A 226677-nucleotide genomic window follows, 5' to 3' on the forward strand; every position below is an offset into this window, starting at 1 on the left:
CGCGCCGCGTGCATCTGTTCGCCCTGTACGTGAAACCGGCTGTCATCCGCGCGTGAGGTCACGTCATGCGGCCCCACATCCGCGCGGAACCCTTCGGCGGCCAGATCGGTGATCGTCACCTCATGCCCCGCCGCCCGCAAGGCATGCGCCGCCGCATGGGCAAGCGCATGGTTGAAAGAGGCCGGATCAGGATGGGCCAGAACGATCAGGACATTTCGACGGTCAGTCATGGCAGATCCTTCAGAACAGCGCGCGCGGGATGAACAGCGTCAGTTGCGGGATCAGGGCGATCAGGGCCAGCACGATCAGACAGATGCCGATCAGAGGCAGGGCCTCGCGGATCACGCGCGTCACCGGTTCCCCCGAGATGGCTGAGGCAATGAACAGCAGGATCCCCACCGGCGGCGTGGCCATGCCGACCACCACGTTCAGAACGACGACCGTGCCGAATTGCACCGGGTCCATGCCGATCAGCGCCTGAAACTTCAACAGGATCGGCATGGTCAGGATCAGGATCGATATCGGTTCCAGAAACATGCCAAGGATCAGCAGGAAGATGTTCAGCAGCAGCAGGATCAACCACGGGTTTTCGGTGATCGACAACATCAGATCGGCGATCAACTGCGGCACCTGTTCCAGCGTAAAGACAAACGACACGATGGACGCCATCGACGTGATAAACAGGATCGACGACGACACCAGCGCTGTGGCGATCAGGGCCTCCCACACTCGGGTCATCGTCAGGTCGCGGTAGATAAAGCCGATGATCAACGCATAGCCTACGGCGACGGCGGCGGCTTCGGTCGGGGTGAAGATGCCGCCCTTGATGCCGACCAGAATGATCAGCGGCAGGATCAGCGCGGGCAGGGTGCGTTTGGTGGCGGCCAGACGGTCGCGTGCGCCCATCTTGGGGGTCACCGGGAACCCGTCGCGCTTGGCCCGCCAGCTGGCATAGAGCAACAGGCCGGTCGCAATGCCGATCCCCGGCACGACGCCCGCAAGGAACAGCTGCCCAATCGACGCGCCGGACAGCACCCCGTAGATAATCATCGTGATCGACGGCGGGATGATCGGCCCCATAACGGAACTGACCGCAATCAGAGCTGAGGCATAGGCCGGCGGCATTCCCTGTTTCGACATCGACGGGATCAGGATTGCGCCCAAGGCCGACGCCTCGGCCGTGGCAGAGCCAGAGATACCAGCAAAGAACCCCGACGACAGGATCGATACGGATGACATGCCGCCGCGGCGGTGGCCTACCATGGCGCGGGCAAAGGTCACGATCCGTTCGGTCACACCGCCGACGTTCATCAGCGCGCCTGCCAGCAGGAATAACGGGATCGTCAGCAGGACGAACTGGTCAATGCCTGCGATCATCCGCTGCGGCAGCATCAGCATCATCATGCCATTGCCCGACAGCAGCAGATAGGCCGTGCCGCCGATCCCAAGCGCCAGCGCAATCGGAATGCCAGAGGCCAGAAAGCCCGCAAATAGAATAAAGAAACTGCTCATCGCGCGGGGGCCTCGGGCATGGGTTTGGGGTCGTCGATATTGTCGATCAACTGGCGGCGGTAGGTGACGATCAGATCGGCCACCACATGGAAGGACATCAGCACCAGCCCCACCGTGACCGAGACATAGACCCACCGGATGGACAGGCCCAAGGCCTCTCCGGTCAGGGACGTCCAGATGAAGTCCAGCGCCGGGATGGTCTGCCGATCAAAGCGCGACGCAAAATCATAGCCGTACCACGCCATCACCAGCAGGAACGCAAGGATCGGCACCGCCATGACGGCCCGAAGGATCCAGCGCCCGCGCGGCGGCAGGGCAGAGGGTACGAAATCCAGCGTCACGAATTCGCCGCGCGAATAGGCAAGGCCAAGGACAAGGAAAGTCTGCCAGATCAGAAGGTAGCGGCAAAGCTCTTCCGCCCAGATCAGGCTGCCGCCCAGAACGTAGCGGAAAAACACCTGCGTGATCATGATGGCCACGATCAGCGCCATACAGGTGCCTGCCAATAGTCGGATCACTTTGACATAGCCTGCCACAATTCGGGCGAGGGCCCCGGGGCTGTCGGTCATATGTCTGGCCCTCCTGTTGTGCGAACCGGGCGGCGATCGCGCGCCGCCCGGTCATTAGAGTATGATATCTTAGGACGCGGAATTGGCTGCGGCGACCAGACCTGCGATCAGCGGGTCTTTGGCGGCCCATTCTTCGGTCATGGGGGCCACTTTGGCCTTCATGTCGTCCAGATCGGTCAGATCAACGATCTCAACGCCTTTGGACTTCAGCTCTTCCCGGCCTTCAAGGTCTTGGGTCTTCGCATAGTCCAGCGTTTTCGAGATCGAGCGCAGGCCCGCTTCGGTGACGACGGCCTTTTCTTCGTCGTTCAACCCGTCCCAGAACCGCTGCGACATCAGTGTGGACATGTGCCACGGATAATGGCCGGTCAGGGTAAAGTTCTTGCCGACCTCCCACAGGTTTTCACCCAGCATCGAGGACACGTTGATTTCAACCGCGTCGATGACACCGGTTTCCAGCGCGCCGTAGACCTCACCATAGGGCAGGCCGACCGGTGCGGTGCCGACGGTTTCCCAGATTTGCTTGTGCAGCGGCACAGGCACGATACGGGTTTTCAGACCTGCGAAATCGGGCACCGACGACACGGCGTTTTTGGCCGACAGGAAGTTCCGCTGCCCGGTGTCTGCGGTGGCCAGTGCGATCAGGCCAGCCTCGGCCAGATCGGCCTGAATGGCCTGACCCGCAGCACCAAGCGCCAGTTCGCCAAAGTGATCGTAATCCCGGACAAGGAACGGCAACTGCCATGCGTTCATGCCCTGACGGCCGGTCACCAGCGGGATCAGAACGCCCGACACGGCGGTCACGTCCATCGTACCCGCAACGGTGCCTTCCAGCAGCTGCTTGTCATCGCCTAACTGACGGTTGGGGAAAATCTGCACGTTGAAGCCGCCGGGCATCAGCTCTTCCAGACCTTCGGCAAAGCTGGTCGCCAGCACATGACCCGGGTGCACTTCGTTCGCCGCGTGGGCGATGCGCATGGTTTTGCCGGCGGCGCGGGCCACGTGGGGCATTGCAAGGGTCGCGCCGAAGGCGGCGGTGGTCTGCAGTAGGGTACGTCTGTTAATCATCTAAGTTTCCTCCCTTAGGATTTGGTGGGCCTGACAGGGTCATTGGTCAGGCACGATAAACAATGTGGTGAAGGGGCCGGATCACTCTGGCATGGGGTAGTCGTAGGCGTTCAGAACCCAGCCGGGTTTCATCGAAAAATCTTCGCGCGGCGGGCTAAAGATATCGACCAGCAGGTTTGATCCTTCGCCGGTGGCTCGGGTTGTGTGGATCACCGGCGGCGGGATCACCAGCATCGAAGGCGATCCCATCTGCAACGCCTGATCGTCTTTCCAATCCGCCATGTCGCTGGTCCAGGTCCAGCGCAGGTAGTGGGTGAACTCACCACTCAGCGCCAGCGATCCCTGTTCAAAATCGTCATGGTGATGCGGCGACATCTTGGACGGATCGCGCGGGCCATCGAAGGGTTCTAGCACGTTCACCATCAGGGTCGTGCAGCGGAAGATGCGACCAAAGCGGCCTTCTTCTTTGGGAACGTCCAGCGAATAGTGGCGCACTTTCCACCCGCCAGTGGGTTCGGGCCACGGCTGGAACGGCGGGATATGGCTGCGCGGCGTGTCATAACCACGGGCGTTGCCGCAGGCCTCGGCCAGATCCTTGGTCTGGGTCGAAAACAGACGGACGATTTCGCCACCTTCTGGGATCGTCACCTGACTGTCGCCAGCCGGGACAAAGGCGATGGAAAAGCCGGGGATCTTGGTCGTCGTGCCATCCCAGGTGATCGTGCCGCCCGCCTTGGGGAACAGCACGCAATATTCATCGCCCTGACCTTGGCGTTCAAACACGGCGCCGGGGGTCGCGTCCGAATAGGCGACAAGGAAGTTGTGCCCACGGTGCAGCCACGTCTTGCCCGTCGCATCGTCGATCTGCGGCGCGGTCTCATAAAACCGGGCGTCCTGCGCTTCGGCGACAAGGCCGGTCTGATTCAGCATGCTGCCAGAGGTGGCAGGGGCAAGGGACGCGCGCGGGTCAGACTTGTCGTACATCATCATCCTTTCCGGGCCGCAGGGGCGACCAGCTGTGTCGTGCCGCATCAGCGGCTGGGGAAGGCTGGGGCAGGGGCGTGGTCCGGCGAGCGTGCTGGGGGCGTTGCGCCCTTACGCTCTGGCCTATCCTCCGTGCCCGGGTCTCCTCCCTGGCGAAAATATGTTACGCTGTGCGATACAGCGTTCTTGATAACGGAACATATTTGCGCGATGTTCGCAATGTCAAGCAATTCTGTGGTCCCGTTTCACAGCAAGGCCTGATAGGAGAGGGCAGCGATGGAGGAAGCCGACAGTGAGCGTTGAAAGTCCTGAGAAAACAGACACGATCCAAAGTGTCGCCATGGCGTTGCAGGTCTTGGAAACCTTGGCCAATGCAAACGGGGACATGGGCGTAACCGCTTTGGCGTCGGCGTTGAACACCACGAAAAGCCGTATCCACCGCCACCTGCGCACGCTTGTGTCGCTTGGCTATATCTCGCAATCCGAACAGACCGAACGCTATCGGATCGGGTCGCGCCTCATCGCTTTGGGACGTGCGGCTTCGGGTTCGGCTGATTTCACATCCGTTGCCATGCCGCACATGCGGGACCTGCGCGACGAAACCGGACAGGCCGTCAGTCTGGGGCAGGTCGAAGAGGGGGGGATCCGCATCCTCAACACGCTTCACGGCACGATGCAGATCGAAGTCGGGGTTAGGCCCGGATCATTGCTGGGATTCCACAATTCGGCGCAGGGCAAGGTGGTTCTGGCCTCTGTTCCCGCAGCCCGTCGCGAGGAACTGATCCCCGCCACGATCGCCAAGGCCACGGATTTCACGATCACCGACCATGCCGCCCTGATCCGCCATATCGAAGATGTGGCGGCCCAAGGCTATGCCACGGCGCCGAATGAAACGATGCTGGGGCTGAACGCTTTGGCCTGTCCGATCTTCAATGCCGAGGGCGAGCCGGTGATCACCATCGCGATCGTCAGCCTGACGCAATACATCGGCACGCCGCCAGACCCGGCCCAGATCGCCGCGGTGAAAACCGCCGCCGCCCGCATCTCGGCCGAGCTGGGCTATACCCGCTGATCTTTTCGCAAATCATTTCCGACATCTTCGTCCCCTAAGGGCAGGGCGCCCTATGGGGTGGGCTGTGCGTTGTCGGGGCTGACAGCCTCTGGCGAGGCACCCGCTTGACATGCACGAAGGGGAATTCTATCCGTTACATCGTTCTGCTCAGCGAAACGTTGGTTCGCTAAGCGTGACGACGCGAGTAACACAACTGCCCGAGGGAGGATCGGCCATGACGGATGTTGAAACGATTGCAAAAGAGGACTCGGCGCGGATTGGCGAGATTCTGAAGGGGGCGGTCGATCCGCACGTTCATTCCGGCCCATCCATGGCGCCGCGGGCGATTGACCATCTGGATCTGGCGCGGGTCTATTCCGACGCAGGCTTTGCCGCGATGGTGTCCAAGGACCACGATTACTCTGGCGTGATGTGCGCCAAGCTGATCGAAGATCATCACCCCGAACTGACGACCAAGGTCTTTTCCGGCATCGTCCTGAACAACGTGGTCGGCGGCATCAACCCCTACGCGGTCGAACATACCGGTGCCTGCGGCGGCAAGATCGTCTGGCTGCCGACCTTGGCCGCCGAAAACCATCTGGAATGGGAAAAATCATCGGGCTGGCAGCATCCGGCGACGACGCAGAAAATGCGCCACGCCACGGCGGTGCCCCTGTTCGACGGTGATAAGCTTCGCCCCGAGGTTCTGGACCTGCTGGATGTCATGGCGGCCACGGGCATGGCGCTGGCCAGCGGCCATATCCACGTATCCGAAACCAAGGTAGTCTTTGCCGAGGCGAAAAAGCGCGGCGTTGAACGGCTGATCTTTACCCACCCAGAAGACATCGTGGGCGCGTCGATGGACGACACCAAGGAAATCGCCGACATGGGGGCTTATGTCGAACATTCGCTGGCGTTCTTCCTAGAAGGGTCCAAGTTCCGCACCCGGAGCAACGAAGACCTGAAAGCCTTTATCGATCTGGTGGGCGCTGAAAAGACGATCCTGTGTTCCGATCTGGGGCAGGTCGGCACCCTCAGCCCGTTGGAGGGCTTTCAACTGGGCGTCGCGACCTGTCTGTCCCTTGGGTATTCCGATGATCAGATCAGGGCTATGACCGCGACGAATGCTGCGGATGTCATCGGGCTGGAGGGGTGATCGCACCATGACCCGTTCGCTGAAATCCCGCATCCGCAACAAAGAGCTTTTGATCGGCACTTTCATCAAGACGCCAGCCCCGCATACCGTTGAAATCCTTGGGCATGCAGGTCTGGACTTTGCCGTGATCGATCAGGAGCACGCGCCGATCTCGATCTCTCAGATGGATATGATGGCCTTGGCCGGGCGGGCGGTGGGATTGCCGCTGCTGTCGCGTCGGTGGGGCAAGGGGCGCGATTGGATCGCCCCGTTGCTGGACCTTGGGCTGGACGGCGTCATGGTGCCCCACGTGATGGACGCCGCCGACGCCGAGGCGGTCTGTGACGCCATCAAATATTCCCGTGGGAAACGCGGGCTGTCGCCATCGCCGCGCGCGGGCAACTATGGTGGCATGTCGATTCCCGTCTATCAGAACACCTCTGACGCACGTTCGATCGCCATGGTGCAGATCGAAGACGCCAGCGCGCTGGATCACCTTGATGCCATCGCCGCGATCGAAGACGTGGATATGATGTTCATCGGGCCTGCCGACCTGTCACAATCCATGGGCTGCGCCTTCCCCTCGGACGACCTGACCGCCGCCATCGACCGCATTATCGACGCGGGTAAACGTGCCGGGATGGCCATCGGCCTGTTCGTCGGCGACGCCAGCCATATTCCGGCATGGCACGAAAAGGGCGTCACGCTGTTTGTGTGCGGGTCTGATCAGGCGATGCTACGAAAATCCGCGACGCAACTAACGGCTGTCAAAGAGAGCTGAGGCGCCACGCGCCCAATTAGTGGCCCGCGTTTAAGCAATATTGAACGGCCCGAAGGCAACGCGTCATCGGGTCGTGGGTAAAGTGGTTTGCCTTGCTGCGCAATCTCTGGGCGATACCCTGTTTAGGGTTTCAATTTCTGAGGTTAGGCACAGACCACGCTAATCGGCGAGGCGCGTCATTGATCGGCCCTGAGTGGTAAAAGTACTTTACCCGAATATACTTATCGAAAAGATGCATGATATTTTGACTCTCATGCACTGACCGACGCATAAACATCTAGATTCTTTTGTTCTGGCCGCCGCACCCGAATTCCTTATGGGCGCAAAAGCCGAAATTGCGCGCGGCCTTACAGGCTGGGCGGATAGTTATTTGACGGTACAACCCGCGGGTCAGCATTTCTAAGCTTCCGCAGGCCGGTGTTTCCCCAATTTCGGACCTAGGTCCGCAAAATATTTACGCGCTCCGCGCCTACCAAGGAATTTCCATGTTTGATTTCGCCGCATCGCATCATCAGGTCGGTATCCGTCAACGGTCGCTCAAGCGTCACTGCCGGGTGGGTCGGGCGACGGAACTGGTGTTCATGCTCGCGACAGGGGTGGCGATCGTCATCGGCGGACAGGCAAATTCACAGTCGGTACCCTTAGACACGGCGGGCGCTTACAGCACACTGAGCTATTGGGATCCGCTCGGCTTTGTCGATGCCAACGCCTCGACCTTCACGTTACATTCTCCGTCCTCCGTGTCAGGAGCTTGGGAATTGGTCTCTTCGGTTTCAGCTATTGGCAACTGGACTAACATGCAAGAACCGGGCCAGCGTCAATGGATCGAACCGGGCGGTGAATCTGTCGCCATTTTTGATGCAGGTGGCGGGTTCATGAACGTCACCACTGTGGATTTGCACGGCTCTGACGACCGGTTGGACATGCAGGGTATCGTCTTTCGGGGGAATCTGACGACGATCACGCCGCATGCGTCCATCCCGGCGACACTCGGCATTTCCAGCGCGATCTCGGCCAACAGCGGCGCAACTGGCATCATCGACACGGCGATCACATCGACCTCCGGGGTGCTGACCATTGCTCCGACTTACAGTGTATACGGCGCACACAGTTTGGCGGACGGTGGCGGCACTGTGATCCTTGGCGGCGGGGTGACCGGCAGTGTGGTCATGCAAGCACCCGGTACTCTGCAACTGGCCGGAGGGACGATCACCGGGTCTGTCGAAAGCAGCGCAGGCACCGTCAAACTGAACAGCGGGACCCTCAATGGCTCCATCGCCACAAGTACTGGCGCGCGAATAGAACTCAATGGAACGACGCTCAGCTCCAGGACATTGTTCTTGTTCGGCGGAACCACGGCCGTAGGGTCCACTCTGGTCGATCCGATTATCGCATCTTGGGCCGGCGACGCCACGCTCGAAGTCTCCAGCGGTGGCAACCTGACCTTTACCAGTGACTTGACGATCGATGGGACGCGCGCGCTCGACATCAAAAGTGGGGGGACGCTGAACGCCCCCAACATCGACCTGTCGAGCACGAATGCGACCCCGTTTTCCAGTGCGGGGACGATAAATGCCAACCTGCAGACCAGCGGGACCAATGGCGTCATTACTGGGGGTGCGTTGAACGGCAACTTGCAGATGACCGCGGGTTCGTTTTCCGTCGGCGGCGGTGCGTCACTGACCGGTGACGTGTCGATTGCCAACGGCGCAACGCTGAACATGACCGGAGACGTCAGCGTCACCGGCAACGTGACACAGCTTGGCGCGACCAGCGCTATCGTCAACACGACCGCGGGCAATGTCACCTTGACGGTGAACACGGGCGATCTGACCCATGCGGGTATCCTGAACGGTGGCGGTCCGGGTGGCGGTGGCGATCCGAAGTCGCTGACCATCGTGGGGAGCTATACGGCCTCGGGCGGGTCGATCCTTGGCAACGTGGTCCTGCCCGCGTCGCTTCTGACCATCACCGGCCCCGGCGCGACCACCGTGAACGCCAATATCGCCGGCGACGTTTACGTGGACGGTACCGGCGTCATGCAGGTTACCGCGAATTCGACAGTCGGGTCTCCCGTCAACTCTGTGTTCGACGTCGAGAACGATAACATCGTCAATGTGGAAAGTGGCGTCGTCCTGACCGCGTCGTCCTTCAAAAACAGCGCCACGCTGAACCTGCTGGGCACCGGGGCTGTGTCACTGACTGAAAACGGTACAGTGACCGGCTTTGGTGACCGCAATGCCTTTGTGAACGCGGGAACCGTCGCCTTTGGAGCGGGCGCTGCCCTGACCGCGCGGGATCGGGTCGAGAATGAAACCGGATCGTCCATGACCTTTGCCGGAGACGCGACCATCACGGTGGACAGCGACAACGACGGCACGGCCAACGCCGAGACGTTTATCAACGACGGTACGATCAACCTGTCGGGTGGGGCCGGTGGAACGGTCACGGTCACGAGTCCGACCGACGTCACGATGACGAACACCGCGAATGGCGCGCTGACTGTCGCCACCGGGTGGGAACTGGACGTGTCCGGCATGAACTCTGGCGGGACGCAGGACCTGACGAACACCGGTTCCCTGACCATGAGCGGCGGGACACTTACCGGAAACGTACTGAACTCTGCCGCGCTGAACATGGACAGCGGCACGATCGACGGCACTCTGTACAACAATTCAGCCACCGGCTTGACGCTGGCAGGTGGGCGTATCACGGGCGGGCTGGGTCTCCAGGCTGGCACCACCACGGTCAATGTCACAGGCAATGCGCGCGTGGATGGCCAACTGACGGTTGGAACGGGCAGGCTGAACATCCAAGCCGGCAACACGCTTCGGTCGTCGACAATTCTGGGTCAGTCAGGCAGCACCATCGATCTTTACGGGACCGTTGACGGTCGCGTCTTGTTGCAGAACGGCACGCTGAATCTGGCCGGTGATATCCTGCTGGCCGCGGAAGGTTCGGGCAACCTTGAGAACCTCACGGGCTTTGCCACGAGCCAGATCAACGTGATTGCGAACAGCCAGGTCGAAGGTCTGGTGGACATCTTTGGCGGCGAACTGGATATCGCATCAGGCGTGAACCTGGCCATTGATAACACGATGGACATCGGCACCGCTGGTGCGCTGGACGTCAACAACGGCACGATCATCGGGTCAGTGAATTCGGCGGGTGCCACGGACATCGCGGGCAGCGTGACCGGCACCTACAGGCAACAGGGCGGCACGACGAACATTTCCGGGGCCAGCACAATCGGCACGGTGCTTCTTGAAGCGGGCACCATGACGGTGGCCGCGGGCCAGACGCTGAACGCGACGAACGGGATCACGGTGGGCGACGGGGTGACCTCCTCGACCGCGACGCTGACGATCAACGGGTCGACCACCGGCAATATCACGATGAACCAAGACGGCGTGCTGAACGCCAACGGCGGCTCCGCGATCGGGGACACCGCGTCGGTCACGGTCAACAACGGTCAGTTCAATGTGAACGCCAACGAGACCATCGGCTCGCTGTCCAAGGGCGGCGCGGCAGGCTCGGTCGCGCTGGGTGCGAACCGTCTGACCATCGCAGGCACCGCGACCAGCAACATCGGCGGCGCGGTCACAGGCAACGGCGGCCTGACATTCACTGGCGGTACGAACAATGTGACGGCGGCGCTGGCCTATGCCGGCACTACCCAACTGACCGGTGGGTCGCTGAACCTGACCGGCAGCGGTGCGTTGACTTCGCGTATCACCAACGTGACAAACGCGGCTGCGCTGACCACGGATGGTGGCGCGTTCAACACATCGTCGCTGGTGGACCTGAGCGACACCAGTTCGACGACCCTGACTGGGGACGAAACCATCGGGGTGCTGAACTTGGACAGTGGAGCCACCCTAGCGCTGAACAACAACGCGCGTCTGACCTGGGGATACATCGGGTCATTCGTTTCTATAACGAGCGGTGTCATCAGCGGCACGGGCGGAATCACGCTCAACCCGACAGGCGGGTCGCGGTTGCGTCTTGTTGGCACGAACACTTACTCCGGCGAGACGCAGATTGGGAACGGCACGCTGAACGTGACTGGCACCTCGATCCTTGATACCGGGACGGTCAACGTGGTCGGTGGCACCTTCGAGTTGGAGGCCGACGAAACGATCGGCGCGCTGGTCGGTGCGGGGACTGCGGGTACGGTGAATGTGCAGGGCAATACGCTGACGATTGCCGGAACGGGCGTCGCCGCAGGCACCACCTTTGACGGGGATATCACCGGCACCGGCGGGCTGAGCATCGCAGGCGCCACGGCGAACCTGACGCTGAGCGGCAACCAAAGCTACACCGGGGCGACGACCGTATCGGCTGGATCACTGACCGCGCAGGGAACGCTGGCCACCTCTGGCGTCACCGTGTCGGGCGGGTCTTTCACGCTGGACGCGACGGACGACAGCACTGTGGACCTCGCGCTTCTGACCGTGACGGGGACGGGCGCTGCCACGATGTCGGGCGGTGATGTGACGACGATCGTGAACACGGGCACCACCGATGGCACAACGAACGTGACCGTGACAGGCGGCGACGTCGCCACGCTAACACAGACCTCGGGCGATCTGGCGCTGAACGGCGGACGGATCACCACTTTCAACCAGACGGGGGGCGCAACTCGGGTCGCCGGCTTCGTTAACCTGATTGACCCCGCGGTTGTCAGCGGCGGCAGCTTTACCGCGGGCACAGGCGTGTCGGTCACCCTTGGCAACAGCCTGACCTTCTCGGGCACGGGGGCGCTGACGGCGCAGGGCAATATCTTGGGCTCGGTCACGCTGGGCGGCACCGACACAGTGACACACAGCTTTGGCGGCAGAAACTCGTTGTCGCAGGTCACCGACGTGTCCGTGACCAACGCCAATGCGACGGTGGACGTGAATCGCAACGGACGGATCATCACGCTGACGAACCAAGGCGGCACGATCAATGCGGCCACGAACGGGATCAGCACGTCCGGATATTCCCAGTTCGGTACGCTGACCAACACTTCTGGCACGGTGAACATCGACACACGCGCGTCGCTGGATACGGATATGACGAACGCCGGAACGCTGAACGTGTCGGCCGAGTTCGGAGATATCACTGGCGGCACCCCGGTTAATGTCAACAATACCGGAACGGTGAACCTGAAGACCGGAGCGGATTTGAAGGCCGGGATCAGCCAGACCGCGGGCACCACGGATGTGCAGGGCAACGCAACGGTGGATCGCGCCATCGCCGTGTCTGGCGGCACACTGAAGGTATCAGATGGTGCAACGCTGACGGCAACCGGCAGCGTCGACATGTCGGGCACTGGCGTGCTGGATCTGGATGGGATGGTCACCGGCGATGTGGACATCGTCGGGACGGCGACCACCAACACGATCGGCGGCGGTACGGGCACGGATGGTGTCTCGGGCACGCTGACGCAGAACAATGCCGGGTCGACCACGACGCTGACGGCGACCGATGGGGCCTTTGGGACCTCGGTCGGGACACTGACCAACACGGCTGGTACCGTCGAATACACGGGTGACGGCAGCCATGTGCTGGTGAACGCGTCCAGCAATGCGGGGACGCTGAACATCGCCACCGGCACGACGATCACGGCGTCGAATGGCCTGACCAATACCGGCATTATGGATTTGAACGGCACGCTCGACGGCACGCTGACCAACTCTGGTAGTGTCAACGCGACGGGGGGCACCGTTGGCTCGGTCCTGATGCAGAATGGCGGAGGGTTCAGGGTCGATTTCGGGGGCAGCGCGACGATCACCGACAGCTTTACCCTGCCTGGTGGTGCCCTGTCTTTGGGGTCCGGCGCCAGCGTAACGATCACCAACGGTTTTACCTTGAACGGTGGCGCCCTTTCGCTGAGCTCGAACGCAACGCTGACCGCCGCGTCCTTTGATCTGACCAGTTATAGCGCGCTAGGCCTTGGCAACGGGGCCCGGTTTGTAGGCACTGGCAATACTTTCAATCTGGGGGTCACCATATTCGCGCCTGCAGATTTTGGCATTGAAGACGTCGGGGCCATCAACATCAACAACGGCGGCAATCTCAGCTTTTCGAACGGCGGCCACCTAAGATCAGACACCGACGATAGCGGTGGCGAAAGCGTCAACATCAAATCGGGTGGCCGGATCAGCGTATCCAGCGGCACCCTAGAGGTGAGTAGCGGCGGAACCAACCCGGGTGGCGCGTTGAACATCGCCAACGGCGGGACGTTGAGCGTGACCAACGCCACGCTGGACGTGAACCAGAATTATGCGACCACGCCCACGGCTGGCACCATCGTCAGCGCGGGTACGGTGAACCTGTCCGGGGCCACAATTGACGGCAACCTGACGCAGAACACCGGCGGCATCCTGAATGTCACCAACAGTTCTACGATCACCGGCACCACGACGATCAACGACGGTTCCCTGAACATCACGGCCGGGCAAGAGCTGACCGCGGACCTTGTCTTTGGCGGCACGACGGGCAACGTGGGCGGCGCGATCATCGGTAATCTGACTGTGGCGAACGGCCAGACTCTGACCGCGACCGGCGATCTGACCTATAATTCGCTGACCGTGAACGCGGGAGGCACATTCACCACCACCGGCGCGGGCGGTGTGAACATTCTGGGCCAGACCAACACCACCACGATCAACGGCGCGGCGGTCTACAACGGTGGCGACACGCTGAACGATAATGGGTCGATCATCGTGGGTTATGGCGCGTCGGGCGCCGGGGTGACCTTCAACACCGGCGGCGGCACGATCGTGTTCAACGCCGATGCGGACAACGACACCACGGGCACGATCCAGAACGGCGGACGGATGCTCGTCGGGGGGGGGCTTGGTACCGTCACCATGGGCACTGGCACGGGTGACGATAATTTCCTGAACGCAAGCGCCGCGACGACCGGGTTTGATGATGGCCAGTTGATTCTGGGCGACCGAACAACCGTGAACGGCATCCAAACCTTAACAAACGAAAGCGCATCGGCGACGGCGATTCTCGTCAGCGGAGGTGCCCTGCTGGATGTGGTGACACTGAATTCCACCGCCGGGACCATCACCACGTCGGGCGAGATCGACGGCAACGTGGCGCTTTCCGGGTCCAACAGTGCGCACCTTTATATCACGGGCGGTGCCACCGTGGATGGCAATGTGTCCACCGCGGGGAACGCGACGTTGGAAATCGGCAGCAATGTTGGCGGCACGATCGAGATTACGGGAACTTACACGCAAAATTCGACCGGGACATCGACTGTCGCTGGTGACATCGCGGGATTGGTCACGGTCAACGATGGCGTGCTGACGGTGAACGGCGGGTCGGCATTCCAGGCTGGGTTGGATGTGAACGGCGGCGTGGTCAACGTGGATGCGGCGCTATCGGTTACGGGGAACACGACCGTGGACGGCGCCACCCTGAACATCGCCAACGGTGGCAACCTCACCGGCATTGTGGCGGCAGGGACCGCAGGGGGCGCTGGCAGCGTCGTGGTCGGAGATGGCACGACGGGCGGTATCTTGACCGGAGACCTGGCAACAGCAGGAAGCGCGACCTTCGATATCAACGACGACGGTTCGGTTACCGGAACGGTATTTGCCGGCGCGGCGGGGGTCACGTCAGAGCTGGGCGGGAATATTGCCAACCTGAACATCACCGACACCAACACCGTGACTGTCACAGATACGATGACGAACTCGGGTCTAACTTTTGTTGATGGTGGCGGCACATTGGCCGTGCAGGCGGGCGTGTCCTACCAGACCGGCGGGGGGGCTGTGACCGTTGGCTTCGACGCAGGCAATGCCGGCGGCGCAGGCACCCTGACCATCGCCGACACGGGCCGCGTATCGCCGAACGTGCGGGTTTTTAATGGTGGTGTGGTCGACATTAACGGCAGTCTTGGCGGGGCCGTCGAAGTAGGCGGCTCGCTGACGCTGACCGGCAATGTGACCTCAACGACCTCGGAACTGGCCGGGGACGTGGGCGGATCACTCGTGGTTCAAGCCGGCGCGCTGACCATCACGGGCCTTAGCGCCGTGGGCAACCTGCTGGATGTTGACGGCGGCACGGTGAACGTGAACGCCAACACCACCATCACCAACGCGACAAACATCGACGGCGCGGGCACGCAGGTCGTTGTGGCCGATGGCGTGCGCTTGACCTCGGCTGGCGTGACCTTGGGCGCCACGACGGCGGGTGCGACGCTGGATGTGAACGGCTTGATTGATGGCGGCGGTATCACAGTGACCGACGGCACGCTGCTGCTGGGCGACGGGTCGGGCTCGACCACCGTCGGAGGCACCGTACAGTTCGACGCAGGCACGCTGACCATGACGGGGCCGGTCGATATCGACGGGACGCTGGACATCAACGGCGGCACGGCCTCGGTCGTGTCGGGCGAGGTGACGGCGGCCGATATCGACATCGCGGCAGCGGCGGGCACCATGTCTATCAATGGCACATTGCGGGCCGATACGACCACCCTGTCAAACGCGGCAACGCTGAATGTCTCGGCAGGCGGACGGCTAAGGGCGACGACCGCGCTGTCCAACAGCGGGACGATCACGCTTGGCACTAATGGCTCGATCCGCGCGAACACAACGTTGACCAATAGCGGCACGATCACCTTCGCCGATGCGGGCGGGCTGACCGCACCGACCATCAGCAACAGCGGCGACATCATCGTCACGGCTGGACAGGTCAGCGCGAACGGGTCGGCCCTGAACAACATTGCGGGCGGATCGCTGGCGGTGAATGGCGGATCTTTCCAAGGCTTCGGCGCGATCAACAACACCTCGGCCGAGGCGGATGCGATCACCGTCGGCGACACCGCGTGGCTGAACTTTGACACGCTGACCTCAAGCGCGGGCATGATCACTGTGGGCGGGGGCACGACGCTGATGTCGGGAACCTCGGTCGCGCTGACGGGCAACGCCGATCTGGACCTGAACGGGGGTACGATCAGGGCGGCGCTGGACAACCAGTCCAGCACTCAGATTTCGCTGAGCGGCAAAGTCGAAGGCGCCTTCACCCAGCAGGGCGCAGGGAGCGAGACGCTGATCGACGGCACGGGCGCGACCTTTACCACGACGGCCAACATCACGTCGGGCACGCTGAACGCCGACGCCAACGTGGATGTCGCCAGTGCGCTGTCCATGGGCGCAGGCACGACGCTGGACGCGGCGGATGGCGTCACGATCAACGCGGGCACGATGACGCTGAACGGCACGACGACAGCGGTGCTTGGCAATAGCGTGACGCTATCGACTGACACCGGCCTGTTGGATACGGCTGCGACAATGACGTTCGGAACCAATGGATCGCTAACGTCGGCGGCGGCGCTCAGCAATTCCGGCGCGGTCACTTTGGGCACCAATGGCACGATGACCTCGGTCGCAGCGTTCGATAACGTTTCTGGCCTTGGCTCGATCACCTTCAACGACGGCGGCACGCTGTCGTCCGGGACCGGGACGCTAACCAATGGCGGTACGATCACGGTCAACGATGGGCAGGTCACGACCAACAACACCTCGATCGTGGCGGACGGTATGGGCACCGGTACGACCCTGTCGGGGGGTGACCTCAACCTTGGGACCGGGACCTTCACCGACAATGGTACGGGCAACCTGACCGCGCTGACCGTGGCGGGCGATGCCAGCGGAACTGCAACACTGACCGCCTCGGCGCTGACCTTCACCGAAGCGCAGTTCGATCTGGACAGCACGGTCAACTTGGCAACGCTGGACCTTGGCGGCACCGGAACCGTGACGCTGAATGGCGTGGGGCAGAACTCGCAACTGTTCGGGACGATCAATGGCCTTGTCGATCTGAACACGGGCACACTGACGGTGGATGGTGCATCCAGCATCACAGGGGCGATCACCGTGGACGGCGCGGGCACCAGCCTGATCGTCAACGACGGCGTGACCTTGACCAACGCAGGTGGCGTGACGGTGGATACCGCGGCGCTGCTGGACGTGAACGGCAATCTGACAGCGAACGTGACGAACACCAATGGCACGGTGCGACTGGGTGACGGAACGGGCACGACAACCGTCACGGGCAGCCTGACACAAGCCGACGGCACGACCACGGTTCAGGGCGATACCGACGTCACCGCAGCGATGCTGATCAACGGCGGCGATCTGACGGTGAATGCGCTGACCACGCTGGACCTGACGACTGTGTCGGCAGGCAACACCCTGACGGTGGACACAGCGGCGACCTTCACCAACAACGGCACGGTGGTCGGCGCTGTCCTGTTCACTGGCGGTGGCGCGGCGAACGTCAGCGGCACCTTCGCCAACCTCTACACCCAGAACGACGCGGGCGCGGTGACTACCATTGCGGGCGCATCGTCTTTCCAGGGTGGGTTCGTCAACACGGCGGGCCGGGTCAACGTGAACGCGCCGCTGACACTGGGCGCGGGCGCGTCCAACGCGGGCACGCTGGACATCAACGCCAACGTGCTGGGTGGTCAGACAATCACCAACAGCGGAACGGCGACGCTCTCTTCGGGCAGCTTCACCGGCAACTACACGCAAAGCGGCGGTACGACGACCATCGACGGCAACACGGCGCTGGTCGGGGCCGGGACAGGGGTGTTCACCCTGAACGGCGGGTCGCTGGACGTCTCCGCTGGTACGCGTCTGCAGGCCGTGACGATGGACTTCAACGCAGGGTCTACCGTGAACATCTATGATGGCGCGACGCTGGTCGGGACGGGCAACACCCACCTGAACGGCGGGATCGAGAACGTGCTGGGTGCCACCGCGTCCTTTGAGGAGTCGACCGGCAACATCATCCTAGAACAGACCGGCAGCATCCTGATGCGCAGCGATCAGCAGCAGACGCTGACCATGACGCTCAGCACGGCGGGCAGAAGCTTTGCCGCCGATGCAGGCAGCACCATCAGCATGATCGACGCCACCACCGCAGACACCACTGACCGCATTCAGATCAATGGCGATGCGGTGCTGAACGGCACGGTCCAGATGGATGTGAACATCAGCGGTGCAACGGTCGGCACCGTCGCGGCAGACACCGCAGACCGGATCACCGCCACCGGCAACATCACCGGCGCCACGACCTTGCAACTGCAGAACGTGAACGGAACCTATTCCAGTATCGCGGCACCGGTCACATTGGTGGAATCCACCGGCGGGTCGACGGCAGGGCTGGGGACGACGCTGGCGGGCTTGCCGTTCGGCGGGTCGTATATCTACAGCCTGAACAACACCGGCACGCAGGTGCAGTTGATGGCGACACCAAACCTTGCCTACGGTGGTCTGGCTTCAGGCATCGCGGCCACGCAAAGCCTGATGTCCAGCGTGGCCAACCGGCAGGCCCCCGACGCAACCCCGATCGCTGGGGCGTTTGGCGACGGAACCTGTTCGCCCGACACATGGGCCCGCGTCACGGGCGGCAAGAACCGGGCACGCCTGAACAGCACCTCTGTCACCACCGGCATGTCGGCAGACAACGACGTCAGCCTTAGCTACGGCGGTGTGCAGATGGGCGTCGGCAACACCTGCGTCGGCGGGGCGTTCGGCGGCTGGGATCTGGCCTATGGCGTCACGCTTGGCACCAACTCTGGCAAGACGCTTCTGCCGGTCACGCTTGGCGCGGTCGCGACGACCATGACCGCGAAGTTCGACCAGCTGTATGGCGGTGCCTATCTGAACGCGTCCAAGGGCAATTGGTCCGGCAGCCTCAATTTCCGCACCGACAAGACCACCTATACCTTAAGCGAATCCAACGCCTTCGGTCTGGGCGGTCTGGGGCTTACGAACCAGACGTTCGAAAGCCGCGGCAACACCGTGTCGGGCGAGTTGAGCTATTCGCACACGCTGGACGACGCGCGGAACATCAAGCTGATGCCGACCCTTGGCTTCAGGGTGTCCAAGGTGCGCACGGGCGCGATCACGATCGAAAACGATCCCACCACCACGGCCGACAACGCCGTGCTGCAGATCGGCGATATTACGCAGAAGATCGGGTATCTGGGCGCGACCATTTCGCGGACAGACGTTCGCCGGGGCGGGCGCGAGGCGGTCACCTATTTCGCCTCTGGCACCTACTTCAAGGACTTCAGCAAGGACGTGACCAGCACCTTCACGGCAACCGCGACCGGGGCGCAGCAGCAGCTGACCTCGAAAACCCTTGGCGACTACGGAGAGATCGGCCTTGGCATGAACTACTCCAAAGTCCTGTCTGGCAGCGGGTCCAATGCGCGCCGCCTGAACGCAGGGATCCGCGCTGACGTGCGGGTGTCGAACAAGGTGGATAGCTGGGGTGTGACTGCGCAGGTGCGGATCGAATTCTGATCGGTCCTATCCTCCAGTGCGTCCGGCACGCCAACTCCGGACGCACAGGGCCCGCGCCTTGCCAGAGCCAGCCATTCCGGTGCCCCGTCGACCTGCGATGATATCGTCGCTTTAGGGCAGCTCTGCCCGCTGGAACGTATCCGCCCAGAAACGGAACAGCAGCTTTTGGCGGCTGGCGTCGCGCGCGACCAGCAGGGCGGGCGACAGCGCGATGTTACGCCGGGCACTGGCGGCAAGACCTGTCTCGCTTGGGTCCATAGCGCTGACCAGACCGGCCGCGCGCAGCAGGTCCTGCGCCTCGGACGTCAGCATGAAATCCAACAGCTGTTCCGCGGCCCGGGCGTTCGCAGCCCCCTTGGGGATCATGTACCCGCGCGACAGAAGCAGCGTGTAATCTTCGGGAAAGATCAGCCCGACGTTAGGCAGATCAGCGTTCAACGCGTATGAGCCCAGAACATTGTAGGCGATCAGGTAACGGCCTTCGTTCACGCCCTCGATAATCTCGGCAGAACAGCAGGTGGCCACCGCATCCACCCGCGCGAAACCTTCCAGCAGCGCACCAAAGGTCGTCGCCTCAAGACTGTCGGCATAGGCGAACAGGAACCCCAGACCGGATTCCGCGATGTCGTAGGTAGCGATGCGGTTGCGATAGCGTTCCGGCTCTGCCCGCAGGGCGTCCAGCAGGGCAAAGCGGTTGCGCGGCACGTCATCGCCCGGCAGCAGCGATTTGTTATAGGCGATCACGGCCGGTTCGGTGGTTATCCCCCAAAGCTCGTTCCGCCAGCGGCGCGTCTGGGGCAGGGCCTGCGTGATCGCGGATCGGTAGGGGCGGGCGCAGGCGGCGTTCACCAGCCAGACCATCTGCTGCACCGCCGACGACAGAATGGCATCCGCCACGGGCGCGTCGTCCCGGCATTGATCCTTGCTGATCTCGAACAGCGCATTTGATCCCCATTGTTCATAGGTGATCGTCAACTCTGGATGCAGGGCAGTGAAACGGTCGATCACGGGCCGGATGATCGCGATGTCGGTGGTGGACCGGACCAGCATAGGTGTGCTGCCGGTGCCAAAGCTCGCCGTGGCCTCTTGGGCCGATGTGGCAGGGGCCAGAAGGGTTAGGCACAGGGCCAGAAGGCGCATCATTCCACGTCCTCCGCCTGCGGCAGGATCAGTGCGGCGCGAAACCCGTTGTCCCCCTTGGACATGTCGACCCGGCCCCCGAAGGCAGCAGCGACCGAACCGACAATGGACAGCCCGATCCCGGTGCTGTGTTCGCCGCTATTGGCATCGCGGTTGAACCTATCGCCCAGCTTGCCGATCACCGCCTCTGCCGGGCCGGGACCTGCGTCACGCACCCAGAGTACGGCGTGCTGATCTTCGACACTTGCCCCCACGACGACGGGCTGCTGACCGTGCGCCAGCGCGTTGTTCAGCAGGTTGCGCCCCGCTTCGCGCAGGGAAAAGGCGTCAGCCAGAACGGTGACCGGATCTTCGGGGATGTCCAGCCGCAGCTCTGCCCCCGGCATCAGCGTCGCCAGATCGTCCTGTTCCGCGATCTCCAGCGCGATTTCGCGCAGGTCTACGGGCGTTCTGGGCGTGCTGTCGGTGCGGTGAATGACCAAGGCGCGCGACAGCAACTGGTCCAGCAACGTGCCCAACGATCGCGTCCGGTTCAGCAGCCGGTCCAAGGCGCGCGACCGGCCTTGTGCATCAGGTTCGGCCATCGCGGTTTCCGTATGCACCCGGATCGCCGCGACCGGGGTGCGCAGCTGATGGGCGGTATCGGAGATCAGGTTGCGCATCGCATGCACCTGACCGTCCAGCCGCTGCATGAACCGGTTCATCGCCCCCAGCATCACCTGCAATTCCTGCGGCACACGGTCGGTAGGCATGGGCGTCAGGTCATAGGGGTCGCGCGCTGTCAGGTCGTCCACCAGCGCCTCTAACGGACTGAGCGCCGAGCGGATGACAACGAAGGACAACGCAATCAGCGCAAGCCCCGCCAGCGCCATGGGCAACAGCGCGTCCAGCACCAGATCGCGGGTCATCGTGGCACGTGCCTGCGTCGTCTGCCCCACAACCACATCCACCGGGCCCGAGAAGTTGCGTTCCACGAACAATCGCGTCAGCCGGACAAACCGCGCCGGGTCACCGTCCAGCGTATCATCAAAGAACTGCACGCGAACGCCGCCGCGGACGGGCGGGGCAATCGGGTTTTCCAGATCGACGCCGGTGATCAGCTGACCGTCTGGCCCCGCCACGGCATAGTAGATGCGGTCGTCCGGGGCCTGTGCCAGCAGTTGGAAGGCGGACACCGGCAGATCGACGATCGGCGCGCCATCCTGCACCCGGATCGATTCCGCGATGTCGATGGCAGCCCCGATCAGGATACGATCATAGGCCTGCCGCGCCGCCTGCCGCCCGTTGAACCAGGTCGAGCCCGCCACCAACACGCCGCCCAGCACAAGGATCAGCAGCACGAGCCCAAGAACCCGCGAAACAAGGCTTTGCGGCCGCCGGACGCTAATCATCCAGTCCGATCCGATAGCCCACGCCCCGTTGCGTCGTGATCTGCACGCCGCTGCCCGCGAATTTCTTGCGCAGCCGCGCGATATACAGCTCGATCGCGTTCACGCCCACATCCGCATCGTCAAACCCGTATAGGGAATCGTAAAGCCGCGTCTTGGACAACACCTGACCCTGATGGCGGATCAGCATGTCCAGCAGCGCGGCCTCGCGCCGGGTCAGGTCCATCTGGCGACCAGCGATCTGGGCGCTGCGATCCTTGGGGGCGTAGACCAGCGGGCCAAGGGTAATCTGTTCCTCTTTCCGGTCGGCTTCACGCCGGACAAGTGCGCGAAGACGGGCCTCTAACTCTCTTTGATCAAAGGGTTTTGATAGGTAGTCGTCCGCGCCCTGATCTAGTGCTGTCACGCGGTCGTCGATGTCCGACAGGGCGGTCAGCATCAGAACAGGCGTCCGATCCGCCGCCGCGCGCAATTCGCGCAGCAACCCAAGGCCAGAGCCGTCGGGCAGGTTGATATCCAAAAGCATCGCGTCATAGCGCTGCACGGCGCGGAAATCGCGCGCTTCGTCAATCGTGGTCGCCAGATCGCAGACGATACCCGACCGGGCAAGGTGGGTGATCACCCCCTCGGCAAGGTCTTTGGCGTCTTCGACCATCAGGATCCGCATGAACCTTTTCCCTTCCGTCGCGAAAACCTGTCGGCATGACAGCTTCGTGACAGGAACATTGGTTACATATCCTCAACCCGTGGGAAAGGGATCACCGTATCGCTTGCCATCGGGGCATCTTCCGGCGCTTAGGAGTGCGCCGCGCAGGACCTGAGGAGGACCCAATGAAACTTTCCGCAACCCGTGGCGCCATCGCCGCTTTTGCCCTGTCGCTGTCGGCCATCGCTGCCACCGCGCAGGAAAACCCCGAATGCATCGCCCCCGCCAACCCCGGCGGCGGCTGGGACTTCACCTGCCGTCAGGTGGGCAAATCCCTGCAGGACGAAGGTCTGATCGATCAGACCATGCAGGTCGTGAACCTCGCCGGTGGCGGCGGTGGCGTGGCCTTTGCCGAAGTCGTCAACAAGCGTAACGACGCCGACAACCTGATCGTCGCAGCCTCGTCCGCAACCGCAACCCGTCTGGCGCAGGGTGCATATCCCGGCAACACGATGGATCAGGTACGCTGGCTGGCCTCCATCGGTGCTGACTACGGCGTGATCGCCGTGGCCGCCGACAGCGAAATCAACACACTGCCCGAGCTGCTGGACCAGATCAAAGCGGACCCGACCTCGGTTTCCATCGCAGGCGGTTCGGCCGTTGGCGGCTGGGACCACCTAAAGGTTCTGATCGCAGCCAACGCTTACGGCATCGAAGATGTCCGCTCCGTGAAATACATCGCCTTTGATGGCGGCGGCGAAGCTGTCACCCAGCTGCTGGCTGGGTCCGTTCAGGGCTTCACCGGTGACATTTCCGAAGCCAAAGGTTTCGTCGACAGCGGCGACATCAAGGTCATCGCAGTTCTGGCGCCTGAGCGTCTGGACGGTGAATTCGCCGACATGCCCACCGCGAAAGAGCAGGGCGTAGACGCGATCGGTGCCAACTGGCGTGGCTTCTATGCCCCCGGCGGCATGAGCGATGAAGCCTACGACATGTGGGTTTCCAAGATCTCCGACCTCTACGCCACCGACGCGTGGAAAGAGGTGATGGCAGCCAACGGTCTGGCCCCGCTGGACCTGCAGGGCGAGGCATTCCAGTCCTTCGTCTCTGACTCGGTTGCGCAGATTCAGTCGATCTCCAAAGAAATCGGCATTATCAAGTAATCCGGTTTCCGGATCACCTGACCGGGGGCCGCCCTATGGCCCCCGGGTTTTCCCTTTCCGACACCTAACCAGAGGAGATTGCCATGAGCGATCGTATCTTCGGTGTCGTCGGTATTCTTCTCTCCATCGGCTATGTCATTGCAGCCCTTGCGATTGAAGAGAGCTTTCTCTCGGATGCCGTCGGACCCAAAGCCTTCCCGCTGATCATTGCCGCGATCCTTGGCCTGTCGAGCCTTGTGATCGTCCTGCGCCCCGATGCCGAACCCGAATGGCCCAGCCTTGGCCGCTTGGTTGAAATCGCCGCGGCCGTGGTGGTCATGATCCTTTACGCCGAACTGTTGCCCGTCGCGGGTTTCGTCGTCGCCACCGCCTTTGCCGCCGCCTATCTGGCATGGCGTCTAGGGTCGTCGATGATCGAGGCCGTGCTGACAGGGATCGGCACCTCTGTCGGTATCTACGTCATCTTCCATCTGGTGCTGGGCCTGTCGCTCGCCCGTGGTCCTTGGGGGTTCTAAGCCATGGAAACGCTTGCAAATCTGGGCGACGGCTTTGCCATCGCCATCACGTGGCAGAACCTGCTGCTGGCCCTTCTGGGCTGTTTTCTGGGCACCATCATGGGCGCGCTGCCGGGTCTTGGCCCGTCAAACGGCGTGGCCATCCTGATCCCGTTGGCCTTCACCCTTGGCCTTGGTGCGACGCCGTCTCTGATCCTACTGACCTCCGTCTACTACGGGGCGATGTACGGGGGGCGAATTTCGTCGATCCTGCTGAACATTCCGGGCGATGAGCCCGCGATGATGACCTGTCTGGACGGCCACCCCATGGCCAAAAAGGGCATGGCGGGCGAGGCGCTGTCGCTGTCCGGTATCGCATCCTTTGTCGGCGCGTTCTTCGCCACTTGGGGCCTGATCCTGCTGGCGCCGCAGCTGGTGAAAATCGCGCTGCTGTTTGGCCCTGCGGAATACTTCGCGCTTTTCGCACTGGCGTTCATGACGCTTGGCGGCGTGTCCTCGACGAACCAAGCCAAATCGGCCTTTGCCGCAGCGCTTGGCCTTGGGCTGGCGACCATCGGCGTGGACACCCAGACCGGCGTGCCGCGCTTTACCTTTGGCGAAGTGCACCTTTACGACGGGCTGGATTTCCTTGTGGCTATCGTGGGTCTGTTTGCCCTGTCCGAGGTGTTCATCTTCCTTGAAAACCGTCACGGCGGGACTGATGGCGATGCCAAGAAGATCAAGATCGGCAAACTTTATCCGCCGATGTCGATGATCAAGCAAACCACGCCGACGATGCTGCGGACCTCGTTCCTTGGCTTCCTCGCGGGTGTTCTGCCGGGGGCAGGGGCGTCTTTGGGCTCGTTCATCTCCTACTCGATGGAAAAGCGTCTGGTCGATAAGGACGGCACCTTTGGCACCGGCGACCCGCGCGGTGTCGCGGCACCCGAGGCCGGGAACAACGCCGCCGCCGGGGGCGCACTGGTGCCGATGCTGGCGCTTGGTGTGCCGGGGTCGGGGACCACGGCGGTGCTGCTGGCAGTTCTGCTGGCGCTGAACATCACGCCGGGGCCGCTGCTCTTTACTCAGAACCCCGATGTGGTCTGGGGCCTGATCGCGGCGCTGTTCATCGCGAACTTCATGCTGCTGGCGATGAACATCCCGATGGTGGGCCTGTTCACCCGCGTGCTGATGATCCCGTCGCGGATCCTGATGCCCATCGTGGCGATGGTGTCTTTCGTCGGGATCTATGGCATCTCTGGCTCGACCTTCGATCTGCTGGTGATGATCGGGTTCGGTGTCATGGGGTGGGGGCTGCGCAAGCTTGACGTGCCGCTGGTACCGATCATCCTTGGTACGCTGCTGGGCAACGCGATGGAGAATAACCTGCGCCGCGCCGTGACCATCGACAACGGCAACTGGTGGACGCTGGTCGACAGCCCGCTGAGCATCGCACTGTGGTCGATCGCCATCATCGGGTTCATCCTGCCGCTGATCATCGGCGCACGGGTCAAATCCAAGATGCACGCCCGTCGTGATGAAGAAGGGTCCATCAGCGACTGATGTCCTGAGGATCGTTAAAACAGAAACCGCCGCCCTGATGGGGCGGCGGTTTTCGTTTGGGATGTCGGGCCCGTGCCATGTGACACGCCGCCCGCCGGACCTACATTCAGCCCACGCTGAACCCCAAGGCCCGACGATGCACCGCAAACCTCACCTTCCGACCAAGACCTGCCCGGTGTGCCAACGCCCCTTCACATGGCGCAAAAAGTGGGAACGGGATTGGGACAACGTGATCTATTGTTCCAAGAAATGCAGCGGCTTGGCACGCAAGAAAACCCGTGCTGAGGGCAGCACGGGCGACTAATTTCATCCAATGAGGGATCAGTCGGGAATGACCGCTGTCGCCTCGATCTCGATCTTGGCGGCGTCTTCCATCAGGGCCACGACCTGCACCACGGCCATGGCGGGGAAATGGCGGCCAATCACGTCGCGGTAGATCGCGCCGATGGACTTGAGGTTCGAATTATATTCAGCCTTATCTGTGATATACCACGTCAGGCGCACGATATGTTCCGGGCGCGCGCCCCCCTCAGCCAGAACGGCGACGATGTTTTCCAACGTCTGGCGGAACTGGCCCAGCATATCCAGATGCTCCCACTCCTGCTGTCCGTTCCAGCCGACCAGACCGCCGGTCATGATCAGCTTGCCCTGCGCCATGACGCCGTTGGCATAGCCCTTGGCGGGCACCCAGCCCTCGGGTTGCAGGAATGTGTGGGGGCTTTTGCTGGTCATGCGGTCGTCTTCTTGGTTGTTTCGTCGTTGGTCGTCACATAGGCCCCCATGCGGTCACGCACAGGCGCCGGCCAAGGGGCAGAGGACCCGCCCCCCGTTTCGGCATGGATAATCGTCGCGGTACAGTCGAACCGGGTCTGATCGGCACAGCTACAGCGGATCGCAAAGGTGGCAGACGCGCTGCCCAGCCGCGACAGGCTTAGGTCGAAATCCAGATCGTCACCCAGATAGCTGGGGTTGGCAAAGCGCACCTCGATCCGACCCATGGGGGTGCCCATGCCGCCGCTGAATACGCCCATGTCGGTCCAGCTGTAATCCACCGCATCGGCCAGAAACCGTTCGATCGTGGCCGAGATCATTTCGAAATAGCGCGGATAGAACACCATCCCCGCGGGATCGCAGTGGTTGAATTCGACCGTGCGGGTCAGACGGAAGATTTGGCTCATGTCTCCCCTCCGGACACCGAAATCGCCTGACCCGTTACCATGTCCGATCCCGGCGAACAAAGCCAAAGCACCGCCGCCGCCACGTCCTGAGGCGGGACTAGCTTGTGCATTGGGTTGGTGGCTTCCAGCGACGCGCGCGCCTCTGCCGCCGTGCGGCCCGTCTTTTCGACGATGTTGGCGATGGATTGGTCGGTCATTTCGGTATCAAGAAAGCCGGGGCAGATCGCGTTCACCGTGATGCCCTTGCGCGCGTATTCAAGTGCCACAGATTTGACCATGCCGACCACGCCATGCTTGGCCGCGGCATAGGGCGCGACATAGGCGTAGCCCTTCAACCCGGCGGTCGAGGCGATGGCGATCATGCGTCCCCACGGCTTGTCCTTCATCGCACGCACAGATTCCCTTAATGTCAGAAAAGTGCCAGTCAAATTTATACTGACCATTCTTTCAAAGTCATTTAGGTTCGTTTTTGTAAAGGGCGCACTGGACGACACCCCGGCATTCGCAATCACGATATCCGGGTCAGCCGCCGCGATCGCTGCCGAGATCGCGTCCTCATCCGTGATGTCGCAGACGACGGGCGTGATGCGCGACGCGCGACCTGCCACGTCATTCAAAGGCGCGGACCTGCGCCCGCAGATCGTCACCCGCGCGCCCTGATCCGCCAAGGCCAGCGCAATCGCCGCCCCGACGCCAGAGCCGCCGCCGGTCACAAAGGCCGACTTGCCCGTCAGATCGGCGACAAGGCTCATTCCGCCATGGCCTTGGCGCGTTCCGCCAGCGTGTTCGCCTGACGACGACCGCCTTCATAGGGCAGGGGCCAGGCCTGCTGTTCGTCGCCCAACTCGACCGCGGCATGTAGCGTCCAGTAGGGGTCTGCCAGATGCGGACGGGCCAGCAATACGAGGTCTGCGCGACCGGCCATCAGTATCGAATTGACGTGGTCGGGTTCATAGATATTGCCCGCGACAAGCGTCGGCAGGTCGATCTCGTTCCGGACACGGTCGGCGAAGGGCACTTGGAACATGCGGCCATAGATCGGCTGTTCCGCCTTGTCGGTCTGACCCGACGACACGTTGATCGCATCCGCGCCGACAGATTTGAACATTGCGCCGATCTGAACGGCCTCATCCGGAGTCACTGCGTCGTCGCCCATCCAGTCGTGGGCCGAGATGCGGACCGTCATCGGTTTATCCTCGGGCCATTCCGCGCGCATGGCGGTGAAGACTTCCAGAGGATAGCGCATGCGGTTTTCCAAGCTGCCGCCGTAGTCGTCCGACCGTTTGTTGGTGACCGGAGAGATGAAGGACGCCAGCAGATAGCCATGGGCCGCGTGCATTTCGATCATGTCGAAATTCGCGTCCTTCGCGGCGCGGACGGCGGCTACGAACTGGTCTTTGACCATATCCATATCCGCGCGGTCCATTTCCTTGGGCACCACGTTGCCCTCCATCAGCGGGATGGCAGAGGCGGACAGCAGGTCCCAATTCTCGCCTTCGGGCAGGGGTTTATCCATGCCGTCCCACGCCAGCCGGGTTGACCCCTTGCGGCCCGCATGCCCGATCTGGGCACAGATTTTCGCAGGCGTTTCGCTGTGCACGAAGTCTGTCAGCCGGCTGTAGGCCTCAACCTGATCGGGGCCGATGCAGGGACAACCGGGTGTAATCCGACCTTCTTTGCTGACGCAGAGCATTTCGGTAAACACCAGCCCTGCACCGCCCTTTGCACGTTCGGCATAATGCACGAAATGCCAGTCGGTGGGCATCCCGTCCTTGGCCTTGTATTGCGCCATGGGGGACACGACGACGCGGTTCACCAGCTCCATGTCCCGCAGTTTGAAGGGCGCGAACATCGGCGCGCGGTCGGAATTGCTGCCGGCGCGTCTCTGGAACCAAGCCTCGGCGCTGGCCAGCCATTCGGGATCGCGCAGGCGCAGGTTTTCATGGCTGATCCGCTGTGACCGGGTCAGCAGCGCATAGTTGAATTGCATCATGTCGAGGTCGAGGTAGCGTTCGATCTCTTCGAACCACTGGGTCGAGTTTCGCGCGGCCGAGGTGACGCGCAGCACCTGCAGCTTCCGCTCTTCCTGATAATCCTGCAGCGCTTTGGGCAGGGGCTTGTCCGACGACAGCTCATCCGCCAGCGCGATGGCCGATTCCATCCCCAGCTTGGTGCCGGACCCGATGGAAAAATGCGCCGTGGCCGAGGCATCGCCCAACAGCACGACGTTGTCGAAATACCAGTTTTCGCAGGTCACGCGCGGGAACTGGATCCAAGCCGAGCCGCGGATGTGGCTGGCGTTGGTCATCAGGGGATGGCCGCCCAGATGCTTGGCAAAGATCTTCTCGCACAGCGCGATGCTGTCCTGCTGGGACAGATCGGCAAAGCCAAAGGCCTTATACGTTTCGGGCCCGCATTCCACGATGAACGTCGCGGTGTCATCGTCGAACTGGTAGGCATGCGCCCAGATCCAGCCGTGTTCGGTCTTTTCAAAGATGAACGTAAAGGCGTCGTCGAATTTCTGATGCGTGCCCAGCCAGACAAAGTGGTTGGCCCGCATGTCGATTTCAGGCTGAAAATGGTCTTCGAACTGGCTGCGAGTTTTAGAGTTCAACCCGTCCGAGGCGACCAGCAAATCATTGTCGCGGCGCAGGTCCTCGATCCGCTCGGGGGTGATGTCGGTCTCGAACTCGATCTTCACGCCCAGATCCTTGGCGCGCTGTTGCAACAGCAGCAGCATCTGTTTGCGCCCGATACCGCAGAACCCGTGCCCGGACGATGTCATCGCCTCGTCGCCGCGCACGACCTTGACGTCGTCCCAATAGGCAAAGTGATCGCGGATCATCTGTTCGCTGACCGGATCGTTCTGATCAAAGTTCGACATGGTTTCGTCCGACAGCACCACGCCCCAGCCGAAAGTATCGTCCGGGCGGTTGCGTTCGTACACGGTGATATCGTGCGAACTGTCGCGCAGTTTCATCGAGATAGCGAAATAGAGCCCCGATGGGCCCCCGCCCAGAACAGCGATTTTCATGACCGAGTCTCCCTGATTGTTGTCTCAAAGCTATCGCCTGAGATATTTATTTCAAGTATAAAATATTTAGACCTAAGGTTTGACGTCCCGGGCCATGCAGCGCGCAGCCGCTATCCGTCCTGCCTGTGTCCGGGCAGGGGGTGTTTGCGTAGAATTCTGGCCGTGAAGCCCGGTTTAGGACGCCCGGCTTAGAACGCCTTAAACGTCAGCGTGGTATAGCTGCGCACGATCCCGTCGATCCCGCTAAGGTGCTGGTTCACGAACCGGCCGATGTCTTCGCCATCGGGCACGTAGACCTTGATCAAAAGGTCATAATTGCCGCTGGTCGAATAGATCTCGGAATGGAATTCCCGGTCCACGATCGCCTCGGCCACGTCGTAGGTTTCGCCGATCTCACATTGCAACTGGATGAAAACGCACTGCATGTCGGTGTCCTTTGTCAAAGTTCATGGCCCGCCCCCTTTTTGCCGGGGCCGGAGGGCCTCGTAAATGATCAAATCGCGGGATGCGCGGGAAAAGGGTCACGGGGGGCGTCGAACTTAGTCCCGTGACCCCTGACTTACCCGGCGTGATACTGCGGGGTGGTTTGCAGAAATTCCCCATAGGCCGTGGCATTCGGCGGCGTGAAGGTTTCGACCACGGGGTTCGACCTCTTCCAGCGCTTCGCGCCCATGTCCTGCAGCAACTCGTCAAAGTGGCGGAAATGGAAGGGGGCAGAGCATAGACCACCATAGACCTGCGCTGCGGGCCGTTCCTTGCGGCGCCAGTGCAGCATGTCTTCGATATTGCGCTCCATCTCTTCCCGGCTGGGCTGTTTGGCCAATTGCCCGTCCATATAGCGCACCAGCCAATTGGCGATCATTTCCGCCGACAGCACGGTACAGAAGGACGAATTGAACCCGACAAAGCCCATGTCCGGCAGGTCCGGGTTCACGGCAAGGCGATAGGTCCGGTACTGGCCGTCGTCTTCGATCAGCTTGTCACGGTATTCCTGCGCCAGATAGGGGATGCCCAGTTTCCAGCCCACCGCAAGGATCGACAGATCGCAGGGGATCACATCGCCCGTGGTCAGTTTGACCTTGCCCGGTTCATAGCTGTCGATGCTGCCGATGACCGGTTTGATGCGGCCCGCGTTCAGTTCTTCGAACAGGCCCGGCGTGACGATGGGCAGGGAACACGAGGCTTCTTTCTCGATCGGGTCTTTGGGCACCATGTTGTGCTTCTTCAGGCCCAGTTGCAGCTTTAGCAGCGTCTCCAGCCCGCGGAAGTTGGCCCAGACCAGCGGCTTGGTGATCGCCGCCATCATCTTGGCGCCTGCACCACGGGTCCAGCCGTTAAACTGCATCTCTTGCGCCCGCATGTAGAGCAGCTTTTTGAAGTTAATGCCGCCAACAAAGTAAGGCACCCGCCAGACGTTTTCGCGATAGACCAGATGCACCGATTTCGCGCCATTCCGCGCCGCGTTCACCGCGATGTCGGTACCGGATTTCGACGCCCCCAGAACCACGATATTCTTGCCCTCGCACATCGATGGATCGGTGTAATCGGACGAATGCAGAACCGTGCCGCCCGCGTCGGCAAAGGCGTCCTGACCGGGATGAGAGATGATGTTCTTTTCCGAAAACTGACCCGTGCAAATGGCCACGAAATCAAAGTCTTCGGTCCATTCGTTCGCCCCGGACCGCAGCGTCAGTGTCCAGCCCGCCGCGCCATCCGCGCGTCGATCCATCGACAGCACTTCGGTGTTCAGTTTGAACAGCCGCCCCAGCCGATGTTTTGCGGCATAGGAATGCAGATAGGCATGCACCTGCGGACCCTTGGGCCATTCGGGATAATCCGACGGCATCGGCAGATCGGTGTAGCGGTACAAATCCTTGGGCGATTGCGTCTGCACGTCCGGATAAGACCGCGACAATTCCCAGACGCCCCCGAAATCATGGCTGCGTTCAAAGCCACAGACCCGGTGCCCTTTTTCATCAAAGGCCTTGGCAGCGGCAAGGCCAGAGACCCCGCCGCCGATCACGGCCACCTTTTTGCGATTGACCATGTGCCGCCCCCCTTATTCCGCCGGCGGAGGCAGGAAATCGACCTCGTGCTCGGCCGAGATACGCACCAGTTCTTCGGGGTCGGTGACGCCGTCGAGGTTGGTGAACAGATCAAAGATCTTGCGCGACGGGGCGACGCCAAAGACGCAGGTCGCCTCGGCCCCTGATGCGTTGGTGATGCCATGCGCGATGCCCATCGGCATCTTGATCGTGTCGCCGGGGCCGGCTTTGACCACCTTATCGCCGAACGCGACCTCTAGGTTGCCGGTTAGCATGACGATCCATTCGTCCTGCGTCGGGTGAATATGCGGCGGCACGCCGGTGCCATCGGGGATCACCGCATGCCAGATCATCGCGTTTTCGCTGTGAAGCTTGGGGGTGTAGGTGTGGCCAACGACATTCCATTGCTTGCCGTCGACAGAGCCGTCAGTTGGGGTGACGCCTGGTTCCATTGTCTTGTCTCCTGTTGATGCGGGGCACGTACGGCCCCGTCACCTTCAGCCTGCACGACTTTCAGACAGCCCATTATCCATTTTGCGAATCCGATTGGCGCAGAGGTTCTTCAAGCTTGAAATAAATGTGACACTCGCCCAGACTTTGATCATGAAAGAGGCCGCGCCCCATGTTTCGCAGGACCTGCTGTCGGGATTTACGATCCTGCAGACCCAAGACCTGTCCGAAGCGCGCGCGGTCGTGGGGCAGGCGTTTTGCGATCACCGGCTGGATATCCGGCATGGCACGCGTCTGAACGTCAGCCATGACCACGTCAGCGGGGCCGAGGTGTCGTTGAACGCCTTAGGCTATGGCGCGGAGGTCGAGATTGATCCCGGCCAGCTTCAGCATTTCTACCTGCTACAGTTCCCCTTGGCTGGCCACGCCCGCATCCGCCATCGCGGTGAAACGATTGATGCGGGGGCAGGGATGGCCACGATCCTCAACCCTGATCGTGAGACGCGCATGACCTGGGGCGAGGGGTGTCGGAAACTGCTGTTGCAGGTTAATCGCGGCCATCTGGAGCGCGTCGCCCAAGATTTGATCGGGGCAGAACTGCCCGGCGCCGTGCGGTTCGATCCCCGCGTTGATCTGACGTCAGAGGGCGGCCAGCGGCTGTTCCAACGCGTCACCGCCGCCGCGCGCGCCGCCACGGATGGGGAATTGTGGCACGATGGACCGGGCCTGAACGAGGCATGGGCGGAACGCGAACTCGCGACCGTTTTGTTGGAAAACCAGCCCAGCAACGTCAGCCATATGCTGTGGCGCAGCCGCCGCATGCCGACATCGCGCGAAATGCGGCGGGCGTTGGACTACCTGCACGCAAACCTGAGTGAGCCACTGCGGGTCGAAGATATCGCCCGCGAGGCCGGGCTGAATGTCCGGTCGCTGCAACTGGGGTTCAAGAAGGTGTTCGGCCTGTCCCCGATGCGCTACCTGCGCGACGTTCGGCTGGATGCGGCACGGTATCGGCTATCGCGCCGCCAGAACCGCGAAAGCGTGACGGATGTCGCCTATTCCGTGGGGTTCACGCACCTTGGGCGGTTCAGCCAGGACTACCGCGCGCGGTTTGGGGTCAGCCCGAGCGTGGGGTAGAGTTCCGGTATTCTGAAATCCGTGGGGATGAACCTATGAGGTCTGTCCCGCCCGGCGGCACGCCGGGCTGCGCCCTGTTGCCCGACAGGGGATTGCATAGCAATCGCCCGAGAGGGACCCGCCCCCTCGGGCCGTCGCAGCCCTCCGATCGAATGAACGAAGGGAGACCGATGGTTACTTCTTCAACCGGAACCGCTGAATTTTCCCCGACTCTGTCTTCGGCAGCGCCTCCGTAAAGACCACAGACCGGGGGTACTTATACGGCGCAATCGTCGCTTTCACGTGTTCCTGCAAGGCTTTGACCAGCTTGTCGCCCGGCGCGTGACCCTCGGCGACGACGACATGTGCCTCTACGATCGTGCCACGATCTTCATCCGGTTGGCCTACCACCGCGCATTCGACCACTGCCGGATGCGACAGCAGGGCCGCTTCGACCTCGGGGCCCGCGATGTTGTAGCCCGACGACACGATCATGTCGTCGTTCCGCGCGGCAAAATGCAGGTAGCCGTCTTCGTCCATGAAGAACGCGTCGCCAGTGATGTTCCAGCCGTCCAGCACGTATTTCTTTTGCCGATCGTCCGCCATGTAGCGGCAGCCAATCGGCCCGCGCACGGCCAGACGGCCCACGGTGCCGCGCGGCACCTCGACGCCGTCGTCGTCGATCACCTTGGCCTCGTACCCGTTGACGGGTTTGCCGGTGCAGGCGGGTTTGTGGTCGTCGAAACGGTTGGTGATGAAGATGTGTAGCATCTCGGTCGCGCCGATCCCGTCCAGCATCGGTTTGCCGGTCTTCTCGATCCATTCCTCATAGACCGGGGCGGGCAGGGTTTCCCCGGCAGACACCGCAGCGCGCAGGGTGGACAGATCCGCGCCTTCATCCATCGCGCGCAGCATGGCGCGATAAGCGGTGGGGGCGGTGAAGCTGACCGTTGCTTTGTATTTCTGAATGATTTCAATCATGTTGGGCGGGCTGGCGTTCTCCAACAGGGTCGCCGCCGCGCCAAAGCGCAGGGGGAAGACGGCCAGACCGCCAAGCCCAAAGGTAAAGGCCAGTGGGGGAGAGCCGACAAAGACATCCTCGGGCGTGACACCCAGAACTTCCTTAGCGTAGCCGTCCGCGATGATCAGGATGTCGCGGTGGAAATGCATCGTCGCTTTGGGCGATCCGGTCGTGCCGGAGGTAAAACCCAAAAGCGCCACGTCGTCCCGGCCTGTTTTCACCGCATCGAACATCACCGATTTTTCCAGCGCCAGCCGATCCAGTTCCGCATCATGGTTCGACGTGCCGTCAAACCCCACAACCTTTTCAAGATATTCCGAGGTCTTCGCGCAGGTCGCCATTTCGTCCATCAAACGCGTGTCGCAAAATGCGAACTGGATATGCGCCTTGTCGACGATGGCCGTCAGCTCTCCGGCGCGGAGCAGGGGCATGGTGTTCACCACCACCGCGCCCGCCTTGGTCGCGGCCAGCCAGACGGCGACCATCGCGGGGTTGTTGGCGGATCGGATCAGCACGCGGTTGCCGGGCTGAACGCCCAAGTCTTCGACCATCGCGTGGGCCAGACGGTTGGTCCAATCGGCCAGTTCTTTATACGTCCGGCGACGGCCATTGCCGATCAGCGCGGTGTGATCGCCAAAGCCTTTTTCCACCATCGCATCAGTCAGTTCGACGCCGACGTTCAGGTAATCGGGATAGTCGAAGCCATCCAGCAGCAGGTCCGGCCATTGATCCGCAGGGGGCAGATTATCCCGCGTGTATGTGTCGACATGGGCCGAGGGGCCGAGGTTGAGGGTCTGTGCTGCACTCATGGTTTTCGATCTCCCGGTTGCCGGCCCATGTCTTTTGTTCTTTTGGCCGGTCGTTTTCTAAGGTTGCACTATCCCGCCAAGGCCGCGTCGAGCGTCTGGCGGGCGATGATGACTTTCTGGACGTCGGACGCGCCCTCGTAGATGCGAAGCGCCCGAATTTCGCGGTAAAGTCTTTCGACTGTGTTACCGGACCGTACGCCGTCCCCTCCGTGCAGCTGCACGGCTGCGTCGATGACCTTCTGCGCCTCGTCGGTGGAGAAAAGCTTGGCCATGGCGGCTTCGCGGCTGACGCGGGGGGCGCCGCTGTCCTTGGTCCATGCGGCGCGGTAGATCAGCAGGGCAGAGGCATCGACCCGCAGCGCCATTTCGGCGATGTGCGCCTGCACCATCTGCAGATCGGCCAGCGGTTTGCCCTGAACCTGACGCGCCATGACGCGGGACGTGGCTTCATCCAGCGCGCGACGGGCAAACCCTAGGGCGGCGGCGGCAACGGTGGTGCGGAAGACGTCCAGCACCGACATGGCGATCTTGAAGCCTTGGCCCGGTTGACCGATCAGCGCCGATTTCGGCAGTCGCGCGCCGGTAAAGCGCAGCGTGGCCAGCGGGTGCGGCGCAATGGTGTCCAGCCGTTCGGCAATCTCGAACCCCGGCGTATCGGCGGGCACGATGAAGGCCGACAGCCCCTTGGCCCCCGGACCTTCGCCAGTGCGGGCGAAAAGCGTGTAGACGTCCGCGATCCCACCATTCGAAATCCACGTCTTTTCGCCGTCCAGAACCCAAGCGTCCCCATCGTCCCGCGCGGTCATAGTCGAATTCGCCACGTCGGACCCAGACTGCGGTTCCGTCAGCGCAAAAGCTGAAATCGCCTTGCCAGAGCGGGTGAGTGGCAGCCATTCGTCCTGCTGCGCCTGAGAGCCGAAAAGCGAAATCGCCCCGGTCCCAAGTCCCTGCATCGCAAAGGCAAAATCGGCCAGCCCGTCGTGCCGCGCCAGCGTTTCGCGGGTCAGACACAGGGTGCGCACGTCCAAGGGCTGTGGATTGGCGGGATCAACCGCCGAAGGTTCGAGCCAGCCATCCGCGCCCAGTTTCGCCACCAGATCGCGGCAGGCGTTGTCGGTGTCATGGTGGTCGATCTCTCCCAGCCCGGCGCACCATTTATCCAGCCCAAGGGCGTGGTCTTTGTGCGCGGGCGTCAGGAACGGCCAGTCGAGGTAGGTCTGATCGGCCATCAGTTGCCCTCGAACACGGGTTTTTCCTTCGCGACGAAGGCGTTGAAGGCGCGCGTGAAGTCTTCGGTCTGCATGCAGATCGCCTGAGCCTGCGCTTCGGCCTCGATCGCCTGATCAAGGCTCATGTTCCATTCCTGCTGCAGCATGGTCTTGGTCATCATGTGCCCAAAATTCGGGCCTTCGGCGATCTTCTTGGCCCATGCGACGGCCTCGGATTCCAGATCGTCAGCGGAGACAAGGCGGTTCCAGAACCCCCACCGTTCGCCTTCGTCCGCGTTCATGGCGCGGCCGGTATAGAGCAGTTCGTTCGCACGGCCTTGACCGATGATGCGGGGCAGCATGGCGCAGGCGCCCATGTCACAGCCAGCAAGGCCAACGCGGGTGAAGAGGAACGCGCATTTCGCCTCGGGCGTGGCCATCCGCAGGTCCGACGCCATGGCGATGATCGCGCCGGCGCCGACACAGACGCCATCGGCGGCGGTGATGATCGGCTTGCCGCAGTTGATCATGGATTTCACCAGATCGCCCGTCATCCGGGTGAACTGCAGCAGTTCCTTCATCGACATCTTGGTCAGCGGGCCGATGATGTCGTGCACATCGCCACCCGACGAAAAGTTGCCACCGTTGGAGGCAAAGACCACCGCTTTGACCTCATCATCATAATGCAGGTCGCGGAACCAGTCGCGCAGCTCAGCATAGCTGTCGAAGGTCAGGGGGTTCTTGCGGTCGGGGCGGTCCAGCCGGATCGTGGCGATCCCGTCCTCGATGCTGCACAGAAAGTGTTTCGTATCGGCCCTCATTGGGCATCCTCCTCATCGTCGTCGTGACGGCTGATGCCGTCGAAATGGTCCGAGAACATGCGCGCCTCCTCTGGTGTGAAACCAGCGAGCAGTTCATTGATCCACGCCTCATGCGCGGCGGCCTGATTGGCGAAAACCTCTTGCCCCTTATTCGTCAGCCGGACGAGCGATGCGCGGCGGTCGCCGGGGACCTGTACGCGGACGACAAGACCTTCTTCGGCCAGACGATCCACGATGCCGGTGACATTGCCGTTGGACACGCGCAGCACGCCGCTCAGCGCGCTCATCTTCAGGCCGTCCTTGTAGCGGGCCAGCGCCGCCATGACGTCGAACCGGGGCAGGGTAGAGCTGAACTCGGTCCGCAGACGTTCACGTAGCTGCGCTTCGACGTTGCGAGTGGTCTTCAGCATCCGCAGCCACATGCGCAGCCGTTCTTTCGAAGCTGTCCCGGTCGCCGTGTCAGGGGCCGTTTCGGTCCCCATAGGGCCGCCGTCAGTCGTCGTGATATGATGTTCAGGCACCTGTCGTTCCGCCATGCATTTCGGGGTCAATGTCAAAAGGCTAGGCAGCGTCAAAAAATATTTCAAGCAAAAAAGGTTTTAGCTTGAAATATATTTCGAGCCGCGTAACGATCAGCTTAACGAAGGGCGTTTTCAGCCGCATGATTGGCGGGAGTGACCCATAAAACAAGGTCGAATAGGGAAGTATGCGATGGTTGCCTTCGCCGTGACAGACTGGGACGATGCCTACGAAAATGGCAAGAATATCCCCGGCGGTTCGAATTATCCGACGGCTTGGGAAGAGCCTTCTGCCTCTTTTCGCGCCGCTGCGAATGGCCGTCTGGATGTCGCCTACGGACAGGGCGATCGGCACCGCTATGATCTGTTCCTGCCCGAGGGTGAGCCGATTGGTTTGTTCGTCTTCGTGCATGGCGGATACTGGATGGCGTTGGACAAATCTTACTGGTCCCATCTGGCCGCCGGACCCATCGCACGCGGCTGGGCTGTGATGATGCCGTCCTATGATCTGTGCCCCGACGTGACGATCGCCGAGATCACTGCGCAGGTGGGGGCGGCCATCACGCATGCAGCCCAAGATATCGCAGGCCCCATCGTTCTAAGCGGCCATTCCGCGGGCGGCCATCTGGTTACGGCTATGATGTGCCATGACAGCCCACTGTCCGATACGATGCGGAGCCGTCTGGATCATGTCCTGTCGATCTCGGGCGTGCACGATCTGCGGCCCATGACCCAGATGTGGCGCAAAGAGGCGCTGCAACTGGATATGGACACGGCCACAGCACAAAGCCCGGTGCTGAAGCTGCCGCTGGACGGTGTGCAGCTGACCACATGGGTCGGCGGCGGAGAGCGTGAGGAATTCCTGCGCCAATCGGCGCTGCTGTCGAACATCTGGCATGGGCTGGGATGCCTGACGCAGAATGTCGTCGCCCCGGACCGCCACCACTTTAACGTCATCGACGCCCTTGCCGATCCGGACGGGCCAATGCTGCGCACCGTACTGGGCGCGGCCGAAGAGAAGGTGATCAGAAAATAACTTGCATGTGCAGGGCGATACGCCGCTGAATGACGGGTGTCGCGCTGACCGCATAGGCCAAGCGCCCAAACAGACGGCAAAAGCCGCACCAAACCAACCAGGGAGTTCATGATGAACCATAAATCCAAACTGCTTGCTTCCACCCTGCTGGCCATGGGGATGACCACCCCGGCTTTCGCGCAGGATGTCCCCGCATCTGCCAATGACGACGTGCTGAAAATCGGCCTCGTCTACACTCTGTCCGGCCCGCCCGCCGCCCTTGGCGAACAGGCGCGCGACGGCTTTATGCTGGCGGCTGAAAAGCTGGGTGAAATCGGTGGCATGGAAACCGAAATCATCGTCATCGACGACGAAGGCAAACCCGATCTGGCGGCTGAAAAGGCGCGCGAACTGGTGCAGCGTGAGAACGTCGATTTCGTTGTTGGCCCGATCTTCTCCAACATCCTGATGGCGATGGTTCAGCCCGTCACCTCGACCGGGACGATCCTGATTTCGACCAACGCGGGCACCTCCACGCTTGCGGGCGAGTCGTGCAACCCGAACTTCTTCACCACGTCCTACCAGAACGACCAGAACCACGAGGTCATGGGCGCCTATGCGGAACAGCAGGGCTATAAGAACGTGTTCCTGATGACGCCCAACTATCAGGCGGGCAAGGACAGCCAGGCGGGGTTCAAGAACTCCTACACCGGCGGCACCGCAGGTGAAGTCTACACCGAACTGGGGCAGCTGGATTTCTCGTCCGAGCTGGCGCAGATCGCAGCGTTCCAGCCTGACGCGGTCTTTACCTTCATGCCCGGCGGGATGGGTGTGAACCTTGTGAAGCAGTACAGCCAAGCGGGTCTGACCTCGATCCCGTTCCTGTCGGCCTTCACCGTGGACGAAACCACGCTGCCCGCGACGCAGGATGCGGCTGTTGGTATGCTGGGCGGCGCGAACTGGGCACCCGATTTGGACAACGAAGCCAACAAGGAATTCGTTGACGCCTATATCGCGAAATACAACGCCGTTCCCGGCACCTACGCGATGCAGGCCTACGACGCGGCCCAGTTGATCGACAGCGCCGTCAAGAAACTTGGCGGAGACCTGACCGACCGTGACGCCCTGCGCGCGGCGATCCACGAAGCTGACTTTGACAGCCCGCGCGGCGATTTCTCCTTCGGGTCCAACAACTTCCCCATCCAGGACTTCTACCTGGTCGAGGCGGTGAAGCGCGAAGACGGCATGTACGGCACGTCGATCAAAGAGAAGATCTTTGACGATTACGTCGATAACTACGCTGCACAGTGCGAAATGTGATCTGACTTAAAATCCAATAAAAACAATAAAGCCGGGAGATCGCGACCATGATGAACCTGTTTGTTCTGCAACTTCTCAATGGGGTCCAGCTGGGTGTCCTGCTGTTCCTCATTGCGGCGGGGCTGACGCTGGTGTTCGGGATCATGGACGTGATCAACCTGGCGCATGGTGTCCTCTACATGGTGGGCGCCTACCTGATCGCCACGTTCGCGGCAGCGACCGGCAGTTTTTGGTGGGGTCTCCTGCTGATGCTGCCGGCCGCGGTTCTGGTCGGGCTGGTGGTCGAATTCGTCGTGATGCGACGATTATATGCACGCTCTCACCTTGATCAGGTGCTGGCGACCTTCGGGTTGGTGATGATCGCGAACGAAGCGGTCAAGATGGTCTGGGGAACATCGCCCCTGTCCGTGCCCATGCCCGAGATCTTTTCCGGCTCTGTCCCGCTGATGGGGCCGCTGAAATACCCCGTCTATCGGATCGCCATCATCGCGTCCGGTCTGGCCGTGGCCGCGGGGCTGTTCATCATGGTCAACTACACCCGCGTCGGCATGTTGCTGCGGGCAGGGGCCACCAACCGCGATACCGTGTCCGCCCTTGGCGTCGACATCAATCGCCTGTTCGCCATCGTCTTTACCCTTGGTGCTGTGCTGGCCTGCCTGTCGGGGGCCTTGGTCGCGCCGATCCTGTCGGTTGATACCGGCATGGGGGAAAGCGTGCTGATCCTGACCTTCGTGGTCGTGGTGATCGGCGGCATCGGGTCGATCAAAGGGGCCTTCCTTGGCGCGCTTCTGGTGGCCGTGGTGGATACCGTCGGCGGTGTCTTCGGGCCGATCTGGCTGCGCAGCTTCTTTGATCCGTCGGTGGCGGGGCAGGTGGGCCGCGTTCTAGCACCGATGCTGGTCTACATCCTGATGGCGGTGATCCTGTTCGCCAAACCCGCCGGCCTGTTCGGGAGACGCGCATGACCGACCTGACTGCAAGCTCTGCCCCCGCCACACGGCGTCCGGCCCTCACGGGTCGGGTCAAGGCAGCCCTGATCCTTTTCGTTCTGTTCGCGCTGATGCCGCCGCTGGCCTCGGCCCTAGACGATCCTTTCTACATCCTGATCGGCACCCGTATTCTGGCCTATGCCATCGCCGCCATGGCACTGGACCTGATCCTTGGCTACGGCGCGATGGTCAGCTTTGGGCACGCCGCCTATCTGGGGTTCGGGGCCTATGCCGTGGCCATCATGCAAAGATGGGGCGTCAACGATCTGATCGTCCAGATCCTGTTCGCCATCGGCATGTCCAGTGTCTTTGCCCTGATCACGGGCGCGATTTCCCTGCGCACCAAGGGCGTCTATTTCATCATGATCACGCTGGCCTTCTGCCAGATGGCGTTCTTCTTCTTCATCTCGCTGTCGGCCTATGGCGGTGACGATGGCGTGGCGCTGGCCGAACGGTCGACGGTGCTGGGGATGGACCTTCTGGGGACGGATTTCGGCCTCTACTACGTGACGCTCGTCATGCTGATCGCGCTGTTCTTTGTCTGCCACCGCATCGTCGGGTCGCGCTTTGGCCGTGTGCTGACGGGCATCCGCGAAAACCCGACTCGGATCGAAGCCATCGGCTTTTCGCCCTTCCGCTATCAACTGACGGCCTTCGTCATCTCGGCCTGCATCACGGCCATCGCGGGGGTCGTGCTGGCCAATCAGGCACAGTTCGTGTCGCCCGCCTTCATGTCCTGGCACAAGTCGGGCGAACTGATCGTGATGGTGGTGCTGGGCGGCGTAGGCACGCTGGCAGGCCCCATCGCGGGCGCGGTCGCCGCGCTGTTGCTAGAGGAATGGCTGGGCCACTTCTCGGACAACTGGCGGCTGTATTTCGGGATCTTTCTTGTGTTGATGGTGCTGTTCTCACCGCATGGCATCACCGGCGTTCTTAAGAAAATGGGTATCGTGAGGGGGCAGGAATGACATCGCTGACCGTCACCAATCTGAACAAAAGCTTCGGCGCGCTGAAGGTCACGGACGATGTGTCCCTGTCCGTCGAGCCGGGGGAAATCCACGCCATTATCGGGCCGAACGGCGCGGGCAAGACGACGCTGATTTCTCAGTTGTCGGGCCAGTTGAACAGCGACACCGGCACGGTTGCCATTGGCGATACCGACATCACGCGGCTGTCCATGCCCGATCGGGTCAGGCTGGGTCTGGCACGGTCTTTTCAGATCACATCTGTTCTGCCCGGGTTTACCGCGCTGGAAAACGTGGCTTTGGCCGTGCAGGCGCGCGAAGGGTCGTCCTTTCGGTTCTTCGGCGACGTGGCGGGCGAAGAGGCGTTGAACGAAGCGGCGCTCTTGTCCCTGCGCGAGGCGGGGCTGGACGACCGGGCGCATGTGCTGGCCAAATCGCTTAGCCATGGGGAACACCGCCGTTTGGAGCTGGCGATCGCCTTGGCCACCAACCCCAAGGTACTGCTGCTGGACGAACCTCTGGCAGGCGTGGGTGGTGAGGATGCCGATACCTTTGTCGAGAACCTGCAAAAGATGAAAGGCCGCTTTACCATGGTTCTGATCGAACACGACATGGACGCGGTCTTTGCCTTGGCCGACCGGGTTTCGGTGCTGGTCTACGGCCGCATCATCGCCACCGGCGCCCCTGACGCGATCCGCAATGACCCGCAGGTGCGCGCCGCCTATCTGGGCGAAGAAGAAGGGGAGGCCGCCTGATGCTGGACGTCAACGGGCTGGAAGCGGGCTATGGCGACAGCCAGATCCTCTTTGGGATCGACCTGCACGTCGGCAAGGGCGAGGTCGTCACCCTTCTGGGCCGCAACGGGATGGGCAAGACCACGACGATCAAGTCGATCTTTGGGCTGGTCAAACCGCGTGCCGGATCGATCAAGGTGGGTGGTAAGAACCTAACCGGGGCAGACCCGCACCGCATCGCGCTGGCCGGGCTTGGATATGTGCCCGAAGGTCGCCAAATCTTTCCGACGCTGTCGGTCGAAGAGAATCTGCGCGCCACCGCCCGTCCGGGAAAGTGGACAATCCAAGGGATTTACGAGCTATTTCCCCGACTTCGTGAACGACGCCGGAACATGGGCAACCAATTATCAGGCGGTGAACAACAAATGTTGGCCATCGGTCGTGCCCTGATGACCAACCCCCATCTGGTCGTTCTGGACGAGGCTACAGAGGGCCTAGCGCCCCTGATCCGCGCCGACATCTGGGCCTGCCTTCAGCGCTTGAAGGACGAAGGCGAGGCCATTCTAGTCATTGACAAAAATGTCGATGCATTAACCAAATTCGCAGATCGGCATGTGGTGATCGAGAAAGGCCGTGTCGTTTGGGAGGGGACCACGGCCAAGATTCTCGCGACACCCGAGGTCAAAGACCGCTTTTTGCACGTCTGAATAAAAGGAGCCCTTTAGATGAAACCTGGCGTTACCCGTTCCAATTCCGGCATCGAAGATATCAGTTGGAATATCCTCGGCCAGACTTATGTGCCGAAACAGAAATCCAAGAACTCGATGGCGTGGCACGCGACCCTGCCCAAGGGCACCTTCGTGCCGCCGCACATCCATCCGACGCAGGACGAATTCATCTATGTGCTGGATGGCCGTTTCGACGTGATCCTGAACGGTGTCGAAACTTACGCTGAACCGGGTGACCTGATCCGGCTGCCGATGAACATCCCGCACGGCATCTACAACAAGACCGATCAGACCATCAAATGCCTGTTCTGGGTGTCTCCGACCCGGCGGCTGTTCGATCTGTTCTGGGCGCTGCATAACCTTGGCCCCGACGCCAACCCGGCGGATGTGGTGGCGGTCTCGGCCCAGCACGAGGTCGACTTCCTCCCGCCCGAGGAGGATTGATCCATGAAGGTCATTATCGCAGGGGCGGGCATCGGTGGGCTGACAACAGCCCTGATGCTGCACGCCCGTGGCATCGACGTGAAACTGTACGAAGCGGCCCGCGAAGTGCGCGAGGTCGGCGTCGGCATCAACGTTCTGCCCCACGCCATTCGTGAACTTGAACAACTGGGCCTGCTGCCTGATCTGGACGAGGTCGGCGTGCGCACCCGCAAGCTCACCTACCTGACCCGTCAGGGCCAAGAGGTTTGGTCGGAACTGCGTGGCATGTACGCAGGCCACGATGTGCCCCAGTTCTCGATCCACCGGGGTCGGTTGCAAAAGGTCATCTATGACGCCGTGATTGAACGGCTGGGCAAGAAGGCCATCAAGACGGGCCGCCGCCTTGCAGGCTTTGTTCAGGACGAAGCAGGCGTGACCGCGCATTTCACCGACGCGCTGAAGGGCGACGGTGGCAAGACGGTTCGTGGCGACGTGCTGATCTGCGCCGATGGCATCCATTCCGCCGGTCGCAAGGTGTTCTACCCCGGAGAGCAATCGCCGTCGTGGCAGGGCGTCGTCATGTGGCGCGGTGCGACCGAATTCCCGGTGTGGGAAGACGGGGAAAGCATGGCCATCGGTGGCGGTCTGGGCGGTAAATTCGTGCTCTACCCCATCGCGCCCGCCAAGAAGGGCAAGCAGCTGATGAACTGGGTGGTGAACGTGCGGATCAAGGATCCGCTGGTGTCGCCGCCGCCGCCCGACAACTGGTCGCGTCGCGCATCGCTGGCGCAGGTTCTGCCCCATGCGTTGCGGTTCCACGTCCCGGACATGGATATCGGCAAGCTGGTCAAAAAGACCCCCGAGATCTTTGAATACCCGATGGCCGACCGCGATCCGCTGCCGCGCTGGACCTTTGGCCGCGTGACGCTGCTGGGCGATGCGGCGCACCCGATGTATCCCGTGGGATCGAACGGCGCGTCTCAGGCGATACTTGATGCGCGCTGTCTGGCGGACAATCTGCACAAGGCCGAACATCCGCGCGCCGCGCTCTACGCTTATGAGAAAGAGCGTCTGCCCAAGACGGCAGAGGTGGTGCACACCAATCGCCGCGGCGGGCCAGAGCGGGTGATCGACGAGGTCGAAAAGCTTGCCCCCGCCGGGTTCAACACGGTGGACGATGTTCTGTCGTACGAAGACCGCCGGGCGATCGTCGGCGGCTATGCCAACATGGCGGGCTTTTCACGCGTCACGGTGGCGCGCCGGGTGTCGTAATCCGGCGGCCTTGCCGCGCTAATATATTTTGGGGGGAGGGCGTGGCATGAGCAGCTACGATCCGGGTCAGGACGGCGCGAAAATGTCGTTCGCGCAGGACATGAGCTATATCGACTATCTGGGCCTCGACCCCATTCTCGGGGCCCAGTCGCCCCGGTCGGACGCCCATGATGAGATGCTGTTCATCATTCAGCACCAGACGTCCGAGCTGTGGATGCGTCTGGCTTTGCACGAGTTGTCGTCGGCCCGCACGGCCCTGACGGGCGGAGAATTTCGGCAGGCATTCAAGATGCTGACCCGCGTGGCGCGCATCTTTGATCAGTTGAACGGCGCGTGGGACGTGCTGCGCACCATGACCCCAAGCGAATACACCAAGTTCCGGACCGAACTTGGCGCGTCCTCGGGGTTTCAGTCGCACCAGTACCGGCTGATCGAATATATCCTTGGCAACCGCAACAGGTCGATGATGAAGGTGCACGAACACCGGCCCGAACTGTACCAGATGCTGGAGCAGGAGCTGCGTACCCCGTCGCTGTACCATGCGGCGCTACACGCGCTAGAGGCGGAGTTGGGCGTTACCTTCGACCCCGACATCTACCGCATGGATGAGCCGCACAAGACCAGTGAGGCGGTGACCGACGCGTGGATCAAGGTCTACCAATCGCCGGACGAGTATTGGACGCTTTATGAACTGGCCGAAAAGCTGGTCGATCTTGAGGATTACTTCCGACGCTGGCGGTTCAACCACGTCACCACCGTCGAACGCATCATCGGCTTCAAACGCGGCACCGGCGGCACGTCGGGCGTGCAATACCTGCGACGCATGCTCGAGGTCGAGCTTTTCCCCGAACTCTGGACGCTACGAGGTGCCCTATGACCCTGCCCGTGAAGGACCGGTTTCACCTGCCCGAAGGGATGATCTATCTGGATGGTAACTCTCTCGGGCCGCTGCCTAAAGGGGTGGAGGCCGCGGTGTCCAAGATGATCACCGACCAGTGGGGCGCGCATCTGATCAAGGGCTGGAATGTCGACGACTGGATGGCGATGCCGCTGCGGATCGGCAACCGTCTGGCCGCCATGATGGGCGCGGCGGATGAAACGATCACCATGGGCGACACCCTGTCGATCAAGGTCTATCAGGCGCTGGCCGCCGGGTTGGAAATGCGCCCCGACCGTCGCGTGATCCTAAGCGACAGCGGCAACTTTCCGTCCGATCTTTACATGGCCGAAGGGTTGATCAAGCTGCTGGGCGGCACCTACCAGTTGCGCATCGTCGCCCCGGAGGAGGTCGAGGCCGCGATGACCGACGACGTCGCCGTCGCCATGATCACGCAGGTCGATTACCGCACGGGCCGGATGCACGACATGGCCGGGATCACCAAGGCCGCCCATGCGGCAGGCGCGGTGATGCTGTGGGACTTAGCGCATAGCGCGGGGGCTGTGCCCGTGGACCTTGGCGGTTGTGGCTGCGAATTCGCCGTGGGCTGCACCTACAAATACCTCAACGGCGGGCCGGGCGCGCCCGCGTTCATTTATGTCCGTCCCGACCTGATCGGCGACACCCAGCCCGCGCTTAGCGGCTGGCTGGGCCATGACGCGCCTTTCGCCTTCGAACAATCCTACCGCCCCGCGCCGGGCATCGAACGGATGCTCGTCGGCACGCCGCCGGTCATCGCCCTGACGGCTTTGGAATGCGCGCTGGACGCGTGGAACGGGGTCGAGATGGCAGAGCTGCGCGCCGCCAGCCTGCACTTGTCCGAAGTATTCATCGAAGAGGTCGAGGCCCGCTGCCCCGACCTGACATTGGCCAGCCCGCGCGACGGCAACCAGCGCGGCAGTCAGGTGTCCTTTGCTTTCGAGAATGGCTACGCCGCGATGCAGGCCCTGATCGCCCGTGACGTGATCGGCGATTTCCGCGCGCCCAATATTATGCGGTTCGGGTTTACGCCGCTTTATCTGGACGAAGGCGATGTCAGACGCGCGGTCGATATTCTGGCTGATATCCTCGACAATCGTCTGTGGGACACGCCCGAATACAAGCAGACTAATCGCGTGACCTAAGCCTCGTCGGTGCAGGGATGTGGGGGCTGATACATTCCCAAACCCACGCAGACCCCGCGAAAAGGTCATGCATTGAATGCAGCCCCGCTTGTGCGCAATGATCGCACGGCGGGCGATTGCCTTTGCCCCGACATTTGATGTGGGATCGGCACGCGACGCCACCCACAGGAGGAGCCATCATGAAATGTTTCTACGCCAAATCGACCGAGGCGCATGATCCGCAATTCCGCCTGTCATTGGGACGGATCGCCCGCAACGCCGAACAGGCCGAACGTGCGCGGCTGCTATTGGCCGGGTTGGATCGCCTTGGCTGGGACGCGACCGAACCGGAGCCCGTGCCGCGCGAGGTGCTGGAAAAGGTTCATACCCAAGAGCTGCTGAACTTTCTTGAGACCGGCTGGGCAGAGTGGCAGGCGCTGCCCGAGGCGGGGCCAGAGGTCGTGCCCAACGTCCATGCCCTGAACCGCGTGCGCAGCTATCCCAAACATATCATCGGGCGGGCAGGCTGGCACATGGGCGACACCTCCGCCCCCTTGGCGCAGCATTCGTGGCAGGCGACGTTAGGGGCTGCCAGTGCCGCGCATGACGCAGCCCGCGCCGTGGCGCAGGGTTACAGTGTGGCCTACGCCCTGTGCCGCCCGCCCGGGCATCACAGTTCGGCCGATGTCATCGCCGGGCATTGCATGATGAACTGCGCGGCCATCGCGGTTGAAACGCTAAAACCCACCCATGACCGGATCGCCGTGCTGGATATCGACGTGCACCACGGCAATGGCACGCAGGATATCTTTTACGACCGTGACGATGTTCTGTTCGCTTCTGTCCACGCTACGCCCGAAACCTATTACCCGTTCTTCGTAGGTCACGCCCATGAAACCGGCAGCGGCGCGGGCGACGGTTATAATCTGAACATTCCGCTGGCCCAAAGCACCGGCGACGACGGCTGGACCGATGCCATCGCGACAGCCCTTGACCGCGTGCAAAGTTTCAAGCCTGATGCGCTTGTGGTCAGCCTTGGGCTTGATGCACACGAGAATGATCCACTCAAGGGATTGCAGGTCACCTTCGACGGTTTCCGACGCGCGGGTCAGATGATCGCCGCCGCCGGTCTGCCCACCGTTCTGGTGCAGGAGGGCGGATATCTGTCGCCGGACCTGACGACATCGCTTGTGGCATACATGGCCGGTCACGCCGGTCTGGATATCGATATTTGAAATCGCGCCAACGCGCCCCCGAACTCATGGGAGAGACATGATGAACACGCGGTCCAATTCGCTGCACGAAACTGACATTGCCTATCAGGTGCACCCCTATACCAATGCCCGTGCGCATGAAGAACAGGGGCCCATGATCATTACCAAGGGCGAAGGCTGCTATGTCTACGACAGCGAAGGTAAAAAGTACCTCGAAGGTCTGGCGGGCCTGTGGTCGGTCGCGGTCGGTTTCTCTCAGCCCCGTCTGGTCGAGGCGGCAGCGAAACAGATGGCCGAACTGCCCTACATCCAGAACTTTGCCCATAAGGCCCACGCGCCGGGCATCCTGATGGCCGAAAAGCTGGTCGAGATGACGCCAGAGCATCTGACCAAATGTTTCTTCACCAACTCCGGGTCCGAGGCGAACGACACGGTCGTCAAATTCGTCTGGTTCATGAACAACATGCTGGGCCGGCCCGAGAAGAAGAAGTTCCTTGCGCGTAATAAGGGCTATCACGGGATCACCGTGGCCTCTGGGTCGCTGACCGGGCTGCCGGGCAACCAGAAAGGGTTCGACCTGCCTGCGATCCCCGTCATCCACCTGACCTGTCCGCACCATTACCGGTGGGCGCACGACGGCGAAAGCGAAGCCGAGTTCACAGCCCGCCTGCTGAAAGAAGCCGAAGACACGATCATCGCTGAAGGCCCCGAAACCATCGCCGCCTTTATTGGTGAGCCTGTCATGGGCGCCGGTGGCGTGATGACCCCGCCCGAAGGCTACTGGCCGGGGATGGAGGCGATCTGCCGGAAATACGACATCCTCATGATCTCGGACGAGGTGATCAACGGCTTTGGCCGCACGGGCCATCCCTTTGGCTGCCAGACTTATGGGTTCAAGCCCGACATCATGACCGTGTCGAAACAGCTGACCTCGTCCTACATGCCGCTGGCCGCGATCCTTATGTCGGACGAAGTTTATCAGGTCATCGCTGACTATACCGCTGAACTGGGCACTCTAGGTCACGGCTTTACCGCGGGCGGCAACCCCGTGGCCTGTGCTGTGGGTCTGGAAAACCTTGCGATCATCGAAGAAGAAGACCTGATGGGCAACGCGGCCCGTCTGGCGGATCGTCTGCAATCTGGCCTGCGTAAATTCTCGGACCACCCGCTGGTGGGCGAGGTGCGCGGCATCGGCCTGATCGCGGGCGTGGAACTGGTGGCGGACAAGGCCACCAAGAAAAGCTTTGAACCCGGTGGCAAGATCGCAGCCGTCGCCGCCAAGATGGCGGCAGAAGAAGGCCTGATCATCCGCAATATCTATGAAACCATCGGCATCTGCCCGCCCATGATCATCACCGCCGAACAGGTGGATGAACTGCTGGAAAAACTGCGCCGCGCTCTGGACCGCACGCTGGAATGGGCCAAGGCCGAAGGTCTGAAGTAACTTCGGACGTTAGGATCGGGCGCCAGAGTGAAACGGCGCCCGATTGTCCCCTGCCGCGACGACACGCCCGTGCTACGTTAGTCGCATGACGTTGTCCCCGACCTTGACCGACCCGCAGCCCCCGGCGCGGCGCAACCTTGCGCTATTTGCCGATCTGCGCGATCAGGCCTTCGTGTCGGGTGCCATCGACCAATTGTGCACCAAGGGCGCGGCGGTCGTTATCTCGGACAACGATGATCTGATCGCCAACCTGCCGCCCGCCCGCGTGCTGCGCTATGCCGAGGTCGGCGCGCATGAAACCCCCATCCGCTTTGACCGCCTGCAGGCCCGCATCAGTGATACGGTTCGCGGTGCCAGTCTGGTTGTCGTGGATATGGCGTGGTGGCTGGCCAGCGTTCATTCCGCCGCCAGTCCCGAAGGCTGGGCGCGGGTCTGCGATGACCTGACCAAGAGCGATGATATGACTGTGCTGTCGGTCTATGACGCCAACCTGCTGATCGCGGATCAGTTTCTGGCGGCCATGCGGGGGCATGAACATCTGCTGGCCCCGTCGGGCATCTATCCCAACCCGCTGTGGATCCCGCCACGGTTAAGCCAGTCGGGGACCTTGACAGAACAGATGACCCATCTGCTGGGTCAGATCGTGCCGGACTATGCAACCAGCGGCTTGCCCTTGGTTCAGGATCGCGATGCGGCCTCGGGCAGTGATCCGAAATGGGCGGGCAGCGCGAAATGGGCGCAACCCCGTCTGACCGGGCCGGATGGGTGGAAAATCTGCTGCCTCGGGCGGCTGCGGGTGTTCATGTCGAACGGTGATCAACTGCGATGGGACATCCCCGGCGGCGCGCCCAAGAAATCCAAAGCGCTTTTTGCGTTCCTGCTGCAGCGGGGTGAACGGGGGGCGCGGGCGACGCAGTTGGCCGAACTGCTTTGGCCGGAAGAGCCGGACGAAGACATCAAACGCAAGCGCCTGCATCACGCTATCGCCATGCTGCGCCGCACCCTTGGCAGCAAGGATCACATCCGCCGCATGGGCGATTACTACGCGTTGGTCCCGCCCGCGAACTCTTGGGTCGATATCACCAGTTTCGAACAATTGTGTAACCGCGCGCACCTGATGACCCATGACCATCAGGACGACCGCGCCATAGCGCTGCTAGAGGCCGCGGACCGCCTGTACGAAGGGGATTTGTTCGAAGATATCGGCGATGAATTCGTTGAAACCGAAGTGGACGACTGGGTGCTGCCGCGCCGGGTCTGGTTGCGCGAAATGGCGATCAAGGTACAGCTGTTCAAGGCGAACATTCGGCACCGCACGGGCCATCTGCGCGAGGCGTTGGACAGTTGCCAGACCGCCCTGAGCATGGACCCCCTGTCCGAGGCCGCGCATGCCCAGATGATGCAAATTTTTCACGATCAAGGCCGCCCTCAGGCCGTGGCGCGGCAGTATCGCCAATACCAGACCAGCCTTGCCCAGATCGACGCCAGTGACGAGGCGTCCGAGCTGTCGGCGCTGTATCATCGCTTGATGGCCAGTGCCTGAGAAACAGCGCCTGAGGGCGAGCCAAAGAAAAACCAAATCGCGCGATCTAGACACCATCTTAACAGTCCCGCCATGGAAGGCCGGGCCGCAAAACATACGGAACAAATCATCTGATGACCCACCACCTGTCCCGATACGATCCCGTCTGGTCCGCGGCCGAACCTTACATGCGCGCACGCAAGAACGACGTGCATATTCCGGTCTGTTTCCACTGGACGCTGAAGCTGCTGGACCACTTTCCGGAGGCCGACCGCGACATCTGCCTTCTGGCTATCCTGCTGCACGATATCGGCTGGTACGCCATTGATATGGAGGAGATTATCGAACAGGGCTTCCGGTCCGACGATATCCTGCATTCCGACGTCCGCTACCGGCACGAGGCCGAGGGCGTGCGCATGGGCCGCGAGGTTCTGGAACAGACCGGCTGGGACGAGGCGGTGATCACGCAGGTCTGCGAAATTATCGACGGCCACGACACCCGCGACACGGCCCGCCACCTGAACGACCGGATCGTGCGTGACGCGGATAAGCTGTGGCGCTTTTCGGTGACCGGGATCGCGATTGCCGCCGATTGGTTCGGCACCACGCCCCGCGGCTATGCCGACCGGCTGGAAACGGAATGGAACAAGCTGGAAACCACCCCCGGTCGCGACATGGCGCGGGACGAACTGGCGCGATCCAGACAGACGCTGATGCTGCACGTGATCTAAGGGACGGTTGCGCGGCGACATCGTGTCGAGCGTGACTGGCGCAGGTGTCCCGCAGCAAATCTGACACTGACCGCGCTTGTCGTTGCACAATAGCGCGAACATGACATCCTGCGGGCGCGTCGAAGTGGCGTCAAATGAAGGGAACTGCGCCAGATGAACGCGTCTCAGGTCAAAAGCATTGCGGCGCTGTCGCGGGGGTTGGATGTTCTGCAATTGCTGCAGGGCCGCGGCCCGCACACGCTGCATGAACTGCATCAGGCGACCAATATCCCCAAGGCGACGTTGCTGCGTATCCTGAAAACGCTCCGCGAAAGCGGCATGATCTGGCAGCGTATGGCGGACGGCGCCTACCTTCCGTCCTTCGCGCTGGCTGCGCTGGCCAGTCGGATCGACCATGAAAACGAACTGGTCGAAATGACATCCCCGGTGCTTAGACAGCTGACGGATGCGGTCAAATGGCCTTCGGTTCTTGCGGTGCCGCGGCTGACCCATATGGAGGTGATCGAGACCAACCAGCGGGAAAGCTATTTCGACAATATACCGCTTGGGCCAGTGGGGTTCCGGATCCCCATGCTCCGCTCGGCCTCGGGGCGGGCGTTTCTGGCCTTTTGCGAGGTGCCGGTGCGCGACGCGATCCTTGATCGGTTGCGCAAATCGGATCAAAAGGGCGACCGGCTGGCCCAGAACGCAGACTATGTCGAACGGTTGATCGCCGAGACGCGGGATCGTGGCTACGCCCTGCGCGACGCGGATTTCGGCGGCCATTTCGACGAAGACCGCCGGGCCGTGGATGACGAACGGGAATCCATCGGGGTGCCGATCCGGCTGGGCGATCATGTCCCCGGCGCGATCAACATCACATGGGCCCGCCGCGCGCTGAGCCGCGCGCAGGGTGTCGAGCGCTTTGCCGGGCCGCTGCAAGAGGCGGCGGACCAGATCAGTCAGCAGCTAACCCGGCGCTGAGGTTTCACCAGGTGGAATCTGACGGGGTGCCGAATTGGCCCTTAACCCGCCAGCGCCTACCGTCCCGGTCAAGAGGAGCGACCACCGGGAGGAGCCGATGAGCGGCCTGACGCGATCTGACATCGACGATATTCTGCGCCTGATCGACAGTTCGGATTTTGACGAACTGCGATTGGAAACCGGGGATCTGAAACTGGAACTGCGCCGCCGTGGGGCAGGGGCCTCGGCCCCCGCGACGCCCCAGCCCGCGCCCGCAGCCGCCCCTGCAGCAGCGCCCGCATCCAAACCCGCGCAGGACGTGGCCGCGCCGGTCGTCGCCTCTGGCGGCGGGTCCGAGGTACCGTCGCCCATGCTGGGCACCTTCTACCGCGCGTCGAAACCCGGCGCGGACCCGTTCATTCAGGTCGGCGACATGGTCAGCGAAGACACGGTCATCGGCATCATCGAGGTGATGAAACTGATGAACCAAGTGACGGCTGGCGTGGCCGGGATCGTCACCGATATCGTGGCGCAGGACGGCAAGCTGGTCGAACATGGGCAGGCCCTGATCCGCGTCCAACCTGCCTGATCTGCCATGACCCCGATCAAACGCATATTCATCGCCAATAGGGGCGAGATCGCGGTGCGCATTATCCGCACCTGCCGCCAGCTGGGGATCGAAACCGTGCTGGGCGTGTCCGAGGCCGACCGCGACAGCCTTGGCGCCCAACTGGCCACCCGCGCGGTCTGCCTTGGCCCTGCGCCGTCGAACCAAAGCTATCTGAAGGTCGGCACGGTGATTGAGGCCGCAAAGGGCACGGGCTGCGACGCCATCCATCCCGGCTATGGGTTTTTGTCGGAAAACAAAGACCTCGCCACGGCCTGCGCTGAAAACGACCTGATTTTTATCGGCCCCAGCCCGGACAATCTAACCGCCGTGGGCGACAAGCTGACCGCGCGCAACCATGCGGGCGACGCGAAGGTGCCGCTGGTCCCCGGTGGCACGATTGAAAGCCCCGAACAGGCGGCAGAGCTGGCGGAACAGGTGGGCTTTCCCATGCTGATCAAGGCCGTATCGGGCGGCGGCGGCAAAGGCATGAAGCGCGTCGACCGTGCCGAAGACTTGGACGCTCAGATCGACATGGCCGGGACCGAGGCGCAGGCCGCCTTTGGGGACGCGCGCGTCTATCTGGAACGCTTCGTCACCGTCGGGCGGCATGTTGAGGTGCAGATCATTTCCGACGGGGAGACCGTGATCCACGCGGGCGAACGCGATTGTTCGGTCCAGCGCCGCTATCAAAAGGTGGTCGAAGAAGCGCCCGCGCCCCAATTGCCACCCAAGCTGCGTCAGGGCCTGCTGGACGCGGCGGTGAAATTTGCGCGTCACATCGGGTATCGGTCGCTTGGCACCGTCGAATTCCTTGTCGATGTAGAGCGCGAGGAATTCTATTTCCTTGAAATGAACGCCCGTATTCAGGTCGAACACCCGGTGACCGAGGCGATCACCGGCCTTGATCTGGTCGCGATCCAGATCGCCATTGCCGAAGGCCGTCCGCTGAAGCTGACCCAAGACGACATAAAGCTGACGGGCCACGCCATCGAATGCCGCCTGAACGCCGAAGACCCAGACCGCGATTTCATGCCGTCCCCGGGCCGCGTGACACAGGCGTGGTTCCCCGCAATGCCGGGGCTGCGCGTGGATACGCATATGCAGGCCGGTGCGATGATCCCGCCGTTCTATGACAGCATGATCGCCAAGCTGATCGCCTATGGCGATACCCGCGACGACGCGGTGGCCACCATGCGCGCAGCGCTGAAGGTCTGCGCACTAGAGGGTATCGCGACCAACGCGGTGCTTCACGACGCGATCATGGGCGACGCGGAATTCCAGAAGGGTGGGGTGGATACGAATTACCTGCCCGGGCTGCTTAAGCGGCGACAGGAGGCATCATGACCAACGTAACGCTGATCGACACCACAGTCCGCGACGGCAACCAGTCGAACTGGGGCGCCACGGGTCTGGACACCGGGATGATGCTGCAGATCGCCCCGGTGATGGAACGGGTGGGGTTTGAATCGATCGATTTCACCACCTCGACCCATATGGCCGTGGCCGTGCGGTTCAAGAAAGAAGACCCATGGGAACGCCTGCGCCTGTTTCGTGAGGCCACGCCCAACACGCCGCTGTCGTTTCTGACCACGGGCATGCGCTTTATCTCTTGGGAAGTCGCCAGCGAAGAGCTGATGGAATTCGCCTTCCGTCTGGTGGTCAACAACGGCATCCGGCGCTTTGCGGTGATGGACCCGATGAACAATGTGCCGTCGATGCTGCGCATGGCCGATCTGACGCGTAAGGCGGGCGGGGAACAGATCGTCGCCGCGTTGACCTTTACCCTCTCGCCCCTGCATGACGACGCGTATTTCGCAGACGCGGCGGGCAAGCTGGCCGGGTCGGGCAAGTTCGAAAAACTCTACCTCAAGGATCCCGGCGGTCTGGTCACCCCGGACCGCGCCCGCACGCTGATCCCCGCACTGACCAAAGTGCTGGGCAATGTGCCGCTGGAATTCCATTCGCATTGCACCATCGGGCTTGCCCCGTTTTCGTATCTTGAGGCCGCGGATCAGGGCTGTCCCTGCCTGCACACCTCCGCCGGATGGGCCGCAGGTGGGACAGGTCAGCCGGGCATGAAAATGACGATCTCGAACCTGCGCGACCTTGGCCATACGGTTGATGTGGATGATGATGCGGTGGCCGAAATGGACGCCTACTTCACCTCTCTGCCCAAGGCCGAGGGCCTGACCCAAGGCCAGCCCGGAGAGTTCGACCGCGCCTATTTCCGCCACCAGATGCCGGGCGGCATGATGGGAACGATGAAACGCCAACTGGCCGAGACCAAGCGCGAACACCTGCTGCCGCAAGTGCTGGAAGAGGTCGAACGTGTGCGCGCCGAGCTGGGCTATCCCATCATGGTGACACCGTTTTCGCAGGTCGTGGGCACGCAGGCCATGCTGAATGTCATCGGCAAGGAAAGGTATGAGACGGTCCCGGATGAGGTCACGCGCTTTGTCCTTGGCCGCTTTGGCACCCCCGCCATGCCCATGGACAAAGAGGTCGAGGCCCGCATCCGCGACAGCAAACGCGCGCGCGAGTTGGAGGACGAACCTGCCATGGCGTCCTTGGATGAGTTGCGCGCGAAACTGGGCAAAGGCCTGAGCGACGAGGAATTCTTGCTGCGCGCCACCATGCCCGGCGAACAGGTCGATGCGATGAAGGCCGCAGGCCCCGCACGCCGCACCTATGACCCCAAGACGCGCCCCACGATGGACCTGATCCGCGAATTGACGGGCCGCAAAGGCCTGACCTCGGTCAAGATTGAGAAAGACGATTTCAAACTGGAACTGAAAGGCGGCGCGTGATGCACAGCCACCCCATTCTGGCCGCCTGTTTCGACATCGACGGCACGCTGGCGATGATGGACAAGGACGCCGGCACCTACGAAGCGCTGCCGGGAGCCGCCGACGCGCTGGCCGCCTGCCGCGCCACGGACCGCCCGGTCGTCGCCTATACCAACGGCACCTTCTTTCCGCCCGCGCATTACTATCCGCTGCTGGCCGACGCAGGCCTGGAATTCGATGACGGGCACATCATCACCCCCGCCGCCGTGGCCGCCAAATACTTTGTCGATCAGGGATACAAACGCATCGTCGTTCTGGGCGGCGACGGCACCCGGGTGCCTTTGCAGGACGCCGGGATCGAGGTGCTGCCAAGCTCTGAGATGCACGACGACGTGGACGCGATCTTTATCGGCTACACCCGCGATTTCGGCGCGGTCGATCTGGAAACACTGGTCAAATCCGTCTGGGCGGGGGCGAAACCCTATACCGCGTCTAACGCGCCAAGCGTGGCGTCCTCTAAGGGCCTGATATTGGGCGTGTCCGGTGCGCTGTCTGCCGCCGTGACCTATGCCACCGATGTGCCTGTGACCGTGCTGGGCAAACCCTCGACCGTGGGCATGGACATGGTGTCGGCCCTGACAGGCGTTCGGGCAGAAGAAACCGTTATCATCGGCGATGACCCAAAGTTGGAAATCATCATGGCCCGCCGCGCAGGTGCGCTGGCCGTGGGTGTGTTGACCGGCCTCGCCGATACCGCCAAATTCAATAGCTTCCCGGCCGAAGAACGGGCCAATATGATCCTGCCTGGGTTGGAAGACCTGACCTCTCAACCCTGGTTCGCATGAGGGCGCTATGACCGACACCGGAGACATCATCTGGCAGGCCTCTGACGCGCGGCTTGAAGCGTCGAATATCACTGCCTACCTCGCGTGGCTGGCCGACCGGGGGCACAGCTTTGAGGGCTATTGGGACCTTTGGCAATGGTCGGTGGATCAGCCTGCGGCCTTCTGGCAATCGCTGTGGGATTACTTCGACATTCTCCACGATGGAGAGATCGAAGAGGTCATGACCGACGCGCCCATGCCCCGGACCCGCTGGTTCACGGGCACGCGTCTGAACTATGCCGAACACGTTCTGCGCCGCGAAAACGACGGTGATCCGACCCGTGTAATGCTGCACCATTCCGCCGAATGCCGCGAGGCTGGCACATCCAGCTGGGCCGAGGTCGGCGGCGCGGTGCGGCGGCTGGCCACCCGGCTGCGTGACATGGGGCTGGGGCCGGGGGACCGCGTGGTCGCCTATATGCCCAACATCCCCGAAACGGTGATCGCCTGCCTTGCGGTGACAGCCATCGGTGCAACATGGTCGTCCGCCGCGCCCGAATTTGGCGCCCAGACCGTCATCGACCGTTTCAGCCAGATCGAACCGACTTTGGTCTTTGCGGTGAACGGCTATCGCTATGGCGGCAAGGATTACGACCGAACCGGCGACCTGACCAAGATCCTGAACGCTTTGCCCACGGCAAAACACCTGGTGATGCTGGATTATCTGCCCGGTGCGTCCGCCGCGCCGCAGTTCACTGGCGACACGCTGACATGGGATGACATGCTGTCTGGCCCCGACATCGCAGCGGCTGATTTCCAATACGAACGTGTGCCGTCTGACCATCCGCTCTGGGTGCTCTTCTCCTCTGGCACCACGGGGCTGCCAAAGCCCATCGTGCATGGCCACCACGGCATCGTGCTAGAGCATTACAAATCCGCCGCCTTCCACTTTGAAATCGCCAAGGGCGGTGCGCTGTTCTTCTATTCGACAACCGGCTGGATGGTTTGGAACACGCTGATGTGGGGGCCGCTGATGGATGGCCGCGCGGTGCTGTATGACGGCCACCCTGCCTATCCCGACGCCCGTCTGTTGTGGCGCATCGCCGCCGATGCCAAGGCCAGTGTGCTGGGCGTCAGCCCCACCTACATCCAGATGGTCCGCCAGCAGGGGATCGAACCGGGGCAGGAGTTTGATCTGTCCGCGCTGCAATCGGTGATGCTGGTCGGATCGCCGTCGACCCCGGAAACCTTCGACTGGGCCTATGCCGCCATTGGCCGCGACATCTGGGCCAGTTCGCAATCGGGCGGGACCGAATTCTGCTCTGGCATTTTGGCCGGCTCGCCTTTGTTGCCCACGCGCGCAGGCGAAATTCAGGCGCCCGCCCTAGGCACCGCCGCCTTCGCCTATTCCGAGGATGGCCAGAAGGTCCGCAATGAGGTGGGCGAATTGGTCATCACCTCCCCCATGCCGTCGATGCCGCTGTTCTTCTGGGGCGACGAGGGGTTCGACCGCTATACCGACAGCTATTTCGACACCTATCCCGGCGTCTGGCGGCACGGCGATCGGGTGATGTTCAACGATCACGGCGGCAGCTTTGTGCTGGGGCGGTCCGACGCGACACTAAACCGGTTTGGCGTGCGCATCGGATCGGCCGAGATCTATCGCACCATCGAAACCTTCCCCCAGATCACCGACAGCCTTGTGGTCTGCATCGAAGAAGAGGGTGGGGGGTATTTCATGCCGCTTTTCGTGCAGATGGCCGACGGTTCAGATCTGGACGATGCGCTGACCAAAGAGATCGTGCAAAGGCTGCGCAGCGAACGCTCGCCCCGCCATGTGCCCGATGTGATCCTTGCCGCACCGGAAATCCCGATGACTCTGACCGGCAAGAAGATGGAGGTGCCAGTACGCAAGCTGCTGCTGGGGGTCGCCCCCGACAAGGTCGCCAGCCGCGATGCCACCCGCAACCCTGACGCGCTGGACTGGTTCGCCAGTTTCGCGGCAAAGCGTCGGGGATGAGCGTTTCGCCCTTTGACGTCACCGGCCGCGTCGCGCTGGTGACCGGGGCCGCGGCGGGGCTTGGGTTTGCCATGGCCAAGACGCTGTCGGATCACGGGGCCAAGGTCGCCTGTCTGGACACGGACGCTGACGCCTTGGCCCGGTGCGAGGCGTTGGACAACACTCTGACCATCCCGGCAGACGTAACGGATGCGCAAGCGATGTCGGCGGCGGTGGATCAGATCGTCGATAGATGGGGCGCGCTGGACATCTGCGTCGCCAATGCGGGCGTGTCGGATCGCCCCGGCGATCTGCTGCACGACACGGCTCCAGCGGAATGGGCGCGCGTGACCCGTGTGAATCTTGACGGTGTCTACAACACGCTGCACCCCGCCTTGGCGCAGATGATCGCCCAAGGCCACGGCAAGGTTATCACCGTGGCGTCGATGTGGGGCCATGTCGGACCTGCGGGCCTGTTCCCGCGCCCCGCGTATGCCGCCAGTAAGGGCGCGGTGGTCAATCTGACGCGAGAGCTGGGCGTGCAATACGCGCCGCACAACATCCAAGTGAACGCCCTGTGCCCCGGCTTTTTTCGCACCGAAGGCCGCCCCCGCACCGAAGAAGCCGCGGCAGCCATGGCCGCCTACACCCCGGCAGGCCGCATCGCCCAAGCGGACGAAATCGCGGGCGCTTTGCTGATGCTGGCATCGCGGGCGTCGGACTTTATGTCCGGCAGTTCTGTGGTCATCGACGGCGGCGTCCTGGCGCGCTGATCTGGCGGTGCCCCGACGCCTGTGGCAGGGTGCGCCGAGCCTAAGTAACAGGAGCCGCCCCATGACCCGTATGACCACCGGAGAGATCCTTGCCGCCAGCCTGAAGGCCAACGGCGTCGATACGGTCTTTGGCATCCCCGGCGCGCATATGTACGACTTTAACGATGCCCTGGCGCGGCAGGACGGCATCCGGTTCATCCATACCCGCCACGAACAGGGCGCGGGCTATATGGCCTATGGCTACGCGGCGTCGACCGGGCGGGTGGGGGCCTACACGGTGGTGCCGGGGCCGGGTCTGCTGAATTCCGGCGCGGCACTGTGCACGGCCTATGGCGCCAATGCGCCGGTGATCTGCGTGACGGGCAACATCATGTCCCACCTGATCGGGCAAGGGCGGGGGCAGCTACACGAATTGCCCGACCATCTGGGCACGCTGAAAGGTCTGACCAAATGGGCCGAACGCATCAATCACCCGACCGAAGCGGCCAGCGTGATGGATCAGGCGTTTGACCAGATGCTCTCGGGCCGCTCGCGCCCGGTGGGGATCGAAGCGCCATGGGATGTCTTTGGCATGGCGGCCGAGGTGGCAGAACCTGCAGCCACGACCCCGACGCCAGCCCCCAAACCCGATCCTGATCTGATCGCCCAAGCCGCCCAGATGATCGCAGCCGCGAAAAACCCGTTGATTATGGTCGGCGGCGGCGCGCGGGACGCGTCGGCGCAGGTGACGGAGCTGGCCCGCCTGATCCAAGCCCCCGTGACCGCCCACAGGCAGGGCAAGGGCGTGCTGGCCGAGGATGATCCCCTGTCCCTGCTGCCGCCCGCCGCATGGCAGTACTGGCAGGATTGCGACCTGCTGATCGGCATCGGATCGCGGCTAGAGCTGCAGCATTTCCGCTGGCGTTGGATGCCCGAGGGGCTGAAGACTCTGCGCATCGACATCGACCCAACGGAATTCGTGCGGCTCAAGCCGGACCTAGGGGTTGTGGCCGATGCCGCCGACGGCGTCGCGGCACTGATCGCGGCGCTGCAGGCCCAGGGCATCACCGCCGACGACCGCAGTGCCCAATGCGCCGACCTTCGCGACGCGGCGACCGAGGCGTTCCGCGCCGTCCAGCCGCAAGAAAGCTATCTGCGGGTCATCCGCGACGCGCTGCCCCGCGACGGGTTCTTCGTGGAAGAGGTCAGTCAGGTCGGATTTTCCGCCCGCATGTGTTTTCCCGTCTACGCACCGCGCCAATACGTGACCTGCGGCTATCAGGACAACTTGGGCTTTGGCTTCAACACCGCGCTTGGGGTCAAGGTCGCCAACCCCGACAAGGCTGTCGTGTCCGTGTCGGGCGATGGCGGGTTCATGTTCGGCGTGCAGGAACTGGCAACGGCCAAGCAATTCGGCATCGGCGTCGTGGCGATCGTGTTCAACAATTCCGCCTATGGCAACGTGCGGCGCGATCAGCAGACCGTCTATGGCAACCGATTGATCGGCTCGGACCTAGAGAACCCGGATTTCGTCAACCTTGCCAAAAGCTTCGGGGTAGAGGCCCACAAGGTGACCAGCCCCGAGGACTTGGCCGAGGTGCTGCCCGCAGCCATCGCCGCCAATCAGCCCGTGGTGATCGAAGTAGAGGTGCCAAAAGGCGGCGATGCCTCCCCCTGGCCGTTCATCCATCCGGCGCCGTTGACATAAAGCGACGGCCCTAGGCCAATCCGGGCTACCGCCAGTTACCGCCCCGTTGCCACCTTGAACACCGCGCCTTCCAGTGCGGGCGTTGCGGTGATCTGACAGGTCAGGCGGCTGTTGTCCTGCGGTTCATTCGCCATGAATTCGATGGTGTCGGCCTCGTCCGACAGCGGGTCTTTCAGGCTGCCGTCGGGCGCGTCGATCACGTAGCAATGGCAGGTCGCGCACATGGCCGACCCACCACATTCCGCGATGATGCCTTCGACGCCTGCATCCCGGGCCGCGTACATCAGCGGCTCGCCTTCCTTGGCGTCGATCTGGCGTTCGGTGCCGCTGGCTTCGATGAAGGTGACTTTGACCATTGCGTGTCCTCGTAGTTCAGATGAATTGCTTGCCGCCGTCGATGATCAGTGTCTGACCAGTCGTGAAGGCAGAAAGGGGAGAGGCGAGGTAAAGCGCGCCGCCGGTGATATCGTCGACCTCGGCATTGCGTTTCAGCGACGCGCGATCAACGCCGTAATTTTTCGCGTCGGCCATCTGGCCATAGCTTGCCTCGGTCAGGGTAAAGCCCGGCGCGATCACGTTGACGCGGATGTTGTCGCCGCCCATTTCCTTGGCCATCACGCGGGTCATCGCGATCACCGCGCCCTTGGATGCCACATAATGCATCCACTGAGGAGACCCCGAAAATACCGTGGCCGAGGCGACGTTGATCACCGACCCGCCACCCGCATCGCGCAGCAGGGGGGCCATGGCGCGGGTGACCTGCCAGACGCCTTTAACGTTCACTTGCATGACGCGGTCCCAGACGTCTTCGTCAATCTCTTCGAACGGGCGGCGTTCCAGCCCGGCATAGATCGCGGCGTTGTTCACCACCACGTCCAGCCCGCCCATCTGGTCCTGCACTGTTTGCGCCAGCGCGCGGCAGCTGTCCGATTGGGCGACGTTCACCTCGGCTGACAGACCACCGATGATGTCAGCCGTTTCCGCAGCCCCGTCGGCGTTCAGATCTGCGGCCATCACCCGCGCGCCCGCGTCCGCAAAGGCCTGTGCAAAGCCACGGCCCAAACCTCCGGCGGCGCCCGTTACCAGAACGCGGGCGTCTTTCAGACCCAGATCACGCATCATTAAGTCTCCAAGTAAGTATCTAGCGCCAGTTCCGCCCGGACCGAGGCGGTGAAGGCCTCGGCTATGGCGCGTCCGGCGGGGGTCAGCATGTTGGGGTTCGACCGCACCTCAAGCATGTCGAGGAATTGCGCGCGGTCCCAGCCGTACCAGCCTCGGATCGTCTTCATGCCGTGGGGCGTGGCGCGCCAGCCCTTGTCGGCGTCTTTCATCACGGCGTCATTGATCGACCGTGCTTCTTTCGTTGTGTCGTGTCCGTCGATGATGGCCAGCACCGCATCGATATCGACCCCATCGGGGCGGTGGCGTTCCAAAATCTCACGCGCGATGTCGACCCCGTGCAATTCGTGGTCACGCACCAGATGGTCGTACCCCGGTTTCTTGTCGATCGCGTCCAGCAGATGGGCCGGATCGATCCGCTTCCAGCCGACGTCGTGCAGAACGACCGCAGGCAGAACCACGCTTTCGTCGGCCTCTGGCGTCAATGCCAGCAAGGCCTTGGCAACCGCATAGGCCACCAGCGTGTGTTCGTCGTTGTTGCGCACATCAAGAAAAGACCGCGCGTCCTGCCAAAGGGCCAGATCGCGCGGCGAGAGGATTGCCGTTGTGGTCATGAAGCCATTCCTTGATGTGATCCGATGCTGAGAGGGTGCACCAGATCGCCTACCTCTCTAGTTGGTCCCTTGGGGCGACGCGGCCGCCCCAAGGCAGGAGTTTTCGTGCCAGATCAGTCGAGGATCGTGACCTTGCCGGTGTTGCCATCAACGCGGATCTTCTGACCGGTCTTGATCCGGGACGAGGCGTTGCCCGTCCCCGTCACAGCCGGCAGACCGTATTCGCGGCAGACGATGGCGGCGTGGCTCATCATGCCGCCGATGTCGGTCACGGCGGCGCTGATCTTGCCAAAGACCGGGGCCCAGGACGGGGCGGTCACAGGTGTGACAAGGATGTCGCCCTTTTGCAGTTCCGACAGCTGGTCGGGGCTGCGCAGAACACGTGCGACGCCTTCGACCGTGCCGGGGGCCGCGGCCATGCCCGACAGGCTGCCATCGTCATCGCCCGTGCTGGTCCATTTCGCAATAGAGTCGGACGTGATGCCGAACAGCATGATCGTGAAGGGTTCGGTGATGACCTCTGGCGGGTTGTTCAGCGCGGGCAGGGGCGCCTGAGACGCCAGCGCGTCCATGATGCCCCGGCGACGTTCGATTTCCGCAGGCCAATAATCCGGGCCCTGATCGTTGGTGCCAATGGCCCAGGACCGTGCCAGATCCCACAGCGCGTCGCGGACTTCGTTGCGGTTCAGATAGAACATGTCGTCCACGGTCTTCCAATAGCCCGCATCGACGAACAGCTGGCTAAGCTCGCGCATCTTGCGCCAGAACACCGACAGCGACCAATGTTCGATGTAGAAGTTGTGGTCTTCCACGTAGGGGAACACGACGCGGGACAGGCCCAGCTTGCCCTCGAACACTTCGCGCGCCTCGTCATCCATCATCTCGGCGTATTCGCTGGTGATGCGGTCGCGTTCGGCCACCAGTTTTTCGGTCGGGCGATCAATCGTTTCGCCCGCTTCCAGACGTTCGATGTAATCGCGCAGATAGCCCATCGGGATATCCAGATGTTCGATCCAGTACTTGTCGGACGAATAGAAGCCGTTGCCTGCGGTAAAGTTGAACCACGGGTCCTGCGCCTCTTTCCACTGTGCCAGCCACTTGTCGCCGCCATCCGCGTTTTCCAGCGCTTTCAAGGCATCATCCACGCTGCCGGATTTGACCACATCGGCCAGACCCAGTTCGATCGCCAGCTTGGCCAGCTTCTTCAGCTCGTCATCCGGGCGGAACAATTCGCTGTCCACGCCCTGCACCATTTTGGCGATGGCCTGATCGGGGATCGAGGGGAATTGTTCTTTCATGAACCCGAAGAAATCCAGATAGGCGGCATAGCCCAAGTTCAGGAATTCAAAGTGGTACTGCCACGTGCGATAGCATTTCTGGATTGCATCGTCATAGGCGGCCAGCAACTCGGTCGTGTTGTCCAGACCGCGGCCTTCCTTGACCCATTCGACCGGCACGATGTCAGGCAGGGGGGCGAAGGAAATGGCGTTCATCTCGTCGATGTTGGCTTTGACCTTCTGCTTCCACTGATCCAGAAGCTCGTTCCAGTTCTGGTAATAATGGCCCGCACGGTCGAGGAAATCGGGCACGCGGGCTTCGATTTCGGACGGGTCGACCGCGATTGGGTTGAAGTAGACGTAGCCGTTCAGGATCCGGTAATCGATGCCGTTCGCGGGCGGCACCTTCAGGTGGCGGGTGTTGTACTGCCCCAGCCCCTTGATCGCGAAATCGACCATGATCGTGTCGAACGGGCGGAAGGGCGTCGGCCAGTGCTGCGAGTTGCAGAACCAGAACTTGCTATCCTCGACGTCGCGCTTGTTCGGATTGAACAGCAGGTAGTAGGGGTAAATGCTTTTCCAGTCCTCGGCGCCCTTCGGGGCCTCCACGTCGTAGGCACTGGGAAACAGCGGTGTTTGTGCGTCCATTCGTATCTCCTCCCTGAATGGTCTTATAACGAGCCGTTTCCGGCCTTCTTGGCCCCGAGCGGGTTGTTCAGCACATTCACGATGCCCAACATGCCCGTGGCATAGGTTGTTTTTGGTTTGTCGGCTTTTTTCTGCGACCAGATGGTTTCCGGACGGCTTTGCAGCGCCAGAAGGTTTTCCCCGTCGGGCAGATCGGCGTCGATGGCCCATTCCACGTCCTGCGGGCATTTGTTCTGCCGTTCCAGACGTTTGGCCAGACGGGCCACAGCCAGAACATCGGCGTCGGACAGGCTGGGCGTTTTGCGGCGGGCTTCTTCTACCTCGCGCTCGATCGCCTCTCCGGCCTCGGCATCGCCGACCATCTCAACGTGCTTGTCCGAAATGGTGCGGTCGACGATCTCCTCCAAAACCTTTTCGACCACGAAGTTGTCGGGCGTCACCACGCCGGACACCACCATTTCGCCCAGACCCCAAGAGCTGTCGATGACGATCCGCGTGCGGTCGCCCGTGCCCGGGTCCAGCGTCATCGCCACGCCAGCGGCGCGGGCGTTGACCATTTTCTGCACGCCAACCGACATCAGCACATCGACCTGCGGGATGTCGTTCTTTTCCCGGTAGGCCACCGCGCGGGTGGTATAAAGCGACGCCCAGCAATCGCGGACATGGTGCACGACCTCGTCCGCGCCGCGCACCCACAGGTAGGTGTCCTGCTGGCCCGCAAATGACGCGTCGGGAAGGTCTTCGGCGGTGGCCGAGGACCGGACCGCGACAGGCATGTTATCCCCCATGGCGGCATAGGCGTCGCGGATGGCCTGTTCGACCTCGGCCGGCATGTGGTGCGACCGGATGCGAATGCGGATGGCCTGCGCGGCGCGGTCGACGTCGTCGATGTTGTCCGGATCGACCTTTTCCAGCGCCCGCTCAATCTCAGCGCGCAGACCGTGGTGATCCAGCATCGCCTGATAGGCGTCCGTGGTCACGGCAAAGCCCGGCGGCACGGCCACGCCTGCTTGGGTCATTTCCCCAAGCGACGCGCATTTGCCGCCCACGCGGTTAAAGTCCGCGTGAGAGATGTTCGAAAAATCAAGGGTATAGAGGTCGTTCATGCCATGCCGTCCCATTCGACCATGACCGATTTCGGCACACGGAAAGTGATGTTGCGATTGTATTCCGGCGTAAACCCGGGGGCGAGCCGCATGGTCGGGAAGCGCGCGACCAGCTGTTCGACCAGCGCCTTGCCTTCCATCTTGGCCAGTTGGAAACCTAGGCAGTAGTGGATGCCATAGCCAAAGGCCAAATGCGTCCGCGCGTTCGTCCGGGTGATGTCCAGCCTTTCGCCCTCGGGGAACTGCGACTCGTCGCGGTTGGCGGACCCGGTGATCATCAGGATCTCGGCCCCTTCGGGCAGGTCGACGCCGCCCACGGTCGCCGCATGGCGTGCCTTGCGCCGCCAGCCCACGACCGATGGGGTAAAGCGCAGCATTTCTTCGACTGCGTTGGGGATCAGTGACGCATCCGCCTTAACCGCGTCCCAAGCACCGCGGTCGCGCAGCGCTTCGATCACGTAATTGCCCATGAAGGTCGAGGTCGTTTCATGCCCCGCAAACAGCGTCGAATATAGAACGCCCGCGATTTCGTCGTTGGTGATGTCCGCCCCTTCGGCCTGAAGGCGCAGCAGGTCCGACGGAAAATCATCGCCCGGGTTTTCGCGGCGCATGTCCAGCAGGTCGTGGATGTATTTCCAATAGGCGACCATGTCATGCGCCACGGGGATCTGTTCTTCGTCCGTCAGGTCCGACCACGTCATCCGCGCGCGGCTTTCGCCGAATTGTTTGACCTTCGGCACGTCCTCATCCGGGATGCCCATCAGGGTGAACAGCACATAGGCCGGGACGGGGTAGGCGACGACCTGCCAGAAATCGACCGGGCCGCCGTTTTTGCCCGCCTCTTCCAGCGCGTCCAGATGGCGTTCCACGATCTCGGCGATCTGCGGTTCGATCGATTTGAACCGGCGCGGGCCGAAACAGCCTTGGGCCACCTTGCGGATACGGGTGTGGTCCGGGGGCACGCGGGCGGTCAGGCCGGAATAGGCGGTGAAGCCACCGTCGGTCAGAACCTTGCGCGCGGCGTCGCACATCGGGCGCATGGGTTTCTGCGCGTTCTCGGACGAAAAGGTTTGCCAGTCATCAAAGATGGCCTTGATGTCGTCGTAACGCGACACCACCCAATAGCCCGACGGTTCGTGATAAAAGATTGGTTCTTCTTCCCGGAACGACTTCCACTGAGCATGCGGTGCGTTCAGATCAAACGGGTCAAAGGCGTCCGTGGACCGGACGCGATCATGAGCGTTCATAAATTCCTCCCAATGGGCCGTTTGGACCCTGCGACTCACCTTAGATACGTCGCTTTGGCTTTTGTTTGGGAAATGGCCTGCCTCGGCGACAGCCGACCGCTCCTCCGGTCTTGTGGATGTCCTTGGGACGGGCGTTTCCTCCTTCTTTCTAAGAAGACGGCAGGGGGGTGTCCCTTGCAATCAAGCCTTTGGGCACTTTCCACCAGGTGAAACGCCCGCAGGTTCTAATCGGTGAAAATGCGGGGCGCTTGGGTCAGCGGCGGGTCAGCGGCGGGTCAGCTTGCCGCCCTGCAGGTGATAGCCCTGAGGCGCGATGCGATCCCGGAATAAGGGATCGTGGCTGACCAGCAGGATCGACTGCGGCAGCGTGTCGAGGATTGCAACCAGCCGAGCCTCGTTTTCTGGGTCCAGAGCGTTCGTCGGCTCATCCAGCATCAGCACCTCAGGCTCCATCGCCAGCACGCAGGCAAGGGTGACCAGACGCTTTTCCCCGCCCGAGAGGCGATGGGTGATGCGGTCGCGCAGGTGGGTCAGGTTCAGACGTGACAGGATGTCGTCGACGATTGCGATGGCTTCGTCCCGGGATTTGCCAAGGTTCAGCGGACCAAAGGCGATATCTTCGGCCACCGTGGGGCTGAACAACTGATCGTCGGGGTCTTGGAACACATAGCCGATGCGGCGGCGGACTTCGGTGAAGTCATCCTCGGTCTGACGCGGGTCGCCGAAGGCCACGACCTCTCCGCCTGAGGGACGCAATAGACCGACGGCGATCTTGAACAACGTGGATTTCCCGACGCCGTTTGGGCCGGTCACGGACAGGCGTTCACCCGGCTCCAACACCAGCGATGCGCCGTCCAGCACCAGCCCATGCCCGGGATAGGCAAAGCTGATGTCGCGCAACTCAAGCAATGGCATGGCGGAACTGAACCATGATCAAAATGACCAGCGCGGCAATGATGAAGGCGGCGAACATCCAGTCCCGTTCACCCATACGGAACCGTTCTAGCAGCACGAACCGGCCTGTAAAGCCACGACACTTCATCGCGCCAAGGATACGTTCTGACCGTTCCAGAGACCGCACCAGCAGGATGCCCACCAGATAGCCAAAGCTGCGATAGGTGTGCCAATTGGTCCCCGGCCGGAACCCACGCACCCGCATCGCGGCGCGCAGACGCAGGTATTCTTCGCGCAGCACCTCGATATAGCGGATGGTAAACATCAACAGCTGCACCAGACGATCCGGCACCTTCAGCGCGTGCAAGGCATGGCCCATCGTCACCGGCTCCATCGACCCGACAAGGCACATTAGCGCAAGGATCACGGCGTTGGCGGTCAGGGTGATTTCCACGGCCTGCCACAGACCTTCCCATGACGCGGCAAAGCCAAAGACGGTGAACATCGGCGTGCCGGGCACGGAAAACGGCATCAGAAGCAGCATGAAGATGATGAACCCATCCATGCCAGCCATCCGCTTTAGCGTCTGTTTCGCGGGCAGGCCCGACAGCGGCAGCAGCGCCACCGCGACCAGCACCGCCAGCGTCAGCGCCATCAGGTCCGATAGCGCGACGACCACCAATGCAAAGGTCGCCGCCAGAACGATGCGCATCCGGGGGTCCAGATCAATGATCCGCCAGCGGGTAAACCGCACATCGGCCGTGTCGTCGGATGTCATACGGTAGGTCATGGATCAGCCTGCCAATCTGCGCCGTGCGGCGATGTAAAAGCCCAGTCCGAACAGCCCGGCGATATAGCCCAGCCCGCCAAGGATCGTCTGCAGATCGTTCTTTTCCTTGTAGGCGGCGATTTCGCGCCGCAGGGGGCGCATCTCGTCCCGGACGATAGTCGCGATCTCGGCCCGGTCAGCGTCGGAAAGCGACGCGACGATGACCGAAGGCGCTGTTGCTGCGGCGGTCGCGGCAGGGGCGGGCGGGTCGATCTTGGCCACGCCAAGGATGGCGGCAACCTCGTCTGCGGGCATCACCGCCTCGGCCACATGGCCCGCGCCCAGATCGGCGCGGAACTGATGCGCCACGGGGGATTGCGGCGTGTATAGAAAGAAACCGTCACCGTCGGTCGTTGCGTCCCCCAGTTTGGTGCCGGAAGTGTCATAGACCTCGATCACGGCTCCAACAGCCATGTCGCCGTTGGAAAACCCCAGCTCTCCTTCAATCGCGTCGCCCGAGGGGAAGACGCCAAAGATGACCTTATGCGCCAGCGCGGGCAGCGGGGCCATGGACAGCATCAGGGCCAAGACACCGGGCCGCATCATAGCGTTACCCCCTTGGCCGCAGTAAAGAGGTCCGGGCGCACCTTGCGGATCAACAGCACAGCCGCGCCGGTCAAAAGCGCCTCGATCACCATGATGGGGATATGGGCAAAAAACACCAGCCGGGCCGCGGGCAGGAATTCTTCCCCCGTCAGGACCAGTGAAAACGCCACGCCAAGGGTCGTCGCGGCGATGGCAAAGGCCCCGCCGATGCCCGCCCAGACAGCGCCCGACATGGGCGATCCACGTTCGACCATGCGACCAAAGATCAGCCAGGCCAGAACCGCTGGCCCCGCGATGTTCAGCGTGTTGATCCCCAGCACGGTCAGACCGCCGAAGCCGAAGAACACCGCCTGCAACAGCAGCCCGACGAACAGCGCGGGAAAGGCCGCCCATCCCAGCACCAGCCCGGCCAGACCGTTCAGCACCAGATGAACCGAAGACGGCCCGATTGGCACATGGATCAGCGATGCGACGAAAAAGCTGGCCGACAGGATGCCCGTCGCCGGGATCCGTTCCAGCGTCATCTGGCGTAGGCCCATCGCAATGCCGCCCACGGCCAAAACCGCGCCGCCAAGGACGACCGGGTTCGACAGCGCTCCGTCCACGATATGCATGGGCTATTCCATCCCGTAGGCGCGGATCCAGAACACGGCGTCCTGGCTAAGCTCTTTGCCGTCATGTTCCGTCACGGGACCCGAGCCCAAAGCGGCAAAGCCCCACCAGCCCGCGCGCGGAACGCCAAAGCTGAAATAGCCATTGGCATCCGTGACGACGACGACTGCGCCCCCCGGCATCGGGCCGACGGTAGGGGGTTTGGCCGCAAAGCTGTCCAGATCGGGGACGGCGGCGACATATTCGACTTCGATCTCGATCCCGGCAGCGGGCGCGCCATTGCGCAGTACCTGACCCGAAAAGGTCGACCCGGCGAGGACGTTGTAGGGTTTCACCAGCGGCAGGATTTCCGTCGGCAGGCCAACGGGGTCGGCCCAGTCAGTGGGCAACCCGTTGCGGTTGAACACGACCTTGGTGAACTGCTGGATGTATTTATCTTCGCTGGGTTCCAGATAGGGCACGGGTTCCGTCACCAGCACATAATCGCCCGATCGTTTGACAGGCAGCGTAGCACGAAACCCGGCGCCAGTGTTCTGGGCGCCTTGGAACGGCGTGGCCTCTAGCCGGTCGGCCAGATCGATCCGGTCGCCATTGTGGATCATGTAGAAGCCGTGCGGCACCTCCATATCCATCACATGGCCGTTTTCAAACGGGTGCCAGAAGACCAGCGCAAGGGGCAGATCCCCCGGGCGGTCGATCTGAACGTTGTCTGCATAGGGCAGCACGAAATGCGCCTGCGCAGAAAGGGGGACAAGTGCGGCAAAGGCTGCCAGCAGTGGTCCGTTTAGTGTCATGTCATGCCTCTCAAGCAAGTGGGCGGGCCCACGGATGAAAGGACAGACGGGATGCTGGACTCAGGGGGTCATTTTGGACCTGCCGAGCCAGACGCTCACCCCGGCGTCCGGTTGGGTAAGATCGGTTTCCCGATCCTGTGACGGCAGGTCTCCTGGCTCGCGGGTCTTCGCGCTGACCGGCCTTCCCGATAGCCCCGAAGGGGTCTCAGTGGCATCGTCGGTCGCACTCTCCGCTTACAGTTGCGGGGGCAGCTACGGTTTTGGTCCCTGATGGGTACGCCTCACCGTATTCCCTTTTGCTCCTGCCGCGTGATGTTGCACGCGACAGAACCGTTCACATCCCCGTAATGGGCAATCGGGCAGGCCGTGTCAATCGGCGCGATTGGGACAGGTGGATTTGATACGGCAGCTTAGCAGATACGCGGCAGCTGTTCGCCCACCAGCATATCGACGATGCGTTGACCGCCAAAGGCCGACCGCAGCACAACCGGAACGCGGCCCTTGTCCACCGCTTTGCCGATGATCCTTGCCTCGCGCCCCGAGGGCAGGGCGCGCATGGCGGCCAGTGCGGCCTCGGCTTCGCTTTCGGCCACGAACAGGACCAGAGTGCCCTCGTTCGCCAAATACAGGGGATCGAGGCCAAGGATTTCGCACATCCCCTTCACCTCATCCCGCAGCGGCAACAGGGTTTCGTCCAGCTCTACCGTCACGCCCGCAGCTTCGGCCATTTCGTTCAGCGAAGACGCGAGGCCCCCGCGTGTGGCGTCCCGTGCGGCACGTGTCGACGGCGCGGCTTTGATCACCGCGTCCATCAGGTGGTTCAGCGGCTGGCAATCGGACTCCAAAGGCGCGGACAGGGCCAGATCACCCCGCGCGGCCAAGATCGTTGCGCCGTGATCGCCCAGCACGCCGTTCACGATGGCCACGTCACCGGGGCGGATGTTTTCGGCCTTTAAATCGGTGCCGGGCGCAATGACACCGACGCCCGCCGTGGTGATGAACACCTGATCGCAGGATCCTTTGCCCACGACTTTGGTGTCGCCGGTCACAATCCTCACGCCCGCCGCCTCGGCTTCGCGCTGCATCGAGGCCACGATGCGGCGCAGCAGCGCAATCTCGGTGCCTTCTTCGATGATGAAACTGGCCGAGAGCCACAGCGGCTTGGCCCCGCCGACGGCCAGATCGTTGACCGTGCCGCAGATGGCCAGCGTGCCGATGTCACCGCCCGGAAACTCGACCGGGGTCACGACGAAGCTGTCCGTCGTAAACGCCAGCTGCGCGCCGGGTTCTTGCAGCGCATCCGTCATCAGACGCGCCTGATCTTCGTGACCCGGCGGGGCGAAGACATCCGTGAACACCTCTTCGATCAGGTCACGCATCGCGCGCCCACCGCCGCCATGGGCAAGGGTCACGCGAGTGTCACGCAGGCGGGACGGTTTTGGGCTGGGGGCGTTCATGGTGTCACCGTTTCTTTTGGCGTTTAGGGACGCGCCCGACCCTGGGTGGGCGCATCGCTTCGCATGTGGTCATCGCTTTATCTCAAAAGCATTATGGGTCGGCTGAGCGGTTAACGGCATCGCCTGTGCGCCCTCCCGGGGGGAGGCCCCCTCTCGGGCGATTGCTGCGCAATCCCCTTCCGGGGCGACGGGGCGCGTCCCGGGGTTGGTCGCCCCGAGACAGGGCCAGAGACATGATATCCCCCGCAGCCAGCCAAATTACTCTGCCGCCTCGACCCGGCGCGCGCCGCCGTAGGTCCAGTAGGCCGCGCAGGCGCCTTCGGAACTGACCATCAGCGCGCCCAAGGGCGTGTCTGGCGTACAGCCCAGCCCGAACTGGGGGCATTGCGTCGGCTTCATCCGGCCTGTCATGACTGACCCGCAGGCGCAGCCCTCAGGCTCTGGCACAGGCGCACGGCCCCCGTCGGCGGCATAACCGATGCCGAACTTTGTCTCGGCATCCCACGCCAGATAGGCGTCGCGGATGCGCAACCCGCTGGCATCAATCTCACCCAGACCGCGCCATTCGAAACTGGGGCGCGGCTCATAAACATCCGCAATCGCAGCCAGAGACACCGGGTTGCCGTGCTCCGGCACCACGCGACCATACTGGTTTTCGATCACGGCCCGACCATCGCGGATCTGTTCCAGCACCATCAGCACCGATTGCAGCAGGTCCAAAGGTTCGAACCCGGCGACGACCAAGGGCTTGCCGTAATCTTCGGCAATGAAATCATAAGGATGCGTGCCGATCACCATGGACACATGGCCGGGGCCGACAAATCCGTCCAGCAGCATATGCGGATCATCCAGCAGCGCCTTCAGCGGCGGTGGCACGGTGATGTGGTTGCAAAAGACGCTGAAGTTCGTGACCCCATCGCGCGCTGCCTGTTGGATTGTCAGCGCGGTCGACGGCGTCGTGGTTTCGAACCCAAGGCCAAAGAACACGACCTCGCGCTCCGGGTTCCGGCGGGCGAGTTCCAACGCGTCCAAGGGCGAATAGACCGTGCGTACATCCGCGCCGCGCGACTTGGCCTGCAACAGCGACCCCTTGGTCCCGGGAACGCGCATCGCATCGCCAAAGGTAGTAAAGATCACGCCCTCGCGTTCGGCAATCTCAACGCATTCATCGACGCGGGCCATGGGCAGCACGCAGACCGGGCAGCCGGGGCCGTGGATAAACTCGATCCCCTCGTGCACCAGCTTGTCGAGCCCATAGCGAAAGATCGCATGGGTGTGTCCGCCACAAATCTCCATCACGCGCACGGGGCTATCGGCCGTTGCGCCAATCTCATCCGCCACGCGGGCAATCGCCGCCAGCACGCCCTTGGCGGCCTTGGGGTCGCGGAATTCCTCAACGTATCTCATTGCGCCCCCTCCAAGGCTTTCGCGCCCTCTGCCATGGCTTCCAGCGCTTCCTGGGCTTCCCCCAGATCGCGCAGCGCCTCTAGCGTGTCGGCGGCTTCCTGTTCGTCGATCACCGCCATGGCGAAACCGACATGGATCAACACCCATTCGCCCACCAACTGCGCCAAGGGGCGGTCGGCGACGGGGGCCAGCGAGACCTCGCGCTTCACGCCGGATACCTCGGCCATGCCCATCTGGCGGGCCTCATCCGTGATGGCCGTGATCTGGCCGGGAATGCCTAGGCACATGGGTTAATCCTCCTCTGCGATGGATGCGGCGGGTTCGATGCCATAGCGGTCCAGCTTGGCCCGCAGCCCTACGCGGGACAGGCCAAGTTCGGCCGCCGCGCGGGATTTGTTCCACTTCAACCGGGTGAGCGTTTCGCCCAGTATCCGCATCTCCATGATCTCGACACGCTCTTTAAGGGTGCCTTCCAACTGGCTGAAATCAGGCACATATCCGTTGCTTTCGCCCTGCGGGTCGCGGGCTTGCAGGATGTGGCGGGAAATCACGTCGGCCCCCAGTGTCACGTCCTGCGCCAAGATCAGCATACGGGTGATTTCGTTGCGCAATTCGGGCAGGTTGCCGGGCCAGTCATAGGATTCCAGAAAGGCGATGGCGTCGGGCGCGATGCCGCGGGCGACCTTGGCGTGTTCCTTGGCGGCTTCGGACAGATAGGTCTCGGCTAGCAAGGCAATGTCGGTGCCGCGATTGCGCAGGGGCGGCATGGTCAGTTCGGTCACCTGCAGCGCGTAATAGAGGTCGGTGCGGAACCGTCCGTCCGCCACGCGGCCCCGCAGATCACGATGCGCGCCCGCGATGATCCGGGTGTTGGTGGTCATGACCTCATGCGCGCCAAAGGGCTGGAACGCGCCTTCGGTCACGACCCGCAGCACGGCCATCTGCATCGTGGGCGACAGGCTGTCGATCCCGTTCAGAAAGATCGTGCCCCGGTCGGCCTTTTGCAGCAGGCCGGTGCGCGATTGCGCCAGGCCCGGTAGGGCGCCGCGCTTGGCACCGAACAGCTCGGCCGCCAGCGCCTCGTCCCCGAGGCCCGCGCAGTTGATTTCGTAAAACGCCCGATCCGCCCGAAGTGATCCATAGTGGATCGCCCGCGCCAGATCGGTTTTGCCGGTCCCCGGTTCGCCCGTGATAAGAACAGGCACGTCAAAGCTGGCGAAATGGCGGGCCTGTGCAATCGTCGCATTCAGCGACGAATTGGCCCCGCGCAGCACCTTGTCAAAGCCCAGCCCCGCCTGCAGAACGCGGCGGCGTTCTTCGGTCCGGGCCGAGGCTGCAGTGCCAAGGTAGCGCATTTCCAGCGACATGCGTTCATGGTCACGGGCCAGATCAAAAAGGCGCGCGGCATTCTTGACGGCCATCAGCAGTTGATCGGGGTGCCATGGTTTGGTGATGAACTGATAGATCCCGGCCTCGTTGATGGCCTGAATCATATCGCCGCTTTCGGTGTAGCCCGTCACGATGATCCGCACCGTATCGGGCCAGCGGTCGCGCACTTCGGTCAGCAGTTCGATGCCTGTCTTGCCCGGCATCCGCTGGTCCGAGATGACGACCTGCACCCAGTGCTCTTCCATCATCCGCCACGCCTGCGCCGCGTCATTGGCTTCGAGAACGTGGAAATCGTCCTCTAGCGCCATGCGCATCGCGGCGACGGAATGCGGCTCGTCATCGACGACGAGGATGGTGGGAAGTGACTGGGCCATTATTCCGCGGCCTTCGTCATGCGCTTGGCCTGCGCCTGCGTCTGCAGCCAGCCGATCCACTGGTCGAGACCTTCGCCCTTGCGGGCCGAAACGCGGATGACCTCGATGCCGGGGTTAACGCGTTTTAGGTTCGCCTCATACAGATCAAGGTCGACGTCGCAATAGGGGGCCAGATCGACCTTGTTCAGGATCGCAAGGCGCGAGGCGGTGAACATATCGGGGTATTTCAGAGGTTTATCTTCGCCCTCGGTCACCGACAGGATCGCGACCTTGCAGTCTTCGCCCAGATCAAAGGCGGCGGGGCAGACAAGGTTGCCGACGTTTTCGATAAACACGGTTGTTTCGTCGCCAAGGTTCAGATGGTCCAGCGCGTGACCGACCATGTGGCCATCCAGATGGCAGCCCTTGCCGGTGTTGACCTGAATGGCCGGCGCCCCGGTTTCGCGGATACGGTCCGCATCATTTGTGGTCTGCTGGTCGCCCTCGATCACGGCCACCGGGCCTTGCATCGCGCGGATGGTGGCACACAGCAGGGTCGTCTTGCCCGAGCCCGGAGAGGACACGAGGTTTACAGCGTAAGCCCCCATGCCCGCCAGCCGATCCCGGTTGATCTGAGCGTAGCGGTCGTTCTGAGACAGAATGCCGGTTTCAATCTCGATCAGGCGTTCCTGGCTCATCCCCGGCACTTCGGTGCCAGCGGGGCCTTGGCCGAAATGGATGTCCTGCCCGTGATGGGGGGCGTGGGAATGATCTGGGTGGTCGTGGCTATGGTCGTGGCCACAGGCGTGCCCGTGCCCGTGATCGTGATCGTGGTCATGATGATGGTGGTCATGGGAGTGCCCATGGTCATGGCTGTGACCCCCGCCCTCAATTACCACCTGTCCATCTCCGCATCCGCAAACGGTACACATCAGACCACCTCCATATCCTTGATCTGCATTTCGTCGCCGCCCTGAGGCAGCAGCTTGCCACCGCCGCACTTGGGGCAGGGGGACAGGCGTTCTTCGATCTCGACCTCTTCGACGCAGTCGTAGCACAGCGCGCGCCCCGGCAGGTCGATCATCTCCAGCTCGGCCCCTTCGGCCTTGGACCCGCGCATGACGATGTCCCAGGCGAAACTCAGGGCCTTTTTCTCGACGCCCGCGAATTTGCCGATCTCGACCCGGACGCGGGTCACGCGGCTGATGTCATCGGCGGCCGAGGCCTGATCCACCACGCGGCGGATGCCTTCGCACAGGGACATCTCATGCATTGTAGGCCTCCAGCCGCACGGGCGAACAGGGGTCGAGAATATCCATCATCAAAGGCGCCAGCCCGGCCTTGGTCGCAGGCAGGGACGCAATGCTGCGGTCCAGAATGCCATCGCGTGCCAAAAGGCTGTCGGTCGGGGTGACGCGGGTCAGGTGGGTCACGGTATCGCCATCGGTTTCGAGGCGCACAGCATAAACGCCGCGCGTCGCGGGCACCATCGCCTGACCGGGTGTGCCAAGATCGCATTCGGGTAGGGTGCCGTGGATGACCATGTCCACATCGTACAGCCGCGCCACCGCGCGCCACAGTGGCCCGCGCCCGTGCCGCGCTTCGATCATCCGCATGACCGGGTGGTCGATGTGACGGGATGCGGTTGAGTTCTCCGACGGGGTATCCGCCCAGATCGTCGCCATGGTGACGGCGGGCAGCGCATTCGCGCAAGCCTCATGCGGGGCGAAACACTGGGCGATGCGCGACAGAACCGGCGCGGCCCCGATGTCTGAATTCATGAATGCGGTGAAATCTGCGGGCGTGGCGGGGGCGGTTCGTCTAGGGCCGAACAATGCCTCTGCCACGCCCTGACCCGACGCCCGTCCGACAGGGAGTTGAGGTTGGGCGGCGGTGTTCCAGTCCTGTGCCGCAATCGGCAAAGGACGTGCGCCAAGGCCCAGCAGGTTGGGCCATGTGACGCAAAGCTTCAAAAGGTGGTCGCGCAGGATTTCCTGCCCGATCCCATCGCTATCAACCGTGCGACCCAAGGCGCCATCCACGGCCGCCTTCTGCGCCGCGCGGCACAGCGAAAACAGCCGGGGCAACAGCGCCGCCACCTCGTCCACGGGCTTGCCCACGACCAGACGGGCCACCGGCAGGGCCGGGGCTTTGGTCGCGCGCAGGGCGGCGGATGGGGTGGCGGTCAGTGTCATTCGGCGGCGTCCAACGGGGTTTCGGTCACAGGGGCATCGGCCATGCCCGCGGTCAGGAAGGCGCGGCGCGTGGGTTTGGCGTCCAGCACCGGCACGTCGTCTTCGTCTGCCTTGGCGGCGTCGGCCTCTGCGGCCTCTTGCGCGGCCAGCTCTGCCTCACGGGCCTGACGGATGTCGGCGGCGCGGTCGGTTTCGGCCTTGTTCGCTTCGTCAAACAGCGCGCCCATCACGGCACGCGCCACATCGGTCGCGTCCTTCTGACGGGTAAAGTCATGCATCGGCGAGAAAAGCGAACAGGCCTTGTAGCCGCCGATCGTGTCGCGCGTGTTGTGGATGAACTCATACTCGCCCGACGGGAACGCGATGTGTTCCTTGGCACCGGTGACCAGATCCCATTCTTCGCCATCGGGCAACAGGATCAGGTTCATGAACCAAGGCGAGACAAGCACGCCGAGGATCTGGCCATTCCACGCCTGAAACCCGATCGCTTCGATGCGCAGCGCCTTGTTCACCAAGGGCACGTCACGCATTTTCGAATGCCAGATCTCGTTGAACTCGTCCACCAGCTTGGCAGTGACGGCCTCGACCCGCTTGGCTTCCTGCATGGCCTCGGCACCGGGGTCTTCCAGCACCATGAACTGTTCCGCCGGGGCCGAACAGGTCGGGCAGGTCCAGTCGTCGGGCAGGGCAGTAAAGGGCGTACCGGGGTCGATCTGGCGAATGTCGTCGCCTTCGGCCGGGTCGTAGGGTGTCCAGCAGACCTTGCACTCCATGATCGCCAGCGGGCTGATCTTGTCCTGCGCACCAAGGTAGGACCCTTCGAAGGTTGCGACGCTCATCGGATGGCCTCGATCACTTCGCGGATGCGGTCGCCGCTGTCGGTCAGGTCTTCGTGCGCCGCGATGGCGACCTCGGGCATCTTGGTGACCTCGTAGGTGTCGAGGATGAGCTGATCGGTCGAGTTGAAGAACTGCACGTGCCACGTGCGCGGCAGGCAGGTCGCGGTGACGCGGCAGTTGCCATAGCCACGCGACAGAATATCGACAGAGCCTTCGCCCAGACGGTTCGCCAGCCACGCCAGATCCTCTTCGGTATGCGGCAGCAGCGTCAGGTTGATGACGTGCAGATCGGCGCCCTCTTGCGCGGATTTGTCGGCCAGCTCGTTCAGCAGGGCCGGCGCGTTCACCACGCCCGGTCCGGGCTTGTCGCTGGTGGCGGGTTTGTATGGCTCGAACGCGCGGGCGATGGCATCGGCGGGCACCTGACCCACTTCGACGGCCTCGACCCCGGCACCGGACAGCGTCCAGACACCTGCGAAGACGGATTCCTGCACGCGCACGGCGGGAATGCCGCGGATCTTCATAGCCACTTCGCCTTCGCCAAGGCTTTCGGCGACAACGGCGCGCGCCTCATCCGGCAGGGGTTTCAGATCAAACCGTTCAACAGGGCCACCGGCGGCGACGCGGTCACAGGCATCAGCAAGCTGGGTCAGAAAGTCCAGTGCCTCGGCCGGTACATTTTCCGCCATGGGGATATGCGTCGTGTAGGTGCGCATATCCTCGGGCATCTGCATGTATTCCAGCTCTTGCCCATCTTCGCTGGTCTGGGATCCGGGGCCGTAACCGGTGGGGGGCATGTGAAAGTTCTGCATCGTATCCTCCGTTATTCAGCAGCCGCGGGTTGCGCCAGAAAGCGCGGAATGCGGGCCATGTAATCATCCCAGTCACGCACCTTGGCGATCCCGCCAAGGCATTCGCCATCGCGGAAAAAGACCAGCGATGGGGTCTTCAGAACGCTCGACGCTTCGCGCACGGCCGATTCAATGGCATCGCCCACGACGCAGCAGTCAAACGCGCGCTGAAATGCCATTTGCAATTCCGGCAGCACAACGGCCACGTCGGGCGTCTCAAGGTTGCGCTTGGCGTCTCCGGGCACAAAGGCCACATGCACGCCGGGGCGGTTGATCCAGTCGTCAAAGCTGACGGCATCGTCGATGCGGGGCCAGCCGAATTCCGTGGTAAGACGATCGACAAGAGGGTGGGTCATGTCGGCTCCTTAAGCGGTGGTTTTGCCAGCGGCTTGGGCCGCGGCGAGGTGAGGGGGAAGCTGAGGCCCGCGGGCCTCGATGTCAGCGAAAGCATCGCCGCCGTCGCCGCCAGCCATGATGTCGCGCAGGCTGTTCAGCGCTTCGGTGATCAGGTGGGCGTCGGTTTCCGTGATGACTTCGCGGGCGGCGCCCAGAAAGGTCAGGATCCACGTGCCCGGCGCAACGTCACCGACCAGCGACAGGTCGATCAGCTCTTCACGGGTGCCGTCTGTGGCCAGTGCCGCGATGCCATCGGTCGACAGAACCTTCATGGGCACACCGACGCACATCAGGCGACCTCGGTCGGGAAGAAGCGGTCGTCGCCGGTGCGACAGGCGTCTTCTTCGCTGGGGCGGTTGCCTTCGTAATTTTCGCGCATCAGGGACACGTCGGCCAAATCGTTGGTCGGGGTCTGGCCTTCGGTTGCGTGAATGCCACGGGCGGCCAGCCAGTCGCGGGCGACCTGAATGACGGGCGCGATCTGCGCCGCCGTCTTGTCGCGCAGGCCCCCGCCGTAATCTTCCAACTCGACCGGCTGCACGCCGACCAGCATAATCTCTTCGGGGCAGTGGCCCATCAACTGGGCGGTCGCGATGACGTCCTGAAACCCGGTCTGGTGCAGCGACATTTTCTTCGCGCCCATGAAGGCGGGCACATCATCGCCTTCGACGATTTTCATCGTGCCGGGCTCCAGCCCGTAATCGACGGCGTCGAAGACGACCATCATGTTGGCCTCTTCCAAGAAGGGCAGCAGATATAGCCCCTGCGTCCCGCCATCTAGGATTTGCACCTCTGGCCCATAGGCCAGCGTCCGCGCCATTTCTTCGACACAGCGCACGCCAAAGCCTTCGTCGGCCCAGAGCACGTTACCAATACCAAGGATAAGAGCTTTCCCGCCCATCTGGTCCTCCTGTTGCCTGGCCGGGCTCCTCTTCCCGGCGGGGTGGTTGCCAGATTAGCGGGTTCCGGGGTGGGGTGGATGGCGGGATACCATCGTATGCGAATTTTCGATAAGGCAATGATATTGCTATATAAATCGATTAATTGTGAGTTTGGTTTGTGACTTTAGGTGGTCGCCTTGATGCCACCCTTAATTAAATATGGAAAGTAAGTTTTCACATGCCACACACCGGATCAACCACCCAAGGTGCAAACGAGTCACTCCTCTAACCACTTGGCCCTTTGCTAACGCCAAGAAAAAGGGCGACCCGAAGGCCGCCCTTAGCAAAGTGATAGGTGCTTAAATCACTCCAGATCGTCGTCCTTGAAGGTCCGGTGGCCCGAGATCATGGTCGAGACCATCGACTGGCGCGACATGATGTCTTCGCGGATCGCGGCATAGATGTGGATCATCATGAAGATCAGGATGAAATACATGCCCATGTGGTGCAGCGTGTGGATGATCTGGCTGTTGCCAATCCAGTCACGCAGCGGCCCAAAGATCACGTCAAAGAACGACCCGGCCCCGGTACCTTCGGCATATAGCGTCAGGCCTGTAACGATCATAAAGACCATGCCGATCGTCATGAAAAAGAACATGGCGACCTGAGCCAGCGGGTTGTGACCCACGTACTTCTTGGGCGTCTTCTCAAGGAAGGCGTACCACTTGATTTCGTGGATGACTTCTTTCCACCACGACTTCTTGTGAACCGGCACGTAGAACATCTGCCGGGCGTGGGAATTGCCCACGAAAGCCCAGTAGATGCGGCCGAAGAAGCCCACGGTCATGATCATGCCCGCCGCGAAGTGTGCAAAGCGGATGTAACCAAAGACGAACTGAAACGTGGCCTCGTCGATCTGCATCGACGGGGGAGGCGATCCGATGAACCAGCCCGTGACGATCAGGGTGATGATCGCCAAGGCGTTGATCCAGTGCCACAGGCGCACGGGCGCCTCGTAGACATAGACGCTGGTGCGCCGGGTGACGGTGCGACGGTCGGCATCCGTCGCGTCGCCCGTCAGGTGGGTGAAGGACTGATCGCTCATCCCCGCACGCCCCGCCATGCGACGGCTGCGGCGATCAGGATGACCGCCAGCCCGACGATCGGACCCAGATGCGCAACCGTGTGGTCAGGCACCGGGGCGTGGATCCCGTGCGCCAATGCGGCGCCCGGGGTGATCGACAGGGATGCGATTGCAATGCGTTTCATGGGTCTCTCCTCCCTCAGCGGACCTTGACTTCGGTCAGTTCCTCGCCGTCCGGCGACATGACGTGGGTCGAACAGGCCAGACACGGATCGAAGCTGTGCAGCGTGCGCAGGATTTCGACCGGCTCGTCCGGACGTTCCATCGGCGTGTTCATCAGCGACGCCTCAAAGGCCCCGATGTTGCCCGCCGTGTCACGGGGCGACCCGTTCCATGTGGTGGGAACCACGCACTGGTAGTTCTCGATCCGGCCGTCTTTGATCTTGATCCAGTGACCCAAGGCACCGCGCGGCGCTTCGGTCATGCCAACGCCCTTGGCTTCTTTCGGCCAGGTCGAGGGATCCCACTTTTCGACGTTCGCCGTGGTTTCGTCACCGTTCTTGATGTTGGTGACCAGCTTGTCGAAGAAGTGCTTCTGCAGACGTCCGCAGTATTCGGATTCAAGCGCCCGGGCAGCCGTCCGGCCAAGGGTCGAGAACAGCGCCGTCACCGGCAGGTTCATGTCCCGCAGCAGGCCATCGACCTGGTTCTTGATGTCTTCGTGACCCTGCGCGTAGCCCACGATGTAGCGCGCCAGAGGACCAACCTCCATCGCGTTACCCCGCCAGCGCGGCGCTTTGATCCAGGAATACTTGGCTGCTTCGTCCAGTTCCTTGATGTTCGTCTTGGTGCCCTTGGCGTTCGGGCCCAGTTCGAACTTGGGATCGGTGACGCCGTCCCAGGGGTGCAGACCTTTGCCCGGCTCGCCGTAGTCGTACCACGAATGATCGACGAACTCCTGAACCTGTTCCGGATCGCGCACATCGACTTCGTGCACCTCGTTGAGGTTGCCGTCGATGATTGCGCCGCGGGGCAGGTGTAGCTGTTCAGGCGAGAAGTCGTTGGGGTTTTCCGGAATATCGCCATAGGCCAAGCAGGCCTTGGACGACAGACCGCCACCATAAAGCCAGTTCTTGTAGAACCCGCCGATCGCCTTCACGTCCGGGATATAGACGTTCTTGTTGAACTCGTCACACTTGTCGATGATCGAGGACACAAGGTTCAGACGCTCCATGTTGATCGCGCCGACAGCCCCGGTCGAATGGACGTTGATCGGGCAGGGGACCCCACCGACCAGCCAGTTCGGGTGCGGGTTCTTACCACCAAAGATGGTGTGAACCTTGACGATCTCTTTCTGCAGGTCGAGCGCTTCCAGATAGTGGGTCGTCGCCATCAGGTCCGCTTCGGGCGGCAGAAGATAGGCGGGGTTGTCCCAATAGCCGTTCTTGAACAGACCCAGCTGACCGGATTCCACGAACTTTTTCAGACGGTTCTGAACGTCACGGAAATAGCCGGGCGACGACAGCGGGTGCGACGGGCTGACCGACTGCTGCAACTCGGACGTTGCCTTGGGGTCGGCCTTCAGCGCGTTGATCGGGTTGACCCAGTCCAGCGCGTGCAGGTGATAGAAATGCACGACGTGGTCGTGGATTTCGAGGTTCAGCTGCATGATGTTCCGGATGGAGTTCGCGTTGTCCGGGATGGTGATCCCCAACGCATCTTCCACTGCCCGGACCGAGGTCAGGGCGTGCGTGCCGGTGCAGACGCCACAGATCCGTTCGGTGAACGCCCATGCATCACGCGGGTCACGGCCCTTCAGGATGACTTCAAGACCGCGCCACATCGTGCCGGTGGACACGGCGTTACGGATGACACCTTCGTCGTCCACGTTCACTTCGCAGCGCATGTGGCCTTCGATACGGGTGACGGGGTCGACGACGATCCGGCGGCCGGAATTGTCCAGATCGAACCCGTTAGGAGTTTGTACGACCATGAATTAGGCCTCCTCTTTGGACGGCGTGTCCTGCGTTTTGCGTTGTGCGGATTTCAGCGCGCTGACAGCGGCATGGGCGGCGATCCCCGTGCCCACGACACCGGCTGCGGCCAGACCGACGGTGTCGGCATTCGCCTCGACCCCGAACTGGGTCAGGTTGGTGACGCGGTTGTAGAACGACCCCTGATCCCAGAAGCCATCCTCGGAACAGCCGATACAGCCGTGGCCCGATTGGATGGGGAAGGACACACCGTCGTTCCAGCGTACGGTGGAACAGGCGTTGTAGGTCGTCGGGCCCTTACAGCCCATCTTGTACAGGCAGTAGCCCTTGCGCGCGTTTTCGTCGTCCCATTCTTCGACGAACTGACCGGCGTCGAAATGGGGACGGCGGTAGCATTTGTCGTGGATACGCTGGCCATAGAACATCGCCGGGCGACCCTGACGGTCAAGCTCGGGCATACGGTCGAAGGTCAGCATATAGGTGATGACCCCAGTCATGACCTCGGCGATGGGTGGGCAGCCCGGCACCTTGATGATCGGCTTGTCGGTTATGACCTTGTGCACGGGCGTCGCCTGCGTCGGGTTCGGCTTGGCCGCTTGCACACAGCCGTAGGACGCGCAGGCCCCCCAGCTGATGATCGCCTTCGCGTCCTTGGCGGCATGTTTCAGCTTTTCGACAAAGGGTTTGCCGCCGGTGATGCAGAACATCCCGTCCTCATTCAGCGGCGGGTTGCCTTCCACCGCAAGGATGTAGTTGCCCTTGTATTTCTGGATGGTGTCTTCGAAAGCCTCTTCGGCGGCGTGCCCTGCGGCGGCCATCAGCGTGTCGTCGTAGTCGAGCGAAATCATCGACAGGACCACGTCTTTGGCCAGCGGGTGGGCCGAGCGGATGAACGATTCCGAACAGCAGGTACATTCAAGACCATGCACCCAGATCACGGGCGTGCGCGGCTTGGTTTCCATCGCATGGGCGATTTTCGGCACGAAGGCCGGGCCAAGGCCAAGCGCGGATGCGGTCAGCGAACAATACTTCATGAAGCTACGGCGGGTGATCCCCTGCCGACGCATCACGTCGTAGAAGGTCTCGATCTGGGACAAGATGGTCTCCTCCAATCCAGTTGGGTGCTGCCCCGGAAAAGGGGAGCTGCCAGAGATTGCAGGATCGCGCGCATACAGACGTATGCAGAGCGAATTGTCACATTTTGCCCATAGTTTAAGTTATTCTAGGCAAGTCAGTCAGTTAACCCAATTCACACCCCTGTTTTCCGCATCTGCAAACGGAAAGGGCGTAAGCGTCCAACCAGTTCGCCGGTCAGTCGCTTTCCAGTGCCGCCAGCGCGATCGCCGCTTGGCCAAGGGCCAGCCCACCATCATTCGCGGGCGTTGTGCGATGTGTCAGAACCGGCACACCGCAGCCCGCCAGCAGGCGCTGAAACTCGGCCAGCAGGTGGGCGTTTTGGAAACAGCCCCCGGTCAGGGCAATCGCCTGCGCCTTACCTGTTTTGACCAGCGACATCACGGTGCGGGTGGCAAAGGCAAAGGCCAGCCCAGTGTGGAACCGGCTGGACACATGGTCGGGCGGCGATCCCTTGGCGATCTCTCCGCGCATGTACTCAAAGATGATCTGCGGATCGATTTCCTGCTCTGCACCTTGCGAGGGATAAAACCCAAGGCGCGGGTCGTAGCGCGCCAGCGCTTCCAACCGCATCGCCGCCTCACCCTCAAAGCTTTGGCGGTCCGGGCAAATCCCCACGCAAGCCGCCACCGCATCGAACAGCCGCCCGACGGATGACGACATCGGCGCGTTCATCCCGCTATCCGCCGCCTTGCGCAGCATGTCGCGGGGTTTGTGGGGGAACAACGCGTCCGCCCAATCCGACAGGCCCGCCTGATCCAGCCGCACCAGCGCGTTCCGCCACGGTTCCCGCGCGGCCATATCACCGCCAACCAGCGGCGCAGGTTTCAGCCAGAACCGCCGCTCGAACCCGCGGTAATCCCCCAGCAGCACCTCTCCGCCCCACAGCGTGCGATCCGTGCCAAGCCCCGTGCCGTCCAACACGATCCCCGCGACCTTGCCACCGTCCAATGGCCAACCATTCTCGGCCATACACGCGGCCATATGCGCGTGGTGATGCTGCACCCCGACCAGCCGCAGCCCTTCGGCCCCGGCGCGCGCCTGACCATGCTGGGTGGCGCGGTAGCCGTCGTGCAGATCAACCGCGACCGCCTCGGGCGCGTGATCGAACAACTCCGCATAATCCCGATCGGCGGCCAGAAACGCGTCCCACGTCAGCGCCTCGTCCAACTCTCCCAGATGATGGCCCAACAGAGCCTGACCGTTCTTCACCAGACAGATCGCCGCCTTCATCTGCCCGCCATAGGCCACCACCTGCCGATCCGGAAAACCATCCGGCAAGGGCAGGGTAGAGGGCACGCGCCCCCGCGCCCGGCGCAACACCATCGGCGGATCAGCGCGTTCCACACTGTCGTCCAGCCGCCGGGCGATATCGCGGTCATGCATCAGGAAGGCGTCGACAAAAGCGCCCAGCTTTTCATGCGCCTCGTCATTCCCGATCACCTGCGGCTCGCCCGACTGATTGCCCGAGGTCATGACCAAAGGTCGCCCCACGGCGCGACAGATCAGATGGTGCAAAGGCGTGTAGGGCAGCATCCAGCCAAGCGAGGCCTGACCCGGCGCGACCACCTCTGGCAAGGCCTCGCCCCCCTTGGCGATCACCACCACAGGGGCTGCCGAATGGCGCAACAACGCTTCCTCAGACTCATTCAGATCGGCATGCCTCCGGACCACATCCAACGGGGCCATCAAGGCAAAAGGTTTCGCAGGCCTCCGCTTCCGCTCCCGCAATACCTTTACCGCCGCCGCATCCGTTGCATCGCAGGCCAGATGGAACCCGCCCAAGCCCTTGATCGCCAAAACACCTCCCGAGGTCAGCACCCCGACCGCCGCTGCAATCGGATCATCGCCCTCGACACCTTCGATCCAGACACGCGGACCACAGGTCGGGCAGGCGACCGGCTGCGCGTGAAATCGACGATCCGCAGGGTCCTGATACTCTGCCCGACAGGCCTCACACAGATCGAACGCCGCCATCGTCGTTTGCGCCCGGTCATAGGGCAGGCCGGTCACAATGGTGAAACGCGGCCCGCAGTTGGTGCAATTGGTAAAGGCATATCCCGCGCGCCGCCCATCACCCTCGACCTCGGCCACGCAGTCGGCACAGACCGCCGCATCCGGCGTCACCTGCGTCTCGGCCCCCGCATCGCCCGAGGCACGGATGATGAACCCCTCGACCGCGTCAACCTCACAGGCCTCGACCTCGACCGCGTCCACCTGCGCCAAAGGTGGCGCCTCGGTCCGCAGGGCGACAACAAAGCCCTCCAACCCTTCGCCCGCCGCTTCGATCAACACCCCTTCGGCGTCGTTCAAAACCCAGCCCGCAACGCCAAACCGTGCCGCCAACTGCCAGACAAAGGGCCTGAAGCCGACGCCCTGAACACGCCCCCGAACCCTGATCCTTTGCCCGACCTGCATGCTTCTTTGGTCCTGTAAATATTCCTCGGGGGTTTGGGGGCAGACAGCCCCCAACTTAAGAATGTGGTTTGGGGGCAGACAGCCCCCAATCGACGCACACCAAAGGCGCGGCGCTAATGCACCGTGCACACCATACAGGGATCAAACGACCGCACGATATGCTGCACGCTCAGCGGCGTATCCTCCGCCTCTCCAACCTCGGCCCCGATCAACGCGGCCTCGACCGGGCCAGCCACGCCCGATCCGTCGCGAGGCGAGAAATTCCAAGTCGTCGGCGCGATGATCTGGTAGCCCGCGATCTTGCCGCCCTCGATCCGCACCCAATGGCCCAACGTGCCACGCGCTGCTTCGACCAACCCGACGCCACGGCCCGATTTCACCGATCCCACGGCCTGCATGAACCGCTCTGACGGGTCCAGCGCCTCGGCCCATGTCTCCAGCAAGACCTGTGTTTTCGCGATCTCCAGCAGCCGCCCGACGATCCGGGCGCGCACGCTGCCTTCCGACGCCAGGGCCAAGGCAAGGGGATGCCCGTCCACCACCTGCCGGGCAAAAGCGCCGACCTCGACCACCTCGCCCCCCAGACGCGGGGCCTTGCACCAGGAATAGGCGGGGTCGGTCATATCCTCGTCCGGCACCGTCTGGCCCGCGTCAGGATGGGCGTCAGGGCCCAGCATCCATGCGTGGCTTAGATCCTCAACAACCTGCGAAGGATCGAAGGGTGTGACCGTGCCATTATGCCAAACGCCGGCCGCCATCGCCCGCGCGCCGTTCATCGGGTAGGCCCCGGCAGACAGATAGCGCAAAGGCCCACGTCCGATCCGGTCCAGCCCAAGATCGCGCGACACGCTCAGGAACAGGCCCGCGTCCCCGCGGCTCCACTCGTTCAGCGCATCAACGCTCTGCAACTCCAGAAACGCCTCTAACGGCCCGTCGAACAACGCGCCCTCCAGATACCGCCGGAACGCGCGCAATGTGGCGATGATCCGAATGCGGTCCCGCGCGTCGGGCGTCTTGGTCACGCCGCCCGGTTGAATGGCCAGCGTATGCGGCCACTTCCCCCCCAGCAGGCCCGAGATATGCATCAGCCGCGCCCGCGCCTCGGCCACCTGCCGCGCGGCACTGCCTTCCATCGCGGTGAACCGCTGCACCACGCGGTCATGCCACGCGCGGCCCGCATAGGCGGGGCGGGCAAAGTCGGGCATGAAGAACAGGTTGAAATGCGTCACATGGTCGGCAAGGTTTTCCACCCCATGCAGGATCGCCGCCGCCAAGGCCCCCTGAGGCGCCATCGAATGCCCGCCCGCATCCGCCAGCGCAAAGGCCGCCGCCGCCGATTGGCTGACCGAACAGATGCCACAGATCCGCGGCGTCAGGGTCAGCGCGTCACGTGGGTCCTTGCCCAGCAACATCATTTCGAACCCGCGGAACAGGGGCGAATTGGCATAAGCGGCCGCCACATGGCCATCACGAATGTCCAGCCGGATCTCCAGATCGCCCTCGACCCGGTTAAACGGCCCGACCAATAGCTGACGGTCGCTCATTTCGCTTTCCCTGCCTTGCCTTGGCCCGGCGGCACTTCGATCCGGTCGGAATGAGCGTTCGCCTCAATCCGCTTGGGCGTTGCTGCCTTGGACAGGGACGCCAGCGCCATGAACCACGCCTTCGGCATGTCCGAGGGCAGCCCGATGGGAATGCCCGCGATATTCGGCGTTTCAGTAAAGGGGTGGTGGGGTTCTTCGAACTCGGGCGCGGTGCAGTTGATGCAGGGATAGCCGCCGCGCGTACACGATCCGCCGCCATTCCAAGGCCGGATGTTGCAATCGCCATGCGCTTGCGTGCCGACGCATCCCAGATGCTCCATCATGCAGCCCAGTTCCGACAGTTCCCGGGCCGAAGCTTTGTATTCATAATATTCGTTCTTGGGGCAGGCGTGATGCACCAGATGGTCGGCATAGAACCGGGGCCGGCCTAGCGCATCCAGATCCTCGGCATCCAGCCGCCCGTCGGCCAGCAGCAAGAGCGTCTCTGTCACCCAGTCTGGATGGGTCGGACAGCCCGCCACGTTGATCACGGGCCGGCCCGAGCGGGCGCGGAAATCTGCGTCCAATGCCCCGCCCGGCAGCTTGCCGTCGAACGCCAGACCCACAGCCCCCGCCGGGTTGCCGCCCGCCGCCGTGACGCCGCCATAGGCCGCGCAGGTGCCCACGGCCACAACGTCGCGCGCGAGTGGCGCAAGGCTGCGCACCCAGTCCAGCATCGACCGACCCGTGCCGGCCAGCATGTGATAGCGGCCAGTGTTCTTCGGCCCCGTGACGATCGACCCTTCGACACACAGCACATCCAAACTGATCTCTCCGGCCTCGATCCGGTCCAGAAGGCGGCGCGCCTCGGCCCCAGTCTCGATCGAGATCGACGGATGCCACAGCACCTTGATGCCCGCATCCGACAACAGGTCAAAGACATTGGGATCCTCGGCGCAAAGCAGCGACATCGTGCAACCGCCGCAGCCCGCAGATTGCAGCCAAAGCATGTTCATCGCGGGATCTCCTTTTCGCCGTGGGGCAGGGGCTGTGCCGGGGCGTCCGTGTCGGCAAGCGGCAGGGTCAGGCGGAAATCGCCGCCCGGACCGGGACCAAGGGACAGGCTGCCCCCGTGCTCTTCGGCGATCTTATGGCTGATCGACAGACCAAGCCCGGTGCCTTGGCCCACGGGTTTTGTGGTGAAGAACGGATCGAAGATTGCATCGCGATGTTCCGGCGCCACGCCCGCACCATTGTCGCGCACCGACAGAACGGCCTGACCGTCCTGAACTGCGAAATCCAGCGTCACCTGGCCTTCGGGCAGGTCGCGCACGGCGTCCATGGCGTTTTGCACAAGGTTCATCACGATCTGCTGGATATGCCCGGCGGTGCCTTGAACGATCAGCCTATCCAGCCCGGTGTACTGCGCTTTCAACTGCGCCTTGGTGCCGCGTTCGACCCAATGTGCGGCGACGCGGGCGATCTCGACCAGATCCAGAGGGCCGCGGGCGCTGGTGCCATCGGCGGACAGGCGACGCAGGTCGGCCACGATGTCCCGCACTCGTTCGGCGCCATCGCTGGCCCCGCGGATCGCCTCGCGCAGGTTTTTCAGGTTCCGCTCCAGCTTTAGATCGGCGCGCAGGGCGACCAGTTCGTCGCGATCCGCCCCGGCCTGCACGCGTTCGAAATAGGTCTCGAACCGCGATACGTATTTCTCCAGCGCGTGGGTGTTGGCATAGACGAAGCTGATCGGATTATTCAGCTCGTGCGCCACGCCCGCCAACAGGCGACCCAAGGACGCGAGCTTTTCGTTGCGCACCAATTGGGTCTGCGCCGATTGCAGTTGTTGGTGGGACCGCTCCAGCTCTGAATAAGCCTGCCGCAACTCTCCCAGAGGCCGACCGACCAGCACCGCACCGATCAGGCGTCCGCTGTCGTTCACGCGGGCCGATAGGGTGATGTCGAAAGGCGCAGGGCCATCGGCGGTCTGAATGTCCGCCTCGAACCGTGTGGCATCCATCGACAGGCGCAGGTAGGCGATCGCCCCGTCCAGCGCCTGCGCGCCTTCGGGCACGAAGACGTCGTGCAGATCAGTGCCGATTAGTGCATCCGCCCCGCGTTTCGTGGCGCGGGCCAGTGATGCGCTGACCTCTTCGATCTTTCCGGCGCGGTCGACGATGGCCATGACGTCGTTGACCGATCCCAGCACCGATCCGATAAAGCGCTGCAACTCGTGCAGGCGTTCGCTTTGATCCTCAAGCTGCTGCTGATGCGTCACCAGATCGGCATAGGTCCGGTCCACGGCGGCTAGCACATCTGCCCATGCGCCATCCGTGAATTCGTTCCCGCTCTGCCCTGATTCTGATGCCACGATGCCTCCGGTCCCTTCGCCGCGATTTAAGCGGATATGCAGGGAATTACCAATAGACGGCGGATAGGTCTTTGACGCAACGAACAATTTTTCGTGCGGGCCGGGCCCTGGCTGCAGGGACGAGACGCCCTGTGCGTCCCGCCCAAAGGTCAATCAGATATCCCAGTATAACCAACGCCCCCCTGAACAGGGGATGGTTGCGCGCGTCCGATTTCCCGACTGTCCCGCCATCTTTATCCAAGGCCCGCCGTATTCTCTGGGCCTCTTTTCGGGGGAAATTCGAACATGAAGGTTGTTGCACCTTTTATCCTGACCTGCGCGGTCGGACTGTCTGGCTGTGTCTCGACGGGTGGAGGCGCGGGCCTTGGCGCCGGCACGGGCGGAAGCACGGGCGGGTCCACAGGGGGATCGACGGGCGGATCCGGCAGCGGGTCGGCCAGCGGAACCGTCAGCGGCTCTGGTTCGACCGCTGGGACCGGGTTTACGGGGCAGGCACCTATGCGCGGGGTGATGATTCAGAACGACAAGCCGATCATGACCTCGATCACGCCCTTCCCGGGCACGACGATCAATACGTACGAAGGCCCGACCTATTTCTGGCACAACACCGGGGCCAACCAGACGGAAACGCAGACCACGGCAACACTGGATCTGCAGAACGTCACTTTGGACAGGCTTCCAACGTCCGCGCGGCCGTTTCAGGCTAACGGCACCGGATCGCTGAATGTATCCGGCGGCCCCAACATAACGAACGCCGCCGGGACCAGTGGCCTAGGCGTGGCCTTCTTCCAATCGGCGGGCGCTGTGGCGACGGCGGGCGACTCGTTCTCGCTGGATGCGGACGATCTGGACAACGACGGGACCGACGACTTTTTCATGGTTCAGTTGGGGGCAGGGACGGTAAACGCCAACACGGCACGATCGTCCACAGGTGTATTCTATGGTGGCACATTCACCCCTGCCGCGGCGGTTCAGGCGACTGGCACTGCAACCTACGCCCGGACGAATGGCGCGACCGTCAACACCGTGCGCGGCACCTCGAACACACCGCCGAACGATCAGGATTTCGATGCACGTATCACCGCCGACGTCAGCCTGACCGCCAATTTCGACACGGGCAAAGTGAACGGCACCTTGACCGGCGTGGGCAACAACAGCGGTGTCGCTGGCGTGGGCACGACCACCAATATCGTGCTGGAGAACGCGACCATCAACGGCAACGCCTTTGACGGCGGCACGGCCCGGATGGTGAACGGATCGACCAACGTCTATTCTGGCGGGTCTTCGTCGTTCAACGGCAACTTCATGGGATCGAACGGCGAAGCGGCTGCTGGCACGGCGCTGATCACCGGCACCATCGGGGGCGTTCAGTCGGCCACCACCGCCGTCTTTGTCGGTGACAAGCAGCCATGATCCAATACCTCGTTCCCCGAGCCTTTCGGGGGCGTTGCGGGCGGCAGACATCCTCTGCCGTCCGCGCTTTGGCCTTTGCGGTCTTATCCATGACCGCGTGGCACGCCCCGGCCTTGGCGCTGACCGCGCGGTTGTCGACGGGCCAGACGGTGACGGTCAATTCCACCGCCCAGCTGCAAACAACCACCCGTGCGCTGATCGCCAGCGGGCTGACTGACGACGCCCGCCGCCTTGCGCGCGCCTATAGCCCGGGGGATGCCGATTATGCCTTTCGCGTGGCCTACGTAGATGCGCAGGCGGCCAGTGCCGAAGGGCGCGATGCCGATGCGGTGCGTATCTACCGTGCCATCCTTGCGCAAAGGCCCGATTTGGACCTTGTCCGCATCGCCATGACCGGGGCGCTTGCCCGGCTCAACATGCACGACACTGCCCGGGCGCAGGCCGAACGCCTGATCGCCGCCGGGGTGGACGACCAGTTGGGCGGCCAGATCTCCGGGCTATTGCGCAGCCTCGATCAGAAACGCCCGCTTAGCTTTCGCGGCTATGTCTCGTTCCTGCCCAGCAGCAACATCAACGGCGGCACCGACCGAACGACCGTGTCGATCGGTCCGGTCATCGGGGCGATCCCTGCCAACCAACAGCGCCAGTCCGGCATCGGCCTCGCCCTTGGCGGGCAGCTTGCCTACCGGGCCGAGGTCGGAACGCAAAGCGCACTGATCACGGCGCTGGATGCCAAGGTCGAACACTTCCCGTCGATCAAACGCACGAACCTTAGCGGGCAACTATCCTTCGGACTGGAACACCGCCTGAACCGCGGCACGGCGCTGACCCGCGCGCTTTTGGGCGGCGCGACGGTCGATGGCAACCGCACCTACAGCTACTCGGGCCTGTCGTTTGAGACGAACACGCGGCTAGGTGATCGCTGGAGGCTCTATCTCGGGCCGGAATACCGCTATGAACGCTATGACCTCGTGCCCGGTGACAACGGCCATTTCCTGACGCTTCCGGTGCAACTGGATCGGTTCGGTGGCCCCGATACCTTCGTGCGGTTCATCGCAGGGGCCAGTTTCGGGCGCAAAGCGCAGGCCCGGTTTTCCTTTGACGAGGCCAAGCTGGGCCTTGGCTACTACAAGGAATTTTCAGCCGGGTTCACCACTTACATTGAGGCCACGGCCGCCGTCCGGACCTACAAAGACCTCTATCCCGGCCTGACAGTGCCGCGCAAAGACCGCCGGTTCGACATTGGCCTGACGGTGACAAAGCGTGATCTGGTGGTAGCGGGATTCGCGCCGCAGGTGTCTGTGTCTTACCAGCGCAATCAGTCGAACGCGGCCTTCAACGACACGTCGCGCGGGTTGGTGGATGTCCGCCTGACCCGAGAGTTCTGAGCGGCGCCTAACCCAGCCGGATCAGCGCATCCAGCCGCATCACGCCGTCGGCGCGGATCAGAACGGGGTTGATCTCGGCCTCTTGCACACGCTCATGCCGGGCAAGCGTGCTGACGTTTGCAACCAGTTCTGCCAGCGCCTCCAGATCCCCGGGCGGGCTGCCGCGATAGCCCCGCAACGGCGCAAAGCTTTTGATCTGGCGCACCATGTCGCGCGCCGCGTCGATGGATACAGGCGCAGGGCGCATGACCGCATCGCCCAACACCTCTGCCAGCATGCCGCCGGCGGCCAGCGTGACCATCGGCCCGACGCGCGGGTCGCGGGTCAGGCCGATCAACGCCTCTCCCAATCCCGTGGCCATTTCCTGTACCAGCACCGCACGAACGGGGCAGGGCGCTTCGGTCAGCATATCGGCCACCGCGTGGCGCAACGCGGCGTCGTCGGTCAGGTTCAACCGGATCGCGCCCGCCTCGGTCTTGTGTGGCAGGTCAGGGGACACCAGCTTGGCCACCACGGGATAGGTCAGGGGCACGTCGCCGGTGCCATCCGGCGACAACACCACCTGCGCGGGCTGCGCGATGTCCATCGCGGCAAAGACCTCTCCGGCGGCGACCTCGTCCATCACGCCTGCGGGGGCGGCGTTCAACAGGCCGCTTGCGGTCTGCGGTAAGGGCGTATCGCCCCGGCCGGGCAAAGGGTCGGCCAGAAGTGCCGCGACCCCTTCGGCGCAGCTTTCTACGCTGGCGAACGCGGGCACGCCGGTCTGGGCCAACAGGCGCAAGGCGTCGGGCGCATGGGGCAGCGGAATTGTGACCAAGGGCGCGTGACCGTCGGGGGCCGCAGACAGCGCCTTGATCAGCGGGTCCACCGTCAGGTCGGGATTATACTGGGCCGACGATCCGATGGCCGCAACCAGAACGCCCGTTTCGGGATCGGCCAGCAGGGATCCGATCACCGCCTCCATCACATCCGGTCTGGCCCCGGCCATGGTCACATCCACCAGCTTACCAGACCCAAGTGCGATGCCCTGTGGCCCCAGCTTGGCCCGCGTCTGCGCCCCGCAACCGGCGATCTCGACCCCTCGGGCGCTGATCTGGTCCAGCACCATGCCTCCGCCGCCGCCCGTGGTGGTCAGCACGGTCGCGGTCCGGGGGCGGTCAGGCTGCGCGCGGGCCTTCACCAGCGCGCCCGGCACATCCAAAAGCGCGTCGAAAATCGTCACCACCGTGATCCCGATCCCGCGCAGGAATGCCGGGATGGCCCCCGCCGCGCCGACGATGGCCCCGGTGTGCGACACGGCCAGTTGCTGGCCTTCGTCAGACTGCCCCAGAACGTAGGCCACGATCGGTTTGCCACGCTTTGCAGCCTCTTGCGCGAACCGTTCCAAAGCGCCTGCATCGCGCACGGTTTCCAGAAACAGCGCGAAACACGTGGTGGTAGGATCGTCCAACAGCGACAGTCCCAAGGTGCCCACATCCATTACCGCCTCGTTTCCCGTCGAGATGAAGTTGGCAAAGCCGATCCCGCGTGCCGTGCCGCGCGACGCCAGCATCCCGGTCATCGACCCGGACTGTGACAGAACAGTCAATCCGCCACGCGGGATCGCAGGATCCACGAAGGCCGCATTGGTGGTGCAGACGAACCCATTGGTCAGGTTCACAACCCCGGTAGAGTTCGGGCCGATCAGCGCGATCCCGGCTTCTTTCGCGATGGCGGCGGCGCGGGCCTGTCGGGCCGCGCCCTCCGGCCCGGCCTCGGCAAAGCCATCGGCCAGCATCGACACGACCCTGACGCCCGCCGCCGCGCAGTCTGTCAGCGCCTGCATCGCAGGTTCGGCGTCCAACAGGATATAGGCATGATCAATCGCGCCCGCGTCGGTGATCGAAGGCACGGCCCGCGCGCCCAGAACGGTTTCTCGCCGCGGATTGATGGGCACGACCTCTCCGCCAAAGCCATGCGCGGTCAGGAACTGCTGCGGCCGCGCGGTCAGGCGCGTCGGCGTATCTGACGCACCGATCAGCGCAACACGGGACGGCGCGATCAGCGCGCTTAGGTCGGGGGTCACGATCTCTCCTCCATTTTGGTATACCATAATGAAGGGTGTCGGATCGAAAAGCGAAAAGTTTCGACCATAGGTGCCTGATGTCCAGACTTACGGCATACCGAAATTCCTTGCGCCCTGCGTATCCCGCAGTAGCATCCCTGTCGGAGGAGGCCGCGAATGTTCGAAAAACTCACCCGTACCGCCGGGCCGGGCAGCGATTTGGCCGCAATGGCCCAAGGCTTGGATTGGGCGTTGATGCTGCAAGCGGATGACCATGACACCGCCGTCACCATCCGCGACGGGGCGGTGATGCAGGTGACCTCTGGCCCCTTCGTGCTGCCTTCGTGGCAGACCCGGCTGAGCGCCAGTGCCGACGAATGGGCGGCCTTCCTGCAACCGGTCCCGAAACCCGGCCATCACGACATCATCGCGCTGCTGCGGCGGGGCGCGATCCGGTTCGACGGCGACCTTCATCCGCTGATGGCGCATCTCTACTACGTCAAGCGGCTGCTGGCGTCGCTGAGGGCCGCAGAATGACCGTTCAGATTGAACCGATCACGGGCCGCTATGCCCATATAGACATCGACGGCACATCCCACCGCATCTATTGGGAAGAGGCCGGAGAGGGCATCCCGCTGGTCTGCCTTCACACCGCAGGCAGTGACGGGCGGCAATATCGCGCGCTGCTGAATGATCCCGACATCACCAAGGAATTCAGGGTAATGGTCTTTGATATGCCGTGGCATGGCAAATCGTCCCCGCCCGCAGGCCAAGTGGATCAGCCCTATCAACTCAGCTCTGACGCCTATATCGCGCAGATCATCGCCTTTTGCGATGCGATGGCGCTGGATCGGCCCGTCGCCATGGGGTGTTCGATCGGCGGAAGGATCGTTCTGCACCTTGCCCATCGCCACCCCGAAAGGTTCCGCGCCCTGATTGGCCTGCAATCCTCGGCCCATGTGGCACCCTATTACGACACAAGCTGGCTGGACCGCGCCGATGTGCACGGCGGTCGCATCTGTGGGGCAATCGCATACGGACTGATGGCGCCGCAAAGCCCCGAGGCCGACAAGGACGAAACCCGCTGGCACTATATGCAGGGCGGGCCGGGCGTCTTCAAAGGGGATATGTGGTTCTACAAGGTCGATGGCGACATGCGCGACATGCTGGACCAGATCGACACCTCCAAGGTGCCGATCCACCTGCTGACGGGCGAATACGATTATTCCTGCACCCCCGCCGATAGTGCCGATCTGGCGCAGCGTTTGGGTGTCGATCTGACCATCATGCCCGAGATGGGGCATTTCCCGATGTCGGAAAACCCGTTGAAATTCATGGAACATCTGCGACCTGTACTGGCCCGCATCCGCGACGCGGGCTAAGGCGCACTTTCCCTTGGCGCGCCTTTTGGCTACTCCGGCGTGAAACGACAGGAGTAGCCCCGTGACGCCAGAGGCCCGCATCGCCACCGCCGCCGAATTGCTGGATGCCATCCTGCAGGGCCAGCCCGCTGAACAGGCGCTGACCACATGGGCCCGCCGCAGCCGGTTCGCCGGGTCCAAGGACCGCGCCGCCATCCGCGACCATGTTTTCGACGCCCTGCGCTGCCGCCGCAGCTACGCCTATCTTGGCGGGGCCGAAGAAGGCCGGGCTTTAATGTTGGGCCATTTGATCGCGCAAGGCATTGATCCCAAAACCGTTTTTACGGGTCAGGGCCATGCCCCATCCGAATTGACCGAGGACGAATTGGCGCGGGCGAAACCTTTGGACGTGCTGTCAGACGCGCCAGAGGCCGTGGCGGGCGATATGCCAGATTGGCTGTGGCCTCTGCTTCGGGACGCCTTGGGCGACGACACGCCCGCAGTCGCCGACCGCCTGCGCCACCGTGCGCCCGTGTTCCTGCGCGTGAACCTTGCGAAAACCGATGTCGCGACCGCGCAGGCCAGCCTGACGTCCGAAGGGATCGACACGCAGCCGCATTCACTGGCCGACACGGCGTTAGAGGTCACCTCGGGCGCGCGTCAGGTCGCCCGCAGCCGCGCCTACATGGACGGTTGGGTCGAACTGCAAGACGCGGCCAGCCAAGCGGTCACGGCGGCGCTGCCCCTGTCCAACGGTATGAAAGTGCTGGACTATTGCGCGGGCGGCGGCGGTAAGACATTGTCGATGGCCGGACGGGTCAAGGCAGAGTTCACCGCCCACGACGCCAACCGCGCTCGCCTGAACGACCTGCCGGACCGCGCCCGCCGCGCGGGTGTGCAGGTGCGGATCGACGCCGCGCCCAAGGGACCATACGATCTGATCCTATGCGACGTGCCCTGTTCGGGCAGCGGGTCGTGGCGGCGTTCCCCCGAAGGCAAATGGGCGCTGACGCCTGACCGACTGGCCGACCTGACGGCGATCCAGTCTGACATCCTGTCGAAAACTGCCCCGATGGTCGCACCCGGCGGCACACTGGCCTACGCCACGTGTTCGCTTCTGCGCGCCGAGAATGAAGAGCGGATCGCCCAATTCCTGCACACGCACCCGGACTGGCAGATGACGATGGATCGCCGCTGGTCCCCGTTGGACGGCGGTGACGGCTTTTTCCTTGCCTGCCTGACCCGCGCCTAACGGAAAAATCCCGGCCCTTAGCCCGTCAGCACACGGTTTGTTAACCTTTGCTTAACCACCTTTGTGCGATGTCTGTGACGGGGCAAAGACGCACTAGAATGGGTCAGGGAACACGATGACGCAGGCCGATGGCGACGCAATGCTTGGGCCGGGCAGGGGGACGATCCCCTTGGCCGGGGGTGGTCTGTTGCGCCAGCCCGGCTTCTGGATTGCGATTGTTCTGACCTCTCTGGTCTTGTTTATCGTGGCCGTGATGGCGACGACATCCATTCTGCCGCGTCCGCTTGGCCTGTCGATGCTGGCCGCGGCGGCGACCCTTTTGGCGCTGATCACGGCAATGACGCTGCGCAACTGGTGGATGGCGCGCGCCGCCGGACCGGATGGCGCGCTGGCCCGGATGCTTGATCTGCAAACCACTGCGGGGTTGATCACTGATGCCGCACTGACCATTCGCCACGCCAATCCCTCTGCCCGGCGCCTTTTGCAGATCGGGCCGAAGGACAAGCTGACACAGGCGCCGCCGCTCACCCCCGACGATGCCGATGCCATTGCGCGCAGCGACGCCTCCACCGGGTCGTTCCTGCGCCAGATCGCCCTTGGCCCCGATCTGTGGACGCTGTCCGCCACGCGTCTGGACGCAGGGCTGATCATGTGGTCGCTGACACCGGCCTTCACCGCGGCTGATGACAGCGATGACGCGCTGCCCACCCTGACGATCGACCAGCGTGGCAAGGTGATCTTTGCCAACGCCCGGGCTGTGACGTTGCTGGGGCAGGCACCCGACCAGCTGCGCGACGTCGTCGACCATGCAGCCGTACCCGAGGGGGGCACCGTCACCACTGTCGCCACCGCCAGCGGCCTGCAGCCGATGCTGATCACCGACCTGACCACCGGTGTTTCGGGCACCGACCCCCGTCAGATCGCGCTGACCCCGCTGACCCCGCTGGCCACGCCTGAACCCGCCGTACCCGCGACGCAATCCGATTGGAACGTCGTCGAAGATCTGCCCGTGGCGCTGCTGTGGTTGGATGCCGCTGGCCGTGTGCAGCGCGCCAATCGCGCCGCGCTGCGCCTGATCGGGGACGCCTGCGCGCCAGGTGTGAAGCTGATCGACCTGACCGAAGGCCTTGGTCGTCCGCTGAGCGATTGGATGGATGAAACGCTTTCTGGTGCCCGCGTCGGCGCGCCCGAATTCCTGCGCCTGACCGGATCGCCCAGTGAAACCTTCGTCCAGATGTCCCTACACGCCCATGACGACGGGGGAGAGCCCGCAATCATGGCCGTCCTCAGCGACGCGACAGAGCTTAAGACGCTTGAGGCGCAATTCGTCCAAAGCCAGAAGATGCATGCCATCGGCCAGCTTGCAGGCGGTGTTGCGCATGATTTCAACAACTTGCTGACCGCGATCTCTGGCCATTGCGATCTGCTGCTGCTGCGCCATGATCAGGGCGATCCGGAATATGCGGACCTTATGCAGATCAACCAGAACTCCAACCGGGCGGCGGCTCTGGTGAACCAGCTTCTGGCCTTTTCGCGTAAACAGACCCTCCGCCCCGAGGAGATTGACCTGCGCGACACGCTGGCCGATCTGACGCATCTGCTGAACCGGCTGGTGGGGGAAAAGGTCACCCTGTCCTTCAGCCATGACACGGTTCTGGGATCGATCCGCGCGGACAAACGTCAGTTGGAACAGGTCCTTATGAACCTCGTGGTGAACGCGCGCGACGCCATCGACGGGGCCGGTGAAATCCGCATCGTCACCGAACGCGTGACCTATGACACCGCGCTGACCCGCGACCGTGCCAGTGTGCCGCCAGGCGAATACGTCTCGGTCAAGGTGATCGACACCGGCTGCGGCATCCCGCCCGACCGCCTGACCAAGGTGTTTGAGCCGTTCTACAGCACCAAGAAACTGGGCGAAGGTACCGGGCTGGGGCTGTCGACCGCCTACGGCATCATCAAACAGTCCGGGGGATTTATCTTTGTCGATTCGACCCTCGGGCAGGGGACCTGTTTCACCCTTCTATTCCGCACCAGCAAAAGTGACCCGACCCTGATGACAGTGACTGAACAAGACACCTCTCAAACCGCGAAACATGCCGATGGCGTCGTTCTTCTGGTCGAAGACGAAGCCCCCGTGCGCGCCTTTGCTTCTCGTGCGCTGCGTCTGCGCGGCTACACGGTGATCGAGGCGGAAAGCGGTGAGGATGCCTTGAAAACGCTGGAAGATCAGAACCTTCACGTCGATATCTTTGTCACCGACGTGGTCATGCCCGGCATGGACGGCCCCACATGGGTGCGTCAGGCGCTGACGACACGGCCCGATGTGCGGGTGATCTTCATGTCAGGCTATGCCGAGGAAAACTTTGGCGACGAACAGGCGCGCATCCCCAATTCGACCTTCCTGCCCAAGCCGTTTTCGCTCGCCGAACTGACCCAGACAGTGCAGGGCAGCTAGATCGAGGCGTAAAGCGCGAACTCTGCCGCACATTTGCGGCGCAGCTTGGCCTCGGTCTCGGCCGAAAGCTCCAGCGCCATCTCCGGCGACACGTTTTCCTGTGTCAGTTCGATTCGCCGATCCAGCCGGTTTTCCAGATAGGTGTGCAGGCTGGCTTGATCTTCATACTTGAAAAACCGCGTCACGCGGGTGCCATTTCCCGCCGGCTCAACGAATTTTGCCTGGCTGCCCACATTTGCGAAGGCCGGCTTGTCGCCCTGGCAATACGCCTCGACAAATTCTTCAAAGCTTACATCGTAAGTACTGTTCGGTTTGCCCTGCATGAAAGGCCGTCTGCGGTACCGATACCAGCTGCCCAGCCACGATACGGGTTCGCGGATTGTGGCAATAACCTCAAGGTCTTCGGCGATAAACTTCTCTAACATCGGACGAAAGAACCGGTTGTAGCGAAAGACCGGCGCATGCTTCAGCTCCGGCGGGTCGTTCACCACGATATCCGCCACCGGGCCAAGCGCCTTTTCCCAGGCCGTTGTGCCGGTTTTCGGCACCGACAGGAACACCAGTTTGGCCTTTGCAAATACCAGCATCTTACCCCTCGAGAACTTGTTCACGCTTCCTTAACCAATAGGGCGAAAACTGTCAGTCAGAAAGATTTTAGTTGAAATGTTCTCTTTTTGATCTCATACAGAACAAGAGGCGAACAAAGGCGGTCATTGCCGCCGAATATCGGGTATGAAATAAGGGGCTGAACCAGATGGCAACGGCAGATTTACTTTCCATGGATAGCAAGCGCGACGAGAACAAACAAAAAGCGCTCGACAGCGCCCTGGCGCAGATCGAACGGCAGTTCGGCAAGGGCTCGATCATGAAACTGGGCGGCAAGGATGCCATCCAGCAGATCGAAGCGACCTCGACCGGATCGCTTGGCCTCGACATCGCGCTTGGCATCGGCGGCCTGCCCAAGGGGCGGATCATCGAAATTTACGGGCCTGAATCGTCCGGTAAAACCACGCTGACGCTACATTGCGTGGCCGAAGAACAGAAAAAGGGCGGCGTCTGCGCCTTTGTGGACGCGGAACACGCGCTGGACCCCGGCTATGCGAAGAAACTGGGCGTCGATCTGGACGAACTGCTGATTTCGCAGCCCGACACCGGCGAACAGGCGCTTGAGATCACCGATACGCTGGTCCGTTCCGGCGCGGTATCCATGGTCATCGTCGACTCCGTCGCGGCGCTGACGCCGAAATCCGAACTTGAAGGCGACATGGGCGATAGCTCCGTCGGCGTACACGCCCGCCTGATGTCTCAGGCGATGCGGAAACTGACCGGATCGATCGCGCGGTCGAACTGTATGGTCATCTTCATCAACCAAATCCGGATGAAGATCGGCGTCATGTTCGGCTCCCCTGAAACGACTACTGGCGGTAACGCGCTGAAGTTCTACTCCTCCGTCCGCCTCGACATCCGCCGCATCGGCGCGATCAAGGAACGCGACGAAGTGGTCGGCAACCAGACCCGCGTCAAGGTCGTGAAAAACAAGGTCGCGCCACCGTTCAAGCAGGTGGAATTCGACATCATGTACGGTGAAGGCATCTCGAAAACCGGTGAACTGCTGGACCTCGGGGTCAAGGCTGGCGTGGTCGAAAAATCCGGCTCTTGGTATTCCTACGGCGACGAACGCATCGGGCAGGGCCGCGAAAACGCAAAGTCCTTCCTAAAGGAAAACAAGGAAATCGCCTACGCCATCGAAGACAAGATCCGCGCTGCCCACGGTCTGGAATTCGACATGAGCGATGCCGACGTCCCCGACGACGACGTGTTGGACGCTTAACCAAAAAGGCCCGGCCAAAGCGCCGGGCCTTTTCTTTGGTGGGCAGTGGTCCTTAGACGCGTTTCAAGAAGCCGTCGTGCGTGACGGTGATCATCAGCTTTTGGGCGATGTCTTTCTGAATCTCGAACTCGGGATTGGTCTTGATGTATTCATGCACTGCCGATTTCGGGCTGTTGCCCGGGCCCCAAGGGCGGTCGGGGTAGGTGCCTTCGGGCATGTCTTCGATCAACGTGTCGAAGACCACGCAATAGCTGCCTTTGGACGTCAGCGGTGCATAGGCCTCAAGCTCGGCCAGGACGTGGTCATGGGTGTGCATGCTATCCAAACAAACGAGAACACGGTCGTAGCCAGCTGCGACCTCGCGAACCTGCGCGACCACATCATCGGCGATGGAAGAGCCTTGGATCATCTGGATGCGCGACGCCATCGCGTGCGCCTCGATCGCCGTTTTGTTGTGCGCGCGAATGTCGATGTCCACGCCCAGAACTTTACGCTTTGACTCTGCCGGGTTGATGGTCTCGCCGCTTTTGATCGCGTCTTCCATGTCCATAAGGGCCAACATCGAGGCCGAGAAAATCAGCGACCCGCCGTGCGCGATGCCGGTTTCGATGATCAGATCGGGCCGCACCTCCCATATGATTTCCTGCATCGCCACGATGTCCTGAGGATATTGGATGATGGGGCGGTCCAACCAATGATAATTGTAAGGATACTGCAAAGCGGCCGACTGCTGCAAAAAGCGGGCGGCGGTCTGATTGATTTCTTTGTCCTGTTCCAGATTGGCGATGCGGCCAGCGATTTCTTGTTTGAAGTCAGTCATGGGTCTTTCCAAAGTTTAAGGTGTGGTGGGCCATGAGGCGCCGATACTCAAATGGGTCAGGGTTTCGATTGCAGCGGGCTGCCGACGACATGCGGAGGATCGAAGAGGTTTTCAGGTCTTGCGCCGAAGCGAAGCAGATCGCGACGACCGTAGCCGTCAGCGATGGACTCGGCCAATTCGCGAACAGTGATCGGGGTACCAGTGCAGATGTTCAACGCGCCGGTTATGTCGCCCAACGCGACGTCGGCCAGCATGTCGCCCGCTTTGGTGACGTCGATAAAGTCGCGGACCTGCTTGCCAGAGGTCATATCGACAGGCTCACCCGCAGCAAGTTTCTGGTGCAGGAAGGGAACCAGACGCCGCGGGTCTTCGCCGTCCCCATACAGGTGGAACAATCGCGCCCATGCCAATTGTGTATCGGATTGCGCAAACAAACCCTGCAGCGCAGCGTGGGTCCCAGCCTTGGCGCCCGCGTAGGGCGTTTGCGGGTCCAAGGGCGCATTAAAGCCAAGAACCTTGCCCGTCATTTCGTATTCAAAGCAGGTCCCGATCCCAACGAACCGCGCAACTTTGCCAGCGGCCGCGCGCGCCATTGTCAGTGTCCCGCACATGCAGTCGTGGTTCACCGGAGAGGTCAAGTATTCACCCGGCGTGGCGATCCAGGCCAGATGAATGACTATATCTATGTCGCGCAAGACATCGCCCCACCATGCCTGACTTTCCGCGAATAAATCCGGCGTCTCTATGGTGGTCACGCCTTCGATCTGTTGGCCGGGGCGAAGGGTGGCGTGGACCTTAGCGCGATTTTTCAGCGCCCGGATGACCTGCCGTCCGACGAAACCCGTCCCACCTGTGACCAGTACCCGTTTCATCGTACCCGGATTTCCGGCACGGCCGTGACGAAACGGGTGCCCTGTTCTGCAAGGTCGGACAGTTGGGCCATGACCTCGTCAGCGATGTTCCAAGGTAGGATGACAATGACGTCCGGGCGCTTTTCCGTTAATACGTCTGGCGACAGAATAGGGATGCGGCTGCCGGGTAGGAATTTGCCGATCTTGGACGGGGCGGCGTCACAGACGTAGGGCAAGAGGTCGGGCCGAACGCCCGCATAGTTCAAAAGCGTGTTGCCCTTCGCTGCCGCGCCGTAGCCCGCGATCGTGGTCCCCTTGGCTTTTTCGTCCAGCAGGAACCGCACAAGACCATCCTTGACCTGATTTGCCTGGTCTTGGAATGCCGAATAAAAATCTCCGTCGTCCATACCGCGACCGATCTCTTCGGTCAGTAGTTGATCGACACGATCAGACTGGTTACGGGCGGACGCTTCGAGGCAGCCAAAGACGCGCAGGCTGCCACCGTGAGTGGACAGTTCTTCGACGTCAAAAACGCGGAGGCCGGCGGCCTTGAAGATGCGCGACACCACAAGCAGCGACAGGTAGGAATAATGTTCGTGATACACTGTGTCGAACTGGCGGAATTCAACCAGCCGCATCAGGTGCGGAAATTCCAGCGTCACAACGCCTTCGGGTTTAAGAGCCTGCGCGATGCCAAGTGTGAAATCATTGATGTCGGGGACGTGCGCGTAGACGTTGTTGCCGGCGATCAGGTCGGCCTTTTTCCCCTCGGCAGCCAGTTTTCGGCCTAGGTCTTCGCCGAAGAACTCCTGCAGGGTGGGCACGCCGATAGCCTCTGCCGCTTCTGCCGTGCTCTTGGTGGGTTCAACGCCAAGGCAGGGGATACCCGCCTGCACGAAATTCTTCAGCAAGTAGCCGTCGTTCGACGCGACCTCGATCACGAAACTAGACGCGTTCAAGTCGAAGCGGTCGGTCATTGCCGTGGCATAGCGTTTCGCGTGGTCTAGCCAACTGGAAGACGTGGACGAGAAATAGGCGTAGTCGGAATTAAAGTACGTGTCGGCCGAAGCGAAATCTTCAGTTTGGACCAGCCGACAGCTGTCGCACACGAACAATCGCAGTGGATAAAAGGTCTCGGCCTGATTCAGCGTGTCCTGGGTCAAGTAGGAGTTGGACGGCGGCGCGGCGCCAAGGTCTAAAAACTGCCGGTGAAGCGGCGTGGAACAGTGTCGGCAATTCATAGTTTTATAGGCTCCAGGTCCGCAAGAATTGGGTGTGTGCGATCACGATCAGAGATTTCCTGCAAGGGTAGGGGCCAGTTGATTGCGACGTTATTGTCGGTGAAAGCCAGCCCTCCTTCGTGATCGGGGCTGTATGGCGCCGAGTGCATATACAGCATTTCAACATCGTCGGTTAGCGTCTGATATCCATGTGCGAAGCCCGCAGGGATATACAATGCGCGGCGATTTTCCGAGGACAGTTCGACATGGATGTGCTGGCCGTATGTCGTGGACCCATCACGCAGATCAACGGCCACGTCGTAGATCGCACCGGCGATGCAGCGAACAATCTTCACCTCGGCCGCCGGCGGGCGCTGAAAATGCAAACCGCGCACTGTTCCTTTGCGGGCGTTGAACGACAGGTTCATCTGCGGCCAGTCTGTCACTAAGCCAGCAGTCGCGAATTCATCCGCACAATAGCTACGCGCGAACCATCCGCGGTTGTCGCCGCGCGGCTCAAGCTCGATCAAACAGGGGCCGGGGATTTCGAGCGGAGTGACCTTCATGCGGCAAGAAACTCTTTGATCTGCGCATCCGTAATCGCGGTTACATCGGCCCCTTCGGCGTGTGCGCGGTACCATTCGGCGGTCTTCGATACGGCTTGCTCAAAGCTCCAAACGGGCTTCCAACCCAGACGTCGCCGGGCGAGATCGCTGGTGACCGACAACAACCCAGCTTCGTGCCGGGCCGAACCAGAGGATGTGTCGCGCCATTCGCCGGGCCAAACGTCACAGAACTGGTTCAGCAGATCGCGGACCGAATGGAAATCTTCGGCGGCTGGGCCAAAATTGTAGGCGCGCGCATGGGATAGGTCCGCATGCAGACGCTCGGCCAATTTCATGTACCCGGAAATGGGTTCCAAGACATGTTGCCAGGGACGCACAGCGCCGGGATTTCTGACCTCGACGGCCACGTCTTTGAAAAAGGCGCGGGCGATATCCGGAACGATCCGGTTTTCGGCCCAATCCCCGCCGCCAATGACGTTGCCAGCCCTGGCAGAGGCAATCCTAAGCGATCCCTCTAGCCCGAAAGATGCTTGCCAGCTTTGGGTCAGAATTTCGCAGGCCGCCTTGGAAGCGCTATAGGGGTCGTGTCCGCCCAATCGGTCGCTTTCGCGGTAGGGCTGATCCCACTCACGGTTTTTGTAAACCTTGTCGGTCGTGATGACGATGACGGTCATGGGTTTGTGCGTGGCGCGCGCGGCTTCCAGCACGTTAGTCGTCCCGCCCACGTTCGTATCCCACGTCTCGCGCGGTGCGTCGTAGGACCGAAGTACCAGCGACTGGGCGGCAAGATGGAACAGAATATCCGGTTCAACCTCGGCGACGCGCTGCGCAACCCTGTCGTAGTCTCGTATGTCGACTTCGGCATGATCCAGGCGGTTTTCCAGATCCAGTTGATCAAATAGCGACACGTCGCCTTCAGGCGGAAGTGCAAGGCCGAAAACCTTTGCCCCAAGCTGGTTCAAAAGCTGCGCCATCCACGCCCCTTTGAACCCGGTGTGTCCGGTCAAAAGAACACGTCTACCAGACCAAAATCCGCTCACGCCCAAACCTTCCACGGCGCCTTGCCGGATTGCCAATGATTTTCCAGCGCCGTCTTGTCACGCAGAGTATCCATCGCGGCCCAGAAACCGTCGTGTTTCCAGACCGAGAGCTGCCCATCACCCGCCAAGGATTCTAGCGGACCTGCTTCGAAGACCGTGTCTGGGCCGTCGATCCGGTCGATCACAGACGGGTCCAGCACGAAAAATCCGCCGTTGACCCAACGGCCGTCACCCTGCGGTTTTTCCAGAAACTGTTTCACCTTGCCGTCTTCGATATCCAGCGATCCAAACCGGCCCGCTGGTTGCACGGCCGTGATCGTCGCCGCGCAATCATGCGATTTGTGGTGCGCGACCAGCGCGGTGACGTCGATGTCGGAAACGCCGTCACCGTAGGTCATGCAGAACGGCTCATCCAAAAAATGCCGGACGCGTTCCAAGCGCCCGCCAGTCATGGTCGCCTCTCCGGTGTCTACGAGGGTGACGCGCCAAGGTTCAGCATACCGCTGATGCACTTCCATCGAATTGTTCGACATGTCGATGGTCACGTCCGACGTGTGCAAGAAGTAATTCGCGAAGTATTCCTTGATCATATAGCCTTTGTAGCCACAGCAGATCACGAAATCATTCAGGCCATGGGCGCCGTAAAGTTTCATGATGTGCCACAAGATCGGCTTCCCACCGATTTCGATCATGGGCTTCGGACGAATGTGGGATTCCTCGCTAATTCGCGTGCCGAGCCCACCTGCAAGAATTACTGTCTTCAAAGTCTTTATTATCCCCGATCCAATACCCTGCGGGTGTTCTAGTAAGCTAAACTAATTTTCGCCAGAGGTTTACGTTCGCGACAACGCTGCGAAAGGCTCAGACTCGATGCTGGTCGAGACGCGGGATGGCTCAATCCCCTTTACCCCCAACACGCATAAGGATATCCCCGTCCCAAACGGAAATCTGACCGAAAGACCGCGCCGATCATGACTGGCCTCGCCGACATCCGCTCGACCTTCCTGAATTACTTCAACAAGCAGGGACACGAAGTTGTCCCCTCCAGCCCGCTGGTGCCGCGCAACGATCCGACCCTGATGTTCGCGAACTCGGGCATGGTGCAGTTCAAGAACCTCTTCACCGGGGTTGAGACGCGCGATTACAAACGCGCCACCACCGCCCAGAAATGTGTGCGCGCTGGCGGGAAGCACAACGATCTGGACAACGTCGGCTATACCGCGCGGCACCATACCTTCTTTGAAATGCTGGGGAATTTCAGCTTTGGCGATTACTTCAAATCCGACGCCATCCCCTTTGCATGGGAATTGGTGACCAAGGAACTGGGCATCCCCAAGGACAAGCTGCTGGTCACCGTCTACCACACCGATGATGAGGCGGCGAACATCTGGAAAAAGGTCGCTGGCATCAGCGACGACCGTATCATCCGCATCGGCGACAAACCCGATGGCGGCAGCGACAACTTCTGGCAGATGGGTCCGACCGGCCCCTGCGGTCCCTGCACGGAAATCTTCTACGACCACGGCGAAAAATTCTGGGGTGGCCCTCCGGGAAGCCCCGAAGAAGACGGCGACCGGTTTATCGAGATCTGGAACCTCGTCTTCATGCAGTACGAACAGTTCGAAGACGGATCGCGTCGCGAGCTTGAGGCGCAGTCGATCGACACCGGCATGGGCATCGAACGGGTCGCGGCCCTTCTGCAGGGTACCAACGACAACTACGCCACCGACCTGATGCGCGCGCTGATCGAAGACAGTGCGCACAAAACCTCGACCGATCCGGACGGGCAGGGCAAGACGCACCACCGCGTGATCGCGGACCACTTGCGCTCGACGTCCTTCCTGATCGCGGATGGGGTGATGCCGTCCAACGACGGGCGCGGCTACGTGCTGCGCCGGATCATGCGCCGCGCCATGCGCCATGCGCACCTGCTGGGATCGCAGGATCCGCTGATGCACCGTCTGGTCCCTGAACTGGTCCGTCAGATGGGCGAGGCCTATCCTGAACTCCGTCAGGCGCAGGCGCTCATCGAAGAAACGCTGAAACTGGAAGAAACCCGGTTCCGTCAGACGCTCGATCGCGGTCTGAAGCTGCTCGACGAAGAATTGACCGGGTTGGCCGATGACGCGGCGCTGCCGGGTGAGGCGGCGTTCAAGCTGTACGACACCTACGGTTTCCCGCTGGACCTGACGCAGGACGCCCTGCGGGAAAAGGGCCGCACGGTGGATACCGATGGGTTCAACACCGCCATGGCAGAACAGAAAGCCAAGGCACGTGCCGCTTGGGCCGGGACCGGCGAAAGCGCGGACCTGAGCCTGTGGTACGACATCGCTGATGAACATGGCGCGACGGACTTCCTGGGCTATGACACAGAAACCGCCGAAGGTCAGGTGATCGCCATCGTCAAGGACGGTGCACTGGTCGATGCGCTGAATGCGGGCGATGAAGGGTGGATCATCACCAACCAGACGCCATTCTACGGCGAATCTGGCGGTCAGGTCGGCGATACCGGCTGGCTGCGGCGGCTGGAAAACGAAGACGATCAGGCGCAGGTCACCGACACGCAAAAGATGGGTGGCGGCAAGATTTTCGCCCATAACGTCAAGATCGCCAGTGGCACGTTTAATGCCAATGATGCTGTCGCGCTTGAGGTCGATCACGCGCGCCGGTCCACGATCCGCGCCAACCACTCTGCCACTCACCTGCTGCACGAAGCCCTGCGCGAGGCGCTTGGCGATCATGTGGCGCAGCGCGGGTCGCTGAATGCCCCGGATCGTCTGCGGTTCGACTTTAGCCATTCCGCCGCGCTAAGCGATGAAGAACTGCGCCGGGTCGAGGCCGAGGTGAACGAATACATCCGTCAGAACACGCCCGTCGACACGCGCATCATGACGCCCGACGATGCCCGCGCTTTGGGGGCTCAGGCGCTGTTCGGGGAAAAATACGGCGACGAAGTGCGCGTCGTGTCCATGGGCCGGAAGAACACCGGTAAGGGCACGGACGGCAATACCTATTCGCTGGAACTGTGCGGCGGCACCCATGTGACCCGCACGGGCGACATCGGGGCCTTTGCGCTGACCTCGGAAACCGCGTCGTCGGCTGGTGTGCGCCGGATCGAGGCGTTGACGGGGCAGGCGGCTTTGGCCGAACTGCGCGGCCGTGATCTGGCCCTGACGCAGATCGAAGGTATGCTCAAGGCCGTTGGGTCGGAAGCCGTCACGCGTGTCAAAGCGCTGATGGACGAACGTCGCGCGCTGCAGAACGAAGTGGCGCAGCTGCGTCGTGATCTGGCCATGTCCGGCGGGTCCGGGCAGGGCGGCGGGGCCGAGGCGAAAGAGATCAATGGCGTGAAGTTCCTGGCGCAGGCGCTGACCGGCGTGTCGGGCAAGGATCTGCCTGCGCTGATCGACCAGTTCAAGGATCAGATCGGATCGGGCGCGGTGCTGTTGATCGCCGACACGGGCGGTAAGGCTGCCGTGGCGGCAGGTGTGACAGCGGATATGACCGACAAGATTTCGGCCGTCGATCTGGTGCGGGCGGCTGTGCCCGAGCTGGGCGGCAAGGGCGGCGGTGGTCGTCCGGACATGGCGCAGGGCGGTGGTGCCGATGCGTCCAAGGCCGAGGCCGCGATCAAGGCCGCAGAGGTCGTATTGGAGGGATAAGATGCCAGCACTCTGGATTGCACATGTGACCGTCACTGATGCCGACGCCTATGGCAAATACGCCGAACTGGCGGGTCCGGCGATCGCGAAACACGGTGGCACCTTCATCGCCCGCGGCGCGCGGTTTGTTCAGCTGGAAGGCAAGGAACGTCCGCGCAATGTGGTCGCCCGTTTCCCAAGCGTCGAGGCGGCGGTCGATTGCTACAACTCGCCCGAATACCAAGAAGCGCTGGACCACGCCCGTGGCGCGTCCGAGCGTGAGTTGATGGTGGTTGAGATCACCGAGTAAGCCTTGCCGGGTGAGGGGCGCTGCCCCTCGGCGGCGGTGCCGCCTCACCCCGGAGGTATTTTGGGAAAGATGAAGATCAGTAGGGGTTCTTCGGTCCCCGGTCTGACGACAACGTCTGCTGACGACGCGTGACAAGCAGTTCGATCGCATCCGCCAGATGGATTTGCGCGATGTTGTAATCGCCGCGTTCTACACGGATACGGTGCGCTTCGATCATCACGTCTGCATGGGTGCAGCCCACGGGCGGTTCAAACCGGTAGCAGGCCAATTCGATCAGCAACCCCATGGGATCCTTGAAGTAAATCGAATCCATGAAGCCCCGGTCCTTTGGGCCGGAATGGCCGATGCCGCGTTCGTTCAGCCGCTCGACCGCCTGATCCCAAGTCGCTTTGGACACGTTGAACGCCAGATGGTGGACGCAGCCGGGGTCTGTGGGCGTGCGGCGCGGATCGGGTTTGCGCTTTTCGTTCGTGAAGATCGTGATCAGCCGTCCATCGCCGGGATCGAAATACAGGTGACCTTCGTCCGGATCGTCCAGATTGGGCTGGTCAAAGATAAACGGCATCCCCAGCACGCCTTCCCAGAAATCGATCGATGTCTGGCGGTCGGCGCCGGTCAGGGTGATATGATGTACGCCTTGGGTCTGAAGCTTGCGCATGGTGTCCTCCGTCTTCGGTTGAGACAGAGAATAGGGCAGGCTGGCCAAAAAGGAACGTGTTCCGCTGCACCTTTTCTGTGTGCGGATGCGCATATGATTGCGCGCAGAACTGGTTATATGTGCGTCAAACGCAGATAGGAGTGTGTCATGCTGGTAAATGGCGAATGGGCAAAAGATTGGGACCCGGTTCAGAAATCCGATGAAAAGGGCCGTTTTGTGCGCCAGACGTCCAGCTTTCGCAGCTGGATCACGCCGGATGGCAGCGCGGGCCCGACGGGCGACGCGGGCTTTAAGGCTGAACCGGGCCGCTATCGCCTGTACGTCGCGTTTATCTGCCCGTGGGCGTCCCGCACACTGATGGCGCGCAAGCTGAAGGGGCTGGAAGATATGATCGCGGTGACCGTCGTGAACCCGACGCTGACCGATCAGGGCTGGGCTTTTGGTGGCTATCCCGGCGCGGATGAGGATCCGCTGTTCGGCGCGGCGCATATTCACGAGCTTTACACCCGCGCCGACCCCACCTTCACCGGCCGCGCCACTGTGCCTGTGCTGTGGGACGAACAGACCGGCACCATCGTGAATAATGAGAGCGCCGATATCCTGCGGATGCTGGACACGGCGTTTGAACACCTCGTGCCGTCGGACCTGCGGCTGTACCCCGAGGACCTGGCCGACCAGATCGAGGCGCTGAACCCGCGGATTTATGACGAGCTGAACAACGGTGTCTACAAATCCGGTTTTGCCACCTCGCAAGAGGCTTATGACGAAGCGGTTGAGGGCGTGTTCAACATCTTGGATGAGCTGGAGGACAAGCTGGAGGGTGATTACATCTTTGGTGACCGGCTGACCGAAACCGATATCCGCACCTTCGTCACGCTGATCCGCTTTGACGCGGCGTATCACGGTATCTTCAAAACCAACCGTCGCCAGATCGCGGATTACCCCCGACTGCAGGCCTATATGGAGCGGATTTATCGCCTGCCGGGTGTGGCCGAAACGGTGAACATGGATCACATCACGCGCGGCTATTATTCAATCAAGGCCCTGAACCCTCAGCGCATTCGTCCCACGGGCCCCGCCCATATCACCCGCCTGTTGGAGAGCGTTCAATGATCCCGACCCAAGCCGCCGCGCACGACAGAGAGTGGAGCAGGATACACCGCCGGTCCCTTATCAAGGGCGCTGGCGCGGCGATGCTGACCGCTGGTCTGGCCGGGACTGCGCGGGCAGGAAACCCGCTGCCCATGTCCGCGCCGATCCATGTGGGGACCGTCGGGCTGAAGGTGCGCGACGCCGAGGCCGTGTCGCAATGGTATCAACTGGCCGTCGGTCTGCGTGAAGTGTCCCGCGACGGCGCGGTGATCTGGCTGGGGGCCGCTGGCGTGCCCCTGCTGAAACTAACGCAGGACGACACCCTGCGGCTGGCCCCAAGGACTGAGGCCGGGCTGTTCCACACCGCCTTTCTGCTGCCCTCGCGCCCCGATCTGGCGCGCTGGATCAACATGGCAATGGATGAGGTGATCCCCGTCGACGGCGTCGCCGACCATCTGGTGAGCGAGGCGATCTACCTGACCGACCCAGAGGGTAACGGGGTCGAGATCTACGCCGACAGGCCGCAGGACACATGGGTCTGGCGCGACGGTCAGATCGATATGGCCACTGATCCGCTGGATGTGGATGGCATCCTCGGGTCGCTTGGGCCGATGTCCACGCCTTGGACCGGCGCGCCTGCTGGCACTGTCGTGGGGCACGTGCACCTGAAGGTTGGCGAAGCGACGAAGGCCGCACAGTGGTGGCAGGACACGCTTGGCTTTGACGCCGTGCGCGCGCGCCGGGATGCGGTGTTCCTGTCGACGGGTGGCTATCACCACCACATCGCCGTCAACGAATGGATGAGCGCCGGGGCCGCCCGCCGGTCTGAACGCGCGACGGGCTTGGATTTCGTGGAACTGCGCGGAACGAATGACACTGGCGCGGCGGAATGGGTCGACGACTGGGGCACGCGGATCAGGTTTGGCTAAGCGGATGGGGGCGGCGGCGCTAGGGGCAACGCCCAAGGGAACGCCTTGCCAGATGGCAAAGACATCCCACATTCAACGGCATGCGCACCACTGACCTGCCCAACATATCGTCGCCCAAGTCCCTAATGCGCCGGTTCGAAATCGCCACGCTGGTGGTCATCATGATCTCGGCCGGGGCACTATGGGCCTTTGTCGCCTTGGCGGCCGAGATGATCGAAGGCGACCTGCACGCTTTTGACGAAACGGTGTTGCTGGCGTTGCGGACGCCGGGGGATCCGTCAAACCCCATCGGATCGACGCAGGTTGAAACCATGATGCGCGATATCACCGCGCTTGGCGGGGTGACGCTGTTGTCGCTGATCACCTTGGCGGTAATCACCGCGCTGATCCTGAAGCGTCAGCGGGCCACCGCAGGATTCCTGGCCGTGGCGATGCTGGGCGGGCAGGTGCTGTCGCATGTGACCAAGCTGGGGTTTTCTCGCCCGCGCCCAGACCTTGTGCCCCATGGGGTAGAGGTCGCAACGGCGTCTTTCCCCTCGGGCCATTCGATGATGGCGACGGTCACCTATCTGACATTGGCGGTGATCCTGACGCGGTCGGAAAAATCCATACGGCTCAGGGCCTTCTACCTTGGCGTCGCGGTGATCCTAAGCCTTCTGGTCGGCACCAGCCGGGTCTATCTGGGGGTGCATTGGCCGTCGGACGTTCTGGCGGGATGGTCCCTGGGGGCCTTCTGGGCGCTTGGCATCTGGCTGGTGGCGCGCTGGTTGCAGCACCGCGGGCGGATCGAACCCAGCAAATAGGGCTGAGCACGTCAGGCGTCAGGACGTCAGGCCCCAGAACATCAGGCCAAGAAAAAGGGCGCGTTGCCGCGCCCTTTCGTTAGGTATTTTTGACCAGAAGAACTTAGGACGCGCGCGACTGACGCTTGCGTTCATGCGGGTCCAGATAGCGTTTGCGCAGACGGATTGCGTTCGGCGTCACCTCGACCAATTCGTCGTCGTTGATGTAGGCGATAGCCTCTTCCAGCGACATGGTGATCGGCGTGGTCAGACGAACCGCCTCGTCCGTACCAGAGGCGCGGACGTTGGTCAGTTTCTTGCCCTTCAGCGGGTTCACTTCCAGATCGTTTTCACGGCTGTGTTCGCCGATGATCATGCCCGTGTAGACCGGCGCCTGCGCACCAAGGAACATGCGTCCGCGATCTTCGAGGTTCCACAGGGCATAGGCCACGGCTTCCCCGTTCTCCATCGAAATCAGAACGCCCGCGCGACGGCCTTCGATCGCACCTTTGTAGGTGGTCCAGCCGTGGAAGACGCGGTTCAGCACGCCGGTGCCGCGCGTGTCGGTCAGAAACTCGCCGTGATAGCCGATCAACCCGCGCGACGGCACATGCGCAATGATCCGCGTTTTGCCAGCGCCGGCGGGCTTCATCTCGACCAGTTCGCCCTTGCGGGGGCCGGTGATCTTTTCGATGACTGCGCCGGTGTATTCGTCATCCACGTCGATGGTGACTTCTTCGACCGGCTCTTCGCGGCCCGACTCGCCATCACGCATGATAACCTGCGGGCGAGAGATCGACAGTTCGAACCCTTCACGGCGCATGTTTTCGATCAAAACGCCCATCTGAAGTTCGCCACGGCCCGAAACCTCAAAGGCTTCGCCACCGGGGGTGTCCTTGATCTTGATGGCGACGTTGGATTCGGCCTCTTTCATCAGGCGATCCCGGATCACGCGCGACTGAACCTTCTTGCCGTCACGACCCGCCAGCGGGCTGTCGTTGATGCCGAAGGTCACGGTGATAGTCGGCGGATCGATGGGCTGGGCTTCGAGCGGTTCGTCCACGGCCAGCACACAGATCGTGTCGGCCACGGTCGCCTTCGTCATGCCAGCCAGCGAAACGATGTCGCCTGCAACGCCTTCTTCGATGTCCTGCTGGGCCAGACCACGGAAGGCCTGAATCTTGGTGACGCGGAATTGTTCGATCTTCTGGCCAACGCGGGACAGGGCCTGCACGGTGGCGCCGACCTTGATCTTGCCAGTCTCGATCCGGCCCGTCAGCAGGCGGCCCACGAAGGGGTCAGCGCCCAGAGTTGTGGCCAGCATACGGAAATCATCGTCCGCTTTTTTCTGCTGCTTCGGTGCAGGCACGTGGTTCACGATCAGGTTGAACAGTGCGGACAGATCCTTGCGCGGTCCGTCCAAGTCGTGATCGGCCCAGCCCGAGCGGCCGGAGGCGTACATATGCGGGAAGTCCAGCTGGTCTTCGTCTGCGTCGAGAGAGGCGAACAAATCAAAGCATTCGTCCAGCGCGCGGTCAGGTTCCGCATCCGGTTTGTCGACCTTGTTCAGCACCACGATGGGGCGCAGGCCAAGGGCCAGTGCCTTGGAGGTCACGAATTTCGTCTGCGGCATCGGGCCTTCGGCCGCGTCCACCAGCAGGACCACGCCGTCGACCATGGACAGGATCCGCTCGACCTCGCCGCCGAAATCGGCGTGGCCGGGGGTGTCCACGATATTGATCCGGGTGCCTTTCCATTCGACGCTCGTCGGTTTGGCGAAGATGGTGATACCGCGTTCGCGTTCCAGATCGTTGCTGTCCATGGCGCGTTCGGCCACGGCTTGGTTTTCGCGGAAAGCGCCGGATTGTTTCAGCAGCTCGTCCACGAGCGTGGTTTTGCCGTGGTCAACGTGGGCAATGATGGCGATGTTGCGCAGATCCATGGGGCGTCCTTTGGTGAGTTGGCGCCCGCGTATACTGCATCTGCAGAAAAGGCTAGGGGGAAACGCGGAAACCCGGCGGGATCAGGCGCGTCGCCCCCAAGGTCCGTGCACGCGCGCCACAGCCCAGCTTGAACCGGGCCAGCGCCATCCCGTCGTCGGTGTCGATGGTCCCAAGGTCGATCCGGCAGATGCCCTTGATGAAGAGCCGCTTCATCGCCTCAAACATCAGAAGGTTGTGAGCGTGGGTTTTGCGCCCCTCTGATCCCGTCCAGCCTGTGGTGTATGTGGCGACAGGCCCGTGCAGCAGAAACAGCATGAAGGCGATGGTGTCGCCGTTCAGCCGCGCCTGTAGCAGGCAGGTCTGGTGCGGATTGGCCGTGGCATAGGCCGCAAGAAAGGCGGGCGTATAGCTGCGATAGCCCCGCCGCCGTCGCTGACGCAGTTCGGGGCGCAGCAGGGCGGCGTCGCGGTCAGGGTCATACAGCGTTTCGCGCACCACCAGCGCACTATCCTGCGCCCGCCGCAGCCGATTGCGCCACTTGCCGTGCATATTCGCCCATATGTGATCCATCACCGGGGGGCGCGGCACGTTCAGTTCGGCGATATGTTGTGCCGTCAGGATGGGAAAGCCGGGGGTGTCGCCAGCGGTCTGATCGGGCACCTCAGGGATCACCAGCCGCGCCGCGCGGCGGGGCAGGGCAGAGAGCCACTTGGCGCGCCCGTCGCCAAGGTCGGCGCGCGGCAGGTAATAGAGCGGCACAGGCCCGAAACGCCGCCGCAGGGCATAAAGCGGTGTGTCCCCATCCGGCGCAAGATCGATCACCTGCCGCCCCATCAGGCGCAGGGTCGCCACATAGCGCGACGATTGTTGCAATGGGATCAGGTCAGGCAAATCCATGGCTGCGATCAGCTTAGCACGAGGCCTCTGAAAGCATGGTTAACGTCCTCGGTGGGGCCGCGGTAAAATTCGCCCCCACGATCAACCCGATATTTACCCCCCGGATTTAGGTTGGTGGCATGTCTGTGAGATACGTTCTACGCGATCTGACGCTGCCTTCCGCCCGGCTGACGTGGCAGGGTGCGCTGGTGATCGCCTTACTTGGATCGGCGCTTTGGCTGACTGCGGTGATCGCGGCGCGGATCATGATCCATATGCTTTAGGCGCGCATTAAAAAGCCGGGCGAATAAGCCCGGCTTTTTAATCGTGTCATAGGCTTTGGCCTTGATCGACGTCGCCCGATCAGAACGGGATTTCGTCGTCCAGATCGCGACCGCCGCCGCCGCCACCGCTGCCACCGGACGGGCCGCTGTCGTACCCGCCGCCGCTGTCATAGCCGCCGCCCCGGTCGTCATAGCCGCCTTGAGAGCCGCCACCATAACCACCGCCACTGCCGCCGCCATCACCACGGCCATCCAGCAGGGTCAGTTCGCCACGATAGGGCCGCAGCACCACCTCGGTCGAGTAGCGATCCTGACCGGACTGGTCCTGCCATTTCCGCGTCTCAAGCTGACCTTCGATATAAACTTTGGACCCCTTGCGCAGATATTGCTCTGCGATGCGGGCCAGCGGTTCCGAGAAAATCGCCACCGAATGCCATTCGGTGCGTTCACGGCGTTCGCCGGTGTTACGGTCTTTCCAATTCTCGGACGTGGCGATGCGCAGGTTACACACCTTGCCCCCGTTCTGGAACGACCGGACCTCGGGGTCGCGGCCCAGATTTCCAACGATAATGACCTTGTTGACGGATCCAGCCATCGCAGCCCCCTGTATACGGATTCCTTATGTCGGACGGTTACACCAGAGAGTTACGAAAGAGTAAAGTTGCCCGACCCAAGTATTCGCCCCCTAAACCCGGGTTATAGGCGCGCAAGCTCAGGGTCTAAGCGGGACATCTGCAACCCCGGTTCAATGGCCGGCACCGGTCGGCATGGGCAAATCTTCCGTCACTGCCAGCACTCAGGCAGCCACACTTAGCAAAGGAAAACCCCAATGAAAAAGCTCGCTCTGCTTGCCGCCCTGATCACCGCAACCACTGGCGCCACCGCCCTGCAGGCGTCGAACTATGGCATGATCTCTCAGGAAACCCGCGCACAGATCACCGAAAAGCTGACGGCCCAAGGCTATGACGTGCGCAAGATCGACGCCGAAGACGGCATGATCGAAGTCTATGCGCTGAAAGACGGTCAGCGGCTGGAACTGTACCTCGACAAAGACCTGAACATCGCCCGGTCCAAAACGGACGATTGATCCGCACCGTTCCCCCTGTCTCTCCGGTTCCGGGCTGTCTGGCCCGGGGCCGCAACCAAGGACTTCGCCATGCAAAGCATTAAGGTTTGGGACCCGCTGGTCCGCATTTTCCACTGGGCGCTTGTCGCAGGTTTCGCCGCCAACGCCCTTTTTACAGATGACGAAAGCAAGCTGCACGAATGGGTGGGCTATGCCGTTGTCGGGCTGATCGCGGTCCGCATCCTCTGGGGGCTGATCGGCACCCGCCACGCCCGGTTCAAGGACTTTCCGCCCAGCCTGTCCGCATCGATGGAGCAGGTAGGGGATATGGCCACCGGCCGCGTCACCCGCCACGTCGGTCACACGCCGTTGGGGGCCTTGATGATCTACAACCTGCTGGGGTCGATGCTGCTGATCGGACTGACGGGCTGGATGATGACCACCAATGCTTTCTGGGGCGTCGGCTGGGTCGAAGAGGCGCATGAAGTCATGGTCGCCTGGGCCGAGGTATCGGTCGTCGCCCATATCGCGGCGGTTGTCTATGAAAGCTGGCGCACCAAAGTGAATTTGCCGCGCGCCATGGTAACGGGTAGAAAAAACATGCCCGCCACCGATGAAAGCCCTGCATGACCCCGAACGGCCAATCCCATGGACCTATGACAGACGCCGTCGCGAACACCTCCGTTCGCGGCGTGGCGGGAAACCCGGCCTCCAGCTATCTGCTGGCCGGGTTGATCCTGTTGCAGGCGCTTTGTGTCATCTTCTTTGCCTCTGACGCCATCGCCGACATCTGGGGCAGCGGGCGCGTGGCCTTTGCCAACTGGCATATCGTGGTGGAAACCATCGCGTCGGCAGCCCTGTTGGTGGCTTTGGTCATTCAGGTGCGCGTTCTGATTTTCCTTGTCACCCGGCAGCGCCGCCTGTCGCGCGCCGTCACCGCCGCCGCAGGGGGGCTGCACGATCTGGTCGAAGCCTATTTCGCCGATTGGTCCCTGACCGCATCCGAAAAAGACGTGGCCTGGCTGACCCTGAAGGGCCTCAGCATCAGTGAGGTCGCCGCGATCCGGGGCAGCGCAGAGGGCACGGTCAAGGCGCAGTTGAACGCTGTCTATCGCAAATCCGGTCTGGCCGGGCGCAACGCGCTGCTGGCGTTGGTGGTCGAGGATCTGTTGTCCGGTGACCTTGTGCAGTCGACGCAAACTGGGGCGGGGAATGCGCAGCACTCCGCCGATGGGGTGACGTCCCGGTGATCGCGGGCAATTCACGGTGGCAATTTGTGGATAAACCTGCATAAACTCCGCCCAGACACGGATGCATTGGCAGATTAGGGGCATCTCTTGGGACAGGCACGATCCACGCTGGTAGCAGCGGCCTTGGCGGTTTGCGTCATTGCGCCGGATTTGGCCGTGGCCGATGTTCTGTCGTCGCGGTCCCGGAACAAACTGTTCGGAACCCAGACCAGCGTTCTCGATACCCGTGCCCGCCAGCAATACAACAACTCGGTCCGGTTGCAGCCGACGCGCGTGGTGACGCCATCCAAGTGGGGCGATGAATCCGTCAAGGCGTGGCGCGGTCGCTACAAGGGTCCGCATCTGTCCACGGCCCGCAACGCTGCGCGTCAGCATGGCGTGCCCGAAGACCTGTTCCTGCGGCTGGTGCAGCAGGAAAGCGGCTGGAACGACAAGGCGCTGTCCCACAAGGGCGCGATCGGTCTGGCCCAGCTTATGCCCGCCACGGCGCGCAAGCTGGGCGTCGACCCACATGATCCGCGCCAGAACCTTGAAGGCGGCGCGCGCTATCTGGCCCAGCAATACCGCAAGTTCAAATCCTGGCGTCTGGCGCTGGCCGCTTACAACGCTGGCCCCGGTGCGGTTGAAAAATACAACGGCGTCCCCCCGTACAAGGAAACGCTGAACTACGTGCGGATCATCTGGGGCAGCTGATCAGCAACCTTGTGCTTGCAAAAATCGTCGGAACCTTTCCATCGCTGCGCGGTTATCTCGCCACACCGCGCATGACTGCGATGGCCTGTGTGACCCCTGTCCAAATGGACATGAGGAGCAGGCTGGAAAGGATTGAAGATGTTGAAGAAAACTTTGACTGCATTGGGCCTGTCGATGGCCGTTGCGACCCCGGCGCTGGCGTTGGAAGGGCCGTTCCCCATCAAGGACATCGAAGCCGATACCTACTTTGAGGCGATGGACAACGCCAATGCGTTGGACTTCTACCCCGAGATTGCGACCGACATCGAAAACGCCATTCGCGCCCGCGTCGATCTGGCGGATGAAGATGATTTCCGCCCGCTGAACATCGACGTGTTGGTGACCGGCCTGCGTCTGAACGACAACCCCGTGCTGACCTCCAGCGGAGAGTTCAATGTGCTGGAGGGCCTTGTCGAAGTGGTCGATGCCCGCAACCCCGAGGTGAAAGTATCCGAGCCTGTGCTGCTGGAGGCCTATGAGGCCGAAGTGCCGTACCCGGCGTTTTCGCCCGATGACAAAGAGTTCTACACCGCCATGGTCTATGCCTTCGCCGACCGCGCAGCCGAGATTGCCGCCAGTGTGGACGAGCTTCCCGACGAAGGCGAAGTGCGCAACTAATCGCGCGCCCGCATTCATAAGTCAGAAAAGGCCCTCGTATTTTGCGGTACGGGGGTCTTTTTGTATAAGGCCGACGCCGCGCGTCTACTCTGCCGCGACCTTGATCACCGGCTCCATGCTGGCCAGTTGCTCTTCGCTCAGGTGGCATTTGATCTGGTGGCCGTCCTGCATGCGCATGGGCGGCACCTCTTTTTCGCATAGGCCCCCCGGCACCTGATCCTTCCAGCGGCAGCGCGTCTGGAACGGGCAGCCCGGCGGCGGGTTCATGGCGGACGGAATGTCGCCCTCCAGCACGATGTGCTTTTTCTTCACGCTGGTGTCGGCGATGGGCACGGCGGACAAAAGCGCCTCGGTATAGGGATGGTAGGGCGGCGCAAAGACCTGATCCGTGGTGCCCATTTCGACCACGTGGCCAAGGTACATCACCATCACCCGGTCGCTGAGATAGCGCACGATGCTGAGGTCATGCGAGATAAAGAGCAGCGTCGTCTTTTCTTCGCGCTGAATGTCCATCAGCAGATCGGTGACCGCTGCCTGAACGCTGACGTCCAAGGCCGAAACCGGTTCATCCGCCACGACGATCCGTGCACCGCCCGCAAAGGCCCGCGCGATGCCGACCCGCTGTTTCTGCCCGCCGGACAGCTGACGGGGCATCCGATCCGCGAACTCGCGCGGCAGTTTCACCAAATCCAGCAGGTTCAGCATTTTTTCCCGGCGTTCGGCATCATTGTCACCGATGCCAAAGATTTCCAGCGCGCGGATGATCTGGCGCCCCACGGTCATCGACGGATTCAGTGTGTCGAAGGGGTTTTGGAACACCATCTGCACATCCGCGATGGTCTTGGCCCCGCGCTTTTCGATCGGCGTGTCCTGGATTTCGCGCCCGTCCAGAAGAATTTTCCCATCCGTCGCGGTTTCCAAGCCCATCAGAACCTTGGAAAAGGTCGATTTCCCACAGCCGGATTCCCCGACAATGGCAAGCGTCTCTCCCTCGCGCGCCTCGAAGCTCAGCGTCTCGTTGGCCTTGACCACCTTAGTCGCGCCCGAACCGAACAGGGCATTGGCCGAGACCTCGTAATACTTCCGCAGATCGTCCATCTTCAGGATCGTCTCTCCGATCTCGGAGCGGCCTTTTTCGATCACGTCCGAAGGCGGCGCGTCCCAGTCGATCTCATCATGGCGCAGACAGCGGGTGGTGTGGCGATCATCCCCGGTGATGTTGAACATCGGGATGGTCTTGGCATCACAGCGCCCCGCTTCGAAATAATCGCAACGCGGGCCAAAGTTGCACCCCCGGGGCCGTTCGTGCGGCAGGGGGAAGTTACCGGGGATCGCCACCAAGGGCCGCGCGGTTTTGTTGGCGCCGGGCAGGGGGATCGAGCGGAAGAGCGCCTGCGTATAGGGGTGGCGCATCTGGTCGAAGACATCCTCGATCGACCCGCGTTCGACCGCCTCGCCCGAATACATGACGCAGATGCGGTCGCAGGTCTCTAAAACCAGCCCGAGGTTGTGGCTGATAAACAGCATCGAGGTGCCGTATTTCTTGCCCAAGTCTTTGACCAATTCGACAATCGCGGCCTCGACCGTGACGTCCAGCGCAGTGGTGGGTTCATCAAGGATCAGCAGCGATGGCTTTGACATCAATGCCATGGCGATGACAATGCGCTGTTGCTGCCCGCCCGAGAGCTGGTGGGGATAAGCATCCAGCACGCGTTCCGGATCGGGCAGTTTGACGTCTGTCACGACCTGCAAGGCCCGCGCGCGGGCGTCTTTTTCGCTGATCCCTTCATGGATCATCGGGACTTCCATCAACTGCTTGCCGATCTTCATCGCGGGGTTCAGCGACGCCATTGGTTCCTGATAGATCATGGCGATTTCATTGCCACGGATGTCGCGCAATTCCTCGGCGCTGATCTGGGACAGGTCGCGGCCTTTGAACTTGATGCTGCCACCGACAATGCGCCCGTTGACGCCCAGATCCTGCATGACACCCAAGGCGACAGTGGATTTGCCGCAGCCGGATTCCCCCACCAGCCCGACCGCTTCGCCGGGCATGACCTTGACCGAGAAGTCCATCACGGCGGGGATTTCGCGCAGACGCGTGAAGAATGAAATCGAGAGTTGGTCGATCTCAAGAATAGGGCCGTCAGTGTCAGGGGATTTCATGTCAGGCTCCTGTCTGAGGGCGCTGCGGGGGCTCTGCCCCCGGACCCCCGAGGGTATTTATGGACCAGAAGAAGATAGGGGCGTGTGGCATTATCAATCCTTCAGGCTTTCTTCGCGCAGGCCATCGGCGAGGAGGTTGAGGCCGAGGACCAGGCTGAGCAGAGCAAAGGCGGGTACGATGGCGGGGTGGGGATAGATCGACAGCAGTTTGCGGCCCTGGTTGATCGTGGTGCCCCAGTCCGGGCTGTCGGACGGCAGGCCAAGGCCGAAGAAACCGAGCGTGCCCAGCAGGATGGTGGTGTAGCCGATGCGCAGGCAGAAATCGACGATCAGCGGCCCGCGCGCATTGGGCAGGATTTCCCACAGCATGATGTACCACGGACCTTCGCCCCGGGTCTGGGCGGCGGCCACGTAGTCGCGCGTCTGGATGTCCAGCGCAAGGCCCCGCACGATCCGAAAGACCGTGGGCGCGTTGACGAAGACGACCGAGACGAAGACCACGAGGATGCCGCCGGGGATATCGAACAGGTCCAGCGCCGGGGCGAGGAAGTTGACCGGTGTGCCCGCGTCATTGATCAGCGACAGGTAGAGCCAGCCCAGCACGATTACCACGACAGCGATCATGATATTCCGCTGCATCGGCTGCGTGTGATAGCGCGAATTGACCATGACGATCAGGAAGAGGATCGGCAGGATGAACAGCACGATGGCCATGTAGCTTGGGATGCCCGAGGTCACCATTTCCGGCGTCACCAGCAGGTAGAACAGCAAGATCACCGGGAAGGCGAGGATCAGGTTGGCAAGGAACGACAGCGCGATGTCCAGCCGCCCGCCGAAATAGCCCGCAGGCAGGCCAAGGGTGATGCCCGCCATGAAGGCGAAGAGCGTGGCCAGCGGCGCGATGCGGATCACGACCCAAGACCCTTGAACCATGCGAGAGAACACATCGCGCGCCAGCGTATCGCCGCCAAGCAGGTAATAGGGGTAATCGCCGTCCTCGGCCCCGACAAGCGGGGTGCCGGGCACCTTGTTTTTCATGCCGGACACAGCCGACAGAGGGTCATGCGTGATGATCCAGTCGAACAGCCCGACGAACAGCGCCGTGTAGATCCAGAACATCACGATGCCGAAGCCGATCATCCCGATGACATTGTCGAACAATTTGCCGTAAAGCCCCAGCCGCCGTTTGTAGGCGATGGACAGGCCAAAGGTCAGCGCCAAAGCGATCCAGACCGGTATGAACTGAATGGCGAGGCGAAGGAGGATTTCCCCCCAGGATAGCGGTTCCATGGGCTCCTCCTTATGAAATGCGGATGCGGGGGTTCAGGTAGACATAGCCGATGTCGGATATCAGCTGCGTCACCAGAACCACGATGACCGACACGACCGAAATGCCCATGAGCAGGTCAATGTCATTGTTGCCCGCCGCCTGAACAAGCGCCCAGCCGAGGCCTTTGTAGTTGAACAAGGTCTCGACGATCACGACGCCGTTCAGCAGCCAGGGAAATTGCAGCATGATCACTGTAAAGGGTGCGATCAGCGCGTTGCGCAGGGCGTGTTTCAGAACGATGTTGCGGAAGCTGACGCCCTTGAGGCGGGCGGTGCGGATGTATTGCGCGGTCATGACCTCGGCCATGCTGGCCCGCGTCATCCGCGCGATATAGCCCATGCCGTAAAGGGCGATGGTCAGGACGGGCAGGAAGAAGTTTTCGAACGTCGCATTTTCCATGGCCGCCGTCGCGGTACCCTTGAACCACTTCAGCCCCACGGCCGATGACGCAAAGACCGCGATCAGGATCACGCCGGACACGTATTCGGGCGTGGCGGTGGTGGCGATGGACAGGGTGGACAACCCGCGATCCACTTTGGACCCTTCGCGCATCCCCGCCAGCACGCCGATGATCAGCGCGGCGGGGACCATCAGCAGCATCACCCAGAACATCATCTTGCCGGTCAGCGCCAGCCGGATGCCCACGATGGTCGAAACCTCTTCGCGGAAGACGCGGCTACCGCCCCAGTCGCCCTGCAAGACGCCGCAATATGATGGGGCCTCGGCGGGATCGACCCCGCTGTCGATGCAGCGGCCCGTGATGCGGCCATCGTCATCTTCGCGTGTCCAGCCGGGGATCACGCCCAGCCATTCGCCGTAGCGCACCACCATCGGCTGACCGAACCCGTTGTTTTCCAGATAGCGCGCGACCTCTTCGTCCGACATGCGCGAATTGCCTTCGAACTTGGCAACCTTTTCCAGCATCGCGGGCTGGTTGGTCAGGAAAAACACGATGAAGCTAAGGCAGAGCGCCGTCAGCAGCATCGTTCCCACCCGTTTCAGAAGGAAGAAGAGCATATGTATCCCTGTGCCTTGGGCGAGAGGTCTGGCGCCTCACTGCCTTGGGGTCGACCAAGTGGCCGGGAAGGGGGGCCCCTGATGATGTGACATCAGGGACACCCCAAGGGGTGGGCTTATGCCTCGACCCACCATTTATAGTGATGCATCTCGAAGGTCGGATGCATTTCGGTGCCATGCACCGTCGGCTTGTAATGCCGGAAGAGCGAGCGCCAGTAGGGCTGGATCATCACGCCTTCGTCCAACATGATCTGTTCGATCTCGGCCATGACGGTCTTGCGGGCCTCGGCGTCGTTGATTGCCATGGCTTCGGCCAGCTTGGCGTCGAATTCTTCGTTCGCCATCGCGGTTTCGTTCCACGGCACGCCGGATTTATAGGCCAGCGCCAGAACCTGAACGCCCAGGGGACGCTGGTTCCATTCGGTCGCGGACCAGGGGTACACCAGCCAGTCGTTCCAGAAGGTCGAGCCGGGCAGGATTTTGCGTTCGATCATGATGCCCGCGTCGCGAACCTGCGCGGCGACCGCATCACAGCTTTCGGTTTGCCACTGGTCGTCGATCGAGATCAGTTCGAACGTGGTGTCGGCATGGCCTGCTTCTTCGATCATCGCCTTGGCGGCGGCGGGATCAACGGGCACCTTCGGTATTTCCGCGTATTCCGGGTGGATTGGGCAGACATGGTGGTGTTCCGCCACAGTGCCATAGCCTGCATAGCCCAGTTCCAAGATCACCGCCGGATCGACAGCCATCTGCAGCGCCTTGCGCACCTTCGGGTTGTCATAAGGGGCCTGAGACTGGTTGAAGCGCACGCACAGCGTTGCGGCGGTCACGGCTTCGGACTTGGTCCATTCCATCGCGTCCAGCACTTCGATGAATTCACCCGTGGACTGATAGGTCATGTCGATTTCGTCGGCATCTGCAGCCGCGACCCAGGATGCCATGTCCGTGCCGAAGTCGATGAATTCGATCCGGTCAAGATAGGCACCTTCGCCCCACCATTCGTGATCGGTGTTCTTCACCAGAACCTGTTTCACGCCCACTTCGTTTGTTTCGGGAATGAAGGGGCCTGTGCCGATCGGGTTCGCCGCCGGGTCGCCGCCGTCATAAGACGGGTGCACGATGGCCGACGGATAATCCGCCATGCCGGGGATCAGCGTGATGTCGGGGTTCGCAGGCTTCAGCACGACGGTGTAGTCGTCCACCTTGGTGATCGCGCCATCGCGGGCGTTGCCGGTTTCCTCGTCGATCAGCGACGACATGCGCGACGCCATGGAGTTGCCTTCGACCCCGGTTTCGCACCAGCGGTTGAGGTTAAAGATCACGTCGTCGGCGGTGAAATCGTCGCCGTTGTTCCATTTGACGCCCTGACGGACATTCAGCGTGTATTCGGTGGCATCGTCGTTGGCTTCCCAGGATTCCAGCAGACGGCCTTCGAACGACCCGTCGCGCTGGTATTCGACAAGGTATTCCAGCCAGCCGCGGGCAAAGTTCGCCATCTGCGACCAGTCGAAATTCCGTGGGTCTTTCAGGGCCTTGGTTTCCATCTGCACACGCAGCGTGCCGCCCATCTGGGGCGTCGCGTGGCTGGCGGCCTTGGCCGGGGTCAGACCGCCCAGACCGTAGATCGTCGCGGTGGCCACACCAAGTGCCGAGGTGCGGGTGATGAATTCGCGGCGGCTTAGTTTGCCGGCCTTGAATTCCTCGGCGTACATCTTGGCCGCCGGATGCACCGCGGCCTTGGGTTTAAAGTGAAGCGTCATCGTAATCTCCCTGTGACACATATTTTGTTGGGTGGGTCCGCAGCTTGGCCCCTCTGTCGGGGGTCTTGGTCAGCGCGGTCCGTTTTGGAAGTCTTTGTCGTGTCCCCCAGTCTTGCTTGGCACGATCGAACTTAAAGGTCGATTTGCGACATCGACCTTAGTCAAAAACGACATACCCCCTAAAAGCAACAGTTTTTCCGAACCTGCGTACAGCTTTCGCAGATACGACAAAGGGGCGTTCCGAATAGAAACGCCCCTTGCCATCCCACTCATGGGAAAACCGATCGTTATGTTGGCCCTGCGCCGCGGGTTGGGCGCGATCCAAAACCCTAACCCCGCGCCGCCTGCCGCAAGGCCGATGGCGTCTGGCCGGTCTGGTTCTGAACGAACCGCGTGAAATAGGCGGCCGAGGAAAAGCCCAGCATTTCCGCGATCAGACGAATGGGCAGGTCGCCGCCTTCCAGCATGTCCCGCGCGGCATAGAGCACCCGTTCCGTGATCATGTCTGCCGCCGTCATACCGGCCACCTGACGGCAGGCGCGGCTAAGGTGGGTGGGCGTCACGCCAAGCGCGGTCGCGTAATCCGCCATCGGCTTGCCCGAGCGGTAGTCCTTTTCCACCAGCGAACAGAAGGCCGCGATCAGGCGTTCGGCCGCAGGCACGCGGGGGCTGGGTTTGTTGTCGTCCAGCGCCAGCATCCGGCGCATCCACACGCCCAGCAGACCAGCATGGGCGCGGGCCGCTTCGTCGCCAAAGGCGCGGTGGGTGGATTGTTCGCGCTGCATATTGTCGAGGATCGCGTTCACCTCGTTCTGGGCCATAACGTCCCGGATGCGGATGTGCTGCGGCTCTTCGGGCCAGATACCGGTTTCATGTGCGGGCAGGTCGATGGCGATACCATAGCATTGCTTGCCCAGATCCATGGACATCAGGGTGCCTGCAGGAATGAACAGCGCATTATGCGCGCCCACGCCGCGACGTTTACCAAGAATCGTCGCGCGACCCTGGCCTTTGGTCAGCCACAGGAACAAATGCGACGCCCGCGCGTGCTGAAGATCCAGCCGCCAAGACCCGCCAGAGGTCAATTGACCAAGGCTCCGAACGCGCGGAGACGCGACCGAAGCTTCGTGTGGCGATTGCGCAAGAATGTTCTGTATCTGCATGTGACACCCCTTTGGTTGCCCTCAGCCTAGGGCGGGATGTTCCAATAGGTAAAGAACTGGTTCACTTATCCACAGCTTTCCCACAGAAAATTGCCGCGCCGAGGGCAAGCTGGGGATGGATTGTGGACAGTTGATGGACAATCCACAGTTGTGCGCAGAAATTGGTTAACCTGGTGATACGGCTCGCCACGCTTTCATCCGGGCGCGGAACCATGTGCGCTGTCTCTTGGCGAATTGCCGCGTCGCAATGGTGGCCCGATTGCGGGCCTCGTCCAGCGTCATCTCTCCGCGCAGGTGCGCGATCAGTTCCGGCGCGCCAATCGCCTTGGACGACGGCAGGGCAGGATCCCATCCCGCTAGATTGTCTCGCGCTTCGTCCAACGCCCCGGCGGCCAGCATCTTGTCGAATCGCGCCTCGATCCGCGGGGTCAGCCAATCCTTGGGCGCGTCGAACACGATGCAATCGGCAGCGCTTTCGGGCAATAGCGGTGCGGGCGTGTCATCCTGCCACGACGACAGGGGCCGCCCCGTGGCGCGCCAAACCTCCCACGCGCGCTGCACGCGCATAGGGTTTGCCTGATCGATCCGCGACAACGTCTCTTCATCCAGCGCGGCCAGCATTGGGGCCAGCCCTTCGGCTTCGCGCAGCGCATCCCCCTCGGCCCGGACCTCGGGCGGGGTGGCGGGGATGTCCGCCAGCCCTTCGGTTAGTGCCGTGAAATACAGCCCCGTGCCGCCCACGATGATCGGCCGCGCACCGTTCAGCAGCCCTGCGACCTCGCGCAGCCATTCACCCACGGAATAGGAATGGTCCTTTGCGACATGGCCATAAAGCGCATGGGGGACCATCGCCTCTTCGTCTGGCGAGGGGCGGGCGGTCAGCACCCGCCAGTTGTCATAGACCTGAATTGCATCCGCATTAATGACGACACCGCCATCCCGCGCCGCGATCTCTAGCGCCAGCGCCGATTTGCCCGAGGCGGTCGGCCCGGCAATCAGCACCGGCCGCTCGGATGACACCCAATCCGGGATCATTTCGCCCGTGCCTTGGTTTTGCGTGAAAGGTGCATTGAACTGCTTCGCGTTTTCGCCCATTTTGCCGCCCAACTTACCCCCCTCGACAGACGGAGCGCAACATGGCCGCAGACCAGCCCAAAACCACCTACAAACGGGTTCTGCTGAAAATCTCTGGCGAGGCGCTGATGGGCGATCAGGGCTACGGCCTGCACCCGCCGACCGTGGATCGCATCGCCAAAGAGGTTCAGTCCGTCCACGACATGGGGGTCGAGATTTGCATGGTCATCGGCGGCGGCAACATCTTCCGCGGTCTGGCCGGATCGGCGCAGGGGATGGAACGCACCACTGCCGATTACATGGGCATGCTGGCCACGGTGATGAACGCGCTGGCGATGCAGGCCGCACTCGAGGCGCTGAAAATCCACACCCGCGTGATCAGCGCCATCCCGATGGATCAGGTCTGCGAACCCTACATCCGCCGCCGCGCCGTGCGCCATTTGGAGAAAAAGCGCGTCTGCATCTTCGCCGCCGGGACGGGCAACCCCTATTTCACCACCGACACGGCCGCCACGCTGCGCGCCAACGAAATGGCCTGCGAAGCGATCTTTAAGGGCACCAAGGTCGATGGCGTCTATGACAAGGACCCGATGAAGCACGACGATGCCAAGCGGTATGACGAAGTCACCTACGATGAGGTTCTGGCCCAGCACCTGAACGTCATGGACGCCTCGGCCATCGCGCTGGCACGGGACAACCGCAAGCCGATCATCGTCTTTTCGCTGGACGAACCGGGCGGCTTCCGCGGCATTCTGGCGGGCGAAGGCACTTATACCATCGTCAAGGACTAAGCCGTCTTTACCCCTACGGGGATGGGCCTAGCTTAAGTTTGTAAGAGAGGCCCCATGAGACAATACTTCGCCCATGCTGAACTGGACATCTCGGGCGACGCGCGGACGCGCTTCGCGCTCGAGATGCATCACATCTCCGAAGATCAGGCGCTTGCCGATCTTGAGAGCGGAGAGAGCTATGTGCTGGTGCTGGACTTCGACGGCGATCGCCTGACCGGCGCGATGACACAGACCGGCCCGGACGAAGACTTTGACAGCGACCCGCTGGACGAAAACGTCGTCGCTGCGTCGACCCTGACACCGATCACCACGCCGCCGCTGGACGAAACCGCCTTTCAAATGGTCGACGACGGCCCGATCCGTATCGGGGGGCACCCGCCCGAAGGGTTCAAATATCCCGACACCTCTTTCACCTCGGGGCTGCAATATATCGGTAGCATTGGGGCAGAGGGCACAGGCACCGGAACCGTTCCGCTGCTGTATCCGGTGTTTGTCGACTATCACCCGCCTGTCTTCCTGGATGTGTCCGACCCGCTGGCGCCGCGATTGCTGCCCCCCTCAGAGGGGCGCATGTTAGACTGGGGCACGCCGCACCGCCCACTGACCACGGACCAATCGCCCTATGGACCGGTGCAGGAAAGCGCCTCGGTCGCCGAGGCCTTCGCCAACCGGCCCGAAGTCCTGTGGCGTGAACAGGCCTACACTCTGATGCCCCGCCGCTTGGGCCTCGATGAATTCCCGGGCTGGGACGGGCTGGCTGGCGTTCCGGACTGGGTGCAATACCCCGAACTTCCCCTGTCGCCCGTCAGCATGCGTCCGATGCGGTTCCTATGCCAGTTCGGCGGCGGCAATCCGGGCCTGCCGAATGAAGTGGAGACGGACGAGGGCTACATCCAAGACCATCTCGAAACCTTAGAGTTCTGGTCGTTGGGAGAGCTTTACGTCTTCTTTGACCCCGACAACCAGATCCTGTGTCTGCATCCCCAATCGACCTAAGCGCGGCAGGCGTCGCGCATGAGGTATTTATAAACCAGAAGAAGATGGGGCGCGCGCGCTTCACGCTTCTTCTGGTTAAAAATACCTGATTGCGGAACCGCATCGGCGCAAGCCACGCCTATACAAGGGCCATCCGCTGCCGTATTACCCATGAAACACTTCGAAATACTGGGGAGATACGCCCATGGCTGACGACTTTGAGCTGGATACAGATGACCTGAAGCGCCGGATGGATGGCGCCATGAGCAACCTGCGCACGGAATTCGCATCGCTGCGTACTGGCCGCGCCTCGGCCTCTATGCTGGAACCGGTGATGGTCGATGCCTACGGCAGCCTGACGCCGATCAACCAGGTGGGCACCGTGAACGTGCCGGAACCGCGTATGGTCACCGTGAACGTCTGGGACAAGGGCCTTGTGAACAAGGTTGAAAAGGCGATCCGGGAATCCGGTCTGGGCATCAATCCGCAGCTCAACGGCACCATCATCATGCTGCCGATCCCCGAACTGAACGAAGAACGCCGCCGCGAGCTGACCAAGGTCGCCGCGCAATACGCAGAAAGCGCCCGCGTTTCGATCCGTAACCTGCGCCGCGATGGCATGGACCAGATCAAGAAAGCCAAGGCCGACGGCCTGTCGGAAGACGACCAGAAGTTCTGGGAAGCCGAGGTGCAGGATCTGACTGACCAATACGTCAAAAAGGTCGATGCCGCGCTGGAGAATAAGCAAGAAGAAATCATGCAGGTCTAAGGCCAGCAGCGGGGATGACCAAAGTCGACGATATCAGGCCGGGGCCGGCGCATGTTGCCATCATCATGGATGGCAACGGCCGGTGGGCGACCATGCGCGGCCGCCCGCGCCTGTTCGGGCACCATGCTGGCGCCAAACGTGTGCGTGAAATCGTCGAGGCCTGTCCCGATCTGGGTGTCAAGTATCTGACGATCTTCGGCTTTTCGACCGAAAATTGGCGGCGTACACAGATCGAGGTCGCGGGCCTCATGTCGCTGTTTCGCCGCTATATCCAGAAAGAAACCCGCGCGCTGAAGGCGAATAACGTGCGGGTGCGGTTCATCGGGGACCGCCCCGGTTTGGACCCCAAGCTGCAGCAGCTGATGGATGACCTAGAGGACGCCACGCGCGATTGCGACGGCACCAACCTGACCATCGCGCTGAACTATGGCGGTCGGGATGAAGTGGCCCGCGCCACACGTCTGCTGGCCGAAGATGTGGCCGCCGGCAAGCTGAAGCCCGAGGATATCGACGTGGAAACTCTGCCGCGCTATCTGGATACCCGCGTGCTGCCCGACCCCGATCTGGTCATTCGCACCAGCGGTGAAGCGCGGATTTCCAACTTCCTGCTCTGGCAGTCGGCCTATTCCGAATATGAATTCATCGACACGCTCTGGCCCGATTTCTCACCGGATGTTTTTGCCGGTCTGATCGCCGGATACGCCGGGCGTGATCGCCGCTTTGGCGGGGTAAAGGTCTGATATGGCACGTTCTTGGCAGGATTTGCGCCCCCGGGTGATCTCTGGCGTTGCCATGGTGGTGATTGGCCTTTTGGTGATCTGGTGGGGCGGTCATCCGCTGCGCGTGGCCTTTGCGGCCATCGCGGGCGGCATGGTCTGGGAACTGGTCCGGCTTCTGACGCCAGAGGCGCATAAATCCGCGTTGGCCATGGCACTGGCCGCGGGTCTGGCGCTGTTGGCGGCGCTGTATCTGCCGATCCTTGTGGCGCTGCCCTTGCTGCTGGCGCCTGCGATGGCGGGCATCGCCTGGGTGCCGCGTCACCGCGTTCTCTACCTGTCTTTCACCGCGATGATTTTGGTGGCCGCCTTCGGCATGGTCCAGCTGCGCGAAGTGTCGGGCATGGTCTGGCTGCTGTGGCTGGTTCTGGTCATCGTGGCGACGGATGTGGCGGGCTATTTCGCGGGCCGCGCCATTGGCGGGCCAAAGTTCTGGCCCCGCGTCAGCCCCAAGAAGACATGGGCCGGCACAGCGGCAGGCTGGGTCGCGGCAGGCCTGGTTGGTTTCGCCTTCGCATCGCAGACACCCGTTGGGTATTCGCTGATCGGCTTGTCGGTGGCCGTATCGATGGCGTCCCAGATGGGTGATATGGCCGAATCCGCCATGAAACGTCGGGTAGGGGCCAAGGATTCGTCATCCCTGATCCCCGGCCACGGTGGGCTGCTGGACCGCTTTGACGGGATGCTGGGCGGCGCGGTTTTCCTATTGCTGATAGGCCCTTGGGCGGGGCTGCCGGTCGGGGTGAACTGATGCGCCGCGTCTCTATTCTGGGCGCGACAGGATCCATCGGCCAGAACACCATCGACCTGATTGACCGTGCGCCGGGCGCATATGACGTCGTCGCCCTGACCGGCGGGCGCAACATCGCGCAACTGGCCCGCGACGCGATCCGCCTTAAGGCCGATGTCGCTGTCACCGCCCATAATGAGTGTCTGGATGATCTGCGCGATGCCCTACTGGGCACGGGGGTCGAGGCCGCAGCCGGGCAGGGCGCGCTGGTCGAAGCCGCCTCACGCCCCGCCGATTGGGTCATGTCTGCCATCGTGGGCGCGGCGGGTCTGCCGCCCGGTCTGGCCGCCATCCAGCAGGGCGCGACGCTGGCGCTGGCCAACAAGGAAACTCTGGTCGCTGCGGGGCCTTTGGTGATGCGGTCCGCCTACCAAAGCGGATCGACCGTTCTGCCTGTCGACAGCGAACATTCCGCCGTTTTTCAGGCCCTTGGCGGCGAAGCAATGACGTCCGTCGAACGCGTGATTCTTACTGCCAGCGGCGGCGCCTTTCGCGACTGGCCAATCGAGAAGCTTCATTCTGCGACGCCGGAACAGGCCTCCACCCACCCCAACTGGGACATGGGTCAGCGCATCACCATCGACAGCGCATCGATGTTCAACAAGGCGCTTGAGGTGATTGAAGCCAAGGAATTCTTTGCCCTGCGCCCAGATCAGATCGAGGTGCTGATCCACCCCGAATCCATGATCCACGCCATTGTCGGCCATGTGGACGGGGGCATGATGGCCCACTTAGGCGCGCCGGACATGCGCCATGCCATCGGATACGCGCTGCACTGGCCCGACCGGGCGCATCTGCCTGTGGAACGGCTGGACCTTGCCAAGCTGGGCCAACTGACCTTCCGCGCGGCCGACACGACGCGATACCCCGCGCTGGCGCTGGCCACGCGGGTGATGGAACGGGGCGGTATGGCGGGGGCGGCCTTTAACGCGGCCAAGGAACGCGCGCTGGACGCCTTCATCGGCGGACACATCAAATTTACGGAAATGGCAGAGGTCGTCGCACGCGTTCTTGATGTGCTAGAGGCCGACTTGGGCCATATTGAAGCCGTGTTTGATCTTGATAACATCCTCAAGATGGACCATCTCGCCAGAGAAGAAGCAGACAGGGTGATGGCCCGCGCCCTGTGAACGGGGCACTCGCAGCAGAACGCGCAAACAGGCTAAGGTGTAGACGTACATGGATTTTTTACCGCAATTCGGAAGCCTTTTCATGACGTTGCTGGCCTTTGTGGTGGCTCTGTCGATCATCGTGGCGATCCATGAATACGGTCACTACATCATCGGTCGCCTGTCCGGCATACGGGCCGAAGTCTTTTCGCTAGGCATCGGGCCGACGCTGATCAGCCGCGTCGACAAACACGGCACCCGCTGGCAGATCGCCGCGCTGCCCTTTGGTGGCTATGTGAAGTTTCTGGGCGATGCGGATGCGGCCTCGGGCAAGGACGTGGAGGCGATGGGATCGCTATCCGACACCGACCGCAGGATGACCATGCACGGCGCGCCGCTGTGGGCGCGGGCGGCCACCGTCGCGGCGGGCCCTGTGTTCAACTTTATCCTGTCGATCCTGATCTTCGCGACGCTGTTCTTTGCTCGTGGCGACGTGGCCTATCCTTTGACCGTCGAAAAGATGCGCCCGCTGCCGCCGGACTATGCCGCGCTAGAGCAGGGCGACCAGCTACTGGAAATAGCAGGCATCAGAATGCCCATGGACGAAACCATGAAGATGGACAGTTTCGTCGACGACCTGCCGCTGGAACAGACCCTGCCGTATGTGGTCGTGCGCGACGACTTGGAGCAGACGGTCGATGGCCCTTATCCTTATCCGCCGCTGATCACTCAGCTGGCCCCGAATTCCGCCGCCTATGACATCGGCCTTAAGGTCGGTGACGTGATCCAGACCATGGACGGCGAACCGATCTTCGCCTTTTCGCAGCTGAAAGACCGGGTCGAGTCGTCCAACGGCGCTCCGGTGGCCCTGACGGTCTGGCGCGAAGGCGCAAATCAGCCGCTGGACTTTACGCTAGAGCCGCGCCGCGTGGATGAGCCGCAGGACGAAGGCGGGTTCCGCACCGAATGGCGCATCGGAATTGCGGGCGGTATGGCGTTTGAGCCGGGCACGCAAAGCGTTGGCCCGCTGGCCGCTGTTGGCAACGGCGTAAGCCAGACCTATCGCATCGCCGAAAGCTCGATCTCGGGGCTGTGGCACATGATCACGGGCGCGATCAGCACCTGCAACATGTCCGGTCCCATCGGGATCGCCCAGACGTCCGGCGCCATGGCCAGCCAAGGCGCGGTCAGCTTTATCTGGTTCGTCGCGGCCCTGTCGACGGCCGTGGGTCTGCTGAACTTGTTCCCGATTCCGGTTCTGGATGGCGGGCATCTGGTGTTCTTCGGATACGAAGCGGTCGCCGGCAAACCCCCGTCGGACAACGCCCTGCGTGTCCTGATGGTGGCAGGCCTGACCCTGATCATCGCCGTGATGCTGTTTGCGCTGTCTAATGACATGCTCTGTCCGTAAGGGCAGGGCGCATCCGCCACGGCGGTCGGCTTTGAAATAAATTTCGGTATTTGCCCCGAAAACGTCACATTTGCCGCCCGCTTTGGCCCCAATCCACCACCATATTCACATCAACCGCGCCTGCTGTGGGCGCTTGATCGAACAAATATGGGTGGAAACATGCAACTTATCCAAAACGGTTACTCTGGCGTTTCTCTTCTGGTCGACCTGAACCGCGACCGTCTGTTCACCTTGGGCATGGTCGGCATGGCGCTGGCCGGTGGCTACTGGGTTGCATCGCTGATCGCCTAACCCCTTCCCCCGGGCCGTTTTTACGGCCTACCTCGGCGCCGGATCAGGCAGCAAATCATGATCCGGACGCTTAACTCGCGGTGCGCAAGCCAAATGGTCTGCGCACCTTTTTCCGTTCCGACCCAATTTTCTTCCCCAGATGATTTTGACAACCTCCGACGCACGGGGTACTCACGTTTTAACTGGGGGAAATTCTAACTGGGTGGGTCGATGACAAACCGCAGGAAACACGGGGCTGCCACCTTGTCGCTTCGCAAAATGACAACACGGGTTCTGATGGCGGCGCTTCTGGCGTCCGTATCGGTTCCGGCCCTGACGGATAAGGCGATGGCGCAAAGCTATCGGTTCAATTCCGTCCAGGTCGATGGCAACGCCCGAATCGAAACCGGAACCATTCTGAGCTACGCTGGCATCGCCCGCGGTCAGAGCGTTTCTGCAGCCGAGCTGAACGACGCCTACCAGCGCCTCGTGTCCTCGGGCCTGTTCGAAAGCGTCGACATCGTGCCGCGTGGTGGCACGCTGGTCATCAACGTCAACGAATATCCGACCGTGAACCGCGTGTCGTTTGAGGGCAACCGCCGCCTCAAGGACGACGCGCTCGAAGCGATCGTCGCATCGAAGCCGCGCCTGGTCTTTTCCCCGACCCGCGCCGAAGCTGATGCCGCCAAGATTGCCGAAGCCTATGCCCAGCAGGGCCGGATCGCCGCGCGCGTGTCGCCCAAGATCATCCGCCGGTCCGACAACCGCGTCGATCTGGTCTATGAGATCATCGAAGGCCGCAACACCGAGGTGAACCGCATCAGCTTTGTCGGCAACACGGTCTATTCCGACCGTCGTCTGCGCCGCGTTCTGGGCACCAAGCAGGCGGGCCTTCTGCGTCAGCTGATCCGCCGCGATACCTACAACGAAGACAGCCAGCAGTTTGACCAGCAGGTCCTGCGCGATTTCTATCTGTCTCGTGGCTATATCGATTTCCGCACCACCGCGTCCGAGGCCGAATTGTCCCGCGAACGCGACGCCTATTTCATCACGTACAACGTGCAGGAAGGGCAGCAATTCCGCTTTGGCGACATCACCGTCGTCAGCGATTATCCGGCCGCCGAAGCAGAGCTGTATCAATCCGTTCTGAAGCTGCGCCCCGGCGTCGTCTATTCGCCCAGCTTGGTCGAAAACGCCATCGCCCGGATGGAGATGCTGGCGATCAAGGAAGGTCTGGACTTCCTTCGTGTCGAACCACGCGTCACCCGTAACGACCGTGACCTGACGCTGGACGTCGAATTCGTCCTGACCCGTGGCCCGCGCGTCTTCGTCGAACGGATCGACGTTGAAGGCAACACCACCACTCTGGACAGCGTCATCCGCCGTCAGTTCCGCGTGGTTGAAGGCGATCCCTTCAACCCCCGCCAGATCCGCGAAGCGGCTGAACGCATTCGCGCGCTGGACTTTTTTGAAACCGCCGAGGTGCAGGCGCGCGAAGGCTCCAGCCCCGATCAGGTGGTCGTGGATGTGGACGTTGAAGAACGACCCACCGGGTCGCTGTCTTTCGGCGGCACCTATTCGACCAACTCCGGCTTCGGTCTGGCGATTTCGTTCACCGAAACGAACTTCCTTGGTCGGGGGCAGGGCCTGAACCTGACCGTGTCCGGTGCCGAGTCGAACCAGCAATACAGCCTGTCGTTCCTTGAACCGGCGTTCTTGGGTCGCGACGTGGCGTTCAACTTTGACGCGTCTTACGTCGAAACCTCTGGCTTCAACGCGGAATACGACACGAACGCCACGAACTTCAGCACCGGCCTGACGTTCCCTGTCAGCGATAATTCCCGTCTTGGCGTGCGCGTCGGGTACGAAGCGTCGACGATGTCTACGGCGACCAGCGGCACGGCAGCTGTCGTGCCCGGCGGCGTGATCCAGTCCGAAATCGCGCGCGGCGAAATCGGTGCGGCGTATCTGGGATACACCTTCTCCTACGACACTCGGACGACGGGTCTGGACCCAAGCAAGGGTTTCTTGCTGGAATTCAGCCAGGATTATGCCGGCCTTGGCGGCAACACGCAGTTCATCCGGACAAAGGCACGCGCTGCGGCCCAGACGTCTATCATGAACGAAGAAGTCATCCTGCGCGCCTCTCTGCGCGGCGGCATGCTGAACTACACCAACGGGTCCAGCCGGACGATTGATCGCCAGGCTTTGCTGGGCGATTACATCCGAGGCTTTGAACCCACGGGGATCGGCCCGCAGCAAAGCGTTGGCGGCGTCAACAACGCGCTTTACGGCAACATGTTCGTCGTTGGCTCGGTCGAGGCGGAATTCCCCCTTGGTCTGCCCGAGGAATACGGGATCACCGGTGGTGCGTTCTACGACATCTCGAACGTCTGGGATGTGGGTGCGTCTGCCAATGGTCAGGCGGGGATCCTCGGCAATGGCGGGGCGGCCCGTCACGTCGTAGGTGTCTCGCTTTTCTGGGACACGCCCATCGGTCCGCTGCGCTTCAACTTCTCGAAAGCTCTTCAGAAAGAAGCTTATGACCGCGAGCAGAGCTTCAACGTCTCGATCCGGTCCGAATTCTGAGCCTGCCTTGCCCAGACTGACCAAAGGCCTGCGCGCGCTGTTCTGCGCGGTGACCGTCGCCCTGACGGTCCCGCAGGTGACGCTCGCGCAGGACCGCGCGCCCGCTGTCAGCCCGATCCTGACGCTTGAAAGCGAACGCCTGATCGCAGAAAGCGCGGCCGGGCGGGCGCTCGAAGAAAACCTCAACGCCCAAAGCTCTGCCTTGGCTGCGGAAAACCGCCGGATCGAGGCTGAACTCGCCGACGAAGAACAAGACCTGACCACGCGCCGCGCCAGCATGACGGCGGAAGAGTTCCGGGCCGCCGCCTTGGCCTTTGACGAAAAGGTACAGGCCTTGCGTCTGCAGCAGGATCAGAAATTGCGCGGCATTCAGGATCAGTACAACGCCGCCCGTCAGGACATTCTGGCCGCGGCTGATCCGGTTTTGGTGTCGATCATGCAGGAATCCGGTGCCGTTATCATCATGGAAAAAACCAGCGTTCTTGCCTCCTTGCAGGCGGTGGACGTGACTGGATTGGCGATCGTCCGCTTGGATCGCGCCATGTCGGGCCAACCGGGCATGGTCGGCGGGTTCGACACCGGAACACCCGGTACGGCGTCCCCCAACTCCTCCGGCGACGGCCCGGCCCTCACCCCTGCGCCCGAGGAGGAGAGCCAGACCGGCTCTGCCCCAGACGGCCCATCGTTGCAGGCCCCCACGACAGAGGCTCCAAGCGAGGCCCCAACTGAGGCCCCGACCGCGCAGGACTGATCCCCCGCGCTTGCCGCTAGGGGCCTGACTTGATACGCAGCCTCTCAAACCCGGTGATCCGCCCGGCCATCAGAAGGACATGACATGAGCGACAGCCTGAAATCCGCCGACATCGGTTTGATCCAGCGGATCATCCCGCATCGCTATCCCTTCCTGCTGGTCGACAAGGTTATCGCCATCGACGGCTATCAATCCGCCACCGGCATCAAGAACGTCACCATGAACGAACCGCATTTTCAGGGCCATTTCCCCGGAAAGCCGATCATGCCCGGCGTCACCATCGTCGAGGCGATGGCCCAGACCGCCGCCGTCATGGTGGGCGTGGCGATGGACATGGCCGACAAGGAACTGTTGGTCTATTTCATGGCGATCGAGACCTGCAAATTCCGCCGCATGGTCACCCCCGGCGACGTGCTGAAAATGAACCTGACCACCACGCGCGGGAAACCGGGCGGCAAGGTGTGGAAGTTCAAAGGCGTGGCCGAAGTGGATGGCGAACTGGCGTGCGAGGCCGAATTCACCGCCATGATGGACCTGCCGAAGGAGTAACCCTATGGCCATCGATCCGACTGCGCAGGTCCATGCCTCTGCCATCGTCGAAGACGGCGCCGTCGTCGGCGCTGGCACGACCATCGGCCCCTTTTGCCATATCGGCCCCAAGGTGCGCATCGGCACGAATGTGACGCTGCAAAGCCACGTGGTGGTGCAGGGCATCTGCGAGATCGGCGACGACACTCTGGTGCATCCCTTTGCCGTTCTGGGCGCGATTCCGCAGGACAAGAAGTTCAAGGGCGAAGAGACGTCGCTGACCATCGGCAAACGCAACCGCATCCGCGAACATGTCACTATGAACACCGGCACCGAAGGCGGTGGTGGTGTGACCCGCGTGGGCGATGACGGGCTGTTCATGGCGGGCTGCCACATCGCGCATGACTGCATCATCGGCAACAACGTGGTCGTGGTGAACAACGCGGCGCTGGCCGGGCACTGCGTGATCGAAGACGACGTCATCATTGGTGGTCTTTCGGGCGTGCACCAGTTCGTGCGTATCGGGCGCGGTGCGATTATCGGCGCGGTCACCATGGTGACGAACGACGTGATCCCGCACGGTCTGGTTCAGGCCCCGCGCGGCTATCTGGACGGTCTGAACCTCGTCGGGCTGAAACGGCGCGGCGTGGCCCGCGCAGATATCACCGCGCTGCGGGCCGCGTTTCAGATGCTGGCACAGGGCGAAGGCGCGTTTCAGGACCGGGCCAAGCGGCTTGGTGATGAAACAGAAAGCGACTACGTCCGCGATATCGTCCGCTTTGTCACCGAAGCCAGCGACCGGTCCTTCCTGACACCGGGCAAGGGCTGAACATGGCTGGCGACGGCATCGGCATCATCGCGGGCGGCGGCGGTCTGCCCCGTGCCTTGGCCGAGGCACTGCCAGAGGCCACCTGCATCGCGTTTGAGGGCGCAGAGGTCCAGATCGACGAGGCCCGGCTGACCCGCCACCGCGTCGAAAAGCTGGGGGGGCTGTTCGAGGCGCTGCGCAATGCTCAGGTCACCCGAGTGGTGATGGCCGGCGCCATGTCGCGCCCAGCCCTTGATCCCGCGCAGCTTGATCCGGTGATGATGGCGCTGGCCCCACGGATCCTGCAGGCCATGCAGGGCGGCGACGACGCGCTGCTGCGCCTCGTCATCGCGATTTTCGAAGAACAAGGGTTTGAGGTGATCGGCGCACATGAGCTGCTGCCCGACCTGACCGCTGCCGCAGGCCTTGTCGCAGGCCCGCAGCCCGACGACCGCGCCCGCACCGACATCACCCGCGCACAGGACATCCTGACCGCCCTCGGCCCCGTTGATGTGGGGCAGGCCTGCGTGGTGGCAGGCGGGCTTTGCCTAGGGGTGGAAACGCTGCAAGGCACCGACGCGCTGCTGCGCTTCGTGACCGAAACGCCCGCGCATCTGCGTCCCAAATCCGGCGGCGTGCTGGTGAAACGTCCCAAGCCGGGGCAGGACCTGCGCGTCGACATGCCCGCCATCGGCCCCGACACGGTCCGCGCGGCGCATTCCGCCGGGCTGGCAGGCATCGCCATTGCCGCCGGGCAGGTGCTGCTGATCGACAGGCCCACGCTGCTGACGGCGTTGAAGGATACGGGGCTGTTCCTCATCGCGGACCCGGCCTGATGCGGGTCTTTTTGATCGCGGGCGAACCCTCGGGCGACGCGCTCGGGCAGGCGCTGATGGCGGGGCTGAAGCAATTGGCGCCAGAGGTCCGGTTCTCGGGCATCGGTGGCCCGCTGATGACCGCCGAGGGGCTGCAAAGCCAGTTCCCCATGTCGGAATTGTCGGTCATGGGCATCGCCGAAGTGCTGCCCAAGTATTTCCACCTCAAACGCCGCATCCGGGAAACCGCAGACGCGATCCTGAGCCAAAAGCCAGACGTCGTCATCACCATCGACAGCCCCGATTTCTGCCTGCGCGTGGCGCGGCTGGTCAAAGAGGCGAGCAATATCCGCACCGTCCACTACGTGGCCCCTACGATCTGGGCCTGGCGTCCGGGGCGGGCGAAAAAGATGGTGGGCGTGATCGATCAGGTGCTGGCGCTTTTCCCGTTTGAACCGCCCCTGATGCAGGCTGCGGGCGTTGATTGCGATTTCGTCGGCCACCCGGTCGTCGCGCAACCCGTCGCCACGGACCAGAACGCCCAAGACTTCCGCCAAGCGCATGACCTTACCGACGCCCCACTGGTGCTGCTGCTGCCCGGATCGCGGGTCGGAGAGGTCACACGCATGGCCCCTGTCCTTGCCGACACGGCCGCCCGCATGGCCGCCGCCCGCCCGGACCTACGGTTCGTCCTGCCAGCGGCGCAGGCCGTCTCGGACCTGGTCCGCGATCTGACACAGAACTGGCCCGTCAAACCGCTGATCCTGGACACCGGCGCGACGGATGCCGCCACCAAGCGCGCGGCCTTCGCCGCTGCCGACATCGCCATCGCGGCCTCCGGCACCGTGTCGCTGGAACTGGCCGCCGCGCGCACGCCCATGGTGATTGCCTACCGGATGAACCCGCTCAGCTTTGCGCTCATCAAACGCATGGCCATCACAGACACCGTCACGCTGGTGAACCACGTCGCCGACAGCCGAACTGTGCCCGAATTCCTCGGCCCCGACTGTACCGCCGATCAGATCGCCCCGGCAGCTCTTAGCCTGTTGGACGCGCCAGAAGCACAGGAAGAGGCGATGGCGCTGACCATGCAGCGTTTGGGGCAGGGGGAAGACCCCCCCGGCCTGCGCGCCGCCCGCGCCGTTCTGGACAAGCTCTGACGTCGGATGCCTCCGGCGGGAGTATTTTGGGAAAGATGAACAGGGGACCAGCGCCCTTATCTTCTTTGGTCCGATAAATATTCCTCGGGGGTCTGGGGGCAGACAGCCCCCAGTCGTCGCCAAATGCGCCTCAGCCCTTCCAGATCCAGCCGCCGCCCAAGATGCGCGTGCCGCCCGTTTCGTAGAACACGCAAGCCTGCCCCGGAGAGACACCTTCTTCGGCAGTCATAAGCTCGACCGTCGCTTCGGTGGCTGAGATCGGGCGCAGGATTGCCTCTTGCGGCGGACGGGTAGACCGGACGCGGACCGAGATCTCGCGCTCGGCCATATCGGTAAACGCCCCGTCGCCGATCCAGTTGATCTCGCGCACCGGTACCGTGCGGGTCGCCAGCATCTCTTTCGGGCCGACGATGACCTGCCGTGCCTCGACATCCAGCTTCACGACGTACAAGGGATCCGCCAGACCGCCGATCCCCAGACCCCGGCGCTGGCCGATCGTGTAGTGGATCACGCCCTTGTGCTGGCCCAGAACATTGCCATCAACATCGACGATATCGCCCGGATCCGCCGCGCCGGGGCGCAGCTTTTCGATCACGGCGGCGTAGTTGCCGTCGGGGACGAAGCAGATGTCCTGACTGTCGGGCTTGTCTGCCACCGCCAGCCCGTATTTCGCCGCCAATTCCCGCGTCGCCGCCTTGGAGGGCAGGTGGCCCAACGGAAAGCGCAGATAAGATAGCTGTTCGGGCGTGGTGGAGAACAGGAAATAGCTCTGATCCCGATTCGCGTCCGCCGCGGAGTGCAGCTCGGGGCCGTTTTCGCCCATCATCCGCTGAATGTAGTGACCCGTGGCCATGCAATCGGCCTCCAGATCCTTGGCGGTTTCCAGCAGATCCTTGAACTTCACGCGCTCATTACAGCGGATGCAGGGCACAGGCGTCGCGCCTGCCAGATAGCTGTCGGCAAACTCATCGATCACCGCATCCTTGAAGATGTTCTCGTAATCCAGAACGTAATGGGGAAAGCCCATTTCTTCGGCCACGCGGCGGGCGTCGTGAATATCGACACCGGCACAGCAGGCACCCTTTTTTGCAAGGGCCGCGCCGTGATCGTACAGCTGCAGCGTCACGCCCACGACGTCATAGCCTTCTTCGGCCAGCATCGCAGCCACGACCGACGAATCCACGCCGCCCGACATCGCCACGACCACCCGCGTTTCCGAAGGCGGCTTGGCGAATCCAAGCGAATTCAACTCAGTTTTTTGATCCAGTGGCATGGCGGCCTCCTGATCCTGATTGACGAAAGGTTACGACATTAAGCGAAAATGCGAGCATTTTCCATGGCGCGATTTCACTCGCCGTTAAGCTCATCACGCAAGGATGGCGCCGATGAACAAGGGTCAGACGCGATGTACCTTAAGAAAATCTCGGGGCCAAGGGCTATCAACCTGCCGGACGGCACGATCATGACACAGGCGGATTTGCCGCCCAAAGACACGCGCCGTTGGGTCGCGTCGCGCAAGGCGGCCGTGGTCAAGGGCGTGATGCACGGGCTGATCACGCAGGAAGAAGCGCTGGAGCGGTACGGCCTTAGCGCCGATGAATTCAAGGAATGGGTCTGGGCCGTGTCCCAGCACGGGGAAGAAGCGCTGAAAGCGACAGCAGTTCAGAAGTTCAGGTAGCTTGCCACGAAAAGAACAACTTTGAGTTGTTGAAAAAATTGTCCGGGTGGGTAATCCTCCGTTAACCATTTGGGGGCAAGTTAACCTGGTAATCAGAACCTGATGGAGATGTCGGTTATGCGTGTACTGCTCGTCGAAGACGATCCCACTACCTCGAAAAGCATCGAATTGATGCTGACCCATGCGAATTTGAATGTTTATACCACCGATCTGGGTGAGGAAGGGATCGATCTAGCGAAGCTGTACGATTACGACCTGATCCTTCTGGACCTTGGCCTGCCCGACATGAACGGGCACGAGGTCCTGCGCCAGCTGCGTCTGGCCCGGATCGACACGCCGATCCTGATCCTGTCTGGTGCGGACGACACGGAAAACAAGATCAAGGGCTTCGGCTTTGGCGCCGACGACTACATGACCAAACCCTTCCACCGCGAAGAACTGGTTGCTCGTATCCACGCGATCATCCGCCGCTCCAAGGGTCATTCCCAGTCGATCATCAAAACTGGCAAGATCTCGGTCAATCTGGACGCCAAAACGGTGGACGTTGGCGGCAAGGCCGTGCATCTGACCGGCAAGGAATACCAGATGCTGGAACTGCTCAGCCTGCGGAAGGGCACGACCCTGACCAAGGAAATGTTCCTGAACCATCTCTATGGCGGCATGGACGAACCGGAACTGAAGATCATCGACGTCTTCATCTGTAAGTTGCGCAAGAAACTGTCCACCGCAACGGGCGGCGACAACCACATCGAAACGGTCTGGGGCCGTGGCTACGTGCTGCGCGATCCGCATCCGGATGAAATGGACGATCAGCGCATCGCCATCAGCGCCTAAGCTGCGCAGAACGGTCTAAGCGACGGCAGGGAACACAGAAGGCTGGACCCTCCCGCCGCTGCCGCCTATCTCTTTCTCATCGCAGGGTGAACTGCAGGGACAGGGGGCGCAGGTGACCGAAAAAGCCGTCGACACACTGACAAAGGCAGAGGCTCAGGAAGAACTGGCCCGCCTTGCTGATTACCTGTCGCGTGCCAATACGGCCTATCACGCAGAGGACGCGCCCGAGATTTCGGACGCGGACTACGACGCCGCCAAACAGCGCAACGCCGCGATAGAGGCGCAGTTCCCCGACCTCAAACGCGCTGATTCCCCGTCCGATCAGGTCGGCGCCGCCCCGGCAGAGGGGTTCAGCAAGATCACCCATGTGGTGCGCATGATGTCATTGGCCAACGCCTTTGACGACGAAGACATCACCGAATTCGACGACCGCGTCCGATCCTACCTGAACCTAGGCCCCGACGCCCCGCTGGCCTTCACGGCAGAGCCCAAGATCGACGGGCTAAGTCTCTCCCTGCGGTATGAGGGCGGCAAACTGGTCAGCGCAGCCACCCGTGGCGATGGTGCAGTGGGCGAAAACGTCACGGCCAACGCCTTGACAATAGACGATATTCCCGAGACTTTGACCGACGCGCCCGACGTGCTGGAGGTCCGCGGAGAGGTCTATATGTCCCACGAAGACTTCGCCGCCCTGAACGCCCGCCAGACCGAACGCGGCGGCAAGACCTTTGCAAACCCGCGCAACGCCGCGGCCGGATCCCTGCGCCAGCTGGATGCGGAAATCACCCGATCCCGCCCGCTGCGCTTTTTCGCCTATGCCTGGGGTGATCTGTCTGCCCCCTTGGCCGACACCCAATACGACGCCATCCAACGCCTTCAATCGCTTGGGTTTCAGACCAACCCATTGACGCGCCTGTGTAAATCTCCGGCAGAAATGCTGGACCACTACCGCAGGATCGAGGCGCAGCGCGCCACGCTTGGCTATGACATCGACGGCGTGGTCTACAAGGTGAACGATCTTGCGCTGCAACAGCGCCTCGGCAGCCGGTCCACCACCCCGCGATGGGCGCTGGCACATAAGTTTCCCGCCGAACTGGCCTGGACTCATCTGGAAGCCATCGACATTCAGGTGGGCCGCACCGGCGCGCTAAGCCCCGTCGCGCGCCTGACGCCCGTGACGGTCGGCGGCGTGGTCGTATCGAACGCCACGCTGCACAACGAAGATTACATCGCGGGCCGTGACAGCCGTGGCGAAGACATCCGTGGCGGCAAAGACATCCGCATCGGCGATTGGGTGCAGGTTTACCGGGCTGGGGACGTGATCCCCAAGGTCGCCGACGTGGACCTGACCAAGCGGCTCGATGATGCGCAACCCTATGAATTCCCGACAGAATGCCCCGAATGCGGCAGCCCCGCGATCCGCGAACCCGGCGATTCCGTCCGCCGCTGCACAGGCGGCGTCATCTGTCCCGCGCAGGCGGTTGAACGGCTGAAACACTTTGTCTCTCGCGCCGCGTTTGACATCGACGGGCTTGGCGCGAAACAGGTCGAAACTTTCTATAACGACGGCTGGATCAAGGAGCCGGCCGATATATTCACGCTGCGCGACCGCTACGGCTCTGGCCTGCAGACGCTGAAAAATCGTGAAGGCTGGGGCGAAAAAAGCGCCACGAAACTGTTCGAAGCTATTGAGGATAAACGCATAATTCCTCTGGCCCGACTGTTGTTCGCGCTTGGCATCCGCCACGTCGGCGAAAGCTCCTCCGCCTTGATCGCGGCGCATTACGGCACATGGGACGCGCTGGAACAGGGGCTGGTCGACGCGGCGGAACCGGGGCCAGCGCGCGAGGATTTGACCGGCATCGACGGCGTCGGAGAGGTCATGGCCACATCGCTGACGGCCGCGTTTTCAAACCCCGCGGAACGTGCCTCAATCGACCGGTTGATCGCGCATCTGACCGTTCAAGACGCGCAGCAGATCGCCGTCACGGACAGCCCCGTTGCAGGAAAAATCGTCGTCTTTACAGGCACTTTAGAGAAAATGACCCGCGCCGAAGCCAAAGCGCAGGCCGAACGGCTTGGGGCCAAGGTTTCAGGCTCAGTCTCGGCCAAAACCGATTTGTTGGTCGCCGGGCCGGGGGCAGGGTCGAAGGCCAAGAAAGCTGCCGAATTGGGGATTGAGACCTTGGACGAGGACGGCTGGATCGCCCTCATCGGCGCGTAACATGGCGCAACGGCCCGAGATCCTGTTTCCGCTTTTCGCCGATGTGCAGACCTTGCCGGGCGTTGGGCCGAAAACCGCGAAACACCTTGAACAGATTGGGGTTTTCGCGCCACGTGACCTATTGTTTCAACTGCCGCACGGGGTCATCGACCGCCGCCGCCGGGATACGATCAAGGGCGCGCCGATCCCCGGTATCGTCACGGTCGAGGTGACGGTGACCGCCCATCGTCCCGCCGCGCGCCGGGGCGGGGCGTATCGCGTGCTGGTCGAAGACACGGCCGAGGATTTCCCGATCGTCTTCTTCCATGCCCGCGGTGATTACGTGAAAAAGCTGATGCCCGTCGGCTCTAGAAGGATCGTTTCGGGAAAGCTGGAGACCTTCGATGGCGTCGCACAGATGGTCCATCCTGACCACGTTTTGCCATTGGACGAAGCCGGTGACCTGCCGGAGTTTGAGCCGGTTTACCCGTTAACTCATGGGGTTACGCAGCGGGCGATGGGTAAGGCCGCGGCGGCAGCGTTGGATCGTGCACCTGATCTGCCACAATGGATCGACCCGGAGTTGGTGGCGCAACGCGGTTGGCCCCGCTGGCGCGAGGCCTTGGCAGAGGCGCATTCTCCAAATGACGAAACGGATGTTCTGAATGCCGCGCGAACGCGTCTGGCCTATGATGAGCTTTTTGCGCATCAGATGACGCTGGCCCTGGCGCGGGCGCGCACGCGCAAGGCCAAGGGGCGGCGCACCACGGGCACTGGCCAACTGCGCGATAAGGTGTTGAAAAGTCTGCCATATCAGCCGACCGGGGCGCAGAATCGCGCGGTGGCAGAGATTGCGGCCGATATGGCGGGTGAAACCCGCATGTCGCGGCTGCTGCAAGGTGACGTGGGCGCGGGCAAGACGCTGGTCGCGGTCCTTGCACTGCTGATCGCGGTCGAGGCCGGAGGGCAGGGCGTCATGATGGCCCCAACCGAAATTCTGGCGCGCCAACACCTTGAAAGCATTCAACCTTTGGCCGAAGCCGCTGGCGTGCGTGTCGAAATCCTGACAGGCCGGGACCGTGGCGCAGACCGCGCGGCCAAGCTGGCTGACCTCGCCTCGGGCCGCATTAACGTGCTTTTAGGCACCCACGCGGTATTCCAAGACGACGTGATATTCCACGACCTGCGGCTGGCGATCGTGGATGAACAGCACCGCTTTGGCGTGCGGCAACGGCTGTTGCTGGGCAAAAAGGGCGCGCAGGCCGATGTGCTGGTGATGACCGCGACGCCGATCCCGCGGTCTTTGGCCTTGGCGCAATACGGCGACATGGATGTGTCGGTGCTGGATGAAAAACCGCCGGGCCGAAAGCCGATCAAGACGGCGATGGTATCGTCTGCCCGCATGGAGGAGGTGGTGGACCACCTGCGTCGCGCCGTGGCCGAAGGGCGGCAGGCCTATTGGGTTTGTCCCTTGGTTGAAGAAAGCGAAGCGGTGGACCTGACCGCCGCCGAGGAACGGTTCAAACGCCTGCGCGCGGCGCTTGGCGATGATGTCGTGGCGCTGGTACACGGCCAGATGCCCCCATCCGACAAAGACGCAGCCATGGCGGAATTTGTCGCGGGCCGCAAACAGGTGCTGGTCGCCACCACGGTGATCGAGGTTGGGGTGAACGTGCCTAACGCCTCGATAATGGTGATCGAACAGGCGGAAACCTTTGGGTTGGCGCAATTGCACCAGCTGCGCGGTCGCGTGGGGCGGGGCGATCAGCAGGCGACCTGTCTGCTGATGTATCGCCCCGGGCTGTCGGAAACGGCCAACAAACGGCTGACCCTGATGCGCGAAACCGAGGATGGGTTCAAAATCGCGGAAACGGATCTGGAGATGCGGGGCGCGGGCGACATGATCGGCACGGCGCAATCGGGGCTGCCCCGGTTCCGGGTGGCGGACCTGGAACGGGATCAGGGGCTGATGGCCATCGCGCAATCCGACGCCCGAACGCTGCTGAGTCGCGATCCAACGCTGGAATCGGACCGTGGACGGGCCGCGCGGACCCTGTTGTGGCTGATGGGGCAGGACGAAGCTATTCGTCTGATTTCAGTAGGTTAGCACTTTTGTTCTCAAATGTTCTTAAAAAGTTCTTTACAGGCTCGTGAGGGTATGAGAACAAAGGGGCAACAAAGTTAACCCAGACAGGAACATCACAATGATCCGCCAGATTGTCACTCTCGCCCGCCGGTCCCGCGCCACGCTGATCGAAGATCTGGCCGGTGCTGCCGCCCTGGTCATCCTGCTGCTGGGGGCGCTGCATCTTCCCGGTCTGGCCTAAGGCCACATCACGAATTCCACTATTCTGCCCTGCAATTTAGCGTCCGGCCTGTCCCGCATCCCCGTGCGGTAGCTGCGACTGCCTGTCCTATTCACCGGGTTGCCTCATCCCCGGTCTGACAGGCCGGTGTCCCACGCAAGATTGCTCACCTTCCGCCGCCATCCCCCCAAGGATGTGCGGCGGTTCTTTTTTCAGAACGTATAGGCCAGACGCATGCCGCCCCAGTGCCGCCCCTGAACAATAATCGGGGCCGAGACGTCTTTCATCAGAACGAACGATCCGCCCCCCATGTCGCGGCGATAGACCTGCAACAGGAAGGGGGCCGTATTGCGCCCGGCCTTCAACCCGACGCGGTCGTTAAAGATGCGGCGGTTGCGGCAATTCGCGGTGTTCCAGACCGGATCATCCGACTGGGGATGAGAGAATTTGCGGTTGTGCGTCGGCAGATATCCGTTGCGGTCCACCGCGGCGCAAAAGGCGACACGGCGATCCAGATCCAGCACCGGTTCCTGAATGGCGGGCAGTACCATGTCAGTCAGGCGCGTAAACCGCGTCGTCACCTGCGTTGGATTGGTATTCACGACAGTCCGGTAATTGCTGTCGAACAGGTCTGCCAAGCTTATCCGTTTGTCCTGCAACGCTTTTTCGAACATGTCAGAGACTTGTTTTGCACGATCCTGCACCGCCTCGATAAACAACGCGTCGCCGTGATTGCCGCCAAGGGACACCGAATCCTGCACCATTTTTTCGGAGGTATCGACCAGTTTCGACACCCGGCTGTGCGCCTCTAGGACGCCGGTCACGCCGTCTTTGACCGATGCATCCAGCGCCGCGATATTGGGCAGGAAATCCTTCAGCGCCGCGTCAGCCTGTGCCGCGTCGTGGCTGATCATTCCGGTGCGCTGGTGGCTGGCCTGCATATCCGCCAGCGCCGTGTCCAGCGCGTCACGGCTGCGTCCGCTGATGTCCTGCATCTGGCCCGCCCGCGCGTTCATCGTGCCGGATTCCTGCTGCAGCGTCGAAATCCAGTCGATCAGTGCGGTGATATTGTCGGAAATGTCTTCAGCCGCCTTGCCGGTCCGATGCGACAGTTCGTTAATCGCGTCGGCCACGACAGCGAACCCTTTGCCGGTATCGCCCGCGCGCACTGCTTCGATCTTGGCATTGATCGCCAGCATGTTCACCTGCTGGGCGATATCGGCGATCTGGTTGTTTGATGTCTGGACCGCGTCCAGCGTGCCCTGAACCGCATGAGAGCGTTCGTCGATCGAATTGATCCAGCCGATCATCGCGCCGGTCTGTTCGCCCGCATCCAACATTAACCCATTGGCATGTTGCAGTTTTTCCAGCGTGGAGGAGATCTTTTCGGACATCGACGCCAGCGTTTCCATGGAGCTGGCATTCATCTGCACGACTTGCCCAGCCCCTTCACGCAGCTGACGCAGGGCGCGCATCTGGTCGCCTGTCTGCGCTTCTAGCTGGTCGAGGAACCCGGCCACGTCGACGATTTCGCCACCAAGGGTCGAGGCATTCTGCGCCACGCGGTTCAGCGCGGCACTGTCATCCGTCAGGCGGGTGCCACGGATCCCGGTTGGTTCGTGATGCATCAAGTCCGTCCTATGTTCGCAGGACCGACATAAACGCAAATAAGAAACAGGAGGTTAAGCGGATTAAGCCGTGCGGCTCTGGTCGATCTGCTCCATCGCCTCGCTCAGCGCCTCGAGCGTCAGCAGGATCGAAGCGTGGCGGTTCTTGTAATCCTTCGCAGGCCGCAGCACCTCTAGCCCGTCAAAGGGGGCAGGCGGCGTGGGCCCATCTTCCTTAAGCATGGCCTTCAGCCCGTCACGTCCCGCGACGATCTGATCTGCTGTCGCGCCGATCACCGCATGACCCACCACAGCGGCGGCTGCTTGGCCCAGGGCACAGGCTTTGACGTCCTGCCCATAGGCGCTGACTTTGCCGTCGTCCATCACCACGTCCACCGTCACGGTCGACCCGCACAAAGGCGCGCGCCGTTTGACGGTCGCCATCGGGTCGTCCAACCGATCCTGATGCGGGATATTCGTGGTCAGCGCCAGAATACGGTCTGAGTACAGTTTGATCAGATCACTCTCGGTGCTCATGCGGTCGTCCCCGGTGGTGCCTAGGCTTTGATGCCGTTACATAGCCCTTAGATAGACCCCGTGACCCGGTTTGGAAAGGATGCGCCCATGCGCTTTGATCCCGCTTCGTTGAAATTTGATGCCCAAGGCCTGATCCCTGCCATCGCGCAGGACGAGGAGGGCGAGGTGCTGATGATGGCCTGGATGAACCGGGAAGCCGTTGAAAAGACGCTAGATACGGGCCGCGTGACCTATTGGAGCCGCTCGCGCCAAAGCTTTTGGATCAAGGGCGAAAGCAGCGGGCATGTGCAGGAACTGATCGACCTGCGGGTTGATTGTGATCGCGACTGCCTGTTGATGATCGTGCGTCAGACGGGGCCTGCGTGCCACACCAACCGCCGCTCGTGTTTCTATACCGCCGTGCGCGACGGGGAAGAGGTCGAGCTGATGGCGCCTATGGCCTGAGCCCAACCATACGGTGTAAGTCTGCGGGATTTAGACCATCTTCCCGATACTTAGCGATGGCGCGGGCATCATCCCGCTTGGCCAGCCGCTTGCCGTTTTCGTCCCGGATCAGGCGATGGTGGTGGTAAATGGGACGCGGCAGGTCCAGCAGGGTCTGTAACACGCAATGGATCTGCGTCGCCTCGAACAGGTCCTGCCCGCGGGTGACATGGGTGATCTTCTGCACCGCGTCATCGACAACGACCGACAGATGGTATGACGTACCCATATCGCGCCGGGCGAGGATGATGTCGCCCGTGGCTTGAACGATCTGATCGGCGGGTATGGAGATGCGGCCCGTTTCGCCGTTGGGGCCCGTGCCGTCCTCCTGAAACCACAGGTCGCCCGTCTTGGCCACAGCGCGCCCCATGTCGAGCCGCAGGACCGCATCGTCGGGCCGCGGCTCATTTGGGCGGGGCCTGCCGACCTCACGGCACGTACCGGGGTAGATCAGGCCATCGGGGCCGAACGCAGGCGCCACGCCCTCCTGAGGCGCGCTGAGCGCCATTTCGATGTCTTTCCGGCGGCAGGTGCAGCGGTAGAGCAGCCCGTCATCCCACAGCCGTTCCAACGCGTCGCGGTATCGCGGCAGGTGGTCGGACTGTCGCAGAACGGGCGTGGGCCAACTCAGCCCCAGCCACGTCAGGTCGTCAAAAATCTGCGCCTCCCACTCAGGGCGGGCACGGGATTGGTCGATGTCTTCGATCCGCAGCAGGAAAGTGCCGTCGTCACCCGCCACCCGCGCGGCTTCCCACGCGGAAAACGCGTGGCCCAAGTGCAGCGGGCCGGTGGGGGACGGGGCAAAGCGGGTTATTCGCGACAAAAGCTATGTCTTTTCATATGGTTTAAGTCTGTTTCAGACTCTATGCGTGAGGTTGGTTGAGTATCTGCATCCGGTGGTGGACGGCGCGTATGATGTCATGGACCGATGGGTGGGTGAAGACGGAATTGATCGGAGCCTTTGCCTGAACTTTGCTGCGACGGCGGGTGAGGCGCCGTGAGTATTTTTGGAAAGATGAAGGGCTGGACGGCGCGCGGGCGGTAGAGCATGGCCCTAAAAAAAAGCCCGCCAAAGCAATGTGCTGACGGGCTTTGCTATTTTCACTTACTGCGTAAGTTGCGTGGGGTTTAGACCGTTTCCGGGGTGGCAGAGGCGCCTGCGAGCCAGTCGACCCACAGTTCTTTCGCGCGGTCGGTATAGCCTTTGTACCGCTCTTTCCGGCCCTTGCGGCCGCCACGGACGCCATCCAAGGGCGGGAAGAGGCCGAAGTTCACGTTCATCGGCTGGAAGGTCTTCGCATCGGCCCCGCCGGTGATGTGGTGGATCAGTGCGCCCATGGCCGTTTCCGGCGGCGGCGGCGGCAGGTCACGGCCAAGGATCTGGTTCGCGGCCATACGGCCCGCCAGCAGCCCCATGGCAGAGCTTTCGACATAGCCTTCGACGCCCGTGATCTGACCGGCAAACCGGATATGCGGGCGCGAGCGCAGGCGCATCTGGTTGTCCAGCAAGGTGGGCGAGTTCAGGAAGGTGTTGCGGTGGATGCCGCCCAGCCGGGCAAAGCGCGCGTTTTCCATGCCGGGGATGCGCTTGAACACCTCGGTCTGCGCGCCGTACTTCATCTTGGTCTGGAAGCCGACGATGTTGTAAAGCGTGCCCAAAGCGTTGTCGCGACGCAGCTGGATTACAGCGTAAGGCTTGTCGTCAGGCTTATGCGCATTGGTCAACCCGATAGGCTTCATCGGGCCAAAGCGCAGCGTCTCGCGACCGCGTTCGGCCATCACCTCGATCGGCAGGCAGCCGTCGAAATAGCCCGCGGTTTCGCCTTCGTGGAATTCGGTCTTCTCGGCGGCCAGCAGCGCGTCGATGAAATCTTCGTACTGCTGCTTGGTCATCGGACAGTTGAGGTAGGCCTTTTGCTCCTCTTCCGTCTCGCCCTTGTCATAGCGCGACTGCGCCCAGATCACGTCCATATCCAGACTGTCGGCATAGACGATCGGCGCAATGGCATCGAAAAACGCCAGCGCGTCCTTACCGGTTTCTTCGGCAATCGCCTGACCCAGCCCGGCAGATGTCAGCGGGCCAGTGGCGAAAATCCAGTGGCCGTCGTCGGGCAGGGCGGTGACCTCGTCATCCACCACGCGGACCAGCGGATGGGCGCGCAGCCGTTCTGTCACTCCGGCCGAAAACGCATCGCGGTCGACCGCCAGCGCACCGCCCGCGGGCAGCGAATGGGTGTCCGCCATTTCCATGATCAGCCCGCCCGCCTGACGCATTTCCCAATGCAACAGGCCAACCGCGTTCTGTTCGTCGTCGTCCGAGCGGAAGGAATTGGAACAGACCATTTCAGCCAGATCGCCGGTCTTATGCGCAAAGGTTTCGACCTTGGGGCGCATTTCATGGATCACGACGGGCACGCCCATCTGGGCGGCCTGCCAGGCAGCTTCGGAACCGGCCATGCCGCCGCCGACGATGTGCAATTCGGGGGTATCAGAGGTCTGGGACATGCGCGCGATGTAGGGGATCTGCTGCGCTTTGGGAAGGGGCGAGACCTGCGATTAGTTCAGCGCATCCATGGGCAGGCCCGACGGCACGCTGTCAGGCGCGCCCAGTTTGCCGGTGATGGCCTGCGGATCGGTCAGCGCGTCGAGAAAGGCCAGCAGGTCATCGATCTGTTGGTCGGTCAAATTCACCGGGGCGATTTCTGTCGCCTCTGCGATGCGCATCACTTCGTCAAAATCGTCCATGGCGCCCCAATCGTCCGCCTGAACTGACACGTCGTGCAGGCGTGCCTGACCCCGGTCGTAGCTGGCCAGTGACCGGATCGGTTGCAGATGGTGCCGGACCATGGAGGCGAGGTCTGAATAAGCGCCGTTGTGACCATAAGGCCCTGTAATCGCGACATTCCGCAGCGATGGGGTGCGAAAGCGATAGCGGTCTTCGGGATCGCCCGTCACCGCGATCCGGCCCTTGTCAGCGTAAGAGCCTTCTTCCTTGCCGGGGCCGAACTGCGGCAGGCCGATGGCATGAAAAGAATGGTCGGTCTGGAACGGGCCTGAGTGGCAGGAGGCGCAGTTGCCCTCGCCGTAGAACACCTCCATCCCCGCCTTCTGCTGGTCGGTCAGGGCAAAGTGATCGCCGCGCAGGTAGTGATCGAAGGGGCTGTTGATAGTCTGAAACTCATAGGTCTGGAATTCGGCAATCGCGCGGGCGACGTCGGTAAAATGCAGCTTGCGGCCGTTCAGATGTTTTTCGAACCGTGCGACATAGTCCGGCACCTCTTCGATGCGTTTGCACAAAAGGTCCCAGACGCCGCCAATGCCGCGAAAGGATTTGTCGCGCGCCGCGACCGAGATGGGGTTTTCTTCGTCCTGTCCCGCCATTTCGTCAAAGCTGGTGGGCGGCATCAGCGCCTGTGCGGCGAGGGGGGATGGCACGGGCCGCTCCAATTCCGCATGGGCGGGCATCTTGACGCCGTACATGGCAGAAGGATCGGTCTGAACGCGGCCGTCGTGGAAAAACACCGTGAATTCATAGGCGCCTAGGTTGAACAACGCGGGCGCGTTGCGGGGGATGCGGTTCTGCGGGGCGTTGGTTGGATCGACGTGCCGGTCAGCACCAAGCGCCACGGCCCCTTCGCCAAGCCCCAGTGACATCCCATCGGCAGAGGCCAAGGAGGGATGGTGGCAGGTTGCGCAGGCGATGTTGCGATTGCCCGACAGGATCGGGTCAAAGAACAGATCACGCCCAAGCAGGACAAGGTCAGGATCAGTGGGCGGGAAGTCCGCGTGGGTCACCGCATTCGGTAAGTCGGCGGCCTGAGAGAGAGAGGCCAGGAGAGACAGCGTGCCGGCGGTGACCCAAAATCGCATATCGGACCTTTTAAAAGGTGCTTAAACTTTACCTTAACCAAGAAACCGACGCAAACATTCGCTTGTCAATTCTGTGGCGCAATTATGGAAACAACCGCGTAACTCTCTGGCAAGCGGGCATTTCCATGGCCTGGCCCGGTTGTATCGCCCGTTATTGCGCCCAATCGGGCGGGCGTTTTTCGATAAAGGCGCGGATTCCTTCTTCGGTATCGCGCAGCATCATGTTCTGAACCATCACGTCGCCGGTATAGGCGTATGCCTCATCCACCGGCATTTCGATCTGGTTGTAGAAGGCTTCCTTGCCGATCTTCACCGCGGCCGAGAGTTTGGAGGCCACGGTCTCTGCCAGCTCCATCGTGGCGTCCTGTAGCTGGTCGTGGGGGACGGCGCGATTGATCAGCCCCAGGTCTATCGCGCGGTCGGTTTCGATGAATTGGCCTGTGGTCAGCATTTCGAACGCTTGCTTGCGCGTGATATTGCGCGACAGGGCGACCATGGGCGTTGAACAGAACAACCCGATGTTCACGCCGTTCACGCCAAACCGCGTGCCCGTCGCCGCGACGGCCATGTCGCAGGTGGCGACCAGCTGGCATCCGGCGGCGGTGGCGATGCCGTGGGGCATGGCGATCACGGGCTGGGGCAGGGTGCGGATGGCGCGCATCACGGCGCTGCACCGTTTGAACAGGTCCGCGAAATAGGCCGCGCCGCCATCTTCGGCCTGACGCCCAGCCTGCATTTCCTTCAGGTCGTGGCCCGCGCAGAAGGCCTTGCCTTCGCCCGACAGGATCACCGCGCCGATGCCATCGTCATCGCGCAGGGTTTCCATCGCCTGACGCAGCTCTTCCAGCATGGCGTCGCTTAGCGCGTTGAGCTTTTCCGGCGTGTTCATGCGCAGGTGCGCCACACGGCCCGTGTCGTGACGTTCCAGAATTGCCATCTTGTACCTCCCCGATCTTTCAAGAACTCTAAGACGGAAGTTAAGAGGAGGAAAGCAGATGCCCGATACGCAGATGCCTGTCATGTCCGCCGAGGATCTTACGGTTTTTCTAGAACGCGAATTTCCGCAGGTTCACAAGGATTTCGCCGTGGAAGAGGTCCGCGATATGGGCATCCGCGTCCGGCTGGTCGTTCAGGACCGCCACCTGCGCCCCGGCGGCACCGTGTCCGGCCCGTCAATGTTCGCGCTGGCGGACGTGGCGGTATATCTGGGCGTGCTGGCGATGATCGGGCCAAAGGGTCTGGCTGTTACCACAAGCTGTTCGCTGGATTTCATGCGCAAACCGGTCGCCAACACCGACCTGATCGCGGAATGTACCCTGTTGAAATTAGGGCGTGTTCTGGCGGTGGGGGATGTGCTGCTGTATTCCGACGGGGATGACAAACCGGTGGCGCGGTCGACGATGACCTATTCGATCCCGCCAGAACGGTGAGGAGATTTGTCGAACGGGTTTGATGCAGAGATCAGGGCCGCGACCGACCCGGGGTGGCGCAATCGCGCCGCCCATGGGGGCGGGTCGGCGCGGCCCGGCGTTGCCGCCGGGCGGGACATAAGATCGAGGAATTTTCCATAATCTCGGCTTTCAAGATTGCCTCTTACGACCTCAGCTCAACCACGATCTGGTCGCCGCGGCGGGCATAGGTCCACATGTTCAGGCTATCCGCCACCGCATTCGACAACAGCGACACCAGCATTTCGACCGATCTTGGATCAGGCTCGGCCCGGACCTCGGCGACCTTCTGGGCGTGGATCATCTTGATCCCCTGATACTCCCCATAGGTGCATGTCAGCGTCGCGGGCGGCGGCGGGCGGTGATAGACGGGCAGGTCGATCATCGCAGGCGTGACAAAGCCGCTGTCAACTTCGGTCGATTTCAGCCCGCAGACGGCACCTTGGACCGGCGCACCGTTCAGCAGGGTGATCACCTCGGCATGGACGTAGTTCTGCACCCGCGCCTGCGCGGCGGGTGAGGGCACCTGTACCGCGAACTGGCTGGCCGGTGGCGTGAAGTAGATCGGGCCGGTATAGCCGCAACCTGCCAACGCCATCAGACCCGCGAAGGTCAGAAGGGGAACGACTTGCATGGTTTGCCTGTGAAGCTCTTATTTTTCAGGCATGTATACAGACGCGTATGGGTAAACCAAGTGACCTTCGGGAAATTTCATGGGATGTTGCATAGGGGCCGCTACGAGCGGGGCAGGTCAGTGGGGTAAAATAATACCTATTTTTCAAGTAACTGATTTTGCTTGGAATATTCGAATGACGCGCGCTTGACTGGCCCGCGCGACACTGTATAACCCGCCCATCAATTCGCCCGGATGGCTGCAAACCGTCCGGGCTGCCATTTTCCAAAGGGCACCCGCTATGAAAACCTTCTCTGCTACTCCGGCAGACATCGACAAGAAATGGATCATCATCGACGCCGAAGGCGTGGTGCTGGGCCGTCTGGCGTCGATCGTTGCCATGCGCCTTCGTGGTAAACACAAGGCCACCTTCACTCCGAACCAGGACATGGGCGACAACGTCATCATCATCAACGCCGAAAAGGTGCAGATGACTGGCAAGAAGCGCACCGACAAGAAATACTACTGGCACACTGGCCACCCGGGCGGCATCAAGAACCGCACCGCGGGCGAGCTGCTGGAAGGCAAGTACCCCGAGCGTGTCGTGACCGCCGCGGTCAAGCGCATGCTGCCGGGCAACCGCCTGTCCCGCAAGCAAATGACCAACCTGCGCGTCTACGCCGGTGCCGAACATCCCCACGAGGCGCAGGCGCCCGAAGTGCTGGATGTTAAATCCCTGAACTCCAAGAACACGCGGAGCTGATAGATGGCTGACCAGATCAATTCGCTCGAAGAGCTCAAAGGCACCGTGACCGAGAATATCGGTGGTGTTGCAGCCGCAGCAGAACCCGAAGCCCCCCGTGAGCCCGTCCGTGACGAGCTGGGCCGTTCTTACGCAACTGGTAAACGGAAAGACGCCGTCGCACGCGTCTGGATCAAGCCGGGTTCCGGCAAGGTCACCGTGAACGGCAAAGAGATGAACAAATACTTTGCTCGTCCCGTTCTGCAGATGATCCTGCGCCAGCCCTTCACCGTTGCCGGTGTTGAAGGCGAATTCGACGTAATGGCAACCGTCACCGGTGGTGGCCTGTCCGGTCAGGCCGGCGCGGTTAAGCACGGCATCTCCAAGGCGCTGCAGCTGTACGATCCGTCGCTGCGTGGCTCGCTGAAGGCCGCTGGCTTCCTGACCCGCGACAGCCGCGTTGTGGAACGTAAGAAATACGGCCGCCGCAAAGCCCGTCGTAGCTTCCAGTTCTCCAAGCGTTAATCGCTACGGATATACGAATTCGAAAGGCCATCCTTCGGGGTGGCCTTTTGCTTTGTCAGGGGCGCGCGTTACAGCCGGTAGCCTCCGGACACGGTCAGTACCTCACCCGTGATATAGCTGGCGTCGTCACTGGCCAGAAACCGGACGGCGCGGGCGATATCCTCCGGCTCTCCGATCCGGCCAAGGGCGACGTCCTTGACGAACAGATCGGTCAAGTCCTGAGGGCGCGGCGCTTCGGGGATGTTGGTGGCACCGGGGGCCACGGCGTTCACACGGATGCCCTGCGGCCCCAGTTCCTTGGCCATCGCCTTGGTCCAGAGGTTCAGCGCCGCCTTGCTGGCCCCGTAGGTTGCGGCATTGCGCGGCGGCAACCATGCGTTCATCGAAGAGATATTCACTACCGCCGCCCCCGGTGTCAGATGTGGCAGGGCCGAGGACAGCAGGGCCTGCGGGGCGATCAGGTTGATATCCAGAATGCGGGCCGCAGTGGCGGTGTCGAATTCTTCTTTCGGCGTCGGCTCGACCAGGCCTGCGTTATTCACGATGATATCAAGGCGTCCAAACCGCTCCATCACCTGCGCCACGACGCGATCCGTGGCCCCGGGTGCCGTCAGATCGGACTGAATGGCCATGCCACCGGGCGGGGGGCTGTCGGGCTGCGTGGTGTTGTAGGTGATGGCGACCAGATGATCGCGCGACATATCCGACGCGATGGCACGCCCGATGCCGCGCGCACCTCCGGTGACAAGAACAACCTTTTTCATGGGCTTCCTCCGCTAGGGTTGGTCCACTATGTCCGGCTGTGCCCGCGGCAGCAATCGGCGACGTATCTTGACATCGTATCCTTGCCACCGCCTAAACGCGCGGACAGGCAACGCCTATCACGCAATACATCGGACCCCCTATGACCACGCAGATTTTGGACCCCGGCAGGGCAAACCTATTCGGCAGCCTGTGGATGATCGGGTCGATGGCGGGCTTTGCGGTCGAAGATATGTTCCTGAAGGCCGCGGCGCAGACGCTGCCCTTGGGGCAAATCCTGATGCTGTTCGGGGCGGGCGGCGCGCTGGTCTTTGCGGCGCTGGCGATATGGAAGGGCCAGCCGCTGTATACGCCAGAGGTTCTGTCGCGCCCGATGCGCTGGCGCGTGTTCTTTGAGATTTTCGGCCGCCTTTTCTATGCCTTGGCGATCGCGCTGATCCCCTTGTCGGTCGCCACAGTGATCCTGCAGGCCACGCCCTTGGTGGTTGTGGCCGGCGCGGCGGTAATCTTTGGCGAACGGGTCGGCTGGCGGCGGTGGACGGCGGTGTTTGTCGGCCTTGTGGGCGTGGTGGTCATCATCCAGCCCAGTGGCGGCAGCTTTTCCGCCCTCTCGATCTTGGCAGTCGGGGGGATGCTAGGCTTTGCCGGGCGCGATCTGGCCAGCCGCGCCGCGCCCGCATCGCTTAGCACCTATATCCTTGGCTTCTATGGGTTTTTATCGGTCGTGGTGGCCGGTGCGGTGATCCTGCTGTGGTCCGGCGCATCGGTCGCGGCGATGGATATAACCCTTTTGCTGACGATCCTTGGCGCGGTGCTGGCGGGGGTGACGGCCTACGGCAGCCTGATGAAGGCGATGCGCACGGGCGACGTTTCTGCCGTGACGCCGTTTCGATACACCCGGCTGATCTTTGGCATCGCGCTCGGCATCCTTGTGTTTAACGAAGCTTTGACGGGCGCGATGATCCTCGGCTCTGTCCTGATCATGCTGTCGGGGCTCTTTATCTTTTGGCGCGGCAAGCAAATCCAGCAGCCCTAAGGCGTTTCCCACCTGCATCAGGCGTCGGGCGAAGCCGGGCCGGGCAGGGCGCTTGGCTTGACAGGGTCCGCTGTCGCCCCGCTTACTGCCTGAAAACAGCGGCCGGGCCGCGGACAATCGAGTGGACCTTGCAATGACACACCTAGAGCTTTCCCAGAAGGGACAGGACCTGATCAAGCTGTACGAGGATATGGCGGTCAACGGCTATACGCGTAAAAGCGGGGCCAAGGTGACAAACGTCTACAATGACTTTGAGCTGCAGAAATTCCGCAATGTTTGCAAGAAGGTACTGTCGAACGACCGGATCAAGACGGTATTGGATTATGGTGGCGGCGGATCCAATTGGGACGCGCCAAAATTCGATCCCGACAGCGGCCTGTCAGCCAAAGAGTTCTTTGGGATCGACAGTGTGACAACCTTTGAGCCCGCGCGAAACCTGATGAACAAGGTCCCGTCGGACGGCGTGGTCTGCATGGACGTTCTGGAACATATCTACCTGTCGGATGTGCCGAACGTGGTCGAGGAGCTTTTTACCCTCGCCAAGCATCTACTGGTCGTAAACGTCGCTTGTTACGAAGCCGCGGCCCTGCTGCCAAATGGCGAAAACGCCCATATCACCGTGCGCAAACCCCACTGGTGGAAGGGTGTCATGGACACGATCGCGGTGAAATACCCGGAGGTCGATGTCATGCTGATCTGTTCGGAAACCTTCAGCAGCGGAATTCTGTTCGACACCTTCAAAGCCGCCGATTGGCAAAGCGCCGACGGCTTTGTGCGTAAAGAGAAGGTGCTGACCTTCGGGCGAAGCTGACGGGCAGGGATTGCCTATCAGAGGCTGGCACGACCGCGCCAGCCACGCCTTGCAGAACCATCGTTCCAGAAGGCGTCGCTATTCCGCCGCCACGGCATCCGGTCGTTGCGGGGGCTGCGTGGTCTTCACGGATGTGCCGCGATTGCCGACGCTGAACTGGCTGACCAGTTCGCTGAGCCTGCGGGCGTTTTCAGACAGTACCGCGTTGGCCGCAGTGGTTTCTTCGAAGCGAGAGGCAAATTCCTGCGTGACGTTGTCCAATTCCGAGATCGACTGGTGAACGCCCTTCATACCGGATGATTGTTCGCCTGTGCTGGCCGCGACCGTGTTCATGCGTTCGGCGATATCGTTGACCGAGGTCTGGATTTGATCCAGCGCGGTCCCGGTTTCCTTGACCAGTCGCACACCATCGCTGATCTGCGTGACCGACGAATTGATGAGGTTGTCGATCTCGCTTGCCGCGTCCGAGGAACGTTGTGCCAATGCGCGGACCTCTGTTGCGACGACGGCAAAGCCACGGCCAGCGTCGCCGGCGCGCGCAGCTTCGACGCCGGCGTTCAGGGCCAGCAGGTTGGTCTGGAAGGCGATGTTTTCGATGACGCTGATGATCTTCCGGATCTCGGTCGATGAGGTTTCAATCGCGTCCATCGCCGTCACGGTGCGGCCCATAATCTCTGTCCCGCTGGCTGCCTGTTCCCGCGTCCCTTCTGCCTGTGAGCGCGCGCCCTTGGTATCATCCGCCACGCCCGCGATCAGCGATGTCATCTGCCGCAGAGAGGCCGCGATATCCGTCAGGGTCAGCGACTGATCCTCGATCCGCTTGGCCAGATTGTCGGACGTGTTGGAGATGTCGCGGGAATGAGCCTGAATCGACTCGGCCTCTGCCAGGACGTCACATAGCGTGACCTCAAGACTATCGACCGCCTCGTTAAAGACGTCGCCAAGCCGTTGATAGACGTCGGGCAAGGGTTCCGTAATCCGCACGCGCAGGTCACCAGAGGCGAGGCCAGCCAGTTTCACGCTGATAAGATCAAGCATTTCAGACACTTCGCGGTCGTGATCTTCGCGCAGTTTGGCCGCGGCAAGATCAGCGGCTTTGGCGGCTTCGGCATTGCGGCGCGAAGCGATCAGCGCCTCTTCAGCCTCTTTTTGCGCCTTGGCGGCGTCAGCCAGCGCGGCGGCGGCATTGGCCTGAGCTTTTTCCGCCTCTGCCTTCTGGGCCTCAGCCTCGGCCAGTGCTTCCTGCGCGTCGTTCATGGCCGTTTCCAGCCGGGCCGCATGGCGTTGGGCCGACGCGGTCTGTGCCAGTCGGACATAGACGATCAGGGCGAGGTTGGCTGATGCCAGAACAACCGTTACGGCATGTACCGCCGCACGGGTGAAGTTGAAAGCCAAGTCACTGGAGAGAAATACGAATTGTGGTGCGATAAGGATCATCGATACGTGATGAACGGCCGTCAGGATCACCGCGGCATAGATCGCCTGCCTTGACGCATAGGTGGCAATGGCCGTCAGCGCGACAAAGAACACCATGTGCATATCTGGCTGCATCGGATGACCGCGCAGTGCGGCCGTCAGCATGATGACCTGACCGATCAGCGCCAGCGCCACGACGATGCGCGCCGGCTTCCCTTTCATGACAAGGCCCAGCCCGGCCAGCCCCGACATCATCAGCGCCCCGATCAGCGCCATCCAGAACATGCCCGTCTGCGCCATAAGCGCAGAAGCCCCGACGATCAGTGGAGAGCCGATGGCGATATAGGCCACGATCCGCATCGCCAACCGACGATGACGTTCAAACCGTTCGCCAAGGGTTTCCGGAGTGAACACCCGTTTCGGGCGTTTGGAAGAATTCGATGTATCGGTCAACACTGGGTCCGCCATATCAAGTCTGACCTGTCTTTCGCAGATAAGAATTGACCGGGACTTAACGACCCGCGGTTTTCCAAGCCTTTTCAGGGTTTCCGAGACAATTGTCGCTATTCGTCGCCGTCGATTAGCCCAAGCCCGCGCAGGTACACGCCGATCCCGCTTTCCAGCAGGTCCTCGGGCGGGAAGGGCGACGCGCGCCCCGGAGAGTTCCTTGCGAAGAGTTCCACCACCCCGTGGCTGAGCGCCCAGATATGGGCCGAGAACATCGAGGCGGGAGGGCGTTTCTCGGGCGGGATATGCTTTGACAGATCGGCGGCGGCGCGTTCTAGAACGCCACTGGCGCGATTGGCGATAGCAGCCAGATCAGGCGTTCTGTTGACGGAAATGCCGCTTTCGAACATCGCGATGTAATGGCCGGGATACTTGCGCGCAAAGGCCAGATAGGCGCGGCCGGTCGCCTCGAACGCTGACAGGGCCGAAGGCTGACCGCTGTCATAGGCGTATTGCATCACGTCGGCAAAGATTTCGTACCCCTGCCGTGCGGCTTCGGCGATCAGGTCCTCGCGCCCCTCGAAATGGCGATAGACGGCGGCGGGGGTAACCCCGGCCTCTTTCGCGGCCTCTGACAGGGTAAAGCCGGTGGGACCCTTCGCTTCGATCAGCTTAAGGGCGGCATCGACCAGCGCCTGACGCAGGTTGCCGTGATGATAACCGCGTTTAGGCATCCCAGATGTCCGGGCCTCCGCAGATCTTGTCGTCGGGCGAGCCCACGGATTTGTCGGTCTTGCGATCATAAGGCAGGGCGTTCAGCACCGTGCGGATCGCTGCCAGCCGGGCGCGTTTCTTGTCGTCAGACCGGATAACCGTCCAAGGCGCGTGATCAGTGTGGCTCCGGTCAAGCGTTTCCTTGATCGCGGCGCTGTAGGCGTCCCATTTCTTCAGGCCTTCCACGTCGATCCAGCTTAGCTTCCATTGTTTTAGCGGATCGTTTTCCCGTTTCAGGAACCGGCGCAGCTGCTCCGCACGCCCGACGTTCAGCCAGAATTTGAACAGGTAGATACCTTCGTCCACCAGCATCTGTTCGAAATCCGGCACCTGACGGAAGAAATGTTCGCGCTGATCGTCGGTGCAAAAGCCAAAGACCTTTTCCACCACGCCGCGGTTGTACCAAGACCGGTCAAAAAACACGATCTCTCCGGCGGTGGGCAGATGGTCGATGTAGCGCTGGAAATACCACTGGCCCTGTTCGGTTTCCGTAGGCTTGGACAGCGCCACGACCCGCGCGCCACGGGGGTTCAGGTTTTCGCGAAACCGCTTGATCGTGCCGCCCTTGCCAGCCGCGTCCCGCCCTTCGAACACACAGACGACCCGCGCCCCGGTTTCCTTGGCCCAGGCCTGCATCTTGACCAGTTCGATCTGAAGTTTTTCCAGATCTTTCTCATAGGCCTTCTTCTTCATCTCTTCGGAATAGGGATAGGCCGGGTTCAGGATATCGTCCTTATCGGCGCGCGCGATGGCGTCGCGGATGTCTTTCGGCGCATCGTTTTCGTGAAAGGCGCTGATGGCACCGTCGAAGGGCAAGTCCATGGGGGTATTCCTTTTTCCCCAATATGGAGGGCAGGCGAGCGCGGTGCAACGTCATTGGTTGGCGAACGTGGTAGTCTGATTTTGCGGTCGTACTGATCGAAAGGTCCGCACGGCGCTATGTGACAATCACAAGGTCTTTCAAATGCAATGCGCAGCAGCAGCTTTAGCGCAATCCGGCCCGCTGTGCCGCACGGTCAATGGCCGCGATGACCTGAGGCTGGGCGACATGCTGGGGCATGTGGCCGATACCATCCAGAACGGTCAGGTCCGCCGAGGCGACATCCTGCTCCATCGGTTCGGAGTGGATCGACAGGCCAACGATGTCATCCGCATCCCCATGCACGATTTCAATTGGCAGGCTTAGGCTGGCGTATTGCGGCGCCATCACGCGCAATTCTTCCCGCATATCGGTGCGCTGTTGCGCATTGGCCTGAGCGGAGAAGGGGCGCAGGACCAAACCGGGTCCGAAATACTCGGCATACCCCTGCGGTTCGGATTGCGGACGAAAGACACCTGCGACAGCATTGTCGACGTAATCCCGGCTGACCCACGCAGAAATCCCCCAGGCCACGATAGGCCCGATGACGGGCCGGGCCATGGTGGCATAAAGCTTGTCCAGCTCTCCCTGCCACGGATAGGTGGCGCCTGCCACGTTGACGACTGCGGCGATCCGATCCTCATAGGCCAGCGCCCAAGCCATGGCGACCGCGCCACCAAAGCTTTGCCCCAGAACGATAGGTCTGTTCAGCTGTAATTCGACGGCGGCGCCCTGCAACAGCTTGGCCTGATCCGCCAAGGTGACCCCGCGCCGCGCCAAAGGCGGGGTATAGCCCAAGCCCGGCCGATCAAAGACGGTGACGCGGTAGCGGTCGGTCAATTGGTCCACCAGCGAAAAGGTAAAATCCCGCGTGTTGCCCGACGCCCCATGGATCAACACCAGATCGGGGCCTTCGCCCTTTTGCACGTAATGCACCTGATGCCCGTTCACGGTGATGAACTGACCTTCGGGCGGATAGGCGGTATGGGTCGCAAAGGTCCGCGATATGGCGCGCCAGCCTGTCGCGGCCACGACGATCGCGATCAGGATCAAAAGCCACAGCATCGCTTTAGCCACCCACATCGTCCAGATTGAACGGGGTCGTCTGATAGATCGCGTTGATCCAATTGCCGTACAGCAGGTGCGCATGGCTGCGCCAACGGTTCTGAGGCGGTTTTGAAGGGTCGTCATCGGGATAATAATTCATGGGCACATTGATCTTGGTCCCATTAGACACGTCCCGATCGTATTCCTGTTTCAACGTATCGCTGTCATATTCGAAATGATTGAAGACATAGAGCGCGCGATGCCCCGCATCTTCGATCAAACAGGGGCCGGTGGTTTCGTCCCCCAGCAGGGTGGTCAGACCGCCCGCCGCGTCGATCTCTTCCTGCCGGTTTTCGGTCCAGCGGGACACGGGCACCACGCAGATATCCGAAAACCCGCGCAGATAGGGCGATGATTTCGCAAGGTTTTTCTGCGGATAACAGCCGAACAGCTTATGCGGCAGGATATGTTTGGGCACGTTGTGGAAATGGTGGATCATCGCCATCGCCCCCCAGCAGACCCCAAAGGTCGAATGCACATGGGTCTGTGTCCATTCCATCACCTCGAGCATCTCGTCCCAATAGGTGACCTCTTCGAACTCCAGATGTTCGATCGGCGCGCCGGTGATGATCAGCCCGTCAAATTTCTCACCACTGGCCTTCACCTCGGAAAACGGGCGGTAAAAGCTCTCCATATGCTCGGCAGCGGTGTTGCGGGTCTGGTGATCGCTCATCCGGATCAGCGACAGTTCGATCTGCAACGGCGTGGCCCCGATCAGACGCGCGAACTGCGTCTCGGTCTGGATCTTCTTGGGCATCAGGTTCAGCAGCGCGATGCGCAGGGGCCGGATATCCTGACGCGCAGCCTGATCTTCGCCCATGACCATGACCCCTTCACGGGACAGGACATCAAAGGCGGGCAGGTCAGAGGGCAGTTTAATCGGCATGGGTCACATCCGGGTACGGGGAAAGGTCAGATAAGCGGGCAGTCCGTCAGCATCAAGGGCGGTCATCCAGCGCCTTGGCCACGATAGCGTCAAAGGATTGCGCATCCTCTACGTGGCTCATGTCTTCCATCGACAGGGTAATGCCGCGCCGCGCCATTGCTTCATAACGTGGCTGCCGATGATCCAGAGCGCGCGCATAGGTCCAGCGCACGAAATCGTCGGGGTTCACGTGATCCTCGGCTAGCCCGGTTTCGGCCCGGTAATCGTCCCAAGCCTTCAACAGGAACTCTGCCTGATAGTACATCGGCTTGGGCGCCCGGTCGAACCGTTTGATCAGCGCCTCACGATGACTTTCGTCACCCTTCAGCCAGATCATCAGGCCAAGATCGCTCAGCGTGTCCAGCACGGGATCGCTGTCATCTTCCGGGTCTACCACCTCGCAGATCGACCCGCCGCAGTCGCAGACGAAATGCGGATAGCCATAAAGCTGCTCGGCCCGCGCGGCAAAGCGTTCGGCGTCCAGCAGCGCGGATATCTCGGCCAGACGATGCTCTTCCTGCCGCGTACGGTAGGTGTCGAACGACAAGCCACCCAGTTCGGGGTTGCCGGGTTTGCCCAGATAGGTCGACAGCGGCGCAAGGTTATCGAAGGTGATGTTCGACCCGATATAGATGGAATCGCTTAGCAACAGGTCGCGCAGGAACGGCACCTGCATGGCATGCGCCTTGGCGTTGTCGGCGATCAGCTCTCCCATGTAGCGGGTGCCAATGCGGTAATCGACGGAATAGTGGAACCATTCGCCCGTCTCGCGCAGCATGTTCGACAGGTAGGTCTTGCCCAGACCCGACATGCCAAACAGCACCACACGCTTTTGCGGCGCGCGCATCCAATCCTCGGCAGAGTTGTAGATCATGATCAGGCCCTTAGTTGGTCTGGCCTTTGCTAAGGGGCAGGGGAGACGGCGTCAAATCCGTATTGCCAAAGAGGCGCTGCCCAACGACCTCGGACACGCCCATGCTTCTTTGGTCCAACAAATATCCCTCGGGGTGAATTGGCCAAAGGCCAAGAGGGGCAGACAGCCCCTTAACGGCCACACCGCAGCGCTACACCCGTGACCCGATCCATTTCACCACGCGCCCGTCCAACACGACCAAGCCAAAGGCAATGATCCCGAAACCCGCGAAATGGCGCGGCAGCAGGATCTCTCCCAAGACGAAATGCCCCAGCAGGATCGCCACTGGCACCAGCAGCAGCGTCACCAGCATCAGGTTCCCGCTGCCCGCCTTGGCCATGATGGAATAATACAGCAGATAGGCCGCGCCCGTCGCAATCAGGCTGTAATAGGCGATGGCCGCCCATGTGCGCGGCTCCAGCGCAAAGCTCGGCGCGCCCTCCATCGCCCAGGCCAGCGGGATCATCACCACGGTAGAGCCGGTCAGCATCCCGGCCGAGGCGACCAGAGGCGACAGGTGAGACAGGTTCGCCCGTCCAAAGCTGCCGCCCATCGCATAGCACAGCGTCGCCGTCAGCACGGACAATTGACCCAGTGACCGCAGGTCCAGCTGCGCCAGCGTGCCGATGCCGATGGCCACCGCCACGCCCAAGACGCCAAAGGCCACGCCCACGCCTTTGCGCGCCGTCAGCTTTTCATCCGCAAAGACGATGGCCGCGACCACGACGCCGAAAACCGCGGTGAAAGAGTTCAGGATCGCCGTCAGCCCGCTTTCGATGTGCAGTTGCCCCCACGCAAGGAAGAAGAAGGGCAGGACGTTGTTCAGAACCCCCATGGCAAAGAAGGCGATCCACGTCTTCATGTCGCGCGGCACGGCCTTACGCCCGATCAGGACCACGGCCCACAGCACCAGCATTGCCCAGAAACAGCGGTGCATGACGGCGGTGAAAGGGCCAATTTCGTCCAGCGCGATCCGCGTGGACAGGAAGGACCCGCCCCAGATCAGCGCCAAAAGGATCAACTGCGCCCATGCGGCGCCGGACATGGATTTTTGTTGTGTCATGGACGTATTAGCCGCCTAAAACCTGTATCCGGCAACCCGGAACCTGTGCATTCACGCACGCGACTCGCCTCGGATGTTTGCGTAATTCGCGCCAAAGATGATCGCAGCCCCCAGCAGAACGAAGGGGTCGAGCGCTTCGTTATAGACCAGAAGGCCGACGATCGCCGCGCTGGGCAGGCGCAGGAAATCCATGGGCGACACGACCGACGCGGGCGCAATCGACAGCGCGGTCGTCAGACAGAAGTGGGCAAAGAGGCCACACAGGCCCACCAGCACTGCATAGGGCCATAGCGCGGCCGACGGCAGGGCAAAGTCCAGATCATAGCCGCCGCAGATCACGCCAAACACGGCCTGCATCAGCGTCAGCCAGAAGAGGATGCCAAAGACGCTGACATCGCGGGTCAGCACCTTGGTGGAAATGATCGTCCCCGCAAAGGCAATCGCACACAATGCAGCCGCCACCAGCCCCGGAGAGATTGCCTGCGCCCCCGGACGGGTGATCAGCAGGATACCCGCGAACCCCACCAGCGCGGCAATCGCGCGGCGGCGGGTCATCTGTTCGCCAAGGATCAGCGGCGACAGCACCAGAACCCACAGGGGGGCCGTAAACTCCAACGCAAAGACCTGCGCCAGGGGGATGACGGTAATGGCGTAGAACCACAGGTTCTGCCCGGTGAAATGCGCGATGTTCCGAAACAGCTGCAGCCGGAAGTGCAGCAGGTTGATCTGGTCCCAGGCGCCGCGCATCGCGACGACGCCCACAACGATTACAAGGCCCGTGACACTACGCCATGTCATGATCTCGAACGTATCAAGCTCGGCCGACAGCACGCGGCCGGCAACGGCCATGGTCAGGAACGACACGATCGCCCCCACCATCCACATGGCTGCGCGCAGCGTAGGGGACGGTCCGGGTGTCTCGAGGGCAGGGGGATGGGTCATTGCACTGTCCAGCAAGGGAAAACCGCGCGACCCTACCAGCGCCGTTGGGGCTGTCCAGATGGGAAACGCCCCTGCAATCCCGGGAATGAGGTCCGGGGGATGAGATGTTGACATATTCGCATATTTGATTTCAAACTGTCTGTAATTCGTCAGGAGGAGGCGAAAAAATCCCAGTCTAAGGGATTGATAACACTAGGGAGGGGATGGAAAACATACGCGTCTGCGATATCTTTGATGCAGATCAAAGGCCTGGGGGGCGGCAATTTGTAACCTCCCCTTGAATGGACGCGCGACATATATCCATTCCAATTCAGAACTCGCGGTGGTAGCACCGCACCGCCCGGTTTGCGCACCGGACGAGAATGAAGGAGGATCGCCCGTGACCTACGAGGCATATCTGGACACGGCCATTGGCAAGCTGCACGAAGAAGGTCGCTATCGCACCTTTATCGATATCGTGCGTCATAACGGGCAATTCCCGCATGCGACGCGCCGCAAGCCTGATGGTTCTGAACAGCCTGTCACTGTATGGTGCGGTAACGATTATCTGGGCATGGGGCAGCACCCTGTTGTGCTGGACGCGATGCACGACGCGCTCGACACCGTTGGGGCTGGGTCCGGCGGAACGCGCAACATTTCCGGCACGACGCTGTATCACAAGCAGCTAGAAGCCGAGCTGGCCGATCTGCACGGCAAGGAATCGGCCCTGCTGTTCACCAGCGCCTACATCGCCAATGACGCGACGCTGTCGACGCTGCCGAAACTCTTTCCCGGTCTGATCATCTACTCGGATGAGCTGAACCACGCCTCCATGATCGAAGGGGTCCGCCGCAACGGTGGGGCCAAGCGCATCTTCCGCCACAACGACGTCGCCCATCTGCGCGAACTGCTCGAGGCCGACGATCCCGCCGCGCCCAAGCTGATTGCCTTCGAATCCGTCTATTCGATGGACGGCGACTTTGGCCCGATCGAGGCGATCTGCGATCTGGCCGACGAATTCAATGCGCTGACCTATATCGACGAAGTCCACGCCGTCGGCATGTACGGCCCGCGTGGGGGCGGTGTCACCGAACGGGATCGGCTGGCGCACCGTATCGACATCATCAACGGCACGCTGGCCAAGGCCTACGGTGTCATGGGCGGCTATATCGCGGCGTCGGAAAAGATGTGCGATGCGATCCGGTCCTATGCGCCGGGCTTCATCTTCACCACTTCTTTGCCGCCCGCAGTGGCCGCAGGGGCGGCGGCATCGGTCAAGCATTTGAAAACCGATCAGGCGCTGCGCGATCTGCACCAGACGCAGGCCAGCATCCTGAAGACGCGTTTCAAGGCGCTGGGCATGCCGCTGATCGACCACGGCAGCCACATCGTGCCGGTGATCGTGGGCGACCCGGTCCACACGAAACTGCTGTCGGACATGCTGCTGGACGACCACGGCATCTATGTTCAGCCGATCAATTTCCCCACCGTTCCCCGCGGGACAGAGCGTCTGCGCTTTACCCCGTCTCCGGTTCACGGGCCCAAGGAAATCGACAAGCTGGTGCACGCGATGGATTCGCTCTGGTCGCACTGCGCGCTGAATCGGCAGGAACTGGCCGGTTAAACCCGATTACCATTTAAGATATGCGAGAAACTGCCCTTAGTGGCGGTTTCTTGCGCATCCACAATCCCTTGTGTGCTTGCGTTTTGACGCCTCTGGCGCGCCTCGCATGCGAATATCGGCGTAAGTTTACCGTTTCTGTGGAAAACTTCTTGAATCGTGTTAGGCTGTTGTAAACAAAGTGCATGACTCGAATCGGGGAAATTTCGAGTCTCACAACACTCTGGACGGGGCAGCAGTATGATCCTGCGGAAGGCAAAACCGAAAAAGGCCGAGGAGACAGCTCTGCCTTTAGGTTTTGATGATTACGAGTTGAAGTTGGGTGATCTCATGAGGGGCGAACGCGCCACCATGGGGAAATCTCTGCTGGACGTGCAGCGCGAACTTCGGATCAAAGCCTCCTACATCTCTGCCATCGAAGATTGTGACCCCTCGGGGTTTGAAACGCCGGGCTTCATCGCGGGCTACGTGCGGTCCTACGCGCGCTACCTTAAGCTGGACCCCGATCGCGCCTTTGCCCAGTTCTGTGCCGAAAGCGGATTTTCGACCGCGCATGGCATGTCCGAAGAGGCATCCGGCGTCCGCAAGGTACAGCCCAAGCCCGTACAGCAGAAGAAAACCGATGCGCTCGGCTCGGCCACGCCGTTCCTGCCGGAACGCGAAAGCTTCCTCTCGCGCGTCGAACCCGGGGCGCTTGGCTCTGTCGCTGTTCTGATCGCGCTGATCGCGGCGCTTGGCTACGGCGGCTGGTCCATCCTGACCGAAGTGCAGCGCGTGCAATTCGCACCCGTCGAACAGGCCCCCGATGTCCTAAGCGATCTGGACCCGGTGCAGGCCATGCCCGGTGGTACGCTGCCGCAGGCGCCTGAACTGGTGTCGACCTCGCCGCGCGCGAACGAAGGCCTTGATCGTCTGTACCGCCCCGAGGCGCTGGATGTTCCCGTCCTTGTCGCCCGTGACGCGCCCATCGCTACGCTGAACCCGGCCGAAGTCGGAACCTTCGCGGGCACCGGCGCAACCCAGACCGCCAGCGTCGACAATTCCAGCGCCGAAGACCGCGCTGTGGCGGCCGCCTTGTCCGGTCTGGACGACACCGCCACCGTTGGGCCGACCACGCCGCAGGTTACCGAAACCGCCGTTCCCGGCGTGACCATCGTGGCCGTGCGCCCCGCATGGGTCCGCGTCAGCGCGGCGGATGGATCGGTGATCTTCGAAAAGATCCTCGATGCGGGCGAAGAATATCAGGTGCCGCTGACCGAAGAACCGCCGCTGCTGCGCGCGGGCATGTCCGGCTCTCTCTATGCCTCGGTTAATGGCGAACTGCGCGGCCCGCTTGGCCCGGGCACCTCGACCATTCGCGGTGTGGCGCTGACGTCGGACGCGGTGACGCAGACCTACGCCAAGGCCGACCTGACGACCGATCCCGTCGCCGAACGGATCATGCTGGCCAAGGCGCGCCAGCTTGAGGTTCCCACCGAATAACCTCTCGCCACGACCTCTCGCCCACGTGAGAGGATGACCCGGCCCGGCGCATTGCTCCGGGCCGTTTTGCATTGTATGCGTGGGCCAAGCGCAGCATCCGAGGCACCCCATGTCCCACAATCCCATCCGCCCTTGGCGCAACATCGACCGCCGCAAAAGCCGTCAGATCATGGTGGGCAATGTGCCGGTCGGGGGCGACGCGCCGATTTCCGTGCAGACGATGACCAACACCGATACGTCTGACGTGGCGGCGACCGTCGCGCAGATTCAGCGCGCGGCGGACGTGGGCGCGGATATCGTACGGGTGTCGACCCCGGATGAGGCCTCGACCAGGGCGCTGAAGGACATCGTGCGCGAAAGCCCGGTGCCAATCGTGGCGGACATCCATTTCCACTACAAACGCGCGATCGAGGCGGCCGAGGCGGGCGCGGCCTGTCTGCGCATCAACCCCGGCAACATCGGCGACGAAAAGCGCGTGGCCGAGGTCATCAAGGCTGCCAAGGACCACGGCTGTTCCATCCGCATCGGCGTCAACGCCGGATCGCTGGAAAAGCACCTGCTTGAGAAGTACGGAGAGCCGTGTCCGGACGCGATGGTGGAATCCGGACTGGACCACATCCGCATCCTGCAAGACCACGATTTCCACGAATTCAAGATCAGCGTGAAGGCATCGGACGTCTTCATGGCCGCCGCCGCCTACCAACAACTGGCCGAAGCGACCGACGCGCCGATCCATCTGGGGATCACCGAAGCCGGTGGCCTGATGTCCGGCACGATCAAATCGGCCATCGGGCTGGGTAACCTGCTGTGGATGGGCATCGGTGACACGCTGCGCGTGTCCCTGTCGGCCGACCCGGTCGAAGAGGTGAAGGTCGGGTTCGAGATCCTCAAATCCCTTGGTCTGCGTCACCGCGGTGTGAATATCATATCCTGCCCGTCCTGTGCGCGTCAGGGGTTTGACGTCATCAAGACGGTCGAGACGCTGGAACAGCGGCTGGAACACATCAAGACGCCCATGTCGCTGTCGATCATCGGCTGTGTGGTCAACGGCCCCGGAGAGGCGCTGCTGACTGACGTGGGCTTTACCGGCGGCGGGGCGGGCTCTGGCATGGTCTATCTGGCGGGGGCGCAAAGCCATAAGATGTCGAACGACCAGATGGTCGATCACATCGTGGAACTGGTCGAAAAGCGCGCCGAAGAGATCGAGGCCGAGGCCGCCGTCGAAGCGGCGGAATAGGGCGGTTCACAACGGCGGGGTGAACCCCGCCCTACGTCGGTCCATTGGACATGGCGAGACACCGTAGGGCGGGATTGATACCGCCTTGGTCCGCGCGTGGTGGGTTACAAACCCACCCTACACATGGCCCGTAGGGTGGGTTTTCAACCCACCGTCACTCGGCCACGTATTTCTGTAAAACAATGGCCGGAACGGCGCCCTGAACCATCATGTCGGGCAGCACGAAGGACGGCGCCATCTCCAACTCCAACCGCTCGAATGCCTCGGCTTCGGCCCGTGGCGCGGGGCGTAGCATCCGGTCTTGGAACCAGCGATTGTCGTCCAGCACACGCTGCAACGCCGCCTCATCCTGCGCGGCCAGCAACAGGTCGCGTGCGGCGTGGTAGGCCTCTGGCCCCTCACGGTCCAGCTTTGACAGCAGCAATTGTGCCACGCCGCTCTCGCGGGCAAAGCGCGGCTCTACCCGGATATCGGGCTGGGCGGCGACCAGCGCCTTGGCTTCGGCCCAGGCCGCGGCGCAATCGGCGCAGGGGTAATCTTCGAAGAACACGACGGTAACGCGCGGGTCGTCCGCCCCGATCCCGCGCGCGGTCGGGGCAAAGAGCGACGTGTCCGCTGCCAGACGATCCCGGTCCGCGCGCGCCGCATCGCCATAGACGTCCGGCGGTGGAGGGTTCAGCGCGTTATCGACGATTTCGGGATGGGCGAGCAGGGTGGCCCGCACCTCTTCCCCGAAGGCGCGTCGTTCCGCATCGGTTAAATCCAGCCCCTCCGCCGTGGCGGTGAGGGGCAGGACTAACAGAACGGCTATTCTAAGGGCGCGGATCACCCGTCGCGCTGTTCCGACACGATCTGTTCCATCGCCTTCAGAGGCACGTAGCCCCGGATCATCTGATCGCCAAAGACGAAGGTCGGCGTGCCGTTGATCTGGAGCGTCTGGGCCAGTTCATGCGTGCTGCGGATCGCGCCGTCGACGGCTTCATCATCCAGCTTGGCGACAATGGCGGCCGAATCCAGCCCCAGACCATCGGCCAGACGCGACAGCGCCTGCGTATCGGTCGGCCCCTTGTAGGCCATCAGCGCGTCATGCATCGCCTCGTAGGCGTCGTCCCCGGCGGCCAGTTTGGTCGCCACGGCAAAGCGTGAGCTGTCCAGAGACGCCTGGCCGAGGATCGGGAATTCTTTGACGATAAAGCGGATGTTCTGATCATCTTCGACCAACTCCATCACTTCTTCATAGGCCTTGCGACAGTATCCGCAGCGGTAGTCGAGGAATTCGACAACCGTCACGTCCCCTTCGGGGTTGCCGCCGACCCAAGAATAGCCGTCGTTAAAGATCGCGTCGGAATTATCCTCGACCATGCGCAGATCGGCGTTTTCCTGATTGGCGGCGTTACGCTCTTCCAGAACGGCGACGGCGTCCATGATCACCTGCGGATTGTCCATCAGGTATTGCCGCACCTCGTCGCGGAAAATCTGCCGCTCATCTTCGGTCATATTCGTCAGATCGAAGGCCTGAACAGGCGCGGCCATAAGGCCGATAAGGGCGAAAGGGGCTAGGCGGATCATAAGGATTCCTTTGGTCGAGGGGACATATTTTACGTTACTTTTCAGGCACGGAATTGAGCACATCTTGCGCCCTGCGCCAACCCGCAGAGCCGCGTGGCAAAAGGTCCGACGCGCGTTGCGCCAAAATCCGCGCTTCACGCGACCGGCCACGCATCGCGTGCCGTTCGGCGGTGACCACACTGGCCATGCCGGTCTGGCCCAGCTTGGCGTAAGCCGTGCCCAGATCGCGCAGCGCCAGATCATTGCGCCAGTCACGCGCGGTGGCGCGTTCCAGATAGCCGACGGCATTTTTCAGGTTCTGCTGACCGCCAAGCGCGACCAGCGAGCGGCCATAGCCTGCAAGGATCATCGTGTTATTCGGCGCGGCCTTCAGCGCGCCTGCATAGGTGTTGGCGGCGGCCCCCCAATTGCGGCTTTCAAACAGGATCTGGCCCCGCAGGTCCGCATAAAAGGGGTCATTGCCCCGCGCCGCGCGGGCGCGGTCCAGCGCGGCCAACGCCTTGTTCGTCCGGTTCTGGCGATGCCATGCGACCGCTTCGCGCATGGCGCGCACGTCGGGATAGGGGCTTTCCTTCATCCGCTGGAACGTCCACTTGGGGTTGCGCGTAAAGGCCGACAGCTTGCCCTTGGCCCGGTCGAACCAATAGTCGGCGTTGGGATCGGGCTTGCCCCGTTTGCCGTAACTTGCCGCCAAAGCCTTGATTTGCCGTAAACGGTCGCGCGACAGCGGGTGCGACCGGGCATAGATATCCTGACGGTTGGTGGGCAGGGCCTCTTGGCCAGCGAACAGCTCCATCACCGATACCGCGCCATCAGTTTCTATCCCCGACGCCGCCAGATAGCGCATACCGGATTGATCCGCCGCGCTTTCCTCGGCCCGGGTGTGGCCAAAAAACACCCGCTGCGCCGACGATGCGATCCCGAAGGCCACGCTGCCCGCCGCAGCACCATTGCCGCTGAGTGCGCCTGCCGCCACCGAAAGCGCCGCGCCAAGCGCCGCGGTGTTGCGCGCGGTCTGCATGTTGGCATAGCGGCGTGTCAGGTGGCCGTTGGCGATATGGGCGGCCTCATGCGCGATGACGGATTGCAGTTCGGACGCCTTGGACATCCGCAGGATCATGCCGGAATGGATGTAGATCGCCGTGCGATCCAGCACGAAGGCGTTCATCTGATTGTCCTGCACCACGTAGATCCCGACCTGACTGGGGCTAAGGCCCGCAGCCCGCAGAACTGGGGCGGCCAATTGCGTCAGCGCGTGTTCGATATCGGCGTCGCGCACCAGACTGGCGGCCACCCCGGTGCGGGGCAAAAGGGCGATCACGCCCATGGCCGCGATCAGGAACAGATGGGCGATGCGGGTCACGTTGTACTCCGGTTAAAAGCTGTCCATAGTCTTGAATATGCAGACACTGGATTCAAGGCGGCATTCAAGCCGAGGGGACGTCGATCCCTTTATTGTGATGGAGATTTTGCGCCTAGCGGCCGAGGCCGAGGCGACAGGACGCGATATCATCCATATGGAGATCGGCCAGCCCGGCACGCCCGCGCCCGCCGTGGCCCGAGAGGCCGTGACCCGCGCCATGGGGCAGGGCAATCTGGGCTATACCGAAGCCCTTGGCCTGCCAGCCCTGCGCGCCCGGATCGCGCAGCTGTATGACGAATGGTACGGCGTCGATCTTGATCCGAACCGCATCCTTGTGACGCCCGGATCTTCGGGTGGGTTCCTGCTGGCCTTCACGTCGCTGTTCGATCCCGGCGATCGGGTGGGCATCGCCAATCCCGGCTATCCGGCCTATCGCCAGATCCTTAAGGCGCAGGGCTTGGTACCAGAACTGATCACCACCCGTATGGATGATGGCTATCAGCCGCGCCCGGACCAGATCGATGGGGCAGGGCTGGACGGGGTGCTGATCGCATCGCCAGCCAATCCGACCGGGACCATGCTGACGCCCGATGGCCTGCGCGCGCTGATCGAAGTGTCAGAGGCGAATGGCACCGCCTTCATCTCGGACGAGATTTACCATGGATTGAACTATGCCGGGCGCTGCACCTCGGCATTAGAGATCACGGACAAGTCTTTCGTGATCAACTCTTTCTCCAAATACTTCTCGATGACGGGCTGGCGCGTCGGCTGGATCGTTCTGCCGCCCGATCATGTGGCCCGTGTGACCAAGCTGGCTCAGCACATGTTCATCTGCGCCCCCCACGCCAGCCAGATCGCGGCCCTCGCTGCACTGGACGCGACCGAGGAGCTCGAAGCCAATCGCGCCACCTATGCCCGAAATCGGCAGGTGATGATCGATCTGCTGCCCAAAGCCGGGATCACGCGGTTCGCGCCGCCGGATGGTGGGTTCTATATCTACGCCGACATCAGTCATCTGGGCGAAGACAGCCTGACGCTGGCCCGCGCCCTGCTGGAGGAAGAGGGTGTCGCCGTGACACCCGGCCACGACTTTGACCCAGACCGGGGCGGTGGCATGTGGCGGCTGTCCTACGCCGCCAGCACCGAGGCGATCACCGAAGGTCTGACGCGCATCGCGGCCTTCACCGCGCGGCGATCCTGACGTCATGTTGCGCGCAACGGGCGTCTTACCGGACGCCCGAGCGCATCAGCGGAAAGGTTCGTCCAGCCGCAGCAGGCGCTGATGGAACCGGGGTAGCTGATCAAAGGGGATCAAGCCGCCATTGCGCGCCGTCTGACGGATCGCTTCGGTGTTGTGCCCCAGATGTTCATACACTGTCCGTTCGATCCGCCGGCTACGCACGGTTTCGCGCACGGAGCGTGCAGAATAGCCTTCAAGGAAATGCCCATCCATCGACGGATAGCGCGACAGGAACTGGTACGAACAGGTGATCGACCCACGCCGCGCGGCGATATTGGCAACCCCTTCTTCCTGCATAAGAAAAATGCCACGGAATTCGCGGGCAGGGCCATGGGTGGACAGACCCTGCTGTTCCATCGCCTCTTTCGCCTCGTAACCGCGCAGGAAGGTGTAGCCGTCTTCGCGAAAGACCAGCAACATCCCCATCATCGCCATCGTGTCATCCACGAATGACCGGCGCGAGAACCGATAGAGTCCACTTGGCACCATGTCTTCGGGCACTTCGGTCGAATTCCGACCCATGAAGTCACGGATCGCAGGGTGATTCAGCAGTTCACTGTTGCCATCCGGGATCGTTTCGACCGGTTCCAACAGGATCCGGGCGTCCTTGCCGAAGAACTCGCAGATACGATGCAAGACGTCGGGGCGGGGAAAACTTTCGCCCGACAGGTACCGGTTAAACTGCGTCCGGTTGATCCCCAATTCACGGCAAAGCCCTGCGATCGAACGATATTCCGAACTGAGTTGGCGCAGGTTCGCGCCGAAAATATTCCTGATCCCAGCCGGGTCCGTGGGGACCTGTTGGGCGCTACGGACAGATCTTGGCACTGCCTCGTCTCCGCTTTGTTCCTTCCCATCTGACGCTAGACGGAGACGTTTTTTGTGCCTCTCGACGTTAATTAGCGTCAATTTCTGCACTCTATCGCGTCAAATTTTAAAAAGCACGCCACATTTTTACTTTTAGGTGTGCGGGATTGGTCATTTGCCGACGCGAGTTGATCTACGACACTGATCTACAAGGGAAGTTTCTACAGGAGCTGGGAATGTACGGTGTTGTTCTGTGGAGGTGTCAGGGTAGTAAATGTGCAGTTATATGGTGCGACGACCACGGGGATCTGGCGTTTCTGAACGCGGAAACGGATCTCGCTGGTATTGTCGACAACCTTGAGCCGGGCGATCTGCTGCGGTTCGACCTGCGTTCTGGCGCAGAGATGCGAGAGGCCTGCAATGCCTCTAGGGTGACGCGAGATTTCGCGCCGGACCTTGCGCATATGTTGGACGATCAGGTCTCAGCGGCGCGGACAGATACCGCGCCCGAACCTTCGACCGCGCACAAACGTGCGCCCGCGCGCACAGCGCGTGTCGTGGCCTTCGCAAAGCCTGCTGAAACGGAAGCGTTTCCCAAACGTAGGGCGGCCGCGTCTTAAGCCGCCCTGCGATTTTGTTTGATCAGGCTTCGGCCCCGCGCGACAGGGCAGCAACGCCCGTCCGTGCCATTTCGATCAGGCCCAAGGGGCGCATCAGATCGGCAAAGGCGTCGATCTTGTCCGGCGCGCCGGTGATCTCGAACACGAAGCTGTCCAGCGTGCTGTCCACCACATTGGCGCGGAAGATGTCCGCCAGCCTCAGCGCCTCAACCCGTTTGTCGCCGTCGGAACAGACCTTTAGCAGCGCAAGCTCACGCTCGACCGAGGGGCCTTCGACGGTCAGGTCGTGCACGCGGTGCACCGGAACGATGCGGCCCAGCTGCGCTTTGATCTGTTCGATCACCTGCGGCGTCCCGCGCGTGACGATGGTAATACGCGACAGATGCCCGGTGTGATCCACCTCGGCCACGGTGAGGCTGTCGATGTTGTAACCACGCCCCGAAAACAGCCCGATCACGCGGGCTAGAACCCCCGCTTCGTTGTCGACCAGAACGGCCAAGGTATGGGTTTCTTCCACGTCCGAGAAGTTGGGGCGCAGGTTGTAGGCCGAATGCTTGGTCGAGCCTTTTTTGATCGAAAGTGCGTTCATCGTATCGTCCTTCTTTGCGGTCGGTGGGACAGGCAGGGTCACCCCCGCCAGCGCCTTACACCAGCACCGCGCCCCCTTCTTTGATCGCGTCGGCCGTGGATGCGTCACCCATCAGCATCTTGTTATGCGGCTCGCCCGACGGGATCATGGGGAAGCAGTTTTCGTGCTTTTCCACCAAGCAATCAAAGATCACCGGGCCGTCATACTTGATCATCTCCATGATCGCGTCATCCAGATCGGCCGGGTCGGTGCACAGGATACCCTTGGCGCCAAAGGCTTCGGCCAGCTTGACGAAATCGGGCAGGGCCTCGGACCAGCTGGACGAATAGCGTTCGCCATGCAGCAACTGCTGCCACTGGCGCACCATGCCAAGACGTTCGTTGTTCAGGATGAACTGCTTGACCGGCAGGCGATACTGCATCGCGGTGCCCATTTCCTGCATGTTCATCAGCCACGACGCTTCGCCCGCGACGTTGATCACCAGCGCGTCCTTATGGGCCATCTGCACACCGACGGAGGCCGGGAAGCCATAGCCCATGGTGCCCAGACCACCGGAAGTCATCCAGCGGTTCGGGTCATCAAAGGTCAGGTATTGCGCGGCCCACATCTGGTGCTGGCCCACTTCGGTCGTGATGTAGCGGTCGTAGCCCTTGGTCAGCTCTTCCAGACGCTGGAGCGCGTATTGCGGTTTGATGATGCTGTCAGAGTTCTTGTAGGTCAGGCAGTTGACGGCACGCCATTCGTCGATCTGTTTCCACCACTTGGCCAGCGCCTCGCGGTTGGTTTTGCGACCGCGGGATTTCCAGACCTTCAGCAGGTCTTCCAGCACGTGGCCGACATCGCCGACGATCGGAATGTCCACATGGATCACCTTGTTGATCGAGGACGGGTCGATATCGATATGCGCCTTGCGGGAATGCGGGCTGAAGGCATCGACGCGGCCGGTGATCCGGTCGTCAAAGCGGGCACCGATGTTGATCATCAGGTCACAGCCGTGCATGGCCATGTTCGCCTCGTAAAGACCGTGCATGCCCAGCATGCCCAGCCACTTGTCGCCCGAACCCGGATAGGCACCCAGACCCATCAGGGTCGAGGTGATCGGAAAACCTGTCGCATCCACCAGTTCGCGAAGCAGCTGCGACGCTGCCGGGCCAGAGTTGATGACGCCGCCGCCGGTGTAGAACACGGGTTTCTTCGCGTTCTCAATGGCTTCGGCCAGCTCTTGGATCGACTCCATGTCGCCTTTGACCTGCGGCTGATAGCGCTGCTGGGTCGCCTTGGTGGCGGGCACGTAAGACCCCTGGGCGAACTGCACGTCCTTGGGGATGTCGATCAGCACCGGACCCGGACGGCCCGAGGTGGCGACGTGGAACGCCTCGTGCATCGTGTGGGGCAGGTCGTTGGTGTCTTTGACCAGCCAGTTGTGCTTGGTGCAGGGGCGGGTGATGCCGACGGTGTCGGCCTCTTGGAACCCGTCGGACCCGATCATGAAGGTCGGCACCTGACCCGTCAGAACCACCAGCGGAATGGAATCGAGCAGCGCATCCGCCAGACCCGTCACGGCGTTCGTCGCGCCGGGGCCCGAGGTCACCAGCACCACGCCCGGTTTCCCGGTCGAACGGGCATAGCCTTCGGCAGCATGCACGGCGCCCTGTTCATGGCGGACCAGCACGTGCTGAATGTCGTTTTGCTGAAAAATCTCGTCATAGATCGGCAGCACTGCGCCACCGGGATAGCCGAATACGGTGTCGACGCCGTGATCCTTCAGCGCCTGAACCACCATTTTTGCGCCCGTCATCTGCCGTGCCATCCGTCTTCTCCTGTCATTGGCGCCTTTTGCGCCGTGGTCAGCCCACCTGTTCCAACAAAAAAGCCCCCGGTTTTCCGGGGGCGCATGGGGTCCTATCAGGTTCCGGTCTTACCGGCCCATGCGCCTTATTCCTACGATGACGACTAGCGTTGCCATTGCCTTGGGGCCTCCTGAGTGCGTCACGATGATTATGGCGTGCGAAACACGAGGTCAACCGCATTTCTGCGACAAAAGTGTCGCGGCGAGGGTAAAAACTTTGCGAAAGTTGCGCGAGGGGCGCATTTTCTTCTCGAAAATGAATTGCTGGGGCGACTCGGGGTCGCCCCGGCGGGAATTTTGGGCCGCGCCTGTGTTAGCGGATCGGCGCCAGAAGTTCCGGCGCGGTAACCAGTTCGCGCACGCCGTGGGAATGGTCTTCGTCGAAAACATTGCCCGCGAGGCTCCACTCATAGATCGAGGTGATATCGACCCGCGCGCATTTGGGCCGCACGGACCACGTCACCTGAAGCGGCGAACAGGTACTTTGCGAATAGGATGGCCCGGTGGTGGAGCCGGGGAAAACAACCGGCGTTCCGGTGTCGAGGGGCAGGGCGCGCGGCTGCGGATGCCCTTCGACCGTGTTGCCGCCATAGGTATAGGCCATGAAATCCAACGCATAGGGATCGTTCACCACCAAAAACACCTGGCTTTCGACGCGCAGCGTTGGGTTGGCGCAGGCGTCCGACAGACAGGAGCCTAGGCCAGGACCGGGGTCCACGTCACAGGAGGAGTAGACCCAGTGCACCTCGATCGTGTCGCCGGGCTTTACCCCGTCAAAGGTGCCATGACCGAATGCCGGGTCTTCCAATTCGGACGGCGTCACCTTGTCGCTGTCGTTGCAGATAAAGCCGCCCTGATCGCTGACGCTGGCGGTCATGAAACCGGGGCCGCGATGTTCAGCGTTCGTGTGCATATGGATATTGCACAGATTCATCTGGTCCGGCGCAGGTGCCACGGGGAATTTGACGGTATTTTTGCCCAGCACGTTACTGATGTCGCGCGGTGTCTGCGGGCCAAAGCCTTGGCACAGGGTGCCTTCGGCGACCGGGGTCGCAGCTGGCACGGCGGCCGGAGTAGCGGTTGTCGCAGGCTCTGCCGCAAGGGCGGGAAGGCTGCTAGCGACAAGCGCTGCGCAGAACATGAATACAGGGGTAAGAGGGCGGCGCGCCGGGGTCATAGCTGTCCTTTCAAGTAAACCTCGCGCGACAATAGCGCCCCGAACTTGCCATCCGGTTAAACCGAACGGCGGCGCCGAAACCCCGCAAAACCATACCGAACGGCATGAAAAAACACCGCTAACCATACGGAAGCGTCAAAGAAAATGTTTGCGCTCTCGCGCCGCATCTGTAGGTTTGGGCCACTAAATAGCGCCGGACCAAAACAAAAACTCCGGCCGGATTGATCTGTTGGGAGGATAAAGATGGATCGTCGTTCATTTCTGAAAACGTCTGCACTGGGCGGTTCCGCCGTTGCCGCAACCTCGCTGGCCGCTCCGGCCATCGCGCAGGGCAACACCACGCTGACTATGGTCACCACCTGGCCCCGTGGCCTGGCCGGTGTTTGGGACTCGGTCGAGCGTTTCACCAATAACGTCAACACCATGTCCGGCGGCAGCCTGACCATCGACCCGAAAGGCGCGGGCGAGCTGGTCGGCGCACTGGAAAGCTTTGACGCCGTGACCTCGGGTCAGGCCGACATGTACCACGGTGCGGACTACTACTGGGTTGGTCAGCACCCCGCATGGGCGTTCTTCACCGCTGTTCCCTTCGGCATGACCGCACCCGAAATGATGGTCTGGTACTACGCTCAGGACGGCATGGCGCTGCACCACGAGCTGGGCGAAGTCTTTGGCATCAAAGGCTTCATCGCTGGTCAGACCGCTGCACAGGGTGGCGGCTGGTACCGCAACGAAATCACCTCGGCTGACGACTTCAAAGGTCTCAAGTTCCGTATGCCCGGCCTTGGTGGTCAGGCGCTGGCAGAACTGGGCGCATCCGTTCAGAACATCCCCGGCGGCGAAATCTATCAGGCGCTGTCCACCGGCGCGCTGGACGGTACCGAATGGATCGGCCCCTGGTCGGACGAAAAGCTGGGTCTGCAGGAAGTCTGCGACCACTACTACCCCGCTGGTTTCCACGAGCCGGGCGCAGCCCTGTCCGTCGGCTGTAACCTCGAGGTCTTCAACGGTCTGTCGGCCGAGCATCAGGAGATCATCAAGGTCGCCGCAGCAGATGCGCACCAGCACAACTACGCGGTCTTCATCGCCAACAACGGCCCGGCGCTGCAGCGTCTGAAGGACGCAGGCACGCAGATCCACTCGTTCTCGGACGATGTGTGGGATGCCTTCGGCGCGGCGTCGAAGTCCGTTCTGGACGGCTTCATGGACGACGAACTGTTCGCGAAAATCCGCAACAGCGTCGACGCGTCGATGGCTGCGACCGCAGGCTGGGTGTCCCAGTCGGATGGCACCTACACCGCACAGCGGGCGCGCGTGACCGGGTCCTGATCTTTAGCGATCTTGCACAATAACGATGCGCGCGGTATCCGCGCGCATCTTACGTTTCGGCACATGGACCGGGGGATGGGACGTGATTGATGCTGTCAGCTGGCTGGTGGGGCACATCGGCCTAGGCTTTTACCATATTTTCTATGCAGTTACCCATCCAGGGATGTGGTTGAACTGGTCAGACAAAGAGGCGCTGTTGCGGTTCGTCTATTACGGCGGATCGACGGAATTCTTCTTTGCCCTGTTCGACATCTTCCTTGTGCTGACCGTGGCTGGCCTGATTTTCCGCCCCTTCATGTGGGGGATGGTCCGCGTGATGGAGGGCTTTGCCAACGTCATCGGACGGGCGGCCGCCTGGGCGGGTCTGATTATGGTTGGTCAGCAGATCATCATCATCTTCCTGCAATCCATCTTTCGCCTTGGCTCTATCACCATCGCGCCTTTTGGCATCGGGTTCACCAATTCGATCACATGGTACGCCGAAGGTCTGAAGCTGTGGAACGCGGTCGTTGTGGCGCTCTGCGTCAGCTATGCCTTCGTGCAGGGCAGCCACGTGCGCGTCGACCTGATCTATGCGGGCGTGTCGCATCGGGTGAAGAAAGTCATCGACATGTTCGGGGCGCTGTTCTTCATGATCCCCTTTGCCGTGCTGGCATGGATGTATTCGTGGTACTTCCTGTGGCGTCACCTGATCACGCCCAAGGTGTCGGCGTCCGACAAGCTGGACCTGATGCTGCGCAAATCGAAAATCGTGAAATGGAACGTCGAACGGACCGGGTTCAGCCCCGACGGGTTCGATGCCTATTTCCTGTTTAAAATCCTCATCCTGTCTTTCATCGCATTGGTCTTTATTCACGGCATCGCGTTCTTCTATCGGTCGCTGCTGGAGTTCATCGAAGGCGAAGAGAGCAAGGATAAATACCTCGACCGGGACACGCTCGGCGAAGGTGAAGAAGCCTACGAAGGCACACACTAAGGGGTTAGGGGCATGTTGTTCGGACTAGACGGCGTCGAAATCGGCCTGATTATCGTTTTCCTATCCCTGTTCGCAGGGATCCTGTCGGGCTTTCCGGTGGCTTTTGCCATCCCGGGTGCAGGCCTGATTTCCTTTGCGGTCATCGCATGGCTGGACGGGCAGGGGATGCTGGTTCACCAGGCCATCGACCAGGGATCGGCCGCGTATAAAGAGCTGATAAATTCGGGCATTCACCGTGATGCCATATCGCATTTCCGATACCCGGAGTTGCCAACCATCGGCGTGCCGGTCTTTGAACGCGGCTGGGAAGTCGCCATGGACCGGAATATTTCCTTTATCGTCAACCGGATGAACGAACGCGTCTTCGCCGGTCAGTCGATTGAAACGCTGCTGGCGGTTCTGATGTTCGTCCTGATGGGCATCACGCTGGAGCGGTCCAAGATCGCCAACGATCTACTGACCACCATGGCGCGCGTCTTTGGCCCGCTGCCCGGCGGTCTGGCCGTGTCCGTGGTTGTCGTGGGCGCGTTCCTTGCTGCCTCCACCGGGATCGTCGGCGCGACGGTTGTGACCATGGGTCTGCTGTCGCTGCCCACCATGTTGCGCAACGGCTATTCGCCGGAACTGTCGACGGGGGTCATCGCGGCCTCTGGTACGCTTGGACAGATCATTCCGCCGTCGATCGTGATCGTTCTGCTGGGCACGCTGGCCGGTGACCTTTATTCCGCCGCGCAGGAAACCCGCGCGCAGGGCTTTGGCTGTTCGGACGCGCTGACCTATCTGGGCCGTCCGGCGGTTGTGTCTGTCGGGACCTTGTTTCAGGCGGCACTGCTGCCCGGCGTTCTGCTGGCCTTCCTCTACGCCGCTTATGCCTTTGGCTACGCGATGTTGAACCCCTCCAAGGCGCCCGCTGTCCATATCGACGACCCGGATGGTGAGGTCATCACCCGCTCCGAAGGTCTGACGTGGTTCCTGGCCGTGCCGGTCATCATCATCGGCGGTCTGATCGGTGCAGGGCAAGCGGGGCTGGTTGGCCCCCAAGACGCGACGGTATCGGCCTATACGCAGGTGGATCGTCTGGACGCGCTGCGCACCAATGTCAGCGATAGCTGTCGCGACGCCATGATCGACCTGCACGGGCAAGAGCGGTGGGATGAATCCGTCGCAGCCCGTCAGGCACTGGCCGACGCGGGTGGGTCCGAAGAACAACGCGAACTGACGCCCGAAGAACTGACCGAAGCCCGCGCCGCTGCGGTGGCCGCTGCTGCGCCCATCGGGTCGGGTGTTGCGACGCTGTTTGGTCTGGTGCTGCTGACGCTGGCCGTGGCGCGGGGCGTAAAGCCTTCGGCCCCGGTGGGTCCGCTGGCCATCGGCATGATCGGCGCGGCACTGGCCTTTGCGCTGGATGCGGTCGTGATCGGTCCGACCATGTCGGGCGGCACCAAGGTGGCGATCCTGCTGATCCCGGTACTGATCTGTTTCTGGTCGCTGCGACATGCGGCGGCCCGGATGGCAGAAAATGACCTGATCCGCGTCGTCTTCCCGCCGCTGGTGCTGATCATTGCCGTGCTGGGCTCGATCCTTGGCGGCGTGACCAACCCGACGCCGGCTGCCGCACTGGGTGCTGGCGGGGCGATCATGCTGGCCGCCTATCGCAAGCTGAAGGACGAAGGTAATTCCGGCAAGATCATCGTCTGGGCGACCGTGGCACTGGTGACGCTGATCCTGGTCGGCATCAACTTTGACCTGCGGATGAACCAAGAGGTCGTGACCTTCGAAAATCAGGTTGGTTTTGTCATCGCTGCGGCGTCCTACATGCTGGCTGCTATCGCGCTGGTCTATGCCTGTATCGTGCTGTTCCGAAACCGGGTGCTGACGCCCATCGTGCGGGAAACGGCCAAGGTGACCTCGATGGTGTTCACCATCCTGATCGGGTCGCAGCTGTTGAACCTCGTGGTGATTTCCTTCGGTGGTGAACATTACATCCAGCAATTCCTGCGGTCCTTCGACAACGAATTCACCGTGTTCCTTCTGGTGATGCTGGTTCTGTTCGTCCTTGGCTTCGTGCTGGATTTCCTCGAGATCATCTACATCGTCGTGCCCATCGTCGGCCCTGTGATCTATGGCGGGTCGTTCGATCCTAAGTGGGTGACCATCATGATCGCGGTGAACCTGCAGACGTCTTTCCTGACCCCGCCGTTCGGCTTTGCTCTGTTCTATCTGCGGGGCGTGGCACCGCCGTCGGTGACGACCGGCCACATCTATCGCGGGATCATTCCGTTCGTGTTGATCCAGGTGGTGGGTCTGGCGCTGCTGTGGTTCGTGCCCAGCATCGTGACCATCGTGCCGGATTTGATCGGGCGGTAAGCGCGGTCTGAGAATTGGAAAAGCCCCGGTGGAAACGCCGGGGCTTTTTGTTTGAGCCGCGCAGCGTCGGGCCGCGGCGCGGCGATACCCTACGTCAGGCCAGCGCGATTTATGTTAGCAGTGGTAGCGCCGCAGACGACCTTACCACGAACGTCGACACATCGCCGGGCCAGGGGGCGGCCCGTCGATGCGCGGCGGCCTTCGGCCTTGATTCCGCGCTTGGTGCTTTCGAAGAAAACGGGGCTTACCCCCGCGGCGACCGCAAATCCGGCAGCGAAATATTCGCCACCTGTTCCGCAATCGGATCGGTCTTGAGCGGATGGCGTTCGGTGTCGTAATCGGCCGGGTCGCGCATCTTGTTCCAGCGACCACCGACGTAAAGCTCGACCCCTTTGAACTTGGCCTTGTAGCCCATCTTGGGCGATCCGGGGACCCAGTAGCCAAGGTAGACATAAGGCAGCCCCGCTTCGCGCGCGATCTCGATATGATCAAGAATCATGTAGGTACCAAGCGACGAGGCCCGCATCTCGGGGTCGTAGAAGGAGTAGACCATCGACAACCCGTCATCCAACACATCCGTCAGCGCCACGCCCTTCAGCGTACCTTCGGGGTCCGTGTATTCGATCACCCGGCTGCGGATCGGTGTTTCTTCGATCATCGCGGCGAATTCGAACACGTCCATGTCCGCCATGCCGCCATCGGCGTGGCGGTCATCCAGATAGGTGCGGAACAGCTCGTACTGGTCTTCGGTCGCCCAAGGAGAGGTCGCCTGACGGGCCAAAGTCTGATTCCGCTTCATCGTGCGCTTCTGGCTTTTGCTGGGCGCAAAGGCCGACACGTCGATCCGCGCCGACAGACAGGCCGCACAATCGGCGCAAGACGGGCGATACAACACGTTCTGAGAGCGCCTGAACCCCTGTTTCGACAGGCTGTCGTTCAGCCGCGACGCCCCGTCGCCAGACAGCGAGGTGAACAGCTTCCGCTCCATCCGGCCCTCAAGGTAAGGGCAGGGCTGGGGGGCAGTCACATAGAACTGCGGCGTCAGTGGTAGTGTGTGGCGCATGGATCAGGGTAGTTGGGGCAGCTTTGTCAGAACGATACATATGCCCGCCCGCTTGTCAAAGGAAGAGCCGCCCCCCACCGTACGTTGCGGCAAAAAAGCGAAAACAGGCAAGGATATGCCGGGAATCATGGGACGTTCGGACACGTCCCGCGTGAATGACAAAACGCCCGGGAAAGCCCGGGCGCTGCGTCGGATCGATTGTTCAGGAATCGGTATCAATGACCGGCGCGGCGATTGATTGCGACCGTTCCAAGAACATTGTCGGTCAAGCCCTGCGCCCGCTGACCGGTCACCATCATCACGATCGAGATGATCTGAAGAACCGGAAACGCCAGCGAAACAGTATAGCCAAGCGTGTGCAGGAATGCGGTCGCACCGTCAAAGTGGCGGCCATAGCCATCCCGCATCTCGACCGCCATCAGACGCATCCCCCAGGTGGCCGATCCGCCCGCCAGCGTCATCCAGCGGTACAGAAAGCCGATCACAAGGTAGAGGAAGGGCAGAAAGAACAGGCCGGTAAAGGCGGTGAATGGCAGGGCGACCAGCACCACCAGCGTGATCAGGATGCAGTCCACCACCCAGGCCAACAGACGTTTTACGGGAATATCGGCGTAAAACTCGGGCTGTACGTGTGGGTCAGGTATGGTCCAGGTCTGGTCGGTCATCGTCGTCTCAAAGGGATGGCGTTGGGGATATAGGGGGCCTGATGCGGCCCCCGTGTCGTCGTGTGATACACCCGGCTTAAGCGTCTTCTTCTTCGCGCGTCTTCTCGTTCGTGTCGGCGCGGGCCTTTTTGGCACGTTCGTCCATGAACTCGTCAAACTCGGCCTTGTCCTTGGCTTCGCGCAGACGGTCCAGGAAGTTTTCGAACTGTTCCTGTTCTTCTTCCAGGCGGCGCAGCGTGTCGGCCTTGTAGGCGTCGAACGCCGTGTTGCCGCTGGTTTTCATCGCGGCCATGCCCGACCGGCGCATTTCAAAGTTACGGCCCGAACGGCTGCAGGGTTTGCTGAACATGCGTTTACTCCAGATCATGTAGAACAGAAGGGCAAGGCCAACCGGCCAGAAAAAGACGAAGCCAAGCACCATGGCGGCGATCCAGGCCCCTTTGCCTTTGCTGTCAAGCCAGGCCTCGGACCGGGACAACCACCCCATGTGGCGGGTTTCCTGGCCAGAATAGGCGGTGGTGGTTGCGAGGGTCATTGATGGTCTCCTGTAAGGTTTCTCGTCGATGTGAATGCTTTTCACATTACCAAGATTGGGATTGAGACCGGCCCCCGCAAGGGGGGATGTGAATGTTTTTTACATTTTCTTGATAAGCTACGTAAAATCAGCCACTTGCGCGCCAGAAATTCGGGGCAGATCGGCAGCGTTCATGCCGAAAACATGGTGCGGCGTGCCCGCAGCAGCCCAAATCCGATCAAATTCCAGCAGCCTTGGATCGATCCACGCCCGGATCGGATTGATGTGGCCCACGGGCGCGACACCGCCAATGGCAAACCCCGTCTGCGCCCGGATCAGCGCCGCATCGGCCTTGGCCAAGGCTTCCCCGGCGACTTGACTGGCTTTGACCGGATCCACCTGATTGCCGCCTGCGGTCAGGAACAACAGCGCCTCTCCGCTTTGCACTCCGGCAAAGATGATGGACTTGGCGATCTGGTCGATATGACAGCCGACACCATCCGCCGCCTCTTGGGCGGTCCGGGCGGCGCCCAGTTCTTGAATCTCGGTCTCGATCCCTGCGTCGCTCAGCGCCTGACGCACGCGCTTCATGCTCTTGCTCATGGCGCGACCATGCCCGCGATGATCCCCATTGACCAGACCCGGCGACAGGGCAATTGTCCGCGCATGAGCTTTGCCGAACGCCTGACCCGTACGCCCCGTATCCTTGACGCAGAACGTGCGGCCGACGCGCGCGCGCATGTGGGATTAGAAGGCCCCGTCGGTGACCTGATCGCGGGGGCAGGCAGCAACAGCCCCTACCTGTCGTCGCTGATCCAGAAAGAGGCCGCGTGGATCACCACGGCGTTGGATGATCCCGAAACGGCGCTGCAGGCGGAATACGCGCGGCTACGCGATTGGGACCTGTCAGACATCGGCCCCGCGCTGCGTCAGGGCAAACGCCGCGTTGCGCTGCTGACCGCATTGGCCGATCTGGGCGGCGTCTGGCCGCTGGAAGAGGTGACAGGCCACCTGACCGACTTTGCCGATCTGTCGGTGCAACTGGCCCTGCGCGCCGCACTGGCCCCTTTGCTGCGGCGGGGCAAGGTGCCCGGCAAGACTGAAGATGACTTGGACAACGCCGCCGGAATGGTCGTTCTGGCGATGGGCAAGATGGGCGCGCGGGAACTGAACTATTCCTCCGACATCGACCTGATCGTGCTGTTCGATGATGATCAGTTCGACCCGGACGATCTGGGCGAGGCGCGCGCCGCCTTCGTCCGCGCCACCCGCACCATGGCCGGCACACTGAACGACATCACCGATCAGGGATATGTCTTCCGCACCGACCTGCGCCTGCGTCCCGATCCGTCTGTCACCCCCGTCTGCCTGTCGCTGGACGCGGCCGAGCGGTATTATGAAAGCCTTGGCCGCACATGGGAGCGCGCCGCCTATATCAAGGCGCGGCCCTGTGCGGGCGATCTGGCGGCGGGTGACAAGTTCCTGACCAACCTGCGACCCTTCGTCTGGCGCAAGCACCTTGATTACGCGGCCATTCAGGATGCCCACGACATGCGTCAGGCGATCCGCGACCACAAAGGCCACCACGGCGCGATCACCCTGCCGGGGCATGACATGAAACTGGGGCGTGGCGGCATCCGGGAAATCGAATTCTTTGCCCAGTTCCACCAGATCATTGCGGGTGGGCGCGATGCCGATCTGCGGGTGCGCCCGACGGTCCGCGCGCTTGGCCTGCTGACGGAAAAGAAGTGGATCGACAAGGACATCACGGACAAGCTGATCGCCCACTACCGCGTGTTGCGCGACGTCGAACACCGTATCCAGATGGTGAACGACAGCCAGACCCACGCGCTGCCGAACTCCGACGATGGCATCGATCGCATCGCCGCGCTCTGCGGGGAAGAGTGCGACACGTTCCGCAGCAGCCTTAAGGCCCGGTTGGAAGAGGTCCACGCCATCTGCGAAGATTTCTTCGCCCGCGATCAAGAGGCCGACGCGCCAGACACGGACGAGCCGCCCACCGAAATCCCCGAAGAGGTCATCACCCGCTGGCGATCCTATCCCGCGCTGCGATCCGCCCGTGCGCAATCGATCTTTGACCGCCTGCGCCCGCGGATGATGCAGGCCCTGTCCCGCGCGGCCCGCCCGCAAGAGGCGCTGACCGCCCTTGATGGATTCCTTGCCGGTCTGCCCGCAGGTGTGCAGCTGTTTTCCCTGTTCGAGGCCAACCCCCAGCTGATCGACCTGCTGGCCGATATCGCGGGCACGACGCCTGATTTGGCGCTCTATCTGTCGCGCAATGCCTCGGTCTTTGACGCGGTGATCGGGGGCAGTTTCTTTGGCCCGTGGCCGGGGCTGGACCACCTGACCAGCGATCTGACCGGGCTGTTGGAGCAGGACGAGGATTACGAACAACGGCTCGACACCACGCGCCGCTGGCAACGCGAATGGCACTTCCGGGTTGGCGTACACCACCTGCGCGGTCTGATCGGCGCGGAAGAGGCCGCCGCGCAATACTCCGACATCGCCGACGCCACGATCCGCGGCCTCTGGCCCGTGGTGCAGCGCAACTTTGCCCGCCGTCATGGCGATTGTCCGGGCAAGGGTGCGGTGGTGCTGGGCATGGGCAGCCTTGGTGCGCGGCGATTGAACGCGCGATCTGATCTGGACCTGATCGTGATCTATGATCCTGACGGCGTTGAACAATCCGATGGCAAGCGTCCTCTGGCCACGCGGGCCTACTACGCCCGACTGACGCAGGCTTTGGTCACGGCCCTGTCCGCACCGACGGCCGAAGGGCGGCTCTATGAGGTCGACATGCGCCTGCGCCCCTCGGGCAATCAGGGGCCGGTGGCAACCTCATGGGCTGCGTTCCAAGAGTATCAGGAAAAACAGGCCTGGACCTGGGAGCATCTGGCCCTGACCTTGGCCCGCCCGCTCGCGGGATCAGAGGCGTTTCAGACCCGGGTGGAAGACTTCAGAACGCAAGTTCTGTCTGCACCGCGTGACCTGCAGGCCATGCGCCGTGACGTGGCCGACATGCGCGACCGGATTGCGCAGGCCAAGGGCGAGGGCGGCCTGTGGGAAATGAAGATCGGCCGGGGCCGCGTGCAGGACATCGAACTGCTGGCCCAGGCCGGAACGCTGGCCGCAGGCAGCGCCGGATCAAACGTGGCAGACGGGTTGGCCCATGCGGCGGATCAGGGCTGGATCACCGGGGCCGAGGCCGACACCCTGACCGAGGTCTGGGGGCTTTTCTGGCGGCTTAACGCCACCGTCAAACTGCTGACCGACCGCCCGCTGGATCCCGATGTGCTGGGGCGCGGCGGGTGCGAATTGTTGTTGCGCGAACTGGGGTCCGACAGCCTTGATGCCCTGACCAAGCGCCTTACCGATGCGGCCCCCAAAGCCGCCGCAATCATAGACCATGCCCTGACAGCCGGAGCTGACGATGCCCAAGACCCAAGATCCCAATGACCCCAAGGGGTTGATCCGTGAATCCTTCAATATCGAAGGCATTTCAGACGCCGAGTGCCGATCCATCCTGATGGACTGGGCGCTTAGCCTGCCGGACGACCGCCCCCAGAAAGAGGCGCTGGCCGCCCTGCAGGCGCAATACGGAACGGATGCGCCCGATCATCCGATGACGACGCTCTTGATCGAAGGTCAGGCGCGTCTGGCGACCGCTGGCCGCCGCGGGGGCCGCGCCGCCCGCCGCCACTGATCGGCCACTTCCCGCCTGCGACGCTTTGGCCCGCAGGCGGGGCGTGACACATCGGGCTTTCGCGATATGATTGACCTATTGTAGAGGGGTGCGACATGCCCAAACTGATCCGTCTTTACATCAAGAACGTCCTGATAGGCTTTGGAATTGCTGCGATTTTCGTGGCGGCCCTGATCGGCTTTAACGTCGGCAACCTGCGCCACCTGATGCTGTCATCGCCCGCGGGCTACATGGCGATCGTCATGATGTGGTTCGCAAACGGCATCGTCTTTGCAGGGGTGCAATTCGCGCTGGCCGTCATGGCGCTGCGCGAAAAGGACGACACACCGCGCGGCGGAACCCGCGCGCCGGTGACGCGGCTGCAACCGGCCTACGCCAAAGCGCAGGCCAAAAAGCGCTAAGATCACGCGCTAAGCGTTTTGCGTAAAAGCGGCGGGCCCGCACGCAACCGTTTGGGTGACGCATTCCCGAGGACCTGTATCTACAGGTGGGCGCCGGGTAACCAGACCACGGTCCGGACAGAGCCAGCTCCCTCGGATTTGCTTAAGGCCACCGGAATGTACCCGTTCACGAGAAGGGCAGCACCCGCCTGACCCCCAGATAGTTTGTCGGCTGCCTCTCGGCAAGGGGGAGAGGCACTGTCTCGCGCGCAACCGCCGAGGTGGACATCAAGGGCAGCGACCGACCCGGGGTGGCGCAATAGCGCCGCCCAAGGGGGCGGGTCGGCGCTGCCCGGCGTCGCCGCCGGGCGGGGAACATGATCGGCGTGGGACCGGTTTGACTTCGACCACTCGCTAAAGCCCTAGCTCGATCGTTTATCCGCCCCATAAAGCGACTTCGCCAGCTTGCCATACCCCACGGGCTTTGCGGCAAACATTCCGCGATACCCTGCCAGATAGTCGTCCAGAACCTGCAGGCGTTTCGGCACCAAACGGCACATCCTGACACGGCCCTTCTTCTCGGTCGCGATCAGGCCTGCATCTTCCAGCACGCCTATATGACGAGAGAACGAGGGCAGGGAGATCCCATGCCCGTCTGCCAGATCGCCAAGGCTGGCGGGGCCGCTTTGCAACCTGTCCAGCACGTCGCGGCGAATGGGGTCGGACAGGGCTTGGAACACAAGATCGAGTGTTTGGTTTTGCTTAGCCATAATGCTAAGTATCTCAGGGTGTCACTTAGCGCAAATGCTAAGTGTTCAGGTGGTACCGCCGGGGCGTAGATTTAACGCCAACCTCAAGGAAATAAGAGGTTACTCCGTGACGAACCGGTACTCTTCCAACTCGTCCCGCGACAGTACGTAGATCGACTTGGGCGGCGTCGCCAAGCCATGCACCAAGGCCATCGGGTCTACGCCCATCTCGTCCAGATAGCGCATGACCTCGCCCTGACCGCGCTGGATGTCCTGCACCGCCAGAAACGCGGGCAGGAAGGTGTTTTCACCAAAGTAATGCTGGTGCAGCCCCACGCGGCCCCCATCGGCCACCTGCCGGGTCTCTCCGCCCGCGAGCATATAGGGGCAGGCCGACAGGCAGACGTCGGTGGACCGCAGCTCGGTTGTTTTTCCCGCATCCCGCAGCGCACGGCCCACGATCAGTGCGTCCTGCACCGACCCACCGGGGGAATGCAGCACAAAGGTCGTGGCAGTTGAGCTTTCGATCTGCGTCACCAGACGGTCCCCGTCGCCGGGGCCGATCCGACCGGTCAGCAGGGCGCGACCATCGTCCAGTGGTTCGATCACCAGACGTTCTGGCATCGGGCCGTCGATCTGTGTGCCGGGGCCTGCGGGCATTTCAGGGTCGTACCGCCGGGTCTGGTCTCCGGGACGGGTTGGCATGTCGAACCGGGGCGCGGCGGGGCCGGTCGTCGGCAGGCTGAAGTCGCGCCCGATGTCGCCCAGAAACAGCACCGCCCCCAGCACCAGTTGCACGGCCAGTACGCCCGTCAGCATCCGCCGGATCGGGCGCAGCTTTTCCTGATCGCTGATCATGATGCGGACCCTGTGTCAGGCGAATCCGGCGTAGCAGGCGTCGCGGGGGGCGTCGCGGGTGTCGGCGGGGCAGAGGGCGCAGGCATCACCGGCTGCTGCGGGGTCATTTGCAGCAAGGATTGATCCACGTCCCGCGCGGCGTGCAGGGCCGCGCGCAATTCGGCGATGGTCATCGTGTCTTCGATCGGCGCGCCGTCACGCCCATGCCGGATCAGCCCTTGGGTGATGGCCACGATCAACACCAGCACGGCGGGCAACAGGTCGATCGCAATGGCTCCGGCCCAAGACGGGATGAAGTTGCGGGCATACAGGATCACCGCGTCAGCGGCGCTGATGGGGGTGTAAGTGGACTCGGGCGGGGGTGGCATCGCGATCACTTCGGCGGCGGCGCGTTGCAGGGTCTCGGCCCGTTGGCCCAGCACGTCGAGGACCGAGGTGATCGTGGCGGATTGGTCGCTGCGGTTCGATTCCGTCCGCCCGTCCAATTCCGGCAGCACGACCGAGGCCGCCAAATCCTGCGCCGCCCGTTCCACCAAGGGGGCCACCGACAATTGCCGCAACCGCGTGATGATCCCCGCCAACTGCACCGCCTGTTCCGAAAACTCGACTGATCGCGCCTCGACCGGGCCTTGTTCCACGGTCAGCGCCCGCATCCGCGATAGCAGCGCGTTCCCTTCGGCAAAAGCGGCCGAGACCAGCGGCCCTTGGGATGAGATTTGATCTTCAAGTCCCTGCAGTTCGGCGCTTTTCTGGCGCAGAACCCGGAACACGGCGCCGCGACCGGCAAGGCCCGAAAGGGTGCCTGCGGCCTCTTGTTCCGACAGGTCTTCGAAACTTTGGCGCACGCGGGCCACGTCACGCTCCAACCCTTGGGCGGAGATCGCGATCTCATGCGTGCGTTCCAGCGTTTCCTGATAGGATTGTACCGTTTCCGCCAGATGCTGTTCGACCGCAGCCGCCCCGGCCAAGGCCGCAGCGTTCAGCCACGATGACATGGCGATGATGGCGACCGACCCCAGACCCATGGCCCCCAGAAGGCCCATTCTGGATCGCGCCGTCTGCATCGCGGGGAACAGACGCATCATATAAGACCAGAAGACAAAGATGCCCGTGGACACGGCGATGGAATAGGCGATGGCGGCAAAGGCCTTCATCGCGCCGTCCCCGTCCAGCAGCGATGACACGCCGAGATAGGTGTAGATCCCCGACGCCACCGCCAACACGCCAAGCGCGGCCCCGGTGAAACTGTCCAGCCAACCCAGATGGCCCTCAAGCTCGCGCGCCATTTTCGCGCCGCGGTCTGTCCTTGCGCTCATCCTGTCCCCCTTTGGCCAATGATCGGCAATTGGCTGAAAATAGGGTTAGGGCAGGGGTTACGCCAGTCTTGGGCCGCCAGACTTGCATTTGTTCACGAAATGTTCATGATTGCGTTATGAACGACCACAGCCCCGATCTAAGCCAATTCCAACCCGGTCAGTTGATCGCCCGCGGCGTCTGTCGCCTGCTGGCCAGCCATGATTTCTGGTGTCTGGAGGAATTCGTGCCCAAGCGCGGGTTGCGCATGGACGTGATGGCCGTCGGTCCGAAGGGAGAGTTGTGGTGCGTCGAATGCAAATCCTCGCGCGCGGATTACATGGGCGACGCGAAATGGCAGGGGTATCTGGAGTTTTGTGACCGCTTCTTCTGGGCCGTGGGGCCGGACTTCCCGGTCGAGCTGTTGCCAGATGAAACCGGCCTGATCCTGGCCGACGCGTGGGGAGGAGAGATCGTGCGTTATCCGGACGAGACAAAGCTAGCGCCCGCGCGTCGCAAGGCGACGACGTTGAAACTGGCGCGGGATACGGCGCGGCGGCTGCAATGGACCCGCGATCCGGGCACGCCCGGCGGGTTCTGAATAACTTTCAGGCGGGGCTTAGCGGCGCTTCCGGCCCACAGATTCGGCGGCCTTGGCGGCGGCCATGATCTCTTCTGCGATCTCGCGCGCCTCATCCGGATCGAAATCCATCGGAATCTCGGCGCTTCCGGCCTCAATGAACAGGCGCACCATGCCCTGATCGGTCGGACCGATCTGAAGATTTGCTTCGATGTCGCGTTCGGTGTCGATGCCCATGGCTGCCTCGGATCGCTGAAATGGCGGGATGCGATTGGCTATCTCAGCGCAGAATAAACTTCAAGTCAGGGTGCAAAAGTATAGGGCTGTTAACATGTGTTTACAGCTATATGTCTGAAATATATGGAAAATCCAAGGCCGCCTGCTCAATGGTCGCATTCTGTGTTTAGAATTTGTTAACCGTTTGAGCACCATCACGATCAAGAAAATCTTAATCGAATGGAGTGGGACGTGTCGAAAATCAAAGCCTTCTGGTCTGGAACCGCAGGAACGATGAGCAAGGAGATGCTCTTTTTCATGCCAGTGGCGTTAAGCTTCGGGATCGGTGCGCTGGATCACACCCGCGCAGTCATGGACAGCCATGCCGCCCAGATCATCGCCGGTTTCGAATCGGTTCTTCAGCCCTGAGCCTTGGACCGCCAAACGAAATCGCCTGCGATCGAAGTTTATTCAGTTTAATTTCCGCAACTTGGTAAAAATCTAATCACATGCCGCAATCCGGCCTCATTCTCGCCGGACGAGGTGTATACAGCTATATCCCAGAAGGGAAATCTCATGAAGCACATCAGAATCGCCTCTAAAAATTTCCTAAAAAACGAGTCCGGTGTCGTCTCTCTGGAATTTGCGATCTGGGTGCCGCTTGTCTTTGGCATCTTCCTGACCGTTCTGGATTTCGCACATGCGATGACCGTCAACAGCACCATGTGGCATCAGGCCCGGATCGCGGCGAGGGGGCTTTCGATGCACGAAATCTCACCCCAAGATGCGCGTGAACTTATTAACAGCGGGTTGCATTGGACGCGATCCGATTACCAGATCGATATCGTCGAAGACCGCTCAACCGTTCGAGTGTCGATCAAGACGCCGATGAAGACTTCTGGCATCATCGATTTTGCGACCGCGAAGCTGTCTGGCAACTGGGTCGCCGAGGTCGAAATTCTAAGAGAGCCGGTCTGATGCTGGGTCGTCTGTCCGATTTCTATCGCGACACGCGCGGAGCAGCGACATTCCTGATGTTGTACCTGATTGGTATCGTCCTGCTGGTGGGCGGCTTTGCCATGGATTTCGCCAACCGCTACCGGGTCGAGGCCGCGCTGCAATCCGCCGCGGATCTGGCCGCCGTTGCCGCCGCCGTCCGCTTGGGTGAGCCGGAGGGGATGTCGGGGCCGCAGGCGGTCGCCGAACAATCGATCCGGACCAGCCTTGGCAAAACCCATATGATCGACGCCCTGCGCCCCGGAAGTGTCGAAGTCGGGCGGTATGACCCGATCACGGGTATCTTTACGGCCGGCGGAGACACGCCTGATGCGGTGCGTGTGTCACTGGCCCGCTCACCTTCGCAGGGGAACGGAGAGAAGACGCTGCTTCTGGGCATGGTCGGTCTGCGGGAATGGGATTTGCGCGTCTCGTCCATTGCGCGGGCCCGGACGGTTGAAACCCTGCCATGTCCCGACGCCCTGATTTCCGTGCAGGCTAAGGGGCACCTGCTGGGGCGAGACGCCTTTGCAGGCCTGTGTGTTCAGGCCGAGGCCAGCGTGTCCGCAGCCCCCTTGCCCGAATGGTTGATCAACGATGGCGCCGCGCTGATCGGTGAGGTCGTCAAAGCGGCCCTGCCTGGCATTTCGTCGGTGGATTTCGCGTCGGTCCTGTCTGCACGCCGGGCCTTTGCCGATCTGATGTCCACAACCCGGACGATCACCCCGGCAGAGCTGACGGTGGACATCCTTCGCCCTGGGGCCAAGCTGCGGCTGACCTGTCCGTCGGGGGGCGTCGCGCGGCTGCGCGGGCCGTTGCAGATCGAAGACACACTATTGATCAGCGATTGCCCGATCCGCTTCGACAGTGATGTGACCGCCCGCTCCAGCCTGTTCCTGACCAATACCTCGCAATTTTTCCCGCGCCTGAACGAAGCGCGTGTGCCCCATGATACCCGCGTGATGGACAAAGACTCCTGCGCCCCCGGTGCCGGGCCGCGCCTTTACATGTTCGCCAATGCCGAGATCGAGGCCGCCATGCCCGCGCTGGCGCTGGTCAATTCCGGGTTCGAAGCACGGGAGCGCGGAACGGTCCTGAATTCTCTGGCAAAGACGGCGGCACCGCTCGGTCGTCTGGGGGGCGTCTGCCTTGGGGCAGAGGCGCTGATTTCCTCGGATCGGGTATCGCTTCACTAAGCGCGGAAATTTGCGTCAGGTTTTCCCATCGCGGTACTTGCATTCGACGTTTGGGGATTGTAATTGGCCCGAACGTGCCGCCTTAGCTCAGTTGGTTAGAGCGCTGGATTGTGGATCCAGAGGTCCCCTGTTCAAGCCAGGGAGGCGGTACCATTCCCCAAAATCAGTTTGGACGAGGCGCGGTTGTCTGCCGCGGCATGGCCTGTGGCTGCGTTGCGCCGTGAGTATTTCTGGAAAGATGAAGCAAGGGGCCGCGCGCAGGGGCGCAGCGGGGATCACTCTGGCAGCGTCAGTTTGTTTTCCGACACAAGGTTCCCGTCCGTGCCGTAGACTAGCGCCTGACCATCCGTCGTGACGATCATGAACCAGCCGGGGCCGGCCGTGATTGCCTGCACGGTGATATCAGCTGGCAGCGTGATCTGCGGCGGCAGCGAAGGCAGGGGCGTGGGATCGGCGCGGAAACGGATGACAATCAGAACGATCAGGACTAGAAGCCCCAAAATCATCACGCCCGCCAAGGTAGACACCAGCACCCGCAGAAAGCGCAGCTGGGGAATATCCGGGTCTTCTGTAGGAGTATTCGTGTCCACTGACCGTGCCGCCTTTGAAACCTTGTCCGTGCGCATCGGGGCTAACCCGCCCGCACGTCTTGATAAGGCCTTGGCCCGTGATGTGCCAGAGGCGGCGTCGCTGTCACGCACCCGTCTTGCGCGGCTATTGGCCGAGGGGGCGATCACGCGGGGTGGTGAGGTCGTGACAGACCCCAAGGCGCGCGTCGACGAAGGCGATGTCTTTGACATCATGCTGGAGGCCGCGGTCGAGGTCGACACGGTGGCGCAGGACATCCCGCTGGACGTCGTCTTTGAGGACGCGGCGCTCATCGTCATCAACAAGCCCGCGGGCATGGTAGTGCACCCAGCCCCGGGATCGCCTGACGGGACGCTGGTGAATGCGCTGCTGCATCATTGCGGCGACAGCCTGTCCGGTATCGGCGGGGAAAAGCGGCCCGGCATTGTGCACCGGATCGACAAGGACACCAGTGGCCTGTTGGTGGTGGCAAAATCCGACAAGGCGCATCATGCGCTGGCCGCGCAGTTTGAAAAACACACGGCCGAACGCGCCTATCTGGCGGTTTGCCATGGCGTGCCGGATGCGGGGGATCCGCGTCTGCGCGGTGTGAAGGGCGCCAGTTTCGAAGGCGGCGGGGTGCTGAAGCTGACGACTCAGCTGGCGCGACACCGGACGGATCGGCAGCGGCAGGCCGTTACCTTCGACGGCGGGCGTCATGCGGTGACACGGGCGCGGCTGGTCGAAGATTTCGGCGGCGCGGCCCTGATTGAATGTCGGCTGGAAACCGGGCGCACCCATCAGATCCGGGTGCATATGTCCCACTCGGGTCATGCGCTGGTGGGCGATACGATCTATGGCGGACGGCGCAAGGCCAGCAAACTGCTGGGGCCCAAGGCGACCTTTGCCGTGGACGGATTTCCGCGTCAGGCCCTGCATGCCGCCGTGTTGGGCTTTGACCACCCCGAGGATCAGACCCCGATGCGGTTCGAAGCCGATCTGCCCACCGACATGCAGGACCTTCTGACGACCCTACGCAGCGGTGCGTAAGGCACGCGGGCCGCGCAGCAGCCACAGGGCGAAAGACAGCTCTGCAATCACGGCGATGCCATAAGCAGGCTGGAAGGCGGCGTTCAGCTCGGGCGCGACCAATCGGGTCAGCGTGCCGATCAGGTAGACCCCCCCGGCCGAGGCGACCAAACCGCCCAGCATCCGGGCTCCGACGCGCCACAGCAACGTCGCCATCACCAAAGCGTTCAGCCCAAAGAACCAAAGGCCCACATCATAGCCGATGCCATGGCGGGTCATCAGCGCTGATGCATCGGGGGCGTCGATCGCCGAAACCAACAATGGCAGATGCGCCGCGATAATGGCCATCTGCGTCAGACGCAGGGCCAAAGCCGCCAAGGACAGGTTCGGGCCGTGAGGGCGGAATAGGTAGAACAGGATGAAGGCCAGCGCCGCATCCAGTGTCAGCATCACAAGGTCAAGCCCGATTGCCGCACGCCAGTCCGGCAGGGCGGATTGCAGGGCGAGGGTCGGGTCAGTGGCACCAACCACCGGGCCTCGGAAGGCCAGTTCAGCGGTCAATCCGCTGGCGATGATCCCAAGGTAGGCAAGGCCTGCAAGGCGGGGAAGGGTTTGAGGTTTCATGGTGTGATCCAATCTGTGAAATGTCTGGCCCAGACCTAAGCTATGAGTTTGCGCATGGGGATTGCCCGATTTGGCAGGTGTATTATACGGATATGCATAAGTGCGCTCATGCGGGTCGGTTCGTGTTGGCAGAGACCTCTGTGCGCTGATGCGCGTTGCGCCTGTGTCGCGAAAGGCGCAGACTTTTGGCGATCACCCGTTCACACATCGGCGTGAAAACAACGAAATCTTGCGGAAAGAGCGATCTAAATCGCCTCATCCTGCGTTAATAAGTATGTGCTAGCGATCTTGAACACAGTGTCGCGCGTACCTATCTGCCATGTTAAGCCCTTAAACATTGGGGTCTACGGAAAGGACAGAGAATGGGAAATTTTGCTAATCTGCCGGCACCATCGCCGGAAGGCGGGCTAAACCGCTATCTTCAGGAAATCCGCAAGTTCCCCCTGCTGGAACCGGATCAGGAATACATGCTGGCCAAGCGTTGGGTCGAAGATCAGGACACCGATGCGGCGCATCAACTGGTGACCTCGCACCTGCGACTGGCCGCCAAGATCGCTATGGGCTATCGCGGCTATGGCCTGCCCCAGGCTGAGGTGATTTCAGAAGCCAACGTCGGCCTGATGCAGGCTGTCAAACGCTTCGACCCCGAAAAGGGCTTTCGGCTGGCGACCTATGCCATGTGGTGGATCCGCGCCTCGATCCAGGAATACGTCCTGCGGTCGTGGTCGATGGTGAAGCTTGGCACGACATCTGCCCAGAAAAAGCTGTTCTTCAACCTGCGTAAGGCGAAGGCCAAGCTTGGTGCGTTCGAGGACGGCGATCTGCGCCCCGAGAACGTCAAACAGATCGCAACTGATCTTGGCGTGACCGAGGATGAGGTCATCTCGATGAACCGGCGGATGTCGGGGGGCGATGCTTCCTTGAACCGTCAGGTGGGTCAGGATGCCGACAGCACCATGGAATGGCAGGACTGGCTTGAGGATGAAAACGCCGACCAAGCCAACGAATATGCCGAGAAGAACGAATTGGACACGCGTCGCGAACTGTTGGCCGAGGCGATGGAGGTTCTGAACGACCGCGAAAAGGACATCCTGACCCAACGCCGGTTGAGCGAGGAGACGATCACGCTGGAAGACCTGTCCGCCCAGTATGACGTCAGCCGCGAACGTATCCGCCAGATCGAAGTGCGGGCGTTCGAGAAGCTGCAGCAGCGGATGCGGGAACTGGCGTCTGAAAAAGGAATGCTGGTCGAGGCGTAGTGTTTCGGGGATTTGGGGCTTTGCCCCCTTGGCCTTCGGCCAATTCCCCCCAAGCAGAAACCTGAAAGGTTTCGCGTGCGGCGAAAGCAGAAACGCGCCAGCGTTTCGCGCAACCGAGGAATATTTATTTGACCAAAGAAGACAGGAGCGGCGCGCCGGATCAGGCGCGCCGCTTTTCGTTTAGCCGCCCAAGCGCGCGCGCAGGACGCGGACCATGTTGCCGCCCATGACCTTGGCGATCTGGTCGTTGGTAAGACCTTGGTCCAGCAGGGCCGAGGTCAGCGCCGCCAGTTCCGCCGTGTCGAAGGCCGTCTCGACCGAGCCGTCGAAGTCGGAGCCGAGAGAGACGTGATCTTCGCCCAGCAGGGTCACGGCGGCGATGATCATCTCGGCAATGCCAGCGGGGGTGATCTGGCCGCACGACACCTCGTCCCAATAGCCGATGCCGATCGTGCCGCCGGTTTCGGCCACGCGTTTCATCAGATCATCCGACAGGTTGCGCGGCGTTTCGCAAAAGGCGGTGACGCCGGTGTGGCTGACGACCAGGGGGATGTCGGTCATGGCGAGGACTTCTTCGACAACCTGCGGGCTGGAGTGGGCGAGATCGAGGATCAGCGGTCGGCTGGCGACCTGTTCGACCACAGCGCGGCCAAAGTCGGTAAGGCCAGAGTTCGCCTGACCATGCAGCGATCCGCCAAGCGCGTTGTCGAAGAAATGGTGCAACCCGATCAGGCGGTGCCCCGCGTCGATCAGCCCGTCGAGGTTAGCCATGTCGCCTTCGAGCGCGTGGGCGCCTTCGATGCCAAGCAGCGCGCCGATCCGGTCTTCGCCATTGGCGCGGGCGTCGAGCACGGCGTCAAGGTCTGCGGCGGTTTTGATGATCGTTACGCGGCCGTCTTGCGCCGCGAATTCGTGCAGTTTTTCCGCCTGATAGACCGCGCGTTCGTAAAGGCTGGTCCATGTCCGGATCGGCCAGCGTTGCCCGAAGGCCAGCAGGGTGATGTTGTCAAACGCCTCGGCCGAGTTTTCTTCGTAGTTCTGACCGGCGGGGCTTTTGGTCACGGCGGTAAAGACCTGAAGGCCCACGTTGCCTTCGATCAGCCGGGGAAAATCCACCTGACCCCAGCCGCCGCGGGTCGTCAGGTCGCGGTTCCACAACAGCGGATCGGCGTGCCAATCGCCGATGATCAGCTGATCATGCAGGGCCTGTGCGGTGTCGGTGACGGGATAGGGCTCATGTTCGATCACGTTGTTGCGGGCCGCGCCCACAATACCGGGCGCGAACGTCCAGAAGGCAATGACCCCAAGCGCAGCAAGCGCGACCAGCCCAAGGATGATCCGCGCGACCCAAACCAGAAATCTGTACATCTGAAATACCTCCCTTAATGGCACCACATAAACATGGCCCCGCGATAGGGGCCATGTTTGCGTTACGTCATCAAGGGGGGCGTGGGGCGCTTAGTCTTCCATCGCCTCCAGTTCGTCGATCATGCCTTCGATCATCGATAGGCCCTTGTCCCAGAAGCTGGGGTCAGAGGCGTCAAGGCCGAAGGGGGCCAGCAGTTCCTTGTGGTGCTTGGACCCGCCAGCGCGCAGCATGTCGAAGTACTTGTCTTGGAACCCTTCGGGCGCCTCTTGGTAGGCGGCGTAAAGCGCGTTCACCAGCCCGTCGCCGAAGGCATAGGCATAGACGTAGAAGGGCGAGTGGATGAAGTGCGGGATGTAGGACCAGAAGACCTCGTAGCCGTCCATGAAATCGAACGCCGGCCCAAGGGATTCTGCCTGCACCGACATCCACAGCGCGTTGATGTCCTCGGGCGTCAGTTCCCCTTCGCGGCGGGCGGCGTGCAGTTTGCATTCGAAGTCATAGAACGCGATCTGACGGACGACCGTGTTGATCATATCCTCGACCTTGCCCGCCAGCAGGGTCTTGCGTTCGGACTGGGTCTTGGCCTCGTCCAGCAGCTTGCGGAAGGTCAGCATTTCGCCAAATACGGATGCGGTTTCCGCCAACGTCAGCGGGGTAGAGGACAAGAGTTCCCCCTGTTCCGCCGCTAGCACCTGATGCACGCCGTGGCCCAATTCATGCGCCAGCGTCATCACGTCCCGCGGTTTGCCGAGGTAGTTCAGCATGACGTAGGGATGCACATTGGTGACGGTCGGGTGGGCAAAGGCACCGGGCGCTTTGCCCGGCTTCACCCCTGCGTCGATCCAGCCCTTGGTGAAGAAGGGTTCGGCAATATCGGCCATTCGCGTGTCGAACCCCGCATAGGCCGACATGACCATATCCTGCGCGGTGTCCCAGTTGACGGTTTTCGCGGGCTCGATCGGCAGGGGCGCGTTGCGATCCCAGACCTGCATACGGTCCAGACCCAGCCATTTGCGCTTTAGCTCATAATAGCGGTGCGACAGGCGGGGGTAGGCGTTGACCACGGCGTTGCGCAGCGCCTCGACCACCTCGGGTTCCACATGGTTGGACAGGTGGCGACCGGTCTGGGCAGTGGGCATCCCGCGCCAGCGGTCCATGACTTCCTTCTCTTTGGCCTGCGTGTTGTGAACGCGGGCAAAGGTGCGGATGTTGTCGCCCAGAACGGCGGCGATTTCGCGGGCGGCGGCTTCGCGCACGTCGCGGTCGGGGTCGGTCAGAAGGGTGGTTGTGGCTTCCAGCCCCAGCTCGTCCCCGTTGACGCAGAACGTCAGGCCCGCAACGGTTTCGTCAAAGAGCTTTTCCCAGGCATCGCCCACGACGCCCATGTCGTGTAGGAATTTCTCCATCTCGTCCGACAGCTGGTAGGGCTTCATCGTACGGATGCGGTCAAAGATCGGCTTGTAGCGGGCCAATTCGTCGTTGGCGGCCAGCAGCGCGTCCAGATGATCGTCGGGCAGGCGGTTCAGCTCTAGCGTGAAGAAGACCAGCGGCGTGGTGTAGGTGGTGATCTTGTCCTGCATGTCGGACATGAACTTGGCGCGGCCACCATCGGTCGTCTGCTGGTAATAGCGCAGACCAGCGTAAGACATGATCCGACCCGAGATATTGGTCAGCTTTTCGTCGCGCTGGATGCAGGTCAGCATCGCGTCGGCGTCCAGCGTATCCAGCTTGCCTTCGTAATCTTCGGCAAAGGACGCGCATTCGGTCTGCAGAAACTCCAGATCGCGCTGCAGTTCGGGGGCGTCTTCGCCAGTGTAAAGGTCGCTCAGGTCCCAGTCGGGAAGCTTGCCAAGGTCTTTGCCACCCGATTGGGCGTTGGCGTCACGGAGGAGTGTCGGAAGGTGGAAAGGCTGCGCGATCATGGGCTCTCTCTTAATTCGGTTTCGTCAGAGATATGCCCGGGGTCAGGGCAGGGCAACCCCACCGCACGGTGGTCTTGTTTTCGTCTGCTGGGTTTCTCACCCACGACCCCTTACGCTGCGCCGTGCTGATCCATAAAGGGCAGGAGGCGTTTGAAAATCGCCTCGCGCGTGGCGGGCACTTCCATCAGCACTTCGTGCCGCGCGTCGGGCAGCATCATCAGATCACCGCCCGGCCAGCTTTTCATCCGGGTCAGGATGCGGCCCGGATCAACGATGGCTTCGGCCTCTCCCAAAAGGGTCAGGCAGGGGTAGTTCGGGGCAGGGCGCGCGGCCAATTGCTTGGTTTCCGACAGCGCGAGGTTAAGCCAGCGCATGGACGGCCCGCCCAGCTTCAGCCCTTCGTGGGTCGTGACCTGACGGGCCATGTAGTCATAGAAATCCCGGTCCGCCGTCAGTTTGTTTTCGGCAAAATCATTGGCCAGCGGATAGGCCTCGGCGCTCATCCCCGGGGCCATGGCGCTGTCTTTGCCAAGGGCGACGGAAATCGTCGACAGCGATACTGCGATAGGCCGCATGAAGATGTTCAGCCGGATCCCCCACATCGGGGCCGAGAAGATCACCGATTTGACGTCCAGCCCCTCCATCGCGGCGCGCAGCCCGATGCAGCCGCCCATGGAATGGCCCAGCATGTGATAGGGGCGCGGCAGGTTGGCGGCCTTGGCGACCTCCATCACAGCGGCGACGTCTTTCTGATAGTCGGGAAATTCCTTCACATGGCCGATACGCGGATCGTCGATCAGACGGTCCGCAATGCCCTGACCGCGCCAGTCGACCGCCAGAACCGCATAGCCCGCGTCGCACAGAACCTGCGCGTCGCGGCCATATTTTTCGATGTATTCGGTACGGCCGGGAAAGATCAGAAGCGTGCCCTTGGGCGTGCCTTTTGCGGGCCACCAGCCCACGCGGATGCGGACACCGTCGCTGGCCTTGGTCCAGACGGCCTGACCGCCGTCGGGCCCTTCGGCCACGTCTGCAAAGAACGGTGCCTGCTCCATCGCCCGATCCTTCCCGTACCTGTCAGATCAGCTTAGCGCGGCGCCAAGCGCCATCGCCTTGGACATGTCGCCATCAACAGACAGACGGCCCGTCATGAAGGCCGAGGTCGGGTTCAGATCGCCCGCCATGATTTCCTGAAAGGTGGCCGCGTCGGCGGTCATGGTCACATCGGCGTCTTCGTCGCCTTCGCGCACGGTGTCGCCTTCGATCATGATGGCGCCTTCACCTTCGACGACGAACTTGGCGGTTCCGTCGATCCCACCGCTCATCTTTTCCTGCAGGGCTGCGACAGCTGCGTTGATTACTTCACTCATGGTTCACCTTTTCTGGAATTCGGTCCCTTGGGGGTTACATCGTGCCGGGAATTGCCGATACTGACGCTACACATAGGATTGTTATGATGGTCTCAAAGCAGATTCTCAAACCTATCGTTACGGCATTTGCCATCGCCGTGCCCGGAGCGTTGTTCGCTCAGGCGCAGGGTGGCGCGACGGACGATCTTTTGCAACGCCTTCAGGATGCTGATCCGGTGGATGCAAAAAAGATCGAGCGTGAGCTGGACCTCGCGTGGCGCCGTTCTGGATCCGCCTCGATGGATTTGCTGATGACCCGCGGCTCTGACGCGTTAGAGGCGGGCGACGTGGACAAGGCGATTGGCCACTTCTCGGCGCTGATCGACCATGCCCCGGGCTTTGCCGAGGCGTGGCATAGGCGTGCGCAGGCCTTCTACCGACAGGAAGAATTCGGGCTGGCCGTGGCCGATCTGGGGCAGACGCTGACGCTGAACCCCAATCATTTCAACGCCATCTACGGTCTGGGCGTGATTTTTGAATCTCTCGACAAACCCGATGAGGCGTTTGAGCTTTATTCTCGCGTGCTCGAGATGTACCCAACCCACGAACGCGCGATCGAGGCGCAAGAGCGGCTGCAGGGCAAAATCACCGGCCAGACGCTCTAGGCCGACCCCTCATCGCTTAATCGGGAAGGGCCAGCATGGCCGGGCAGGGCATCATAACGGCCGTTCTAGGGCCGACCAACACGGGCAAAACCCATTATGCCATCGACCGGATGCTGGGCTATCGCACCGGGATCATCGGGCTGCCCCTGCGTCTGCTGGCGCGCGAGGTCTATGACAAGATCGTCGCCATCCGCGGCCCGTCGGTCGTGGCGCTGGTCACGGGCGAAGAACGCATCGTCCCGCCCCGCACGCAATATTGGGTCTGCACGGTCGAGGCGATGCCCGAAGGCACGGGCCCAGACTTTCTGGCAGTAGACGAAATCCAGCTTTGCGCCGATCCCGAACGGGGGCACGTCTTTACCGACCGGCTGCTGCGCGCCCGTGGCACGCACGAGACGCTGTTTCTTGGGTCTGACACCATGCGCGGCAAGATTGCAGACCTTGTACCGGGGGTGCAATTCATGCACCGCCAGAGAATGTCCCAATTAGTGTATAATGGTTCGAAAAAGATAAGTCGGATGCCGCCAAGATCGGCAATTGTCGGCTTTTCGGTTGATAATGTGTATGCCATCGCAGAGCTGTTGCGCCGCCAGAAGGGTGGCGCAGCGGTTGTGATGGGCGCGCTAAGCCCCCGCACGCGGAATGCGCAGGTCGATCTGTATCAGAACGGCGATGTGGATTTTCTGGTCGCCACCGACGCCATCGGCATGGGCCTGAACCTCGATATCAATCACGTCGCCTTTTCGTCGCTGACCAAATTCGACGGTCGCCGGATGCGCCCCTTGGCGCCAAACGAACTAGCCCAGATTGCAGGTCGGGCAGGGCGCGGCATGTCGGACGGCACCTTTGGCGTCACGGGCGAAGCCCCGCCATTGGAACAGCCCATGGCCGAGGCGATCATGGAGCATCAGTTCACCCCCGTGCGCCACCTGCAATGGCGCAACCCGGCGCTGAACTTTGCCAGCCCCGACAAACTGATCGCGTCGCTGGAAGAACCATCCAACCGCGAAGGTCTGGTCAAAGCGCGCGATGCCGATGACCTGATCGCCCTGCGCACCCTTGCTGCCGATGCGGAAGCTCGGGCTCGGGCCAGCACCCCCGACGCGGTGCGCCTGCTGTGGGATGTTTGCCGGATCCCCGATTTCCGCGGCATCAGCCACGCCGAACACGCCAGCCTGCTGACCCAGATTTTTGCCGATCTGCACCAGCGCGGCACCATCCCAGACGACTGGCTGGCCCGCCAGATCAAGCGTATCGACCGCACCGATGGTGACATCGACACCCTGTCAAAACGGTTGGCGTTTATCCGCACATGGACGTACGTCGCGCAACGTCGGGGCTGGGTTTCCGACGAAAACCATTGGCGCGGAGAGACTCGCGCTGTAGAAGACCGTCTGTCAGATGCCCTTCATGAGCGTCTGACCCAAAGATTTGTGGACCGGCGCACCAGTGTGTTGTTGCGGCGGCTCAAGCAGAAGGAGGCCCTTTTGGCCGAAGTCAGTGATACCGGGGATGTAACGGTCGAAGGCGAATTCGTCGGCCGTCTGGAAGGGTTCCGTTTCCGTCAGGATGCCAAAGCGTCCGGCGAAGAAGCCAAAACAATCAGCCGTGCGGCTTTGCAGGCGCTTGCGCCGCATTTCCATCTGCGCGCGGACAAGTTCTACAACGCCCCCGATACGGAAATCGACTTTACCGAACAGGGCGGGTTGATGTGGGGTGATCAAGCGGTGGGCAAACTGACCGCCGGGTCCGATCCGCTGAAGCCGCAGGTACAGGTTTTCGTCGATGACGAAGCCGGGCAGGACGTGGCCGAAAAGGTGCAGCGTCGTTTGCAGCACTTTATCGATCGCAAGATCGCCGCGCTGTTCGAACCCCTGCTGAACATGTCCCGCGATGAATCGCTGTCGGGCATGGCGCGTGGCTTTGCCTTCCAAATGGTTGAAGGTCTGGGCATTCTGCCGCGTCAACAGGTGGCCGATACGGTCAAACAACTGGATCAGGACGCCCGCGGCGCGCTGCGCAAACATGGTGTGCGGTTCGGTCAGTTCACCATCTTCATGCCGCTGCTGCTGAAACCCGCGCCGACGCGTCTGCGCCTTGTTCTGTGGGCCCTGGCCAACAAACTGGACGAATTCCCCGAAGCGCCGCCCCCCGGTCTGGTCACCGTGCCGACCGACCAAAGCGCGCCTGAAGGCTATGCCGCGATGGCGGGCTACCGCGTGGCGGGCGACCGGTCGATCCGCATCGACATGCTGGAACGTCTGGCCGACATGCTGCGCGGCGAAGACACCCGCAGCGGGTTCGAGGCGAAGGCCGACATGCTGTCGATCACCGGCATGACGCTGGACCAGTTCGCCGACCTGATGCAGGGCCTCGGTTACAAGGCTGAAAAGGGCGAACGCGAAAAGCAGCGCGTGCAGGCCGAACCTGCGGGCAAAGAGCCTCAGGTCGTAGACGACGCCGCTGTAACCGCCGAACCCTCGGAACCCGCTGTCGAAGGCGCGACCGTCGACGGCACGCCCGAGAAACTGGAAAGCGACGCCACCACCGCCGGTCTGTCGACCGAAGAGGTGCTGGCCGAGGTCGATCCCGAGGCCACGCCCGAAGAGGTCGACACGCCCAGTGACGACACCATCGCAGACACCCAGCACGTGGCCGACGCCGCGCCGGAGTACGAGACCTTCTACACCTTCACTTGGGGTGGCACGCGGTCCAAACGTCCGGGCGAACAGGGCGGCCGCCGTGGCAAGCCGCGCGCCGACGACGCCAAGAAGGGCGGCAAACCGCGCGGGCCTAAGGGCAAGGGCGGCAAGCGTCGTGACGACGGGCCGAAATCCTTCCAGTCCGGTCCCAAGCGCGAGAAGGCGATTGACCCGGACAACCCCTTTGCCGCCGCGTTGAAGGGCTTGAAAACGGACTGATCCAATGGTGGATCAGTCGCAAAAATTCCGCTTGGACAAATGGATATGGCAGGCGCGGTTCGTGAAATCGCGCAGCCTCGCCGCCGCTCTGGTGACCGGCGGCCATGTTCGTGTGAATGGAAACCGGGCGGGCAAGGCATCGCATGCAGTGCAGCGCGGTGATGTGCTGACATTCCCGCAAGGTGACCGCATCCGCGTGGTCCGCATCCTTGCGGCAGCCACTCGTCGCGGCCCCGCGACCGAAGCGCAGACGCTGTACGATGATATGTCGCCCCCGGTCGAGAAGACGGAAATCCCCCAAGGTGCCCGGATTGAAGGCAATTCTCGCCCGACCAAGCGGGATAGACGGAAGCTTGATCTTTATCGCAAGGGGCGCGGCGATGAGGCGCTTGAATGATCGGGCGGGCCACGCTAGCTAACCCCGGAACACGCCTAACCCCGAGCCTTACATGACCTATATCGTCAACGACGCCTGCATCGCCTGCAAGTACACCGACTGTGTCGAAGTCTGCCCCGTGGATTGCTTCTACGAAGGCGAAAACATGCTGGTGATTCACCCCGACGAATGTATCGACTGCGGTGTCTGCGAACCCGAATGCCCCGCCGATGCCATTCGCCCGGACACAGAGCCGGACATGGAGAAATGGGTCGAGTTCAACCGCAAGTATTCGGAACTTTGGCCGGTCATCATCACCCGTAAGGACCCGCTGCCCGACGCCGAAGAACACGACGGCGAATCCGGCAAGCTTGAGAAGTACTTTAGCGAACAGCCGGGCGAGGGTGGTTAAACCAGCTTGGACCCAAGTTTGTGTCAGGTCGTGACGCCCCCTGAGGGCGCTCTGGCGCTGCACCGCAACATGACGCTTCCGATTCGGGGCGATTCGTGGTATTTTGTTCTTCGTATGATGAAGACTGCCTGCCTAAACGTAGCGCTTGCTGCCACCCGCTACGGTACGTAACCACAGATTTTCCGCAGCCGGACGAGGTGCTATTCCTCGCCCGGTCCTTTGCGGCCTGTCGTGATCCGGGCAATGTGAGGAATAAAAAAATGACTAAAGCTAAAAAAGCCGACTTCAGCCCCAATGAATACGTCGTGTACCCCGCGCATGGCGTTGGCCAGATCGTGTCGATCGAAAGCCAGGAAATCGCCGGTATCTCTCTGGAATTGTTCGTCATTTCCTTTGAGAAGGATAAGATGACCCTGCGCGTTCCGACCAACAAGGCCACCGAAGTGGGGATGCGGTCCCTGTCGACGCCGGACGTCGTGTCCAAGGCCATGACCACGCTGAAAGGCAAGGCGAAGGTAAAACGCGCCATGTGGTCCCGCCGCGCGCAGGAATACGAACAGAAGATCAACTCTGGCGATCTGGTTGCCATTGCAGAGGTCGTGCGCGACCTGCACCGCAACGACGACCAGCGCGAGCAGAGCTATTCTGAGCGTCAGCTGTACGAAGCCGCGCTAGAGCGTCTGACCCGCGAAGTCGCCGCCGTGTCCGGCGCGGACGAAGTGGACGCCGCGCGCAAAGTGGACGCCGTTCTGGTGTCCCGCGCAGCGTAATTCGCTGATCGGCTTAACTGAATTGACCGCCTCGGGTGACCGGGGCGGTTTTTTCGTTGCGGAATTGTATATCCTGAACAGAGGGCGGTGTCCGACCGCGGGCTGGCGCTCACGCCGAATGTAGTCTTCGCTTTATCCAAACGTGGTAGCCGCGCATAAGATCGTCGCGCTAACGGTCGCTAAGCGCCCGCCCATGGGGCGGTCGGGCGCTGCCCGGCGGCACTTCGTGCCTCGATTCCGGGCTTAAGACGACCTCAGGCAGCACGCTCGTGCGCTGCCCTCCGCCGCGCTCAGCTCACCAACACGACCAGCACCGCCACTTCGGCCAGCACCTGCACAGCCCCCAGAATATCACCCGTCTGCCCACCGATCCGGGACCGCGCCAGCAAAGCCATACCGCAGGCCACGACCAGAACTGCCACCACGGCAGCCACAACGCTCCACCCGACGCAAAACGCGCCCAGCACAACGGCCAGCGCCGCACTGACCCCAGACACTGCCAACGACGGACGCCCCACGCCGCGCGACAGCCCGTCCTCCCGCGCATTGGAGACCAGCGCCATCACACCGGGCAAAACCCCGCGTGACAGCACCGCAGCGGCCACCAGCGCAGGCAGAACCCACGCGTTGATCACCAGAAACACCGCAAAGACCCGCGCCAGAAGCACCAGCACCAGCGCGATCACCCCGTAGGACCCGATCCGGCTGTCGCGCATGATCTCTAGCCGCCGCTCGCGGGTCCAGCCGCCCCACAGACCGTCTGCAGTATCTGCCAGACCATCTTCGTGTAGCCCTCCGGTCACCATGACCAGCGCGCCGACCACCAGAACCGCCGCCAGCGGATCGGCCACGCCCGCCGCGATGGCCACAAAGCCCACCGCCCATCCGATCAGCCCGACGACCAGCCCGACCAAGGGCCAGCTCCACCCGGCGTTGGCCCCGCGGGCGGTGTGATTGGGCAAGGGCAGGCGGGTCAGCAGACCAAAGCCTGTCAGGATGTCGTCAAAGGCGTTTGAAAGGGCGCGCATCGTGGGGTTGCTCCTGATTTCCCATGCTTTAGACACCGCGAGAGAATTCTGCACAACGAGGTTTTGCCATGACATCCGCCCCCGCTACGCTGGACCAGTTCCGTGATCTATTGGCTGATTTGCCGGGGCCTGATGCCCAGGCGCAGGCCGACGCGGCGGATCGCAATGGTCAGCTGACGAAACCCCCGGCGGCGCTTGGCCGGTTGGAGGATCTGGCGCAATGGTACGCGGGCTGGCGCGGCAACGGGCGTCCGTCGCTTGATCACCCTCAGGTCATTATTTTCGCCGGGAACCATGGGGTTGCGGCCAAAGGCGTATCGGCCTTCCCGCCCGAGGTGACGGTCCAGATGGTGGCGAATTTCGAACACGGTGGCGCGGCGATCAACCAGCTGTCCAAAGCCTTTGGCGCACAGATGGACGTCCACGCGCTGGATCTGGATCGCCCCACGAACGACTTTACCGAAACCGCCGCAATGGATGACGCTGACGTTCTGGCCGCGCTGACCACTGGCTGGAACGCGGTAGACGCCAAGGCCGATCTGCTGGTGACGGGCGAAATGGGAATCGGCAACACCACCGCCGCGGCGGCCATCGCCAATGCGCTTTACGGCGGCACGGCGCAGGACTGGGTCGGACGTGGCACAGGCGTCGATGACGCGGGTCTGACCCGCAAGGCAGAGGTCGTGTCGGCGGGCGTTGCCAAACACGGCGGGAAAGACGGCATCGACGTTCTGGCCAGCCTTGGCGGGCGCGAAATCGCGGCCATGGCGGGGGCAATCCTGCGGGCGCGCGTCGAAGGCATCCCGGTGATCTTGGACGGGTTCATCTGCTGTTCCGCCGCGGCCTGCCTTCAGGCGATGAACTCCGCCGCGCTGGATCACTGCGTCGCGGGCCATGTCAGCGCCGAATCCGCCCATCCCAACCTGTTGGAACAACTGGGCAAAGAGCCGCTGTTGAACCTTGGCCTGCGTCTTGGCGAAGGCTCTGGCGCGGCGCTGGCCATCGGCGTGCTGAAGGGCGCGGTGGCCTGCCATTCCGGCATGGCCACCTTTGTCGAGGCGGGCGTCAGCGACGGTTAAGCCGCCTCATCCCCATCGCGGGTCAGGATCGACTGGAGCGAGGCCTCAAGGTCCCGCTCCAGTTCCTTCGCGCGCTGGATGTATTCAGGGTTCTTGTCCGCAGGCAGGTTCGGGTCCCACAACTCGGCCAGTTCACGCACCGTATCCCTGTCGTGGTGGAAGAAGGCCTGTTCTAGCTTGGCCGCCTCGAAGTCCGAAAAGCCCGTATTCTCCAACACATAGCGGCCCGCGCGCAGGCTGCTGTCAAAGGTTTCCCGCACGATATCGTCGGCCCCGGCCTGATAAAGTTCATACACATGCCGCCGGTCATGCGCGCGCGCCACGATGTGAATGTCGGGCCGCTGCTTGCGAGCATAGGCGACCAGATCGGTGACCGATTTGGGATCGTCAATGGCAGCCACCAGCACGCGGGCCTTGTCCAGCCCCGCCGCCCGCAGGATGTCCGGGCGCGATGGATCGCCGAAATACCCCTTGAAACCAAAGCGGCGCATCACCTCGATCGTGCGGATGTTGTTGTCCAGAACGACCGTTTTGATACCCGAGGATTGCAACAGCCGGTTCACGATTTGCCCAAACCGACCCACGCCCGCGATGATCACAGGGCCTTCATCGTCAATCTCATCGGCGGCGCGCGTTTCGCTGGCCGGGTCGCCCATCTTCTTGGACATGTAGTCGTAGAACAGGAACAGCAGCGGCGTGATCAGCATCGACAGGGCGATCACCAGCAACAGCCGTTCCGCCAGCACCGGGGGCAGCACCTCTTGCTGGCGCGAGAACGACAGCAGTACGAACCCGAATTCCCCCGCCTGGCTTAGCGACAGGGTGAACAGCATCAGCCGCCGCCGCCTCAGCTTGAACGCGCGCCCGATCAGGAAGAGGATGATCCCCTTGATCAGGATCAGCGCGACCGTCAGCCCAAGGATGATGCCCGGAGATTTCACCAGCACGCCAAAGTTGATGCCCGCGCCCACGGTGATGAAGAACAGACCCAGCAACAGCCCCTTGAAGGGCTCAATGTCCGACTCCAGCTCGTGTCGGAATTCGCTGTTGGCCAGAACCACGCCCGCCAGAAAGGTGCCAAGCGCCGGGGACAGGCCCACAAGGTTCATCAGAAAGGCGATGCCGATCACGATCATCAGCGCCAGCGCGGTGTACATTTCGCGCAGCTTGGCCGCGTGGATAAAGCGGAACACCGGCGCGGTCAGGTAGATACCCGTCAGGATCACCGCCGCCACAGCGCCAAAGGTCACCAGTGTCACCCCCCAGCCGGGCAGGCCTTCCACAAGGCTCATCCCGTGGTGGGCGTCCGCCTCCATCGCAGTCCGGGTAAGCGATCCATCAGGGTTCGCCTTCAACCCAAGGGACGGCAAGGCCAGCAGCGGCAGGAAGGCCAGCATCGGGATCACCGCGATATCCTGCGTCAGCAACACGGAAAACGCGGATCGTCCGCCCGGCGTCTGCATCAACCCCTTTTCCGACAGGGTTTGCAGCACGATGGCCGTCGACGACAGCGCAAGGATCATCCCCACGGCCAGCGACACCTGCCATGCGTACCCAAGCGCGACAAAGCCCACCATCACGGCCAGCGTCGTCAGCACGACCTGCAACCCACCAAGCCCCAGCAATCGGTGTCGCATGTCCCACAGCGCGCGCGGCTCAAGCTCCAGCCCGATCAGGAACAGCATCATCACGACGCCAAATTCGGCAAAGTGCTGCAGGTCGGTGTTGTCCGTCCCCACCAGCCCCAGAACCGGCCCGATGACGATACCCGCCGCCAGATAGCCCAGTACCGATCCCAGCCCCAGCCGGGACGCGATCGGTACGGCGATCACCGCGGCTGCCAGATAGATCGTCGCCTGAAACAGGAAGCCTTCCATATGCGTCTAAGTCCTTGCCTTTAAAGGGGGCGAACGGGTAGGGGGCCGTCCTGTTTGAATTGGTCCATAACGATCTGACTTTGCACCCTTGTGACAGATGGATGCGGCAGCAGAACTTCGTGAATCAGTTGGTGAAGCGCGCCCAGATCGGCACAATAGACGCGCAACAAGTAATCAGCTTCGCCGGTCAATGTCCACGCGCCGGTGACCTCGTCCCGGGTCTGGATCAGCGTGGCAAACTCGCGCGACTGATTTGGCCCGTGGGTGCCCAGCTGAACCTGCACAAAGGCCTGAATATCAAGGCCCAGTGCCTGCGGGGCCAGCCGCGCGACATAGGCCTGCACATAGCCTTCGGCCTCCAGCCTCTGCCGCCTGCGCCCGGCTTGGGACGGCGACAGGTTCAACCTCTCGCCCAGGTCCTGGGCGGTTAGGTTGGCGTTGGTTTGCAGCACCTCCAGCAGGCGCAGGTCAGTCGAATCCAGCATTCGCGAAATCTCCGCATGATGGTTGCAGATAGTGTAAATTTCGCGCGCGCCAACCACAAGTCACCCGCAAGAACGCGCAGATAATGTGCGGCATGGGGCGTAATTTGCACAAAAGCTATACAGACAGGAGGTTCCCCATGGGTCCGTTCCCCCACGACGCCCCGAAATCCACCATCACCCCCGAAAACCCCGCCGGCACCGACGGGTTCGAGTTCGTCGAGTTCGCCCATCCCAACCCGGACGAATTGCGCGACCTGTTTTCCCGCATGGGGTATGAACTGGTTGGCCGCCACAAATCCAAAGACGTGGAGCTTTGGCAGCAGGGCGACATCACCTACATCATCAACGCGGAACCCGGCACCCACGCGGCCCAGTTCATCGAAGAACACGGGCCCTGCGCGCCGTCGATGGGCTGGCGCGTCGTCGATGCCCAGCACGCCTTCGATCACGCGGTGAAGAACGGCGCCACACCCTATGAGGGCAACGGCAAGCTGATGGATGTGCCTGCGATCGTCGGCATCGGCGGCTCGCTCATCTACTTTATCGAAGAATATTACGAGACCTCGCCCTACAACCGCGAATTCGACTGGCTGGCCCAGTCCAAGCCGCGCGGCGTCGGGTTCTATTACCTCGACCACCTGACGCACAACGTGTTCAAGGGCAACATGGACACGTGGTTCAAGTTCTACGGTGACCTGTTCAACTTCAAGGAAATCCGGTTCTTCGACATTCAGGGCAAGTTCACCGGGCTATTCAGTCGCGCGCTGACCTCTCCCTGTGGCCGCATCCGGATCCCGATCAACGAAGACCGGGGAGAGACGGGGCAGATCGTTGCCTACCTTAAGAAGTACAATGGCGAAGGCATCCAGCACATCGCGGTCGGCGCGCGCGACATCTATGACGCCACCGACCAGATCGCCGAAAAGGGCATCAAATACATGCCCGGCCCGCCCGACGCCTATTACGCCATGTCGCATGACCGCGTGAAGGATCACGAAGAACCGATTGAGCGGATGAAAAAGCACGGCATCCTGATCGACGGCGAAGGTGTCGTTGATGGCGGAGAGACGCGGATCCTGCTGCAGATCTTCTCGAAAACCGTGATCGGTCCGATCTTTTTCGAGTTCATCCAGCGCAAAGGCGACGACGGCTTTGGCGAAGGCAACTTCAAGGCACTCTTCGAGTCGATCGAACAAGAGCAGATCGACAACGGAGAGATCGCGGCGGAATAACCCGCAGCCAGATTGATCAACGCACAAAACGAAACGGGCCGCACGACGCGGCCCGTTTTCATTTCAGCTTGATGAAAATATCCTCGCCGAAGGCATGGGCTGCGTCAGCGGCCCATCACCCGCTTAGCCGCTTGGCATATCCAGCGTCACGTTGCGCCCGTTCTTCTGATAGCGCAGCGTGCCATCGCCAATCGCCAGAACACGACCCCCATCAATTCGGTCCCCGACCTGCACCTTGCGATACCGGCCATTGGCCAGACGCACCAGCGCGCGCCGGTCAGAGGGCTGGCCGTAAACGCCGATCAGGTTGATCCGGTTCAGGTTGATCGCATTGCGCACCGTCGCCTGACGCGTGACCGAAGCCGAAGATGGCACGCGCGGCACCACGGCAGGCGGCGGGGCCTGCGTGACCCGCGCAGCGGCGGCCAGTTGCGGCATGTTTTCGGGACGTTTTAGCGGGCGCAGGGCGGTAAAGGCGGGCTCTAGCTGCGGCTCTGGCGTGGGTTGTGGCGCAATTACCAGACCCGCGGCGGCAGAGGTGCGCGTGACCCCTTCGTCATTCAGGGCTGCGGCGACCGCGCTTTCAATCGCGCCACTGGCCAGCGATGCCCCTTGGGCGGGGCCGGTGGTGGTGGCAGCGGCCACCTGGATCGGCGCCGGATCGGGATCGGCTGCGAAGGGGCGGATCAGCGGTCGCAGGGCCTCAAACCGCGGCTCGGGCCGGGCGGCGACGGTTTCGACCTCGGCCTCTACGGCGGTGTCTTCGGTCAGCTCCGGTGTGGCCTCGGCGGTGTCGACCGCCAGCTCCGTCACGGGCTCTGTCACGGGCGCAGTTTCTTCAGCGACCCCTTCGGTCACGCCGGGCCGTGCGGGCGGCAGGATCGGCGGCAGACCCGCGATGACGGTGACTTCGGCCTCGTCCTCTGGTGTCGCTTCGGGCGTCACGTCCGGTGTTGCTTCGGGTTGCAGCGCCGCATCGTCCTGCGTCTGCTCAGGCTCTCCGGGACGGGTGGGCGGCAGCAGCGGCGGATCGCCTGCGTAGACCACAACGCCCTGCGGCGTCACAGCCCCTTCGGGCGTGGCGATGACCAACCCGCGGTCGTCCATGTTGAACCGTTGGCCGGGGGTCGGCGGCGGGCCGGGCGGTGTGGGCAGTGCGTCGGGCACCAGCGCGGCCAGCGCCGGTTGCTCCATCCGTTGCGGCGGGCCGTCGGATCCGGGGTTGTCGTCACGCGCCGCGTCATCGGCGCCAAGCGTTTCAGACGCCAGCGGGTCAGGCGAATCCTGCCAGATGCCCGTGGCGGCATAGCGCGCCTCGGCCTCTGGCCCGTCCGCGGGCACATCCGTAGTGTCCGCGTTGGCGGTCTCCTCGGGCGCTGTTTCTTCTGCCGCTTCGACGGCCTCTGTCACGATCAGGGGCGACACGTCTTCGATCGCCTCATCGTCACCGGGGCCGGGCGGCACGGATTCTTCGGTCACGGCTGCGCCGGCGACTTCTTCTGCAGGCTCACGCTCTTCCACACCCGCCTGTGGCGAGACGAGAGGCGCCATGCCGTCGTTCATAAAGATCGCGGCCCATCCAGCCGTGCCCAGCAGGGCGACCACGCCGACCACGGCAATCGCCACGCGGGCGCCACCGCCCGAAGGCTCATACGCTGCGCCACCACGGGCACCGAAAACGGTCAGCCGCTCCGCTTCTTTCCGGCGTTCTTCCGCGCTGAGTTCGCCCAGAGAACGGGCTTGGCCCTGCGACGACGCCTCAGCCTCAAGGTCAGGGGCGACGGTGTCTTCCGCCACGGCGGCATCCGTAACGATCGGTGCGGCGGCGGCTTTCTTGGATCGTTTCCAGCGAGAGGTCTTGGCGGGCTTGGACGTCTCCTCCGACGCCTCAGCGATACTTGGTTCGACTGGCTCATTGACCGGGTCATCAACTTCGGCCGAAGGCGCGGGCGTCGAACCATCAAGGCTGATCCCCGCGCTATCGGGCAAAACCAATTCGGGGACTTCGGACGCGCGGGCCGCACGTTTCTTGCCAAAGGACGACAGCGCACCGCCAAGGGTCGTGCCGATCCCGCCCAGAACGCCGGTGACACCGGCCAAGGGGTTCGGACGGCGCGGGCTGGGCGTCGCGTCGGTGGCGTCGAATGCGGTTTCAAAATCGGTCGAAGGCGGGGTCAGCGCCGCGCCGGTATCAGCCGCAGAAGCGTCATCTTCGACAGCGGTGTCGGCCTTGGCCTTTTTCGCCGCATCACGTTCCCAGCTGGCCTTCCGGCTGGCGCGCAATTCGGCCCCGCGCGGCGCACTGGCCTTGGCACTGCTGGCGCTGGCAACGGCGGCGTCGGATTTGGGGTCGGATTTTGCCGCAGGTTTCGCGGCTGCGGGGGCGTCCGCCGGGGCAGGGGTGTCCTCGCCCTCCGGCTCTTTGCTGCGGCGGCTGACAAAGGCGACCGGCGCGTCTTCTTCTTTGGCGGGGTCCGGTGCGGGCGGGGCAGTCGGGGATTTCACCCGACCGATCACGCGGATCGCGACGGTGTCCGGCTCTACCGTGATGTTGGCGGGAACATCATGCGCGGTGCCGAAGAACGGCTCTCCGGAATAGTCGCGCGGCTCTGGCATCGCGGCAAAGGACACGGGCGTAAAGCCAAAGCCGCGGGCAAATTCATCCGCCTCTTGCAGCGTCTCAAGCGCGACCGCGGCAATGTGCAGGTGCTGGCCGCTGACGGCGCTGTCGGTTGCCAGTTCGTCCAGCGAATAAGGGGTTTGGCCGTCCAGCGCCATGGCGACCGTCTGCTGGCGCGACACCGGATCGGCGCGGCCTGCGGGCACGGTGACATAGCGGATCTGTTCGTTCGGGATAACGATCTTAAAGGTCGCCTGACCGGGGGCCAGCTTTTCAGCCGCCTCCCGCAGGGCTTTCATTTCCTGTCCAAGGGTCGGGCTTTCCGGAGACGCCTCACCGACAAGCTCCCATCCCGGAGAGGAGCGTTGCAGAAGGGCGATGCCTTCCATGGACAAAATTAGTGCAAAATTCGGTTTCATCAGCCCGTCACATGCCAAAGGCGCAGAGAATCCGGGGATCCTCTGCGTTTTGACTATGCTATAGCACGGTTAACGATTGGAAAAGGCTCACGTTCTTGCCAGCCCTGATCGGCAATTACCCGCAGGCCTTCGTCAGCGCCTGATCCAGATCGGCGATCAGGTCGTCCGCATCCTCGATCCCTATGGACACGCGCACAACGTCCGGACCTGCGCCTGCGGCCTTCTGTTGTTCTTCCGTCAGCTGTCGGTGCGTGGTCGAGGCCGAGTGGATCACAAGGCTTCGCGTGTCGCCAAGGTTGGCCACATGGCTGAAGATTTCCACGGCGTCGACGAATTTCACGCAGGCCTCGTACCCGGCCTTTAGCGAAAACGTGAAGAGCCCACCCGCGCCCTTGGGGCAAATCTTGGCGACCCGGTCGTGGTAGGGCGACGACTCCAGCCCCGCATAGGTCACGGCCGACACGCGGTCGTCCTTTTCCAACCAGCCGGCAACTTTCAGTGCGTTTTCCACATGGCGATCCATGCGCAGCGACAGCGTCTCGATCCCCATCAGTGTGTAATGCGCCGCCTGCGGGTTCATCGTCATGCCCAGATCGCGCAAACCGATGGCAATGCCGTGGAAGGTGAAGGCGAGGGGCCCGAACGTCTCGTGGAACTTCAGCCCGTGATAGGCGGGTTCAGGCTGCGACAGCGACGGGAACTTGTCGGACGCGGACCAGTCGAAATTACCCGAATCGACGACGCAGCCGCCCGTTACCGTGCCGTTGCCGGTCAGGTATTTCGTGGTCGAATGCACCACCAACGTCGCGCCGTGTTCAATCGGGCGGCACAGGTACGGCGTGGCCGAGGTGTTATCGACGATCAGCGGGATCCCGGCCTTGTCCGAGATCGCGGAAATCGCGTCCAGATCGGTGATATAGCCGCCGGGGTTCGCCACGGCTTCGCAGAATACCGCGCGGGTGTCGTCGTCGATCGCGGCCTCGACCGCGTCTAGATCGTCGAAATCCACGAACTTGGCCGACCAGCCAAAGCGTTTGATTGTCTGGGAAAACTGCGTGATCGTGCCACCATACAGGCGGGTAGAGGCGACGACGTTCTTGCCCGGCGACATCAGAGGGAACAGCGCCATGATCTGCGCCGCATGACCCGACGAACAGCACACCGCGCCCTGACCGCCTTCAAGCGTCGCGATGCGTTCCTGCAGAACGGCGACCGTGGGGTTCGTCAGGCGGGAATAGATATAGCCCACTTCCTGCAGGTTGAACAAAGCCGCCGCATGATCCGCATCGCGGAACACATAGGCTGTGCTTTGATAGATCGGCGTCTGCCGCGCACCTGTTGCCGGATCAGGGCGTGCGCCCGCGTGGATTTGCAGCGTGTCGAAACCGTAGGCCATGAAAATATCCTCCCGTATATGTCTGATTATGGTCTTGCCAACAGCCCTAAGGGATCGCAGCGTGCCGCTCAAGTTGTTCGATCAGGAGCGTCCGATGATCCCGCCATTTCACCTTGCTTATCACGTCACCGACTTGGACGAGGCGCGCCGTTTCTATTCTGGCCTGCTGGGCGCGGAAGAGGGGCGCAGCACCGACACCTGGGTCGATTTCGATTTCTTCGGGCATCAGTTGTCGCTGCATCTGGGCGAGCCGTTCAAGACGACGAACACCGGTAAGGTGGGCGATCACATGGTGCCGATGCCGCATCTGGGGATTGTGCTGGCCTATGAAGACTGGCGCGGCATGGCGGATCGGTTGGAAAGCGCAGGGATCGAGTTCGTCCTGCCGCCCTCGGTCCGGTTTGAAGGAGAGCCGGGGGAACAATGGACCATGTTCTTCCGC

The 226677-nt window shown here is 62.1% G+C and carries 210 protein-coding genes, 1 tRNA gene and 1 riboswitch (2 of these 212 cut by a window edge); of the genes, 100 read left to right on the forward strand and 111 right to left on the reverse strand.

What is annotated here, in order from left to right; all coding sequences use genetic code 11:
- The 5 genes from ACI3GR_RS05170 to ACI3GR_RS05190 all read right to left on the reverse strand — a co-directional run.
- Positions 1-230, reverse strand: partial view of an NAD(P)H-dependent oxidoreductase gene (locus ACI3GR_RS05170; protein ID WP_407493011.1) — the start only. 499 nt of this gene lie to the left of the window's left edge; 230 of the gene's 729 nt are visible here — the first part of the coding sequence; the start codon lies at positions 228-230; the stop codon falls past the left edge of the window.
- A gap of 10 nt (positions 231-240) precedes the next feature.
- Positions 241-1512: a TRAP transporter large permease gene (locus tag ACI3GR_RS05175; RefSeq protein WP_407493012.1), complete on the reverse strand. Its 1272-nt coding sequence runs from the start codon at positions 1510-1512 to the stop codon at positions 241-243.
- On the reverse strand, positions 1509-2081 hold the full coding sequence (locus tag ACI3GR_RS05180; protein ID WP_407493013.1) for a TRAP transporter small permease: 573 nt from the start codon (positions 2079-2081) through the stop codon (positions 1509-1511). Before ACI3GR_RS05180 ends, ACI3GR_RS05175 begins: the two co-directional genes overlap by 4 nt.
- A gap of 69 nt (positions 2082-2150) precedes the next feature.
- Positions 2151-3149 (reverse strand): TRAP transporter substrate-binding protein, encoded by a 999-nt coding sequence (locus ACI3GR_RS05185; RefSeq protein WP_407493014.1) that lies wholly within the window; start codon positions 3147-3149, stop codon positions 2151-2153.
- An 81-nt stretch (positions 3150-3230) separates the two neighbouring features.
- Positions 3231-4136 (reverse strand): cupin domain-containing protein, encoded by a 906-nt coding sequence (locus tag ACI3GR_RS05190; RefSeq protein WP_407493015.1) that lies wholly within the window; start codon positions 4134-4136, stop codon positions 3231-3233.
- Between the two features lie 289 nt (positions 4137-4425).
- Here ACI3GR_RS05190 and ACI3GR_RS05195 point away from each other — a divergent pair, with 289 nt between their 5' ends.
- From ACI3GR_RS05195 to ACI3GR_RS05210, 4 genes are all read left to right on the forward strand, one after another.
- Complete coding sequence (locus ACI3GR_RS05195) at positions 4426-5205, forward strand: IclR family transcriptional regulator (protein WP_407493016.1); 780 nt, start codon at positions 4426-4428, stop codon at positions 5203-5205.
- A 214-nt stretch (positions 5206-5419) separates the two neighbouring features.
- Positions 5420-6340, forward strand: a complete 921-nt coding sequence (locus ACI3GR_RS05200; RefSeq protein WP_407493017.1) for a DUF6282 family protein — start codon at positions 5420-5422, stop codon at positions 6338-6340.
- Positions 6341-6347: 7 nt separating this feature from the next.
- Positions 6348-7100, forward strand: a complete 753-nt coding sequence (locus ACI3GR_RS05205) for an HpcH/HpaI aldolase family protein (RefSeq protein ID WP_407493018.1) — start codon at positions 6348-6350, stop codon at positions 7098-7100.
- 485 nt (positions 7101-7585) lie between these two features.
- On the forward strand, positions 7586-19429 hold the full coding sequence (locus ACI3GR_RS05210) for a hypothetical protein (protein WP_407493019.1): 11844 nt from the start codon (positions 7586-7588) through the stop codon (positions 19427-19429).
- 111 nt (positions 19430-19540) lie between these two features.
- Here ACI3GR_RS05210 and ACI3GR_RS05215 read toward each other — a convergent pair whose 3' ends face one another.
- The 3 genes from ACI3GR_RS05215 to ACI3GR_RS05225 are packed head-to-tail and all read right to left on the reverse strand — an operon-like array spanning position 19541 to position 22624.
- The gene (locus ACI3GR_RS05215) at positions 19541-20572 is read right to left on the reverse strand and encodes an ABC transporter substrate-binding protein (protein WP_407493020.1); all 1032 of its coding nucleotides are present in this window, start codon (positions 20570-20572) and stop codon (positions 19541-19543) included.
- A complete protein-coding gene (locus ACI3GR_RS05220) occupies positions 20569-21960 on the reverse strand; it encodes a sensor histidine kinase N-terminal domain-containing protein (RefSeq protein WP_407493021.1) in 1392 nt (463 codons plus the stop codon). The genes ACI3GR_RS05215 and ACI3GR_RS05220 overlap by 4 nt, the downstream gene beginning before the upstream one ends.
- On the reverse strand, positions 21953-22624 hold the full coding sequence (locus ACI3GR_RS05225; protein WP_407493022.1) for a response regulator transcription factor: 672 nt from the start codon (positions 22622-22624) through the stop codon (positions 21953-21955). Before ACI3GR_RS05225 ends, ACI3GR_RS05220 begins: the two co-directional genes overlap by 8 nt.
- A gap of 164 nt (positions 22625-22788) precedes the next feature.
- On the opposite strand from ACI3GR_RS05225, the gene ACI3GR_RS05230 reads away from it, so the two are divergent.
- The 4 genes from ACI3GR_RS05230 (at position 22789) to ACI3GR_RS05245 (ending at position 26127) form a co-directional block, all read left to right on the forward strand.
- Positions 22789-23766: a Bug family tripartite tricarboxylate transporter substrate binding protein gene (locus ACI3GR_RS05230; protein WP_407493023.1), complete on the forward strand. Its 978-nt coding sequence runs from the start codon at positions 22789-22791 to the stop codon at positions 23764-23766.
- A gap of 83 nt (positions 23767-23849) precedes the next feature.
- Positions 23850-24281: a tripartite tricarboxylate transporter TctB family protein gene (locus ACI3GR_RS05235; protein ID WP_407493024.1), complete on the forward strand. Its 432-nt coding sequence runs from the start codon at positions 23850-23852 to the stop codon at positions 24279-24281.
- Between the two features lie 3 nt (positions 24282-24284).
- The gene (locus ACI3GR_RS05240) at positions 24285-25823 is read left to right on the forward strand and encodes a tripartite tricarboxylate transporter permease (protein WP_407493025.1); all 1539 of its coding nucleotides are present in this window, start codon (positions 24285-24287) and stop codon (positions 25821-25823) included.
- Between the two features lie 136 nt (positions 25824-25959).
- Positions 25960-26127: a DUF2256 domain-containing protein gene (locus tag ACI3GR_RS05245; protein ID WP_407493026.1), complete on the forward strand. Its 168-nt coding sequence runs from the start codon at positions 25960-25962 to the stop codon at positions 26125-26127.
- Between the two features lie 17 nt (positions 26128-26144).
- Here ACI3GR_RS05245 and ACI3GR_RS05250 read toward each other — a convergent pair whose 3' ends face one another.
- From ACI3GR_RS05250 to ACI3GR_RS05280, 7 genes are all read right to left on the reverse strand, one after another.
- Positions 26145-26555, reverse strand: a complete 411-nt coding sequence (locus ACI3GR_RS05250; RefSeq protein ID WP_407493027.1) for a RidA family protein — start codon at positions 26553-26555, stop codon at positions 26145-26147.
- A complete protein-coding gene (locus ACI3GR_RS05255) occupies positions 26552-27001 on the reverse strand; it encodes an acyl-CoA thioesterase (protein WP_407493028.1) in 450 nt (149 codons plus the stop codon). Before ACI3GR_RS05255 ends, ACI3GR_RS05250 begins: the two co-directional genes overlap by 4 nt.
- A complete protein-coding gene (locus ACI3GR_RS05260) occupies positions 26998-27753 on the reverse strand; it encodes an SDR family NAD(P)-dependent oxidoreductase (RefSeq protein ID WP_407493029.1) in 756 nt (251 codons plus the stop codon). Before ACI3GR_RS05260 ends, ACI3GR_RS05255 begins: the two co-directional genes overlap by 4 nt.
- Positions 27750-30035: a bifunctional salicylyl-CoA 5-hydroxylase/oxidoreductase gene (locus ACI3GR_RS05265; RefSeq protein ID WP_407493030.1), complete on the reverse strand. Its 2286-nt coding sequence runs from the start codon at positions 30033-30035 to the stop codon at positions 27750-27752. Before ACI3GR_RS05265 ends, ACI3GR_RS05260 begins: the two co-directional genes overlap by 4 nt.
- 188 nt (positions 30036-30223) lie before the next feature.
- Positions 30224-30460, reverse strand: a complete 237-nt coding sequence (locus ACI3GR_RS05270) for an Lrp/AsnC ligand binding domain-containing protein (RefSeq protein ID WP_407493031.1) — start codon at positions 30458-30460, stop codon at positions 30224-30226.
- 134 nt (positions 30461-30594) lie between these two features.
- The gene (locus ACI3GR_RS05275) at positions 30595-32082 is read right to left on the reverse strand and encodes a flavin-containing monooxygenase (protein ID WP_407493032.1); all 1488 of its coding nucleotides are present in this window, start codon (positions 32080-32082) and stop codon (positions 30595-30597) included.
- A 12-nt stretch (positions 32083-32094) separates the two neighbouring features.
- Positions 32095-32532 (reverse strand): cupin domain-containing protein, encoded by a 438-nt coding sequence (locus tag ACI3GR_RS05280; RefSeq protein ID WP_407493033.1) that lies wholly within the window; start codon positions 32530-32532, stop codon positions 32095-32097.
- A gap of 127 nt (positions 32533-32659) precedes the next feature.
- On the opposite strand from ACI3GR_RS05280, the gene ACI3GR_RS05285 reads away from it, so the two are divergent.
- Positions 32660-33667: an AraC family transcriptional regulator gene (locus tag ACI3GR_RS05285; RefSeq protein ID WP_407493034.1), complete on the forward strand. Its 1008-nt coding sequence runs from the start codon at positions 32660-32662 to the stop codon at positions 33665-33667.
- A gap of 174 nt (positions 33668-33841) precedes the next feature.
- On the opposite strand, the gene ACI3GR_RS05290 is transcribed toward ACI3GR_RS05285, so the two are convergent.
- The 4 genes from ACI3GR_RS05290 to ACI3GR_RS05305 all read right to left on the reverse strand — a co-directional run bounded on the left by ACI3GR_RS05290 (position 33842) and on the right by ACI3GR_RS05305 (position 37987).
- Entirely contained in the window at positions 33842-35476 is a 1635-nt protein-coding gene (locus ACI3GR_RS05290; protein WP_407493035.1) for an AMP-binding protein, read from the reverse strand.
- A gap of 68 nt (positions 35477-35544) precedes the next feature.
- On the reverse strand, positions 35545-36705 hold the full coding sequence (locus ACI3GR_RS05295; protein ID WP_407493036.1) for an acyl-CoA dehydrogenase family protein: 1161 nt from the start codon (positions 36703-36705) through the stop codon (positions 35545-35547).
- Entirely contained in the window at positions 36705-37505 is an 801-nt protein-coding gene (locus tag ACI3GR_RS05300; RefSeq protein ID WP_407493037.1) for an enoyl-CoA hydratase family protein, read from the reverse strand. Before ACI3GR_RS05300 ends, ACI3GR_RS05295 begins: the two co-directional genes overlap by 1 nt.
- On the reverse strand, positions 37502-37987 hold the full coding sequence (locus ACI3GR_RS05305) for a MarR family winged helix-turn-helix transcriptional regulator (RefSeq protein WP_407493604.1): 486 nt from the start codon (positions 37985-37987) through the stop codon (positions 37502-37504). Before ACI3GR_RS05305 ends, ACI3GR_RS05300 begins: the two co-directional genes overlap by 4 nt.
- A 229-nt stretch (positions 37988-38216) precedes the next feature.
- Here ACI3GR_RS05305 and ACI3GR_RS05310 point away from each other — a divergent pair, with 229 nt between their 5' ends.
- From ACI3GR_RS05310 to ACI3GR_RS05415, 22 genes are all read left to right on the forward strand, one after another.
- Positions 38217-39059 carry a hormone-sensitive lipase gene (locus ACI3GR_RS05310; protein ID WP_407493038.1) on the forward strand — a complete coding sequence of 281 codons (843 nt, stop codon included), beginning with the start codon at positions 38217-38219 and terminating at the stop codon, positions 39057-39059.
- Positions 39060-39170: 111 nt separating this feature from the next.
- Positions 39171-40358, forward strand: a complete 1188-nt coding sequence (locus tag ACI3GR_RS05315) for an ABC transporter substrate-binding protein (RefSeq protein WP_407493039.1) — start codon at positions 39171-39173, stop codon at positions 40356-40358.
- Positions 40359-40405: 47 nt separating this feature from the next.
- Positions 40406-41323, forward strand: coding sequence for a branched-chain amino acid ABC transporter permease (locus ACI3GR_RS05320; RefSeq protein WP_407493040.1), 918 nt, complete (start codon positions 40406-40408; stop codon positions 41321-41323).
- Positions 41320-42315 (forward strand): branched-chain amino acid ABC transporter permease, encoded by a 996-nt coding sequence (locus ACI3GR_RS05325; RefSeq protein WP_407493041.1) that lies wholly within the window; start codon positions 41320-41322, stop codon positions 42313-42315. The genes ACI3GR_RS05320 and ACI3GR_RS05325 overlap by 4 nt, the downstream gene beginning before the upstream one ends.
- Entirely contained in the window at positions 42312-43067 is a 756-nt protein-coding gene (locus ACI3GR_RS05330; protein ID WP_407493042.1) for an ABC transporter ATP-binding protein, read from the forward strand. The genes ACI3GR_RS05325 and ACI3GR_RS05330 overlap by 4 nt, the downstream gene beginning before the upstream one ends.
- Positions 43067-43753 carry an ABC transporter ATP-binding protein gene (locus ACI3GR_RS05335; RefSeq protein ID WP_407493043.1) on the forward strand — a complete coding sequence of 229 codons (687 nt, stop codon included), beginning with the start codon at positions 43067-43069 and terminating at the stop codon, positions 43751-43753. Before ACI3GR_RS05330 ends, ACI3GR_RS05335 begins: the two co-directional genes overlap by 1 nt.
- Positions 43754-43771: 18 nt before the next feature.
- Positions 43772-44218 carry a cupin domain-containing protein gene (locus ACI3GR_RS05340; protein ID WP_407493044.1) on the forward strand — a complete coding sequence of 149 codons (447 nt, stop codon included), beginning with the start codon at positions 43772-43774 and terminating at the stop codon, positions 44216-44218.
- 3 nt (positions 44219-44221) lie between these two features.
- Positions 44222-45469: a flavin-dependent oxidoreductase gene (locus tag ACI3GR_RS05345; RefSeq protein ID WP_407493045.1), complete on the forward strand. Its 1248-nt coding sequence runs from the start codon at positions 44222-44224 to the stop codon at positions 45467-45469.
- A 46-nt stretch (positions 45470-45515) separates the two neighbouring features.
- Complete coding sequence (locus ACI3GR_RS05350; RefSeq protein ID WP_407493046.1) at positions 45516-46346, forward strand: tryptophan 2,3-dioxygenase; 831 nt, start codon at positions 45516-45518, stop codon at positions 46344-46346.
- The gene (kynU, locus tag ACI3GR_RS05355; RefSeq protein ID WP_407493047.1) at positions 46343-47530 is read left to right on the forward strand and encodes a kynureninase; all 1188 of its coding nucleotides are present in this window, start codon (positions 46343-46345) and stop codon (positions 47528-47530) included. The genes ACI3GR_RS05350 and kynU overlap by 4 nt, the downstream gene beginning before the upstream one ends.
- A 179-nt stretch (positions 47531-47709) precedes the next feature.
- Positions 47710-48744, forward strand: a complete 1035-nt coding sequence (locus ACI3GR_RS05360) for a histone deacetylase family protein (protein WP_407493048.1) — start codon at positions 47710-47712, stop codon at positions 48742-48744.
- Between the two features lie 40 nt (positions 48745-48784).
- Positions 48785-50167, forward strand: coding sequence for an aspartate aminotransferase family protein (locus ACI3GR_RS05365; protein WP_407493049.1), 1383 nt, complete (start codon positions 48785-48787; stop codon positions 50165-50167).
- Positions 50168-50252: 85 nt separating this feature from the next.
- Positions 50253-51710, forward strand: coding sequence for an AfsR/SARP family transcriptional regulator (locus ACI3GR_RS05370; protein WP_407493050.1), 1458 nt, complete (start codon positions 50253-50255; stop codon positions 51708-51710).
- A 113-nt stretch (positions 51711-51823) separates the two neighbouring features.
- Positions 51824-52420, forward strand: a complete 597-nt coding sequence (locus tag ACI3GR_RS05375; protein WP_407493051.1) for an HD domain-containing protein — start codon at positions 51824-51826, stop codon at positions 52418-52420.
- Between the two features lie 153 nt (positions 52421-52573).
- Positions 52574-53383: a helix-turn-helix domain-containing protein gene (locus ACI3GR_RS05380; protein WP_407493052.1), complete on the forward strand. Its 810-nt coding sequence runs from the start codon at positions 52574-52576 to the stop codon at positions 53381-53383.
- A gap of 97 nt (positions 53384-53480) precedes the next feature.
- Positions 53481-53951, forward strand: a complete 471-nt coding sequence (accB, locus tag ACI3GR_RS05385) for an acetyl-CoA carboxylase biotin carboxyl carrier protein (RefSeq protein WP_407493053.1) — start codon at positions 53481-53483, stop codon at positions 53949-53951.
- A gap of 6 nt (positions 53952-53957) precedes the next feature.
- Positions 53958-55316, forward strand: coding sequence for an acetyl-CoA carboxylase biotin carboxylase subunit (locus ACI3GR_RS05390; RefSeq protein WP_407493054.1), 1359 nt, complete (start codon positions 53958-53960; stop codon positions 55314-55316).
- Positions 55313-56779 carry a hypothetical protein gene (locus tag ACI3GR_RS05395; RefSeq protein ID WP_407493055.1) on the forward strand — a complete coding sequence of 489 codons (1467 nt, stop codon included), beginning with the start codon at positions 55313-55315 and terminating at the stop codon, positions 56777-56779. Before ACI3GR_RS05390 ends, ACI3GR_RS05395 begins: the two co-directional genes overlap by 4 nt.
- Entirely contained in the window at positions 56779-57603 is an 825-nt protein-coding gene (locus tag ACI3GR_RS05400; protein WP_407493056.1) for an HAD-IIA family hydrolase, read from the forward strand. The genes ACI3GR_RS05395 and ACI3GR_RS05400 overlap by 1 nt, the downstream gene beginning before the upstream one ends.
- Positions 57604-57610: 7 nt before the next feature.
- On the forward strand, positions 57611-59602 hold the full coding sequence (locus ACI3GR_RS05405; protein WP_407493057.1) for an acetoacetate--CoA ligase: 1992 nt from the start codon (positions 57611-57613) through the stop codon (positions 59600-59602).
- Positions 59599-60354, forward strand: a complete 756-nt coding sequence (locus ACI3GR_RS05410; RefSeq protein ID WP_407493058.1) for an SDR family NAD(P)-dependent oxidoreductase — start codon at positions 59599-59601, stop codon at positions 60352-60354. The genes ACI3GR_RS05405 and ACI3GR_RS05410 overlap by 4 nt, the downstream gene beginning before the upstream one ends.
- Positions 60355-60415: 61 nt before the next feature.
- Positions 60416-62041, forward strand: a complete 1626-nt coding sequence (locus tag ACI3GR_RS05415; RefSeq protein WP_407493059.1) for a thiamine pyrophosphate-dependent enzyme — start codon at positions 60416-60418, stop codon at positions 62039-62041.
- Between the two features lie 35 nt (positions 62042-62076).
- On the opposite strand, the gene ACI3GR_RS05420 is transcribed toward ACI3GR_RS05415, so the two are convergent.
- From ACI3GR_RS05420 to ACI3GR_RS05570, 31 genes are all read right to left on the reverse strand, one after another.
- Positions 62077-62397, reverse strand: coding sequence for a 2Fe-2S iron-sulfur cluster-binding protein (locus ACI3GR_RS05420; RefSeq protein ID WP_407493060.1), 321 nt, complete (start codon positions 62395-62397; stop codon positions 62077-62079).
- A 16-nt stretch (positions 62398-62413) separates the two neighbouring features.
- The gene (locus ACI3GR_RS05425) at positions 62414-63163 is read right to left on the reverse strand and encodes an SDR family NAD(P)-dependent oxidoreductase (protein ID WP_407493061.1); all 750 of its coding nucleotides are present in this window, start codon (positions 63161-63163) and stop codon (positions 62414-62416) included.
- On the reverse strand, positions 63163-63774 hold the full coding sequence (locus ACI3GR_RS05430) for an HD domain-containing protein (RefSeq protein ID WP_407493062.1): 612 nt from the start codon (positions 63772-63774) through the stop codon (positions 63163-63165). Before ACI3GR_RS05430 ends, ACI3GR_RS05425 begins: the two co-directional genes overlap by 1 nt.
- Before the next feature lie 113 nt (positions 63775-63887).
- Positions 63888-65699 (reverse strand): PEP-utilizing enzyme, encoded by a 1812-nt coding sequence (locus ACI3GR_RS05435; protein ID WP_407493063.1) that lies wholly within the window; start codon positions 65697-65699, stop codon positions 63888-63890.
- A gap of 23 nt (positions 65700-65722) precedes the next feature.
- Positions 65723-66805, reverse strand: coding sequence for a PEP/pyruvate-binding domain-containing protein (locus ACI3GR_RS05440; RefSeq protein WP_407493064.1), 1083 nt, complete (start codon positions 66803-66805; stop codon positions 65723-65725).
- A complete protein-coding gene (locus ACI3GR_RS05445; protein WP_407493065.1) occupies positions 66802-68052 on the reverse strand; it encodes a cytochrome P450 in 1251 nt (416 codons plus the stop codon). The genes ACI3GR_RS05440 and ACI3GR_RS05445 overlap by 4 nt, the downstream gene beginning before the upstream one ends.
- A 264-nt stretch (positions 68053-68316) precedes the next feature.
- On the reverse strand, positions 68317-68967 hold the full coding sequence (locus tag ACI3GR_RS05450) for an energy-coupling factor ABC transporter ATP-binding protein (protein ID WP_407493066.1): 651 nt from the start codon (positions 68965-68967) through the stop codon (positions 68317-68319).
- Positions 68954-69736 (reverse strand): cobalt ECF transporter T component CbiQ, encoded by a 783-nt coding sequence (gene cbiQ, locus ACI3GR_RS05455; protein WP_407493067.1) that lies wholly within the window; start codon positions 69734-69736, stop codon positions 68954-68956. The genes ACI3GR_RS05450 and cbiQ overlap by 14 nt, the downstream gene beginning before the upstream one ends.
- Positions 69737-69739: 3 nt before the next feature.
- Entirely contained in the window at positions 69740-70318 is a 579-nt protein-coding gene (locus ACI3GR_RS05460; RefSeq protein WP_407493605.1) for a NikL family nickel/cobalt ECF transporter subunit, read from the reverse strand.
- Entirely contained in the window at positions 70318-70935 is a 618-nt protein-coding gene (gene cbiM / locus ACI3GR_RS05465) for a cobalt transporter CbiM (RefSeq protein WP_407493068.1), read from the reverse strand. The genes ACI3GR_RS05460 and cbiM overlap by 1 nt, the downstream gene beginning before the upstream one ends.
- A 3-nt stretch (positions 70936-70938) precedes the next feature.
- On the reverse strand, positions 70939-71727 hold the full coding sequence (locus tag ACI3GR_RS05470) for a DUF4198 domain-containing protein (RefSeq protein ID WP_407493069.1): 789 nt from the start codon (positions 71725-71727) through the stop codon (positions 70939-70941).
- 124 nt (positions 71728-71851) lie between these two features.
- Positions 71852-72077, reverse strand: a riboswitch (cobalamin riboswitch).
- A 60-nt stretch (positions 72078-72137) separates the two neighbouring features.
- Positions 72138-73184, reverse strand: a complete 1047-nt coding sequence (gene hypE / locus ACI3GR_RS05475; RefSeq protein WP_407493070.1) for a hydrogenase expression/formation protein HypE — start codon at positions 73182-73184, stop codon at positions 72138-72140.
- Between the two features lie 258 nt (positions 73185-73442).
- Complete coding sequence (gene hypD / locus ACI3GR_RS05480) at positions 73443-74591, reverse strand: hydrogenase formation protein HypD (protein ID WP_407493071.1); 1149 nt, start codon at positions 74589-74591, stop codon at positions 73443-73445.
- A complete protein-coding gene (gene hypC / locus ACI3GR_RS05485; RefSeq protein WP_407493072.1) occupies positions 74588-74878 on the reverse strand; it encodes a HypC/HybG/HupF family hydrogenase formation chaperone in 291 nt (96 codons plus the stop codon). The genes hypD and hypC overlap by 4 nt, the downstream gene beginning before the upstream one ends.
- Positions 74879-74881: 3 nt before the next feature.
- Entirely contained in the window at positions 74882-76354 is a 1473-nt protein-coding gene (locus ACI3GR_RS05490) for a sigma-54-dependent transcriptional regulator (protein ID WP_407493073.1), read from the reverse strand.
- Positions 76354-77265, reverse strand: coding sequence for a hydrogenase nickel incorporation protein HypB (gene hypB, locus ACI3GR_RS05495; protein ID WP_407493074.1), 912 nt, complete (start codon positions 77263-77265; stop codon positions 76354-76356). Before hypB ends, ACI3GR_RS05490 begins: the two co-directional genes overlap by 1 nt.
- Positions 77265-77606, reverse strand: a complete 342-nt coding sequence (gene hypA, locus ACI3GR_RS05500) for a hydrogenase maturation nickel metallochaperone HypA (RefSeq protein WP_407493075.1) — start codon at positions 77604-77606, stop codon at positions 77265-77267. The genes hypB and hypA overlap by 1 nt, the downstream gene beginning before the upstream one ends.
- A complete protein-coding gene (locus ACI3GR_RS05505) occupies positions 77599-78528 on the reverse strand; it encodes a hydrogenase expression/formation protein HupK (protein ID WP_407493076.1) in 930 nt (309 codons plus the stop codon). Before ACI3GR_RS05505 ends, hypA begins: the two co-directional genes overlap by 8 nt.
- Positions 78525-79367, reverse strand: a complete 843-nt coding sequence (gene hybE, locus ACI3GR_RS05510; RefSeq protein ID WP_407493077.1) for a [NiFe]-hydrogenase assembly chaperone HybE — start codon at positions 79365-79367, stop codon at positions 78525-78527. The genes ACI3GR_RS05505 and hybE overlap by 4 nt, the downstream gene beginning before the upstream one ends.
- Entirely contained in the window at positions 79364-80179 is an 816-nt protein-coding gene (locus tag ACI3GR_RS05515) for a hydrogenase expression/formation protein (RefSeq protein ID WP_407493078.1), read from the reverse strand. The genes hybE and ACI3GR_RS05515 overlap by 4 nt, the downstream gene beginning before the upstream one ends.
- Positions 80180-80190: 11 nt before the next feature.
- A complete protein-coding gene (locus ACI3GR_RS05520; RefSeq protein WP_407493079.1) occupies positions 80191-80574 on the reverse strand; it encodes a thioredoxin domain-containing protein in 384 nt (127 codons plus the stop codon).
- Positions 80575-80583: 9 nt separating this feature from the next.
- On the reverse strand, positions 80584-80904 hold the full coding sequence (locus tag ACI3GR_RS05525; RefSeq protein ID WP_407493080.1) for a HypC/HybG/HupF family hydrogenase formation chaperone: 321 nt from the start codon (positions 80902-80904) through the stop codon (positions 80584-80586).
- The gene (locus ACI3GR_RS05530) at positions 80904-81515 is read right to left on the reverse strand and encodes a HyaD/HybD family hydrogenase maturation endopeptidase (RefSeq protein ID WP_407493081.1); all 612 of its coding nucleotides are present in this window, start codon (positions 81513-81515) and stop codon (positions 80904-80906) included. Before ACI3GR_RS05530 ends, ACI3GR_RS05525 begins: the two co-directional genes overlap by 1 nt.
- 344 nt (positions 81516-81859) lie before the next feature.
- Entirely contained in the window at positions 81860-82600 is a 741-nt protein-coding gene (cybH, locus tag ACI3GR_RS05535) for a Ni/Fe-hydrogenase, b-type cytochrome subunit (protein WP_407493082.1), read from the reverse strand.
- A complete protein-coding gene (locus ACI3GR_RS05540; RefSeq protein ID WP_407493083.1) occupies positions 82597-82764 on the reverse strand; it encodes a hypothetical protein in 168 nt (55 codons plus the stop codon). The genes cybH and ACI3GR_RS05540 overlap by 4 nt, the downstream gene beginning before the upstream one ends.
- 14 nt (positions 82765-82778) lie before the next feature.
- Positions 82779-84572, reverse strand: coding sequence for a nickel-dependent hydrogenase large subunit (locus ACI3GR_RS05545; protein ID WP_407493084.1), 1794 nt, complete (start codon positions 84570-84572; stop codon positions 82779-82781).
- A gap of 3 nt (positions 84573-84575) precedes the next feature.
- The gene (locus ACI3GR_RS05550; protein ID WP_407493085.1) at positions 84576-85670 is read right to left on the reverse strand and encodes a hydrogenase small subunit; all 1095 of its coding nucleotides are present in this window, start codon (positions 85668-85670) and stop codon (positions 84576-84578) included.
- A 214-nt stretch (positions 85671-85884) separates the two neighbouring features.
- Positions 85885-88125: a carbamoyltransferase HypF gene (gene hypF, locus ACI3GR_RS05555; RefSeq protein WP_407493086.1), complete on the reverse strand. Its 2241-nt coding sequence runs from the start codon at positions 88123-88125 to the stop codon at positions 85885-85887.
- 113 nt (positions 88126-88238) lie between these two features.
- Positions 88239-89669: a nickel-dependent hydrogenase large subunit gene (locus tag ACI3GR_RS05560; protein ID WP_407493087.1), complete on the reverse strand. Its 1431-nt coding sequence runs from the start codon at positions 89667-89669 to the stop codon at positions 88239-88241.
- On the reverse strand, positions 89666-90664 hold the full coding sequence (locus ACI3GR_RS05565; RefSeq protein WP_407493088.1) for an NADH-quinone oxidoreductase subunit B family protein: 999 nt from the start codon (positions 90662-90664) through the stop codon (positions 89666-89668). The genes ACI3GR_RS05560 and ACI3GR_RS05565 overlap by 4 nt, the downstream gene beginning before the upstream one ends.
- Positions 90661-92019, reverse strand: coding sequence for a sensor histidine kinase (locus tag ACI3GR_RS05570; protein WP_407493089.1), 1359 nt, complete (start codon positions 92017-92019; stop codon positions 90661-90663). Before ACI3GR_RS05570 ends, ACI3GR_RS05565 begins: the two co-directional genes overlap by 4 nt.
- A 285-nt stretch (positions 92020-92304) precedes the next feature.
- Between ACI3GR_RS05570 and ACI3GR_RS05575 the strand changes: the two genes are divergently transcribed.
- Together ACI3GR_RS05575 and ACI3GR_RS05580 are read left to right on the forward strand one after the other, a co-directional pair.
- Positions 92305-93432 (forward strand): HupA family protein, encoded by a 1128-nt coding sequence (locus ACI3GR_RS05575; RefSeq protein WP_407493090.1) that lies wholly within the window; start codon positions 92305-92307, stop codon positions 93430-93432.
- Between the two features lie 89 nt (positions 93433-93521).
- Positions 93522-94820: a surface lipoprotein assembly modifier gene (locus ACI3GR_RS05580; protein ID WP_407493091.1), complete on the forward strand. Its 1299-nt coding sequence runs from the start codon at positions 93522-93524 to the stop codon at positions 94818-94820.
- Between the two features lie 7 nt (positions 94821-94827).
- On the opposite strand, the gene ACI3GR_RS05585 is transcribed toward ACI3GR_RS05580, so the two are convergent.
- On the reverse strand, positions 94828-96885 hold the full coding sequence (locus tag ACI3GR_RS05585; RefSeq protein ID WP_407493092.1) for an acetate--CoA ligase family protein: 2058 nt from the start codon (positions 96883-96885) through the stop codon (positions 94828-94830).
- 156 nt (positions 96886-97041) lie between these two features.
- Here ACI3GR_RS05585 and ACI3GR_RS05590 point away from each other — a divergent pair, with 156 nt between their 5' ends.
- The 4 genes from ACI3GR_RS05590 (at position 97042) to ACI3GR_RS05605 (ending at position 101935) form a co-directional block, all read left to right on the forward strand.
- Positions 97042-97401 carry a hypothetical protein gene (locus ACI3GR_RS05590; RefSeq protein WP_407493093.1) on the forward strand — a complete coding sequence of 120 codons (360 nt, stop codon included), beginning with the start codon at positions 97042-97044 and terminating at the stop codon, positions 97399-97401.
- On the forward strand, positions 97398-98246 hold the full coding sequence (locus tag ACI3GR_RS05595; RefSeq protein WP_407493094.1) for an alpha/beta fold hydrolase: 849 nt from the start codon (positions 97398-97400) through the stop codon (positions 98244-98246). The genes ACI3GR_RS05590 and ACI3GR_RS05595 overlap by 4 nt, the downstream gene beginning before the upstream one ends.
- A gap of 61 nt (positions 98247-98307) precedes the next feature.
- A complete protein-coding gene (locus ACI3GR_RS05600; protein WP_407493095.1) occupies positions 98308-99477 on the forward strand; it encodes an RsmB/NOP family class I SAM-dependent RNA methyltransferase in 1170 nt (389 codons plus the stop codon).
- Positions 99478-99592: 115 nt separating this feature from the next.
- Positions 99593-101935, forward strand: coding sequence for an ATP-binding protein (locus ACI3GR_RS05605; RefSeq protein ID WP_407493096.1), 2343 nt, complete (start codon positions 99593-99595; stop codon positions 101933-101935).
- Here ACI3GR_RS05605 and ACI3GR_RS05610 read toward each other — a convergent pair.
- Positions 101932-102522, reverse strand: a complete 591-nt coding sequence (locus ACI3GR_RS05610) for a sulfotransferase family protein (RefSeq protein ID WP_407493097.1) — start codon at positions 102520-102522, stop codon at positions 101932-101934. The two genes, ACI3GR_RS05605 and ACI3GR_RS05610, sit on opposite strands and share 4 nt — an antisense overlap.
- Before the next feature lie 167 nt (positions 102523-102689).
- On the opposite strand from ACI3GR_RS05610, the gene recA reads away from it, so the two are divergent.
- Positions 102690-103766 carry a recombinase RecA gene (gene recA / locus ACI3GR_RS05615; protein ID WP_407493098.1) on the forward strand — a complete coding sequence of 359 codons (1077 nt, stop codon included), beginning with the start codon at positions 102690-102692 and terminating at the stop codon, positions 103764-103766.
- 52 nt (positions 103767-103818) lie between these two features.
- On the opposite strand, the gene ACI3GR_RS05620 is transcribed toward recA, so the two are convergent.
- Genes ACI3GR_RS05620 through rfbF form a run of 6 tightly spaced genes read right to left on the reverse strand, consistent with a single transcriptional unit; the run spans position 103819 to position 109027 of the window.
- Positions 103819-104586 carry a cephalosporin hydroxylase family protein gene (locus tag ACI3GR_RS05620; RefSeq protein WP_407493099.1) on the reverse strand — a complete coding sequence of 256 codons (768 nt, stop codon included), beginning with the start codon at positions 104584-104586 and terminating at the stop codon, positions 103819-103821.
- Positions 104587-104642: 56 nt separating this feature from the next.
- Positions 104643-105458, reverse strand: a complete 816-nt coding sequence (locus ACI3GR_RS05625; protein WP_407493100.1) for an NAD-dependent epimerase/dehydratase family protein — start codon at positions 105456-105458, stop codon at positions 104643-104645.
- Positions 105455-106678, reverse strand: coding sequence for a methyltransferase domain-containing protein (locus ACI3GR_RS05630; protein ID WP_407493101.1), 1224 nt, complete (start codon positions 106676-106678; stop codon positions 105455-105457). Before ACI3GR_RS05630 ends, ACI3GR_RS05625 begins: the two co-directional genes overlap by 4 nt.
- Positions 106675-107223, reverse strand: coding sequence for a dTDP-4-dehydrorhamnose 3,5-epimerase (rfbC, locus tag ACI3GR_RS05635; RefSeq protein WP_407493102.1), 549 nt, complete (start codon positions 107221-107223; stop codon positions 106675-106677). Before rfbC ends, ACI3GR_RS05630 begins: the two co-directional genes overlap by 4 nt.
- Positions 107220-108278 carry a CDP-glucose 4,6-dehydratase gene (gene rfbG, locus ACI3GR_RS05640; RefSeq protein ID WP_407493606.1) on the reverse strand — a complete coding sequence of 353 codons (1059 nt, stop codon included), beginning with the start codon at positions 108276-108278 and terminating at the stop codon, positions 107220-107222. The genes rfbC and rfbG overlap by 4 nt, the downstream gene beginning before the upstream one ends.
- The gene (gene rfbF / locus ACI3GR_RS05645) at positions 108260-109027 is read right to left on the reverse strand and encodes a glucose-1-phosphate cytidylyltransferase (protein ID WP_407493103.1); all 768 of its coding nucleotides are present in this window, start codon (positions 109025-109027) and stop codon (positions 108260-108262) included. Before rfbF ends, rfbG begins: the two co-directional genes overlap by 19 nt.
- A 207-nt stretch (positions 109028-109234) precedes the next feature.
- On the opposite strand from rfbF, the gene alaS reads away from it, so the two are divergent.
- Both alaS and ACI3GR_RS05655 read left to right on the forward strand, forming a co-directional pair.
- Positions 109235-111925, forward strand: a complete 2691-nt coding sequence (alaS, locus tag ACI3GR_RS05650) for an alanine--tRNA ligase (RefSeq protein ID WP_407493104.1) — start codon at positions 109235-109237, stop codon at positions 111923-111925.
- 1 nt (position 111926) lies between these two features.
- Complete coding sequence (locus tag ACI3GR_RS05655) at positions 111927-112214, forward strand: DUF1330 domain-containing protein (RefSeq protein ID WP_407493105.1); 288 nt, start codon at positions 111927-111929, stop codon at positions 112212-112214.
- A 76-nt stretch (positions 112215-112290) separates the two neighbouring features.
- Here ACI3GR_RS05655 and ACI3GR_RS05660 read toward each other — a convergent pair whose 3' ends face one another.
- Complete coding sequence (locus ACI3GR_RS05660; protein ID WP_407493106.1) at positions 112291-112872, reverse strand: VOC family protein; 582 nt, start codon at positions 112870-112872, stop codon at positions 112291-112293.
- Between the two features lie 147 nt (positions 112873-113019).
- Between ACI3GR_RS05660 and ACI3GR_RS05665 the strand changes: the two genes are divergently transcribed.
- The 3 genes from ACI3GR_RS05665 (at position 113020) to ACI3GR_RS05675 (ending at position 115696) form a co-directional block, all read left to right on the forward strand.
- Positions 113020-113985, forward strand: a complete 966-nt coding sequence (locus tag ACI3GR_RS05665) for a glutathione S-transferase family protein (protein ID WP_407493107.1) — start codon at positions 113020-113022, stop codon at positions 113983-113985.
- Positions 113982-114893 (forward strand): VOC family protein, encoded by a 912-nt coding sequence (locus ACI3GR_RS05670; RefSeq protein WP_407493108.1) that lies wholly within the window; start codon positions 113982-113984, stop codon positions 114891-114893. The genes ACI3GR_RS05665 and ACI3GR_RS05670 overlap by 4 nt, the downstream gene beginning before the upstream one ends.
- Positions 114894-114973: 80 nt before the next feature.
- On the forward strand, positions 114974-115696 hold the full coding sequence (locus ACI3GR_RS05675; protein ID WP_407493109.1) for a phosphatase PAP2 family protein: 723 nt from the start codon (positions 114974-114976) through the stop codon (positions 115694-115696).
- A 103-nt stretch (positions 115697-115799) separates the two neighbouring features.
- On the opposite strand, the gene typA is transcribed toward ACI3GR_RS05675, so the two are convergent.
- Positions 115800-117617: a translational GTPase TypA gene (gene typA, locus ACI3GR_RS05680; RefSeq protein ID WP_407493110.1), complete on the reverse strand. Its 1818-nt coding sequence runs from the start codon at positions 117615-117617 to the stop codon at positions 115800-115802.
- Positions 117618-117669: 52 nt separating this feature from the next.
- On the reverse strand, positions 117670-118515 hold the full coding sequence (locus ACI3GR_RS05685) for a GNAT family N-acetyltransferase (protein WP_407493111.1): 846 nt from the start codon (positions 118513-118515) through the stop codon (positions 117670-117672).
- Between the two features lie 119 nt (positions 118516-118634).
- Here ACI3GR_RS05685 and ACI3GR_RS05690 point away from each other — a divergent pair, with 119 nt between their 5' ends.
- Positions 118635-118778, forward strand: coding sequence for a hypothetical protein (locus ACI3GR_RS05690; RefSeq protein WP_407493112.1), 144 nt, complete (start codon positions 118635-118637; stop codon positions 118776-118778).
- A 79-nt stretch (positions 118779-118857) separates the two neighbouring features.
- Here the strand turns inward: ACI3GR_RS05690 and ssb are convergent, their stop codons facing one another.
- Positions 118858-119373: a single-stranded DNA-binding protein gene (ssb, locus tag ACI3GR_RS05695; RefSeq protein ID WP_407493113.1), complete on the reverse strand. Its 516-nt coding sequence runs from the start codon at positions 119371-119373 to the stop codon at positions 118858-118860.
- Between the two features lie 234 nt (positions 119374-119607).
- Between ssb and ACI3GR_RS05700 the strand changes: the two genes are divergently transcribed.
- From ACI3GR_RS05700 to ACI3GR_RS05720, 5 genes are all read left to right on the forward strand, one after another.
- On the forward strand, positions 119608-119865 hold the full coding sequence (locus ACI3GR_RS05700) for a PepSY domain-containing protein (protein WP_407493114.1): 258 nt from the start codon (positions 119608-119610) through the stop codon (positions 119863-119865).
- Positions 119866-119934: 69 nt separating this feature from the next.
- Entirely contained in the window at positions 119935-120474 is a 540-nt protein-coding gene (locus ACI3GR_RS05705; RefSeq protein WP_407493115.1) for a cytochrome b/b6 domain-containing protein, read from the forward strand.
- A gap of 26 nt (positions 120475-120500) precedes the next feature.
- A complete protein-coding gene (locus ACI3GR_RS05710) occupies positions 120501-121094 on the forward strand; it encodes a helix-turn-helix transcriptional regulator (RefSeq protein WP_407493116.1) in 594 nt (197 codons plus the stop codon).
- Positions 121095-121181: 87 nt separating this feature from the next.
- Entirely contained in the window at positions 121182-121787 is a 606-nt protein-coding gene (locus ACI3GR_RS05715; RefSeq protein WP_407493117.1) for a lytic transglycosylase domain-containing protein, read from the forward strand.
- 138 nt (positions 121788-121925) lie between these two features.
- Complete coding sequence (locus ACI3GR_RS05720) at positions 121926-122444, forward strand: hypothetical protein (protein ID WP_407493118.1); 519 nt, start codon at positions 121926-121928, stop codon at positions 122442-122444.
- An 84-nt stretch (positions 122445-122528) separates the two neighbouring features.
- Here the strand turns inward: ACI3GR_RS05720 and ACI3GR_RS05725 are convergent, their stop codons facing one another.
- The 6 genes from ACI3GR_RS05725 to miaA form a co-directional block, all read right to left on the reverse strand.
- Positions 122529-124610 (reverse strand): dipeptide ABC transporter ATP-binding protein, encoded by a 2082-nt coding sequence (locus ACI3GR_RS05725; protein WP_407493119.1) that lies wholly within the window; start codon positions 124608-124610, stop codon positions 122529-122531.
- A gap of 93 nt (positions 124611-124703) precedes the next feature.
- Positions 124704-125900, reverse strand: a complete 1197-nt coding sequence (locus tag ACI3GR_RS05730; RefSeq protein ID WP_407493120.1) for an ABC transporter permease — start codon at positions 125898-125900, stop codon at positions 124704-124706.
- A gap of 10 nt (positions 125901-125910) precedes the next feature.
- Positions 125911-126957, reverse strand: coding sequence for an ABC transporter permease (locus ACI3GR_RS05735; RefSeq protein WP_407493121.1), 1047 nt, complete (start codon positions 126955-126957; stop codon positions 125911-125913).
- A 116-nt stretch (positions 126958-127073) separates the two neighbouring features.
- Positions 127074-128717, reverse strand: a complete 1644-nt coding sequence (locus ACI3GR_RS05740) for an ABC transporter substrate-binding protein (RefSeq protein ID WP_407493122.1) — start codon at positions 128715-128717, stop codon at positions 127074-127076.
- A gap of 329 nt (positions 128718-129046) precedes the next feature.
- Positions 129047-129880: an AraC family transcriptional regulator gene (locus ACI3GR_RS05745; protein ID WP_407493123.1), complete on the reverse strand. Its 834-nt coding sequence runs from the start codon at positions 129878-129880 to the stop codon at positions 129047-129049.
- Between the two features lie 165 nt (positions 129881-130045).
- Entirely contained in the window at positions 130046-130975 is a 930-nt protein-coding gene (gene miaA, locus ACI3GR_RS05750) for a tRNA (adenosine(37)-N6)-dimethylallyltransferase MiaA (protein WP_407493607.1), read from the reverse strand.
- Positions 130976-131016: 41 nt separating this feature from the next.
- On the opposite strand from miaA, the gene pyrH reads away from it, so the two are divergent.
- The 14 genes from pyrH (at position 131017) to lpxB (ending at position 144496) form a co-directional block, all read left to right on the forward strand.
- Positions 131017-131745 (forward strand): UMP kinase, encoded by a 729-nt coding sequence (gene pyrH / locus ACI3GR_RS05755; RefSeq protein WP_407493124.1) that lies wholly within the window; start codon positions 131017-131019, stop codon positions 131743-131745.
- A gap of 54 nt (positions 131746-131799) precedes the next feature.
- Positions 131800-132741 (forward strand): hypothetical protein, encoded by a 942-nt coding sequence (locus ACI3GR_RS05760; protein ID WP_407493125.1) that lies wholly within the window; start codon positions 131800-131802, stop codon positions 132739-132741.
- 184 nt (positions 132742-132925) lie between these two features.
- Positions 132926-133489 (forward strand): ribosome recycling factor, encoded by a 564-nt coding sequence (gene frr, locus ACI3GR_RS05765; protein WP_407493126.1) that lies wholly within the window; start codon positions 132926-132928, stop codon positions 133487-133489.
- A 14-nt stretch (positions 133490-133503) separates the two neighbouring features.
- Positions 133504-134229, forward strand: a complete 726-nt coding sequence (uppS, locus tag ACI3GR_RS05770) for a polyprenyl diphosphate synthase (RefSeq protein ID WP_407493127.1) — start codon at positions 133504-133506, stop codon at positions 134227-134229.
- Position 134230: 1 nt separating this feature from the next.
- Positions 134231-135016, forward strand: a complete 786-nt coding sequence (locus ACI3GR_RS05775) for a phosphatidate cytidylyltransferase (RefSeq protein WP_407493128.1) — start codon at positions 134231-134233, stop codon at positions 135014-135016.
- Complete coding sequence (gene dxr / locus ACI3GR_RS05780) at positions 135016-136185, forward strand: 1-deoxy-D-xylulose-5-phosphate reductoisomerase (RefSeq protein WP_407493129.1); 1170 nt, start codon at positions 135016-135018, stop codon at positions 136183-136185. The genes ACI3GR_RS05775 and dxr overlap by 1 nt, the downstream gene beginning before the upstream one ends.
- 49 nt (positions 136186-136234) lie before the next feature.
- Positions 136235-137575, forward strand: a complete 1341-nt coding sequence (gene rseP / locus ACI3GR_RS05785) for an RIP metalloprotease RseP (protein ID WP_407493130.1) — start codon at positions 136235-136237, stop codon at positions 137573-137575.
- A gap of 159 nt (positions 137576-137734) precedes the next feature.
- Positions 137735-137866: a hypothetical protein gene (locus tag ACI3GR_RS05790; RefSeq protein WP_407493131.1), complete on the forward strand. Its 132-nt coding sequence runs from the start codon at positions 137735-137737 to the stop codon at positions 137864-137866.
- Positions 137867-138076: 210 nt separating this feature from the next.
- A complete protein-coding gene (gene bamA / locus ACI3GR_RS05795) occupies positions 138077-140434 on the forward strand; it encodes an outer membrane protein assembly factor BamA (protein ID WP_407493132.1) in 2358 nt (785 codons plus the stop codon).
- Positions 140435-140441: 7 nt separating this feature from the next.
- Entirely contained in the window at positions 140442-141185 is a 744-nt protein-coding gene (locus ACI3GR_RS05800) for an OmpH family outer membrane protein (protein WP_407493133.1), read from the forward strand.
- Between the two features lie 84 nt (positions 141186-141269).
- Entirely contained in the window at positions 141270-141734 is a 465-nt protein-coding gene (fabZ, locus tag ACI3GR_RS05805) for a 3-hydroxyacyl-ACP dehydratase FabZ (RefSeq protein ID WP_407493134.1), read from the forward strand.
- A 4-nt stretch (positions 141735-141738) separates the two neighbouring features.
- Positions 141739-142542: an acyl-ACP--UDP-N-acetylglucosamine O-acyltransferase gene (gene lpxA, locus ACI3GR_RS05810; RefSeq protein WP_407493135.1), complete on the forward strand. Its 804-nt coding sequence runs from the start codon at positions 141739-141741 to the stop codon at positions 142540-142542.
- Positions 142543-142544: 2 nt separating this feature from the next.
- Positions 142545-143357, forward strand: coding sequence for an LpxI family protein (locus ACI3GR_RS05815; protein WP_407493136.1), 813 nt, complete (start codon positions 142545-142547; stop codon positions 143355-143357).
- Positions 143357-144496: a lipid-A-disaccharide synthase gene (gene lpxB / locus ACI3GR_RS05820; RefSeq protein ID WP_407493137.1), complete on the forward strand. Its 1140-nt coding sequence runs from the start codon at positions 143357-143359 to the stop codon at positions 144494-144496. The genes ACI3GR_RS05815 and lpxB overlap by 1 nt, the downstream gene beginning before the upstream one ends.
- A gap of 130 nt (positions 144497-144626) precedes the next feature.
- Here lpxB and mnmA read toward each other — a convergent pair whose 3' ends face one another.
- Positions 144627-145769 carry a tRNA 2-thiouridine(34) synthase MnmA gene (gene mnmA, locus ACI3GR_RS05825; protein ID WP_407493138.1) on the reverse strand — a complete coding sequence of 381 codons (1143 nt, stop codon included), beginning with the start codon at positions 145767-145769 and terminating at the stop codon, positions 144627-144629.
- A 132-nt stretch (positions 145770-145901) separates the two neighbouring features.
- Between mnmA and sciP the strand changes: the two genes are divergently transcribed.
- From sciP to ACI3GR_RS05850, 5 genes are all read left to right on the forward strand, one after another.
- Entirely contained in the window at positions 145902-146174 is a 273-nt protein-coding gene (sciP, locus tag ACI3GR_RS05830) for a CtrA inhibitor SciP (protein ID WP_407493139.1), read from the forward strand.
- Positions 146175-146291: 117 nt separating this feature from the next.
- Positions 146292-147008: a response regulator transcription factor CtrA gene (gene ctrA, locus ACI3GR_RS05835; protein ID WP_407493140.1), complete on the forward strand. Its 717-nt coding sequence runs from the start codon at positions 146292-146294 to the stop codon at positions 147006-147008.
- A 112-nt stretch (positions 147009-147120) separates the two neighbouring features.
- On the forward strand, positions 147121-149232 hold the full coding sequence (gene ligA / locus ACI3GR_RS05840; RefSeq protein WP_407493141.1) for an NAD-dependent DNA ligase LigA: 2112 nt from the start codon (positions 147121-147123) through the stop codon (positions 149230-149232).
- A 1-nt stretch (position 149233) separates the two neighbouring features.
- A complete protein-coding gene (recG, locus tag ACI3GR_RS05845; protein ID WP_407493142.1) occupies positions 149234-151318 on the forward strand; it encodes an ATP-dependent DNA helicase RecG in 2085 nt (694 codons plus the stop codon).
- Positions 151319-151415: 97 nt separating this feature from the next.
- The gene (locus ACI3GR_RS05850; protein WP_407493143.1) at positions 151416-151538 is read left to right on the forward strand and encodes a hypothetical protein; all 123 of its coding nucleotides are present in this window, start codon (positions 151416-151418) and stop codon (positions 151536-151538) included.
- A gap of 191 nt (positions 151539-151729) precedes the next feature.
- Here ACI3GR_RS05850 and ACI3GR_RS05855 read toward each other — a convergent pair whose 3' ends face one another.
- Both ACI3GR_RS05855 and ACI3GR_RS05860 read right to left on the reverse strand, forming a co-directional pair.
- On the reverse strand, positions 151730-153145 hold the full coding sequence (locus ACI3GR_RS05855; protein ID WP_407493144.1) for a methyl-accepting chemotaxis protein: 1416 nt from the start codon (positions 153143-153145) through the stop codon (positions 151730-151732).
- Positions 153146-153208: 63 nt separating this feature from the next.
- Entirely contained in the window at positions 153209-153661 is a 453-nt protein-coding gene (locus ACI3GR_RS05860) for an iron-sulfur cluster assembly scaffold protein (protein WP_407493145.1), read from the reverse strand.
- 87 nt (positions 153662-153748) lie between these two features.
- On the opposite strand from ACI3GR_RS05860, the gene hisI reads away from it, so the two are divergent.
- Positions 153749-154105, forward strand: a complete 357-nt coding sequence (gene hisI / locus ACI3GR_RS05865; RefSeq protein ID WP_407493146.1) for a phosphoribosyl-AMP cyclohydrolase — start codon at positions 153749-153751, stop codon at positions 154103-154105.
- On the opposite strand, the gene gluQRS is transcribed toward hisI, so the two are convergent.
- From gluQRS to ACI3GR_RS05885, 4 genes are all read right to left on the reverse strand, one after another.
- Positions 154095-154967, reverse strand: coding sequence for a tRNA glutamyl-Q(34) synthetase GluQRS (gluQRS, locus tag ACI3GR_RS05870; RefSeq protein ID WP_407493147.1), 873 nt, complete (start codon positions 154965-154967; stop codon positions 154095-154097). The genes hisI and gluQRS overlap by 11 nt on opposite strands.
- A 305-nt stretch (positions 154968-155272) precedes the next feature.
- The gene (gene trmFO, locus ACI3GR_RS05875) at positions 155273-156649 is read right to left on the reverse strand and encodes a methylenetetrahydrofolate--tRNA-(uracil(54)-C(5))-methyltransferase (FADH(2)-oxidizing) TrmFO (protein WP_407493148.1); all 1377 of its coding nucleotides are present in this window, start codon (positions 156647-156649) and stop codon (positions 155273-155275) included.
- 51 nt (positions 156650-156700) lie between these two features.
- A complete protein-coding gene (locus ACI3GR_RS05880) occupies positions 156701-158014 on the reverse strand; it encodes a cytochrome-c peroxidase (protein WP_407493149.1) in 1314 nt (437 codons plus the stop codon).
- A 151-nt stretch (positions 158015-158165) separates the two neighbouring features.
- Positions 158166-158951, reverse strand: a complete 786-nt coding sequence (locus ACI3GR_RS05885) for an enoyl-CoA hydratase (protein ID WP_407493150.1) — start codon at positions 158949-158951, stop codon at positions 158166-158168.
- A gap of 58 nt (positions 158952-159009) precedes the next feature.
- On the opposite strand from ACI3GR_RS05885, the gene ACI3GR_RS05890 reads away from it, so the two are divergent.
- The gene (locus ACI3GR_RS05890; RefSeq protein ID WP_407493151.1) at positions 159010-159444 is read left to right on the forward strand and encodes a PaaI family thioesterase; all 435 of its coding nucleotides are present in this window, start codon (positions 159010-159012) and stop codon (positions 159442-159444) included.
- Between the two features lie 163 nt (positions 159445-159607).
- On the opposite strand, the gene ACI3GR_RS05895 is transcribed toward ACI3GR_RS05890, so the two are convergent.
- Positions 159608-160096, reverse strand: a complete 489-nt coding sequence (locus tag ACI3GR_RS05895) for an LptM family lipoprotein (RefSeq protein WP_407493152.1) — start codon at positions 160094-160096, stop codon at positions 159608-159610.
- 280 nt (positions 160097-160376) lie between these two features.
- On the opposite strand from ACI3GR_RS05895, the gene rplM reads away from it, so the two are divergent.
- Complete coding sequence (gene rplM, locus ACI3GR_RS05900; protein WP_407493153.1) at positions 160377-160838, forward strand: 50S ribosomal protein L13; 462 nt, start codon at positions 160377-160379, stop codon at positions 160836-160838.
- A 3-nt stretch (positions 160839-160841) separates the two neighbouring features.
- On the forward strand, positions 160842-161342 hold the full coding sequence (gene rpsI / locus ACI3GR_RS05905; RefSeq protein ID WP_407493154.1) for a 30S ribosomal protein S9: 501 nt from the start codon (positions 160842-160844) through the stop codon (positions 161340-161342).
- A gap of 68 nt (positions 161343-161410) precedes the next feature.
- On the opposite strand, the gene ACI3GR_RS05910 is transcribed toward rpsI, so the two are convergent.
- On the reverse strand, positions 161411-162106 hold the full coding sequence (locus ACI3GR_RS05910; RefSeq protein WP_407493155.1) for an SDR family NAD(P)-dependent oxidoreductase: 696 nt from the start codon (positions 162104-162106) through the stop codon (positions 161411-161413).
- A 140-nt stretch (positions 162107-162246) separates the two neighbouring features.
- Here ACI3GR_RS05910 and ACI3GR_RS05915 point away from each other — a divergent pair, with 140 nt between their 5' ends.
- The gene (locus ACI3GR_RS05915; RefSeq protein WP_407493156.1) at positions 162247-163140 is read left to right on the forward strand and encodes a DMT family transporter; all 894 of its coding nucleotides are present in this window, start codon (positions 162247-162249) and stop codon (positions 163138-163140) included.
- A gap of 133 nt (positions 163141-163273) precedes the next feature.
- Positions 163274-163951, forward strand: coding sequence for a class I SAM-dependent methyltransferase (locus ACI3GR_RS05920; RefSeq protein WP_407493157.1), 678 nt, complete (start codon positions 163274-163276; stop codon positions 163949-163951).
- A 78-nt stretch (positions 163952-164029) separates the two neighbouring features.
- Here ACI3GR_RS05920 and ACI3GR_RS05925 read toward each other — a convergent pair whose 3' ends face one another.
- The 8 genes from ACI3GR_RS05925 to ACI3GR_RS05960 all read right to left on the reverse strand — a co-directional run bounded on the left by ACI3GR_RS05925 (position 164030) and on the right by ACI3GR_RS05960 (position 172397).
- The gene (locus tag ACI3GR_RS05925) at positions 164030-165820 is read right to left on the reverse strand and encodes a methyl-accepting chemotaxis protein (protein WP_407493158.1); all 1791 of its coding nucleotides are present in this window, start codon (positions 165818-165820) and stop codon (positions 164030-164032) included.
- 110 nt (positions 165821-165930) lie between these two features.
- The gene (locus tag ACI3GR_RS05930) at positions 165931-166548 is read right to left on the reverse strand and encodes a TetR/AcrR family transcriptional regulator (RefSeq protein ID WP_407493159.1); all 618 of its coding nucleotides are present in this window, start codon (positions 166546-166548) and stop codon (positions 165931-165933) included.
- Positions 166541-167410, reverse strand: a complete 870-nt coding sequence (gene ppk2 / locus ACI3GR_RS05935; protein WP_407493160.1) for a polyphosphate kinase 2 — start codon at positions 167408-167410, stop codon at positions 166541-166543. The genes ACI3GR_RS05930 and ppk2 overlap by 8 nt, the downstream gene beginning before the upstream one ends.
- Positions 167411-167573: 163 nt before the next feature.
- A complete protein-coding gene (locus tag ACI3GR_RS05940) occupies positions 167574-168530 on the reverse strand; it encodes an alpha/beta fold hydrolase (RefSeq protein WP_407493161.1) in 957 nt (318 codons plus the stop codon).
- The gene (gene metA / locus ACI3GR_RS05945) at positions 168517-169440 is read right to left on the reverse strand and encodes a homoserine O-acetyltransferase MetA (RefSeq protein WP_407493162.1); all 924 of its coding nucleotides are present in this window, start codon (positions 169438-169440) and stop codon (positions 168517-168519) included. Before metA ends, ACI3GR_RS05940 begins: the two co-directional genes overlap by 14 nt.
- Before the next feature lie 52 nt (positions 169441-169492).
- The gene (locus ACI3GR_RS05950; protein ID WP_407493163.1) at positions 169493-170353 is read right to left on the reverse strand and encodes an ATPase; all 861 of its coding nucleotides are present in this window, start codon (positions 170351-170353) and stop codon (positions 169493-169495) included.
- A 190-nt stretch (positions 170354-170543) separates the two neighbouring features.
- Positions 170544-171455 (reverse strand): DMT family transporter, encoded by a 912-nt coding sequence (locus ACI3GR_RS05955; protein WP_407493164.1) that lies wholly within the window; start codon positions 171453-171455, stop codon positions 170544-170546.
- Between the two features lie 51 nt (positions 171456-171506).
- Positions 171507-172397 carry a DMT family transporter gene (locus tag ACI3GR_RS05960; protein WP_407493165.1) on the reverse strand — a complete coding sequence of 297 codons (891 nt, stop codon included), beginning with the start codon at positions 172395-172397 and terminating at the stop codon, positions 171507-171509.
- 379 nt (positions 172398-172776) lie between these two features.
- Between ACI3GR_RS05960 and hemA the strand changes: the two genes are divergently transcribed.
- The 3 genes from hemA to ispG all read left to right on the forward strand — a co-directional run bounded on the left by hemA (position 172777) and on the right by ispG (position 176716).
- Positions 172777-174000: a 5-aminolevulinate synthase gene (gene hemA, locus ACI3GR_RS05965; protein WP_407493166.1), complete on the forward strand. Its 1224-nt coding sequence runs from the start codon at positions 172777-172779 to the stop codon at positions 173998-174000.
- 327 nt (positions 174001-174327) lie between these two features.
- On the forward strand, positions 174328-175479 hold the full coding sequence (locus tag ACI3GR_RS05970) for a helix-turn-helix domain-containing protein (RefSeq protein WP_407493167.1): 1152 nt from the start codon (positions 174328-174330) through the stop codon (positions 175477-175479).
- A gap of 109 nt (positions 175480-175588) precedes the next feature.
- The gene (gene ispG / locus ACI3GR_RS05975) at positions 175589-176716 is read left to right on the forward strand and encodes a flavodoxin-dependent (E)-4-hydroxy-3-methylbut-2-enyl-diphosphate synthase (protein ID WP_407493168.1); all 1128 of its coding nucleotides are present in this window, start codon (positions 175589-175591) and stop codon (positions 176714-176716) included.
- A gap of 154 nt (positions 176717-176870) precedes the next feature.
- Here ispG and ACI3GR_RS05980 read toward each other — a convergent pair whose 3' ends face one another.
- From ACI3GR_RS05980 to ACI3GR_RS05990, 3 genes are read right to left on the reverse strand one after another with little or no spacing between them, the layout of a single operon-like run.
- Positions 176871-177545 (reverse strand): thioredoxin domain-containing protein, encoded by a 675-nt coding sequence (locus tag ACI3GR_RS05980; protein ID WP_407493169.1) that lies wholly within the window; start codon positions 177543-177545, stop codon positions 176871-176873.
- Positions 177542-178285: a DsbA family protein gene (locus ACI3GR_RS05985; RefSeq protein WP_407493170.1), complete on the reverse strand. Its 744-nt coding sequence runs from the start codon at positions 178283-178285 to the stop codon at positions 177542-177544. Before ACI3GR_RS05985 ends, ACI3GR_RS05980 begins: the two co-directional genes overlap by 4 nt.
- Before the next feature lie 34 nt (positions 178286-178319).
- Positions 178320-179612 carry a M48 family metalloprotease gene (locus ACI3GR_RS05990; protein ID WP_407493608.1) on the reverse strand — a complete coding sequence of 431 codons (1293 nt, stop codon included), beginning with the start codon at positions 179610-179612 and terminating at the stop codon, positions 178320-178322.
- Positions 179613-179745: 133 nt separating this feature from the next.
- Between ACI3GR_RS05990 and ACI3GR_RS05995 the strand changes: the two genes are divergently transcribed.
- Positions 179746-180849 carry a pyridoxal phosphate-dependent aminotransferase gene (locus tag ACI3GR_RS05995; protein ID WP_407493609.1) on the forward strand — a complete coding sequence of 368 codons (1104 nt, stop codon included), beginning with the start codon at positions 179746-179748 and terminating at the stop codon, positions 180847-180849.
- Between the two features lie 45 nt (positions 180850-180894).
- Here ACI3GR_RS05995 and ACI3GR_RS06000 read toward each other — a convergent pair whose 3' ends face one another.
- Positions 180895-181716, reverse strand: a complete 822-nt coding sequence (locus tag ACI3GR_RS06000) for a helix-turn-helix domain-containing protein (RefSeq protein ID WP_407493171.1) — start codon at positions 181714-181716, stop codon at positions 180895-180897.
- A gap of 215 nt (positions 181717-181931) precedes the next feature.
- Between ACI3GR_RS06000 and ACI3GR_RS06005 the strand changes: the two genes are divergently transcribed.
- Positions 181932-182315, forward strand: coding sequence for a hypothetical protein (locus ACI3GR_RS06005; protein WP_407493172.1), 384 nt, complete (start codon positions 181932-181934; stop codon positions 182313-182315).
- Positions 182316-182337: 22 nt separating this feature from the next.
- Here ACI3GR_RS06005 and ilvN read toward each other — a convergent pair whose 3' ends face one another.
- The 3 genes from ilvN to ACI3GR_RS06020 form a co-directional block, all read right to left on the reverse strand.
- Positions 182338-182904 carry an acetolactate synthase small subunit gene (ilvN, locus tag ACI3GR_RS06010; protein ID WP_407493173.1) on the reverse strand — a complete coding sequence of 189 codons (567 nt, stop codon included), beginning with the start codon at positions 182902-182904 and terminating at the stop codon, positions 182338-182340.
- A gap of 55 nt (positions 182905-182959) precedes the next feature.
- Complete coding sequence (locus ACI3GR_RS06015) at positions 182960-184714, reverse strand: acetolactate synthase 3 large subunit (RefSeq protein WP_407493174.1); 1755 nt, start codon at positions 184712-184714, stop codon at positions 182960-182962.
- Positions 184715-185066: 352 nt separating this feature from the next.
- Positions 185067-185930: a delta-class carbonic anhydrase gene (locus ACI3GR_RS06020; RefSeq protein ID WP_407493175.1), complete on the reverse strand. Its 864-nt coding sequence runs from the start codon at positions 185928-185930 to the stop codon at positions 185067-185069.
- Between the two features lie 243 nt (positions 185931-186173).
- On the opposite strand from ACI3GR_RS06020, the gene ACI3GR_RS06025 reads away from it, so the two are divergent.
- The 3 genes from ACI3GR_RS06025 (at position 186174) to ACI3GR_RS06035 (ending at position 190602) form a co-directional block, all read left to right on the forward strand.
- A complete protein-coding gene (locus ACI3GR_RS06025; RefSeq protein WP_407493176.1) occupies positions 186174-187259 on the forward strand; it encodes a TRAP transporter substrate-binding protein in 1086 nt (361 codons plus the stop codon).
- A gap of 82 nt (positions 187260-187341) precedes the next feature.
- Entirely contained in the window at positions 187342-188235 is an 894-nt protein-coding gene (locus tag ACI3GR_RS06030; RefSeq protein ID WP_407493177.1) for a TRAP transporter small permease subunit, read from the forward strand.
- A gap of 12 nt (positions 188236-188247) precedes the next feature.
- Positions 188248-190602 carry a TRAP transporter large permease gene (locus ACI3GR_RS06035; protein WP_407493178.1) on the forward strand — a complete coding sequence of 785 codons (2355 nt, stop codon included), beginning with the start codon at positions 188248-188250 and terminating at the stop codon, positions 190600-190602.
- 244 nt (positions 190603-190846) lie between these two features.
- Here the strand turns inward: ACI3GR_RS06035 and ACI3GR_RS06040 are convergent, their stop codons facing one another.
- From ACI3GR_RS06040 to ACI3GR_RS06055, 4 genes are all read right to left on the reverse strand, one after another.
- Entirely contained in the window at positions 190847-191665 is an 819-nt protein-coding gene (locus ACI3GR_RS06040; RefSeq protein WP_407493179.1) for an arginyltransferase, read from the reverse strand.
- Positions 191666-191880: 215 nt separating this feature from the next.
- Positions 191881-192330: an RDD family protein gene (locus ACI3GR_RS06045; RefSeq protein ID WP_407493180.1), complete on the reverse strand. Its 450-nt coding sequence runs from the start codon at positions 192328-192330 to the stop codon at positions 191881-191883.
- A 76-nt stretch (positions 192331-192406) separates the two neighbouring features.
- Positions 192407-192865 carry a DUF2852 domain-containing protein gene (locus tag ACI3GR_RS06050; protein WP_407493181.1) on the reverse strand — a complete coding sequence of 153 codons (459 nt, stop codon included), beginning with the start codon at positions 192863-192865 and terminating at the stop codon, positions 192407-192409.
- 117 nt (positions 192866-192982) lie between these two features.
- Entirely contained in the window at positions 192983-193447 is a 465-nt protein-coding gene (locus ACI3GR_RS06055) for a YbaK/EbsC family protein (protein ID WP_407493182.1), read from the reverse strand.
- A gap of 63 nt (positions 193448-193510) precedes the next feature.
- Here ACI3GR_RS06055 and ACI3GR_RS06060 point away from each other — a divergent pair, with 63 nt between their 5' ends.
- The 3 genes from ACI3GR_RS06060 to ACI3GR_RS06070 all read left to right on the forward strand — a co-directional run bounded on the left by ACI3GR_RS06060 (position 193511) and on the right by ACI3GR_RS06070 (position 196969).
- Positions 193511-196321, forward strand: coding sequence for a bifunctional [glutamine synthetase] adenylyltransferase/[glutamine synthetase]-adenylyl-L-tyrosine phosphorylase (locus ACI3GR_RS06060; RefSeq protein ID WP_407493610.1), 2811 nt, complete (start codon positions 193511-193513; stop codon positions 196319-196321).
- Complete coding sequence (locus ACI3GR_RS06065; protein WP_407493183.1) at positions 196296-196568, forward strand: hypothetical protein; 273 nt, start codon at positions 196296-196298, stop codon at positions 196566-196568. Before ACI3GR_RS06060 ends, ACI3GR_RS06065 begins: the two co-directional genes overlap by 26 nt.
- Before the next feature lie 95 nt (positions 196569-196663).
- Positions 196664-196969: a hypothetical protein gene (locus tag ACI3GR_RS06070; RefSeq protein ID WP_407493184.1), complete on the forward strand. Its 306-nt coding sequence runs from the start codon at positions 196664-196666 to the stop codon at positions 196967-196969.
- 401 nt (positions 196970-197370) lie between these two features.
- On the opposite strand, the gene ACI3GR_RS06075 is transcribed toward ACI3GR_RS06070, so the two are convergent.
- The 3 genes from ACI3GR_RS06075 to ACI3GR_RS06085 all read right to left on the reverse strand — a co-directional run bounded on the left by ACI3GR_RS06075 (position 197371) and on the right by ACI3GR_RS06085 (position 199871).
- Positions 197371-197718 (reverse strand): ArsR/SmtB family transcription factor, encoded by a 348-nt coding sequence (locus ACI3GR_RS06075; RefSeq protein ID WP_407493185.1) that lies wholly within the window; start codon positions 197716-197718, stop codon positions 197371-197373.
- 99 nt (positions 197719-197817) lie between these two features.
- Entirely contained in the window at positions 197818-198555 is a 738-nt protein-coding gene (locus ACI3GR_RS06080) for a COG3904 family protein (protein ID WP_407493186.1), read from the reverse strand.
- Complete coding sequence (locus ACI3GR_RS06085; protein ID WP_407493187.1) at positions 198552-199871, reverse strand: hypothetical protein; 1320 nt, start codon at positions 199869-199871, stop codon at positions 198552-198554. Before ACI3GR_RS06085 ends, ACI3GR_RS06080 begins: the two co-directional genes overlap by 4 nt.
- A gap of 116 nt (positions 199872-199987) precedes the next feature.
- Between ACI3GR_RS06085 and ACI3GR_RS06090 the strand changes: the two genes are divergently transcribed.
- Positions 199988-200449 carry an MmcB family DNA repair protein gene (locus tag ACI3GR_RS06090; protein WP_407493188.1) on the forward strand — a complete coding sequence of 154 codons (462 nt, stop codon included), beginning with the start codon at positions 199988-199990 and terminating at the stop codon, positions 200447-200449.
- Between the two features lie 18 nt (positions 200450-200467).
- Here ACI3GR_RS06090 and ACI3GR_RS06095 read toward each other — a convergent pair whose 3' ends face one another.
- Complete coding sequence (locus tag ACI3GR_RS06095; RefSeq protein WP_407493189.1) at positions 200468-200665, reverse strand: DUF6324 family protein; 198 nt, start codon at positions 200663-200665, stop codon at positions 200468-200470.
- A gap of 273 nt (positions 200666-200938) precedes the next feature.
- Here ACI3GR_RS06095 and ACI3GR_RS06100 point away from each other — a divergent pair, with 273 nt between their 5' ends.
- The 4 genes from ACI3GR_RS06100 to ACI3GR_RS06115 all read left to right on the forward strand — a co-directional run bounded on the left by ACI3GR_RS06100 (position 200939) and on the right by ACI3GR_RS06115 (position 202989).
- Complete coding sequence (locus ACI3GR_RS06100; protein WP_407493190.1) at positions 200939-201073, forward strand: hypothetical protein; 135 nt, start codon at positions 200939-200941, stop codon at positions 201071-201073.
- 147 nt (positions 201074-201220) lie between these two features.
- Positions 201221-201622: a TadE/TadG family type IV pilus assembly protein gene (locus tag ACI3GR_RS06105; protein ID WP_407493191.1), complete on the forward strand. Its 402-nt coding sequence runs from the start codon at positions 201221-201223 to the stop codon at positions 201620-201622.
- Positions 201622-202836, forward strand: coding sequence for a pilus assembly protein TadG-related protein (locus ACI3GR_RS06110; protein WP_407493192.1), 1215 nt, complete (start codon positions 201622-201624; stop codon positions 202834-202836). The genes ACI3GR_RS06105 and ACI3GR_RS06110 overlap by 1 nt, the downstream gene beginning before the upstream one ends.
- Positions 202837-202912: 76 nt before the next feature.
- A tRNA-His gene (locus ACI3GR_RS06115) sits at positions 202913-202989 on the forward strand.
- Positions 202990-203111: 122 nt separating this feature from the next.
- On the opposite strand, the gene ACI3GR_RS06120 is transcribed toward ACI3GR_RS06115, so the two are convergent.
- Positions 203112-203426: a DUF6476 family protein gene (locus tag ACI3GR_RS06120; protein WP_407493193.1), complete on the reverse strand. Its 315-nt coding sequence runs from the start codon at positions 203424-203426 to the stop codon at positions 203112-203114.
- On the opposite strand from ACI3GR_RS06120, the gene ACI3GR_RS06125 reads away from it, so the two are divergent.
- Positions 203419-204453, forward strand: coding sequence for an RluA family pseudouridine synthase (locus ACI3GR_RS06125; RefSeq protein WP_407493194.1), 1035 nt, complete (start codon positions 203419-203421; stop codon positions 204451-204453). The genes ACI3GR_RS06120 and ACI3GR_RS06125 overlap by 8 nt on opposite strands.
- On the opposite strand, the gene ACI3GR_RS06130 is transcribed toward ACI3GR_RS06125, so the two are convergent.
- Entirely contained in the window at positions 204436-205056 is a 621-nt protein-coding gene (locus ACI3GR_RS06130) for a DUF4386 domain-containing protein (RefSeq protein WP_407493195.1), read from the reverse strand. The two genes, ACI3GR_RS06125 and ACI3GR_RS06130, sit on opposite strands and share 18 nt — an antisense overlap.
- A gap of 362 nt (positions 205057-205418) precedes the next feature.
- Here ACI3GR_RS06130 and rpoH point away from each other — a divergent pair, with 362 nt between their 5' ends.
- Complete coding sequence (gene rpoH, locus ACI3GR_RS06135) at positions 205419-206315, forward strand: RNA polymerase sigma factor RpoH (RefSeq protein WP_407493196.1); 897 nt, start codon at positions 205419-205421, stop codon at positions 206313-206315.
- A gap of 180 nt (positions 206316-206495) precedes the next feature.
- Here the strand turns inward: rpoH and ACI3GR_RS06140 are convergent, their stop codons facing one another.
- From ACI3GR_RS06140 to ACI3GR_RS06155, 4 genes are all read right to left on the reverse strand, one after another.
- Positions 206496-207683, reverse strand: coding sequence for a dipeptidase (locus tag ACI3GR_RS06140; RefSeq protein WP_407493197.1), 1188 nt, complete (start codon positions 207681-207683; stop codon positions 206496-206498).
- Positions 207684-207773: 90 nt separating this feature from the next.
- Complete coding sequence (locus tag ACI3GR_RS06145; RefSeq protein WP_407493198.1) at positions 207774-209606, reverse strand: M3 family oligoendopeptidase; 1833 nt, start codon at positions 209604-209606, stop codon at positions 207774-207776.
- 110 nt (positions 209607-209716) lie between these two features.
- Positions 209717-210661 carry an alpha/beta hydrolase gene (locus tag ACI3GR_RS06150; RefSeq protein ID WP_407493199.1) on the reverse strand — a complete coding sequence of 315 codons (945 nt, stop codon included), beginning with the start codon at positions 210659-210661 and terminating at the stop codon, positions 209717-209719.
- Positions 210662-210688: 27 nt separating this feature from the next.
- Complete coding sequence (locus ACI3GR_RS06155) at positions 210689-210976, reverse strand: SCP2 sterol-binding domain-containing protein (protein WP_407493200.1); 288 nt, start codon at positions 210974-210976, stop codon at positions 210689-210691.
- An 86-nt stretch (positions 210977-211062) separates the two neighbouring features.
- Between ACI3GR_RS06155 and ACI3GR_RS06160 the strand changes: the two genes are divergently transcribed.
- From ACI3GR_RS06160 to ACI3GR_RS06180, 5 genes are all read left to right on the forward strand, one after another.
- Positions 211063-211620, forward strand: a complete 558-nt coding sequence (locus ACI3GR_RS06160; RefSeq protein WP_407493201.1) for a tetratricopeptide repeat protein — start codon at positions 211063-211065, stop codon at positions 211618-211620.
- Positions 211621-211655: 35 nt separating this feature from the next.
- Positions 211656-214541: a helicase-related protein gene (locus ACI3GR_RS06165; RefSeq protein WP_407493202.1), complete on the forward strand. Its 2886-nt coding sequence runs from the start codon at positions 211656-211658 to the stop codon at positions 214539-214541.
- 4 nt (positions 214542-214545) lie between these two features.
- Positions 214546-214938: an RNA-binding S4 domain-containing protein gene (locus ACI3GR_RS06170; RefSeq protein WP_407493203.1), complete on the forward strand. Its 393-nt coding sequence runs from the start codon at positions 214546-214548 to the stop codon at positions 214936-214938.
- Positions 214939-214990: 52 nt separating this feature from the next.
- Positions 214991-215329: a ferredoxin FdxA gene (gene fdxA / locus ACI3GR_RS06175; RefSeq protein WP_407493204.1), complete on the forward strand. Its 339-nt coding sequence runs from the start codon at positions 214991-214993 to the stop codon at positions 215327-215329.
- A 260-nt stretch (positions 215330-215589) separates the two neighbouring features.
- Positions 215590-216099 carry a CarD family transcriptional regulator gene (locus ACI3GR_RS06180; protein ID WP_407493205.1) on the forward strand — a complete coding sequence of 170 codons (510 nt, stop codon included), beginning with the start codon at positions 215590-215592 and terminating at the stop codon, positions 216097-216099.
- Positions 216100-216389: 290 nt separating this feature from the next.
- Here ACI3GR_RS06180 and cobS read toward each other — a convergent pair whose 3' ends face one another.
- On the reverse strand, positions 216390-217127 hold the full coding sequence (gene cobS / locus ACI3GR_RS06185) for an adenosylcobinamide-GDP ribazoletransferase (protein WP_407493206.1): 738 nt from the start codon (positions 217125-217127) through the stop codon (positions 216390-216392).
- 68 nt (positions 217128-217195) lie between these two features.
- Between cobS and cobT the strand changes: the two genes are divergently transcribed.
- On the forward strand, positions 217196-218206 hold the full coding sequence (gene cobT, locus ACI3GR_RS06190) for a nicotinate-nucleotide--dimethylbenzimidazole phosphoribosyltransferase (RefSeq protein WP_407493207.1): 1011 nt from the start codon (positions 217196-217198) through the stop codon (positions 218204-218206).
- Here the strand turns inward: cobT and ACI3GR_RS06195 are convergent.
- Both ACI3GR_RS06195 and ACI3GR_RS06200 read right to left on the reverse strand, forming a co-directional pair.
- A complete protein-coding gene (locus tag ACI3GR_RS06195; RefSeq protein ID WP_407493208.1) occupies positions 218203-220083 on the reverse strand; it encodes a monovalent cation:proton antiporter-2 (CPA2) family protein in 1881 nt (626 codons plus the stop codon). The two genes, cobT and ACI3GR_RS06195, sit on opposite strands and share 4 nt — an antisense overlap.
- A 20-nt stretch (positions 220084-220103) precedes the next feature.
- Complete coding sequence (locus tag ACI3GR_RS06200) at positions 220104-220568, reverse strand: Lrp/AsnC family transcriptional regulator (RefSeq protein WP_407493209.1); 465 nt, start codon at positions 220566-220568, stop codon at positions 220104-220106.
- Positions 220569-220705: 137 nt separating this feature from the next.
- Here ACI3GR_RS06200 and hppD point away from each other — a divergent pair, with 137 nt between their 5' ends.
- On the forward strand, positions 220706-221800 hold the full coding sequence (gene hppD, locus ACI3GR_RS06205) for a 4-hydroxyphenylpyruvate dioxygenase (protein ID WP_407493210.1): 1095 nt from the start codon (positions 220706-220708) through the stop codon (positions 221798-221800).
- A gap of 123 nt (positions 221801-221923) precedes the next feature.
- On the opposite strand, the gene ACI3GR_RS06210 is transcribed toward hppD, so the two are convergent.
- Both ACI3GR_RS06210 and ACI3GR_RS06215 read right to left on the reverse strand, forming a co-directional pair.
- Positions 221924-224839, reverse strand: a complete 2916-nt coding sequence (locus tag ACI3GR_RS06210) for a hypothetical protein (protein WP_407493211.1) — start codon at positions 224837-224839, stop codon at positions 221924-221926.
- Between the two features lie 115 nt (positions 224840-224954).
- Positions 224955-226235 carry an O-acetylhomoserine aminocarboxypropyltransferase/cysteine synthase family protein gene (locus ACI3GR_RS06215; RefSeq protein ID WP_407493212.1) on the reverse strand — a complete coding sequence of 427 codons (1281 nt, stop codon included), beginning with the start codon at positions 226233-226235 and terminating at the stop codon, positions 224955-224957.
- Positions 226236-226329: 94 nt separating this feature from the next.
- Between ACI3GR_RS06215 and ACI3GR_RS06220 the strand changes: the two genes are divergently transcribed.
- On the forward strand, positions 226330-226677 hold the 5' portion of the coding sequence (locus tag ACI3GR_RS06220) for a VOC family protein (RefSeq protein ID WP_407493213.1). It continues 69 nt past the right edge of the window; the window shows 348 of its 417 coding nt (coding positions 1-348); it begins with the start codon at positions 226330-226332; the stop codon falls past the right edge of the window.

The sequence above is a fragment of the Pseudooceanicola aestuariicola genome, assembly GCF_045763785.1.
In the GTDB taxonomy this organism is placed as follows: domain Bacteria; phylum Pseudomonadota; class Alphaproteobacteria; order Rhodobacterales; family Rhodobacteraceae; genus Pseudooceanicola.

What these genes read in the sequence shown, in the direction of transcription:
- ACI3GR_RS05175 (WP_407493012.1), bottom strand. Translation starts at nt 1,512, where the DNA reads ATGAGCAGTTTCTTTATTCTATTTGCGGGCTTTCTGGCCTCTGGCATT.
- ACI3GR_RS05180 (WP_407493013.1), bottom strand. Translation starts at nt 2,081, where the DNA reads ATGACCGACAGCCCCGGGGCCCTCGCCCGAATTGTGGCAGGCTATGTC.
- ACI3GR_RS05185 (WP_407493014.1), bottom strand. Translation starts at nt 3,149, where the DNA reads ATGATTAACAGACGTACCCTACTGCAGACCACCGCCGCCTTCGGCGCG.
- ACI3GR_RS05190 (WP_407493015.1), bottom strand. Translation starts at nt 4,136, where the DNA reads ATGATGTACGACAAGTCTGACCCGCGCGCGTCCCTTGCCCCTGCCACC.
- ACI3GR_RS05200 (WP_407493017.1), top strand. Translation starts at nt 5,420, where the DNA reads ATGACGGATGTTGAAACGATTGCAAAAGAGGACTCGGCGCGGATTGGC.
- ACI3GR_RS05205 (WP_407493018.1), top strand. Translation starts at nt 6,348, where the DNA reads ATGACCCGTTCGCTGAAATCCCGCATCCGCAACAAAGAGCTTTTGATC.
- ACI3GR_RS05210 (WP_407493019.1), top strand. Translation starts at nt 7,586, where the DNA reads ATGTTTGATTTCGCCGCATCGCATCATCAGGTCGGTATCCGTCAACGG.
- ACI3GR_RS05215 (WP_407493020.1), bottom strand. Translation starts at nt 20,572, where the DNA reads ATGATGCGCCTTCTGGCCCTGTGCCTAACCCTTCTGGCCCCTGCCACA.
- ACI3GR_RS05220 (WP_407493021.1), bottom strand. Translation starts at nt 21,960, where the DNA reads ATGATTAGCGTCCGGCGGCCGCAAAGCCTTGTTTCGCGGGTTCTTGGG.
- ACI3GR_RS05225 (WP_407493022.1), bottom strand. Translation starts at nt 22,624, where the DNA reads ATGCGGATCCTGATGGTCGAAGACGCCAAAGACCTTGCCGAGGGGGTG.
- ACI3GR_RS05230 (WP_407493023.1), top strand. Translation starts at nt 22,789, where the DNA reads ATGAAACTTTCCGCAACCCGTGGCGCCATCGCCGCTTTTGCCCTGTCG.
- ACI3GR_RS05235 (WP_407493024.1), top strand. Translation starts at nt 23,850, where the DNA reads ATGAGCGATCGTATCTTCGGTGTCGTCGGTATTCTTCTCTCCATCGGC.
- ACI3GR_RS05240 (WP_407493025.1), top strand. Translation starts at nt 24,285, where the DNA reads ATGGAAACGCTTGCAAATCTGGGCGACGGCTTTGCCATCGCCATCACG.
- ACI3GR_RS05245 (WP_407493026.1), top strand. Translation starts at nt 25,960, where the DNA reads ATGCACCGCAAACCTCACCTTCCGACCAAGACCTGCCCGGTGTGCCAA.
- ACI3GR_RS05250 (WP_407493027.1), bottom strand. Translation starts at nt 26,555, where the DNA reads ATGACCAGCAAAAGCCCCCACACATTCCTGCAACCCGAGGGCTGGGTG.
- ACI3GR_RS05255 (WP_407493028.1), bottom strand. Translation starts at nt 27,001, where the DNA reads ATGAGCCAAATCTTCCGTCTGACCCGCACGGTCGAATTCAACCACTGC.
- ACI3GR_RS05260 (WP_407493029.1), bottom strand. Translation starts at nt 27,753, where the DNA reads ATGAGCCTTGTCGCCGATCTGACGGGCAAGTCGGCCTTTGTGACCGGC.
- ACI3GR_RS05265 (WP_407493030.1), bottom strand. Translation starts at nt 30,035, where the DNA reads ATGAAAATCGCTGTTCTGGGCGGGGGCCCATCGGGGCTCTATTTCGCT.
- ACI3GR_RS05270 (WP_407493031.1), bottom strand. Translation starts at nt 30,460, where the DNA reads ATGCAGTGCGTTTTCATCCAGTTGCAATGTGAGATCGGCGAAACCTAC.
- ACI3GR_RS05275 (WP_407493032.1), bottom strand. Translation starts at nt 32,082, where the DNA reads ATGGTCAATCGCAAAAAGGTGGCCGTGATCGGCGGCGGGGTCTCTGGC.
- ACI3GR_RS05280 (WP_407493033.1), bottom strand. Translation starts at nt 32,532, where the DNA reads ATGGAACCAGGCGTCACCCCAACTGACGGCTCTGTCGACGGCAAGCAA.
- ACI3GR_RS05290 (WP_407493035.1), bottom strand. Translation starts at nt 35,476, where the DNA reads ATGAGTGCAGCACAGACCCTCAACCTCGGCCCCTCGGCCCATGTCGAC.
- ACI3GR_RS05295 (WP_407493036.1), bottom strand. Translation starts at nt 36,705, where the DNA reads ATGGCCGATCAGACCTACCTCGACTGGCCGTTCCTGACGCCCGCGCAC.
- ACI3GR_RS05300 (WP_407493037.1), bottom strand. Translation starts at nt 37,505, where the DNA reads ATGAGGGCCGATACGAAACACTTTCTGTGCAGCATCGAGGACGGGATC.
- ACI3GR_RS05305 (WP_407493604.1), bottom strand. Translation starts at nt 37,987, where the DNA reads ATGGGGACCGAAACGGCCCCTGACACGGCGACCGGGACAGCTTCGAAA.
- ACI3GR_RS05310 (WP_407493038.1), top strand. Translation starts at nt 38,217, where the DNA reads ATGGTTGCCTTCGCCGTGACAGACTGGGACGATGCCTACGAAAATGGC.
- ACI3GR_RS05315 (WP_407493039.1), top strand. Translation starts at nt 39,171, where the DNA reads ATGAACCATAAATCCAAACTGCTTGCTTCCACCCTGCTGGCCATGGGG.
- ACI3GR_RS05320 (WP_407493040.1), top strand. Translation starts at nt 40,406, where the DNA reads ATGATGAACCTGTTTGTTCTGCAACTTCTCAATGGGGTCCAGCTGGGT.
- ACI3GR_RS05325 (WP_407493041.1), top strand. Translation starts at nt 41,320, where the DNA reads ATGACCGACCTGACTGCAAGCTCTGCCCCCGCCACACGGCGTCCGGCC.
- ACI3GR_RS05330 (WP_407493042.1), top strand. Translation starts at nt 42,312, where the DNA reads ATGACATCGCTGACCGTCACCAATCTGAACAAAAGCTTCGGCGCGCTG.
- ACI3GR_RS05335 (WP_407493043.1), top strand. Translation starts at nt 43,067, where the DNA reads ATGCTGGACGTCAACGGGCTGGAAGCGGGCTATGGCGACAGCCAGATC.
- ACI3GR_RS05340 (WP_407493044.1), top strand. Translation starts at nt 43,772, where the DNA reads ATGAAACCTGGCGTTACCCGTTCCAATTCCGGCATCGAAGATATCAGT.
- ACI3GR_RS05345 (WP_407493045.1), top strand. Translation starts at nt 44,222, where the DNA reads ATGAAGGTCATTATCGCAGGGGCGGGCATCGGTGGGCTGACAACAGCC.
- ACI3GR_RS05350 (WP_407493046.1), top strand. Translation starts at nt 45,516, where the DNA reads ATGAGCAGCTACGATCCGGGTCAGGACGGCGCGAAAATGTCGTTCGCG.
- kynU (WP_407493047.1), top strand. Translation starts at nt 46,343, where the DNA reads ATGACCCTGCCCGTGAAGGACCGGTTTCACCTGCCCGAAGGGATGATC.
- ACI3GR_RS05360 (WP_407493048.1), top strand. Translation starts at nt 47,710, where the DNA reads ATGAAATGTTTCTACGCCAAATCGACCGAGGCGCATGATCCGCAATTC.
- ACI3GR_RS05365 (WP_407493049.1), top strand. Translation starts at nt 48,785, where the DNA reads ATGAACACGCGGTCCAATTCGCTGCACGAAACTGACATTGCCTATCAG.
- ACI3GR_RS05370 (WP_407493050.1), top strand. Translation starts at nt 50,253, where the DNA reads ATGACGTTGTCCCCGACCTTGACCGACCCGCAGCCCCCGGCGCGGCGC.
- ACI3GR_RS05375 (WP_407493051.1), top strand. Translation starts at nt 51,824, where the DNA reads ATGACCCACCACCTGTCCCGATACGATCCCGTCTGGTCCGCGGCCGAA.
- ACI3GR_RS05380 (WP_407493052.1), top strand. Translation starts at nt 52,574, where the DNA reads ATGAACGCGTCTCAGGTCAAAAGCATTGCGGCGCTGTCGCGGGGGTTG.
- accB (WP_407493053.1), top strand. Translation starts at nt 53,481, where the DNA reads ATGAGCGGCCTGACGCGATCTGACATCGACGATATTCTGCGCCTGATC.
- ACI3GR_RS05390 (WP_407493054.1), top strand. Translation starts at nt 53,958, where the DNA reads ATGACCCCGATCAAACGCATATTCATCGCCAATAGGGGCGAGATCGCG.
- ACI3GR_RS05395 (WP_407493055.1), top strand. Translation starts at nt 55,313, where the DNA reads ATGACCAACGTAACGCTGATCGACACCACAGTCCGCGACGGCAACCAG.
- ACI3GR_RS05400 (WP_407493056.1), top strand. Translation starts at nt 56,779, where the DNA reads ATGCACAGCCACCCCATTCTGGCCGCCTGTTTCGACATCGACGGCACG.
- ACI3GR_RS05405 (WP_407493057.1), top strand. Translation starts at nt 57,611, where the DNA reads ATGACCGACACCGGAGACATCATCTGGCAGGCCTCTGACGCGCGGCTT.
- ACI3GR_RS05410 (WP_407493058.1), top strand. Translation starts at nt 59,599, where the DNA reads ATGAGCGTTTCGCCCTTTGACGTCACCGGCCGCGTCGCGCTGGTGACC.
- ACI3GR_RS05415 (WP_407493059.1), top strand. Translation starts at nt 60,416, where the DNA reads ATGACCCGTATGACCACCGGAGAGATCCTTGCCGCCAGCCTGAAGGCC.
- ACI3GR_RS05420 (WP_407493060.1), bottom strand. Translation starts at nt 62,397, where the DNA reads ATGGTCAAAGTCACCTTCATCGAAGCCAGCGGCACCGAACGCCAGATC.
- ACI3GR_RS05425 (WP_407493061.1), bottom strand. Translation starts at nt 63,163, where the DNA reads ATGATGCGTGATCTGGGTCTGAAAGACGCCCGCGTTCTGGTAACGGGC.
- ACI3GR_RS05430 (WP_407493062.1), bottom strand. Translation starts at nt 63,774, where the DNA reads ATGACCACAACGGCAATCCTCTCGCCGCGCGATCTGGCCCTTTGGCAG.
- ACI3GR_RS05435 (WP_407493063.1), bottom strand. Translation starts at nt 65,699, where the DNA reads ATGGACGCACAAACACCGCTGTTTCCCAGTGCCTACGACGTGGAGGCC.
- ACI3GR_RS05440 (WP_407493064.1), bottom strand. Translation starts at nt 66,805, where the DNA reads ATGAACGACCTCTATACCCTTGATTTTTCGAACATCTCTCACGCGGAC.
- ACI3GR_RS05445 (WP_407493065.1), bottom strand. Translation starts at nt 68,052, where the DNA reads ATGAACGCTCATGATCGCGTCCGGTCCACGGACGCCTTTGACCCGTTT.
- ACI3GR_RS05450 (WP_407493066.1), bottom strand. Translation starts at nt 68,967, where the DNA reads ATGCCATTGCTTGAGTTGCGCGACATCAGCTTTGCCTATCCCGGGCAT.
- cbiQ (WP_407493067.1), bottom strand. Translation starts at nt 69,736, where the DNA reads ATGACCTACCGTATGACATCCGACGACACGGCCGATGTGCGGTTTACC.
- ACI3GR_RS05460 (WP_407493605.1), bottom strand. Translation starts at nt 70,318, where the DNA reads ATGCGGCCCGGTGTCTTGGCCCTGATGCTGTCCATGGCCCCGCTGCCC.
- cbiM (WP_407493068.1), bottom strand. Translation starts at nt 70,935, where the DNA reads ATGCATATCGTGGACGGAGCGCTGTCGAACCCGGTCGTCCTTGGCGGC.
- ACI3GR_RS05470 (WP_407493069.1), bottom strand. Translation starts at nt 71,727, where the DNA reads ATGACACTAAACGGACCACTGCTGGCAGCCTTTGCCGCACTTGTCCCC.
- hypE (WP_407493070.1), bottom strand. Translation starts at nt 73,184, where the DNA reads ATGAACGCCCCCAGCCCAAAACCGTCCCGCCTGCGTGACACTCGCGTG.
- hypD (WP_407493071.1), bottom strand. Translation starts at nt 74,591, where the DNA reads ATGAGATACGTTGAGGAATTCCGCGACCCCAAGGCCGCCAAGGGCGTG.
- hypC (WP_407493072.1), bottom strand. Translation starts at nt 74,878, where the DNA reads ATGTGCCTAGGCATTCCCGGCCAGATCACGGCCATCACGGATGAGGCC.
- ACI3GR_RS05490 (WP_407493073.1), bottom strand. Translation starts at nt 76,354, where the DNA reads ATGGCCCAGTCACTTCCCACCATCCTCGTCGTCGATGACGAGCCGCAT.
- hypB (WP_407493074.1), bottom strand. Translation starts at nt 77,265, where the DNA reads ATGTGTACCGTTTGCGGATGCGGAGATGGACAGGTGGTAATTGAGGGC.
- hypA (WP_407493075.1), bottom strand. Translation starts at nt 77,606, where the DNA reads ATGCATGAGATGTCCCTGTGCGAAGGCATCCGCCGCGTGGTGGATCAG.
- ACI3GR_RS05505 (WP_407493076.1), bottom strand. Translation starts at nt 78,528, where the DNA reads ATGACACTGACCGCCACCCCATCCGCCGCCCTGCGCGCGACCAAAGCC.
- hybE (WP_407493077.1), bottom strand. Translation starts at nt 79,367, where the DNA reads ATGAGCGTCGCAACCTTCGAAGGGTCCTACCTTGGTGCGCAGGACAAG.
- ACI3GR_RS05515 (WP_407493078.1), bottom strand. Translation starts at nt 80,179, where the DNA reads ATGCAGAACTTTCACATGCCCCCCACCGGTTACGGCCCCGGATCCCAG.
- ACI3GR_RS05520 (WP_407493079.1), bottom strand. Translation starts at nt 80,574, where the DNA reads ATGACCCACCCTCTTGTCGATCGTCTTACCACGGAATTCGGCTGGCCC.
- ACI3GR_RS05525 (WP_407493080.1), bottom strand. Translation starts at nt 80,904, where the DNA reads ATGTGCGTCGGTGTGCCCATGAAGGTTCTGTCGACCGATGGCATCGCG.
- ACI3GR_RS05530 (WP_407493081.1), bottom strand. Translation starts at nt 81,515, where the DNA reads ATGGGCGGGAAAGCTCTTATCCTTGGTATTGGTAACGTGCTCTGGGCC.
- cybH (WP_407493082.1), bottom strand. Translation starts at nt 82,600, where the DNA reads ATGAGCGATCAGTCCTTCACCCACCTGACGGGCGACGCGACGGATGCC.
- ACI3GR_RS05540 (WP_407493083.1), bottom strand. Translation starts at nt 82,764, where the DNA reads ATGAAACGCATTGCAATCGCATCCCTGTCGATCACCCCGGGCGCCGCA.
- ACI3GR_RS05545 (WP_407493084.1), bottom strand. Translation starts at nt 84,572, where the DNA reads ATGGTCGTACAAACTCCTAACGGGTTCGATCTGGACAATTCCGGCCGC.
- hypF (WP_407493086.1), bottom strand. Translation starts at nt 88,125, where the DNA reads ATGCAGGTCGGGCAAAGGATCAGGGTTCGGGGGCGTGTTCAGGGCGTC.
- ACI3GR_RS05560 (WP_407493087.1), bottom strand. Translation starts at nt 89,669, where the DNA reads ATGAGCGACCGTCAGCTATTGGTCGGGCCGTTTAACCGGGTCGAGGGC.
- ACI3GR_RS05565 (WP_407493088.1), bottom strand. Translation starts at nt 90,664, where the DNA reads ATGAACATGCTTTGGCTGCAATCTGCGGGCTGCGGCGGTTGCACGATG.
- ACI3GR_RS05575 (WP_407493090.1), top strand. Translation starts at nt 92,305, where the DNA reads ATGAAGGTTGTTGCACCTTTTATCCTGACCTGCGCGGTCGGACTGTCT.
- ACI3GR_RS05580 (WP_407493091.1), top strand. Translation starts at nt 93,522, where the DNA reads ATGACCGCGTGGCACGCCCCGGCCTTGGCGCTGACCGCGCGGTTGTCG.
- ACI3GR_RS05590 (WP_407493093.1), top strand. Translation starts at nt 97,042, where the DNA reads ATGTTCGAAAAACTCACCCGTACCGCCGGGCCGGGCAGCGATTTGGCC.
- ACI3GR_RS05595 (WP_407493094.1), top strand. Translation starts at nt 97,398, where the DNA reads ATGACCGTTCAGATTGAACCGATCACGGGCCGCTATGCCCATATAGAC.
- ACI3GR_RS05605 (WP_407493096.1), top strand. Translation starts at nt 99,593, where the DNA reads ATGACGCAGGCCGATGGCGACGCAATGCTTGGGCCGGGCAGGGGGACG.
- ACI3GR_RS05610 (WP_407493097.1), bottom strand. Translation starts at nt 102,522, where the DNA reads ATGCTGGTATTTGCAAAGGCCAAACTGGTGTTCCTGTCGGTGCCGAAA.
- recA (WP_407493098.1), top strand. Translation starts at nt 102,690, where the DNA reads ATGGCAACGGCAGATTTACTTTCCATGGATAGCAAGCGCGACGAGAAC.
- ACI3GR_RS05620 (WP_407493099.1), bottom strand. Translation starts at nt 104,586, where the DNA reads ATGACTGACTTCAAACAAGAAATCGCTGGCCGCATCGCCAATCTGGAA.
- ACI3GR_RS05625 (WP_407493100.1), bottom strand. Translation starts at nt 105,458, where the DNA reads ATGAAACGGGTACTGGTCACAGGTGGGACGGGTTTCGTCGGACGGCAG.
- ACI3GR_RS05630 (WP_407493101.1), bottom strand. Translation starts at nt 106,678, where the DNA reads ATGAATTGCCGACACTGTTCCACGCCGCTTCACCGGCAGTTTTTAGAC.
- rfbC (WP_407493102.1), bottom strand. Translation starts at nt 107,223, where the DNA reads ATGAAGGTCACTCCGCTCGAAATCCCCGGCCCCTGTTTGATCGAGCTT.
- alaS (WP_407493104.1), top strand. Translation starts at nt 109,235, where the DNA reads ATGACTGGCCTCGCCGACATCCGCTCGACCTTCCTGAATTACTTCAAC.
- ACI3GR_RS05655 (WP_407493105.1), top strand. Translation starts at nt 111,927, where the DNA reads ATGCCAGCACTCTGGATTGCACATGTGACCGTCACTGATGCCGACGCC.
- ACI3GR_RS05660 (WP_407493106.1), bottom strand. Translation starts at nt 112,872, where the DNA reads ATGCGCAAGCTTCAGACCCAAGGCGTACATCATATCACCCTGACCGGC.
- ACI3GR_RS05665 (WP_407493107.1), top strand. Translation starts at nt 113,020, where the DNA reads ATGCTGGTAAATGGCGAATGGGCAAAAGATTGGGACCCGGTTCAGAAA.
- ACI3GR_RS05670 (WP_407493108.1), top strand. Translation starts at nt 113,982, where the DNA reads ATGATCCCGACCCAAGCCGCCGCGCACGACAGAGAGTGGAGCAGGATA.
- ACI3GR_RS05675 (WP_407493109.1), top strand. Translation starts at nt 114,974, where the DNA reads ATGCGCACCACTGACCTGCCCAACATATCGTCGCCCAAGTCCCTAATG.
- typA (WP_407493110.1), bottom strand. Translation starts at nt 117,617, where the DNA reads ATGGATCTGCGCAACATCGCCATCATTGCCCACGTTGACCACGGCAAA.
- ACI3GR_RS05685 (WP_407493111.1), bottom strand. Translation starts at nt 118,515, where the DNA reads ATGGATTTGCCTGACCTGATCCCATTGCAACAATCGTCGCGCTATGTG.
- ACI3GR_RS05690 (WP_407493112.1), top strand. Translation starts at nt 118,635, where the DNA reads ATGTCTGTGAGATACGTTCTACGCGATCTGACGCTGCCTTCCGCCCGG.
- ssb (WP_407493113.1), bottom strand. Translation starts at nt 119,373, where the DNA reads ATGGCTGGATCCGTCAACAAGGTCATTATCGTTGGAAATCTGGGCCGC.
- ACI3GR_RS05700 (WP_407493114.1), top strand. Translation starts at nt 119,608, where the DNA reads ATGAAAAAGCTCGCTCTGCTTGCCGCCCTGATCACCGCAACCACTGGC.
- ACI3GR_RS05705 (WP_407493115.1), top strand. Translation starts at nt 119,935, where the DNA reads ATGCAAAGCATTAAGGTTTGGGACCCGCTGGTCCGCATTTTCCACTGG.
- ACI3GR_RS05710 (WP_407493116.1), top strand. Translation starts at nt 120,501, where the DNA reads ATGACAGACGCCGTCGCGAACACCTCCGTTCGCGGCGTGGCGGGAAAC.
- ACI3GR_RS05720 (WP_407493118.1), top strand. Translation starts at nt 121,926, where the DNA reads ATGTTGAAGAAAACTTTGACTGCATTGGGCCTGTCGATGGCCGTTGCG.
- ACI3GR_RS05725 (WP_407493119.1), bottom strand. Translation starts at nt 124,610, where the DNA reads ATGAAATCCCCTGACACTGACGGCCCTATTCTTGAGATCGACCAACTC.
- ACI3GR_RS05730 (WP_407493120.1), bottom strand. Translation starts at nt 125,900, where the DNA reads ATGGAACCGCTATCCTGGGGGGAAATCCTCCTTCGCCTCGCCATTCAG.
- ACI3GR_RS05735 (WP_407493121.1), bottom strand. Translation starts at nt 126,957, where the DNA reads ATGCTCTTCTTCCTTCTGAAACGGGTGGGAACGATGCTGCTGACGGCG.
- ACI3GR_RS05740 (WP_407493122.1), bottom strand. Translation starts at nt 128,717, where the DNA reads ATGACGCTTCACTTTAAACCCAAGGCCGCGGTGCATCCGGCGGCCAAG.
- ACI3GR_RS05745 (WP_407493123.1), bottom strand. Translation starts at nt 129,880, where the DNA reads ATGCAGATACAGAACATTCTTGCGCAATCGCCACACGAAGCTTCGGTC.
- miaA (WP_407493607.1), bottom strand. Translation starts at nt 130,975, where the DNA reads ATGGGCGAAAACGCGAAGCAGTTCAATGCACCTTTCACGCAAAACCAA.
- pyrH (WP_407493124.1), top strand. Translation starts at nt 131,017, where the DNA reads ATGGCCGCAGACCAGCCCAAAACCACCTACAAACGGGTTCTGCTGAAA.
- ACI3GR_RS05760 (WP_407493125.1), top strand. Translation starts at nt 131,800, where the DNA reads ATGAGACAATACTTCGCCCATGCTGAACTGGACATCTCGGGCGACGCG.
- frr (WP_407493126.1), top strand. Translation starts at nt 132,926, where the DNA reads ATGGCTGACGACTTTGAGCTGGATACAGATGACCTGAAGCGCCGGATG.
- uppS (WP_407493127.1), top strand. Translation starts at nt 133,504, where the DNA reads ATGACCAAAGTCGACGATATCAGGCCGGGGCCGGCGCATGTTGCCATC.
- ACI3GR_RS05775 (WP_407493128.1), top strand. Translation starts at nt 134,231, where the DNA reads ATGGCACGTTCTTGGCAGGATTTGCGCCCCCGGGTGATCTCTGGCGTT.
- dxr (WP_407493129.1), top strand. Translation starts at nt 135,016, where the DNA reads ATGCGCCGCGTCTCTATTCTGGGCGCGACAGGATCCATCGGCCAGAAC.
- rseP (WP_407493130.1), top strand. Translation starts at nt 136,235, where the DNA reads ATGGATTTTTTACCGCAATTCGGAAGCCTTTTCATGACGTTGCTGGCC.
- ACI3GR_RS05790 (WP_407493131.1), top strand. Translation starts at nt 137,735, where the DNA reads ATGCAACTTATCCAAAACGGTTACTCTGGCGTTTCTCTTCTGGTCGAC.
- bamA (WP_407493132.1), top strand. Translation starts at nt 138,077, where the DNA reads ATGACAAACCGCAGGAAACACGGGGCTGCCACCTTGTCGCTTCGCAAA.
- fabZ (WP_407493134.1), top strand. Translation starts at nt 141,270, where the DNA reads ATGAGCGACAGCCTGAAATCCGCCGACATCGGTTTGATCCAGCGGATC.
- lpxA (WP_407493135.1), top strand. Translation starts at nt 141,739, where the DNA reads ATGGCCATCGATCCGACTGCGCAGGTCCATGCCTCTGCCATCGTCGAA.
- ACI3GR_RS05815 (WP_407493136.1), top strand. Translation starts at nt 142,545, where the DNA reads ATGGCTGGCGACGGCATCGGCATCATCGCGGGCGGCGGCGGTCTGCCC.
- lpxB (WP_407493137.1), top strand. Translation starts at nt 143,357, where the DNA reads ATGCGGGTCTTTTTGATCGCGGGCGAACCCTCGGGCGACGCGCTCGGG.
- mnmA (WP_407493138.1), bottom strand. Translation starts at nt 145,769, where the DNA reads ATGCCACTGGATCAAAAAACTGAGTTGAATTCGCTTGGATTCGCCAAG.
- sciP (WP_407493139.1), top strand. Translation starts at nt 145,902, where the DNA reads ATGTACCTTAAGAAAATCTCGGGGCCAAGGGCTATCAACCTGCCGGAC.
- ctrA (WP_407493140.1), top strand. Translation starts at nt 146,292, where the DNA reads ATGCGTGTACTGCTCGTCGAAGACGATCCCACTACCTCGAAAAGCATC.
- recG (WP_407493142.1), top strand. Translation starts at nt 149,234, where the DNA reads ATGGCGCAACGGCCCGAGATCCTGTTTCCGCTTTTCGCCGATGTGCAG.
- ACI3GR_RS05850 (WP_407493143.1), top strand. Translation starts at nt 151,416, where the DNA reads ATGATCCGCCAGATTGTCACTCTCGCCCGCCGGTCCCGCGCCACGCTG.
- ACI3GR_RS05855 (WP_407493144.1), bottom strand. Translation starts at nt 153,145, where the DNA reads ATGCATCACGAACCAACCGGGATCCGTGGCACCCGCCTGACGGATGAC.
- ACI3GR_RS05860 (WP_407493145.1), bottom strand. Translation starts at nt 153,661, where the DNA reads ATGAGCACCGAGAGTGATCTGATCAAACTGTACTCAGACCGTATTCTG.
- hisI (WP_407493146.1), top strand. Translation starts at nt 153,749, where the DNA reads ATGCGCTTTGATCCCGCTTCGTTGAAATTTGATGCCCAAGGCCTGATC.
- trmFO (WP_407493148.1), bottom strand. Translation starts at nt 156,649, where the DNA reads ATGTCCCAGACCTCTGATACCCCCGAATTGCACATCGTCGGCGGCGGC.
- ACI3GR_RS05880 (WP_407493149.1), bottom strand. Translation starts at nt 158,014, where the DNA reads ATGCGATTTTGGGTCACCGCCGGCACGCTGTCTCTCCTGGCCTCTCTC.
- ACI3GR_RS05885 (WP_407493150.1), bottom strand. Translation starts at nt 158,951, where the DNA reads ATGGCAATTCTGGAACGTCACGACACGGGCCGTGTGGCGCACCTGCGC.
- ACI3GR_RS05890 (WP_407493151.1), top strand. Translation starts at nt 159,010, where the DNA reads ATGCCCGATACGCAGATGCCTGTCATGTCCGCCGAGGATCTTACGGTT.
- ACI3GR_RS05895 (WP_407493152.1), bottom strand. Translation starts at nt 160,096, where the DNA reads ATGCAAGTCGTTCCCCTTCTGACCTTCGCGGGTCTGATGGCGTTGGCA.
- rplM (WP_407493153.1), top strand. Translation starts at nt 160,377, where the DNA reads ATGAAAACCTTCTCTGCTACTCCGGCAGACATCGACAAGAAATGGATC.
- rpsI (WP_407493154.1), top strand. Translation starts at nt 160,842, where the DNA reads ATGGCTGACCAGATCAATTCGCTCGAAGAGCTCAAAGGCACCGTGACC.
- ACI3GR_RS05910 (WP_407493155.1), bottom strand. Translation starts at nt 162,106, where the DNA reads ATGAAAAAGGTTGTTCTTGTCACCGGAGGTGCGCGCGGCATCGGGCGT.
- ACI3GR_RS05915 (WP_407493156.1), top strand. Translation starts at nt 162,247, where the DNA reads ATGACCACGCAGATTTTGGACCCCGGCAGGGCAAACCTATTCGGCAGC.
- ACI3GR_RS05920 (WP_407493157.1), top strand. Translation starts at nt 163,274, where the DNA reads ATGACACACCTAGAGCTTTCCCAGAAGGGACAGGACCTGATCAAGCTG.
- ACI3GR_RS05930 (WP_407493159.1), bottom strand. Translation starts at nt 166,548, where the DNA reads ATGCCTAAACGCGGTTATCATCACGGCAACCTGCGTCAGGCGCTGGTC.
- ppk2 (WP_407493160.1), bottom strand. Translation starts at nt 167,410, where the DNA reads ATGGACTTGCCCTTCGACGGTGCCATCAGCGCCTTTCACGAAAACGAT.
- ACI3GR_RS05940 (WP_407493161.1), bottom strand. Translation starts at nt 168,530, where the DNA reads ATGTGGGTGGCTAAAGCGATGCTGTGGCTTTTGATCCTGATCGCGATC.
- metA (WP_407493162.1), bottom strand. Translation starts at nt 169,440, where the DNA reads ATGCCGATTAAACTGCCCTCTGACCTGCCCGCCTTTGATGTCCTGTCC.
- ACI3GR_RS05950 (WP_407493163.1), bottom strand. Translation starts at nt 170,353, where the DNA reads ATGATCTACAACTCTGCCGAGGATTGGATGCGCGCGCCGCAAAAGCGT.
- ACI3GR_RS05955 (WP_407493164.1), bottom strand. Translation starts at nt 171,455, where the DNA reads ATGACACAACAAAAATCCATGTCCGGCGCCGCATGGGCGCAGTTGATC.
- ACI3GR_RS05960 (WP_407493165.1), bottom strand. Translation starts at nt 172,397, where the DNA reads ATGACCCATCCCCCTGCCCTCGAGACACCCGGACCGTCCCCTACGCTG.
- ACI3GR_RS05970 (WP_407493167.1), top strand. Translation starts at nt 174,328, where the DNA reads ATGAGGGGCGAACGCGCCACCATGGGGAAATCTCTGCTGGACGTGCAG.
- ispG (WP_407493168.1), top strand. Translation starts at nt 175,589, where the DNA reads ATGTCCCACAATCCCATCCGCCCTTGGCGCAACATCGACCGCCGCAAA.
- ACI3GR_RS05985 (WP_407493170.1), bottom strand. Translation starts at nt 178,285, where the DNA reads ATGATCCGCCTAGCCCCTTTCGCCCTTATCGGCCTTATGGCCGCGCCT.
- ACI3GR_RS05990 (WP_407493608.1), bottom strand. Translation starts at nt 179,612, where the DNA reads ATGGGCGTGATCGCCCTTTTGCCCCGCACCGGGGTGGCCGCCAGTCTG.
- ACI3GR_RS05995 (WP_407493609.1), top strand. Translation starts at nt 179,746, where the DNA reads ATGGAGATTTTGCGCCTAGCGGCCGAGGCCGAGGCGACAGGACGCGAT.
- ACI3GR_RS06005 (WP_407493172.1), top strand. Translation starts at nt 181,932, where the DNA reads ATGTACGGTGTTGTTCTGTGGAGGTGTCAGGGTAGTAAATGTGCAGTT.
- ilvN (WP_407493173.1), bottom strand. Translation starts at nt 182,904, where the DNA reads ATGAACGCACTTTCGATCAAAAAAGGCTCGACCAAGCATTCGGCCTAC.
- ACI3GR_RS06015 (WP_407493174.1), bottom strand. Translation starts at nt 184,714, where the DNA reads ATGGCACGGCAGATGACGGGCGCAAAAATGGTGGTTCAGGCGCTGAAG.
- ACI3GR_RS06020 (WP_407493175.1), bottom strand. Translation starts at nt 185,930, where the DNA reads ATGACCCCGGCGCGCCGCCCTCTTACCCCTGTATTCATGTTCTGCGCA.
- ACI3GR_RS06025 (WP_407493176.1), top strand. Translation starts at nt 186,174, where the DNA reads ATGGATCGTCGTTCATTTCTGAAAACGTCTGCACTGGGCGGTTCCGCC.
- ACI3GR_RS06035 (WP_407493178.1), top strand. Translation starts at nt 188,248, where the DNA reads ATGTTGTTCGGACTAGACGGCGTCGAAATCGGCCTGATTATCGTTTTC.
- ACI3GR_RS06040 (WP_407493179.1), bottom strand. Translation starts at nt 191,665, where the DNA reads ATGCGCCACACACTACCACTGACGCCGCAGTTCTATGTGACTGCCCCC.
- ACI3GR_RS06045 (WP_407493180.1), bottom strand. Translation starts at nt 192,330, where the DNA reads ATGACCGACCAGACCTGGACCATACCTGACCCACACGTACAGCCCGAG.
- ACI3GR_RS06050 (WP_407493181.1), bottom strand. Translation starts at nt 192,865, where the DNA reads ATGACCCTCGCAACCACCACCGCCTATTCTGGCCAGGAAACCCGCCAC.
- ACI3GR_RS06055 (WP_407493182.1), bottom strand. Translation starts at nt 193,447, where the DNA reads ATGAGCAAGAGCATGAAGCGCGTGCGTCAGGCGCTGAGCGACGCAGGG.
- ACI3GR_RS06060 (WP_407493610.1), top strand. Translation starts at nt 193,511, where the DNA reads ATGAGCTTTGCCGAACGCCTGACCCGTACGCCCCGTATCCTTGACGCA.
- ACI3GR_RS06065 (WP_407493183.1), top strand. Translation starts at nt 196,296, where the DNA reads ATGCCCAAGACCCAAGATCCCAATGACCCCAAGGGGTTGATCCGTGAA.
- ACI3GR_RS06070 (WP_407493184.1), top strand. Translation starts at nt 196,664, where the DNA reads ATGCCCAAACTGATCCGTCTTTACATCAAGAACGTCCTGATAGGCTTT.
- ACI3GR_RS06075 (WP_407493185.1), bottom strand. Translation starts at nt 197,718, where the DNA reads ATGGCTAAGCAAAACCAAACACTCGATCTTGTGTTCCAAGCCCTGTCC.
- ACI3GR_RS06080 (WP_407493186.1), bottom strand. Translation starts at nt 198,555, where the DNA reads ATGATCAGCGATCAGGAAAAGCTGCGCCCGATCCGGCGGATGCTGACG.
- ACI3GR_RS06085 (WP_407493187.1), bottom strand. Translation starts at nt 199,871, where the DNA reads ATGAGCGCAAGGACAGACCGCGGCGCGAAAATGGCGCGCGAGCTTGAG.
- ACI3GR_RS06090 (WP_407493188.1), top strand. Translation starts at nt 199,988, where the DNA reads ATGAACGACCACAGCCCCGATCTAAGCCAATTCCAACCCGGTCAGTTG.
- ACI3GR_RS06095 (WP_407493189.1), bottom strand. Translation starts at nt 200,665, where the DNA reads ATGGGCATCGACACCGAACGCGACATCGAAGCAAATCTTCAGATCGGT.
- ACI3GR_RS06100 (WP_407493190.1), top strand. Translation starts at nt 200,939, where the DNA reads ATGAGCAAGGAGATGCTCTTTTTCATGCCAGTGGCGTTAAGCTTCGGG.
- ACI3GR_RS06105 (WP_407493191.1), top strand. Translation starts at nt 201,221, where the DNA reads ATGAAGCACATCAGAATCGCCTCTAAAAATTTCCTAAAAAACGAGTCC.
- ACI3GR_RS06110 (WP_407493192.1), top strand. Translation starts at nt 201,622, where the DNA reads ATGCTGGGTCGTCTGTCCGATTTCTATCGCGACACGCGCGGAGCAGCG.
- ACI3GR_RS06130 (WP_407493195.1), bottom strand. Translation starts at nt 205,056, where the DNA reads ATGAAACCTCAAACCCTTCCCCGCCTTGCAGGCCTTGCCTACCTTGGG.
- rpoH (WP_407493196.1), top strand. Translation starts at nt 205,419, where the DNA reads ATGGGAAATTTTGCTAATCTGCCGGCACCATCGCCGGAAGGCGGGCTA.
- ACI3GR_RS06140 (WP_407493197.1), bottom strand. Translation starts at nt 207,683, where the DNA reads ATGTACAGATTTCTGGTTTGGGTCGCGCGGATCATCCTTGGGCTGGTC.
- ACI3GR_RS06145 (WP_407493198.1), bottom strand. Translation starts at nt 209,606, where the DNA reads ATGATCGCGCAGCCTTTCCACCTTCCGACACTCCTCCGTGACGCCAAC.
- ACI3GR_RS06150 (WP_407493199.1), bottom strand. Translation starts at nt 210,661, where the DNA reads ATGGAGCAGGCACCGTTCTTTGCAGACGTGGCCGAAGGGCCCGACGGC.
- ACI3GR_RS06155 (WP_407493200.1), bottom strand. Translation starts at nt 210,976, where the DNA reads ATGAGTGAAGTAATCAACGCAGCTGTCGCAGCCCTGCAGGAAAAGATG.
- ACI3GR_RS06160 (WP_407493201.1), top strand. Translation starts at nt 211,063, where the DNA reads ATGGTCTCAAAGCAGATTCTCAAACCTATCGTTACGGCATTTGCCATC.
- ACI3GR_RS06165 (WP_407493202.1), top strand. Translation starts at nt 211,656, where the DNA reads ATGGCCGGGCAGGGCATCATAACGGCCGTTCTAGGGCCGACCAACACG.
- ACI3GR_RS06170 (WP_407493203.1), top strand. Translation starts at nt 214,546, where the DNA reads ATGGTGGATCAGTCGCAAAAATTCCGCTTGGACAAATGGATATGGCAG.
- fdxA (WP_407493204.1), top strand. Translation starts at nt 214,991, where the DNA reads ATGACCTATATCGTCAACGACGCCTGCATCGCCTGCAAGTACACCGAC.
- ACI3GR_RS06180 (WP_407493205.1), top strand. Translation starts at nt 215,590, where the DNA reads ATGACTAAAGCTAAAAAAGCCGACTTCAGCCCCAATGAATACGTCGTG.
- cobS (WP_407493206.1), bottom strand. Translation starts at nt 217,127, where the DNA reads ATGCGCGCCCTTTCAAACGCCTTTGACGACATCCTGACAGGCTTTGGT.
- cobT (WP_407493207.1), top strand. Translation starts at nt 217,196, where the DNA reads ATGACATCCGCCCCCGCTACGCTGGACCAGTTCCGTGATCTATTGGCT.
- ACI3GR_RS06195 (WP_407493208.1), bottom strand. Translation starts at nt 220,083, where the DNA reads ATGGAAGGCTTCCTGTTTCAGGCGACGATCTATCTGGCAGCCGCGGTG.
- ACI3GR_RS06200 (WP_407493209.1), bottom strand. Translation starts at nt 220,568, where the DNA reads ATGCTGGATTCGACTGACCTGCGCCTGCTGGAGGTGCTGCAAACCAAC.
- hppD (WP_407493210.1), top strand. Translation starts at nt 220,706, where the DNA reads ATGGGTCCGTTCCCCCACGACGCCCCGAAATCCACCATCACCCCCGAA.
- ACI3GR_RS06210 (WP_407493211.1), bottom strand. Translation starts at nt 224,839, where the DNA reads ATGAAACCGAATTTTGCACTAATTTTGTCCATGGAAGGCATCGCCCTT.
- ACI3GR_RS06215 (WP_407493212.1), bottom strand. Translation starts at nt 226,235, where the DNA reads ATGGCCTACGGTTTCGACACGCTGCAAATCCACGCGGGCGCACGCCCT.